Source organism: Ruminococcus flavefaciens (genome assembly GCF_900108555.1).
GTDB classification, from domain to species: domain Bacteria; phylum Bacillota; class Clostridia; order Oscillospirales; family Ruminococcaceae; genus Ruminococcus; species Ruminococcus flavefaciens_P.
Window position 1 is genome coordinate 1 of the sequence record NZ_FNWV01000006.1, and the last position, 230,686, is coordinate 230,686.

The 230,686-nt window shown below is 42.4% G+C and carries 180 protein-coding genes, 3 tRNA genes, 1 other RNA gene and 1 riboswitch (1 of these 185 cut by a window edge); of the genes, 136 read left to right on the forward strand and 48 right to left on the reverse strand.

Going from position 1 to position 230,686, the window contains the following annotated elements:
* Nucleotides 1–667 (forward strand): reverse transcriptase family protein (locus BLW60_RS09290; RefSeq protein ID WP_074716691.1); only part of this gene is annotated, 667 nt, incomplete at its 5' end.
* A gap of 179 nt (nucleotides 668–846) precedes the next feature.
* The gene (locus tag BLW60_RS09295) at nucleotides 847–1,449 is read left to right on the forward strand and encodes a recombinase family protein (protein ID WP_074716692.1); all 603 of its coding nucleotides are present in this window, start codon (nucleotides 847–849) and stop codon (nucleotides 1,447–1,449) included.
* A gap of 54 nt (nucleotides 1,450–1,503) precedes the next feature.
* Here BLW60_RS09295 and BLW60_RS09300 read toward each other — a convergent pair whose 3' ends face one another.
* The 5 genes from BLW60_RS09300 to BLW60_RS09320 all read right to left on the reverse strand — a co-directional run bounded on the left by BLW60_RS09300 (nucleotide 1,504) and on the right by BLW60_RS09320 (nucleotide 9,054).
* A complete protein-coding gene (locus BLW60_RS09300) occupies nucleotides 1,504–1,725 on the reverse strand; it encodes a hypothetical protein (protein ID WP_074716694.1) in 222 nt (73 codons plus the stop codon).
* 552 nt (nucleotides 1,726–2,277) lie between these two features.
* Nucleotides 2,278–2,353, reverse strand: a tRNA-Trp gene (locus BLW60_RS09305).
* 164 nt (nucleotides 2,354–2,517) lie between these two features.
* A complete protein-coding gene (locus BLW60_RS09310) occupies nucleotides 2,518–5,529 on the reverse strand; it encodes a carbohydrate-binding domain-containing protein (RefSeq protein ID WP_074716696.1) in 3,012 nt (1,003 codons plus the stop codon).
* Between the two features lie 290 nt (nucleotides 5,530–5,819).
* Nucleotides 5,820–7,247, reverse strand: a complete 1,428-nt coding sequence (locus BLW60_RS09315; RefSeq protein ID WP_074716698.1) for a lipopolysaccharide biosynthesis protein — start codon at nucleotides 7,245–7,247, stop codon at nucleotides 5,820–5,822.
* Nucleotides 7,248–7,377: 130 nt separating this feature from the next.
* On the reverse strand, nucleotides 7,378–9,054 hold the full coding sequence (locus BLW60_RS09320; RefSeq protein ID WP_074716700.1) for an EAL domain-containing protein: 1,677 nt from the start codon (nucleotides 9,052–9,054) through the stop codon (nucleotides 7,378–7,380).
* 528 nt (nucleotides 9,055–9,582) lie between these two features.
* Here BLW60_RS09320 and BLW60_RS09325 point away from each other — a divergent pair.
* The 9 genes from BLW60_RS09325 (at nucleotide 9,583) to BLW60_RS09360 (ending at nucleotide 28,796) form a co-directional block, all read left to right on the forward strand.
* Entirely contained in the window at nucleotides 9,583–10,644 is a 1,062-nt protein-coding gene (locus BLW60_RS09325) for a hypothetical protein (RefSeq protein ID WP_139283396.1), read from the forward strand.
* Nucleotides 10,645–11,089: 445 nt separating this feature from the next.
* On the forward strand, nucleotides 11,090–11,242 hold the full coding sequence (locus tag BLW60_RS16805; RefSeq protein WP_175460913.1) for a hypothetical protein: 153 nt from the start codon (nucleotides 11,090–11,092) through the stop codon (nucleotides 11,240–11,242).
* Between the two features lie 57 nt (nucleotides 11,243–11,299).
* Nucleotides 11,300–12,385 carry a hypothetical protein gene (locus BLW60_RS09330; RefSeq protein WP_074716704.1) on the forward strand — a complete coding sequence of 362 codons (1,086 nt, stop codon included), beginning with the start codon at nucleotides 11,300–11,302 and terminating at the stop codon, nucleotides 12,383–12,385.
* A 21-nt stretch (nucleotides 12,386–12,406) separates the two neighbouring features.
* Complete coding sequence (locus BLW60_RS09335; protein WP_074716706.1) at nucleotides 12,407–13,306, forward strand: hypothetical protein; 900 nt, start codon at nucleotides 12,407–12,409, stop codon at nucleotides 13,304–13,306.
* A 24-nt stretch (nucleotides 13,307–13,330) separates the two neighbouring features.
* On the forward strand, nucleotides 13,331–14,389 hold the full coding sequence (locus tag BLW60_RS09340) for a hypothetical protein (RefSeq protein WP_074716708.1): 1,059 nt from the start codon (nucleotides 13,331–13,333) through the stop codon (nucleotides 14,387–14,389).
* 13 nt (nucleotides 14,390–14,402) lie between these two features.
* Nucleotides 14,403–25,127: a hypothetical protein gene (locus tag BLW60_RS09345; RefSeq protein ID WP_074716710.1), complete on the forward strand. Its 10,725-nt coding sequence runs from the start codon at nucleotides 14,403–14,405 to the stop codon at nucleotides 25,125–25,127.
* A gap of 356 nt (nucleotides 25,128–25,483) precedes the next feature.
* Nucleotides 25,484–26,404: a ParM/StbA family protein gene (locus tag BLW60_RS09350; protein WP_074716712.1), complete on the forward strand. Its 921-nt coding sequence runs from the start codon at nucleotides 25,484–25,486 to the stop codon at nucleotides 26,402–26,404.
* A 1-nt stretch (nucleotide 26,405) separates the two neighbouring features.
* Nucleotides 26,406–26,870 carry a hypothetical protein gene (locus tag BLW60_RS09355; protein ID WP_074716714.1) on the forward strand — a complete coding sequence of 155 codons (465 nt, stop codon included), beginning with the start codon at nucleotides 26,406–26,408 and terminating at the stop codon, nucleotides 26,868–26,870.
* A gap of 291 nt (nucleotides 26,871–27,161) precedes the next feature.
* Nucleotides 27,162–28,796 carry a recombinase family protein gene (locus BLW60_RS09360; RefSeq protein ID WP_074716716.1) on the forward strand — a complete coding sequence of 545 codons (1,635 nt, stop codon included), beginning with the start codon at nucleotides 27,162–27,164 and terminating at the stop codon, nucleotides 28,794–28,796.
* Between the two features lie 44 nt (nucleotides 28,797–28,840).
* Here BLW60_RS09360 and BLW60_RS09365 read toward each other — a convergent pair whose 3' ends face one another.
* Nucleotides 28,841–29,602, reverse strand: a complete 762-nt coding sequence (locus tag BLW60_RS09365; protein ID WP_081348193.1) for a PD-(D/E)XK nuclease family transposase — start codon at nucleotides 29,600–29,602, stop codon at nucleotides 28,841–28,843.
* A 48-nt stretch (nucleotides 29,603–29,650) separates the two neighbouring features.
* Nucleotides 29,651–29,794, reverse strand: coding sequence for a hypothetical protein (locus BLW60_RS16810; protein ID WP_175460914.1), 144 nt, complete (start codon nucleotides 29,792–29,794; stop codon nucleotides 29,651–29,653).
* Nucleotides 29,795–30,123: 329 nt separating this feature from the next.
* On the opposite strand from BLW60_RS16810, the gene BLW60_RS09370 reads away from it, so the two are divergent.
* The 8 genes from BLW60_RS09370 (at nucleotide 30,124) to BLW60_RS09405 (ending at nucleotide 39,324) form a co-directional block, all read left to right on the forward strand.
* Entirely contained in the window at nucleotides 30,124–31,410 is a 1,287-nt protein-coding gene (locus BLW60_RS09370) for a hypothetical protein (RefSeq protein ID WP_207645928.1), read from the forward strand.
* A gap of 246 nt (nucleotides 31,411–31,656) precedes the next feature.
* The gene (locus BLW60_RS09375) at nucleotides 31,657–32,415 is read left to right on the forward strand and encodes an EAL domain-containing protein (protein ID WP_074716720.1); all 759 of its coding nucleotides are present in this window, start codon (nucleotides 31,657–31,659) and stop codon (nucleotides 32,413–32,415) included.
* Nucleotides 32,416–32,482: 67 nt separating this feature from the next.
* Nucleotides 32,483–33,196, forward strand: coding sequence for a hypothetical protein (locus BLW60_RS09380; protein WP_242872857.1), 714 nt, complete (start codon nucleotides 32,483–32,485; stop codon nucleotides 33,194–33,196).
* A gap of 25 nt (nucleotides 33,197–33,221) precedes the next feature.
* A complete protein-coding gene (locus BLW60_RS09385; RefSeq protein ID WP_074716722.1) occupies nucleotides 33,222–34,079 on the forward strand; it encodes a signal peptidase I in 858 nt (285 codons plus the stop codon).
* Nucleotides 34,080–34,122: 43 nt separating this feature from the next.
* Complete coding sequence (locus BLW60_RS09390; protein WP_074716724.1) at nucleotides 34,123–35,688, forward strand: hypothetical protein; 1,566 nt, start codon at nucleotides 34,123–34,125, stop codon at nucleotides 35,686–35,688.
* Nucleotides 35,689–35,711: 23 nt separating this feature from the next.
* Nucleotides 35,712–38,663, forward strand: coding sequence for a signal peptidase I (locus tag BLW60_RS09395; RefSeq protein ID WP_242872858.1), 2,952 nt, complete (start codon nucleotides 35,712–35,714; stop codon nucleotides 38,661–38,663).
* Nucleotides 38,656–39,078 (forward strand): hypothetical protein, encoded by a 423-nt coding sequence (locus tag BLW60_RS09400; RefSeq protein ID WP_074716726.1) that lies wholly within the window; start codon nucleotides 38,656–38,658, stop codon nucleotides 39,076–39,078. Before BLW60_RS09395 ends, BLW60_RS09400 begins: the two co-directional genes overlap by 8 nt.
* Nucleotides 39,079–39,096: 18 nt before the next feature.
* A complete protein-coding gene (locus BLW60_RS09405) occupies nucleotides 39,097–39,324 on the forward strand; it encodes a hypothetical protein (protein ID WP_028518188.1) in 228 nt (75 codons plus the stop codon).
* 41 nt (nucleotides 39,325–39,365) lie between these two features.
* Here the strand turns inward: BLW60_RS09405 and BLW60_RS09410 are convergent, their stop codons facing one another.
* Nucleotides 39,366–40,043, reverse strand: coding sequence for a hypothetical protein (locus BLW60_RS09410; RefSeq protein ID WP_074716728.1), 678 nt, complete (start codon nucleotides 40,041–40,043; stop codon nucleotides 39,366–39,368).
* A gap of 742 nt (nucleotides 40,044–40,785) precedes the next feature.
* On the opposite strand from BLW60_RS09410, the gene BLW60_RS09415 reads away from it, so the two are divergent.
* The 17 genes from BLW60_RS09415 (at nucleotide 40,786) to BLW60_RS09495 (ending at nucleotide 69,697) form a co-directional block, all read left to right on the forward strand.
* The gene (locus tag BLW60_RS09415; protein WP_074717049.1) at nucleotides 40,786–42,012 is read left to right on the forward strand and encodes a HipA domain-containing protein; all 1,227 of its coding nucleotides are present in this window, start codon (nucleotides 40,786–40,788) and stop codon (nucleotides 42,010–42,012) included.
* A 249-nt stretch (nucleotides 42,013–42,261) separates the two neighbouring features.
* A complete protein-coding gene (locus tag BLW60_RS09420; RefSeq protein WP_074716730.1) occupies nucleotides 42,262–43,284 on the forward strand; it encodes a Wadjet anti-phage system protein JetD domain-containing protein in 1,023 nt (340 codons plus the stop codon).
* 4 nt (nucleotides 43,285–43,288) lie between these two features.
* On the forward strand, nucleotides 43,289–44,815 hold the full coding sequence (locus BLW60_RS09425) for a hypothetical protein (RefSeq protein WP_074716732.1): 1,527 nt from the start codon (nucleotides 43,289–43,291) through the stop codon (nucleotides 44,813–44,815).
* Entirely contained in the window at nucleotides 44,812–45,507 is a 696-nt protein-coding gene (locus BLW60_RS09430) for a DUF6063 family protein (protein WP_074716734.1), read from the forward strand. The genes BLW60_RS09425 and BLW60_RS09430 overlap by 4 nt, the downstream gene beginning before the upstream one ends.
* Complete coding sequence (locus tag BLW60_RS09435; protein WP_074716736.1) at nucleotides 45,491–49,783, forward strand: coiled-coil domain-containing protein; 4,293 nt, start codon at nucleotides 45,491–45,493, stop codon at nucleotides 49,781–49,783. The genes BLW60_RS09430 and BLW60_RS09435 overlap by 17 nt, the downstream gene beginning before the upstream one ends.
* 498 nt (nucleotides 49,784–50,281) lie before the next feature.
* Entirely contained in the window at nucleotides 50,282–50,869 is a 588-nt protein-coding gene (locus tag BLW60_RS09445; RefSeq protein ID WP_074716740.1) for an META domain-containing protein, read from the forward strand.
* 652 nt (nucleotides 50,870–51,521) lie between these two features.
* Complete coding sequence (locus BLW60_RS09450; protein WP_347496430.1) at nucleotides 51,522–53,033, forward strand: sensor domain-containing diguanylate cyclase; 1,512 nt, start codon at nucleotides 51,522–51,524, stop codon at nucleotides 53,031–53,033.
* Between the two features lie 196 nt (nucleotides 53,034–53,229).
* Nucleotides 53,230–53,355 (forward strand): hypothetical protein, encoded by a 126-nt coding sequence (locus BLW60_RS17270; protein ID WP_278289910.1) that lies wholly within the window; start codon nucleotides 53,230–53,232, stop codon nucleotides 53,353–53,355.
* Between the two features lie 240 nt (nucleotides 53,356–53,595).
* Complete coding sequence (locus tag BLW60_RS09455) at nucleotides 53,596–54,207, forward strand: signal peptidase I (RefSeq protein ID WP_242872860.1); 612 nt, start codon at nucleotides 53,596–53,598, stop codon at nucleotides 54,205–54,207.
* A gap of 35 nt (nucleotides 54,208–54,242) precedes the next feature.
* Nucleotides 54,243–55,592: a BsaA family SipW-dependent biofilm matrix protein gene (locus BLW60_RS09460; protein WP_074716744.1), complete on the forward strand. Its 1,350-nt coding sequence runs from the start codon at nucleotides 54,243–54,245 to the stop codon at nucleotides 55,590–55,592.
* Nucleotides 55,593–55,636: 44 nt separating this feature from the next.
* The gene (locus BLW60_RS09465; protein WP_074716746.1) at nucleotides 55,637–56,407 is read left to right on the forward strand and encodes a hypothetical protein; all 771 of its coding nucleotides are present in this window, start codon (nucleotides 55,637–55,639) and stop codon (nucleotides 56,405–56,407) included.
* Nucleotides 56,397–57,152 (forward strand): class B sortase, encoded by a 756-nt coding sequence (locus BLW60_RS09470; protein ID WP_074716748.1) that lies wholly within the window; start codon nucleotides 56,397–56,399, stop codon nucleotides 57,150–57,152. Before BLW60_RS09465 ends, BLW60_RS09470 begins: the two co-directional genes overlap by 11 nt.
* 204 nt (nucleotides 57,153–57,356) lie before the next feature.
* Nucleotides 57,357–57,854, forward strand: coding sequence for a signal peptidase I (locus tag BLW60_RS09475; RefSeq protein WP_074716750.1), 498 nt, complete (start codon nucleotides 57,357–57,359; stop codon nucleotides 57,852–57,854).
* A 36-nt stretch (nucleotides 57,855–57,890) separates the two neighbouring features.
* Complete coding sequence (locus BLW60_RS09480) at nucleotides 57,891–58,658, forward strand: hypothetical protein (protein ID WP_074716752.1); 768 nt, start codon at nucleotides 57,891–57,893, stop codon at nucleotides 58,656–58,658.
* 36 nt (nucleotides 58,659–58,694) lie between these two features.
* Nucleotides 58,695–66,977 carry a SpaA isopeptide-forming pilin-related protein gene (locus BLW60_RS09485; protein WP_074716754.1) on the forward strand — a complete coding sequence of 2,761 codons (8,283 nt, stop codon included), beginning with the start codon at nucleotides 58,695–58,697 and terminating at the stop codon, nucleotides 66,975–66,977.
* Between the two features lie 17 nt (nucleotides 66,978–66,994).
* On the forward strand, nucleotides 66,995–67,693 hold the full coding sequence (locus tag BLW60_RS09490) for a hypothetical protein (protein ID WP_074716757.1): 699 nt from the start codon (nucleotides 66,995–66,997) through the stop codon (nucleotides 67,691–67,693).
* A 726-nt stretch (nucleotides 67,694–68,419) separates the two neighbouring features.
* On the forward strand, nucleotides 68,420–69,697 hold the full coding sequence (locus BLW60_RS09495) for an alpha/beta fold hydrolase (protein WP_175460915.1): 1,278 nt from the start codon (nucleotides 68,420–68,422) through the stop codon (nucleotides 69,695–69,697).
* Nucleotides 69,698–70,616: 919 nt separating this feature from the next.
* Here the strand turns inward: BLW60_RS09495 and BLW60_RS09505 are convergent.
* Nucleotides 70,617–72,104, reverse strand: a complete 1,488-nt coding sequence (locus BLW60_RS09505; RefSeq protein ID WP_074716763.1) for a nucleotide sugar dehydrogenase — start codon at nucleotides 72,102–72,104, stop codon at nucleotides 70,617–70,619.
* Between the two features lie 715 nt (nucleotides 72,105–72,819).
* Between BLW60_RS09505 and BLW60_RS17010 the strand changes: the two genes are divergently transcribed.
* The 23 genes from BLW60_RS17010 (at nucleotide 72,820) to BLW60_RS09620 (ending at nucleotide 98,206) form a co-directional block, all read left to right on the forward strand.
* On the forward strand, nucleotides 72,820–73,104 hold the full coding sequence (locus BLW60_RS17010; RefSeq protein ID WP_207645930.1) for a hypothetical protein: 285 nt from the start codon (nucleotides 72,820–72,822) through the stop codon (nucleotides 73,102–73,104).
* 330 nt (nucleotides 73,105–73,434) lie between these two features.
* Nucleotides 73,435–74,727: a DegT/DnrJ/EryC1/StrS family aminotransferase gene (locus BLW60_RS09515; RefSeq protein WP_074717053.1), complete on the forward strand. Its 1,293-nt coding sequence runs from the start codon at nucleotides 73,435–73,437 to the stop codon at nucleotides 74,725–74,727.
* Nucleotides 74,728–74,787: 60 nt separating this feature from the next.
* Entirely contained in the window at nucleotides 74,788–75,627 is an 840-nt protein-coding gene (locus tag BLW60_RS09520) for a sugar transferase (protein WP_074716767.1), read from the forward strand.
* A gap of 11 nt (nucleotides 75,628–75,638) precedes the next feature.
* Nucleotides 75,639–76,430 carry a glycosyltransferase family 2 protein gene (locus tag BLW60_RS09525; protein WP_074716769.1) on the forward strand — a complete coding sequence of 264 codons (792 nt, stop codon included), beginning with the start codon at nucleotides 75,639–75,641 and terminating at the stop codon, nucleotides 76,428–76,430.
* Nucleotides 76,427–77,533 carry a glycosyltransferase gene (locus BLW60_RS09530; RefSeq protein ID WP_074716771.1) on the forward strand — a complete coding sequence of 369 codons (1,107 nt, stop codon included), beginning with the start codon at nucleotides 76,427–76,429 and terminating at the stop codon, nucleotides 77,531–77,533. Before BLW60_RS09525 ends, BLW60_RS09530 begins: the two co-directional genes overlap by 4 nt.
* A gap of 56 nt (nucleotides 77,534–77,589) precedes the next feature.
* The gene (locus tag BLW60_RS09535) at nucleotides 77,590–78,885 is read left to right on the forward strand and encodes a hypothetical protein (RefSeq protein ID WP_074716773.1); all 1,296 of its coding nucleotides are present in this window, start codon (nucleotides 77,590–77,592) and stop codon (nucleotides 78,883–78,885) included.
* A 20-nt stretch (nucleotides 78,886–78,905) separates the two neighbouring features.
* Nucleotides 78,906–79,766: a glycosyltransferase gene (locus tag BLW60_RS09540; protein ID WP_074716775.1), complete on the forward strand. Its 861-nt coding sequence runs from the start codon at nucleotides 78,906–78,908 to the stop codon at nucleotides 79,764–79,766.
* An 80-nt stretch (nucleotides 79,767–79,846) separates the two neighbouring features.
* On the forward strand, nucleotides 79,847–81,553 hold the full coding sequence (locus tag BLW60_RS09545; RefSeq protein WP_074716778.1) for a hypothetical protein: 1,707 nt from the start codon (nucleotides 79,847–79,849) through the stop codon (nucleotides 81,551–81,553).
* On the forward strand, nucleotides 81,510–82,955 hold the full coding sequence (locus BLW60_RS09550) for an oligosaccharide flippase family protein (protein ID WP_074716780.1): 1,446 nt from the start codon (nucleotides 81,510–81,512) through the stop codon (nucleotides 82,953–82,955). Before BLW60_RS09545 ends, BLW60_RS09550 begins: the two co-directional genes overlap by 44 nt.
* A gap of 16 nt (nucleotides 82,956–82,971) precedes the next feature.
* On the forward strand, nucleotides 82,972–84,099 hold the full coding sequence (rffA, locus tag BLW60_RS09555) for a dTDP-4-amino-4,6-dideoxygalactose transaminase (RefSeq protein ID WP_074716782.1): 1,128 nt from the start codon (nucleotides 82,972–82,974) through the stop codon (nucleotides 84,097–84,099).
* Nucleotides 84,100–84,103: 4 nt separating this feature from the next.
* On the forward strand, nucleotides 84,104–85,141 hold the full coding sequence (locus BLW60_RS09560; RefSeq protein WP_074716785.1) for an acyltransferase family protein: 1,038 nt from the start codon (nucleotides 84,104–84,106) through the stop codon (nucleotides 85,139–85,141).
* Nucleotides 85,142–85,195: 54 nt separating this feature from the next.
* Nucleotides 85,196–86,443 carry an ATP-grasp domain-containing protein gene (locus tag BLW60_RS09565; protein WP_074716787.1) on the forward strand — a complete coding sequence of 416 codons (1,248 nt, stop codon included), beginning with the start codon at nucleotides 85,196–85,198 and terminating at the stop codon, nucleotides 86,441–86,443.
* Nucleotides 86,444–86,487: 44 nt separating this feature from the next.
* A complete protein-coding gene (locus BLW60_RS09570) occupies nucleotides 86,488–87,156 on the forward strand; it encodes an acetyltransferase (RefSeq protein ID WP_175460917.1) in 669 nt (222 codons plus the stop codon).
* Between the two features lie 17 nt (nucleotides 87,157–87,173).
* Complete coding sequence (locus BLW60_RS09575) at nucleotides 87,174–88,277, forward strand: ATP-grasp domain-containing protein (protein ID WP_074716791.1); 1,104 nt, start codon at nucleotides 87,174–87,176, stop codon at nucleotides 88,275–88,277.
* 34 nt (nucleotides 88,278–88,311) lie between these two features.
* A complete protein-coding gene (locus BLW60_RS09580; protein ID WP_207645932.1) occupies nucleotides 88,312–89,340 on the forward strand; it encodes an acyltransferase family protein in 1,029 nt (342 codons plus the stop codon).
* A 273-nt stretch (nucleotides 89,341–89,613) separates the two neighbouring features.
* Complete coding sequence (gene rfbA, locus BLW60_RS09585) at nucleotides 89,614–90,501, forward strand: glucose-1-phosphate thymidylyltransferase RfbA (RefSeq protein ID WP_074716795.1); 888 nt, start codon at nucleotides 89,614–89,616, stop codon at nucleotides 90,499–90,501.
* A gap of 10 nt (nucleotides 90,502–90,511) precedes the next feature.
* Entirely contained in the window at nucleotides 90,512–91,063 is a 552-nt protein-coding gene (rfbC, locus tag BLW60_RS09590) for a dTDP-4-dehydrorhamnose 3,5-epimerase (RefSeq protein ID WP_074716796.1), read from the forward strand.
* Nucleotides 91,064–91,074: 11 nt separating this feature from the next.
* Nucleotides 91,075–92,103: a dTDP-glucose 4,6-dehydratase gene (gene rfbB / locus BLW60_RS09595; RefSeq protein WP_074716798.1), complete on the forward strand. Its 1,029-nt coding sequence runs from the start codon at nucleotides 91,075–91,077 to the stop codon at nucleotides 92,101–92,103.
* Nucleotides 92,104–92,106: 3 nt separating this feature from the next.
* A complete protein-coding gene (gene rfbD / locus BLW60_RS09600; protein ID WP_074716800.1) occupies nucleotides 92,107–92,994 on the forward strand; it encodes a dTDP-4-dehydrorhamnose reductase in 888 nt (295 codons plus the stop codon).
* A 29-nt stretch (nucleotides 92,995–93,023) separates the two neighbouring features.
* Nucleotides 93,024–94,148: a non-hydrolyzing UDP-N-acetylglucosamine 2-epimerase gene (gene wecB, locus BLW60_RS09605; RefSeq protein WP_074717055.1), complete on the forward strand. Its 1,125-nt coding sequence runs from the start codon at nucleotides 93,024–93,026 to the stop codon at nucleotides 94,146–94,148.
* A 319-nt stretch (nucleotides 94,149–94,467) separates the two neighbouring features.
* Nucleotides 94,468–95,328, forward strand: a complete 861-nt coding sequence (locus BLW60_RS09610) for a LicD family protein (protein ID WP_074716802.1) — start codon at nucleotides 94,468–94,470, stop codon at nucleotides 95,326–95,328.
* 296 nt (nucleotides 95,329–95,624) lie between these two features.
* A complete protein-coding gene (gene tagD / locus BLW60_RS09615) occupies nucleotides 95,625–97,139 on the forward strand; it encodes a glycerol-3-phosphate cytidylyltransferase (RefSeq protein ID WP_074716804.1) in 1,515 nt (504 codons plus the stop codon).
* A 512-nt stretch (nucleotides 97,140–97,651) separates the two neighbouring features.
* On the forward strand, nucleotides 97,652–98,206 hold the full coding sequence (locus BLW60_RS09620; protein ID WP_139283398.1) for a Trm112 family protein: 555 nt from the start codon (nucleotides 97,652–97,654) through the stop codon (nucleotides 98,204–98,206).
* A 121-nt stretch (nucleotides 98,207–98,327) separates the two neighbouring features.
* Here BLW60_RS09620 and BLW60_RS09625 read toward each other — a convergent pair whose 3' ends face one another.
* Entirely contained in the window at nucleotides 98,328–99,110 is a 783-nt protein-coding gene (locus BLW60_RS09625; protein WP_074716808.1) for a sigma-70 family RNA polymerase sigma factor, read from the reverse strand.
* Nucleotides 99,097–100,194 (reverse strand): DUF6076 domain-containing protein, encoded by a 1,098-nt coding sequence (locus tag BLW60_RS09630; RefSeq protein ID WP_074716810.1) that lies wholly within the window; start codon nucleotides 100,192–100,194, stop codon nucleotides 99,097–99,099. The genes BLW60_RS09625 and BLW60_RS09630 overlap by 14 nt, the downstream gene beginning before the upstream one ends.
* A 233-nt stretch (nucleotides 100,195–100,427) precedes the next feature.
* Between BLW60_RS09630 and BLW60_RS09635 the strand changes: the two genes are divergently transcribed.
* The 5 genes from BLW60_RS09635 to BLW60_RS09655 all read left to right on the forward strand — a co-directional run bounded on the left by BLW60_RS09635 (nucleotide 100,428) and on the right by BLW60_RS09655 (nucleotide 104,941).
* Nucleotides 100,428–101,489, forward strand: a complete 1,062-nt coding sequence (locus BLW60_RS09635) for an AAA family ATPase (RefSeq protein ID WP_074716812.1) — start codon at nucleotides 100,428–100,430, stop codon at nucleotides 101,487–101,489.
* 441 nt (nucleotides 101,490–101,930) lie between these two features.
* Nucleotides 101,931–102,350 carry a hypothetical protein gene (locus BLW60_RS09640; protein ID WP_139283399.1) on the forward strand — a complete coding sequence of 140 codons (420 nt, stop codon included), beginning with the start codon at nucleotides 101,931–101,933 and terminating at the stop codon, nucleotides 102,348–102,350.
* The gene (locus BLW60_RS09645; protein ID WP_074716816.1) at nucleotides 102,343–102,771 is read left to right on the forward strand and encodes a CopG family ribbon-helix-helix protein; all 429 of its coding nucleotides are present in this window, start codon (nucleotides 102,343–102,345) and stop codon (nucleotides 102,769–102,771) included. Before BLW60_RS09640 ends, BLW60_RS09645 begins: the two co-directional genes overlap by 8 nt.
* A 602-nt stretch (nucleotides 102,772–103,373) precedes the next feature.
* Complete coding sequence (locus BLW60_RS09650; RefSeq protein WP_028518167.1) at nucleotides 103,374–103,568, forward strand: helix-turn-helix domain-containing protein; 195 nt, start codon at nucleotides 103,374–103,376, stop codon at nucleotides 103,566–103,568.
* 101 nt (nucleotides 103,569–103,669) lie between these two features.
* Nucleotides 103,670–104,941: a tyrosine-type recombinase/integrase gene (locus tag BLW60_RS09655; protein WP_074716818.1), complete on the forward strand. Its 1,272-nt coding sequence runs from the start codon at nucleotides 103,670–103,672 to the stop codon at nucleotides 104,939–104,941.
* Between the two features lie 143 nt (nucleotides 104,942–105,084).
* On the opposite strand, the gene ssrA is transcribed toward BLW60_RS09655, so the two are convergent.
* From ssrA to BLW60_RS09685, 6 genes are all read right to left on the reverse strand, one after another.
* Nucleotides 105,085–105,454: a transfer-messenger RNA gene (ssrA, locus tag BLW60_RS09660) on the reverse strand.
* 194 nt (nucleotides 105,455–105,648) lie between these two features.
* Nucleotides 105,649–106,770, reverse strand: a complete 1,122-nt coding sequence (locus BLW60_RS09665) for a S66 family peptidase (protein WP_074716820.1) — start codon at nucleotides 106,768–106,770, stop codon at nucleotides 105,649–105,651.
* A gap of 14 nt (nucleotides 106,771–106,784) precedes the next feature.
* The gene (locus BLW60_RS09670; protein WP_074716822.1) at nucleotides 106,785–107,333 is read right to left on the reverse strand and encodes a hypothetical protein; all 549 of its coding nucleotides are present in this window, start codon (nucleotides 107,331–107,333) and stop codon (nucleotides 106,785–106,787) included.
* A 7-nt stretch (nucleotides 107,334–107,340) separates the two neighbouring features.
* The gene (gene smpB, locus BLW60_RS09675; protein WP_074716824.1) at nucleotides 107,341–107,805 is read right to left on the reverse strand and encodes an SsrA-binding protein SmpB; all 465 of its coding nucleotides are present in this window, start codon (nucleotides 107,803–107,805) and stop codon (nucleotides 107,341–107,343) included.
* A gap of 177 nt (nucleotides 107,806–107,982) precedes the next feature.
* Nucleotides 107,983–109,995, reverse strand: a complete 2,013-nt coding sequence (locus tag BLW60_RS09680) for a hypothetical protein (protein WP_074716826.1) — start codon at nucleotides 109,993–109,995, stop codon at nucleotides 107,983–107,985.
* The gene (locus tag BLW60_RS09685; RefSeq protein WP_074716828.1) at nucleotides 109,992–110,543 is read right to left on the reverse strand and encodes an RNA polymerase sigma factor; all 552 of its coding nucleotides are present in this window, start codon (nucleotides 110,541–110,543) and stop codon (nucleotides 109,992–109,994) included. The genes BLW60_RS09680 and BLW60_RS09685 overlap by 4 nt, the downstream gene beginning before the upstream one ends.
* Before the next feature lie 217 nt (nucleotides 110,544–110,760).
* Here BLW60_RS09685 and BLW60_RS09690 point away from each other — a divergent pair, with 217 nt between their 5' ends.
* Together BLW60_RS09690 and BLW60_RS09695 are read left to right on the forward strand one after the other, a co-directional pair.
* Nucleotides 110,761–111,114: a hypothetical protein gene (locus BLW60_RS09690; protein ID WP_074716830.1), complete on the forward strand. Its 354-nt coding sequence runs from the start codon at nucleotides 110,761–110,763 to the stop codon at nucleotides 111,112–111,114.
* A gap of 315 nt (nucleotides 111,115–111,429) precedes the next feature.
* Entirely contained in the window at nucleotides 111,430–114,867 is a 3,438-nt protein-coding gene (locus BLW60_RS09695) for a beta-xylosidase family glycoside hydrolase (RefSeq protein WP_074716832.1), read from the forward strand.
* Between the two features lie 171 nt (nucleotides 114,868–115,038).
* On the opposite strand, the gene BLW60_RS09700 is transcribed toward BLW60_RS09695, so the two are convergent.
* Nucleotides 115,039–116,436 carry an MATE family efflux transporter gene (locus BLW60_RS09700; protein ID WP_074716834.1) on the reverse strand — a complete coding sequence of 466 codons (1,398 nt, stop codon included), beginning with the start codon at nucleotides 116,434–116,436 and terminating at the stop codon, nucleotides 115,039–115,041.
* 222 nt (nucleotides 116,437–116,658) lie between these two features.
* On the opposite strand from BLW60_RS09700, the gene BLW60_RS09705 reads away from it, so the two are divergent.
* Entirely contained in the window at nucleotides 116,659–119,505 is a 2,847-nt protein-coding gene (locus BLW60_RS09705) for a carbohydrate-binding protein (protein WP_074716836.1), read from the forward strand.
* 57 nt (nucleotides 119,506–119,562) lie between these two features.
* Here the strand turns inward: BLW60_RS09705 and BLW60_RS09710 are convergent, their stop codons facing one another.
* Complete coding sequence (locus BLW60_RS09710) at nucleotides 119,563–120,150, reverse strand: nitroreductase family protein (RefSeq protein ID WP_347496402.1); 588 nt, start codon at nucleotides 120,148–120,150, stop codon at nucleotides 119,563–119,565.
* 168 nt (nucleotides 120,151–120,318) lie between these two features.
* Between BLW60_RS09710 and BLW60_RS09715 the strand changes: the two genes are divergently transcribed.
* From BLW60_RS09715 to BLW60_RS09735, 5 genes are all read left to right on the forward strand, one after another.
* On the forward strand, nucleotides 120,319–120,774 hold the full coding sequence (locus tag BLW60_RS09715) for a GNAT family N-acetyltransferase (RefSeq protein WP_074716840.1): 456 nt from the start codon (nucleotides 120,319–120,321) through the stop codon (nucleotides 120,772–120,774).
* Complete coding sequence (locus BLW60_RS09720) at nucleotides 120,771–121,877, forward strand: SLC13 family permease (protein ID WP_074716842.1); 1,107 nt, start codon at nucleotides 120,771–120,773, stop codon at nucleotides 121,875–121,877. The genes BLW60_RS09715 and BLW60_RS09720 overlap by 4 nt, the downstream gene beginning before the upstream one ends.
* Before the next feature lie 408 nt (nucleotides 121,878–122,285).
* On the forward strand, nucleotides 122,286–125,048 hold the full coding sequence (locus tag BLW60_RS09725; RefSeq protein ID WP_175460918.1) for a rhamnogalacturonan lyase family protein: 2,763 nt from the start codon (nucleotides 122,286–122,288) through the stop codon (nucleotides 125,046–125,048).
* A gap of 251 nt (nucleotides 125,049–125,299) precedes the next feature.
* Entirely contained in the window at nucleotides 125,300–126,091 is a 792-nt protein-coding gene (locus BLW60_RS09730; RefSeq protein ID WP_074716844.1) for a class I SAM-dependent methyltransferase, read from the forward strand.
* 61 nt (nucleotides 126,092–126,152) lie between these two features.
* Nucleotides 126,153–126,863, forward strand: a complete 711-nt coding sequence (locus BLW60_RS09735; RefSeq protein ID WP_074716846.1) for a hypothetical protein — start codon at nucleotides 126,153–126,155, stop codon at nucleotides 126,861–126,863.
* A gap of 37 nt (nucleotides 126,864–126,900) precedes the next feature.
* Here the strand turns inward: BLW60_RS09735 and BLW60_RS09740 are convergent, their stop codons facing one another.
* Nucleotides 126,901–127,428, reverse strand: coding sequence for a nitroreductase (locus BLW60_RS09740; RefSeq protein ID WP_074716848.1), 528 nt, complete (start codon nucleotides 127,426–127,428; stop codon nucleotides 126,901–126,903).
* 189 nt (nucleotides 127,429–127,617) lie between these two features.
* On the opposite strand from BLW60_RS09740, the gene BLW60_RS09745 reads away from it, so the two are divergent.
* Complete coding sequence (locus tag BLW60_RS09745) at nucleotides 127,618–128,076, forward strand: GNAT family N-acetyltransferase (RefSeq protein WP_074716850.1); 459 nt, start codon at nucleotides 127,618–127,620, stop codon at nucleotides 128,074–128,076.
* A 140-nt stretch (nucleotides 128,077–128,216) separates the two neighbouring features.
* Here the strand turns inward: BLW60_RS09745 and BLW60_RS09750 are convergent, their stop codons facing one another.
* A complete protein-coding gene (locus BLW60_RS09750) occupies nucleotides 128,217–129,806 on the reverse strand; it encodes a DUF1653 domain-containing protein (protein ID WP_081348196.1) in 1,590 nt (529 codons plus the stop codon).
* A gap of 18 nt (nucleotides 129,807–129,824) precedes the next feature.
* The gene (locus BLW60_RS09755) at nucleotides 129,825–130,427 is read right to left on the reverse strand and encodes an HD domain-containing protein (protein ID WP_074716852.1); all 603 of its coding nucleotides are present in this window, start codon (nucleotides 130,425–130,427) and stop codon (nucleotides 129,825–129,827) included.
* A 394-nt stretch (nucleotides 130,428–130,821) separates the two neighbouring features.
* On the opposite strand from BLW60_RS09755, the gene guaA reads away from it, so the two are divergent.
* Nucleotides 130,822–132,375 (forward strand): glutamine-hydrolyzing GMP synthase, encoded by a 1,554-nt coding sequence (gene guaA, locus BLW60_RS09760; RefSeq protein ID WP_074716854.1) that lies wholly within the window; start codon nucleotides 130,822–130,824, stop codon nucleotides 132,373–132,375.
* 70 nt (nucleotides 132,376–132,445) lie between these two features.
* On the opposite strand, the gene BLW60_RS09765 is transcribed toward guaA, so the two are convergent.
* On the reverse strand, nucleotides 132,446–133,759 hold the full coding sequence (locus BLW60_RS09765) for a GH25 family lysozyme (RefSeq protein ID WP_074716856.1): 1,314 nt from the start codon (nucleotides 133,757–133,759) through the stop codon (nucleotides 132,446–132,448).
* Between the two features lie 443 nt (nucleotides 133,760–134,202).
* On the opposite strand from BLW60_RS09765, the gene BLW60_RS09770 reads away from it, so the two are divergent.
* Together BLW60_RS09770 and BLW60_RS09775 are read left to right on the forward strand one after the other, a co-directional pair.
* Nucleotides 134,203–134,961, forward strand: a complete 759-nt coding sequence (locus BLW60_RS09770) for an amidohydrolase family protein (RefSeq protein WP_074716857.1) — start codon at nucleotides 134,203–134,205, stop codon at nucleotides 134,959–134,961.
* Between the two features lie 181 nt (nucleotides 134,962–135,142).
* Nucleotides 135,143–136,222: a hypothetical protein gene (locus BLW60_RS09775; protein ID WP_074716859.1), complete on the forward strand. Its 1,080-nt coding sequence runs from the start codon at nucleotides 135,143–135,145 to the stop codon at nucleotides 136,220–136,222.
* Nucleotides 136,223–136,271: 49 nt separating this feature from the next.
* Here BLW60_RS09775 and BLW60_RS09780 read toward each other — a convergent pair whose 3' ends face one another.
* Nucleotides 136,272–137,057: an AraC family transcriptional regulator gene (locus tag BLW60_RS09780; protein ID WP_242872864.1), complete on the reverse strand. Its 786-nt coding sequence runs from the start codon at nucleotides 137,055–137,057 to the stop codon at nucleotides 136,272–136,274.
* A gap of 335 nt (nucleotides 137,058–137,392) precedes the next feature.
* Between BLW60_RS09780 and BLW60_RS09785 the strand changes: the two genes are divergently transcribed.
* From BLW60_RS09785 to BLW60_RS17020, 17 genes are all read left to right on the forward strand, one after another.
* The gene (locus BLW60_RS09785; RefSeq protein ID WP_074716863.1) at nucleotides 137,393–138,814 is read left to right on the forward strand and encodes a GGDEF domain-containing protein; all 1,422 of its coding nucleotides are present in this window, start codon (nucleotides 137,393–137,395) and stop codon (nucleotides 138,812–138,814) included.
* 177 nt (nucleotides 138,815–138,991) lie between these two features.
* The gene (locus BLW60_RS09790) at nucleotides 138,992–139,381 is read left to right on the forward strand and encodes a VanZ family protein (RefSeq protein ID WP_207645933.1); all 390 of its coding nucleotides are present in this window, start codon (nucleotides 138,992–138,994) and stop codon (nucleotides 139,379–139,381) included.
* 525 nt (nucleotides 139,382–139,906) lie between these two features.
* Nucleotides 139,907–141,109 (forward strand): DegT/DnrJ/EryC1/StrS family aminotransferase, encoded by a 1,203-nt coding sequence (locus BLW60_RS09795; RefSeq protein WP_074716867.1) that lies wholly within the window; start codon nucleotides 139,907–139,909, stop codon nucleotides 141,107–141,109.
* Nucleotides 141,110–141,141: 32 nt separating this feature from the next.
* Nucleotides 141,142–141,804: a sugar transferase gene (locus BLW60_RS09800; protein ID WP_431768014.1), complete on the forward strand. Its 663-nt coding sequence runs from the start codon at nucleotides 141,142–141,144 to the stop codon at nucleotides 141,802–141,804.
* Between the two features lie 12 nt (nucleotides 141,805–141,816).
* On the forward strand, nucleotides 141,817–142,422 hold the full coding sequence (locus BLW60_RS09805; RefSeq protein ID WP_074716871.1) for a GNAT family N-acetyltransferase: 606 nt from the start codon (nucleotides 141,817–141,819) through the stop codon (nucleotides 142,420–142,422).
* Nucleotide 142,423: 1 nt separating this feature from the next.
* On the forward strand, nucleotides 142,424–143,551 hold the full coding sequence (locus tag BLW60_RS09810) for a glycosyltransferase family 4 protein (protein ID WP_074716873.1): 1,128 nt from the start codon (nucleotides 142,424–142,426) through the stop codon (nucleotides 143,549–143,551).
* Nucleotides 143,552–143,881: 330 nt separating this feature from the next.
* Nucleotides 143,882–144,727 carry a hypothetical protein gene (locus BLW60_RS09815; protein ID WP_139283400.1) on the forward strand — a complete coding sequence of 282 codons (846 nt, stop codon included), beginning with the start codon at nucleotides 143,882–143,884 and terminating at the stop codon, nucleotides 144,725–144,727.
* Complete coding sequence (locus tag BLW60_RS09820) at nucleotides 144,720–145,658, forward strand: glycosyltransferase (protein ID WP_175460919.1); 939 nt, start codon at nucleotides 144,720–144,722, stop codon at nucleotides 145,656–145,658. Before BLW60_RS09815 ends, BLW60_RS09820 begins: the two co-directional genes overlap by 8 nt.
* Nucleotides 145,655–147,109, forward strand: a complete 1,455-nt coding sequence (locus tag BLW60_RS09825; protein WP_074716880.1) for a lipopolysaccharide biosynthesis protein — start codon at nucleotides 145,655–145,657, stop codon at nucleotides 147,107–147,109. The genes BLW60_RS09820 and BLW60_RS09825 overlap by 4 nt, the downstream gene beginning before the upstream one ends.
* Entirely contained in the window at nucleotides 147,106–148,323 is a 1,218-nt protein-coding gene (locus tag BLW60_RS09830; RefSeq protein ID WP_074716882.1) for an ATP-grasp domain-containing protein, read from the forward strand. Before BLW60_RS09825 ends, BLW60_RS09830 begins: the two co-directional genes overlap by 4 nt.
* Before the next feature lie 14 nt (nucleotides 148,324–148,337).
* Nucleotides 148,338–149,282 (forward strand): aspartate aminotransferase family protein, encoded by a 945-nt coding sequence (locus BLW60_RS09835; RefSeq protein ID WP_074716884.1) that lies wholly within the window; start codon nucleotides 148,338–148,340, stop codon nucleotides 149,280–149,282.
* A complete protein-coding gene (locus tag BLW60_RS09840) occupies nucleotides 149,275–149,805 on the forward strand; it encodes a GNAT family N-acetyltransferase (RefSeq protein WP_074716886.1) in 531 nt (176 codons plus the stop codon). Before BLW60_RS09835 ends, BLW60_RS09840 begins: the two co-directional genes overlap by 8 nt.
* Nucleotides 149,798–150,919, forward strand: a complete 1,122-nt coding sequence (locus BLW60_RS09845) for a DegT/DnrJ/EryC1/StrS family aminotransferase (protein WP_074716888.1) — start codon at nucleotides 149,798–149,800, stop codon at nucleotides 150,917–150,919. The genes BLW60_RS09840 and BLW60_RS09845 overlap by 8 nt, the downstream gene beginning before the upstream one ends.
* 69 nt (nucleotides 150,920–150,988) lie before the next feature.
* Nucleotides 150,989–152,536 (forward strand): tyrosine-protein kinase domain-containing protein, encoded by a 1,548-nt coding sequence (locus BLW60_RS09850; RefSeq protein ID WP_175460920.1) that lies wholly within the window; start codon nucleotides 150,989–150,991, stop codon nucleotides 152,534–152,536.
* 280 nt (nucleotides 152,537–152,816) lie between these two features.
* Entirely contained in the window at nucleotides 152,817–153,092 is a 276-nt protein-coding gene (locus BLW60_RS09855; protein ID WP_074716892.1) for a transposase, read from the forward strand.
* A 143-nt stretch (nucleotides 153,093–153,235) separates the two neighbouring features.
* A complete protein-coding gene (locus BLW60_RS17015) occupies nucleotides 153,236–153,547 on the forward strand; it encodes an IS3 family transposase (RefSeq protein ID WP_278289913.1) in 312 nt (103 codons plus the stop codon).
* Nucleotides 153,548–153,569: 22 nt separating this feature from the next.
* Nucleotides 153,570–154,010: a DDE-type integrase/transposase/recombinase gene (locus BLW60_RS17020; RefSeq protein WP_242872866.1), complete on the forward strand. Its 441-nt coding sequence runs from the start codon at nucleotides 153,570–153,572 to the stop codon at nucleotides 154,008–154,010.
* Between the two features lie 283 nt (nucleotides 154,011–154,293).
* On the opposite strand, the gene BLW60_RS09865 is transcribed toward BLW60_RS17020, so the two are convergent.
* Genes BLW60_RS09865 through BLW60_RS09875 form a run of 3 tightly spaced genes read right to left on the reverse strand, consistent with a single transcriptional unit; the run spans nucleotide 154,294 to nucleotide 155,853 of the window.
* On the reverse strand, nucleotides 154,294–154,905 hold the full coding sequence (locus BLW60_RS09865) for a site-specific integrase (RefSeq protein WP_074716894.1): 612 nt from the start codon (nucleotides 154,903–154,905) through the stop codon (nucleotides 154,294–154,296).
* Nucleotides 154,880–155,575, reverse strand: coding sequence for a helix-turn-helix domain-containing protein (locus tag BLW60_RS09870; RefSeq protein WP_242872861.1), 696 nt, complete (start codon nucleotides 155,573–155,575; stop codon nucleotides 154,880–154,882). Before BLW60_RS09870 ends, BLW60_RS09865 begins: the two co-directional genes overlap by 26 nt.
* Nucleotides 155,576–155,592: 17 nt before the next feature.
* Entirely contained in the window at nucleotides 155,593–155,853 is a 261-nt protein-coding gene (locus BLW60_RS09875; protein WP_072419547.1) for a hypothetical protein, read from the reverse strand.
* A 655-nt stretch (nucleotides 155,854–156,508) separates the two neighbouring features.
* Here BLW60_RS09875 and istA point away from each other — a divergent pair.
* Nucleotides 156,509–158,074, forward strand: coding sequence for an IS21 family transposase (gene istA, locus BLW60_RS17185; RefSeq protein WP_074716896.1), 1,566 nt, complete (start codon nucleotides 156,509–156,511; stop codon nucleotides 158,072–158,074).
* 20 nt (nucleotides 158,075–158,094) lie between these two features.
* On the opposite strand, the gene BLW60_RS09885 is transcribed toward istA, so the two are convergent.
* Nucleotides 158,095–158,181 (reverse strand) — tRNA-Leu (locus BLW60_RS09885).
* An 84-nt stretch (nucleotides 158,182–158,265) separates the two neighbouring features.
* Nucleotides 158,266–159,954, reverse strand: a complete 1,689-nt coding sequence (locus tag BLW60_RS09890) for a bifunctional diguanylate cyclase/phosphodiesterase (protein WP_081348200.1) — start codon at nucleotides 159,952–159,954, stop codon at nucleotides 158,266–158,268.
* Between the two features lie 345 nt (nucleotides 159,955–160,299).
* On the opposite strand from BLW60_RS09890, the gene aroB reads away from it, so the two are divergent.
* The 6 genes from aroB to BLW60_RS09920 all read left to right on the forward strand — a co-directional run bounded on the left by aroB (nucleotide 160,300) and on the right by BLW60_RS09920 (nucleotide 165,716).
* Complete coding sequence (gene aroB / locus BLW60_RS09895; RefSeq protein WP_074716898.1) at nucleotides 160,300–161,340, forward strand: 3-dehydroquinate synthase; 1,041 nt, start codon at nucleotides 160,300–160,302, stop codon at nucleotides 161,338–161,340.
* Between the two features lie 2 nt (nucleotides 161,341–161,342).
* Nucleotides 161,343–162,575 carry a 3-phosphoshikimate 1-carboxyvinyltransferase gene (gene aroA / locus BLW60_RS09900; protein ID WP_074716900.1) on the forward strand — a complete coding sequence of 411 codons (1,233 nt, stop codon included), beginning with the start codon at nucleotides 161,343–161,345 and terminating at the stop codon, nucleotides 162,573–162,575.
* Complete coding sequence (gene aroC, locus BLW60_RS09905) at nucleotides 162,556–163,635, forward strand: chorismate synthase (protein WP_074716902.1); 1,080 nt, start codon at nucleotides 162,556–162,558, stop codon at nucleotides 163,633–163,635. Before aroA ends, aroC begins: the two co-directional genes overlap by 20 nt.
* A 10-nt stretch (nucleotides 163,636–163,645) precedes the next feature.
* Nucleotides 163,646–164,239 (forward strand): DUF4364 family protein, encoded by a 594-nt coding sequence (locus BLW60_RS09910; RefSeq protein WP_074716904.1) that lies wholly within the window; start codon nucleotides 163,646–163,648, stop codon nucleotides 164,237–164,239.
* Nucleotides 164,240–164,317: 78 nt separating this feature from the next.
* Complete coding sequence (locus tag BLW60_RS09915) at nucleotides 164,318–164,854, forward strand: GNAT family N-acetyltransferase (protein ID WP_081348201.1); 537 nt, start codon at nucleotides 164,318–164,320, stop codon at nucleotides 164,852–164,854.
* A 13-nt stretch (nucleotides 164,855–164,867) separates the two neighbouring features.
* A complete protein-coding gene (locus BLW60_RS09920) occupies nucleotides 164,868–165,716 on the forward strand; it encodes a patatin-like phospholipase family protein (RefSeq protein ID WP_074716906.1) in 849 nt (282 codons plus the stop codon).
* A 34-nt stretch (nucleotides 165,717–165,750) separates the two neighbouring features.
* Here BLW60_RS09920 and BLW60_RS09925 read toward each other — a convergent pair whose 3' ends face one another.
* Nucleotides 165,751–166,320 carry a biotin transporter BioY gene (locus BLW60_RS09925; protein ID WP_074716908.1) on the reverse strand — a complete coding sequence of 190 codons (570 nt, stop codon included), beginning with the start codon at nucleotides 166,318–166,320 and terminating at the stop codon, nucleotides 165,751–165,753.
* A gap of 225 nt (nucleotides 166,321–166,545) precedes the next feature.
* On the opposite strand from BLW60_RS09925, the gene BLW60_RS09930 reads away from it, so the two are divergent.
* Nucleotides 166,546–168,936 (forward strand): cation-translocating P-type ATPase, encoded by a 2,391-nt coding sequence (locus BLW60_RS09930; RefSeq protein ID WP_074716909.1) that lies wholly within the window; start codon nucleotides 166,546–166,548, stop codon nucleotides 168,934–168,936.
* A 92-nt stretch (nucleotides 168,937–169,028) separates the two neighbouring features.
* On the opposite strand, the gene BLW60_RS09935 is transcribed toward BLW60_RS09930, so the two are convergent.
* The 3 genes from BLW60_RS09935 to BLW60_RS09945 are packed head-to-tail and all read right to left on the reverse strand — an operon-like array spanning nucleotide 169,029 to nucleotide 172,783.
* Nucleotides 169,029–171,398, reverse strand: a complete 2,370-nt coding sequence (locus tag BLW60_RS09935) for a CotH kinase family protein (RefSeq protein ID WP_074716911.1) — start codon at nucleotides 171,396–171,398, stop codon at nucleotides 169,029–169,031.
* Between the two features lie 12 nt (nucleotides 171,399–171,410).
* Nucleotides 171,411–172,082: a DUF4956 domain-containing protein gene (locus BLW60_RS09940; RefSeq protein WP_074716913.1), complete on the reverse strand. Its 672-nt coding sequence runs from the start codon at nucleotides 172,080–172,082 to the stop codon at nucleotides 171,411–171,413.
* A gap of 32 nt (nucleotides 172,083–172,114) precedes the next feature.
* The gene (locus BLW60_RS09945; protein ID WP_074716914.1) at nucleotides 172,115–172,783 is read right to left on the reverse strand and encodes a polyphosphate polymerase domain-containing protein; all 669 of its coding nucleotides are present in this window, start codon (nucleotides 172,781–172,783) and stop codon (nucleotides 172,115–172,117) included.
* Between the two features lie 277 nt (nucleotides 172,784–173,060).
* Here BLW60_RS09945 and BLW60_RS09950 point away from each other — a divergent pair, with 277 nt between their 5' ends.
* Both BLW60_RS09950 and BLW60_RS09955 read left to right on the forward strand, forming a co-directional pair.
* Nucleotides 173,061–173,738: a response regulator transcription factor gene (locus BLW60_RS09950; protein ID WP_074716916.1), complete on the forward strand. Its 678-nt coding sequence runs from the start codon at nucleotides 173,061–173,063 to the stop codon at nucleotides 173,736–173,738.
* A complete protein-coding gene (locus BLW60_RS09955) occupies nucleotides 173,732–174,949 on the forward strand; it encodes a sensor histidine kinase (RefSeq protein ID WP_074716918.1) in 1,218 nt (405 codons plus the stop codon). Before BLW60_RS09950 ends, BLW60_RS09955 begins: the two co-directional genes overlap by 7 nt.
* Before the next feature lie 381 nt (nucleotides 174,950–175,330).
* Here the strand turns inward: BLW60_RS09955 and BLW60_RS09960 are convergent, their stop codons facing one another.
* A complete protein-coding gene (locus BLW60_RS09960; RefSeq protein ID WP_074716920.1) occupies nucleotides 175,331–175,579 on the reverse strand; it encodes a heavy-metal-associated domain-containing protein in 249 nt (82 codons plus the stop codon).
* A gap of 297 nt (nucleotides 175,580–175,876) precedes the next feature.
* Between BLW60_RS09960 and BLW60_RS16825 the strand changes: the two genes are divergently transcribed.
* Both BLW60_RS16825 and BLW60_RS09970 read left to right on the forward strand, forming a co-directional pair.
* The gene (locus BLW60_RS16825) at nucleotides 175,877–177,193 is read left to right on the forward strand and encodes a peptidoglycan DD-metalloendopeptidase family protein (RefSeq protein ID WP_074716922.1); all 1,317 of its coding nucleotides are present in this window, start codon (nucleotides 175,877–175,879) and stop codon (nucleotides 177,191–177,193) included.
* 55 nt (nucleotides 177,194–177,248) lie between these two features.
* Entirely contained in the window at nucleotides 177,249–177,854 is a 606-nt protein-coding gene (locus BLW60_RS09970) for an AAA family ATPase (RefSeq protein ID WP_074716924.1), read from the forward strand.
* A 241-nt stretch (nucleotides 177,855–178,095) separates the two neighbouring features.
* Here BLW60_RS09970 and BLW60_RS09975 read toward each other — a convergent pair whose 3' ends face one another.
* A complete protein-coding gene (locus tag BLW60_RS09975) occupies nucleotides 178,096–180,660 on the reverse strand; it encodes a glycoside hydrolase family 11 protein (protein ID WP_074716926.1) in 2,565 nt (854 codons plus the stop codon).
* A gap of 494 nt (nucleotides 180,661–181,154) precedes the next feature.
* On the opposite strand from BLW60_RS09975, the gene BLW60_RS09980 reads away from it, so the two are divergent.
* The 4 genes from BLW60_RS09980 to bglS all read left to right on the forward strand — a co-directional run bounded on the left by BLW60_RS09980 (nucleotide 181,155) and on the right by bglS (nucleotide 186,764).
* Nucleotides 181,155–181,466, forward strand: coding sequence for a hypothetical protein (locus tag BLW60_RS09980; protein ID WP_074716928.1), 312 nt, complete (start codon nucleotides 181,155–181,157; stop codon nucleotides 181,464–181,466).
* Between the two features lie 184 nt (nucleotides 181,467–181,650).
* Complete coding sequence (locus BLW60_RS09985; protein ID WP_074716930.1) at nucleotides 181,651–182,403, forward strand: AraC family transcriptional regulator; 753 nt, start codon at nucleotides 181,651–181,653, stop codon at nucleotides 182,401–182,403.
* Between the two features lie 191 nt (nucleotides 182,404–182,594).
* On the forward strand, nucleotides 182,595–183,386 hold the full coding sequence (locus tag BLW60_RS09990) for an AraC family transcriptional regulator (RefSeq protein WP_074716932.1): 792 nt from the start codon (nucleotides 182,595–182,597) through the stop codon (nucleotides 183,384–183,386).
* Nucleotides 183,387–183,476: 90 nt separating this feature from the next.
* Nucleotides 183,477–186,764 (forward strand): beta-glucanase, encoded by a 3,288-nt coding sequence (gene bglS, locus BLW60_RS17405; protein ID WP_074716934.1) that lies wholly within the window; start codon nucleotides 183,477–183,479, stop codon nucleotides 186,762–186,764.
* Nucleotides 186,765–186,880: 116 nt separating this feature from the next.
* Here the strand turns inward: bglS and BLW60_RS10000 are convergent, their stop codons facing one another.
* Nucleotides 186,881–187,747, reverse strand: a complete 867-nt coding sequence (locus BLW60_RS10000; protein WP_074716936.1) for an AraC family transcriptional regulator — start codon at nucleotides 187,745–187,747, stop codon at nucleotides 186,881–186,883.
* 223 nt (nucleotides 187,748–187,970) lie between these two features.
* Here BLW60_RS10000 and BLW60_RS10005 point away from each other — a divergent pair, with 223 nt between their 5' ends.
* The 13 genes from BLW60_RS10005 to BLW60_RS10065 all read left to right on the forward strand — a co-directional run bounded on the left by BLW60_RS10005 (nucleotide 187,971) and on the right by BLW60_RS10065 (nucleotide 201,584).
* On the forward strand, nucleotides 187,971–188,861 hold the full coding sequence (locus BLW60_RS10005) for a hypothetical protein (RefSeq protein ID WP_074716938.1): 891 nt from the start codon (nucleotides 187,971–187,973) through the stop codon (nucleotides 188,859–188,861).
* 21 nt (nucleotides 188,862–188,882) lie between these two features.
* Entirely contained in the window at nucleotides 188,883–190,961 is a 2,079-nt protein-coding gene (locus BLW60_RS10010) for a glycoside hydrolase family 3 C-terminal domain-containing protein (RefSeq protein ID WP_074716940.1), read from the forward strand.
* A gap of 11 nt (nucleotides 190,962–190,972) precedes the next feature.
* Complete coding sequence (xylA, locus tag BLW60_RS10015) at nucleotides 190,973–192,286, forward strand: xylose isomerase (protein ID WP_074716942.1); 1,314 nt, start codon at nucleotides 190,973–190,975, stop codon at nucleotides 192,284–192,286.
* 47 nt (nucleotides 192,287–192,333) lie between these two features.
* On the forward strand, nucleotides 192,334–193,719 hold the full coding sequence (locus tag BLW60_RS10020; RefSeq protein WP_074716944.1) for a type 2 periplasmic-binding domain-containing protein: 1,386 nt from the start codon (nucleotides 192,334–192,336) through the stop codon (nucleotides 193,717–193,719).
* A 65-nt stretch (nucleotides 193,720–193,784) separates the two neighbouring features.
* Nucleotides 193,785–194,777, forward strand: coding sequence for a carbohydrate ABC transporter permease (locus BLW60_RS10025; RefSeq protein WP_074716946.1), 993 nt, complete (start codon nucleotides 193,785–193,787; stop codon nucleotides 194,775–194,777).
* On the forward strand, nucleotides 194,765–195,622 hold the full coding sequence (locus BLW60_RS10030; RefSeq protein ID WP_074716948.1) for a carbohydrate ABC transporter permease: 858 nt from the start codon (nucleotides 194,765–194,767) through the stop codon (nucleotides 195,620–195,622). The genes BLW60_RS10025 and BLW60_RS10030 overlap by 13 nt, the downstream gene beginning before the upstream one ends.
* A gap of 165 nt (nucleotides 195,623–195,787) precedes the next feature.
* Nucleotides 195,788–197,461: a formate--tetrahydrofolate ligase gene (locus BLW60_RS10035; RefSeq protein WP_074716951.1), complete on the forward strand. Its 1,674-nt coding sequence runs from the start codon at nucleotides 195,788–195,790 to the stop codon at nucleotides 197,459–197,461.
* Between the two features lies 1 nt (nucleotide 197,462).
* Nucleotides 197,463–197,903 (forward strand): tRNA (adenosine(37)-N6)-threonylcarbamoyltransferase complex ATPase subunit type 1 TsaE, encoded by a 441-nt coding sequence (gene tsaE / locus BLW60_RS10040; protein ID WP_074716953.1) that lies wholly within the window; start codon nucleotides 197,463–197,465, stop codon nucleotides 197,901–197,903.
* Nucleotides 197,884–198,570: a tRNA (adenosine(37)-N6)-threonylcarbamoyltransferase complex dimerization subunit type 1 TsaB gene (gene tsaB / locus BLW60_RS10045; protein WP_074716955.1), complete on the forward strand. Its 687-nt coding sequence runs from the start codon at nucleotides 197,884–197,886 to the stop codon at nucleotides 198,568–198,570. Before tsaE ends, tsaB begins: the two co-directional genes overlap by 20 nt.
* A gap of 11 nt (nucleotides 198,571–198,581) precedes the next feature.
* Nucleotides 198,582–199,028: a ribose 5-phosphate isomerase B gene (gene rpiB, locus BLW60_RS10050; protein ID WP_074717063.1), complete on the forward strand. Its 447-nt coding sequence runs from the start codon at nucleotides 198,582–198,584 to the stop codon at nucleotides 199,026–199,028.
* A 15-nt stretch (nucleotides 199,029–199,043) separates the two neighbouring features.
* Nucleotides 199,044–199,673, forward strand: coding sequence for a uracil phosphoribosyltransferase (gene upp, locus BLW60_RS10055; RefSeq protein WP_074716957.1), 630 nt, complete (start codon nucleotides 199,044–199,046; stop codon nucleotides 199,671–199,673).
* A gap of 73 nt (nucleotides 199,674–199,746) precedes the next feature.
* Entirely contained in the window at nucleotides 199,747–200,556 is an 810-nt protein-coding gene (locus BLW60_RS10060; RefSeq protein WP_074716959.1) for a TrmH family RNA methyltransferase, read from the forward strand.
* Nucleotides 200,557–200,624: 68 nt separating this feature from the next.
* Entirely contained in the window at nucleotides 200,625–201,584 is a 960-nt protein-coding gene (locus BLW60_RS10065; RefSeq protein WP_074716961.1) for a Gfo/Idh/MocA family protein, read from the forward strand.
* Between the two features lie 346 nt (nucleotides 201,585–201,930).
* Here BLW60_RS10065 and BLW60_RS17275 read toward each other — a convergent pair whose 3' ends face one another.
* A complete protein-coding gene (locus tag BLW60_RS17275) occupies nucleotides 201,931–202,062 on the reverse strand; it encodes a hypothetical protein (protein WP_278289911.1) in 132 nt (43 codons plus the stop codon).
* Between the two features lie 107 nt (nucleotides 202,063–202,169).
* Here BLW60_RS17275 and ligA point away from each other — a divergent pair, with 107 nt between their 5' ends.
* The 4 genes from ligA to BLW60_RS10085 all read left to right on the forward strand — a co-directional run bounded on the left by ligA (nucleotide 202,170) and on the right by BLW60_RS10085 (nucleotide 207,059).
* Nucleotides 202,170–204,125 (forward strand): NAD-dependent DNA ligase LigA, encoded by a 1,956-nt coding sequence (ligA, locus tag BLW60_RS10070; protein WP_074716962.1) that lies wholly within the window; start codon nucleotides 202,170–202,172, stop codon nucleotides 204,123–204,125.
* 30 nt (nucleotides 204,126–204,155) lie between these two features.
* On the forward strand, nucleotides 204,156–204,614 hold the full coding sequence (locus tag BLW60_RS10075; protein ID WP_074716964.1) for an AlbA family DNA-binding domain-containing protein: 459 nt from the start codon (nucleotides 204,156–204,158) through the stop codon (nucleotides 204,612–204,614).
* Nucleotides 204,615–205,002: 388 nt separating this feature from the next.
* Entirely contained in the window at nucleotides 205,003–205,581 is a 579-nt protein-coding gene (locus BLW60_RS10080) for an RNA polymerase sigma factor (RefSeq protein ID WP_074716966.1), read from the forward strand.
* Entirely contained in the window at nucleotides 205,578–207,059 is a 1,482-nt protein-coding gene (locus tag BLW60_RS10085; RefSeq protein WP_074716968.1) for a hypothetical protein, read from the forward strand. The genes BLW60_RS10080 and BLW60_RS10085 overlap by 4 nt, the downstream gene beginning before the upstream one ends.
* 484 nt (nucleotides 207,060–207,543) lie before the next feature.
* On the opposite strand, the gene pta is transcribed toward BLW60_RS10085, so the two are convergent.
* The 9 genes from pta to BLW60_RS10130 form a co-directional block, all read right to left on the reverse strand.
* Nucleotides 207,544–208,560, reverse strand: a complete 1,017-nt coding sequence (pta, locus tag BLW60_RS10090; protein ID WP_074716970.1) for a phosphate acetyltransferase — start codon at nucleotides 208,558–208,560, stop codon at nucleotides 207,544–207,546.
* 555 nt (nucleotides 208,561–209,115) lie between these two features.
* Nucleotides 209,116–209,802, reverse strand: a complete 687-nt coding sequence (locus BLW60_RS10095) for an ECF transporter S component (protein ID WP_081348204.1) — start codon at nucleotides 209,800–209,802, stop codon at nucleotides 209,116–209,118.
* A gap of 1 nt (nucleotide 209,803) precedes the next feature.
* A complete protein-coding gene (locus BLW60_RS10100) occupies nucleotides 209,804–211,435 on the reverse strand; it encodes an ABC transporter ATP-binding protein (protein ID WP_074716972.1) in 1,632 nt (543 codons plus the stop codon).
* Nucleotides 211,408–212,286 (reverse strand): energy-coupling factor transporter transmembrane component T, encoded by an 879-nt coding sequence (locus BLW60_RS10105; protein WP_074716974.1) that lies wholly within the window; start codon nucleotides 212,284–212,286, stop codon nucleotides 211,408–211,410. Before BLW60_RS10105 ends, BLW60_RS10100 begins: the two co-directional genes overlap by 28 nt.
* Nucleotides 212,283–214,121, reverse strand: coding sequence for a DUF4430 domain-containing protein (locus BLW60_RS10110; RefSeq protein WP_074716976.1), 1,839 nt, complete (start codon nucleotides 214,119–214,121; stop codon nucleotides 212,283–212,285). The genes BLW60_RS10105 and BLW60_RS10110 overlap by 4 nt, the downstream gene beginning before the upstream one ends.
* Nucleotides 214,111–215,037, reverse strand: a complete 927-nt coding sequence (locus tag BLW60_RS10115; protein WP_074716978.1) for a peptidase associated/transthyretin-like domain-containing protein — start codon at nucleotides 215,035–215,037, stop codon at nucleotides 214,111–214,113. Before BLW60_RS10115 ends, BLW60_RS10110 begins: the two co-directional genes overlap by 11 nt.
* A gap of 140 nt (nucleotides 215,038–215,177) precedes the next feature.
* Nucleotides 215,178–215,253, reverse strand: a riboswitch (adenosylcobalamin-variant (AdoCbl-variant) riboswitch).
* A gap of 248 nt (nucleotides 215,254–215,501) precedes the next feature.
* Nucleotides 215,502–215,867: a cupin domain-containing protein gene (locus BLW60_RS10120; protein ID WP_074716980.1), complete on the reverse strand. Its 366-nt coding sequence runs from the start codon at nucleotides 215,865–215,867 to the stop codon at nucleotides 215,502–215,504.
* Between the two features lie 61 nt (nucleotides 215,868–215,928).
* A complete protein-coding gene (locus BLW60_RS10125) occupies nucleotides 215,929–217,458 on the reverse strand; it encodes a polysaccharide biosynthesis protein (protein ID WP_074716982.1) in 1,530 nt (509 codons plus the stop codon).
* Nucleotides 217,459–217,500: 42 nt separating this feature from the next.
* Nucleotides 217,501–218,085 carry a guanylate kinase gene (locus BLW60_RS10130; protein WP_074716984.1) on the reverse strand — a complete coding sequence of 195 codons (585 nt, stop codon included), beginning with the start codon at nucleotides 218,083–218,085 and terminating at the stop codon, nucleotides 217,501–217,503.
* 292 nt (nucleotides 218,086–218,377) lie between these two features.
* Here BLW60_RS10130 and BLW60_RS10135 point away from each other — a divergent pair, with 292 nt between their 5' ends.
* Together BLW60_RS10135 and BLW60_RS10140 are read left to right on the forward strand one after the other, a co-directional pair.
* Complete coding sequence (locus tag BLW60_RS10135) at nucleotides 218,378–221,086, forward strand: glycoside hydrolase family 9 protein (RefSeq protein ID WP_074716986.1); 2,709 nt, start codon at nucleotides 218,378–218,380, stop codon at nucleotides 221,084–221,086.
* 175 nt (nucleotides 221,087–221,261) lie between these two features.
* Nucleotides 221,262–221,942, forward strand: a complete 681-nt coding sequence (locus tag BLW60_RS10140) for a hypothetical protein (RefSeq protein ID WP_074716988.1) — start codon at nucleotides 221,262–221,264, stop codon at nucleotides 221,940–221,942.
* 202 nt (nucleotides 221,943–222,144) lie between these two features.
* Here the strand turns inward: BLW60_RS10140 and BLW60_RS10145 are convergent, their stop codons facing one another.
* Both BLW60_RS10145 and BLW60_RS10150 read right to left on the reverse strand, forming a co-directional pair.
* On the reverse strand, nucleotides 222,145–222,936 hold the full coding sequence (locus BLW60_RS10145; protein ID WP_242872862.1) for an NUDIX hydrolase: 792 nt from the start codon (nucleotides 222,934–222,936) through the stop codon (nucleotides 222,145–222,147).
* A gap of 138 nt (nucleotides 222,937–223,074) precedes the next feature.
* Nucleotides 223,075–223,148 (reverse strand) — tRNA-Arg (locus tag BLW60_RS10150).
* 218 nt (nucleotides 223,149–223,366) lie between these two features.
* Here BLW60_RS10150 and BLW60_RS10155 point away from each other — a divergent pair.
* From BLW60_RS10155 to cbiD, 8 genes are all read left to right on the forward strand, one after another.
* A complete protein-coding gene (locus BLW60_RS10155; RefSeq protein WP_074716992.1) occupies nucleotides 223,367–224,263 on the forward strand; it encodes a mechanosensitive ion channel family protein in 897 nt (298 codons plus the stop codon).
* Nucleotides 224,263–225,135 carry a metallophosphoesterase gene (locus BLW60_RS10160; RefSeq protein ID WP_074716994.1) on the forward strand — a complete coding sequence of 291 codons (873 nt, stop codon included), beginning with the start codon at nucleotides 224,263–224,265 and terminating at the stop codon, nucleotides 225,133–225,135. Before BLW60_RS10155 ends, BLW60_RS10160 begins: the two co-directional genes overlap by 1 nt.
* Nucleotides 225,136–225,140: 5 nt before the next feature.
* Complete coding sequence (locus BLW60_RS10165; RefSeq protein WP_074716996.1) at nucleotides 225,141–226,388, forward strand: aminoacetone oxidase family FAD-binding enzyme; 1,248 nt, start codon at nucleotides 225,141–225,143, stop codon at nucleotides 226,386–226,388.
* Complete coding sequence (locus BLW60_RS10170; protein WP_074716998.1) at nucleotides 226,385–227,974, forward strand: NAD(P)/FAD-dependent oxidoreductase; 1,590 nt, start codon at nucleotides 226,385–226,387, stop codon at nucleotides 227,972–227,974. The genes BLW60_RS10165 and BLW60_RS10170 overlap by 4 nt, the downstream gene beginning before the upstream one ends.
* A gap of 107 nt (nucleotides 227,975–228,081) precedes the next feature.
* Nucleotides 228,082–228,345, forward strand: a complete 264-nt coding sequence (locus tag BLW60_RS10175; protein ID WP_074717000.1) for a hypothetical protein — start codon at nucleotides 228,082–228,084, stop codon at nucleotides 228,343–228,345.
* A 12-nt stretch (nucleotides 228,346–228,357) separates the two neighbouring features.
* Nucleotides 228,358–229,212, forward strand: a complete 855-nt coding sequence (rsmA, locus tag BLW60_RS10180) for a 16S rRNA (adenine(1518)-N(6)/adenine(1519)-N(6))-dimethyltransferase RsmA (RefSeq protein ID WP_074717002.1) — start codon at nucleotides 228,358–228,360, stop codon at nucleotides 229,210–229,212.
* Between the two features lies 1 nt (nucleotide 229,213).
* The gene (gene cobI / locus BLW60_RS10185) at nucleotides 229,214–229,915 is read left to right on the forward strand and encodes a precorrin-2 C(20)-methyltransferase (protein WP_074717004.1); all 702 of its coding nucleotides are present in this window, start codon (nucleotides 229,214–229,216) and stop codon (nucleotides 229,913–229,915) included.
* Nucleotides 229,905–230,686: the 5' portion of a cobalt-precorrin-5B (C(1))-methyltransferase CbiD gene (gene cbiD / locus BLW60_RS10190; RefSeq protein ID WP_074717006.1), read on the forward strand. The gene runs 361 nt beyond the window's last position; only the first 782 of its 1,143 coding nucleotides appear in the window; the start codon lies at nucleotides 229,905–229,907; its stop codon lies beyond the right edge, outside the window. The genes cobI and cbiD overlap by 11 nt, the downstream gene beginning before the upstream one ends.

Below are 230,686 nucleotides of genomic sequence, written 5' to 3' on the forward strand. Positions count from 1 at the left end.
TCTTGATAATGCTGCTCCACATGTTGGAAAAGAATGCGTTCTGAAGCTCGATATATCTCATTTCTTTGATAGTATTGACGATGATAAAGTATTATTTGTAATGAAAAGACTTGGGGTGTCAATTACTGCAACAGTATTGTTTACGCACCTATGTACATATAAAGAGAAGCTACCACAGGGTGCTCCTACTTCTCCATATATTGCAAATCTTGTAATGAAGCAGTTTGACGAAAAGTTAGGACATTGGTGCAGTGAGTATAATATAACCTATACACGCTATTGTGACGATATGACATTCTCAGGCGATAAGGCTGATATACGCAGTGCAAATGTTATTAGTAAAGTCAGGCGTATGCTTTATCGTATGGGATTTACGATCAATGATAAGAAAACCGTATTTATCAGTTCATCGCAGCAGCAGAGAGTTACGGGCATAGTTGTCAATGAAAAGCCAACGCTGTCCCGAAGTCAGAAACGAACTCTGCGTCAGGAAGTCTACTACTGTCAGAAGTACGGAGCAGCTGAGAGTATCAACCGCAAAGGGCTTGATATATCTCCCGACAAATATCTGCACTCGCTCCTCGGACGTATAGCGTTTGCACTGCAGGTTGAGCCAGATAACTCCGAGATGAGAGAATACTTTGAAACTGTTAAAAACTTGATATGAAACCAAAGCCGCCAGTAATGGCGGCTGTTTTATTATGCGAAAACAAAATAAGGTGTGTCAAAAAGTATAGGTTTTGATACACTCAAAAAACGGCTGAAAAAGCGTTCCAAAAAGTCCGATTCTTAGTTTTGGAATGTATCGAAACTGCGCAGGACTTTTTGGGACAGTTAGGAGGGGAAATGGACAACAGGATCTATGGGTACGCAAGAGTATCTTCTACAGGTCAGAACGAGGACAGGCAGCTTGAAGCACTTATCAAATTCGGAGTACCTCAGCAGAACATTATAATTGATAAAGCCTCCGGCAAAGATACTGAGCGTGAAGGTTATCAGTATCTCAAGCGTCAGATACTCCGTAAAGGAGACACGCTCGTCATAAAGGAACTGGATAGGCTCAGCCGTAACAAGTCCGACATTAAGCGCGAGCTGGAACAGCTCAAGGATATGGGTATCCGTGTGAAGATACTGGATATCCCTACTACACTTACTGACTTTCCTCCGGAGCAGGCGTGGGTACTCGAAATGATAAACGCTATCCTCATAGAAGTACTCGGAGCTATAGCTGAGAATGAGCGTAACAAGATACGAGCACGTCAGCGTGAAGGTATCGAAGCTGCTAAAAAGAAAAACGTCCGCTTTGGACGTCCGCCAAATTCTCTGCCTGAGAACTGGCACGAGGTAATAGCGGAAGTCCGGTGCGGGAACAAAAAGCCTGTAGAAGCTATGCGTGAACTAGGAATCTCTAAGTCCTGCTATTATCGACTAGCTCATAATGTGAAATGAAAAAAGCATCGGTTATTAAAACCGATGCTTTTTCGTCCATCTGATTATGCTTAATCAAAATTCCATGTCATATGGATTGGTGTAGCACATTGGATCCAGTGGGAAACAATCATAATACTCAGAAAGTTCTTTCTGAGCTTTATTCTTTTTCCTCATAGCTTTTTCATTGGCTTTTCTCGCCTGATAAGCCTTGTTGTTCGGATTGTGCTGATTAGCATAATCATTAAGCTGAGCTTGACTGTGCGTTTTAGATGAAACCACTTTTTTCTTAGCCATGAACTTTTTTCTCCTTTCTCCTTGATTCCATAACGCTATAGATGCACTACGAGGATGCGGGCGTACTATTTACGCCACCTTCTAAGCTGAACCGAGAAATAGAATTCTCGATAATCCCTGCATATGAATAGCTCTCAAGGGTGGAGAATAATTTTTATATCAAATAAAAATTATCATATATATCATAACACCATTTAAAAACTTTTTCAACAATCAAAATATACAATAATTACCTATTATTTTATATATAATGCTATTTGCTATAATATTGATGATACCAAATGTGTTATTATAAAAAACTAGCTCCCGTATGGGAGCTGGCTTATTTGATATGATACCTTTCTGCACATTATCTGGTTTTTTTACGTGTGAAATTTGCTTCACGGCGTGAAACAAATAATGATTTTTGTGAGTTTTTTTGTGAAGCAAACGCGCATTTACATGAGTAAATATGCAGTTCCAACCGCCTATAAAACGCTTAGAACCGTGGTTTATAGGCAAGAGAAAAGCCTGTATTTCGGTGCTTTTCTCGAAATACAGGCTTTAATGTTCTGGCAGGGGCAGAAGGACTTGAACCCTCGGCACGCGGTTTTGGAGACCGCTGCTCTACCAACTGAGCTATACCCCTATTGTTTTTGCTGCTCATCAACTGCAACATGATAATTATATCAGAAAATGAATAAAATGTCAACAGTTTTATAAAAAATTTATTTTTTAACTTTATGTTGATGATATTTCATATAAATAATGATAATTCACCCCCTCGAATTGAGGGGGTGAACTGTTGTATCATTAGAATTTTAATGCTGAACGGATGATCTGGAAACGAGCGATGAGGAAGTCAATAACTGAAGTGTTGTTATTGAACATTCCGCCGCCGCCTCCGCCGAAGCCGCCAAAGCCGCCGAAGCCGCCTCCACCGAAGCCGCCTCCACCGAAGCCGCCGCCGCCGAAGCCGCCGAAGCCGCCTTCAAATGCCCAGCTTTCTTCTGTGGTTATAGTATCTTCGGGTTCATCAGAGTTGAACTGGAAGCCCCAGTTGCCTTGCTGGCCCCACTGCTGGTTGTTGCCCTGCTGACCTTGCTGGCCCCACTGCTGGTTGTTACCCTGCTGACCTTGCTGGCCCCACTGCTGGTTGTTACCCTGCTGACCTTGCTGACCCCACTGCTGGTTATTGCCCTGCTGGCTGCCGCTTGTCTGGAGACCATTAGCACTCTTTGTTGTATTTGCGTTGAACTGATCAACTGTGAATGCTGAAAGCGGATCTGCCTGAATGTGAGGACGGATCATGTCAGCGATATTGCTAACAAATGACTCTGGGTCGCTGTAGTAGTTAAGAATATCCTTTACATAGCCGACATACATATCGTAGTATTCAGGTATCTGGAGAAGTCTTGCGAAAGGTCTGTACTCGAGAGTAGCCTGATAGAGGCTTGTAGTGATATCAGAGTTTACAGCATCAGTACCGCCCATAAAGTTACCTAAGCAGAGGTTGTAGTCCCAGCCTACGAAGTAATGCTTGCCGCCTGTATAGATAAGGTAGTAGTTATGTGCCAGTGAGCCGTTATAGCTGTCGTAGTTACACATTACAGCGTTAACTGCAAAGCCCTTGAGGAAGCTTGGAACGTCCATGATATCCTCAATGAACTTATAGTTTGAAGAAGTCATCTTGTTGATAGCTGTCTTGAGCTCTTCAAGGTGTGTGAGCTGCTCGTCGTTACCGAATTTAAGGTCGAGGTTGCTTACAGGCATATTCTGTGTGAAGGTGCTGTAGCTGTCACCTCCGCCCATTCCACCCCACATACCGCCGCCGCCGGCCTGGTTGCTTCTTTCGGTAGCCTTGTAGAGGTTGGAATCGTCATCTATAGCATAACGCTCTGCGAGAGTTGTACCCGGCTGCTCAGCGATCATGTAGAAGCTGTAGAGCTTGCCGTTGAGGTACATATCGGAGTATCCTGCCTTAGGAGCAACGCCGTCTATCTCATACATAGCATCGTAGCAGATGATATCTCTCATGCATGAAGGATCTGAATAGAAGTTGTTTACGCAGAACTCTGTGAGTCCGTGGTAGTTGTTGAACTTCTCATACTTATCAAGCTTGAAGCGGAAGCTGTACTTGCCGTTCTGTACCATCATTCTTGAGCTGTTGCCCTTTGTTCTGATACCAACGTTCTTGATCTCCTCGCCGTCGATGATAACATCACAAGGAGCCCATTCTTCCTGCTGAGCGACCTTCATGAAGTTGTTCCAGTCATTCTCTGACATCTTGACTTCGACCTTATGAACTGATGACTGATCGAAGAGCTCGCCGTAGAGCTGTTCAGCATCGTCCATATCGTTGTTTACGTCCTTGAATGAAGCAGGCTTGCCTGCCTTGAAAGTATTGCCTGCGCTGTACTTCTGCTTGATACCGCCTGCAAATAACTTGTAGCTTGCGCCGTCTGCAAGATCAGGTGAAGAAACAAGAGCAAACTTATACTTCTTGAGAGTATTTACTTCAAGAATGATCTTGTTTGAAGAATCAGTAATAGCTATAGGATTGTTCTTTGACCATTCCTTTGCAAAGTCGAAGAGCATAGCTGACTGAGCTGTGGAAGTAAGGTTCTCTATCTGGCAGTCTGTAGCAGTAGCAACGATAGTACCGCCTGTAAGGCTGATATTACCTGTGCTTGTAAGGCTCTTGTCGCCGTTTGCACTGATATCGCCGCCTGAGATATTGATATCTGTTTCAGCCTGGATAGCATCACTGCCGCTCTTTATGCTGATCTTACCGCCTTCGATATCAACGTTGCCCTTTGAGGACTTGATACCGTCACCTTCAGCCTTGATGCTAACAGTACCGTTCTTGATAACAACTGACTTCTTACCCTTGATAGCGTCGTTTCCGTCAGTTTTGTTGAGAGTGTCAATATTGAGCACACCGCCTGTGATCTTGATATCGTTGTTACATACGATAGCAGGCTGAACGTTGGCAGTTATAGTGAGAATACCTGTGCCCTCATCGCCGCCCTTGATAGTGAGATCGTCCTTAGCTTCGATAACAGCACTTTCAAGGAAGTCACCTGTATAAGCAGCCTCTGTATCAGAGATAGTATTCTCTGTTCCGTCTGCGATAGTGATAGAAGTCTTGTCTGCATTCTTTATAAGAATAGCAGGAGCGCTCTTGCCTGTGATCTTGACACCGTTGAGCACGAGTTTTACGGTATCGGGATCAGCCTTGTCATCAGGAACTTCAACGTAGATCTGACCGTCACTGAGAGTACCGTCGATAGTGTAAGTACCTGAATGTGAGATAGTTACCTTTGATCCGCTTGCTGTTGCATATTTACCGTCAACAGTTATTGAGCTGCCGTTGAGGTGGATCTTTGTGTTTACATCTTCCTTAGGAACTGTAACTACTGCTTCTGTAGTAGTTGTTGCAGTAGTTGTGGTAACAACAGCAGTAGTAGTGCTTGTCTGACCGCCGTTGTCCTTGTAAGACTCGGGAAGTGAAGTAATAGCATTGAGCAGGTAACGCTGTATTGAAAGAGCGTCGCTTGAAGTAAGACCCGAACCTCTTTCAAATACATCGGCTCTGTCTGCGCCTTCCTGAGTGATATGACCTTCTGCTGTTCCTGTTACTCCGTATTTGCTTGGATTTGCAAGAGACTGCATTATAAGAACTGCGTCTGACATATCTACGGTTCCGTCGCCGTTTGCGTCACCATAAACGATATCTGCTGCTGATGCTGTGGTTACTGCCACAGCCGCTGAGCTAAGTATACAAGCAGACACTAAGCCTGCAAGCATGGCTTTCTTTTTCATTAGTATCATCCTCCTAAATATCCTTTTTCGAGAGATATTATTAATAGATGATTACATAATAATGAATATATCTTAAAATAATCTTAAACCAACCTTAAAAAACAGCACTTTTGCCGTAAAATATGAAAAATAATTATTTTTTGACTTATTTTGTTTATATCAATTAATAAAATGTTTTTCGGGATAAATGAATGTTGGCAGAACCTTGTACTTAAATAATATTACTTTGATCCTTTAATGTCATTATAAAGTCAAAAATAAAGCTCCGTAATAAACGGAGCTTTTACCTATTATTTTTTCATAAGCTTATTTACTGTTGTAAGCATCGGGCGATAATTTAGAGCGGTCATACAAGCGGTGAGGAGAAGCTCCCAGAATATGCAGCCCTTGAAGCTGAATATCACAGGCATACACATAAGCAGCAGAATGACTGTATTAAGTATCGTCCTGATGACTGAAAAGTTAAAAGGCACATAATACCTTGCGTCTATCATTCTTATACAGTAGCACAGCAGATAGCTGAGGAATGTTGCCAATGCCGCACCCTGGATACCCCACGAGGGGATAAGTCCGAGGTTAAGTATAATATTCACGATAACAACAGCTATTATGGAATAGAAAGCGTTTTTAGTGTGTTTAGTAGCCGTGTAGATACCTGCAAGGAAAAGATTGAGGCAGGTAAAAGCGGCAGCTTCGATCAGCAGGGGAGTGAAAAGAAAAGCTTTTTTGTATTCGGGAAAGGTAGTATAGTTTATGAGAAGAGCGGATACGGGCTTTATAAAGAGTATTAATGCTGCCGAACCGATGAAAAGCAGGGATTCGTATGCTGAATATACCTTTGAATAGAAGTTGTTGCGGTCAGCGGAGTCGTTTTCGGTTATAGCGGACATATTCCACGCCTGAAAGAAAATAGTGGAAAGCATGGTGACGATATTGGGTATCTTCGTAGCTGCGGAGTATATTCCTGCTGCGTCCTTGCCGAGAAATACGGTATCACTGTGCATATTTCCGATGAATATCTGATCTGAGAAGCCTGTGAATGTCCACATTACTGTTGTAGGTATAAGAGGCAGAGTGAAGCGGAGCATACTTTTTCCAAGTTCCTTGCTGAAACAGCTGATATCAGCATATTTATGCAGACCTGCGGCTATAAAAAGGAAAACAGTGGAGCATATATCCGAGAATATTATCGATATTACAAATCCTTTGACTCCCATTCCAAGCTTTGAGATGAATAATATGTTGAATATGAAAAGTAGTATGGTAACAAATATACCGTCGGCTGAAAAAAGCGTGACCATTCCTCTTGCTCTTACGAACTGTGAGCACAGTCCTCTCAGAGCGGAGGCGAATACCAGAAAATAAAGCAGGATTGAATATCCTGTTATGGGCCGCAGTATAGGTATAAAATGCAGAAGCGGCACGATGGGGATCATTACGGCGAGTCCGCACAGCATTATAAGTCCTGCTGTGGTAAAGACCTGTTTTTTATTGTACTGCTTGTCGAGACCGTATCGCACTATAGCTTCACTAAGGGAAAATGTGAAAACGGGAAGCAGGAAAACTACAAGTATCTCAAGAAGTGATTTCGTATACAGGTCGGACGGACTGATATGCTTTGTATAAAGGTTATTGAGCAAAAGCGAGAATATTTTTGCACCAAAGCTGCCCACAGCGAATATTACAGTATTCATGGCGAGCTTTTTGTATTTATTCATTTGTATCCCTCCGAGAATTCAATATTACTATTCTACCACTTATCAAGCAATAAATCAATGCTTTTATAAGAAAAAAGGGATAAAAACAGCCATAGTATACTGAATTCGAGTCATTATACTATGGCTGGATTTAATTAAAATCATCAAAAGTCTCTTCAAGTGCCTCCAGAGCCTTTTTCTGCGCAGACGGAGACATTGACTGAATGACGAAAAGAAATCTTTCACCGTCCTCTACAGTGGTCCTTATTATCCTTATATCTCTTATTATAAATTTGCCGTCCTGATTTTTGATGTGGAATGGCTGCTGGAGTATAGGATTTTCGGTTTTCTCGATATGCTTTTTTACGAAGCTGATATCGGTGAACTTGATAAATCTCTCGCGTTCGCTTTCGATAACTTCATTCTGCGCAAAAAGCACTCTTGCTTTATCGAGAGGCATTGTGAGGTATTCGTTGGTGAAGCCGATCTTTGAGTAGAGTCTCGTTATGATACGGTTGTTTTCGTGGTCGATGATAGTTATATGGTCGTATGTGTCGATGAGGATACGGCTGTATTTTTCAAACATCTGCTCACGGTTGGCAGTACGTGCGGGATCGAAGGTCTTTATGCTTGCGGCAAGCATATATTTGCTGTCTGTCTTGGCTATGCACTTTGTTGAGTAGGTAAAATACACAGCGTTGGCAAAATGGTCCTTCTTTATGAGCTTGCCTGTTTTCAGTGACATCTCTATCTGCTCGTTGATGTTCTGGAAATAAACTACAGGCATACTTTCTATAGCTTCTTCCATTTCTCTTGTATTGTTATAACCTAATTTATTGATCTCGTCAAGGTAGGCTCTGTTTGCGTACTGAAACTTCACCTTTTTGCCGTCTATCTCGATGAGTGCAAGCGCGGTAGGACTTTCGCGCAGTACAGATGTATCGTCGATAGGAAAGTTATCTGAGGATATCTCGTTGAACGGATCGGGACTGAGAAAATTCACCTTGCCGATAGTGTCCCAGTAATCGCTCTCACTGCGTTTTTCCACCGTTATATTTGAAGCGCTGAGGTAGTCTATGTACATCTCGCTGCTCATTGGCTTGGAATAATAGTAGCCTTGCAGCATCTCGCAGCCGATAGTGCGCAGGAAGAGTATCTGCTCCCTTGTCTCGACACCCTCGGCAAGAGTGTGTATGCCGATAGCTTTCGCCATATTAACTACGGACGAGAGTATCTTCTTGGAGCGCATACCGATATCGCTGAGGAAACGCATATCTATTTTCAGAACGTCAAAGCTGTAGTCCTTTAACACATTCAGCGAAGAATAGCCGCTTCCGAAGTCGTCCATGAAGATAGCGAAGCCTGCCTCATGGAAGCTGTCGAAGATCCTGCGGAAATAAGCGGTATTGTCCAGCATTACGCTCTCGGTTATCTCGATGTGAATTGCAGTTGACGGGACGTTGTACTTCTCTAATATATCGGAAATAGCTTTCAGCATATCCATTTCGTTGAAGTCGAGACGGGAGAGGTTTATTGAGAACGGGTGGAGCGGCAGACCTTTCTCGCGCATCTCATTATAAGTATAGCAGATGTTTTCGAGTATCATAAGATCGAGCTTATGGATAAGACGATTTTTTTCGAGAACGGTTATAAAGAGGTAAGGCGAGAGGAGCCCCATTTCGGGATCCTGCCAGCGAGCAAGAGCCTCAACGCTGCATATCTGTTCTGTAAGAGTTCTGATAACGGGCTGATAATAGGCTTTGATATAGCCTTTTTTCAGCGCAGTATCGAAATTCCTGATAATATATTGTTCATCAATATGCTGCATAACAACTCTCCTTTACAAGATAGTATGAAAGCAATTGTCGGGTATTGCAGTGTTATATATATTCATATTCAAATCATATTATAGCACATAGTACGGGACAAATCAATGGGAAATGCAAAATTAACGGAAATTTTAAAAATAAATGATTTTACTGCCGAATAAAAGTCAATTTTGCAAAATATCACAAAAATGCTGTTTACAACAGTTTAACTCAAAAAAATAATATACCACGAGTATTGAAAAAGCAGCTTAAAAAGCGAGTGAAAAAACTTCTCATTGTGCAATATAACAAAAATAATCTAAGAATAATAAAAATTTAGGAAAGTTATTGACAAAACAACTTGCGTGGTGTATAATATGATTGTAAACAAAAAGTATAAACCACACAACACAAAATGTGTGACCTTAAGGGGTATGAGGCAGCCGAGCCGTTAATTCGGTAAATATATTATGAAAGGAAAATGACCTATGATGAAAAAGAATATGAAAAAGAAAAGCACAGCGAGAAAGCTTTTACCGGCTGCCGGAATGTTAGCTGTATCAGCTTCAATGCTTGCAACATCAACCTACGCTTGGTTCACAATGAACAAGACCGTTACAGTTACTGGTATGGCACTCAAGACTAAGGTTGGTTCTAACCTTTTGATTTGTGATAACAACGTTGAAGCAGATTATAGTACTGTTAATCTTGTTCAGGGAAGAAAAGCCCTTCTCGAACCAGTTTCTTCGGCTACTGGTTTAACTGGCTCATTCTGGTATACAACAGATGCAAAGGCTGACGGTGATGCTGCATCAGAGGTTTATACAGCTTATGCAGAGTCAACTGATCTTACAAATGATAATGCCGGCAAAACAAGTGCAGATCATACTTTTAATGTTAAATATGCTATTGCCGGAACAGGAACAACAGAAACTGGAGAAACAGATGCTGCTAAGTGGGCTTCTAAGGTTCAGGCGACTGATATGACAGGTCTTGTAGCTCCTGCTTATGGATATGTAGATTATATTTTCTACATTAAGGCAACTTCTGATGAAGCTAATCAAGAAATTGCAATGACAGAATGTAATCTTCTCAGAAATAACGCTGCAATAGCTAATGACACTTATGATGTTAATGATGATCTTGCATGGAGAGTTGCTGTATTTGCTGATGATATTACTGCTAACGGTGGTAAGGGAAATACAGGTGAATATGCAACTACTGTAGGTGCGCTTGATCCTGCAGGTTCAGGAAAAACAGCAAAGGCTATCCTCACTCTCGAAAATTCAAGAAATCAGTCTAATAAATTAGGCTTAGATAATGCTCAGGCTATAACAGCAAATAATGGCGGATTGACAACTGTTTCTTATAATACTTGGAATGATACAAACTTGATTTCCATGGGTAGTACAGCTGGTAGCACTAAGTATATTAAGGTTACTGTTCGTGTATGGCTCGAAGGCGAAGATACAACTTGTAAGTCATCTACATACGCTCTCTTAACAAGCGAGTACGAACTTGCTGCTAAGTTTGAGTTAGTAGCTTCAGACGGAAGTGGTGTTGCAAATATTCAGTCTGATACAAGCAAAGTAAAAGCCCCAACTGATTAATGCTAAGCACTAATCACTAAAAACTAACCCCTAACAACTAATTGAATAGAGCTCCTCCCTAAGCTCGACATAAAAAAGCTTTCATGATCATTCCTCCATATAAAAGGTTTTTACAGCCTACTTGAATACTTCTCCCCGACAGGCAACAGTCTGGTGGGCGATAATTAAGAAAACTTCATCATAGGCTCATAAATACCTCTATAACGTAACGAACCCCTCTGAGCACGGAGGGGTTCGTTATTGGTTAGCAGATATACAAATAGTAATTATTTGCCCTCGTTATACATTTTTATATGCACATTTATTACAAAGAGTAAACACTATTATTAGCCATTATGCACATTGAAATATGATATATAAAAATGATATAATAAAGTAGGGTAGTAATGCCTTTATGCCATAGCTATGCCCTTTTGACTATATAATGCGTTCGGAGGTGCGGCGTATGAAATTGAAAAATAAGAATGTGGATACTGCTGCCCTTAAGGAAGAAGAGCGCAGGAAAATGAAAAGGGCTGCCTTGATAAAAATGCTTATTATCGGCATATTCCTTGGAGTCGTTATCATCTGGGGCTCGATGCATATGATAACAAAATAGATGACCGCTGAAATAGCGTAAATACGTCATTTTATAAGGAAAAGTGAGGTGAAGCAGATGAATGATATAAAGAAGAAATTTCCTATCGGCGAACTGCCGCAGTCTGCTTCATCGAGCAGTCCGAAAGTTGATGAACTTGCCGAGAAGAAGAAAAATCAGAAGAAGTCGCTTATCAAGATGGGGGCTATGGGAATTTTAACATTAATTTTGTTAATTTTTTCCTCGCTTTCATGGTTTACGATGAACAAAGAGGTTTCTACGAGCAATATGGCGGTCAGCACCGCTGCCCTGCCTTTTGAGTTATCAGCAATAAATAATGAAACAGACTTCGACCATTATCTTGAAGCAGAATCAGCACATACCGATGTTGACCAAACTTCTGCCGAGGTTGATACCATCAAGTGGTTTATGAATGATTTAACAGCTACTGATGAGAATAAGGGACTTCACCCTGGCTCACACGGTACATTTTCATTTAATCTTTACCCAAAACAAAGTGAAAATATGACAGTTAAGTTCAGCATAGAAACCTCAGCTTATCAATACGATACAGATGAGTATGGTGAAAGAATTAAAGATGCTGATAATTACGATACAATAGTTCAAATAGCTGCTAATCAGCCTGCTGCAAAATACGTTTCGGGACATATAATATTTTTTGAAAGCTACGATTCGACAACAGGCTACTATTCAAAACGAATAGGCAACTATTTCTTATACGATACTTCTGCACATTCCGCAGATGCACAGACCGATGAAAGTGGAAAGACCTATTATCCGATAACAATACATTGGATATGGGCAAATACGTTTGGTCAGTATGTGCTTGATAAAGGCGATGTAGACCTTCGTGATGCTGCTTTATTCAGTACATCACAGGCAACATATACACCTGTTGGATCAAATACGGCAATAACGCCAAGAAATGAAATGATACAATATATCAAGACCGACAGCGGATCGTATTTTTTTGACAGTCTAAATACAAGTTCAGCTTCATTAGACACGATGCTGTCATCTCCGGCGAACATCAAAAGCTATATTATTCCGCTGAGTAACGGCTATAATAATGCTGATCAGGTAATCGGAGAAAATGTTGATCTTATCATGTGTGAGCTTTTAGCCACTACAAACCTTGAATAACAGCGAAAGGAGGAAAGCATGATGGAAGATAAGAAAGCTAACAAAATAAGCAGTTACTATGCTTATTTCAAAGGACTTCCTCGATATATGAAGATTGAGATATTGGTTGCTTCGTTTCTCACTTTGACTATCCTTGCTGCCCTCCCCGTTTACGCTTGGTTTACTGACAGACGGCAGTTAAAAGACATGAAAGAGGTCAATGCACCTACAGGATTATTTATCTCTGCTGCTCAAAAAGAGGATATAAAGTATCTTAACTTGTCAGGTATCGACCTTAAACAAGAAGATACTTCCGGACACAGAATCACAAGCAGCTATTATGTATTCTGTGTCTATGGAGCTTCAGCTCGTGCTTATAATCTTCAGCTTGCATATACTACAAACAATCCGTTTGAATATAAGATTTATCCTGCTATTGCGTGTAATGATAACGATGCAGATAAAAAAGTAGATTATCGTGCGCACGATTCAAACGGCAACCTGACCGATACCGTCTATCATTATAAGATCGACGGTAATCAGATTTCTGATGGAAACAGCATAACGAGGAGAGTTCGTGAATCCATGAACTCTGATACAACAACTGTATACAACCAAACTATTTCAACAGCTTTCTTAAATAAGAATAGCGCATCTGATAGAACGGCTAATAGTTCAAAGCACTCACTCGCTTACGGTTCTTATTCAGATGTTCAACAATATGCCGAGCCTGTTTATTGGCAGGCGTATGGTATACGTTCATCTTTGCCTGCCACGGCAGGAGCTGATGACGAGTTTGTTGACTACTATATTCTTGAAGTGAATTGGAACACTGCATATCAGAATGCCGTTGCTGCCGGTACTGATTTGACCAATGACAGAGAAACGGATATTATCTATATCATAGCCGAGTCAACATCTTGGACTGATCCAAATTCATAATTTTATTAATGAGGAGGGCAAACCATGAAACGAAAGATAATACGCTTTTTTACAAAGCAATGGGCGTTAATATGGCTTCTCGTGGCTTTAGCCGTTCTCGGCAGTGTTATTTCTTATGCTGCATATACAAAAGCTAATAAAGGGAAAAGCGTGGTAGCAACCTATGAAGAATCAGGTGACAGGTTTTCATCAAATTATATGAATATCGGTTCACCGAGCGAGAATCCGCAGTATTCGTATGCGATAGACAATCAGACTGCACCTACAGCGAGTGTAACGATATGTAACTATGCTCAGGGAAATTCCGGTTTCTTCTATGATCGGGATATTGATTATTTACTGAATATTCAGCTTGTAAAAAGTGACGGAACAGCGGTATCGGCTGCTGAAATAGGTGACAAACAAATCACGGTTTCATTTGGAGAACATAGCCACATCTTTACAAGTTCCAGTCTTACTATTGGCAGCGATTGGAGTGGAAAACTGCTTCGAGGTCAAGCATCAACAGATATTTGTAATATTACTTTTGATGTCAAGCAAATTGCCGAGCTTGATGATGATTCCAAAACAAAGCTCTTTATACAAATGACAGCTACTCCTAATCCAACAACAAATTATCGTGACCTGCATTCCATAAGCATGAGAATGGGAGTTAGCAAGAGACACGATCAGGCAGAAGCTGATTGGGAAGGCTATTTCAATGATGATGCAAGTGCCAAAACAGCAACTGCCGAATCACCGATTGCTCTCGGCTCAAAAGACCTTGATGGATTTAATTATGCTATTGAGGGCATAGGCAAAGGTCAGATCGAATTAAAGTATGATTCAACAAAAATTGAAATCAATCAACAATTCGTGTCAGAAGTAAGCGGAACGCTTTCTCCTGCTGATGCAAACGGTATTAGAACACTTACTTTTAATGTCAATTCTAACGATACCCTAACAGGTGATGTTATTGCATATGGTATCAGCCGTTATGATACTCAGTTTTATAAGACAAGCAAAACTGCCAGTGACTACGAAACGTGGTATAAGATAAACGGATATATTACTTCCTTCGCATTTACAGAAGATGCTTCATAAGGTGGGTGAAACTATGAAAAAGAACAAGACTAATATTCAGCCTGCAAAGCGAAGCCGTAAGGCAAGAGTGACAAGTGCAATTGTAGCGGCTGTTCTTGTCATGAATAATCTGCCGTTAAATGAAATGAACGGTGATTTATCACCTATCGGCAAAATGTTTAGCTGGTTGAGAGCGAATACCTCTTTTTCTGCTTCGGCACAAGATGTTCCAACTGCCGATGAAGATACTGATGTAAAAGATGATATTAAGAATGATACTGTTGAAAAAGACACAGCCGAAAAAGAAGATGTTGAAATAGAGACAGTTGATGATGATACTGCTGAAAAGGAAGACATTGAAAAGGAGACCGTTGAAGATAATCCCAATGAAGGAAATAGTGGCTTTAGAGCGTTTACAAGACTGCTTAATGCCTCTGGTGATACTTCGATTGAGGATTACACTCCTGAGCAGTTCAACATAAATGTTACAGGTATCACGGAGGGAGCATCTACAACCGAATATACTATCAATTCCTATACACAGTTGGTCTATTATTCAAAAATGTACAATGAATATGCAGATACTTCTTCATTAGATCACTCGACTGATATTTTAAATATTGGTTTTACATCAGCTACAAATGTTGAATATAGCGGATATGAAAGCATCGGAACTTTATCAAAGCCATTTAAGGGTACTATAAAAATTTCTTCAACCGCTTCATCAAACATGAACTTAGCTGTACCAATGTTCAATTATTTAGATGTTGCAGCACAAATAACGGACGGTACAACGGGAGCAAATAATATTCGTTCACTAACAATTACTAAAACAGATTATGTTATAGCTCCTCTTTTTGCAAATCATGTTGTAAACAGCGATAGTGTTTCAACTGAAGCAAAATGGGAAATTATTTCAAGTTATATAGAGGACAATTCTCATAATAAAACATCTTATGCTTATGCCGGACTGGTAGGAGATATTGCTGCAAATTGCAAAGTGAATCTTAAGTACACAAATAACGCTACCGATGATGAAGGAAACGTTAATGTATCCGGTTCTTCTGATTTAGGTTTGTTCTGCGGCTCACTTGGAGCTAATTCGGTATTAACTGCAAATCTTGATTCATCCGGGACGAATACTAACTATTCTATCACTACAACAAGTGGTTCGGCAGGCGGTATTGTTGGCAAGATGGCTTCCGGTTCAAAACTGACCCTTACAGGTTCGGGCTTTGGCAGTGTAACACAGTCTATAAACGGTGCAAACTATGCTGGCGGTATCGTGGGCGAGGCTCAAGATGCATTCATTGGAACAGACACAACAACAGAGCCTACTGCTGATATGAGCATCACAAGTGGATTTAAGGCTTCAGGCACAACGCTCAACGGCGGAACTGCATCGGGTTATCTGTTTGGATACTATGAGAATACTGCTTCCGATACTGCTTCGGGCAATGTTGTCACACCTGCAAAGAAGTTTACAATAGATAGTTCTTTCAGAAATGTTCCTCTCACGTTTGCATCAAATAATGCAGGCGGTTATTTCGGTGTTCTTGAAAATATTACAGCAAGTGCAGGAACGATCGTTTTTGATGGTAATGTAAGTGATGTTTCAAGTGTTAATGATCAAGATGCAAATAAACTGTTAAAAATAAATTTCGGAAGCGGCAAGTCCGATCAAGGCGGTGTGATTTATAAATATAAGACAAATAATTTACAGAACACACTGAATGTCAAAAATACATATGTTTACAATAATACCTCTAACGTAAAAAAATACGGCGGTGTTGTTTCTACAATAGACGATTCGGTTGCTGCGGCTTATGTCAAGATTGAGAATTTTTATACTTGGCAGCCACAAGGTGTAACCGATAAATTATCAGGTGGCCTTGTATACTACAGTGGAAATGATAAGAGCAGCTTTATAGATGTATCAGGTACTATCCGTATTAGAGGAAAACTTTATGGCGGATTGGTATACAATATGCCAAAAGGCGTTCTGAAAATATCTGGAACGACCAATCTATCTGAACTGAATACAGGCGATGCAGATATGTCTCCAATAGTCCATAGTAGAGGAAGTTCACTGATATATTCAAAGGGTTCAGGAACTGATAGTTCATGGAGTTTTATCAGACCATCAGCATCTCAGTATATTGATGATGTTTATGATTGGGGACAGGTATTAAGATTAACGGCAAGTGATATTAATGGTAATCAGGTTGTTGATGAATCAAATCTGGTTTCGGGACATTATGTGACGATTCCAACATTCACTGCCACAGCAATAGCAAACAGAGCCGATTTTATTCGCCTTGCTCTTCATATTCAACTAAAATCCGCTTCAAGCGGTGCGACTGGTGACGCACTGGTTATGGCTGGTTCGGATTCTGCAACACTCCTGAGCAATCCGATCACTATAACCTCTTCCAATGATATTGATCTATCTGGAACAGGCGTAACAGGACTAACAAGAGATAATGGGGACACAGCGGTTGAGTTTACAAGTACATTCAACGGTGGAAGTAAAACAATTACACTCGCTGTTGGTGAAGCATACGGATTTAAATCGGATGGAGATACTCCTGCTTCAAATGTTAATGACGGAACTGTATATAATACCGGAAGAATTTATCGTCATCAATACACTGGATTATTCGCAAAATTAAGCGGTGCGAGCAGCACAAATAAAGTTAAGCTAAAGAATTTAACAATAGATGGCGATTTTTGGCTTGGCGGCATATCAACTGTTTTGTACTCAGGTGGAATTGCTTCTCTCGAAAAAGGGTATGCAGAAATAGAAAATGTCGTTTCTTCTATCAGTATGAATTTCTACAGAAATAATGCAAATGGTTTTGTTGCAGGATTCTTTTCAAATGTTGGCTATAGATATAATAACAATAATAGTGCATATTCCGCTGATATTGATTTTAAGGATTGTACAACCAGAGCATCCATAGATGCAAATACCAACAACAAAGATTATGAGACTTTCTTTGGCGGCTTTGTTTCGACGGTAAATAATGGTATATATAACAAAGATAAAGCGTTAGTTACTCTTACTTTTGGTGGAACAAATGGTTGTAATGTTGAAAGTTCATATACCGAAACTCGTCGAGATGTTCAAACGGCAAAGTATGGCGGACTAATCGCATACTTAACAAAGCAAGGAACAGAATCGGTTGTAAATGTTAACAAACTGTTTGTTAATGATTCTCATATTATGGCGTATGTTAAAACAAGTTCACTTGCACAAGGCTGTGCGGGATTGTTGGGATATGAGTGGTATAACAGTTCAATATACCTTAATGACGTAACAATAGGTAATACGACAGCTTGCAGTATTGAACTTGATAGCAGAAGTTCAAATAATGCTTTGCTTGCCGGACTTTGTACATTCTCAACTGGTTATTGGTGCGTTGATAAGATAGAAATAGATAAACTGAATGTGACCGGCAAAAATGCCAGCCCGTTTGGTATGCTTGTAAATACCGGCGAACGATTAAAAGACGGAACACAGGCATTATACCTTGAATTAAAAGATAAGACACATTATACTATTTCATCTGCTAAAGGCGATCTGACATTTGATCAAATCGGTATATACGATGAACTAATGGCGTATAGCTGGTGGTATAAGAATAATAATGGAAATAAGACGGCTCGTAATAGTGTTGTAGATAATGATGCTGCGGTCATTTCTATTAACACAAATGCTGCCGGAGATCCGGTAATTATGAATGGTTCTTCATGCAACACTTATCAGAATCAATCATATTATGGTAAGAACACTGCTTCCGCAAAAACCAACCCCAATTCACGCTACTATTATAATCTATATACTATCAGAAATAAAACGACAAAAACAAATGCTGATAAACTTATGCTGTGGAGCGTTTATCAATATGCCAACAGCACTTTTAGAAGCAAGTTCAATCCGAGCAATGTGGTAACAAGCGGTTTTTCTATAAGTGGCGATTTGGACATGACCGGATATTCGTATTATCCGATAGATTATTCAGGACCTTTGACATTTGGAGCTATTTCAAAACTGAAATTTGAGAATAAAGGTTTTGAAGATAGTGAAGAGAAAAGTGCAGATGGTGTTGGCAGAACAACCATCGGTACCGACTCTGACCATACTCAGCACTATATGATGCACTGTGGTTTGTTCAGAAACTATAATTCTGTAAATAATACTGCTTATACACTTACCACAAATAATATGGTCATCGAAGGCAGCGTTGGCAGAGTAAACAATGCCGGTTCGGGCTTTATTATATGCGGTACGCTTGGCGGTAACACGAGTAAAGTAACAACATTTAAGGATGCTGATACAAATACTATCAAACTCAATGGGGCTTATGTTAATGGAGCTTATGTGCCTGCTAACGGTGATACACCTGCATCATATCCGTACTCGCCATTGCTTATAAACAAAGTTGCTGCGAACACGACTGTCAATCTTTATGGTGTGCAGACAACTGCCGACGACCTTGCAACGGGAAAATCATATGCAGAGATGCAATCTGCCGATTCGGCATGGAGTGCCGCAAGCAGTTTGATTGGTCAGGTCGGCGCTGAGGACGGCACTTCGACGAATATTAGCCTTGACTTCGGCAAGCTCACTCTCGATAGCCGTATTTCTGATAACAACATACCGTCTGCTACGGTTACATCCGGATCTAATGCAGGAACATACAATAACAATGCTGCTTATTCAGGTGTTTATAAAACGTCCAGAAGCATATTTAGCAGATCAACCTTACTGCATTGGTTTATTTATACAAAAAGCTGTAACGGAACATATAACTATACTGTTGATGAAGATTGGGCAGCAAGCGGTTCATCTCACCCTCATAATGTAACATACGGTCAAGAAATCACATATACCATTGATAATGGTACACTCAAATCAGATGGTACTGTTGAAAAAAGTGATAGTGAACAGAAATGTTATTCGGCAAGCAGACCGTATCTTACCAATCCTCTGTATAAGAATTATTATGCGGACAGAAATGAATACTACGATTTTAGTAAAACTGTATTCAGACCTTATGTTGGTGAATATGACACAATGGACGGAACGGCTCATGTAGAAAAATACCATGAGCTTGAAGTCAATCTTACTGTAGCTAATCTCATAAATGGTTGTGGCTGCTATAATGATCCTTATGTTATTGATGATGCCGAACAGCTTGTTACGCTTGCAAAGATACTTCGTGGTGATACAGTAAACTCTAAATTTGAAGTAAGACTTCCTCATAAAGCAAATAATTATTTTTCAAATAGTAGTACATATAGTACATCTAATACTGGCGACTTGAATCTGAAATGGTGTAATCATAATTCTAATGAGAATAAGCCTTATACAGATTCAAATTGTACTTGTCGTGCGACATTCAGTCCCAACGGTTCAAAATATACAAGTAATCTAACGGGTGTAACTAACGAGTTTACCGATGTTATGGTTCGTACTTACCTTGCGGGTGCATATTATCAGATCACTGATGACCTAATTCTTCCTGCTAAGTTTGCAGGTCTAGGTGCTGGCAACGAGGGCAGATATGCGTTCAGAGGAGTTATTGTAGGCAAACAGGATGCTTATAATAAACTTGATGGTACTGAGGGAACTGAGACAAGGTATCCTTGCATAACTAACAAAAGTGCAAATCCGCTGATACTGACAAGCAACGGCTGTGTTGTCAAGAATGTCATAGTACAAGTGAATGATTTGTCGTATACTTTTGAGCAAACTTCTCCTTCAACTACTCAATTCCAGTATAATGCAGGCTGTGCGAGTTACGGCGCTGTAATTGGAAAGATCATGGGTGGAGATAATATCATTGATAATGTACGGCTCACTTTCAGCAATACAACATTTACAATGGGAAGCGGCTCTCAGGTAGTTCCTGTTGGCGGTTATGTAGGTGCAGTTGTAAACGGAGGTTTGTTCTTCCGTAATATGACCACTAACAAAACAGGACTGTCTGCTGGCGTTTCTTTCTCTGACGGTTCAAGCACTATCAGCGATATACTAACATCAACAAAATATCTATACGTTAATCCAATCATTGGCAGAGTTATTAACGGCTACGCTGTATATGAAGATACTGCAACGACCACAACATCACAGTCATCTATGGCGAACGGAACAAAAAATTATTATATTCCTGGTCTTGACAATTCACTCGCTAAGTTGGAAGTCACAAGCGACGGTAAGATCAATGTAAAAAATGCTCAGGCTATGCTTGTGCTTTCGATAATAGTTAATAGTGGAACAGGCAGTACAAATGATGCAAACGGAACAATTAGCTATAAAGCGAGCGATTTCAAATCCACTCATTCCGGCACTTATGAAGATGTTGGCGTTAGTGGCAAGACACAAAGCAACGTGTGTGATTCGCATATTTTCAATACAGCTAACAATACTATTGCAAACTACTCCGAAGTATATACTTCTTATGCCAAAGGCAAGTTTGAACCATATATCATTTATAAATATACTGAGGGTACTGGAAATGCCCGTGAAATAACCACAACGACCAATTATGATATTACATTCAGCGGCGGTTCGTGGGTATTGAATAAGGGTTTCCGTGGTATCGGCGGATTCAATGTTGATAACATCGGTTATCAACTCGGTGTAAATTCTCTTGACGGCGACAGCACAAATATTTCGCTTGATATGCTGTATAATCACTATCAGGACATAACTGATGCGACGATTGAAAACTATCTTCCTGCTGAATCAAGCGGATTTGGTTTGTTTAATACATTCAAGCATTCAAGCAATTGTACAGTCACTGATCTGACTCTGTCAGGAACAATTGAGGTCAATGCGATTGATCAGACAAGAAGTGACAGCAGACAACGTGTACTTAGCAAGGACGATGCTGTTTTGTCAACCCTCTACCAAAGCGCTGGTTGCTTTGCAGGTATCAAGAATGTAAACAATTCACTAACCATGACAGGTGTAAATCTGTCAGGTGTCAATGTGAAGAGTGCAAGAGATGCAGGGGGGCTTTTCGGTGCAATTACCGATACCTCTACGGTATCAATACAGAATTTCACGGCAAGTGATGTTTCGGTTTCCGGACCATTACGCTCAGGCGGTCTTATTGGATACAATAATTCAGCTTTGACTATTGGCGGTGATGCTGAAAACAACAAATCATCTGTAACGATTAATACCATTTCTTCCGAGAGCATCAGTAAACAAGACGGAACAGTTGGTATTGGCGGTATTATTGGTTCAAACAATAACGGCAGTTTAACAGTTTCAAATCTGAACATCAGCAAATCAACAGCAACCGGAAGTCTTGGAAAAGTTACCGTTGCTAAGAACTATAATAATTCTGACGGCTGGACGCTCAGACCCGCAGGAGGAATAATAGGTATTTCCGCTGGTAATGGAATAACGATCAGCAACTGTAATGTTACAGGTATTACCGTGTCGGCTTATAGGGCTGGCGGTGTTGTTGGCAGACTGAATGGCACTGGAGGAACTATTGAAAATGTTCATCTTAACGGAAACACTAAAGCAGCCTATATCGGCGGTGACAGAGCTACCGGAACAAATAGGGTTGGCGGTATTGTCGGAAATCTTAATGATTCAAACCTTACCATATCAAACAGCAGTGTGACTGCCTATGTTTTCAAGGCATTAGACGGTTATGTTGGCGGCTGTGTAGGCGGGTATGAAAACAGTGCCAAGCTAAACCTTAAAAACTTTATAATCAAGGGAAGCGAATTCCAATCTGCATCAAATGATACCGGTGCTGTTATTGGTAATATGTCTGGTACAAGTAATCAGCTTTTAGGATATAATATTGTGGTTGATACTATTACCGTCCCAAATACTGCGCCAAATAAGTATTCAGGTGATTTAATTGGCTATTTGAATAACAAAACCGTAAAGGTAGTAGGCTTTTCAAGAAGCAGTACACCTACGGCAAGCGCCAATAGCAAAAGCTTGATACACTCAAATGCGGTTCGCTGTGAACAAACATCATTACCTTCGGGAAGCTATATTATCTTCTCAGATTACAATAGTGTTGGCTATGATGGAACAGCTAATAGCGCTAAACCCAAAATTGGCGGAACAGATGCGACAATGGTATCTGCTGCTTCACCGTATGCTACTGTAAATCCCGCACTTACGATCATAAGCGGTAATACTATTCTCTCAGGTGATGCCATTGCAGCAACATCAAATGTTCCTGCTAAGACTATTTTAGCAGATATGCGAACAGGAACAAGCAGTAAGCGATATGATGTTACCACGGCAAAAACAACCTTTGAGAACTTCCTGAACAGTGTAAGCTATGCGAATGACGGCTCACTGAGTAATATTTCAACATTTAAAACAGAATGGAGGGGATCAGCGGCTGATAGTCTGTCACAGGACTTCTCAGTTTTGGTTCTTGAAGATAACAGCCATAAACGAGCAAATGACATGATAACAAGCTATATCAAGCTATTAACAAATTGTGAAGGTTATAATTTCTCGACTGAGCAAAGCAATATTTACAATATAAACATTTATAAAATGCAGTTGATAAACGGTAATTTTGTTGCATCAAATGATGCTAATCTGAAAAGAGAAAGCTCAAACGTAAATTCCAATACAAGATACTATATGGACGGAAATAGCAGTGAAATCGACTCCTCTGAATCTGTTCCAACTTTCTCTTTGATTGACATTAGTTTCAACGATCCAACGGACACCGATAACATTGCGTATCATCTTTACATTCCTGTGTTCGTAAAGAAAATGTTGAAATATGATTTTAGTATTGCAACCGGCTCCGGAACAAATTATGAGAGTGCTTGGTATTCTGCTAACAACAGATTCAGTAAGCCAGTAGTTGAAAACTTAGGTTCGCCTGCTACAATCTATTTCAGCTATACATATCTCCGCACAAGAGAAGAATGGCAAAATGCTGTCAATTACGGAGATAAGTTATTATCTAACTATACTTCTAAAAAGCTGAATATCGCATTGCAGGGCAATCCTGGAACACCAATCAGCAATGATACAGTATTAGTTCTCGTTGACAGAAACAACTATGACAAACATTATTATTCTACTTTTGGGAGAGCAGTATCAAATGGTGAACTGAGTTTGAGTAGTTTCAAAGAAAACATAGACAATACAGGAGCTTCCTTTACCCCAGTATACTTCAACAATTATCTAACAATAACGGCTGCTGTTGATGCGAATGGAAAGTACAAGAAACTTACAGGAACATATGCAGACGATGATGCCGCAGTAGCTGATGGAGCTGAAATACGGGCAACAGATGGGTATTATGCGACTATTGGCGAAGATGAGGTATATGAAGGAACAAAGTATTCATTAACGGTTACCACAGCAAACGATGCTAACACAGGATATGTTCCGATGGAGGAAAGCTACTATATTTCGTTCTTTACACCATCAACAACTGCAATTCAGTTCAGTGACTATCAGATAGATGCTGGCGAAGTCAGCGGATACTCAAGCCCGGCAAGAGTTGGTGTTTCGCAAAATGTTCACGTTGTATTCGGTAACCTGTTCACTCAAAACAGCGTATCAATAACACCAAATTATTCTAATTCCGATTCTGCTGAAATATCTTCCAATAATCCAAGAGTTAATGCAAGATTACGGGCAGAGATATCTTTAAATTCAACTGCTAAAACTGAATTGGATGCTATAATGAGAGATGCTTCGGTTGAAGTTTATCAAAGTTTCCTTGTTTATGCTACTAAACATGATCAAACATCAACTGTTAAGGCAATTGCTAAAAATGCAACTGTTACAGGTAATTACAGTATTAACGGCGTAGCAGGAGTTGAAAAAACCGAAAGCATAACCGGAACGGTAGGGACAGCATACATTGAAGTAAAGACAGGTCAAAACATAAAGAATCAATTACTTGCAGATGGTGCTAATATTGAAGCTGATATAACAATAACATATGCTTCTCCCGATTCGAGAACAGAGCAGTTTGCAGCTTCCACCAATCATGGTTCAGACTACTATACAGATTTTTCTTGTAATTCAAAAGTCGGATATGATTCGGTCAATACGGCACTAAGCAAAAATACCGCAGCGGCTTCTGTATTAAGAGTGATGCATTACTACATAACATCTGTGGACTATGCAAAACTCGAATATAATGCTTATGCGGAGGATAATGCGCCTTATGGTCAGTTAGGAATCAACGCAAGTGATCTTGACGGTGAAACTTCTCCCGTAGAAATTAGAACTCGTGCGACATATGACCTTTCTCCTATTGCTAACGATGTGAGCTATCCTACTTACGATTATGTTATGTGCGAATTGGAACTTAGGCAAAAATCACAGAATTCTGATGATTATAGCGATCCATTAGTTCTAAAGGATTACTTGTCAGGAGTAGTAATAGATGATTCCAACTTCACTGTTGCGTATAAGACTCCAAGAGAAACATCTAACGGAACAACAAAGTATACCTTTGTATTCCCGAGAGCATTGCTTGAAAATACTACAACTCATATCTTGAATATTCCAATCACATTCTATGTGTACACAGGCACTTCTGATTTTGAAAGCAGTCCGTCAAGACTATACTCAAATTATGAGGTGGATTTAACTGTACAGCTTATAGATGATGAAGAAGATTGGAATGTTGATAATAGTGGCTGGGATAAATCGAAACGCACAAAGTTTATAAAGTATACTAATGCGCGATTGTATACCAAGTATATTAAAGCAAGCGGAAGCTGAGGTTACAGTTATTCAACTAATTCAAAGGACACGGTTCTCCAAATACGGAGAGCCGTGTTTTTTTGTCAACTTTGATTCCGGTGGGAGCAAAGTTGACCTGCTACCACATATTTAATCGCCCTCGGAGTGCAAATTTCCGAGGGCTTGTTCATTTGCAGCTCACATTTTTCTCTCTCCGCTGCCAATCAGAACATGACCTGACAAAATTGACAGAATTGACAAAACTGTTTTGTCAGGTTCTTGTCAAGTTCTTGTCAACCCGTTGGAGGCCTATCTGTGCTATACTGAAATTACAGTCAAAGGACAGCATACAGCTATCCGCAAGGCTGAATAAAAGTATAACGGAGGTATCTGTTTTGAAACATTATAACGACTTCCTGATCGTGGGCATCGACCACGGTTACGGAAACATCAAGACCGCCAACACGGTCACGCCCACAGGCATCACCAAGCTCGATGCTGCACCGACCTTTACAAAGAACACTCTTTTCTTTGAGGGGAACTATTATCAGATCGGAGAGGGACACAAGGAGTATCTTGCCGACAAGTGGCAGGACGATGACAACTACCTGTTCACGCTTATGGGCATTGCCCGTGAGCTGAACCGTGAGGGCATCACCTCGGCTAAGGTTTACCTCGCCGTAGGTCTCCCGATCACATGGGTAGGCAGACAGCGTGAAGACTTCCGCAAGTATATGTTGCAGAGGGAGAGCGTGGACTTCAAATATGAGGACAAGCTCTACTCCGTCCGCATCATCGGGTGCTATGTTTATCCGCAGGGTTATGCCGCCGTGGTGGAGAAGCTGAACGAGATGACAGGTCTGAGCATGATCGCAGACATCGGCAACGGAACGGTCAACATCATTTTCGTCAGCAACAAGCGTGTCATCAACACCAAGACTTACACCGAGAAAATGGGTGTGAACCAGTGCGTCAAGGCTGCGTCCAACGCAATGATGAACAAGCTGGGTGTCACTGTGGACGAGACGATTATTCAGAGCATGATCCGCTACGGCAAAGCGGACATTGACAGTGAGTATGCTGAGGTGCTTTGTCAGGCGATTGCCGAGTATGCCGAGGATATTTTCGCTCTGCTCCGCAAGTATGAATATGACCCGAAGATGATGCGCCTTTACATCACGGGCGGCGGCGGAAAGCTGATTGAAAACTTCGGGAACTATGACAAGGATAGAGTGACTATCATCGGAGACATTTGTGCATCGGCTAAGGGGTATGAGTTTTTTGCAGCCGCACAGCTCAGGAAGGAGGGCAAGTGATATGGGCAAGGACAGAGAGTGTGTCAGAACGACTTGCTTCCGCTTCAATATGGACAACCCCGAACACGCCAAAGCCTGGGACTATCTCCACAACTACGACAAGGACAAGATCAAGTCCACCAACGTGGCGGCGATCATGGCAGTGAATGACTACTTTGACCGTATGGGGAGACTTGCTGATGATCCCTATTTCGAGACCCGTCAGCGTGAGGAGCGTTTCGTGGAGCAGATCGTTTCGGAGGTGGGCAAGGCTTTTATTGCCGAAATGCCGAAGTTCCTTGCAAGCCTGATGCTGAGCTTGAACAGGGGCTACCCTATGCAGACAGCACCGATGCAGGCTATCCCCGTAGGAACGGAGAACAGCAGAGGATATGCCGAGATCGGCAATCCAAGCGCCACGGAGGGCTTGAAAACCTCTGACGAGGACGATTATTCCGGCATTGATTTCGATTTTATCGGCGGTTGATATTACTTCAAACAGCATTACCGCCAAATATATAGCGGAGTATTACAACAACAGCAACAAACCAATAGACAAGGGAAGAATCGGAGAAATAATGCAAAAATGCCTGATAGCATTTTATTCAAAAAAGAAATCCTGCAAATATCACAGAGGAATTTGCAGGATCGAGCACCTAACGCCAGTTGGGCGAGGCTCAAATTCGATACTTAAGATCGAAAGTCTTGCAGGAACAAGACCACGCCCGTCGTAGGATTGCGCCGGGCTGGTAGTACCAATGTAAGGAGAATGATGCAGATGAGTAATATACCGACCGCAAAAAATGTGACCGTGATACCTGCGCTGACAACTGCCGAAGTCAGGGAGAGAAAGTTCAAGCAGATAAGGGTAGCTGCTTATTGCAGAGTATCTACCGACCATGAAGAACAGCAGAACAGTTATCAGGTGCAGATCGCATATTATACCGAGCTTATCAACTCCAATCCCGAATGGACACTTGCAGGCATATTCGCAGATGAGGGCATCAGCGGTACGCAGACCAAGAATCGCAAGGAATTCAATAAGATGATACGCAGGTGCAAACAGAAGAAGATAGACCTTGTGCTTTGTAAGTCTATCAGCCGTTTTGCCCGAAATACCGTTGACTGCCTTGAATATATCCGTGAGCTGAAATTGCTTGGTATAGGTGTAATGTTTGAAAAGGAGAACATCAACACCATGACGATGAACAGCGAATTTATCATATCGCTGTATGGCTCTTTCGCCCAAGCTGAAAGCGAAAGTATCAGCAAGAACGTCACATGGGGTGTGGAGAAATCATTCAAAGAGGGAAAGGTCAAATATTCCCTTGATAAGATGCTGGGCTTTCGCAGAGGAGATGACGGCAAGCCTGTCATCGTGGAGGAAGAAGCTGAGATAGTCAGATATATCTACAAGCTGTATCTTGACGGACTTAGCCTGAAACGTATCGCAAGAAGGCTACGTGATGAGGGTGTCAAGAAATGGAACGGCACAACTGACTGGACATCGGTAACGGTTTACGGCATACTCAAAAATGAAAAATATGCCGGTGATGCGGTCTTGCAAAAGACTTATACGGTGGACTGTATTCTGCATAAACAGGTGAAGAATAACGGTGAAAAGGACAAGTATATCGTGTATGACTGCCACCCTGCTATCATTGAACGTGATACTTATAACCGTGTTCAGCAGGAGCTTGCGAGGCGTGGCTCGATTAGAAAAAGAAGCGACAAAACCGAGACAGAGCAGGGGCATTACGCAAGCAAGTATGCTCTCAGTGATATTCTTATCTGTGGTGAGTGTGGAACGGCATATCGCCGTGTAACGTGGACTTCTCACGGTCACAAGCTGATAGTATGGCGGTGTATCAGCAGACTTGACCACGGCAGTAAGTACTGTAAGAACTCACCATCTATAAATGAGGAAAAGCTCCAGACCGCTATTGTCGATGCACTCAATAGGGTATATGCTGACGGTGAGAAGTTGATGGAAGAAATGAAGCGAAATCTGATGATGGTCATGACAGACAAAGACATCGCAGCTTCGGAGATAGAGAAAATGAAAATGCGGCTGAATGAAATATCCAAAGCACGAAACGGTCTTGTTCATCTAATTACAAGCGGAGCAGTAGATGAGGACTCACTTGATAGGGATTTTGAAGACCTTATCAACGAGGAGAAATTCTTGAAAGAGCAGATCAGCGACAGGAAGGCTAAGTCAAAGCTCAGTGATGAAAAGCGCTATCACCTGATGTCCGCATTTGAGGAGCTTCAAAAAGCAAAGTTTCAAATGACCGAATATGATGATGTGACCGTAAGAAAGGTTGTTGAGTGTATCAGAGTGCTGTCAAAGACCGAGGTGCAAATAATCTTCAAGGGGGGTTTTGAGATGAATGTGGAAGTTGACAGATAAAGAAAATGCCCACCGAGCCATTATAGACTTGGTGGGCATAATGTTTAGTTGTTTGAACCGAGCATAGCGGCGTAGCGTGCCTGATCCTTTTTAGGTATCTGCAACGCATCCATTGCCTGCTGAACCGTCCATTTGGTAGTCTCCATCAGCTTTTTGATACTATCAAGTAAAGTCTTTTCAGTTGCATTGATTTCAACAGCCATACCGAGATTACACATTTCAAGCACCTCCTCTTCGATTTCCTTTGTCATTGGGATATTGAATTCGCTTTCAAGTATCTGCTTTCTCTTTTCAACACTTTCGGTTGTGGAAAGAAGCGTACTCAAAAGACGTATGATACTATTATCACCTTCCATACCCTTATCATTCAAGGATATGATAATGATTTTCATTTTGTCGTAGTTCTCGACAGGTTCATTGACCTGACCAATCGTCTTAGTCGGTTTCAGACCATACTCCACGATTGAGTTAGTGTTTGCGCCGCTGGGACTCGGACATATCCATATGGTATACACCTTCTGTATCTTGTCATAATCGGAGCGCTCAAAGACCGTTCCTTTCTGACGTGAGATCAGGCGAGCAGCGTAGTACACACCTCTTGTCACGATAGCATATGACATCTTTGTATCGACCTGTATCTCAATGTTGATGACAAGCCGAACGACCTTGCTCGTTTTAGGGATTATGGCATCAAAAACCAGATCATATCGAACTAAGCCCTCACTGTCGGAATTGTCCTCGGTATCAGAGCCGACGATAGCCGAATCAGCATCAGGTACGTCCTGGTCAACAGATACCTCGTTCACCTGAACCTCACCGGCAAAACAGTTTTTCTCAATATATTTAATATCGTATCACTCAAATTCCTCGACACATTCTTTCAGTATCTCGGCAAGTATGATACGATGTTTGATCAGCTTCTTAGCAACTGCATCAAGCTTAGCGCGGGTGTCGGAAGCGTCAATGCTGTTGGCAAGACTTGTAGGAACAGTAGCCATTGGTATCATCTCCTTCTTTCCTATACTAATTATATCATACGAGCGGTAAAATGTCAATGCTGTATTTCGGCTTTAAGGCGGATTTTAGAGGACTAAATGGCATGGAGTTTACAACAAATCAAAATGGCGGAGCATAGGAAACAATATCGGAACTCTGAACGTTCAATATCGTTATCCGAAAGATAGATATATAGGTGTTGAAAGAGTAGTATATAATGAAGTTGGTGAAGGGTGGTCATCTATAGTTTTCAGCTAATGATTATTGACTTGAAACTGCTATAAAATGACGATATTGCGAGGTAAAATGGATCGTCATTCGTTTCGTATTAATGACTATAGCGTGGTTCACCATGAACCGCAATGCGAGTTCCTCGGGTATGCAGATAAAAACGGCTACTCTGCCGTTCGACATCGCGACTAAGGGCAGCAGTATCAGAAATGAGGCTATGATAAATTCCGAAAATGATGATTATGTCACAGGTATTATCGGTTCATCGCATGGCGAGTACGCTGAGGGTACGTCGGAAACGCTGACAGCTCAAAGCGGAACTTCGGGAGAATACTTCACAGGGGACAGCCTGTGTCTGAGATTTACTCCCGTAGATGATCCTGATACTAATGATGTTAATGAAGCGGACGATCCTCCTGATATAGCTCCGGGAAGCAACGGTAAGCTTGAGCTGAACGTTATCCCTAAGGTCGATACTGCAATTAGCGTTAAATTATCGCTTAATATTGTCGCTTTTGCAGAGGTCGAGAAAAAAGACGTAAATGGCGAAGTCATTTACAAAATGAACGGCGATACCTACGCATTAGACGCTAAAGGCAATAAGATACCTGAGACGGAGATAATTGAGATCACTGACACGGAGAGCTTTGCTTCGGCAGTAACGGATAAAACAGGTAATACTTCTGCTGCGAATTCAGCAGCGGAATATGTTAGTGCTGCGGATTACCTCAGAGGTCATATCCTTTTCTTCGGCGGAGCAGGCGATACTACAAATGCGGCTGAAAGTTCGAGGTATTATTATACAACCCCGTACACTTCGAGAGATGCGGCTTCGCAGATATACTTTACTTTCAATGTACCTGCTAATAATAAAGGTAAAGCTGTGGAAGTGCCGATATACTGGATGTGGACCAATATCTTTGGTCAGGTGGCGCTTCCTGATAATATTTCGGGCAAAAGAAATGGATATCCTAGCAGATTGCCGATAGCAAGCTATCTGACGGGAGTCACTATCTACGGTAAAGACGGAGCTGACGAGGGCACAGATGACGATGTTATTTTCCCGAGACCGGATACATCTGCAATATCAGCCGATGATCTGAGTACATCAGAGGAAAGTGATATTTATTCTGTTACGGTGAACAAAGATCTGCTTAAAACTAATTCTGACGGACGTTACGTTATCCCGATAAAGTTCAGCGTGAAAACGGGCAACAGCTTATTTAAGAACACTGAGGACAACGGACTTGAATACTCCAATTACAAGGTAACTGTATCGGCGGTAATGTGTTCGGCAGTTGACGGCACAGGCAGTTTGAACGTATCTTATGATGATGACCACATTATCTACACAAATGCAAGAATATTGACATCAGTTGTTGAATGACACAGACAGAAAGCTGCGGAGAGATCTTCTTCGCAGCTTTTTCTTTTTCTTGAATGTTTATTCGGAATATAAGGTATATAAAAAAATAAAGTGTATTATTTTTAAGTAATATTACTTGTAGGATAATTTGTAATTTTTTAACGTTTTTTTGACGCAATTAATAGTTATTTCATTGACATTGCGCAGTAAATATGGTATAATAAGACAAATATAAAAATTATATGTCATCGGAAAGAGGGTGGAGAAATGGCGGAAAAAGAAATACAGACCACCGTTGGCGGTCTGAGAGCTGTAGAACTGTATTTTCGCTCTGTCAGAGAGATTGCAAGCGGAAGTACAGCCTTTTATCAGTCCCAGACGCGCCTTAATTCTCCTAAGCTGGGAGTTCTTTCACCCGACAAATATCGTGATGTATGCGAGATGACGAGTCAGGCAGAAAAGCTCTTTCAGCTGGAAATGCTTCAGGCGTTGGAGGCTTGCAGCAGCTTTACCGAACGTGAATTGAATTTCAGCTGGATATCGGTATATATGCCTGTTCGTTACCTTAAAAACGAAAATGCTGCCAAGGCTGTTGTTGAGATATGCCGCAAGAGAGAGATACCGACTAACCGTATCTGTTTTGAGCTTTCTGAAAAGCTTCTTGCCGAGGACGACGGAAAGGCAGCTGATTCGATCCAGACTATGCGCAATTTCGGTTTTCATTTTATGCTTACGGGTTTTGGCGGAAGCTACTGTCCTATGATGAGACTATCGAATTTTTCAGTAGATTACGTTATGCTGAGCCCCGAAGTTGCAAACTTCATAGGCAGAGATGAAAGATCTGACAATGCGGTAAAGTCGATAATTTCATTCGTTAACGACATAGGTTCCGAACCCGTTGCTGACGGAGTTTTTAACAGCAGACAGGCTGAAACACTGTACTCATTTGAATGTTCTTACTGTGCAGGCAGCCTTTCGGGAAAATATGTTACGGAAAGGTTTGTCAAAAGGAGAGCAGATACTTGAAAGATCAGTATATCATACGATCATTATATAAAAATGATCTTAAATTGCAGGAAATGGAGAGTTCGCTGTGGATAAAAAGGTAATTGATGTCCTTGAACTCAGAAGAACCGCCAAAGAGGTAAAACGTCATGTTATCCTGATGAGGATACTTGCCCTGCTTGTTATAATTCTTGTACTGATAATCGCCATTGCGTATGCAATATCATATTTTTATGACAAATTCGGCAGTTTTACAGTAAAAGTAAGCAAGTATGACATGGTGCATCAGGGACTTACTCTTTCAGAGACGCCTGATTATGACAAGGCGACCGCTGTGCTCAATGCCAATATCGTATACGATATGACGAACATAAGCGGCAATGATCTTCCCGATAATATCGACAAGATAAACGGAAGCCATAATGGTCCAAATTATATAGCTTATACGTTTTATCTTATAAATTCGGGAGACGATACGCTCACATATACAGGAGAAATGTCTATTGAGAATGTGACGAAAAATGTAGATGAAGCTATTCGTGTTGCCGTTTATAAAAATGGTGAAAAGACCGTATACGGCAAAACGAAATCCAACGGCGGCGGTAAAGAAAGCGACTGTGACAGTGAGTTCCTTTCATCGTCATTGGTCATGCGTACCTCTACCGAAGGCTTTGAGTCGAATAATAAGGACAAATATACTGTGGTCATATGGCTCGAGGGAAATGATCCCGACTGTCTTGATGATATAATAGGTGGAACATTAAAGCTTAGTATGAATTTCAAGATAACTGAGTCTACATAATATATCCAAAAGGAGTTTTTATAATATGAAAAAGGCACTGAAAATAACAGTAAATGTTTTTGCATGGATAGTACTTATAATAGCACTTCTTGTTACTGTAATAGTATTCTCCTCCGACAAAAATAATGGTGTAGCCAATTTATTCGGATATATACCGATGACTGTTGAATCTGACTCAATGGTACCGACATTCAGGCAGGGTGATCTTATCATCTGTAAGGATATTGATGATATAAACGCGCTCAAAGAAGGCGATGTAATAACCTTCTGGACGATCATCGATGGAAAGAGAGTAAAAAACACCCATAGGATCGTAGGTATCAATGATACAGACGGTGCAAGAAGCTTCGTTACACGAGGCGATAACAATGATATAGATGATACACTTCCTGCATACGCAAGTGATATCATAGGAAAATGGACAAATACAAAGCTCGCAAAGGTAGGCAGGGCAATGAACTTCCTTCGTACCAAAAAGGGATTTTTCATATGTATCCTTATACCTATGGCTATCTTCTTCCTGATCGAGCTTTATAAGTTTATTGTTGCACTTATCGAAGCAAAGCGTCCCGAGACTCCTGATATAGACGAAGAGGAGATAAAGAGACGCGCAATTGAGGAGTACCTTGCAAGCAAGGGCGAAGCAGCAGAAAATGTCAAGGAAACAGCCGAAAAAGCTGCCGAAGCCGTAAAAGAAACAGCTGAGAAGGCTGAAGAAAAGGCTGAAAAAGCTGCCGAAGCTGTAAAAGAAACAGCTGAAAAGGCAGAGGAAACAGCCGAAAAGGCTGCCGAAGCCGTAGAAGAAACTGCTGAAAAGACTGAGGAAGCAGTAGAAACTGCCGAAAAGGCAGCAGAAGAAGCTGAAGGAGGCTCCACCGAATAATTGACACGATATATGCGGAAGCATAGATCTTCAGGAGTTTATTATGAATGAATTTCTAAAATGGTTTTTTGAATTTATTTCGGAGATGCTGAAAGGTTACTCGGAAATAGTCCGCGGCATCGGCAACGGAATAAAACAGATCTTCAATATAAAGAACTATATCGACATATTCAAGCAGCATTCCGAGAATTACGGCGCACTGAGCTGGGTGCTGTCGATACTGGCTATAATCATAGTCGCGGCTGTATATGTACTGCTTCTGATGATGATAATCCTCGGCATCAGAAAGTATATCAGGTTCCGTCATTCCATTGTCAGCAATGAGGATCTGCTGGAAGAGATATCGGAGCTCCAGCGAAAAGTCATGAAAATGACAAAGGAAAAAGACGAGATAATGGCTATGAAGGTGTCGCAGATGGGACTTCCCGCAGGTTCGGGTGCTCTTTCACTTGCTGACGGAAGTATGGCTGCCGACGGTGAGGGCGAGGCTGCACCTGCTGTTGTTGAGAGCGGTGTGGTACAGACAACAGAGCAGAGATTTTCAAAGCTCATCGAAGTCGATGCCTTTTACAAGGAATATACTCCGCCAGAGTATGACAACGATATAGATCTTGCAGGCATATGCGAGAATTTCCGCAATTTCGCCTGCTCAAGAATGCATCTCTACTATGAGCCTAAGATAGTATGGCTTTTCCTTGCAGGTATGGCTTCCACGAAGCTCATTATCCTACAGGGTATATCAGGTACAGGTAAAACATCACTTCCTTACTCTTTCGGTAAGTTCTTACAGGTGGATACAACTATCGCTTCCGTACAGCCTTCATGGCGTGACAGAACGGAGCTTTTCGGTTACTTCAACGAATTCACCAAGAACTTCAACGAAACGGAAGTGCTCAAGAGAATATATTCATCGGGCTACAACAACGATGTAAACCTTATCCTTCTCGATGAGATGAACATCGCCCGTGTCGAGTATTACTTCGCCGAGATGCTCTCCATTCTCGAAATGCCTAACGCTGACGAGTGGGAGCTGGACATCGTACCGAATGTATGGAGCACCGATCCTGTAAACCTTGACAAGGGCAAGATACGCATACCTCAGAATATCTGGTACATAGGTACAGCGAATAACGATGACTCAACATTCGCTATCTCGGATAAGGTATACGACCGTGCTCAGCCTATCAACCTTGACTCTAAGGGCGTTGCTTTTGACGCTCCCGATACTCCGCCTATGAACCTGGGCTTCGATCATCTTGACAAGCTGTTCAGGGAGGCATTCGACAAATATCCGATATCACAGGAAAACTTAAAGAAGATACAGCAGCTTGACCTCTGGGTAATTGAAAAGCTGAGAGTTGCTTTCGGTAACCGTATCCTCAAGCAGATGAACCTTTTCGTTCCTGTGTATGTAGCCTGCGGCGGCGATGAGCTGGACGGAATAGACTACATTCTCGCTACAAAGATATTCAGAAAGTTTGAGTCTCTCAACCTTGCGATGCTGAGAGAGGAGCTGCGCGAATTATGCGTATATATGACAAAAACTTTCGGTAAAAATAAAATGAACGAATCTATAGCTTATCTCGAAAGACTACAGAAGCTGTTCTGATACGGAAGAGCAGGTGAGAGCAAGTGAACGGCTTGTACAGCAACTGGTACCATGAGTTTGAAGAGATCATGGAAACAATGAGCAGCGATGAGTTATATGGTACACTTGTTCCTCTCCTCGAATCGAGCCGAAACAATTTTGCCTTCAACAAGAAGATAATGGAAAAGGCGATAGATGTTTCGTGGGTAGAGGCTATTGAAAACGGTCTTGTACATCTGGACAATTTTCTCAGGAACCCGAGACGTACAATAGAGGACGTTGAAGAGATAGTACCCATAGCACTTTCGCGTAAAACCACAATAGAATCTGTCAAGCATCTTGCACAGCATACAGACCTGATACAGAGCGTTGACAGAAAAACAGGAAAGATAACGCCTTCAAAGATACTCAATGTACATAAGGAAGAAAGCCTTATGACGTATGAGAACAGGTTCATCAATACCCTTGTGGACAGGCTTTACATCTTCATATCAAGAAGATACGAGAAGCTTGCCGAGGTATCAAAGGACGAAGAGGTATTCACCCTCGGATATGATACCGTAATTGATGACAACAAAGGCGGCAAAATGAAGATAGACGTGAAGATAGAGACAGTAGACAGTCTTGATTCTTACGATGCCAACGGCTATACCGTGTGGCAGAGAGTCGAAAAGCTCAAAACAGCTATCGAAGGCTATAAGGGCTCGGAGCTTTGCAGGACTCTCGGAAACAGCTTCATAAGACCGCCTGTAATGCGTACAAACGCCATTATGAAAAATGTCGACCTGAAAGCCTGCCTGACACTCTGGCAGTACATAGAGAGCTATGACAAGGTCGGCTATGAGATAAACATACAGAATAAAGCCGTAGCACCTCAGAGGGAATACGTTATTGACTTCTACAAGCTCGTAGTGCTTAACCTGCTGCTGTTCCGTTCGTACATGAACAACGACAACGAGGATAAGCTCAAAGAGCTGAGAACACAGACATCAAAGCCTATAGCTCCCAAGTTCCTGAAAAAGTTCGACAAGGAGCTTGCGGCGGATTACAGTGTTTCGTCTGAGTCTGTTGCAGGATATATCGCCTCCGATTCGGATTTCCGCGTCGAAAAGCGGCTGCCTCCTGACCTTAATCTCATGTTTGAGCAGATAACGGAATGTATCAACATCGAGACTGCGTATATGGAAGAGCAGGAAAAGCTCAGACAGGAAGAGGAAAAACGCCGTCAGGAGGAAGAGGAACGTCTCAGAGAGCAGCAGCGCATCGAGGAAGCAAGACGCGCGGAGCTGGAGCGTATCCGCCTCGAAAAGGAAGAGGAAGAACGGAAGCTGCAGGAAATGCTGGCAAAGAAACGTGCCGAGCAGGAAGCCGAGGAGCGGGAGCGTCAGCGGCTTGAAGAAGAAAGACTTGCCCGTCTTGAAGAACAGCGCAAACGAGAAGAGGAAGAGCGGCTCAAGCGTGAGGAAGAAGAGCGTATCGCTGCCGAGCGTGAGCGCATAAGACAGAATAAGGAAATGGCTCGTGCCGAGCTTGGTGAAGCCGAGGGACTTGATGAAGAAGCTCTCAATAATGCTCCCGATGAGGCAGAGCTTGAAAAACAGGCGTACAGCGAAGTCACCGATGATGAGGTCGAGGAGGTAATTGCAGAACTCGACAATTCTGAGGAACAGGAAGGATTTGAAGATCCGAGAGCTGTTGCAGCCCGTAAAAAGATCGAACAGCAGAAACTGGAAAAGGAACGTGCAGAGGCAGAACGTGCCCAGCGTCTCAAGGCTGAAAGACAGCACTTTGAGAGTAAACCTTTCAGGGAGATATACCGCGAATATTCGTGGAATCCAATATATGCGCTTATACGTCTGATAAGGCATATACTGGCTGTGGTATTCGGTATCATACCCGAGGATACCGATAATCCGTACTATAAGCAGCTCCTTGCCGAGAAGAAACAGAAGAAAGAGCAGAAGGAGCAGGAAAAACAGCAGCGTCAGCAAATGGAAGTGTACTACAAAAAATACGGTCAGGACTTCAAGTACCGTTTCAGACGCTTTATCGCTGACATGAAGTTCAAGCGGAAAAAAGCCCGCGAAATGAAGAACAAGCCCCGTCCTGCATATACTCCGCCTGTAAGGACTCCCGAGGAGCAGAAAGCCATTGATATGGAAATGAAGCGTCTCTATAAGGAGTATCGTGTAAGCCTTGTTGAGAAAGTCCGCAGGTCACTTGCATATCGCAAAAAAGCAAAAGAGGAGCTTGAAGCGGCTATCCGTGAGAGTGAAGCAAGCATTGAAGCTTCCGATGTCAAGGAAGCTGAAAAAGAGGATAATTCTTCAAAGGCAGCAAATGTCATAGTTACGGTCATTACCGCTATAGCACTTGCCTTCGTCATATACGTAATGGTATGCTCGGCTAACGGAAAAGCCGTGAATGTATTCGGCAAGAGTATACTTAAAGTCGTTACGGGAAGCATGGAGCCTTCTATCCATGTGGGTGACTATATAATAGTTGAAAAGACCGATACTGACTCACTTTCCGAGGGCGATATCATTACGTTCTATTCCGACCAGAACGACATAAAGGATAAGCTTGTAACTCACAGAGTGATCGGTAAAAACGATGACGGTACATATATCACAAAGGGCGACGCAAATCCTATAGAGGACAGCGTACCTGCAAGACAGGAGCGTATAATCGGAAAATATACCCGTAAGTCAAGATTTTTCATATGGGTGAATTCTTTCGTTGATCTAAAAAAGCTTCTGCTTATACTGGTAGTGATACCTATGACTCTCATAGCACTTTATGAAGTGCGTACACTGATGAAAATGGGTATGGAAGCTGCCGAAAGCAACAAAAAGGAAGCCGATAATAAGCGCGAAGCTGCTGTAAGAGAGGCTATCGAAAGAGAAAAACGCCGTCTTGAAGAGATAGGGTATGATCCCGAAAACGAGGTGAAGCTGAGTGAATCAAGAGAAATTGATGAAGAGGAGAATGATTAGAGCGATCATACTTTTCATTATCACCTTTATAGCTCTCCTCGTCTTTATAGCATTGTATGTTGACGAGACAAAGCGTGTTCAGGAGACTTACCGCAAGCAGTACAAGGTAAATCTTACAAAGGTCATCGAGGATATCGACTCGTACAAAAACGGCGAGGGCGATCACGACCTGAGGTATATGCGTATCGTCAGTGATATGAGCGGTGCAAATTCCTTTGCATTTCTCATAGATAAATTCAATGACAAGCAGATAATAATCAATGAGCTTACGACCTGTACCATGAAGTATCCCGAGCAGATGAAAGAGAAGCTTGACGATATGAGGCAGGCTCTCAGCGATATCCTTGACGATGTGGATAAGGGATATGAGGAAGCAGCGGCGGTAGTAAGCTCGGTAGATAAAAAAGGCTATTGATGCAGGGGAGGTTTCAGCATGGGCGAAAAGAGAAAGCTTAAAAAGGAGATAAAGCTCTGCATGAGTACGATAAAAGAGATCGAAAGAAAGCGTTCGCGTTCTCAATCGGCACTTGTACAGGCTATCCTGCTTCAGGAGCAGCCTGACGAAACAGATGTAGAGTGGTTCAATAAGTATACGGGAGAGATAACAGCCTGCCGTAATCATATGATAGAGCTGCAAAAGAAGCTCAAGTCTCTCGGTTAAGAAAAGTTAAACGCCTCCGATTTTTCGGAGGCGTTTTTATGTCAGTAATCGTATTCGTTTTCCTTTTTGGAATATAGCAGGAAGAAAAAGATCATCAGCAGTTCGCCGAACATACTTATGAGGAAGATAAGGTCTGAATTTCCTGTAGCAGGACCAAGTGCGGCAAAAACGAACATCAGCGCACCTGCAAGGAAAAATGTGGGAGTTTTTTCTTTTATCCATACATATATACCTGCTGCGATAACAGGAAGAACAGTTCCGAATGAGAGCAGACGGTTTATCTTGTCAGCCCACACAGGAGTTGAGTCACCTGCCACATATCTGACTATGCCTGCAAAATCACGCAGTTCAAGGACACGGGCAAATCCCGAAGCACAGCCGAGTATACATACCGCAGCGGTAATTATCCATACTATGGTCATTTTTATGTCTACCCATTTCATTGCATAGCCGCATATCGCAATATTCAGAGGTACGAGCAGACCATGACTTACGAAGCGTATACGGCTAAGTATACGCAGCAGATCATTAGGCATGAACGAACCGAGAGCCATTACAAGTGCATCGAATAGCAGTCCGACTCCCACCACAGCCATTAACAATGCAATGGTCTGACGTTTTTTGATGTATCGGACAAACAAAAGTATGGTAACAATGGCTTCAAGAGCTGTTATTACGGCTATAATAACAGGACAATGATCGGTAAGAAATCCTCTCATGTTATCCTCCTTTTCAGTGATAGAGCTTTCCGTTAAAAAAATAGTGAATAAGGAATAATGCAGCGAAAAAAAGCTTAATTCGCGTATAATAATTAACGCCCTGCATAGAGCAGGACGCGATAAAGGCTGTGCTTGCTCGTGCCGGATAGCTGTGAGATAAACAACATTTAGTGAATAAGGAATAATGAATAGTGAATAAAGAATAATACAGAAACGCCTGATACAGCATTATGATCTATACATTATTAACTATTCATTATAAATTGAGCCCGTCACGTTAGTGACGAGCGTTTCTGGTGGAGGCGAGGGGAATTGAAAAAGTAGAAGCACTTTTAGTGATTTTTGCTAAAATGTGAAAATGGCTGTATTTAGCGATATTTTACGATTTCGCTTTTAGCAGCTTCAAGTGATTTTTGGCAGTTTTTGGTACAAATAAGTGGTAAACAAGTGGTTGGAATTGCTCTATTCTACGTAAAAAAACAAATAAGTTAGTACCTAATAAGTGGTATGATCCCGACGGAGTGTCCTTTGTATATTTTGCATTAAAAGAAAACTCAATATGCTACTTGTAATTAAATATGCAGCTCCGGTGCGTTTTTTCGTCCATTGCTTCATATGGTGAAATCACCGAAATATAAGGCTGTGCTGTTTGGATAGACTGGCGGAAGAGATGGCTTGATTATGATATAGAGATGTGGTATAATGATAGAAAAGCGAGGTGAGAGCGTTGAAATATACACTTATGCATAAGAATATAGCTGTTGCAGACATTGAAATAGATGAAGCTATTGGTGGGATTAGCGTAATTGATAATATATCAGCAAAAGAGCATCTACCGATCGGTGTTGTGCATCCGCTTCATCATAGCGAAAGCATTGACCGATACGCATTGAATCAGTGGTGGGCAGGCAGGTCAATTCCTGCGAGTAGAATGGGCATTGAAGATGCTTTGGAAAAGCTCGGTGTATATAATTCTAAGCTGCTTCTTACGAAATGTCTCGGACTGAGTTTATCTGATCATTACTGGATAAAGCCTTACGGAAGCGATATGACCTGGGAAGATGTAAATTTCTTTGACAACGATTTCTCAGATGATATAGGTGATGTTCTTTTTGGTACAAGTGATAAGAATGCTGGATTCGATTTTCTGTCGCCGGATAATACTTCTGACGGTAATCTGAAAAAACGCTGGAAGATCATTGACGGCAAACGTTGTCTTTTGAAATCAGGCTCCAATCCATATAGTCAGCAGACCTTCAATGAGGTTATCGCTTCAAAAATAATGAATAGACTTGGAATAGATCATGTGCCTTATTCGGTAACGTGGATAAATGATGAACCATATAGTGTGTGCGAGGATTTTGTAACGAAGGATACTGAACTCATCAGTGCATGGAGAGTACTCCAATTGAGAACAAAAGCAAATCATGAAAATGAATACCTTCACTACGTTAATATCTGTCGGGAACTCGGGATAGATATAGTTCCTTCCATTGACAAGATGATAGTTCTCGACTATATTATAGCAAACGAGGACAGGCACTTCAATAACTTCGGACTTCTGCGTGATGCTAATACCCTTGAATGGCTTGGTGCTGCTCCCATATTCGACAGCGGAACTTCACTCTGGTATGATAGGTTAACTTCACGAATACCAATCAATGGTGTTAATTGTAAGCCATTCAAGAAAACACACGGCGAGCAGATAAAACTTGTATCCTCCCTTGAATGGTTCGATGCTTCAAAACTCGATGGTATCGAAGATGAGATACTTGAAGTGTTCAGTGAAGATAAGGCAGCTCAGTATATTGATACTGAACGTGCTAAGACCATAGCTGCTGAGGTCAGAAACAGGATAGAAGCTGTTGAAAGCATGGCGATGAGCCATATACAAAGCTATGACATCTCCTCCACCGAGGGTGATGTTGAAGAAGATGTAGCTGAGAGCTACGGAATGAAAATGGAATAAGGCAATGAGGAGCCTGCGAAAGGACTGAGCTAATATAGAAGTTTTATCCAAACAACTATAAGCAAGGACTTTGCACCAGCCTATAAAACTGAACAGACAGATACTTCAAACGATGTATCTGCCTGTTTTTTTATAATAACGCTCGAACTTCGAGTAATCTGTTTCTTACAGCTGACAGCTTGCTTTTTCGACCAAATTATGCTACAATATGTATATACTATTTTATATTTAGATTAGAGGTGGCAATGTATGAGTAAGCCTAGTAATACACTATATAAAGCATTGCAGAAATTTCCTCGCAAACGAATCTCTTTGGAGGAACTCAGCAGGTTTTGCACAGGATCCGAACACCTCTATGAACAAATCAATGATCTTGTGGAACGGGGGGCATTAACTCCTATCAAGAGTAGCGGAACAAATGGTAATCAGAAGAATCCGTTGTTTATGCGATACAATATCTGCATTGAAAACACGATACAAGTGTCAGCAGATGAGATCTACGCACTTCATCCGAGACTATCAGCTAATGGGTATCTTCTTCGTAATCGAATGCAGTATGTTAATAACAGGGCTTTTTTGATCCGGCTGAGCGAGTGGCTTACCGATCACAAAGACAATGATATGATGTCGAGGCGCGAGCGTTCTTTTTCTATATTCGGAAAGGAGAAGGAATTAGATGATCATTTAAGATTGTTGGAATCTGTTGGAATTTCAAGAGATACGCTTCGATATTATGAAACACCTGAACAGTGCTTTTCAGATTATATCCCTATCCGAAAGCGAACTATGACATTAGTAATTTGCGAAAATAAAGATATTTGGTTCAATATCCGACGTTTGATGTATGAATCCGGAGCCTGCTCGTTATTCGGTACACATATCGACGGTGTAATCTTTGGCCAGGGAAATGATATCACAGGAAAAGATAAATTCCGTTCCTATGCACAGTATTTAGGAGCAGATGATGTTAGCTTCCTGTACTGCGGTGATATCGACAGAGCTGGCTTTGATATCTTTCTGCGGCTTTGTAAAGCAGCAGAGGAACTTCATATCGAATTGTTCTTTCCGGCATATAAAAAAATGCTGGAACTGAGCCATAACATTCAGCTTCCTGACAGCGACGACGGAAGGTGTATCATGCCCGAAATGTCCGCAATATTGCCGCTTTTTGCGGCAGACGATCAGAAGCATATCGCCCAAATACTAAACGATAATAAGCGATTGCCGCAGGAGATACTTTCGTATCCTATACTGGCAGATAATATGAGGTAAGATAATGATTTCAGCAGAATCCCAAGAATTGCTACAGGATTTCGAGAAACGTATGCGATTCGTTAATCTGATCAAATACTGGCTGCAAAGAAGCAAGCCCACAGAGATCCGTGAATTGCTGCACAACGATGATGATAAGACTGATAATCTGATACTTATGGTAATGGTCTTTATCATGGACAGTACGCTTCGCTACGGCGAACGCTGTACAAAGCAGAATATTACAGCTTTTCTGCGTGATTTAGCTGATATTTACGGATATGATCCGGAATCGGCAAAGATGCTGACTGATTATATCGTGACAGATGTTCTTCAAAGCGGAGGAAAGGTGCGCAGATTCGATACATTTGACAGCCACGAGGAAGGATTCCGAGAACAGGGTTCTCTGATTCTTATTCAACAGCAAAGCGGAAGCTATGTCCTGACCAATGAAGCTTACGAATTCCTTTTCAGAACGAAAGAGATCGACAGCGAACTGGATTTTTCTGTTAACCGTTTCAAATTACAGGAGTTTATCAAACGTGGTAACTACGGTAAAGCGCTTCGGGAGAGCCGTGAACTGGTCAGCCGAGTAAGGAATCTGAAAACGAGAATGGATGACTTTATGCTTCGGTGCAGAACCAATATCTCCGAAGTGTCGATTGATGAATATGAAGAGATCGTCACGCAGGTAAAGGATTCATTTGAGGATGAAAACAAACAGCTCAGTGATATCCGTACTCTCGTATCAGCAAAGCTACAGGCAATTGCAGATGCTGAGGTCAAAAAAGGCGAAAATATAGGTCAGACTGAACAGGAGATACGTGAAATACTTGAAAACATTGATACAGTAATAAGTGAGCAAAGCCGTGTATTCAATCAGAAATATACACTGTCAGATCTGTACACAGAGCTATTGGACGATAGTTTTTCTTATTTTCAGGCAGGCCGATTTGACCTTGAACAGGAATTATTGCTTCCGTTACAGAAAATGCAGCTGTTAGATACCAGAAGTGTCGGAAAACTTTTTGCACCACTTTACCGTCCTTCATTTCCACATTTGTTTGGTCTTGATTTCTTTTACAGCAGACAGAATGCAATCAGAGATAGCATCAGGAATGACGGTATTGACATTAAAAGCGATGAGGCTGCCGAAAATGCGGCAGATATCAGAAATAAACGATATGTGGATATTATAAGCGGTTTGCTGTCCTATGCGGAAAACAACCATGAATTCTGTTTCAGCGAATATCTTACTTCTGTTTCAAAAGAACAGTTACAGGAGCAGATGCAGGAAAAATCATTGCCCGATGTTATGCTGAAGCTCTACGGACTTGGAGAGATTGATGTTGCAGGCTGGCGTTCGGAACATCAGGATATTATCGTGCCTGTTGGTGAATTTGATCTTTCCTATTGCCTGAGCGAACTTCCCGAAGAATTCGTGCAGATGGAGTCGATACTGATATATAAGCTTGATGAAGTAATTACTCTATCTGATGATGCGGGCGGCAGTATCAGAATGAATGATTTTAAGATCGAGGTGAGAAGATGAAGACGGAAAGTCTGAAATTGTTTGCGAAACTTATGGAAAAAGGATATATCACTCGTGAACAGGAGCCAACATATTATGAGTTTTACAATGATCCGGAAATTGCTTCCGAGCTTGCAGTCATGGAACAGGAGCTTGATTTCACGCTTTACAGAACGAACGGAAGGCTTTATCTCTTGCCGAATCCGAGCAATGAATTATTCTCACAGGATAACAAAGACTTTAAGCGAAGTGTAGGACAAAATGAAAAACTTGAAGTATTATATCTGTTGAATTATATGGCTATATTCATGTTGAATGAACTATATGGTGGAAAAGGAAACACACTACAAACACGGTATTATATCAAAGAGTCAGATTTCGTCGAAGAATTTACGAAGCATTGTGAGCAGGTAAGGGCAGAGGGTGAGGCTTTAAAGAATGCATCTGCTCAGTATAGTATTGATTTTCTTCGCCTCGCTGATAGCTGGCTTGCAAAGCGAGGAGATGAATCTGTATCATCCGATACAAAGCACGGATGTTTTGTGAAGATCATCAATAAGTTTCGTGATGAGGAATTACTATATGATGCGGACGGTGTATGGAAGCCGACAGTAAAACTGAATGACTTGATGCCGTACTATTTATCACAAAATCGCATTGCAGAAATACACGCTATTCTGGAGGGAGGTGTGTCAGATGCCGGCGATCCGTAAGATCAGAATTGTTAATTTCAGATTCAATGACGGTACGAAGCTGATACCAGACGAGATATTCTGTACCGAAAACGCTGAGGGAAAACCGATCGATACCCTGCTGAATCTTGATAACGGCGGCGGTAAGTCTGTGATCGTGCAGCTGCTGCTCCAACCGGTTTGCCCGAAAGCAAAGGTTCAGAACCGCAACATCAGTGATTATTTCCAGAAAGGAACTGACCATGCATTTGTTCTGATAGAATGGGCATTGGACGGCTCAACTAACAGTCTGCTGACCGGCATTGCACTGGCTGCAAGCACAACAGCAGACGATGAAAATGAAAGCAAAACCGTTCGTTACTACACGTTTATGCACGATTATTCAAGAACCGGTGATAAGATTGATCTTATAAATCTTCCCCTGACAGAGCGGACAGGCAGTCATATCCGTCCTATGTCGTTTGATGATCTTCGTAAGTATTTACAGAACAGGAAGGTTGAATACTATCATTCGGATTCTCTGCGCCGTTACCAGAAACGTCTGGAGGAGTACGGGATCCTGCATACCGAATGGGAAAATATCCTTGTTCGCATCAATGCAGTGGAAGGCGGCATTACAAAATTCTTTGAGGAATACCGAACCGCCGACAGACTGCTTGACAAGTTTATCATTCCGGGTGTGATGCCAAATGATGCAGCGTCAGTGGAAGCTTTGGAAGAAATGTTCGTCCATTATGCTGACAGCTATGCAGGACAGGAAGATAATCTTCGCTTGCAGTCACAGATCAAAGCATTTACTGAAAAACTGCAAGGGATACTTCCGTTTATGAAGAATATGTGGGATGCCGAAGATCAGAGGATACAGGCGATACGTCTGCTGGCAGATCAGTTATTCACACTTGAACATAAGATCAAACTGGATACTGAAAAACAAGAGCAGCTTGAAAAAACAATATCCGACATAAAGGCAAAGCTGTATCATATCAAAGCTGAAAAAGCATCAGAGGCATTTTATCTGGCACAGGAGAGCTTTGAGCGATCAGCAGTACAGCTCGTGGAATGCAGGCGAAAAAAAGAAGATGCCGAAAGCCAGCGTGACAGATTTGACCATATGGTCATGGTGCTGAATGCCGCCAAAGAGTACGCTGAACTGATTGAACAGCAAAATTCTGAAATGGCACTGGCTGCACAGCTCAGAGAACTTGACCAGGGAACACAGGATTCTCGTATCATTTCTTTGAAGTATTCCCTCTCCCTGCTTGCAGCGAATCTGATACAGCAGACAGAAAGTGAATTGCGTCAGAAAGAAACAACAAAGAAAGAATATTCTGGTTCACTTCGCGATGCACAGAACAGACTCACAGAACTCACCGAGCAGCATGAAAATGCAAACAACAGCATGAATCAGAAAATCGGCATGAGAAAGAATATGCTTGAACAGATCGACAATGGTTTAGCGGCACTTGCTTTGCGAATAACTGTTATGCTTGACAGAAGTTATTCTGATGAGGATATAGAGATTATCCGTGCAGGCTATGAAAAGCAGATAGAACTTGCAAATGAGGAGATAGGGCGCTGTCAGAATGAGGAAACTCAACTTGAACAGGAACTTGACGTTCAGGATATAAAGCGAGCTGAACTTCAACAATCACAGGCGGATTGTAATGCTTATTTGAAACAGCAGAAATCCGCACTGGAAGAGTACAGTCTGGCGTACAATACAGTTATTGCAGTATTGGAGCATTTATCAATCCCCGAGAGCAGAGTGTTTACTGATGAACCGATAGTAAGCCTTGACCGCATACTTGCAAAGCTGAGAGAACAGCTGAAACAGGCTGAGCGTTCGGAAGAATTGCTCACAGAGCAGGTACGGTGTATCGAAGCAGGTCAGCTTCACCTCTCAAAAACAGCGGTCAGCTTTTTACATGAATCTGGTATCGCTTATCAGACAGGTGAACGTTACCTCAACTTGCAAAATGTGAAAATCCGAGAGGGGATTCTTTCTGTAAATCCGCTTGTTGCTTATTCTGTGATTGTTGATTCTGAAAAGGAGAAGGAAAAACTGCTGTCGCAATCAGCGGATTCGTGGTTATCTGCGATCGTTCCGGTATATACGCGATTTGAGCTTGCGGATATGGCTGACGGAAAGTGGAGCGAACCAGACCGTTTTCTTTCTGCATTTGATAAAGAATACTTTCAAGATGCTTCTGTTTATAAAGAGAATATACAGAAAAGACTTGATGATACAAAAGCAGAGATTAAAAACTTGCGGCATCAGATTACTGAATGGGAATCGGAACAGATCATTCTATTGCAGTTTACATATTCCGCAGATTATGAGAGTCAATTACAGGCGGATATAACTGCTGCCGAAGCGGGACTTCAAAAAACGCTGGATGAACTATCATCTCTTGACAGGCGAAAAACTGAGATCAGAAGGCGGTCAGAAGAGCTCCGCCGGCTTAAGGAAAAACAACAGGAAATGGTACGCAATACCGAAAAGGAGCGATACGAATTTGAGCGTATCTGCGAGATCATTTCACAGTATGAGAATGTCAGCATACAGATTACGGAGCTGGGATCCAGATGCAGAATGCTTTTTCAGCAGATAGAGAATGAGCGAAAAGAAGAAAACCGACTGTCTGAACTTATTACACAATGTGACGATATGATCCGGCAGCTCAATGATAAGCTGAAAGGGTATCAGGAGTTGTTGAATGAGCTGAAAGACACTCCGGCAGCAGAAAAGCTCTCTGAGGATTTTTCAGTCATGCTTGCGGAATATCGACTTTATCATGAGAAATATTCATCGAATCGCCATGAATTACATGAACAGCTGAAAAGAGTTCAGGATAATATCAGAAAAATAGAAAACGGTATCCGGAGATTCCATGTAGAGCCAGCCGAATACGAAAATATTTTATACTCTGATGATGCCTATTGTCATGCAGAGAAACAGCTTGCACAGGCGAGGGAAGAAAGTGAACAGGCTGCTAAACAATATTCAGAAGCAATAGCTTGCCATGCCAAATCAGAAAGTGAACTGGAGCAGGCTAAGATGAAACTTGATGAACTGCACACGGAACTTCTGCCTCGTTCCGAAGTTGGTTCGGATTTTGAACTCCGTATTAAAGAATGCAATGGCAGATTAAGTGTAGCTGAGTCAGAGAAAATCGAATGTTCAAAAAGATTGAGTGATCTAGAGAGCGATCGCAGATACTCCGCTAAATATGGGGAGAGGTTTATAACTGAATTATCGGGATATACTCCTAAAATCTCAGGGATTGAACACGATACGAATAAACTGCGTGATACAATAGAGAATTGCTTCGAACAGCTGAAACAGGCTGAGAGCAAAACTAAGAAATATCATAGTCGTGAGCTCGAACCATTCAGAGATACACATTCTTTGTTTACGGGAACACTTGACGGTATTCTATCAGTGATCGACAATCATAATATCACAGGAGATAAATACTATACGCTTTATGATCGAACGGTGGGTGATATTAAACGCTATCGGGATCGTATCGCACAGCTTTCTGTTCTGCTGAAAGATGTTGAGAACAGCAGGAAGCAATTAGTGGAACATTGTCGCCAACGAGTGGGTCGTTTGTACGATAATCTAAAAGTTCTTTCTAAGAAATCATCCATTCAGATCGGTAATGTAAAAAGACAGATGATACGAATTGATCTTCCCGAAATTGAGCCGACAAGTGAGCAGCCGGCTGATAGGATCAATCATTTTATTACGGAACAGGTCAAAAAGCATCTGTCTGAACAGAAAACTCCAGCAAGTACTTATCAATATCATCTTGAGATAAGGCAGCTTCTTAACTGCTATATTGGCAAGGAGACCATTCCCATCACCGTATTTAAGATCGATAAGAATATCCAGAACAGCCGCTATCGTTCATGGCAGGATGCATTGAAAGCAAATTCCGGTGGAGAACAGTTTGTTGTATTGTTCTCACTGATCATATCCGTTATGAATTACACAAGGAGTTTGACAAACAGTCTGAGTTCCACCAGCGGTGTGTTGATTCTTGATAATCCGTTCGGACCAATTTCGTCGCCGCATCTTCTTGAACCAATGTTTCGTATCGCAAGACATTTCCAGATTCAGCTGATATGCCTGACACATCTTGGAACAGCAGCAGTGATAAGCTTCTTTGATATGGTTTATCAGCTGCGTTTTAAGAACCTTCTGCTTTCAAATGTGGAGATACTTGAAGCAGAAGCAAAGCAGCATATGGAACACGCATTTTACTTATCTGAGCAGCTATCACTGTTCTAAATATTCAAAAGGGGCATTGCCAAACAATGGCAATGCCCTTTCGTGCTATTCATTTCCATCGCTGCACTCGCCAGATCTGTGAAGTTTAGAGTTGAAAATTGTATAATAATCTTCTAAGAGCAAAAAACTCAGCGGAGCGTCTGATATTGTTAAATAAAAAAATAAGTGGTTGACAGTTTTTTGTCAAAAAAGCAAGCCCACAAACGCCTATTTTAAGCCGTTTGTGAACCATGATTTTGAGACGAGGGGAATTGAAAAAGGAGAAGGACTTTTAGTGATTTTTGCTAAAATGCGAAAATGGCTGTATTTCGCGGTATTTTACGATTTTGCTTTTAGCAGCTTCAAGTGGTTTTTGGCAGCTTTTGGTACAAATAAGTGGTAAACAAGTGGTTGGAATGGCTCTATTCTTCGTCAAAAGCTGAATTCAGCTGCTCAAAATAAGTGGTCAGATCCCGACGGAGCTTCATTTGTTTATTTTGCATTAAGGAGGTAAGAACAATGAATAAAAAAATAAGTATAGGCGTTGCGGCATTAATGATTGCGATCAGCGCATACGGCTGCTCGGACTCCAAAAAGAATAGCGTTCCAACTAAAGATATACCTGCTGTGACCAAGGTTGCCGAAAGCACTACGGAAAACAACGTCCCTCCGCAGGAAGGTCCGCCGGAGGTGGAATTCAATCTTGATGCTGAATATGATGAATCCAAATACCTTCATTATGTGAATATGCCCGAATGCACCCCCACAGCCGCAGCTGAAGCGGACTTTATTGGATTATGGCAAGCTGATGTCATGGCAAAGGACAACATCGCCTATGACAGCATCTGCGGTGTTCCTGTGTCTGCGACAGGTCATCTTGTGATAGCCGAGGAAGGCAGCGGAAACTTCGTAAACATTGACCCCGTTGTAATAAGCGATGGACCTCAGGGCGGTGCTCCACAGGCTGCGGACGCAGCAGGTCAGAGCGGTTCCCAGACTGATGAGACTGAGCTCCCTATGACATATACCTTTGAAAACGGTGCCCTGAACGCCGCTGTGACTATTCCTGTGGGACCCGTTATCGATGTCATTGACACCGACACTTAGATTCTGCAATGCTATGCATGAGATAGAGGAAAGATTACATATTCAAATGCTATACAAATATTATCGTATATCCGACTATCATGAAATAACAAATTAATCATATTCCGAATCAATCCCAAATACTGTGTGACCGAAAATAATGCAATAAAAGATTATGACATGAGACCGATTGTGAAAACAGTCGGTCTTTTTATATATCAGCAAATTATTATTCGCTTGAAGGCTAGTATAAGTTCAGTGTGCAAGTTGACTTTAACTAATTCTGATTGACTTTTTCTCCCCGCCTATGCTATAATAATTATAAACTGATTATGACAGAAGGAACTTGAACAGTATGTTCGCTTTAACGCAGCGAATACACTGTAATTACAGCATACTTGTTTAACCTTTGGAAGATACAATACGCATACAGCTCATGTTGCTTTCTGCGTTTGTATTGAGCATTTTCCGTACTTCTGACCGAATCGACAACTGATTCGATAAAAAGGAGCCTGCCATGAAGCCAAAATCCAGATTTTTGCCACATTCATTAAGAACCGCGATCACATTTACAATGCTTTGTGTGATACTGATATCTCTTGTAGTCACTACTCTTCTCAGTGCTGTCTTTATCCGCAAAACCGAGAGCCATAAATCAGATCAACTGCTCCAGATGCTATGTACGTCGGGACAACGAAGTCTTGATTATTATTTTGACAGCGTGCAGAATACGATAACAAAAGTGACATCATTTGCTGAGGAAGACCTGAACAGCGTGAACAGTGAGGAGCAACTTGCAGCGCATATGGAGAGAACCCGGGAATACTTCGGGATGATGGCTTCCAAAACCAAGGGCGTCTTGACCTATTATTACCGCATCGATCCATCGGTCTCGTCTGCAATAAAGGGCTTTTGGTATACAGATTTGGATGGTAAGGGCTTCGAAGAGCATGAAGTGACCGATATTACACAGTATGATGTGGAAGACACCTCAAGGCTGGTATGGTTTACTGTTCCGAAGCATGAGGGGAAGCCTATCTGGCTGCCGCCGTATATCACAGATAATCTCGATGTCCGCGTCATCTCCTACGACGCACCGGTTTATTGGAAGGGACGGTTCATCGGTGTGATCGGTATTGAAGTGGACTACTCTACAATGGCAGAGGAAATCAACAGTATCCGTCTATATGATAACGGATATGCATTTCTGAGCGATACTGATGGGCAGCTCTTCTATCATCCGCAAATTGATGTGGCAGATCTGAGATTGAAACCCGAATTTGAGTTTCCCTATCGTGAGGGCGACGAGAACAAAGTTATCCGTTACACTTATGACGGAGAGAAAAAAGCAGCAGTCTGGTGTAAGCTGAGCAACGGTATGCGACTGAGTGTTACTGTACCCGTTTCCGAAACACAGGGTGAATGGAAGGGGCTTGTTCTGAATATCTCACTGGCCGCTGTCATCGTACTCATCGTGGCAAGTTTATTTTTGATGTATTATACAAGGCGCATTACAAAACCGCTCGAGCAGCTTACCGCCGCAGCGGAACATATAGAACGCGGAAACTATGATATTGTACTCCCCTACGACGCCGACGACGAGCTGGGCAGACTGACAAAGTCGTTCAATAATTTGTCTGATACGGTGAAAGCGCATATCAGCAAGCTAAACGGACAAGTATTTCTCGATGCGCTGACAAAAGTAAAAAACAAAGGCGCCCTTTCAAATCACATCAATGAAATGCAGAAAGATCTCGACAGCGGTGCAAAGGAACTGGCGTTTGCGATTGGCGTATTCGACTGCGATTATCTTAAACTGATCAATGACCAGTACGGACACGATAAGGGTGACATTTACCTGAAAAAAGCCGCGCATATCATCTGTGAGGTGTTCAAGCACAGTCCTGTGTTCCGAATGGGCGGAGATGAGTTCGTCGTCATCTTGGAGAATGAGGACTATCTGAACCGAGATGCGCTTCTGGAACAGTTTGACACACTCGCAGAAAAGATTAATGTATCCACTTCTGAACCATGGGAACAGGTACATCTTTCCAAGGGCTTTGCTGTTTTCAACTCGTCGGAAAACAGCACCGTAACGGACGTGATGCAACGTGCGGATCAGCTTATGTATGAGAACAAGCGGGAAAGAAAAAAGATAATAAGATCTGAATGGAATATGGCATAGGTTATGGTTGACAATATTTTTTAGCCTCATTTAGCTGAGTATAGTTTATACGGTATTCGAGAATACTGCATGACATATTCATAGTATATCCAATCCCACGAAAATCGTTGGTTCTATTTCAGCCGTCGCAGCCATATTCAGTTGTAACATTTAAGATAATGCTCATTTGACATTAGTGAAAAGCCTTCCTATTTATATGGGAAGGCTTTTCTTTTGCATGGTGAAGAAGGAATGGAAATATCTTATCATCGTCAGACAGAATCATAGCAGGGAGCTGTTTGGCGGAAACAAGCCCCATGACGATAGGTATAGCATTGCCTAAATATTACTACATGTACAATTCGTGTGAGTGAGCCTTCGGCACCAATATTCTTTTTTGTAGTAAGTAGCAATTATTATGGTGTATAATTATACAGATTCGACAATTTTCCGAAAAATGATTATTAAAGGAAATAAATTCTATTTACAAACAGTTTATTATGTGATATAATTTTCATATATGGCGAAATATGTACTAAATTGCAATATAATATTTGAAAAAAAGATGGGAGGAATGCCATAAGTGAGTGCAATTGCAAAAGAAGAAGCAAGTGTTGGTATAGGTAAAGGAGCTCGCGCTTTTTTTGCCATCCGCAAGTTCTTTATATACTGTTTATCCTTTTTTATTATAATTTTCGCAGTTTTTTTTGCGGCAAGCAAGAGTCCGAATAAGTCTTTGTTTGGTTTTAGGTATTATATTGTGCTTACTGACTCAATGGTTCCCGAATTTTCAAGCGGAGATATGGTCTTTGTAAAAATATCAGATGCAAAGAACATAAATACGGGTGATGTCATCACTTTTAACCCGTCGAGCGGAGGCGAAGCATACCTGACACACCGGGTTACAGAAAAATTTACCGACTATCAGGGCACTGGTGTTACTTGTTTCAGAACAAAGGGTGACGCTAACAACACCGAAGACTCATTCCTTATTGATGAGAGCCGAGTTATCGGAAAGGTGCAGTTTCATGTGCCAAAATTGGGGGTAATCGTAAGGTTTGTTCAGCTAAAGTGGTATTTTATCGTACCATTGATCGTTTTGATACTCGTATTTTTCAAGATGATGAAGTATTACTTTGATCTGAAATCAAAAAATGAAAAAATTAATGCCGACGATAACGTCAAGGCAGATTAAAACAATAATGTTTAAATAACAGGAGGATATAAGTTATGAAAAATGATGTTTCCAAGAAGAAAAAGACTTCCAGAGAAAAACGTGTTTTAATTGCATCACTTTGTATTGCAGCTGCTGTTATGGCAGGCAGTACCTTTGCATGGTTCACCAGCAAGGATGAGGTTACTAACCGTTTGAGTGCAAGCGCTGACTACAATGTAGCGATTGCCGAAGATTTTACTCCACCCGAGCAGTGGACACCCGGACAGGAGATCAATAAGGACGTTTCTGCTGTCAATACGGGAAATGTGGACGCATTCGTCCGTATCGGCCTGCTACATGACGCAACTTTGACGGTTAAAGGAACTGGTGTTGCTGTACCCGCTGATGCTACAGCCCTTGCAAGTGCAGATAAAACAAACTGGGTGGAGCTGAAAACATCTGCTTCAAACACAAACACACCTACAGGCGGTAATGCTGTGAATAATAGTGCGAACGAAGTAACACTGCTTCAGGCAGGCGGTACACTTGTGATTGCAGGCGGTAAGGTTGTTACACCTTCTGACGCTTGGAATGTTCGCTCAGGTGACTCTTCAAATTCTGATTATTCCGGCGCAGGTCAGTTTGATCCTAATGTAACAAAGACTGTTGCAAACCCAACTAAGAACTATGCACAGCAGTACGGCAGTGGCTTATATATCTTTAAACGTAATGTTACTGACGGCGTTAAGTATTCCGGCTACTATTATGATGCAACTAATGATAAGTTCTATGAGCTTGAGCAGGAAACCGGCACTGTTTACATTGCAAATCTTGCTGCTGATGCAATTGCAGAGGATGCAAATGGTGTTGTTACATTGACCTCTGGTGCGCTTAACAATGTTAAGCTTGCCGCAACGAAGAAAATAACAATTGCAAACAATAGTGCAACACCTGCATTCAATATTACATGGATGAAAGACAACACTACAGAAGCTGTTGCTGATAAGTCTGATGCAACAATTATTCGTCTGACTTATGTTGGTGATGATGATACTACTGCAAACAAAGCACTTGACGATGTTGTGATCGACATTAACCTTGCATCTGGCTGGAACACTAACTGGACTTACAAAGCTGCTACAAGTACAAAGATCGACGGCACAAATGATGTGGGCTATTTCTTCTACAAAAAGCTCCTTGCTCCAGGCGCAACAAGCGAGAAGCTTGTTGACAGCGTAACACTTAACAAGGATGTTACACAGGATGCGTACAAAGAGCTCGTTTACGATCTGACAGTAGTTCTCGACAGCATTCAGGTATCTCCTGACGAAGCAAAGTCTAATGGAAGCATGGTAACTGCTGTAAATGGCGCTTCTTGGGGTGCACAAGCAGCGTATGACGGCACGACTGTAAGTTGGACATAATCGTCGGCATCACACGAAAATTTTAACGGAAAGGAGACAGCGTAATGCGTGCAAAGAAAATACTGACCGCCTTGTCAAGCTGTCTCCTTCTCCTTTCATCTTTAAGCTGTCCCATGACAGCTTTTGCGGATGTCGTTTTACCCGAAGGAGCGGTAAAGGGACTTCCGGAGAAGCTGACTGCCATGGACTCCGACGGTAAAGTCGTGAGTTCCGATACAGGTGAATACTTCTTCCATGTAGAAGATATGCAGTACGGCACAACTTATACCAAAGACGTACAGCTTATGAATCTACGTGATGACAAAGCGTATCACATTTATTTCTATGTTGAGCCTCTTTTCAAGAACGGTGAAATTGACCTTGAAAAAGGCTGCGAATGTATCTTTCAACTGGACGGTCAGGAGTTTTACAAGGGTACCGTAACAGGCGACGGAAACTTTGATCTTACAAAGAAAGTTTACGACTGCGGATTATATAATCCCGGTGACAGTCATACACTGCGATGCTCGGTTGTATGGAACGATCTGGATGTACTTGTCGGAGTGGATAACGGGCACAGACTCGTTGATATCAACGGCGAACACGTTCTTGTCGGTTCACAGGATTCCGGATATGTGCAGGGTGAGATTGAGTTCAAATGGATTTTCTATGCTGCTGTTGACGAGAACTATGATCCGCCGAAAACAAGTCTGTTTCTGGCAAGCAACAAGTTCTGGATGATTGCCATTGCGGTGGTTGCGGTCATGACCGGTGGTATGCTCCTGCTTGTGTTCGTGAAAAAGAAACAGCAAAAGGAAAAAGCGCATGAAGCGTAAGGCTATATTTGTAATTTTGCTTCTCCTGGTTGGTATCGGCGGCTACTGCGGTTACAGATATTATCGTGATGATATTCTTCCCGAAAAAATCATAGACGAAACCCATGATGAGCAGATAAAGCTTTTTAATCGAGTGAAGCCCGAAGCGCAGGAAAAAACCTTATCGAATGAAGAAATTACCAATCCTCTGAAGCCTGCAAAAGAAGTAAATGATGCGGTAGTCGGTTGGATAACAATAGAAGGTACACATATTGACTTTCCAATCTGTCAGGCAAGGGATAATGACTTTTATCTGCATAATGGTCTGGATGGTCAGTACAATAATGAATTAGGTTGTCCGTTTCTCGATTATCGATGCGAGAGCAATTTCAGCGGATTCAATTCCATTGTGTACGGTCACCACATGACACAGCAGAGGATGTTTGCTGATATTGCACTTTTTAAGGATAAGGCGTATTTACAGTCACATCAGAAAGGTACACTCACGCTGAATGACGGAGTGCATAATGTTGATTTCTTCACATATATGAATGTAAAAAACACCGCACCTGCTTATCATGCAGTGTTTGTCAGTGATTCCGAAAAAGAAGAGTATATTGACTATATTTTCTCGGATGCGGTATATATATTAAATTATTCGGTCGATGACTTAAAGCAGAATAATGATTTGCATCTCTTGCTTTTGTCAACCTGTACTTATGAGTTTACTGATGCTAGAGGTATTTTAATCGGTATAATAGAATAACAGAGTCTATCCCCCATGATGCTCTGCTTATTATTTGAATAATAACAGATTTTATCTGAATACATATAAAACAGAGAAAAATACACAAGGGCAGAGAGAATATGTTTCTGCTCTGAGGCCGCACTTGATTCTTATGGGGGAATTGGGTGCGTTTTTATTATATTTACAGATGATTACAGAAGGAATTGCTTATGCAGCGATATTATGGCAAGAAAGATATTCGATAAAGTATATAAAATACTATCAACGATTGTGATTACAATCGGCGTGATACTGGTTATAACCTACCTCTGCGGCATCCGGCTGTATCACGTAAAATCCGGCTCAATGGGAGAACTACTTCCCGTCGGAAGTGTGTGCTTTGTAAGTACTTACAGCAAGTATGAGAATATCAAAACCGGAGATGTTATTTCATTCAAGGTTGATGATGATATGCTTGTAACACACAGAGCCGTCAGAATAACCGATGTCGGAATTTATACCAAGGGTGATGCGAATAATACAGAAGACCCTGATGCAGTGACAAAAAAAAATTATATTGGCAAAACGATATTTGCTTTGCCTCATGTAGGAGATATGTTTATCTTCTTCCGTACAACAGTGGGCAAAGTATCTATTGTGGCTGCACTTATACTCCTGCTTATCATGGGCAGAATTTATAAAATGAATGATACAGAAGAAAAAGGCGAAATTAATAGATAAGCTGACTATATACATAAGCGAAAGGAGGGGGTTCCTGTGGCGACTGTTATGCAGAAAGTCAACACTGTTGTAAATAAAATGTTTCATGGCAATAAGCGTCAGATGATTACATTTGCGGCTGCATTGTTTATTGTTTATGTTTTGCTTCTTTCAGGTATCTTCTCCTATTTTCACAGCGAAGATGCCGTCACAAACAGGCTAGATGCAAAGAGCGGCGCTGTTACCATACAAGAGCCTGAATGGGACAGTACGGGACAGTATAAAGCAAAAGCATCCGAGCCGGGAATGAAAATTGAAAAAGACCCGTCCGGTTATAATAACGGGCAGGTTGACTTGTTTATCAGGTTGAAAATGACGATAGACGCAAGTAACTACACAAAGAAAAATGATACTTATGATTTAACTTATCATTATGATGAAAGCTACCGTGTCAACGCAATTCTGGATGCTATAAAGCTGGAGAACAATGATTCGTTTTTGAATGTTGCAAGAACAGACACAACCAACACAAACTTCATAATGGATACTGTTTCCGAAAGCGGCAAAACAGTTTATTATTTTTATTATACAGGCGGAGACAAGAATGATCAAAACTCAGATATTATGAAGATGGTAAAACCCAAGGAAAGTACAAAAGAACTTTTCGATCATATAGATATACCGATTTATAAGAAAGACTATCTTGGCGTGTTTGATCAGCAATACAATATCATTCTGGAGGCAGAAGGAATCCCTGCTGCAAATTATCCGAATGGACTGACAGTTGAAGAGGCGAAAGGTAATGCAAGTCCGTTTAATGAATAATCATACAACAAATTCTAATGAAAGGAAGATGGCGTAATGTTTGATATATTTACGAAAAGAATAGCCCGCTTTATAGTCTCTACAGTCATGGCAACATCAAATGTTATGCCAATGGCTTCTATTGTTTCAGAAAATATTGAACCTGATTTGACTTATCAGAGCATTGAACTGTATCCGAACGGAGAAGAGGCAGAACAGATCGTGACACTGGACGGCATGATGCCGGAAGGGGCAAAGGCGACTGCTGTGGATGTTTCAGAGGAGCACGATGGTATTGCGGCTTATGATATTACGATCAAGAACGGATGGAGAGAGTATCAGCCGGGAGAAGAGAATCCTATTAAGGTTGAAATTACTGATCCTGTGATCTCGGATAGTGTAACGCTTTGGCATATCCACGATAACGGAAAAAGAGAGCAGTTATTTGACTTTACCGCTGAGGACGGCAAGGTCAGCTTTTTGGCAACCGGGTTTTCAGTTTATGAGATCGTTAACAATGAAATAGGAAAAAGCATTACCAGTACCGTGATTCCTGTAACGGGAAGCAGCTCTGCATTTGATACATATACAGTAACTTCTGTTGGTACAAAAGAAAGTTTTACTTATGATGTTGTCCAAAAAGAATACCCTCAAATGTATGGAACTGCTACGCAAATCGCTGATCTTAATGATCTAAAAGCTCATATTAATAATGGTGATGGTTTTTATATAAGTAGTGTAAAAACTGGTTTTTTTGCAAAAAACTATCAAGAAAATAATTTGAAGCTTTATAAAGGTGCTGGCAGAACTGGTATAGCCATTACTGGCAGCTATGCTAATGACAACAATAATGCCAATTTGTTAAATGCGTATAATGCGGGAGCAAAGTGCTTTTATTTCGAAGCAATTGATGCAACGAATAATTTATATAAAATATATACAATTGATACGTTAGAAAGCGGAGATACAATTACGAAATATGTAGGACATAATACAACTAATAAGAACAGATTATATTTGACAAACGATAATAATAATCAAATTGCCGATAATTTATCTACGGCAACGAGTTGGAAAATACAATATGATTCAACTGGGCAATATTTTTATTTTAGTGATAATAACTGGTATTGGAACGAAACGTATGAATCAGATAAACCCAACTATGGCTTTTCGGCTTATAGTGATGGCCCTACAAAGGATATTGGTGCAAGATTTAAATTATGGTTATACACCCCGCCTGATCTATCGACCGACCCTTACGGACTTGATGGAAATACTTATGGCCTTGTAAGTTATAAAGATGATGCAAACGGCAATGCATTAATGGCCGGAAATTATAATAACACCGGAACACAGCTTGGAAATATCGCTTTAAACCGTGTTGTAGACAGCGAAACAAATGCTGTTTCTTATTCGGCTGATTATGGCATTACAGGCTGGAAATTTGACTGGATAAAAGGCACTACAAAATACAAAATCAGTGCCATTGCGGATGACGGTGCAGGACGGAAATATCTGAAAATCACTTCAAGCGGTATAAGCTTAGAAGCAGATGCTGCGGAAGCTTCGGAAATCACAGTTACACCTAACAACAAAAACATGATACAGCTTTCCGCAGATGGATATAAGATAAATTGCAATAATGATACAAATTTCATTGTTTCAAATAACAGCGCAACTGTATTTGAACTTGTGAATATATCATCTGCTCAGGCAGATTCACTGGAACTTGACGGAAATACATATGCTCTTATCAACAAGCAGGATACCATCAAAGGCAATGCTATGATGGCATTGGCTGATTCAACTGCAAATCGTTTGGATAACCAGATCGTACAGGTAACAGAGACAGGTTATATCTTTTCCGGTGGATTATCCGGCTGGACATTCCACAATGTCGATACAAACCATTATACAATCTCTAACGGTTCACAATACTTGAAGCTTGTCAATGGCATTCTGACACTTTCCGATACTCCGTTTATTCTGACAGTTGTTGCAGGCACAGGAGATAATGCAGGTAAGATCAGTATTCGTAATGTAACAGATAAGCGTATAATTATAAGAAATAAAAATGAAAATTTTTATGATACAGGTATACCTAATAATGTTGAAAATGCAGACAGATGGTTTGATCTTTCTGTAATACCAACGCCTCCAACGGCAGATCCGTTTGGACTTGACGGAAAGACCTATGGTATCATCAATCAGATAAATAGTATGTCTGGTAATGCCGTACTGACAGAAGGAAGCCTTTCGGGTCTGGCAGCTACCTATTCGGATTCCAGCGGCAAAGGTGTATATACTACACAGCGTGTCGTTCCGGGCTGGACATTCCATTGGCAGGGAAATGCAAATTATAAGCTTTCCGCAAATATGGGCAACGGAATTACAAAATGGCTGAGCTTCACTTCTTCCGGTGTTTCTCTGGTTGATGAATCTCAGGCTACTGCTGTAAATGTGATAGTTGACGGGACAGATCATCATGGAAAAATCCAGATCAGACCACTTCTTGATACCTCAATCAGTGCTCTGGGAAAAGATGGTAATAATCATAAAAGACAAACAAAGAGTTTTTCTGATCTGACCGGTTCACAATTCTGGTACGATCTGGTAAAGGTCAGTGCAAATGATCCATACAAACTTAACGGTAAAACCTATGGTTTGATGAACTATGTCAGCGGTGCAGCAGGAGATGCGCTGATCGCAGATAATAACGGTAACGCACTTGAAATGCTGACCTGTATTGTTCGTACCAAAAACAGCGGCAACAAAATGCTTTATGTAGCACAGGATACCGATATCACAGAATGGACTTTTGAGTACGAAAGCGAAGACAGATACTATCTCTATGCCGATTTCGGCGGTACCAAAAAATATCTTAATATTGGTACAACTGATGTTACCATCAGTGATGCGCCGCAGGCTATTAAAGTAACGCCAAACACTGCCGGCAAGATCATGCTTTCAGCTAACGGTAAAAAAATTGGTTTCATCGGAAATTCTGACAGTGGTGATTACAATGGAGAATTTATTGCCTCTGATACAGGCGTATATCTAAGCTTCGTAGATCTGACAGAGATTGCTGATGAAGATGAATTAGTAACCTATAAGGCAAAGAAAGTCAGTGTTTCAGAGGTGAAAAACGGTGAGGAAATTATTATCTATACCCGTGTATGGAACGGAAAGGGATATGATTTCTATGCAATAGACCATGACGGTTCACTTGTACCTTGTTATGAGCGTGGTGACAGTATCATGTGGCTTTCCAAGAAAGTCAATACCATGATATGGGAGTTTAACGAATACTACTATGAATATACGACCGACCCTAATTTCTATTATGACCTGTACAATCCGTATTCGGGCAAATATATTGCACCGAGACGCTCTGATACAGTTAGCCCTACCTTGGATGATGCTCCTATAGGCATCAATCTTGATGGACGCCGCAATAACGAATACTATACGACTATCCTTGCTTGGGATCAGTTAAGCTTTGCTTTTTCAGGTCTGAAAACAAACGTAGCGGGAAATGACAAACAGATCGCAGTCAGCTCCAGAGCTAAAGCAGAAACCTTTTATTTTGCAAGAGTTGTAGACTTGAAAAACGAACTGACAGAAATTCAGACTGTCGATAACAGCCAGCATGGTATTACCATGAAAATGGTGAATTTTGGCGGAGCTATCTGCAAGCCTGATGGTGCGGACACAACAGTACAACAACATGAAGTTATGGGTAGAAGTCATTATTCAGATGCTAACGCAAATAAACAGATGTCTGGGCTTTTGTCCACTGATCTTTCTGACGTAGTAAAAGATAAAAATGGTAAAATTGTTGAAGCATATCCAATTGCAGAAATCACAGGACAATCATTGAAAACGCTGTTTGGAAATGCAACAGAAGTGAATCATCTTTTTATCCAGAGCATTTTAGATCAGAGCGGCTATTTTGAATATGACAGCTGCCAGAATTATGCAACACTGAAGAAAGCTGACGGCAGTCTGGGAACTGATTTCTTTGTTTCAAAGGAAATTGGTACGCATGATAACGGAAATAAGCCTTCTTTGAAGCATGGACAGTTCTTTCCGTATGATGATATAGAAATGGATACTTATGCGTCTCTTAATAGTCAGAATATTTATGATGCAACAAAGAAAGAACTGAGCAACGATGATCCTCGAAAGTATGAAAGACTTCATTTAATAGAAGATCCTGACTATTATTTCGGTATGGAGCTTGATGCAGGCTTTACTCAGACTCCAAGCGGAAAAGATAACTGGGGACATGATATCATTTTCGAATTTACCGGTGATGATGACTTCTGGCTGTACGTTGACGGAGAGCTTGTGATTGACCTCGGCGGAATCCATTCTGCACTTGCAGGAGACGTAAACTTTGCAACAGGCGAGGTCGTTGTGAATAATCAGCATACAACTCTTCTTGATATTTTCAGAAGCAATTACCAGAAAAGAGGAATGACTGAACCTCAGATTGAAACAGAGCTTGCCAAGTACTTTGATAAAGTGAATGGTGAGTTTGAAACTGTTTTCAAGGATTACTCCAACCATACCATGAAGATATTCTACATGGAGCGTGGTGCAGGTGCATCGAACCTTCATATGCGATTTAACCTTAGCTACGTTACTCCGGGTAATGTTACGATGACAAAGCAGGTATCAGGTTCTGATGATATCGATTTTGATCTGGTCGAGTATCCTTTCCAGATATGGTACTGCGATGATGTAGACCAGCAAGGAAATCATAACCCGAATAGTGAGCATCTCTTAACTTATGATGATACGAATGTCACTGCCACTTACCAGAATTCTACAAAAAAAGTTATATTTCAGGATAGCTATACACCGCCTGGAAGTACGGAAACTTTTAACAGTGTATTCTTTATTAATCCACATCAAAGCGTTGAGATACACTTCCCTCAGAACACGACACATTATAAGATCGTTGAATGCGGCATAAACTCCGAAGTATATGACCATGTATACATAAATGGTACCGAAATAACGGGACAAGATACAGTTGGAAGTACTCCTTCACGAAAAAAATACGAGTCGGAATGGGTCTCCGTTTCGGACAGAACCGCTGTTATGGTTGATAACCATGTAAATCCAGACGGACTACGTTCACTTGTTTTTCAGAAGAAACTGTTTGACAGTGATTACAGCAGAGAAGAATATGACGCAATACAAAATGATTCGAGTTTAAGCGAAGAGCAGAAAAAAGCACAGCTTGAAGCTTATGTGAATAAGCATAAGATAACAGCAGAGCAGGATCCCACAACTTTCTCATTCCGTTTGTATCTTTCAAACGGACTCACAGATGAACTGGAACTAACCAATATGTTCAAGTACCGTATAAAAGATCCCGAAGGATATTACTGTACGTGGGACATGGCAACTCAGAAATTTGTTAGGTATGTTTCCGATAATAAATCCTATAATTCGGCTTCATTGAAATCAGCTCTTGATGCGATAAAGGCACATGATGATTGGTCAAGTGATGAAAAAGCAGAAGTAAAAGAAGCTCTGCTTGAGCCGATCACATTTGAGACATCTATAAACGGTCAGATTTCCAATGTTCCTGCATGGTTCTCTGTTGAAGTTCCGAATCTTCCTGTTGGTATTCTTTTTAAAGTTGAAGAAAGAGATGGTTCTTCAGAACGTCCTCTTGGTTATGATCGTGTAAAATACGAGCGTATTGAAGGCACTTATATTACAGCAAGCGGCACCCCTGACAATGTAGGTGTGATCCGAGCAAATGAATCTCCGCAGATGAACGTTATCAATCAGCGCGGTTATGAAGTTCAGGCAAAGAAGATATGGAGCGACAGGGATTTTGCATTGGGACATGATGATATTTATACTGCGCTTTATATCAATAACCATGATGGAACATACAAACTTGCACCGGATGCGGTGCATCCTGTAAGAAAACTATCATCTCCTGATACCGAGATACGTTACTTCATGCAGGCACTTGATGAGGGAAAGGCGTTGTCTGATTACGAGATTTTTGAAGTCAAGCTGACCAATCCAGTATTTGATGCGAATGGATATGCTACTTCATACGGCAGTATCGAGAGGATAAATAACGGCGGTCTTGCAGTGCTGCATGCAACCGACAGAGTGGCTGCCGTTGATCCTGATAGAATGTTGATTAAAAATTTAACTTGCAATGATACATCAAATGCTTCCAATTGGTCAAATCAGACTCATTTTGGCAGCGGTTCACAGATCTACAATGATATAGATGTCAAAGCTGTTGATGTTCCTGCAAAGCTGCGCGGCGCAGAATATATCCGTACTGCTGATGCTTCAAAGAATTATACTGGCAACCTTTGCGCATTTACACTTGATGCAGAAGCTGTAGTCTATGTGGCGGTTGATCCGAGAGCAGGCGTTCTGAGCTGGCTCAGCAGTTGGACCCAAACCCAAGAGAACATTACGGCTTCAAACAATGTTAAATATGATGTTTACCGCAAAGGTTTTACTAAGGGCAGTACAGTGACCCTTGGATCAAATGGCACAAACAGCGAAGCCTTCAACTATTTTGTTATGGCAGCTACACGTTTCAGCTATAAAACTGATTATGAAAAAGGCAGCGAAGTAAACCCCATAAATATTGTAGAAGGTAAAAAAACATGGAACAATGCTGAAAACAGCAGTATCAAGGCGGCACTTTATATCAGCAATGGCAGCGGATATACGCTTGCTAACCCGTCTTTGTATAGTATTGAGACTCTGACAGCTCCCGATAATGAGGTACGCTATTATATCAACACTGATGATATTCCAAATGGAAAGACATTGGATGATTACAAGATATTTGAAGTAACCGAGTTAAATGGAACTATTACACGAGGCGATGCATTGACTACGACCAATAGAACCTATACGGCAAGAGCTGATACGATTACAAATACCCGTCAGGGTGGTATCGAAATCAATCTGTATAAGATGGGCACAAGAAAAGAAGCTGACAAAAATTATGGTGAACCGCTTGCAGGTGGTGTTTTCACGCTGAAAAAAGGAAATGAAGTAATTGGTTCGTATACTTCCGATTCAAACGGAAGAATTACAATCATGTATAATTTTGAGCGCAATACTGATTATACCTTAAAGCAGATAGCAGCTCCCGCAACATATATTATGCCATCTAATACTGTAACATTTAACATATCTGCCGGAGATACTCCTACGATAACTGTAGGAGGAAATGATGAAGTCTGGAATAATTATCATTTACCGGATGAACAAGGTAAGCTGCTGGTTGCATATATTGATGTATACAATAAACCATTTACGCTCAAAGCTGTAAAGGTGGATAAAGACGATTATAGTAAATCGCTTGAAAACGTTCATTTTGCACTTTATAGAGCTGTTAACAGTGTTGACGGTCTGGTTCCTGATGTTTCGCCAATGAGCGGTTATACAGATCTTGTAACAGATTCAAATGGTATTATACCGAATATTACACAGAATATTCCTGAAGGTACATATTTCTTAAAGGAAACGACACCTAAATCAGGATATAAAATAATTGACAGATATATTCGTTTTGTTATCAGCGGAAATGATGTTTCCATCGTAGGTTCAACAATCACATCAGAAGCAGGAAATGTTGTAACAATTACTTCAAATACCGGTGTAAAGTTGATAAAGACGGATAGCATTAATAGTTATTCCTGTGTAATGCAAATACCAAATGAAAAAGATATCCAGAATTATTACTTTGATATAACGAAAACAATCTTTATTGACAAAAACATACATAACAGTGATGATGAACAGAAGTTTGTTTTCAAGGTTGAGCGATTAGACGGCGATACGAATAATGCAGTTGAATGCTTCTATGTGACAATGAATTGTGCATCAACAGTAACAGATTCACTAACACTGGCAAAATCTACTGATAATAAATACGAATTGAGTGGAACAAATCCAACTGACTGTCAGGTTAAAGTAACATATGATAATGCTGAAACATATACATTCCCTGCTGCGGTGAAAAGCGGCACAAAGACAATTAATGTCAGAGAAAAAGGAAGGTATCGTGTTTCGGAAGTTTCAAGATGGTCATCAACAGACTATGATTTCTGGAAAGGCTCAGAAAAGTATACTTCTAAAACAGGCAGCCAGAAAACAGCAGAAACAAATCACGCAGGAAATGACCCGTATGTCATTTTTACAATTGATGATACAGATGCCGAAAAAATAAACCTTGCTTCTGTCAGCTTCACAAACACCGAAACCGAATACGCATATCTAAGTTCACAGGCTTATGCCGAAAACACAATTAAACGCAGCAGTACATAAGAAAGGAGGGGCGCTGAATGAAAAAGAAAAATAAGAAACGAATATCAGGTATAAACAGCGTTATCATAGCAGCATTGTTCATCGCTCCTCTTGTTGTTTTTGCAGCGATCTATTTCAGTAATGAGCGAAAAAACAGCTTTGTACCGGGCAGTGTTGATATAGCAGTGAATGAAGGAAACGGCAGTTCCGATGAAGGTGAAGAACTTGAAAAAGACTATCCCTGGGTACAGTCCGGTGAAAACTATATTGCCGATAAAGATGTCAAAATCAAAGATAACCGAAAAAACAACAGTGAAGTTTTGCGTGTGATGTATATTCCGATGTGGTATGATATGGACGAAAACAAAGATGCCACCAATATTTGCAGCGGAGTTTTCAACTTCAATACTATCACTCAATCAGGAGATACTTTAATCTACTGTGATCACAATTCTGCAGATGACGATAATCATGATAATGATAAGATCATCACGCTGAAGTTGAAATCCGGTTGGAACACGAACGGATGGAGCTATCAATCTGCTGATGGTTGCTTCTACTATAATGGTACATTGGATGGCAGTAAAATGACAGCGCAGTTATTGGACAGCGTAGAACTAAATGCAAAAGCGTATGAATTGACGGAAAAATATGTGTTCAGGCTTGATGTTCTTGCTGATGCAATACAGAGTTCCGGAAATGCATCTGACGATAGAAACTGGAACTATACACCATAATAAATATAAGCGGCAAAGGAAAGCGAATAAGCTCTCCTTTGCCACTTTTTTATCCCTATGCGAAAATGTGATAAGGCTTTTCAATATACTATTGTAAAAAACGCCTGTACGGAATATTTCGGAACAGGTTTTTACGTCAAGCGTTTGGCTGCTGCTGAATAAACGACCGCAGTAATATATTCCGCTGTAAATGATATCCGGATATCTATATAATAAGGATACATTATGTATTATTAACAATGTATCTTATTAATCTTATCTTATCAATCTTACTCCTACAAGTAAAAATTCCTGTTAGGTGAATATACTGAATCTACGGCGCTTATATGGCTTTTTGTGAATTGTGACGATGAACACTTTGTTCACCATTGATTATAGATACCGTAACGTTTCATTACCCGATGTGGCATGGCAGTCTATGATTTTAATCTGGATTTAAAAATCGGTGTGTATGCTGCACATGATGTGTAATCGCCTATATATCGAAGTTTATTTTACACATCTGCTGCACCATTGCTGTGTAATTGCCGTGCAGTCCTGTTTTAGGACTCCGTTTAAGATAACAGTACATAAAAAGGAAAATACGTGCGTGACATTTGGCATGAAGTAGCTGGGCAAGCTGATTTTGATTCCTTCTGATTGACTTTTTCTCTTTGATGTGCTATAATTCTGGTGCAGAGGAAGCACGGGGCTTCCTTTGTTAATTAGATTTCTATGGAGCAGATGATGAAAAAATTTCTGAAGACGCTACTAAAGATATTCAAATGGATTGGTATCTCGATTCTTAGTCTTATCATCATTCTTCTGATTGTTCGTTTAATCGGTAAGCTGTATTACAACCGAACACCTGACGGCGGTATCAACGAGTCAATGTATATCGAAGTAAACGGGCAGGAACAATGGGTAAGTATTTATGGAGAAAACAAAGATAACCCTGTAATGCTTTTTCTCCACGGAGGTCCAGGCGATTCATACAGCTATGCCGACTTTAAGATATGGCGCAAGCTTGCAAAGGATTACACGGTAATCAACTGGGATCAGCGCAATGCAGGCAAAACATGGCTGCACGATGCACAGAATAGTGAGATCACCTCGAAGCTGATGCGAAGTGACCTTGAAGTAATGGTGGATAAGCTCCTTGAATACACCAGCAAGGACAGTCTGACACTGTTGGGAATGTCATGGGGGACGCTGTACGCTGACGATTATGCTCTCCGGCATCCTGAGAAGGTGGAATGCGTTATCGACATCTCCATTGCGTCCGATGCCGGAATCTATACAGAACAGATGCGGCAGGATGCAAGGGATTACTGTGACGGTGTTTTTTCCTATGAGGCGGCTATCGCAAAATACGGATATGATTTCTTCTTCTCTGCTACAGGAAAGAAACTCGGCATTACTGAGCCTTCGGATATGACAATGCTGAATGAGGGAATGAAGCAGGTCTGTCTTGAATGGACGGAGAACGATCCGGAGCTTTATGCACTTGCGGAACAACTTGACACAGAACTGCTGACGCAGATTCAGCTTGATCCGGATAACAAGGAACTGTTGGAAGCCTATACGGAACGCATTTTCCCGATCTATTCAAAGATCCTTGCGAAATACGGCGGTCAGCTCCATTTTGGAGTACAGGAGAGCATATTCGATGCAGATATCGGCGTGCTGTCCTCACTGTGGTGCAATCCCTATTACTCTCTGCCAGAGCTTTACAAAATCCTGACCTACGATTACGAAAACAATAGCTATTCCGACAGGATCGATATGCTTCTTAAAGACTTTTCACAGACGCTTAAAGACAATACAGAATATCAGATGCCATTTTATGTGCTGCAGGGTGACCATGATGATCCCCTCGGAATTATCCGAAACTACTATGACAACATCACTGCGCTGGACAAGGACTTTCGGTATCTGGAAAACGGTGGGCATAAGTCCACTCTGCTGCGCTCAAAGGAGCTTGCACAGTTCATACATGAGGTAGCAGAAAGGCAGAAGAATTAAATTCTGATTGACCGCATTGACTGAATATACACTAAGCACTTGCTCCGGCAGGTGCTTTTTTCATATACGTGCGGAGAAATTGAACCGTATAGCAAACAGAAATCAGGTTCGTATCTTCTGGAGCCGCGTTTTGTAACTCTTGATATACTAATTTCTATGGCGGAACAAAGTACTCCGTCATCAATATTCGACCAGATAGCTATAATATACTACGCCATAATATATTTCTTGCTTAAGTTATGTATGCTAAAATAAAACTGAGCCAGATTGCCTCAAAATGATAATAAAAAAGTGAGCCACTAAAAATAAAAATCCTGTATAATAAGAGAAAGAGCTCGTGTACAGGAGGAACAAGGAGTGGCAATAGCAATGGAGATCTATGAAAAGATCAGATATTAAAGAGGTGACGAAAGAAGAAAGTGCAGAGCTAAAAATGGCAAAAAATTCACCGCAGAGAAACAAACTCTGCGGAGCGATTTAATTGTTAAATAAAAAAACAAGTGGTTGACAGTTTTTTGTCAAAAAAGCGAGCCCACAAACGCCTATTTTAAGCCATTTGTGAGCCCTGATTTTGAGACGAGGGGAATTGAAAAAGTAGAAGCACTTTTAGTGGTTTTTGCTAAATTGCGAAAATGGCTGTATTTCGAGGTATTTTACGATTTTGCTTTTAGCAGCTTCAAGTGGTTTTTGGCAGCTTTTGGTACAAATAAGTGGTAAACAAGTGGTTGGAATGCGATTTTTTCTGAAAAAACGAATCAGAATTGCTACAATTTTCTTCAAAATATTGTGTGCCAAAACCGAATTATTGTCACGAAAATCTATCTGCGTACATTATGATTTTTTAATACTTATCACGCATACCGTGTATTTAACATTGAACACATACTATGTGGGCGAATTCTATACTTCAAAATTTTTATCAGTCTCTCTGAAAAAGATCCCTTGTATAGACCTTTTCTGCAACATCGTCGAGAACGCTATCATAACGGTTGGCTACTATGCAACCGCACTTTTTCTTGAACTTCTTCAAGTCATTAACAACAAGAGAGCCGAAGAATGTGCTGCCATTTTCAAGCGTAGGCTCATAAATGATAACTGTAGCCCCCTTTGCTTTGATACGCTTCATTACCCCCTGAATAGATGACTGACGGAAGTTGTCGGAATTTGACTTCATTGTAAGTCGGTATACTCCTATGACAACTTCCTTTTCCTTATTTTGGTCATATGCACCTTCAGAATAACTGTAAGCGCCTGCGATACTGAGTATCCTGTCAGCCACGAAATCCTTTCTGGTTCTGTTGGACTCAACAATAGCAGACATCATATTCTGAGGAACATTCTGATAGTTGGCAAGAAGCTGCTTCGTGTCCTTTGGCAGACAGTAGCCGCCATAGCCGAATGACGGGTTGTTGTAGTAGTCGCCGATACGGGGATCAAGACAGATACCACGGATGATATTAGCAGTTTTAAGTCCCTTGACCTCTGCGTAGGTATCCAGTTCATTGAAGTAGCTGACGCGAAGCGCAAGATATGTATTTGCAAACAGTTTCACTGCCTCAGCCTCAGTGGTTGCCATAAAGAGAACATCAATATTCGGCTTGATAGCACCATGCTGTAAAAGCGCTGCAAACTCTTTAGCCGCTTCCATATTCTTCTCATCAGAACCAACGATAATACGGCTCGGATAGAGGTTGTCATAAAGCGCCTTCGATTCACGAAGAAACTCAGGGCTGAAAATGATATTGTCCATACCCAGCTTTTCTCGAACCTGTGCTGTATATCCAACAGGGATAGTGGATTTGATAACGATAGTAGGCTTATTCTTCTTTTTGCCTGTTACTGTCTTTATGAGAGAGAGAACAGCTTCAACAGCGGAGCGGTCAAAGAAGTTGGTCTTGGGATCATAGTTCGTAGGTGCAGCAACGATGATGAAATCCGCATCCTTGTAGGCAGATTCGCCGTCTGTTGTAGCTTTAAGGGAAAGCTTACGTTCTTCATGCTCCGCAAGGTACTGCTCGATGAAGTCATCTTGGATAGGGGACTGCCAGTTATTCAGCTTCTCAACCTTCTCGGGAACTATATCCACAGCTGTCACATCGTTGTGCTGAGAAAGCAGAACTGCGAGGGAAAGTCCTACATAACCTGTTCCTGCGACAGCTATCTTCTTGCGTTCAACAAGAGCAGCATCAACTACATCATCTTCAAGAACATCAGCATTGTTAAAACCAAGGACAGTGCTGAGTGCAAGGAGCTGATCCACAGACGGTGTGTAGTCCTCGCTTTCCAGTCTGGAAATAATCGAACGGTTTATGCCTGTTTTTTCAGACAGTACGACTTGTGACATCTTGATTGCCTTTCTTCTGCTTATAACAGTTTCGGCAAGCAGCTTCAATGATAAGTGCTTCATAATTACCTCCTATAGCAAATGTTGCTATTGGCAACATAAATGTTTTGAATATGATAATATTATTATAACAGGTGTTATAGCAGATGTCAATATCGATGTTGCAGAATATAAACTCATAAAATCAAACTCGCTTGTGTATTGTGCTATTAATGTTGCTGATAGTAACGCCTGTTAAATTGAACACTAATCTTCAGCCGAATCTCTTCGTCAGTCATTACATATAAAGGTTATCATATTGTTATTTCAGATTTAGAACATGATGCGCAATTATTGGTGAATTCTAATTATCTGGGCTGAGTAGCTGCTCAGCTGACTATGATTTTACTATGGATTTTTTATGTTGCTGATCTATTATTTCTCTTTTGTAGTTTTGAACAACAAATCCAGTTTTTATATCATGGATAATATGTGATTATATAAATTTTGTCTAAAAATTAATTGCTAAAAATAATTTATGATTTACATAATGTAATAATTGAAACTGGTAATACAAATAATAAAAAATCTTAAAAATAATATATAAATCGCGGAAAAATTTAAGCTTTCATTTGTTAATAGCAACAATATTGACTTCCATATATTGACATAATGTATAAGAATATGATATAATTCTACATATTAAAAAACATGATATATTTGTTACAACCAGTTGACTTTCGGTCAGATAATAATGCGCAAAAAGCGCCTATTCTTCTGTGCAAAGATAAAATTGAAAGTGGCTGTTGTAGTAAATCAAGATACCATAAGCCAATCAACTTTCAATGAACTAATTTATGGAGTGCCGATCCGTGGGTATGGGGCTGCCAACGGAAGCAAATCGGTTCTTGCATTCATAAACAGGTTTTATCGATGTTTTTTAAGGGGTGTTTATATGAGTATTATGCTTATTTCAGAAGCAAGTCATAATGGAGTAACTTTATCTGAAAATATAGTAGAAGGCTTTGAACACTGGGGTAATTGCGCTTATACAGGCATGTTCTATTTTAAAGCCGGATTGTAAAATAATGCAGGCTTTTTGTGCCTGCTTTTGCTTTTTATAGGACGTTTTTTCTTAATACATCTGGCTGGTTGATATAAACTGCTATATTGATGGCAGCTGATATGGGTTTGCTGAAAAACACAGTGTTTAATAGCTCATATGGTATTATTACATAGTATTTCAGAGACCATTTTTTATGGCTTCTAAAAGTTTGTATTGGGGATTAATACAGCAATAAGTAACACAAAGGACTTAATATACATAAGTAATGTATAAAAAATAATAAAGGATATGAGATTTATGAGTAGTGTGAGTGCATTAAAAGAAAAGATCAAGATATCGAAAGGTGCAATGTACAATGCCGATTCTCGCTTTGCAGGGATTGAGCCTTTTGACACTAAACTCTGGTTGGCATCTCCTACTATGCACGGCGATGAGCAGAAATGGGTAACAGATGCGTTTGTTAAGAATTGGATCACTACAGCTGGTGAAAACATCAATGAAGTTGAGAGACAGATTGCTGAGTATATAGGCGTTGATCAAGCTATCGGTCTTTCCTGCGGAACTGCCGCACTGCACCTTGCTATTCGTCTTGCAGGCGAGAAGCTCTACGGCATCCCAAAGGTAAGCCACGGAAGCCTTGAAGGTCACAAAGTTTTTTGTTCGGATATGACTTTTGATGCAACTGTAAATCCTATTACTTATGAAGGCGGCGAACCTGTATTCATCGACACAGAAGCTGATACATGGAATATGAGTCCTGATGCTTTAGAAAAGGCATTTGAGATCTATCCAGAGGTAAGACTTATCGTTGTTGCTCATTTATATGGTACTCCTGGAAAGATCGATGCTATCAGAAGAATTGCTGATAAACATGATGCATTGATCGTTGAAGATGCAGCCGAAAGTCTCGGTGCTACATATAAAGGCAAACAGACCGGAACATTTGGTGATTATAGTGTTATCAGCTTCAATGGTAATAAGATCATCACAGGTAGTTCTGGTGGCATGTTGTTATGTAAGGAAAAGGCAGATGCTGACAAGATTCGTAAATGGTCCACACAGAGCCGTGAAGCTGCTTCTTGGTATCAGCATGAAGAGCTTGGTTATAATTACCGTATGAGTAATATTATCGCCGGCGTGGTTAGAGGTCAGATTCCTTATCTGGATGATCACATTGCACAGAAGAAGGCAATATATGAGAGATATAAAGAAGGACTTAAAGACCTTCCTGTAAAGATGAACCCGTTTGACTGTATACATTCTGAGCCCAACTTCTGGCTGAGCTGCATGATAATAGACGAAAATGCCATGGCTCCTATGGTTCGTGGTGAGCAGGATTATTTGTATAAGAGCGAGACTGGCAAGAGCAGTCCACAGGAGATTCTCGATGCTCTGGCGATGTTCAACACAGAGGGACGCCCTGTCTGGAAGCCGATGCATTTGCAGCCGATCTACAGAAGTCATGCTTTTATCACAAGCTGTGGTAATGGGCGAGGACAGAGTAATGCATACATAAAAGAAGAATGTACGGATGTTGGTGCTGATATCTTTAGGCGGGGTCTTTGCTTGCCGAGTGACATAAAGATGACTGAAGAACAGCAGGATGTTATTATTGAGATTATTCATAGATGTTTTAAATGATTGCTAGTATTGTATTAGATTGTGGTTATATGAAGAAATAGTTAGTTGGGAGTTAGATGAGTGAAAGTTTTAAAGGTTCTAATAAAAGTTATAGAAGTGATTATAGCTTTGGCTTCTTTTGCTGCTGCTATTGCTTTTATCGGTGAGCGAATCGATGAGATCAAATATAAAGGGGCAAGATTCTTTAGAAAGCCTACAGGTATCTATGAGCGTTTTATTAAGCGTCCACTTGACTGTTTCCTATCTTGTGGTGCAGCCATAGTTCTTTCTCCTGTGCTCCTTTACCTTATCATTGCAGGTGCTATCAATATGAAGGGTAATCCTTTCTTCACACAGGATAGACCAGGAAGAATTGATCCAATAACAGGAAAAGAGAGGATCTTCAAACTCATCAAATTCAGATCAATGACTAATGAGAAGGATGAAAACGGAAACTTGCTCCCTGATGAAAAACGTCTGAAACTCTATGGCAAAAAGCTTAGAGCATCCAGTCTTGATGAGCTTGGAGAACTCTTTAATATTATTAAAGGTGACATGGCTGTAGTTGGACCTAGACCACAGCTCGTTAGAGACATGGTTTTTATGACAGATGAACAGAGAAAAAGGCATATGGTCCGACAGGGACTCACTGGCCTTGCTCAGTGCAATGGCAGAAATGGCTTGGCTTGGGACGATAAGCTGCAGTATGATATCGACTACATAGAGAATGGCATTACATTTATTGGCGATGTAAAGATAATATATAAAACTGTGGAAAAAGTGTTCAAAAAAGAAGGAATAACAATGGATAACATGGCTACTGCGGCTGATTATGGCGATTATCTGCTTAGTGAAGGCAGAGTAAGTGAGAGCGAATATGCTCAGAAACAACAAGAAGCTAAAGAATATGTGATGGGGTGAAGAGGTATTAAATGCCAAATGATTTAAATAATGGGATGGTATCAATTATCATGCCCTCGTATAATACAGGAAAGTATATAGCTGATACGATTGAATCAGTGCTTGCTCAAACATATAAAAATTGGGAGTTAATTATTGTTGATGACTGTTCAACTGATGATACTAATGAAGTCGTTAATAAGTTCAAATATGATGATAGAATAAAGTATTTGAAGAATGATCACAACTCAGGTGCTGCAGTTAGTCGCAATAAAGCACTTAGAGAAGCAAAAGGAAAATGGATTGCTTTTCTGGATTCTGATGATTTATGGTTGCCACATAAATTGATGTGGCAGCTGAAGTTTATGAAGAAACACGATTATCATTTTTCATATACAAACTATTGTGAAATTGATGAGGATGGTGTGGAAACAGGCGTACTCGTCACAGGGCCAAAGCGAATAACTAAAACGGATATGTTTAATTATTGCTGGCCTGGATGTTTGACAGTAATGTACGATAGAGAATATGTTGGTTTAATTCAGATATTAGATATCAAAAAGAATAATGATTATGCCATGTGGTTGAAAGTGTGTCAGAAAGCAGATTGTTATTTGCTAAATAAGTGTTTAGCCAAATATCGAAAAGGTAGAAAAGGCAGTGTTAGTAGTCACAGTGTGAAAACTATGGTAGGTTGGCATTACAAATTATTTCATGAAGCTGAATGTCAGGGAGTAATGAAATCAATGTTTAATACTTGTCGAAATATGATATTTGGTTTATACAAGAAGAAAAGATATGTTAAGTTGGTGGCTAAAAAATGAAAATTGTATACACAAGAAGTTCCACTATTTATGATGACTCTAGAGCAAGTAAGGAGATATCAGCTTTTTTGGAAGCTGGGTATAAAGTAATTGTTCTAGGATGGGATAGGAATAAACTTGCTGTTGAAAAATGTAAAGAGTTATTTAAAGAGTACAATAATAGCATAAAGTTTCGGTTTTATTCAGGTAATGAAGGAAAAAATAAAATCAACAAAATTCTTTCAAGAATTAATTGGAATAAATGGCTAAAAAAACAGTTATACGCTATCAAAAATATAGACATTATACATTCTTGTGATTATGATACAGGGGCAGTCGTAAGAAAATTTGCGTTAAAAAAACACATAAAATATGTGTATGATATTTTCGATTATTATATAGATGCACATCCAGTTCCAGCATTTATGAGAGACATTATAGAAAAAGACGAAATAAGAACCATAAATGATTCAGAGGCTACTATTATTTGTACAGAAGAAAGAAGAGAGCAAATAAAAAAATCATCTCCTAAAAAAGTTTTGGTTATTCATAATTCGCCAGAAGTAGAAGAAATAGAGCCTTGTGTTGAAATATACGATTATGTTTATTGTGGGAGCTTATTTGGTGGAAGACTAATTAAAGAGATTTTGGATTTTTACCCTAAAAATAGTGATCTTAAATTCGTTTTTGCAGGGTATGGTGAATTTGCAGAGTATGCGCAAAAGCTTGATACCCGATATGATAATTTTACTTTTTTAGGATCTATTCCATACTCTGAAGTCTTAGATATAGAGCAACAAGCAAAGGTTATTTCAGCTATTTATGAACCTACTATAAGAAATCATCAACTATGTGCACCAAATAAATTCTATGAAGCATTGGCATTGGGAAAACCAGTAATTGCATGTAAAGGAACAGGAATTGATAAAATAGTTGAAAAAAATAGAATAGGTATATCGATAGATTATTCTGCTGAAAATTTTTATGATGCTTTACGAAATCTTTTGAACGATGAAAATGAAAGAAAAAAAATTCGAATAATAGCAAGAAATGTTTATGACAAGAAATATAAATGGTCGCTTATGAAAAAACAATTATTGGGAGCATACAAGGACTACATATAAGTGATATTTATCTTTTGTTATAATATTTGAAGCCTGAATGGAGAGATATAGGTAGAATGAATAGAGAAATAGAGAAAAGAAACGAAATACCACAAAAATATAAAGCAGTTTTTTCATTTTCTATTGTACTAATGATTTGGGCTAATGTATATACATTTGTGCCGTTTCCAGCTTTAGGCTGTGGCGAAGTGTTTCTTATTGTGATTAGTTTTTATTTAATTATAATGCTAAATAATAAGATAAAGCTTTTTTCTAAGAATAATGGAATATTGTTTTTTATGATTTATGGGTTTATTACGACATTGGTAATGATTTCGATGTTCGATGCAAGCATACCAAAAGTTGCAATTCGTATGGCTAGAGATTTTTTTTATTACTTCATAATTATATTTCTTGGAGCAAATCTTTTTGACATTACTATTTTCAAAAAATGGTGTGTATGGTTCTGTTTATTATTAGCTGTATTTATTATTGTACAAACATTGGTTTACTATCTTTTAGGGTATTTTATACCTGGTTTCCCATTAAACATAATGATTAATGACGGTGGATATACTGGTCAAGGACTTTATGATTCGTATTTATCATATGCAAATATAGCTGGTTATATTAGACCGAATGGCTTTTTATGTGAACCTTCACATTGTGCACAATGCTTCTTAGTTTGTTTAATACTTATTCTTTTTGATGATGGTAAAATAGATAAAACAAAAATCTCTAAAGCAGTATTAGTTACTGTTGGAGCTGTATTAACTATGTCTACTAGTGCAATAATATATATTTTATTTATCTGGATTAATTGGTTGGTTAAAGAAGGTAAATACAATATAATAAAAACATTTATTATAATAATTGCTACAATCATAGCATTCGTAGTATTATTTCTAAGAGGAAATATGAATAATTTATTAGCTGTTAGTCAAAGGTTTACTAATCTTTTTACTGGAGGATCTTTGACAGCATCTTCCGAAGTACGAATGACAAAAGGAATTAATATTTTTTCATCTATGCCTTTTATTTATAAATTATTTGGTATTGGATTTGGTACATATTCATATGCATATGATAGATCAATTATAAGCAAAGATGTTTTTATGGCTAATAACGAGTATATGAATACTTTTGCATATATACTGGTTTCAGCAGGGATTATAGGAATGATTATAATTGCGACTGCAGTTATAACAATATATATTAGAAGTAATAGAGTAGGAAGAATGATGATATTAGCACTGATAGTCATGTCATTGGGATCAAGTATTTATAGTAGCCCAATTTGTGTATGGCTTATGCTTGTCATTATTAATTCTCACTATAACAGACATAAAAATAACGTAGAATGTTATGAATAAAATTTTATAGGGGGGAAAACATGATAGATATTTTGGTGCTTAATTACAACGATTATAATACCACTCTCGAATTTGTTAAAAAAACTTGTAGTTATGAAAGCGTTAGAACTATATTAATAGTAGATAATAATTCTACAGATGATTCATTTTTACAATTAAAAGATGTTGTTTCTTCTAAAGTTGAATTGATAAGAACCCCACGTAATGGTGGCTATGGATATGGAAATAATTATGGAGTTCGATATCTAATTAAAAAATATGATTCAGAATTTATACTTCTTTCTAATCCAGATGTAATCATAGAGGAGCATACCTTAATTAAACTCGAGAGTTTTTTAAAAAAGAATCAAGAGTATATTATTGCTGCACCTTATATGTTAGATAAAAACGGAAAGAAAACAAATAATACAGCATACAAAATTCCCACGTGTTGGCAATACATTTTTTCAATGGGAATAGTATATTCAAAGTATTTTAATAAGACAAGATATGAGAATCTTGAAAAATGCAATTCAGAATTTTTGGATGTTGGAGCTGTAGCTGGGTCATTATTCTTGATGGATGCGAAAAAAATGCTTAAATATGGTATGTATGATGAAAAGATTTTTTTGTACTGCGAGGAAACTGTATTAGGTTTGAAAATTGCAAAATCTCAATATAAAATGGCTTTATTGCCGCAAGAAACATATATACATAATCATTCTGTTTCTATCAATAAAACCATTCAATCTTCAATTAAAAAGCATAAAATTCTTTTGAAAAGTAAACTATATGTGATAAAAAATCATTTCAATGCAAATTCTTTTCAACTGATAATGGCACATATTATCTCAAAAATATCGCTGCTTGAAGTAAGAATTCTTTCCTTGATTAATGATTAAATACAGATATACTAAGTTCAGCAAAATAGATATATGTTTAGTGAGCTTAACTTTCAAAAATGTACTCATTGGAGGATAAAATGAATGCCATTTTAAAAGCAAAAAAAATCTCTAAAGATGTGGCGAAAAAAATAGTAGCATTACCTCAAAAAATGTCTGTTAATGTATCTGATAAAATGATTTTAAAAGAAACGTGTTGGATAGAATCGCTTTATAAGGGATATAATTTTTGGATTAAAATTATCCCAAATCTTTCATTACAGTTTTTTTGTTATGAATTATCTAATCGAATTAAAAATATAATTAAAGATTCTGATAGTTTTAAAACTATTAAAAATATGTGGCTTGAAAAATTTAATAGCAATATATCTGAAGATTATAGATATTTTTTGACACAGTTTTTTTCTATAAATGGAGTGATAGATGATGAGATTTGTAGAAGAATAATAAATTATGGAATGGAACTAGACAATCAAGACTATAGATACTGGTTGACTTTAGATATTAGTAATACTACTTTTAGTTATCAAAGAGGTTTTTATCCAGAATACTATACTGATAGAAGAAAACTATTGAAAAAGATTGCCAATGAATTAAAGATAAATGTTCCTTTTAAACATGATTCTAACAAAAAAACACTTTGCATTGTAACATATTTATTATCGACAGATGTTCGTAATTCAATGCAACGAATAGCATTAATGGTTTCTAATAATTTAAAACAATATTTTGATAATATAACTGTAATAACTTTGGATAGCTTTGTTGTTACTAAAAGGGAAAAGAAAAGAATTAATACTATCTCGAAATGGCGCGATTATCCAGCAATTGATAATAAGAGTGTGATTGATAGTCTGTTTGGTTCTGATATTAGGGTCATTTACTCGCCAAAGAAAGATTATAAAGAACGTTATAAATTTGCATTAGAAGAGATATACAAAATAAATCCATTTGTGATTATTGACATAAGTGATGAATTTTCACCGATATCTTATTATTATTCACAAGATTTTCCAACAGTATATATGCCGTTAAGGGTTGGGGCATCAAGTTCATTTTTTAATATCTTTCAAGGAACAAAGTGGAAGCTATTAGAACTAAATTCTAAGTATCATTTCTATTCAAATGAGAAGCTGATACAATGGAGCTTTCCAGAGTCTGTGCCTATAACAGAAAACAATAAATATACTCGTTTGGATCTTGAAATATCAGAAAACGCTTTTATAATTATTACAATTGCTAAATGCTATAATTGTTGCAATGAAAGTTTTGTTGATGAGATTGCTTGTTTATTAAAAAATAATTTAGATATGATTTGGTTGATTGTTGGTGATAAAGCACCGGCTTATATGCATAAAAAATATCCAGAATTATTTATTGATAACAAAGTGATTGAACGTAGTTTTGAAAATAATCTTATGTCTTTATGTTCATTATGTAATGTATTGTTGCGAACTGATAATACAGGGGGAAGTGGAGCAACTGCTATTGCAGCATTAGCAGGTTTGCCAATAGCTATGACTAATTTCCTTTGTGATCCAATGCGTTGGTTGGGGCGAGATTATTCGAATATAGGTGATTATCATGATTTAATGATGTATATTCAACAGTTACACGATAATAATGATTTATATATTAATAAAAAACAGGAAACACTAGACTTAGTTAATAAAGCAGTCGATTCGCCTGATAAGTGGAAGTATCTAGCTGAAAATATTATTTTCGCAGCGGAGGAATGGTTAAATGAGTCAAAGTTTAAAGAAAAACTCAATTCTAAATATAATTAAAACATGTTCGTCTATCTTATTCCCACTTATCACTTTTCCATATATATCGCGTACTCTACTCCCAGATAACGTGGGAAAAGTAAATTTTGCTATGTCTTTTATAAGTTACTTTGCACTTATCGCATCTTTGGGAGTGCAGACTTATGCAATTAGAGAGTGTGCTTCTGTTAAAAATGATAATTCGAAACTTAATAATATTTCAAGTCAGATTTTTTCGATTAATCTTTGTATGACAGTAATTGCATATCTATCATTATTCTTGACATTAATAATTGCAAGAAAACTGGATAACTATAGGGTGCTGATTATAATTCAAAGTACAACAATTATATTCACAACACTTGGAACTGATTGGCTTAACTCTGCAATGGAGGATTTTAAGTATATTACACTTAGAACTATAGGTTTTCAGTTGATATCGTTAATTGCAATGTTTACATTTATTCATAAGCCAGAAGATTACATAAAATATGCAATTATTAATGTTGTTTCAAGTAGTGGAGCAAATGTTGCTAATATGTGGTATCGCAAGAGGTATTGTGATGTTAGATTTACGTTACAAATAGATTGGAAACGACATATGATACCTATTTCGTTATTGTTTGTAATGACTCTATCTCAAACTATTTTTAATAATGCTGACATGACGATGCTGGGCTTAATGAAAGACGATTATCAGGTTGGCTTATATAGTACAGCACATAAGATTACACACTTAATATCAACGATTGTTCAGTCTGTGATTTTAGTAGTTATACCTAGACTTTCATATTATTTTGCAAAAGATGACTGGGATAGTGCAAATAAATTGTTAAGGAAACTATTATTACTCAATATTGGTTTAGGGTTACCGTGTGTGACTGGGGTAGTCATGCTTGCAAAAGATATCGTTTGGCTCGTTGGAGGAGATGAATTTGCAGCGGCAGCTCCTGTAATGCAAGTCTTGATTCTTGCATTTATGTTTTCGTTAGTTGGTGGAAGCTTTTTGGGAAATGCAATTCTTATTCCTACTAAAAATGAAAAATATTATATGATAGTATGCTGTATTACAGCGGTTATTAATATAGTAATTAATGCCATATTAATTCCATATTTTGCAGCTGTAGGAGCTGCAATTGCGACTGCATTTAATGGATTTGTTATTCTTGTTTTGTTAGCATGGAAAGTTGATAAGCGCCTTTCTATCGAAAGAAAACGGAATATTTTTTTAGGACCGATACTAGGATGTGTAGGTATTTGCATGTGTTGCCTTTTATGTAGATTAATATCGAATTTATGGCTTAGAATAATACTAAGTATTATTTCAAGTATGGGATCTTATGCAATCATTTTACAACTTTGTAAAAGTGACTTTGTAAAAGAAATATTAGATATTGTAAAACTGAAAACAAATAGGCATTGATAGAATGGAGAAAAATATGATTAATTTTAATGTACCGCCATATATTGGTGATGAATTGGATTATGTTAATCAAGCAGTAGAAGCCCATAAGATTTGTGGTGATGGGCCTTTTACAAAAAAATGCAATGAATGGATGGAAAAACGATTTCATGCTCAGAAAGTGCTTTTGACTACTAGTGGTTCTACAGCTTTGGATATGGCACTTTTATTGTGTGATCTTAAGCCAGGGGATGAAGTGATTCTGCCAAGTTATACTTTTTCAAGTACGGCGAATGCAGCTGTTCTTGCAGGAGCTAAACTTGTTTTTGTTGATATTCGTCCTGATACAATGAATATTGATGAAAAGAAGATTGAGCAGGCAATCACTGACAAGACTAAGGTTATCATTGCAATGCATTATGCTGGTGTAGCTTGTGAGATGGATACAATTATGGATATTGCGAATCGTTATAATCTTATGGTTGTTGAGGATGCTGCCCAGGCTGTTATGAGTACATATAAAGGAAAGGCTCTCGGAACAATTGGTGACTTCGGTTGTTTCTCTTTTCATGAAACTAAGAATTATTCCATGGGCGAAGGTGGTGCAATATTAATCAACAAACAAGCTTATAATGAAAAGGCGGAAATTTTGCGTGAAAAGGGTACTAATCGAGCAAAATTCTTCCGAGGTCAGGTTGATAAGTATACATGGGTTGATTTTGGTGATAGTTATCTACCAAGCGAATTGAATGCTGCTTATCTTTGGGCACAGTTGCAAAAAGCGGATGAGATTAACAATAATAGACTATTATCATGGCAGAAATATTATGAAGCATTTAAGCCGCTTGCTGATGAAGGTAAGATAGAGATACCATTCATTCCAAAAGAATGTGTACATAATGCTCATATGTTTTATGTAAAGTTGGGTGATCTTGAACAGCGTACTTCTTTTATAAAATATTTGCATGAAAAAGGAGTATGGTGTGTATTCCACTATATTCCGCTTCACTCAGCACCAGCTGGATTAAAATATGGCATGTTTTTTGGAGATGATGTGTTTACAACCAAAGAGAGTGAACGATTAGTGCGCTTACCGATGTATTATGGAATGACAGATGAAGATAGAAATACAGTTATTGAGTGTGTATTGAATTATTTTGCATAAACGTATGGATAATAAAGAAAATATAAGTTCTGGGGCAAAAAGAAATCTGATTGGTTTTGATGTTCTCAAAATAATTGCATCATCTTTTATTGTGTTGCATCATTACCAACAAGTATTTAATTTGCAGTTTGATGGAATCAACTTTTATGGCGGTGTTTTTAATTTTGGATATTTTGTTGAATTATTTTTCATTATCTCTGGCTATTTAACGCTTTACTCTGATAAACTCGGCGGAGCGTTTCATAGCATAAAATATAAGTTATTACGTTTTTTTCCAATAACAACTATAGCATGCTTTTTTACTTTAATTGTAAAAAGTGTTTTGGCGGATGATATTTTTGCCCTATGGAATTGGAAAGCACTGATAGCTAATTTTCTACTATTGTTTTCAGGCTATCCATACTTTTCGATGATTGGTATTAATAATCCAACATGGTATCTGTGTGTGTTGATTCAGTGCTTTATGGTTTATTATTTAATTAGAGAAATAAGTAACCGTCTTCATATTCCCCGAATATGGTTAGACTGTGTTGTTGTGGGATGCGTGATAGCTTTAAAATACATTTCTATTCTTCCAGATAGTACTTATCGTGCGTTAGAGTCTTTTTCTATTGGTTTAATTATTTGTGGGCTTGAGAAGCAGAAGTTGATTAAAAAATCGAGATATACATCATTAGTTTTGCTTATTCTCTTAGCATTTTCTGCTATGAGTAGTCTAATTATTTCATCTCAGCAAAGACGTATATTAACTTTTGTCTCTTTTCCTGCTTTAATAATTCTTTGTATATTCTCCCAATTTGATATTATAGAGAAATACAAGAGTACAATAACTGTTTGTGGAAAAGTTTCATTTGAAGTGTATATTTGGCATTATCCACTAATGGCTACTGAACAGATGATTAGCCGCATTTCGGGTATTGAGGTTGAGCGTTGCTTCATGACGATGTTTTTATTTTTGTTGGTAATATGGATTCTTGCGTATTTGCTTTATCGTTTTGTTGAAACACCAATTAATACTTTGATAAAGCGAAAACAAGACTAAATAAGTATTGAATTGACATTAAGCTTTATATAAACAGAGGAGGTAGAATAGACGATGAAACAGAAAGAAAAGCTTCTCATTATTGGTGCGAGCATCGGACAGGTTCCATTATTAGAAAAGGCAAAAGCAAGAGGAATTCATGTCACGGTAGCGACCATTCCTGGCAAGTATCCTTGTATTTCGATGGCGGATGATGTAATCTATTTGGATATCTATGATCGCGATGGCATTGTGAAGGAAGCCAATAAGCGTTGTATTACTGCTGTTATTTCCGATCAGAATGACCTTATGAATCCAACCGTTGCGTATGTGGCTGAAAAGCTTGGGATTCCTGGTAATCGCTTTGACACAGTTGAGACCTATTGTAATAAGAATTTTTTTCGAAATGCTTGTGATCAGGTGGGCGTGCCTTCACCCAAGCATATCGCTGTAAATTCTGTGGATTTTGACTTGGCTACATTAAAATGCCCACTGCCATGGATAGTTAAGCCAGCAGATTCGCAGTCCAGCATTGGAGTACAGCGCATTGACAGCCTTGATGAACTGAAGCCAGCACTGGAATTTGCGTTGAGCAAATCACCAACGCATTGTGCGATTGTCGAGGAGTACTTTTTTGGAAGAGAGTTAGTTTGCGAGGGCTTTATTAACGATGGAAATTACTATTTACTTTCTTTTGCAGACAGAAAGTATTTTGATTTGCCAGATCTTCTGATTCCGAGTCAAACGCTTTTCCCATCAGTGGTCCAAACTGAGTTGTTGGAGCGAATCATAAGCTGTGAGAAGAAACTTACGGCGTATACAAAGCCAGCATTTGCAATCGTGCATTCGGAATATCTGTTCAATGAGCAGACTGGGGAAATACGTATTGTGGAGAGTGCATTGCGTGGTGGTGGTGTTTATATCTCATCAGATCTCATTCCGATGGCGACCGGTATTGACATTAACAATGTCCTGTTGTGCAAGGCGTTAGGAGAAAATGTCGATATTGATGCGGTATTTGCAAAGCGGCAAGAGCGTGCTTCAGGCTATGTGTGCTTTTATCTTCCAGATGGAGTAATAGAAGAAGTAAAAGGAGCGGATGATGTCAAAGCATTACCATTTGTTCGCAAAGCTTATATTGATGATTTGGTTGTTGGTAAGAGAACAGAGCGAATGACTTATAAGGGAGCAAGGAAGGGACCTATTCTTGTGTCAGGTGCAGATCGAAATGAATTGGAAGCAAATATTCGAACAGTACAGGAGACATTTCAAATTGTGGTTAGGAACAATAATGGTGAGGCAAAAGGCATCATTTGGAGTTAAGTACTTTGTACAACTGCGTGGTTAACATGAAACGAGAGGTGATTATGATGTATCTTTGGATTGTCGGAAATGGTATTCATGCAGGAGTACTTTGGGAGTATCTAAGTTCAGATGTATTATTGATGAAGGACCATCAAATTTGTGGTTTTATTGCCGATGAAGAATATATTCAAGATGAACAGTTCAAAGGCCTTCCAGTAAAAACTTTTGAAGGATTTGGTGAAAATGAGAGAAAGGACGTGCTTCTTCTTTTAGGCATTGGTTATAGCCATATGGCGGATTTTCGTGAGAAGCTGTATCATAGATGTAAGAAAAATGGTTTTGCATTTCTAAATTATATTCATCCGACAGCCGTTATTCATCCCTCTGTAAGGATGGGAGAAGGAAATGTAATTTTGGAAAATGTGATTATAGAAGCAGGTTGTGAGATAGGTTCAGGAAATATGTTTTATGGTGGTAGTGTATTAGGACATGACACTTTTATGGGAGATTATAACACAATGTCAATAGGGGCTGTAACAGCAGGATGTGTTAAAATTAATAATCATTGTTTCCTGGGTGTTCGTGCCGTTATTAGAGATCATGTGACATTATCAAATTATGCTTTGGTTGGAGCTGCGGCCTATGCGTATAAGGATGTTCCTGCTTATCATGTTGTGTACTCACCACGATGTGAGATGTCAGGTGAGAAGAAAAGTGTAGATTTAATATAAGGTGTGGTGACTATTACATGAGTAATCTTGCAATTATTGGTGCTAGCTATTTACAGCTACCTCTAATCGAAAAAGCTAAAGAAATGGGGTTTACGACACACGTGTTTGCGTGGGCGGCGAATGATGTCGGTGAAAAGGCGGCAGATTATTTTTATCCAATTAGCATTATTGAAAAGGAAAAGATACTAGAAAAATGTCGTGAAATTGGTATTTGTGGTATTTGTAGTATTGCATCGGATGTAGCAATGGTAACTGTGAACTATGTAGCTAACGCATTGGGATTAGTCGGAAACAGTCCAGAGGCAACATATAAAAGCACAAATAAACACGCAATGCGTCTTGCATTTGAGGCAAATGGTGATCCGTCCCCCAAAAGCTATCTCGTTGATGAAACAACAAATTTAAGTTCACTGCAACTTGATTATCCAATTATTGTTAAGCCGACAGATCGCAGTGGTAGTCGTGGTATATGTAAACTTCACACTGCTGAGGGACTTTCCAATGCTGTTTCACATGCTATTGAAGAAAGCTTTGAAAAAAAAGCACTTGTTGAAGAATTTGCTGAGGGGCAGGAGTATAGTGTCGAGTTTATTTCTTATCATGGTCGACACCATTTTTTACAGCTGACACAAAAATACACTACCGGTGAGCCGCATTTTATTGAGACTGGACATTTGGAACCTGCACCTGTTGAAGAGGAAATGGTTGAGTGTATCAAACAGGTTGTTACACATGCTTTGGATACACTTGGAATTGAAAACGGTGCTTCACATTCTGAGCTGAAAATTGACAATAACAAAATTATTAAATTAATCGAGATTGGTGGAAGAATGGGCGGTGACTGTATCGGTAGTGATTTGGTACGTTATTCAACTGGATACGATTTTGTGCGCATGGTTATTGATGTTGCGTGTGGCAATGAACCAGTATTTGAAAATGTTTGCAAGCCATGTAAAGTCAAGAGTGTATTCATGTTTACACAAGAGGATGTAGATGAGTTTGAAAAGATGAAGAATGAGCAACCTGAAAAAATACTAAAAATTGTAAGTTATTATCCTGAGAATCTTGGTCATGTGACGGACAGTTCAAATCGCGTAGGCTGCTATATCGTGAAAGCATAATGTGAGCAAAAGGAGGAATTAATCAGTGTATCAAGTGGCACAGCAGACCGATAGAGCATATTTCAACGTGTTAAAGGGAGTTCTTATTATTTTGGTTGTGATTGGGCATTTTTTGCAAATCATTACGCAGTATCCAGCTGAATTGCATGCGCCTGAATTTGAAACGCTTATACGTGTGAGTGAAGGAATTGTTCTGTTTATATATAGTTTTCATATGCCACTGTTTGTATTTGTTTCAGGCTATTTTTCAAAAAATCTGCTTAAACGAAGGAATAAAGCGTTTGCAGAGTTGTTGATTTCATATTTGCTTATTCAGTTTATGTTCGGCTGTCTCGAGTTGATCTTGCACAGAGATTCCTCTGCATTTACTAATTTGTTTTATCCTCACTTTGGCTTATGGTATTTGCTGGCACTGTTCCTGTGGAGAATGTTGCTCCCCAATCTAGTAAAAGTGCGAGGAATCGTATGGATAGCACTTGTTTTGAATATCATCAGCGGTGTGTTTTTAGGGTTTGATAATACAATGGCAATACAAAGAACAGTTGCATTTTTAATTTATTTTCTGATTGGCTATTATACAGATGATGTATATTTGAAAAAAGTTCGTACACTGCTACCGAAGTGGCTTGCAAGGATACTGTTGCTAGTGGGAGCTATCTTGATGATTAGTGGTAATTTATATTTGAAAAAATATAGTTTGTTCCTAAATATTTTTGTGCATTCAAGAGTATCTATTTCGCTGAAAACTTTTTATCTGGAAGTATTAATGTATTCCTTTGCGTTTGTAGTAGCAGTGATTATGGGGGGGCTAGTGCTAAATGCACTGCCAGAGAAAAATAGCTTGATTGAGCGCGTTGGTGTTGATACAATGCCATTATATGCACTACATTTGTTTGTGTATACTGTTTTACTCGCTGTCTCGTCACATTGTGAGGAAGTGGTCGCTATTGTTATTATGATTATCGGGACATTGTTTTCCATTTTACTTTTTAGTACGGCGTTATGCCGAAAAATATGGAAAATGTGTTTTGTAAAAGCAGGGCAGCTGATTTTCAAAGTGTAGTACGCAGAAGAAGTAATGGAGAAGGCTAAAACATGAAAGGGATTAGCTTAGCCACTTAATAAAGAATGGAAATAATAGGCTGATTATAAGTAAATAATTAAAAATGTAATAGGTTCACTGATTGCTATCTTTATATTTATTTCTTGCAAACCATTTATATGGAGTATTGTTATCTTGTTTTTTATTGCTATTGCATTTTTAATTCGTTTAAAGGTACATTTTGCGATATGTTATTACAAGAATTTATGAGAATAATGAAGAGGATGTGATTTTATGAAAGGTATTATCCTTGCCGGAGGTTCCGGTACAAGGCTTTATCCATTGACAATGGTAACATCGAAGCAGTTGCTTCCCGTATACGATAAGCCGATGGTTTATTATCCGTTGTCAACACTTATGTTGGCGGGAATAAAAGACATTCTTATAATTTCCACCCCAAAAGATCTTCTTAATTTTGAAAGATTGCTTGGAGATGGATCAGAGTATGGTATCAATCTATCATATAAAGTTCAGCCAAGTCCTGATGGACTTGCACAAGCCTTTATCTTAGGCGACGAGTTTATCGATAATGATGCCTGTGCAATGGTCCTTGGCGATAATATTTTCTATGGAAATGGCTTTGGCTCAATTCTTCGTGAAGCAGTAAGAGATGCAGAAGATAATAAAAGAGCAACTGTTTTTGGATACTATGTACCAGATCCTGAACGCTTTGGGGTAGTAGAGTTTAATGATAAAGGACAGGTTATCTCAATAGAAGAAAAGCCTGTACATCCAAAGAGCAATTATGCGGTAACAGGTCTGTATTTCTATCCGTCAGGAGTATCTGTAAAAGCAAATCAGGTCAAGCCATCAGCACGTGGTGAGTTGGAGATTACAACTCTAAATGAAATGTATCTTAAAGAAAAACTACTTGATGTTCAGCTTCTTGGCCGTGGTTTCGCGTGGCTTGATACAGGTACTATGGACAGCCTTGCGGAAGCTACCAACTTTGTTCAAATGATTCAAAATCGTCAGGGCATTGAGATTTCTGCTCCAGAAGAAATAGCATTTATTAATGGTTGGATTAATAAGGAAGGACTTATGAAGTCAGCTGAAAAGTATGGTAAATCGCCTTATGGACAGCATTTGAAAAAAGTTGCAGAAGGTAAGATTAGATATTAAGGAGTTAAAAATGGGAAACTTTACTTTTAATGAAACAAAAATAAAAGATGTTTACATAATTGATGTTAAGACATATGGCGATAATCGTGGTTATTTCATGGAAACTTATAAAGAATCAGATTTCAAAGAAGCAGGTCTTGATTACAACTTCGTTCAAGATAATCAGTCAAGTTCACTAAGAGGGGTTCTTAGAGGATTACATTTTCAAAAGACACATCCGCAGGCAAAACTTGTTCGTGTACTTAAAGGTGAAGTTTTTGACGTTGCTGTTGATCTTAGAAAGAATAGTCCTACATATGGACAGTGGGTTGGAGTAGTTCTTTCAGAGGGAAATAAGCGTCAGTTTATGATTCCACGAGGATTTGCTCATGGTTTTGTAGTAATTAGTGACTATGCTGAATTTTCATATAAGTGTGACGATTTGTATCACCCTGAAGATGAAGGTGGTATTATGTGGAATGATCCGGAGATTGGTATTGATTGGCCTGATGTTGGCGAAATCATTCTAAGCGAAAAGGATAAAGTTCAACCTTCATTTGCTGATTCAAAAATAGAATTCTAAGGAGTATTTCTATGAATATATTTGTCACAGGCGGAGCCGGATTTATAGGCTCAAATTTCGTATTCCATATGCTTGACACATATCCTGACTACAGAATAGTATGTCTGGACAAGCTCACATACGCAGGCAACCTTTCAACACTGGAGCCTGTAATGAAGAATCCGAATTTCCGCTTCGTAAAGATAGATATATGCGACCGAGAGGCTATTTACAAGCTGTTTGAGGAAGAGAAGCCAGATATCGTAGTAAACTTCGCAGCAGAGTCACACGTTGACCGTTCTATTGAGAACCCTGAGATTTTCCTCCAGACAAATATCCTTGGTACGCAGGTCCTTATGGACGCTTGTCGTAAGTACGGTATCCAGAGATATCATCAGGTATCTACTGACGAAGTATACGGCGATCTTCCGCTCGACAGACCTGATCTCTTCTTTACTGAGGAGACACCGATACATACAAGCAGTCCCTACAGCTCGTCAAAGGCAGGCGCCGATCTTCTCGTTATGGCTTACCACAGAACCTACGGTCTGCCTGTGACAATTTCACGCTGTTCAAATAACTACGGACCTTATCACTTCCCCGAGAAGCTGATACCTCTGATGATAGCAAACGCTCTTGCAGACAAGCCTCTCCCTGTATACGGTGAAGGCCTTAATGTCCGTGACTGGCTCTATGTTGAGGATCACTGCCGTGCTATTGACCTTATTATCCATAAAGGCAGAGTAGGCGAAGTCTACAATGTAGGCGGACACAACGAGATGAAGAATATAGATATCGTTAAGCTCATCTGTAAGGAGCTCGGCAAACCCGAGAGCCTTATAACACACGTTGAGGACAGAAAGGGTCACGATATGCGCTACGCTATCGATCCTACAAAGATCCACAACGAGCTTGGCTGGCTGCCTGAGACAAAGTTCGAGGACGGCATAAAGAAGACTATCAAGTGGTATCTAGAGAACCGCGAGTGGTGGGAAACTATCATCAGCGGCGAGTACCAGAATTACTATGAGAAGATGTATGGCAACCGGGCAGAGGTGTGAAAAATGAAAGCATTCGTAACAGGTGTAGGCGGACAGCTCGGACATGACGTAATGGACGAGCTGTCAAAGCGCGGATATGAGGCTACAGGCTCCGATATACTGGAGTCTGTACCCACAGACTATCCCTATGTTCAGCTTGACATCACAGACGCTGAGGCAGTAGAGAAGGCTATCAGCGAGGTAAATCCAGATGTTGTTGTACACTGTGCCGCATGGACAGCAGTTGACGCTGCCGACGACGAGGAGAACAAGCCCAAGGTCAAGGCTATCAACGTTGATGGTACTCAGAATATTGCCAATGTCTGCAAAAAATTGAATTGCAAGATGATATACATTTCCACTGATTATGTTTTCAACGGTCAAGGAACAGAGCCGTGGCAGCCCGATTGCAAGGATTACGCTCCGCAGAACGTATACGGACAATCAAAGCTCGACGGCGAGCTTGCTGTTGCAAATACTCTTGATAAGTACTTCATCGTTCGTATCGCATGGGTATTTGGCGTGAACGGCAAGAACTTCATCAAGACCATGGTAAATGTGGGTAAAACACATGAAGAAGTAAGAGTTGTATCCGACCAGATTGGTACACCTACCTATACCCTCGACCTGTCAAGACTTCTTGTTGATATGGCAGAGACTGAGAAGTACGGCTACTATCACGCTACAAATGAGGGCGGCTATATCTCATGGTATGACTTTACTGTGGAGATATACCGTCAGGCAGGAATGTCGACCAAGGTAACTCCTGTTACTACAGCTGAGTACGGACTTAGTAAAGCTGCAAGGCCATTCAACAGCAGACTTGATAAGTCAAAGCTGGTTGAAAACGGTTTCAATCCCCTTCCTACATGGCAGGATGCACTTGCAAGATATTTAAAGGACATTACATAATTATTTGATTACAGGAGAACATACACATGATGCAAAAAAGAAAAATAATGACAGTGTTTGGAACAAGACCAGAGGCAATAAAAATTTGTCCGCTTGTTAACGAAATGAAAAAAAGAGAAGGGCTTGAAGTGGTCGTATGTGTTACTGCACAGCATCGTCAGATGCTTGATCAAGTTCTCAAAACGTTTAATGTTGTGCCTGATTATGATCTTAACATTATGAAGGAGCGTCAGACACTTTTTGACATCACAACTAATATTCTTAACGCTATAAAAGAGGTTCTAGAAAAGGAAAAGCCAGATGTTGTTCTCGTTCATGGTGACACTTCAACAACATTCGTAACTGCTTTAGCTTGTTTTTATCTTCAGATTCCTGTTGGTCATGTTGAAGCTGGTCTCAGAACATATAATATTTACTCTCCTTACCCTGAAGAGTTTAATCGTCAGGCAGTTGGCATTTTGAGTCAGTATAACTTTGCACCAACTCAGCTTGCTGCGGATCACCTAATTGCAGAGGGAAAGAATCCTGAAAGTATTTATATAACTGGTAATACAGTTATTGATGCAATGCAACATACAGTAAAGAAAGATTACACTCATCCGGAACTTGAATGGGTAGGAGAATCAAAGCTTATTTTTATTACTGCACATAGACGTGAAAATCTTGGTGAACCGATGCATCATATGTTTAGAGCGATTAGAAGAGTATTGGATGAACATCCTGATTGCAAAGCAGTTTACCCAATTCATATGAATCCAGTTGTTCGTCAGGCTGCAGATGAAGAACTTGGTGACTGTAATAGAATTCATATCATTGAACCTATAGAGGTCTTTGATTGTCATAACTTTGAAGCAAGGAGTTTTCTTTGCTTAACTGATTCAGGTGGAATTCAGGAAGAGTGCCCATCTTATGGAGTTCCGGTTCTGGTTATGAGAGACACAACGGAGAGACCAGAAGGGGTTGAGGCTGGTACATTAAGGCTAGTGGGGACTGATGAAGAAGTGATTTATAAGGCGTTTAAAGAGCTTCTTGAAAATGAAGAAGCATATAATAAAATGTCTCATGCCTGCAATCCCTATGGTGATGGATATGCATGCAAGAGAATTGCGGATATTCTTGAAGGAAAAGATTATCTGCCTTGGAATTTTAAATAATATTATTAAAAGCAATATCACATTTTTGCTTTAATTCCTTGGATTTAATATGTTGTGAAGCATATAGAGATAGGGTTACTTAATATTTTGTTAAGTTCTATTTAAATTTGTGCTTTACATATTTGTTGACGTATTAAAATGCTGTTTTTGATGGCCATTATAAAATAAAATCTATGTACTATTATTTCAATGAAAAAATAATTAGCACGATTAAATTTTTTATTTGAGTGATGATCTTTCAATACTTATATATTTGAATTATGGCATGATTTTAAAGTGATATATATACGTTTAAAAATCTGATTATAAGAGGTGCTTTATGTCAGTTAATATTAATGCGGATGAACTACATGAAAGATTGCTTACTATGGCAAAATATTTTCATGCGTTTTGTGAGGAAAATAATATAGATTATTACATGTTAGGTGGGACTATGCTTGGAGCGGTTCGTCACAAAGGGTTCATTCCTTGGGATGATGATATGGATTTTGGTATTCCAAGAAGTGATTATGATCGCTTCATACAGTTATTTAATGAGAAGAGTAAACCAGAATACGAACTTCGTTTTTATAAAAATGCTAAAAACTCTCCAATGCACTATGCAAAGTTAATTGACAATCGTACTACTTTGATTGAGTGTAACTATCATAATTATATTGAAGGCTTATATATTGATATTTTTCCGTTAGATGTTGCTGATAAAAATAATATTTCTGAAAGAATAAGGAATAAAAGAATTATGATTAAGCATTCTTTGATAATTAATCATTGTTCAACTATTTCTGAAAGAGAAATAATCAATGGGAGAGGTATAGCTAAGGGATTGTTAAAAATTATTATAAAAAAATATGCTCAAATGAGAAATTTGAATAAACTTCATAATTCGTTAGAAGAATTGATGACGAAGAGAAAAGATGATAATCTTGGTTACATAGCGAATTATTTAGGTGCATGGGGTGAAAGAGAAATAGTTCCTAAATCGACTATGGGAGTTCCGGTATTATATCAATTTGATGATACGCAGTTATATGGTCCCGAAGATTATGATGGTTATTTGAAAAGTTTGTATGGAAAATATATGGAACTACCGCCAAAAGAAAAACGTATTTTTAAGCATAGTTTTTATTATTTGAATTTAAATAGACCATATCGTAAATACAATAATAAGAAAGCAATATAGGTTTAATTACCTTTTGAACAAAACTATGTGCTTATTCTTACTATACGAGTTATCATGCAAATGTGATTAAAATTAGAGATAAAAAAGAAATTCTCATAAAAATGTTTATGCGGAATAATATGATTTATAGTATGTACATAACATAATCCTAATTTGGCATAATTGATAATCTATAAACAAATAGATAGAAAAAATTGGCATAATTTAGGTGTTTATGATTTTTTGATTGTAGTAATATAAATTTAAATTAATGAGTAAAAATTTTTGTGCGAATTTTAGTTTGGAAGGTTAGACTAATGAATAAAATTGGCATTTTAGGTGCGGGTACATGGGGAATAGCACTAGCAAGGATGTTATGTTTAGTTGGAAATGATGTTCAGGTTTGGTCCGCTCTCCCTGACGAGATTATCGAATTACAAACATTACATAAGCATAAAAATTTATATAATGTGGTTATACCTGATTCGATTAATTTTACGGCTGACATTACTAAGGCTGTAAAAGACAAGGATATGATTATATTTGCTGTTCCTTCCATATATGTGAGATCAACAGCGAAAATGGTCGCACCATTATATAAAGGAGAAATTATTGTTGATGTTGCAAAAGGGATTGAATCCGATTCACTTATGACTATGAGTGAAGTAATAAAATCAGAAATACCGAAAGCAAATGTTGTAGCACTATCAGGACCAACTCATGCTGAAGAAGTAGCACTTGATCTTCCAACGACAATTGTATCTGCTTGTGAAGATATGGCATTGGCTGAGTATGTTCAATCCATATTCTCCACACCATCCATGCGAGTTTATACTAATACGGATATAAAGGGTGTTGAAATATGTGGTGCGTTGAAAAACATTATTGCACTTGCATCGGGAATAGCTTCGGGGATGGGGTTTGGTGATAATACGAGGGCTGCTTTAATAACACGAGGGTTATCTGAAATCGAAAGACTAGGATTAAAGATGGGATGCTTACCAGACACGTTTTCAGGCTTAGCTGGCATAGGAGATCTTATTGTAACTTCAACAAGTAATCATAGTAGAAATAACAAGTGTGGATATTTAATAGGGCAAGGCTACAGTCCATCAGATGCTGTAAAGCAAGTTGGGATGGTCGTAGAAGGAATTAATGCTATTCCTGCAGCAATTCAATTATCCGAAAAAAATGATGTTGAATTACCACTTATTTTTGCTGTGGATGATATTATAAATCATGCGGTTGAACCACTTGAGGCAGTAAAGCGATTAATGGGACGTAACTATAAATCAGAGTTAAGAAAGTATGTTATAGATATTAATTATGAAAGTGCAGTGTTGAAAAATACATCAATTAGAGTAAAAGGAGATCAAAGTATGAAAAGAGTTATTACTTATGGAACGTTTGACTTGCTTCATTATGGACATATTAATTTGCTAAGAAGAGCTAAAGCACTCGGTGACTATCTGATTGTTGTGATTTCGTCTGATGAATTCAATTGGAATGAAAAGCATAAGAAATGTTATTTTACATATGAGCAAAGAAAAGCACTTGTTGAAGCTATTCGTTATGTTGATCTTGTTATTCCAGAGGAAAGTTGGAATCAGAAGCGAACAGATATGCATGAGTATCATATTGATACTTTTGTTATGGGTGATGATTGGAAAGGAAAGTTTGATTTTTTAAAGGAAGAAGGAGTAGACGTTGTTTATCTTCCTCGTACACCAGAAATAAGCAGTAGTAAGATGAAGAAAGATCTTTATGATGCAAATGCTGTTGATGGTGAAAGCAAGACTAACCATGATGACATTAATACGGATCCAAAGTAACTTTTTATAATTAAAGCAAAAGGTTACAGCTTTTTTAAACGAGGCATGTGTTTAAATGGCAGTGCCTCAGAGAATTTTGAGGATATCATACTTAGGATTCTCTGCACTGCCGACAAAACTATATATCCATGATTGTTTTTCTTTGATTTAGGTGCTTGTTTCTTTTAATAAGATGACAAACGAACAACTGAATTAGGGAAAAAACGGAAAATTATCAAATGGAGGACTTTCCCTTTCCGGTTTTATTATTTATATTCTACCAGATTTTTGGGTGTTTGTCGACTGCTCTTTCAGTATAACACTTCATCGTGAAATTGATGATTTTCGCAATCATTTTGAGTTACTGTTCACTTCATGCGACGAAAGTGTTCATTCTTGCCGACGGCACTGTTCAACTTGTGCGGCCGAAGTGTTCATTTTGGGGCGACATATTCACTTGACAGTGCCGCGATGTTATGCTATAATTAATGCTGTAATTGTTACGAACATAAATCGGAAGTTAGGTGATAGATTTGAATTTTATCAGGAAGAATTATCCTTCAGTAGAATTACATAGCCTTGATGAGGTTTGTGATTATTTCAGCAAAAGATTATCAGAGTTCGATGAACTATACGATTATTTCAAACGGTATAAATTCGACTCGGATGATTCTATTCTTGAAAATCTGCATTCTTTATTTTCGATAGAAATTGAGAAAGAAGATGTACATGAATTACTGAATCTTCCATTTGAAAAAGTATATCATTGTCCAGAATGCGGCGGAAATATAGTTGTTGAATCTGAGCAAATGGTTATGAAGTGCTTTGACTGCCATTCAGTATTCAAATTAGATGAAAAATATATATGCCCGATATGTAATAACGAATTGTTTTTTGATAAGGAATCTGAAAAAATGATATGCAGTTCCTGTGGCTTGACATTTTCTCCACAGAGATTTGCCAAGCCACATAATAATTGGTTATTAAATGAAGTGGGAGATGGCTGGGAAAAGGTAACTCCGGATGGAAAGCATCATAATGCATCACCGCTTCCAAAGTCTGATATATACCCAAATCCATATAGATAACTTCTGATTTAGCTTAGCAGTCGAAAAAACAATGCCACTGAGTGGGGCGTAACACTCAGTGGCAAAACTTCTATATAGGCATCAGCTCATCGTCTCGGTGATTAATAATTCATATGGTTTATCAACGAAACAAACATAAGTAGCCGTTTATCCAATACTTGATCTCGCTGTCCCAGACATACTCATACAGCTTTTCAAGAGCCCTGGCTATCTTCTTTTGGGCAGCATTTCTCGTGATCATAAGCATATCGGCAATATCAGCAACAGACATCTTCTCATAGCCGAATATTCCCAGGTAGCAGCCAAGAATGTGCTGTTGTTCTGCTTTCAGTTTGGCATACTTCTGTCTTAGCAATGGATATACGGCTCGCTGGATAGCTTTCTTGCGGACATTATCACCGATTGGAGCAATGCGTGGATTCTGGTCTTCATCGGTATTGTCATCATATGAGACCATGAGCTGTTCATAGTGAAAAGTGAAGTTCAGACAGTCTATGACCAGCTTCTCCTTTATATTCAGTTCCTTGGCTATATCCTCAATACTTAGTCCGTCACCATGCAGCTTCTTGCACTTGCGTATCTGTGTCATAGTGCCGTGAGGGATATTGATGAGTCCATAGTATTCTTCAATATATCTCCACATCTTGCCGAAGATAAACGGATACAGATATGTCTGGAGCTTGCTTATAGTTGGATCAAACTTCTTTTCACAGATACGCTCCACGAATTCCAATGCACCGACCTGTTCAAGATCCTGCTGCATATCCTCAGACAGCTTCAGTCCGCTTCGCTTGGCAATATCAGCAACAATATTATGGATATAGCCTATATTCTGTCTGTACAGCCTGTCAAGAGCTGTATCATTGCCGCTATAATACTGCTTAATCAGTTCATCCGTTTTCATCTTTCACCGCCTTTGGACGTCCACGCTTTGGTGGTTCAATACCGCACAGCTTGTACAGGTTATCAGAGGACATTTGCTTCTCGAATTCCTGATCACTGTACTTTGGTGATGTGGCAGCTATGTGATATATGGCTTCTGCTTTGTTCAATAATGTGTCGCGGACTTCTACCGTAATAGTTCCGCGCTGACAGCTTCGCATGATTCGGTGTACCGCTTTCTTGTATGTCTGATACTTTGGATTGTTGTCGTTACTATCTTTGATATGTGTCTTCCTGTATGCTATCTGCTTACAAGTAAACTTAGGATCTTCAAGCGACGTCTTGTCGCAGAAGCGTGTTCTGTATGCGTTGGTTGAAAGGTAGAATCGTTTGCAGTGCTCGCACCTGCGGATACAGTGACCTGTCATAAGACCCTTCATATAGTCGATTTTCAGTAAGGATTGCAGTGAAGATGTGTGATAATACTCAGCAATAATGTATTCACCGCTGCCCTCGGATTTTTCTCTCGGCACAAGAGTGAACGAGGTGAGCGTATCGTGATATTTGTATATGCCTTCGCTATGCTGTATCGGATTTATAATGTACTTGTACGCTGAAGGTGAGGAGACAAAATCATAATATGCCGCAGCATAGTTCCAGGGCTCACATTTTCCGAGGTTCATTATCCAGTTTTTAATAAAGACAAAGATAGTCTGATTAAAGCTGTAAATATCTGAAATTATATCACCATATTTCAAAACCAGCGGAAGGAATGATATTGTTTTTTCAAGGATATCATCACTGCTTACTAATGAACGAATTGTTTTGACAGATGCACCTATTACTTGAAAGATCTTATGTCTGCGCAGCAGACTGTCAATTTCGAAAAGTTTATCTATCCATAAATCAAGGTCCTTTTCATCAAGGTTTTCATTAAGCTTTTCGGGTACTATCATATCCTTCAGTTTTTTATGCTTATCTTTTATCTCATGGTACTCATCGGGAGTAATATTCAGGCAGGACTCGGTAAGCTCACCGAGAAGAAAGTCCTGTCCGTCGACTTCAATTGTCTTTCCTTTGACGTAAAAACAAATATCAGAAAACATATGTTCTATCACCTCCGATTATAGTATATCACATCCAAAATCAAATTGCAAGTAAAATTGTCGTTTTTAATAAAAAATAATTGTTACCTGATTATATGCAAAATCAAAAAACTGTACCATAATATATTTAGAGGGCAAAACGCTTCGCATTTCGCGGAGCGTTTTTTTGCTGTCAAAATAAAGGGGGGATAGTTATAGGAAACGAATTAAAAATCTACAACAGCGAGTACATTATGACAACTCCGCTGGAAAAACAGGAGTACATCATCTACAAAATGATGTACCCGGGACTGTATATCCTTGCAGGCGCACCTAAGATAGGCAAGTCTTGGTTAGCGTTGGACTTGTGTATGTCGGTTGCAAACGGCGAACAGTTTCTCAAACACGATACGAATACAGGTCAGGTATTGTATCTCAGTCTTGAGGACAACCTTCTGCGCTTGCAGAACAGGATATACGAACTCACAGATGAACCTTGTGAGAACTTGAACTTTGCAATCGAAGCGCAATCAATAGGCAATGGTCTTGAAGAAGAACTTGAAAAGAGTAAGCAGAAACTTCCGAATCTGAAAGTGATTGTTATTGATACGCTTCAGAAAGTCAGGTGCAATACTGATGTCAATTACGGCTCTGACTACAAAGAACTTTCTGTGCTGAAAGCGCTTGCGGACAAGCTGAAAGTTGCAATACTTGTTGTACATCACACTCGCAAGTGTTATGACAGCGATCCGTTTAATATGGTATCAGGCTCGACAGGAATCATCGGAAGTGTTGACGGTATCTTGGTGATGATAGAAGAGCGTCGCGGCAGCGGTAAAGCTAAACTCCATTGCGCAGGTCGTGACATCGAACACCTTGAATTGAACTTGGAGTTTGCAAATCACAGGTGGAACGTGGTTGATGTTGTGCCGGAGCATAAGCCCGACCTTTTCTCTTTTGCAATACATGATTTGATGGTCGATGAAAAACGTTTTACAGGTTCGGCGACTGAACTCTGCAAGCTGATGTACAAACGCTTCGGTCAAGAGTATGCTCCCAACTGGATGACGAGAAATCTTGTTCAGCACACCGATGAATTAAAAGTGTACGGAGTGCAATTCAGTATGCGGAGAAGTCATGGCTCACGAATACTTGAACTTGTTTATGACCAGTCGGGTGACAGTAAAAATGGAAGCCTGCTGTGGGTAGAAATTGCTGACCATACCGGCACCCGAAATTCAGAAAACGTCTATTTACCTTTGTTTGAGGTGAGTGACGGTAAAAATGCGGGTGACGGCATATGTGGTTCAGGGTGACGGTATAGTGCTCTCGGGTGACAGTAAAATCACGCACAAAAACGCCCATTTTTGCCGCCAATACAGAAATCGTGTAGTTATCCCACCTGCGGCGGTGAAAGCGATTGTGGCGCAACGTGGAGCAAGTGTGGCGATACCGCACAGATACTATCGGCAGAGGGAAAAGTGAAGGTGATATCATCACCGTGAAAGGAGTGGTCAGAGTGGAAAAATATCTGAAAATCGGGCAGTGACTGTCTGTTGCAGGATAAAGTTTCGGGGTCGCAGCCCCCGAAACGGTCACAGCGGAACGGCAAAGCCGACCGCAAAATAGCAGAAAAAGAGGGGTCCGCTAAAAGGAGTCGTAACTTCGCTGAGTGTTACGGTTCAGGAGTCGGAAATGAAAGAATCAGCGAAACATAGGACAATAAACGGTGTCGGAGAGTAATAATGGAGGGGAATATGGAGAAAAAGGAAAAACAGGCGGTGTGGCTCTACCCTAGGACAAAAGAGCTGATGGTCGATCATTTGAAGGCGGCAAATGCTACATCTCAGAGTGACTTCATTGAGAAAGCGATAAGGTTTTATTCAGGCTACCTCGATTGCAATTCGGGTACCGCAACGGAGTATCTCGCGCACGTTCTGACTTCAATTATCGATGGAATTGTCAAAGGCTCGGAGTACAGGATCAACCGCGGGCTCTTCAAGCTGGCGGTGGAGTCGGCTATGCAGTCTCACATTATCGCGGCAGTAAATGATGTTGACGACGAAACGATTGACGACCTCAGGGGAATGTGTGTCGATGAAGTTGCTCACATCAACGGCGTGATAAACTTCGAGAGAGCATACGATTATCAGAAAGGGGATGATGACGATGAGTGAAAAAGTGAGAACAGGGATATATATTTCTGAGGACTTGCTCCGCGAGTGCGACGAGTATCTTTCCAAGAACGACGGCAGCCGCTCGGAGCTTATCGAGTCTGCGCTGAGATTTTATCTCGCAACGAGGAAGATAAAAGACAAGTCGGAGGTGCTTGTCCCTGAGCTTGCAGAGTGCATAGCCGCGGCAAGTGACGAAGGCATAACGAAAATCTCAAAGGGACTTTTCCGTTACGCAGTAGAGGTCGAAATGCTCATTGCACTGCTGGCGGAGACTTTCGAAGTCAGCAAGAATCACCTCAAAGACGTCCGCCGTGAGGCTGTCAACAACGTCCGCAGAACGAGAGGAAAGGTCAACCTCGATGACCTTATCATGCGTAATGAGCGTGAAGGTATCGTCGATAATGATGACTCCCCGATATAGGGACTCGACTATCGTGACGGTACTTGAAGTCCCAAAACAGGACTGCACTCTATCCTTGCTCAGCACCGAGTTCCCGAAATGGGAATTCGGTATGGTGGGATGAAACATCCCGTCATGACGATGGGGTGGTGAATCGCCACCTCGCCACCTGAGTCGGCAAATCGCAGACGCAGTAAAGGGGCATCCAAAGCGGACTGAGCTGATGTATGGAAACACGACGGCAGCTCACGGTGAACGCTGCGTTCACCGTACTGCACTCGCCCTGATTCGGGGCAGGTGGTGAACAGATTGTTCAGTACCGACAGGCGTTGACGAAACGGCAGCACCTTCATATCATCCATATCGGAAGGCATGAGCTGACAGAACAATTCGTTCGGTCAGGAGATGGAGTAACAAAACGTGACGGCATCTCAATCACCAAAGGATGTCACAAAACGTGACATCCTTTGCAATAAGGGTATCGTGAAAAACTATACCCTTAACATTAATCGAGGGTACGGTAATTCACCGTACCCTTTAATTCTAAGTAAAGGAATGATAAAAGTGAACAATTCAAATCACACAGGAAACGAGATAAAGACAATGAGAAGGAGTATGATCGAATGGCTGAAAACAAAACAGAGACTAAAATCGTAATGCTTACCATAAAGCAGGCGGCAGCTCTGGTGGAGGGGCTGACCGAATACAGAGTCCGCCAGATGTGCCTGAGCGGTCAGGTGCCGCACATCATGGCAGGCAACAAATATCTTATCAACAAGGAATTATTCCTGAAATATCTGCGCGGGGAGACCGCGTAAAAAAATAGTGGAAATGGCGCGTTTTTTCTGGACTTCCGTACCGAGTTGTGGTATGATGTCGTTGGCAAAAACGCGCCATATTTATGAAGGAGGGAAAATATATGGCGACTATAAGAAAAAGACCGAATGGTTCATTCGAGATAAAAGTATCATGCGGCTACGATATTTACGGAAGGCAGCATAATCAGTACAAAAGCTATTACCCCGAACCCGGCATGACACCTCGTCAGATCGATAAAGAGGTCAACAAACAGGCGGTGCTGTTCGAGGAGGAGTGCAAGAAAGGTCAGATAACATCGGCGGTCAAGTTTGAGACATTCGCCGAGCAGTGGTTTGATGAGTACGCAAAGGTCAACCTGAGACCGACCACATTCTCAAAAATGCGGCAGGTCACCAAGCGAATCTACGCTGCCATCGGACACAAGCGTATGGACAAGATAACGTCCAGAGACATACAAATGTTCATCACCGACCTTATTGTGAACGGCAGGCACATGGTCACAGGCAAGCCGTTGTCACGAAAGACTGCTATACATCACCTGAGCTTTATCAGCGATATATTCAGCTATGCTATCCGTATGGGAATGCTGACGGACAATCCGTGCAGCCGAGTTGTGATACCAAAACTGGAGCAGAAGGAAAAGGAGATATACACCCTTGACGAAGTGAAGAAGCTGTTTGAAGATCTGGGCTATGAGCCTATGTGGTTTCAGGTCTACATAACACTGGCGATATACAGCGGCTTCCGAAGGAGCGAAATGCTGGGACTGGAGTGGAAGGACATCGACTTTGACTACAACACCATAAGAGTCCGCAGAACTTCACATTACACACCTGCAAAGGGAATCTACACGGATACTACAAAAACTAAGAAGTCTCAGCGAGTGGCAAAGTTCCCCGAGGACGTAATGGATATGCTGAAGAAGTACCGCAAGGAGCAGAGAAAAGAAGCTCGTCGGCTGGGAACGAAGTGGGAAGATAACGACAGGCTGTTCACCAAATGGAACGGTTCACCCATGTATCCGGAAATGCCGTACAAGTATCTGAAAAGCTACTGCGAGAAGATTGACATACCCTTCCGTGGCATACATTCACTGCGGCACCTTCACGCTTCACTTCTCATCTACGAGGGCATAGACGTAGTAGCTGTGTCAGCCGATATGGGACACAGTATCGTAGGAACGACCCTGAACCTGTACTCCCATATGTTCCAGGAGGCAAGAGCAAGAAACTGTGATGCCATAACCAATGCACTGAGATTTACTCGAGAGGGGAAAGACGCTAAACCTAAGTCCGCAAAGGAGGCTGAACCTGACATTGACGAAGATGAGGACGAGCTTGAAGAAGAAAATATGGAGCAGACTATGGCATAAAAATACTCCGCAGAGCCAGAACTCTGCGGAGCGTCTGATATTGTTAAATAAAAAAATAAGTGGTCAATAAGTGGTTGAGAGCACTTTTAAAAAAGAACGAGCTCGCAAAATGGCTATTCTAAGCCGTTTGCGAGCCTTGCTTCTAGTGGAGGCGAGGGGAATTGAACCCCTGTCCGAAAGCCCATTCATGCAACTTTCTACGAGCGTATTTTACCTATTATGATTCCCTGAGTCTGCCGCCGATAAACGGGCTGTAGTCACAGGTAGTCCGTATACAACTGACGGACACGGACACTTCCGACAGTCGTTCACCGCTCATCGATGCCCAAGCGAGAGCCGCGGTACTCCCTCGGTGGACAGAAGCTGACTTAAGCAGCTACCAGTTCGCTATTTCTAGAAACTGTAATGTTATTTCTTGCGTTTATATTTAAACGTGGCGCAGGTTATGGAGATCACGCCATTCTCCGCTCGCTTATCACACTTCAAGACCCCCGTCGAAACCTTTACGCCCCCATATGAATGAGGGTACAGGTTGGGGAGCTTTAGTGCTCCATTAACATTATAACTTGTTTCTGCTGATTTGTCAACAGTGAATATTGTCACGGCTTGTTATTTTTGATCGCAACTTATACACAACTTTGCGGAACGCTTAGGGCGGCGTTCCCTACAGAAAGGGATCTGTCAACAGCAAACGGTGACGTTATTTGTTACAGCAGGGTTATCTCCTGCCTGTCTGCGTCAACATGAGCCATAGCACCGTATGGCAGCACAGCTCTAGGAGCCGAATGACCGAAGTTCACATTATAAAGCATTGGGAGCTCTGCATTATCAACGGCTTCGCGCCATACAGATTTGTACTCCTCATAATACTTTTCGTTCATTGGCTTGCCTATGATGATACCGTTTATATTCCCGAAAACTCCCTCATTTTTCAGAGCAGTGAGGTATTCTCTCAGCGTTTCGGGAGCAGGCATTACTTCGCTTGTTTCGGCAAAGAGTATCTTTCCGCGCCATTCCTCGGCATTTGGGAAGATATTGTATTTTCTTGTTATTTCGCTCTGCTTTATGAAGTCCTCTTTGAAATGAGGATATTTCTCCAATTCATCTGAGAGCATATCGCCGAACCTGTCTATATTTCCACTCATGAGCATCTCGCCCATACTGTCGATACAGCCGCCCAGAAGCTCGCCCTCGAATACGGGACTGCCCTGTAAGAGCTCATAGCCGTGCTCTTCTTTGTGAGATACGGGAGCAGTACCAACAGCAGCAGATGAAAAGTCAGTCCTCTCCTCATACCACACATCTGAGGGAGTTATCTTCCTGCCGTGATATGGTGCAAAACAGCTCTCGAACTGAGCCTTTGAGTAGGGGAGCATATCTCCCGAAAGCTCTGCCAAGTCGCACATGAAAGCCTGACCGTAGAAGGTCTGTAAGCCCAGTCTGTGAAACATCAGGTGGTTATTGGTAGTGTCTGAAAATCCCAGAAAGAACTTAGGGTGCTGCCGAACCGCATTTATGAACTCCTCATCTTCCATGAGATAAGGGAAGGTGCGGAAAGTCTCGATACCGCCGATAGCGCAGATGATACCCTTTACCGAGTCATCGGGGAAAGCTGCTTTAAGGTCGGCAGCTCTTGCTTCTGGGTGCTTCATTATGAAGTCCGTACCCATAAGAGCGTGCTGCGTGAAAACAGGTTCGAGACCGAATCTGCGGAGCATTTTTATACCCAGTTCCTTTTCGTGAGTGCAGTACGGCTCACCGAGTATACCGCTCGAAAGACTTATAACAGCGACCTTATCGCCTTTTTTCAATGGTTCTGGGAATAACATAGAAAAATCATCTCTTAATAGAATATTTTTATTGACCTTATTTTTTCGTCATTAAAACTGAATACTATACAAATGCTTTCGCTATTGCCATAGGTGTATGAAGTTTCCGTTTTCTCATCCGGTTCGCCAAAGGCATTGATAATATCTGATCTGCATGAATCATACCCGATACCGGAGATGCTGAAATCGCTGTTCGGAATATCATCATCTATGTACAATCCTCTTATATCATTATTATTTGACAGATCTATAAAGCCGATATTCTTGTCCTTGTAGTACAGCGTATAAGTAGATATATCACTGCCGTCATACGGTATGGAATTTGCCGCAGTATAATCATCACTGAAACTATCAAATGATGAAGGAAAAGATACTTTTTCATTGTACAGGATAACATTATCCAGCATTTTCTGAACAATATCCTGTGTATCGGAAGAAGTTGTCCCGATTGTTTCAGATGTAGTATCAATAATGCTGTCCTTGTCGGACGGTTTTACATCATGTCCGCAGCCAACTAATAGCGTGATCGTTATAAGAAATATCGGAAGAATACGTTTTTTCATAAAACTCCTATTGATTGCGTGATTTGATATTGCGGTCGATCTCGCGGTTTGCATCGCGCTTTGCGATATCGGCACGTTTGTCGTAGAGCTTTTTACCCTTGCACAGTCCCACCTGCATTTTCACTCTTGAGTCCTTGAAATAAAGGCTCAGAGGGATAAGTGACAGACCTTCCTGTTTAAGAGTACCGTATAGTTTATTTATCTCGCGCTTGTGCATGAGGAGCTTTCTGACTCTCATGGGATCGCGGTTAAAGATGTTGCCTTTCTCATATGGAGATATGTGCATACCGCGGACGAAAAGCTCGCCCTTGTCGATAGAGCACCACGAGTCTTTAAGATTAACGCCGCCCTGACGGATAGACTTTACCTCAGTACCCACAAGCTCAATGCCTGCTTCGTAGGATTCGAGGACAAAATAATCGTGACGGGCTTTGCGGTTTTCAGCAATGGTCTTAGTACCTTTTGAGCGCATTTTATCATCTCCTGTTCATGTTAAAATTATACACTATGCCGCAGAAATTGTCAACCTGTTATTGAAGTGATATGGAGAGCTTTTTGCAGTTTTTGGTCATACGGAAAAGATGTCTCGTGCAAACAAAGTCGGCTCGGAAAAAACTCCGAGCCGTAAACAAGATGTTTCGATCATACTTTAATGTTTTCCGCCGCAGGCATCATAAACTGCATTGAAAATATCTTCGGGTATCTTTACAAAATACCAGCCCAGCGGCTCATATCCAACGTAACCGCCCTCGATAAGGCGAAGTTTTACGGTCGTACCGTCAGTCATTGAAAGTATGAGATGTGCCTGATTTTTATCATATATGCTGTTGTCCGAACTGTCGGGGTTCCATGTATAGACGAATCCACCGCTGTCCAACTGTGACATGAATTCCTTCCATGTTTCCTCGCTGATATCAGCGTCTTGGAGATTTTCCCTGTTCCAATCCCAGTCATCGTGATACTGAAATCTGACAGCTTCGGTGTTTTCGCTGATATGAAGTCTGTCCTCAAAAAGCTCTGAGCCCGATGCAAGGTCAATGCCGTTGAGATCATCAAGAAACTGTATAAAAGCTTTCTGTTCGTTGTTCTCATCTTCGTATTCCGAGTAAATACATATACGGAAGGTGGTATCATAGCCCTTTACCGAATAGACCTCGCCCGATACCGAAGATGCGAATTCAGTTGCATACTCGTCCTGCGATGACCATTCATCTATATTTCCTTTGGCAGTTCCGAGGTGTTCACCGATAAGGTGCTTTATACCTTCGGCTTCATTTCCCGTATAAGTATAAGCCTGAGTATATATGCGCCCCTGATATACCACGAGACCGATCATATCCATGTTTGCTGTGTCTGAGGTCTCGGGCAGCTCTATTGCAGGGATATGCACTGCTTTTGCGGAGCTTTCCGGCATATTGACCTCGAATGTGATATCAGGTGTAAAATCGTTGAGATATTCTGAATTGACCGCAGGTACATAGAAAATGCCGTAGTCTTTCAGTCCGTTAGCCATATTGAGTTTTGAAGCATCGAGCTCGATATAGAATTTATAATAGGGCTGATAGTATTCTTCACCGTTATTTCTGTAGATAAGCTCTGTTTTGGATATATCGCTGTCTGTGATTTTACCGTTTTTCAGGAAATCAGCGGGGACTGTGCTGAAATAGTAGCCGTTTATTAAAAGCTCTGCGGCATTTTTTTCTGTTATTATCGGGTAATTCCCCATGTATTCAGAAGTATAGCTCGGATTATTAAGCCATATGCACATCAGGTCTCCGTTATCATCGGGAGCAAATTCTGCGTAGGAGAGACTGAAATTGAGTATATCCTGTACGGTATCGCCTGTTTTATTGAAAACATAATAGCTGCGCGATTCAGCTCCCGAATATGTTCTGTCGGCGTAAGAATAGCACACGGGGGAACTGTATCCGAGAAGCTCTGCATACTCCTTTGACAGATAACGAAGAGTTTTTTCAGCTTCCGCCGATGAGGTATTGCTGTATGAAAAACTGTATTTATCAGGCAGACTGCGGCTTGAAAACTCGGCTTTTACCTTGCCGTTGCCGTAAACAGTCAAAGTGATATTGTTGCTGCACCTTGCTTCAAGTGAATAGACAGAGTTCATTATATCGTCGGAAATCCCGCCCTGAACAAAGTCTCTTACATACGTTGCTTTGGTATCGTTTATTTTTGTTTTTAGTGCTGAAGCAGCATTTTTTGCGATCTCGTTCATCTTTTCCTCGGAGAGATATACCGCACCTACTGCGTACGAGTTTTCACCGCTTTGGTTTGCGAGATTTCTGTAAACAGGCAGTGAACTGAGTGTCATATCCGATGTCCACGGTGAGGGCGTATCGAGCTCGGAGATATCATAAGCCATTACCCCCTCATAGCCCATTGAACCGAAAACAACATCGGCATTGATTTTTTCCGTTCCTGTTTTTGTTTCGTCATAAATTATCTGAGATGCAGAGTTCAGCGGTACAGAGCTGCCTTTATTTATCTTCGGCAGAAGTATCGCACAAGCAGCTGCTGCCGCACAGATACCGCCGAGAGCTGTCCACTTTATGATGTTTTTCTTTTTCTTTGGAGCTGTCAGCTCGGGAATGAGTTTTTCATCGACATCGCCTATAACATCAAGAAGAATGTCTCTGTTTTTCATATACCTGCACCTTCCTTTCTCAAATGCTCTCTCAGCTTGTCACGGACGCGCTGCAAGATCATTTTTACTGCCCCCTCTGATATGCTGTATCTGTTAGCGATATCAGCAACGGGCATCATGTACCAATAGCGAAGGAGAAAGATATTACGGTTCTTTTCGGGAAGAGCACTGAGGAAGCTGTTTATCAGCTCACGCAGTGCGAGCCTGTCCTCAATTGTGCTTTCCTCACCGATACATTCTCCCAGCTCATCGAGACAAAGAGCGGTCTGTCCGCCGCCGTACTTCTGGGCTCTGTCCCTGCGGTATCTGTCTATGGCAAGATTTCGGGTTATCCTGCCGAAGAATACCGACAGCCTTTTCGGCTTTTCGGGAGGTATGGCGTTCCATGCGCGAAGCCACGTATCATTTACGCACTCCTCGGTATCTTCCTGCGAGTGTAAGATATTATCGGCTATGGTACTGCAATAAGCACCGTATTTTGCATCGCTCTCTTTTATGGCAGCCTGATCCTTCTGCCAGTAAAGATCAATGATATGTTTATCTTCCATAGTACACCTCCTTAATGCCCCTTCACCAATATAGACGAAAAAAGTACAGCTTGGGTAACGGTCGGTATTTGAGAATATAAAGGTATTATATCATAGAAAGAATTTTAATGCAATTTTACACCGCGCCTGTTGCTATTTTTGAATTTATATGTTATAATGTATATTAAGCAGACCAAGGGGTGGTCTGAATGATATAGTAAACGAAAGGGGTAATACTATGAGAAGAGGTTATGGAAGAGGCTACGGATTATTCGACCTTCTTTTTGACGGCATCAATGCAGCAGGAAGGTATATCGCTGACGAAAGGCGTGAAGCCCGCGGTGAAGCACAGCGTAATACCGAATATATCGGTGATATAAGCGGCAGCAGGGGACTTGATTTTGCAGAGCTGCTTCGTGCGGACATGGAACGGGAAAAGGAAATGCGTGAAAGTACCGAAAGACAGCAGCGTGAAAAGTACAATTTCAGCGACAGGAGTGCTGCAATGGACGATCTTTTCGCAGGCAGCGGTACAAATAATAACGGCAGTGGCGGCAGCAATAACGGCGGCTTCGGCGGCGGACAATACTGAAAGTACATGAGAGCAGACGATTTGTCTGCTCTTTTTTTATATCTTGGAACATTGTGTGCATACAAATATGTTAAAATTATGAGGATTTTGATAAAATTCAAACATAAATCGTGATATATTAATATAAAAGACGCATTTTGTCCACCAAATCTGTATTATTTAGGTTGCTTATATTATGACAAAGTGATAAAATTAATGTGGATAAAAGGTACGAAAATAGTCAAATGTTATATATAGGCAATATAACATAATGACGTGTATTGGAAGCGTACATCGAAACGCTTTACAGGGGAATTAAATAAGGAGGAATAACACATGAGAAGTATTAATCCTAAAAAGGCTGCATTGTCTGTTTTGCTTGCAGCTTCTATTGCTGTGCCCTCAGTTACATCATCTTTAAGCATGGTGACTACTGCGGCATCTACAGTATCCAATCCTATCATCTGGTCGGACGTTCCCGATGATGATATCATCAGAGTTGGCGATACATATTACATGGTAAGTACTACCATGTTCTTCAGCCCTGTTGCTCCAATAATGAAGTCCACCGACCTCGTTAACTGGGAGATATGCAATTATGTATGTACAACATATGCCAACGGTGATGTTCAGAACCTTACAAACGGCAAGAACGACTACTCTCATGGACAGTGGGCTACAAGCCTTCGATACAATGAAAAGAGCGGCAAGTATTACGCTTTCTTCGGCAGCTATGGTTCAAACAAGTCCTATATATGCTCTACCGATGATATCGAGCACGGCGAGTGGTCGAGAGTAGAGCTTAACGGTATGTACCATGATGCTTCTATCCTCTTTGATGAGGACGGAAGAAACTATCTCGTATACGGCGCAGGCGGAACCTGTAACATCAAGGAGTTCAACTCCGATATGACGGGCTGGAAGTCGGGCGGACTGGAAAAGCAGCTCTTCAAGACCAACTTCAACAACCTTGCAGGCGAGGGCTGGCATATCCATAAGATAAACGGCTATTACTATATACTTGGTATCGCATGGCCGTCAGGTCACGGCAGACTTGAATTCTGCTACCGTTCAAAGAGCCTCACAGGCAACTGGGAGAGCAAGACACTTCTCGATTCGAGCTTAGGCTCATACGGTGCAGGCGTTGCACAGGGCGGTATCGTTGATACTCCCGACGGAAAGTGGTACGGACTTCTTTTCCAGGATCACGGCTCGGTAGGACGTATACCTGTACTCGTTCCCGTAACATGGCAGAACGACTGGCCCATGATGGGCGTAAACGGAAAAGCTCCTCTCACACTTGACCTCGGTTCGGGCAAGGGCACAGACCTTGCAGGTGATGACAGCTTCGACTACTCCTCAAACGACTTAGCTCTCGAGTGGCAGTGGAATCACAATCCAGATAACAGTGCATGGTCGGTCACAGAGCGTGAGGGCTGGCTCCGTCTTAAAAACAAGACACTTGCTTCACATCTTCTCAATGCAAGAAATACCCTTACCATGCGTACAGAAGGACCTGCCTGCAGCAGCTACATAAAGCTTGATGCATCAAACATGAAGGCAGGCGACTACGCAGGTCTTTCAGCATTCCAGCTCAAATACGGCTGTATCGGTGTCTATGTGACAGACAGCGGTCAGAAGAAGGTATATATGTCCATAAACAGCGGCAATGAAGTTGGAAACAGTGCCAACAAGATAGTTGCCGAGCAGAATATGAGCGGGGATGAAGTATACCTCAAGGTGGACTTCAAGTTCGCAACAGTAAATTCGGACGGAAGTTCGTCCAATAATATAGACAAGGCTAATTTCTACTATTCATATGATGGTCAGAACTGGACAAAGCTCGGTCAGGAACTGTCCATGAGCTACGACTTAAAGCTCTTTACAGGCTACCGCAGCGGTATCTACAGCTATCCTACAAAGTCAACAGGCGGCTACGCTGATATCGACTTCTTCGAGTATGACCGTCAGACATGGAACGGCTGCAACGGCAGCAAGGTGCTCAGCGGCTCACCTGTTGTTATCGAGCCTGATGAGAACGGTTATTACTTCCACAATACATTCGATACAAGTGCTGATTCATGGACAGGCAGAGGCTCTGCAAAGGTATCAGCTGACAAGACAGAGTATTATGCAGGTTCGGGTTCTATTGCCTGCACAGGCAGAGAAGCAAGCTGGAATGGTGCTGTACGTACACTTTCCTCATCTGTATTCAAGGCAGGTCAGGAGTACAGCTTCAGTACTATCGTTAAGTATACGGAAGGTCCTGCTTCACAGAAATTCTACCTTACTCTCCAGTACAATGACGGTACTGAGGTACAGTATGACAAGATAGCTATAGTTGATGCCGTACCAAAGGGCGAGTGGGTACAGCTTGCAAATACAAATTACAAGATACCTGAGGGAGCTTCAGACCTTCAGATGTATGTTGAGACAGACAAAGACGAGTACAGCTTCTATGTTGATGAGGCTATCGGTGCAGTTGCAGGAACTGTAATAGACGGACCTAAGGCAGCTGTAGTTACAACAACCACAGCACCTCCTGTTGTGACGACTACAACAGCTCCCGTACCCGTACAGGACCTCAAGGATATACTTAATGCCAAGGTATCAAAGTGGGGCGACGCAAACGGTGACGGCGGTGTAGATATGGGCGACGTTGTACTTATCATGCAGTCACTTGCAAATCCTAACAAGTACGCTCTTACAGAGCCGGGCATATACAATGCAGACGTAAGCGAAGCAGGCGGCGGTATTACCGCAAACGATGCCCTTTCTATACAGAAGTACCTCTTAGGTTCTATCAGCAAGCTCCCTGAGGGCTACGCTGAAAATATCAAGACAGTTTCCGCACCTGCAACAACTACCACAACAACTACAACTACTACGACTACTACTACCACAACTACAACTGCACCAAAGTCTACATTCAACTATAATGCTAATCTCCAGTACCGCGCTAACGACAAATATCTGAACCAGTGCTCACAGGCAGGAAAGGTAGTCAAGGAAAACTATACAGGTATCAACGGAAACAAGTCGATGAACGTTTATCTCCCATACGGCTATGATGAAAGCAAGAAGTACAACGTATTCTATCTCATGCACGGCGGCGGAGAGAACGAGAATACCATATTCAGCAGCGATGTCAAGATGCAGAATATCCTCGACAATATGATAATGAACGGCGAGCTTGAACCTATGATCGTTGTAACTCCTACATTCAACGGCTGTCCTTCAAATGACGGAAATATGGGTGCAGGCACAGTATGGAACGAGATGCGACAGAGCATAATCCCATACGTTGAAGGCAAGTATTCAACATACGCTGAGAAGGATACTTCACTCGACAACCTCAAGGCTACAAGGTATCACCGTGCATACGGCGGATTTTCAATGGGCGGCGGTTCAACATGGAATATGCTCATAAACAATCTTGATATCTGCGCATACTATATGCCTCTGTCAGGTCACTGCTGGGGCGGTGTACAGGGCGTTCAGAATGCTATCGACAAGTCAGGATTCAGCCAGAGAGAGTACTTCGTTCTCGCTGCTACAGGAGATCAGGATCTTGCATACCAGAATATGCTGGGACTTATCAATCCTCTCAAGCAGGATACAAAGCGCTTCACATACACATCTGACTTCTCAAAGGGTAATTTCTACTTCCTCGTTGCAAACAGCAATGACGGAATAAAGAAGACTCACTGGTGGGGCTATGTAAGATGGTACATCTACGATGCACTTCCTTACTTCTTCCACGAGGGACAGTAATATATCACAATGTAAACGGTGGTTATCAGGGTGATAACTCTTTCAAGCACATCTTTGCAGTTTCGTTCGTGCAGTATTTACAGCCTGATCCTGACCATTTGATACAACAATTTCCTCAAATGAGAAACACCGCGGCTTCTACCCTCGAAGCGGCGGCGTTTCGCTATATATTCAAATATCATCGACTATGTTGTTTATCCACACATTGCTGCGCACCATGAAATAACCGATGAAAACCTTGACTATCTCTGACAGGGTAACTACAGCAAATACGATGCGTATGTCAAGTGAGGTGAAATAAGAAAGAACTGCGGCAAGCGGTATCATCAGCAGCCATGTGAAGCCAAAGTCGAAAAGGAAGGTGATGCCTGTTTTTCCGCCGCTTCTCAGAGTGAAGTAGCAGGCGTTGGTGTAGCCCCACATGGGCATAGCAAGAGCCTGTATGATTATCATGTATGCGGCAAGTGAACGCACGGAGGCTTCCGTGTTGTAGAATTTCGGGAAAAGTCCTGCAAGGGGCATCATACATACAGCTACAACAGAGGCTGCGGCAACTGCAAAGAAAAGCAGCTTGTTGTCAAGGTCACGGGCTTCTTTGAGCTTGTTTGCACCGAGCTTTGCTCCCACGAGTATGGCGATACAAGCTCCCATTTGCAGATATATCGAGCTGAAAAGGTTTGTCATGGTGCTTGATATGTTCCTTGCGGCTACGACCTCGGTACTGCGGACGGAATAGCACTGTGCGACTACAGACATTCCCAGCGACCAGAGAAATTCGTTTATAAACAGGGGAGTACCTCGTCTGATTATATCTGCGGTAAGTCTGCGCGGTATGCGGAAGCCGTGAAAAGCTCCCACGATGTATTTGTTGCGCTGAGGGTGAGTGTGCGCCCAGACTACCACTACAAGGGCTTCCACAGTCTTTGCGATGACAGTTGCGATAGCTGCACCTTTTACGCCCATTGCAGGCATACCCAGCTTGCCGAAGATGAGACCGTAGTCAAGCAGCACATTTACGCCCACAGCGGACATAGCTCCTGCCATAGGAATACGTGTTTCTCCGCATTCGCGGACTATACTTGAATAAGCCTGACCAATGGCAAAGGGGATAAGGCTGAATACCATTATCCTCAGATAATCCATGCCGTATACCAGTATTTCCTCAGACTGCTGAGGATCGCTTTCCTTGCTGATGAACAGCTTTATCAGGGGCGAGCCGAAAATCTCGAATATAATTGCTGCGGCAATTATGATAGCCGTGCATATGAGCAGTCTGAAACGGAAGGTGTACTTCTGACCTTCATGGTCGCCCTTGCCGAAAAACTGCGCTCCGAATATGCTCGGACCTGCAACTGCACCGAATACGGTAACGTTGAAAACGAATATGAACTGGTTGACTATGGATACGCCGCTCATAGGCTCGGTACCCATACTGCCCACCATGATATTGTCTATGAGACTTACAAAATTGGTGACGAGATTTTGCAGTATCATGGGAATTACCATGCTTAGAACTATCCTGTAGAACGCTCTGTCGCCAATGAATTTCTTTCTGAATTGCGAAAACATAAATACCTCCTGTTGAATAGGAAATATTATAACATAGGGAGGATAAAAAAGTCAAGGGGGAGATATAGCTTTATTACCAAAAAAGAAATAAAAGTTGTATTATTATGCAGCTTATTGTATTATAATTAAGATAATGGATAAAAATATAGCTATCATGCACAAAAGCAAGAGATGAAATGATAGTATAGAATGGGATATTAAAATTAAATAAGGAGGAATACTATGATCCTGAAACGAATGTCAGCAATCGCTGTCAGTCTGGCAGCAGTCATGTCAGCCGTTAATGTGGGCAGTTTCTCTGTTGCTTCAACAGCCGCAGGTACACAGGCAGTATTTTTCGTTGCGCCTGACGGAAGTGACAGCGGTGACGGAACTATCGAAGCACCATTTGCCACACTTGAAAAGGCAAGGGACGAGGTGCGCAAGATCAACGGTGATATGACGGGAGATATCGTTGTGTATCTCCGCGGCGGTGATTATCGCCTTACACAGCCCGTTGAATTTGATACCCGTGACTCGGGTACAGGCGGATTTAATGTAAGATATGAGGCGTATGACAAGGAAGTCCCTGTCATCAATGGTGCTCAGCAGGTAACAGGCTGGACTAAATACAACGACAAGCTCTGGTCAGCCCCTCTTGACAGAGATATCAAGCTGAGGAATCTCTATGTCAACGACCGCCGCGCTAATATGGGCAGCGTACAGGTGCAGGCAAAGGGCGGCTACGGAGATTACCACGTTACCGCAGGTCAGGGCGACTGGGCATGGGACTCTGGCAAGAAGAGTGACGGTATCGTTTACGATGCAGGCTCTATGCCGCGTATCACCTCAAACTTTGATGATCTTGAGGTAGTGAACGGCACTACATGGAACGAGAATATCGTCTGCTCACGCGATATCAAGTACGACGGCGGAAGCATGATACTTCTCATGCAACAGCCTTACGGTGCTATAGCTCAGACTCCGGGCTGGGGAGCAGGCTTCTCTACAGGCGGCACTCATACCATATACAATGCCTTTTCGTTCGTTGACAGCGAGGGCGAGTTCTTCTTTGACAAGACTCAGAAGGTGCTGTACTACTACCCTCGCAGCGGCGAGGATATGACAAGTGCTGACGTTGAAGCTCCTGTTGCTGACGGACTTATCAAGATAGCAGGAAAGTCCACAAGCGACCGTGTCCAGAATATAAGCTTCAGCGGCATAACCTTTGCAAATACGGATTATCAGCTTACAGAGGTTGCAGGCTCTCACGGTAAGACCACCTGTCAGGCAGCTCAGAGCTATACCGCTTTTGCGGACTCCAACTGGCATTCCAAGAAGTATGAAATGGTTGATACTCTCCCTGCTGCTATACATATTACCAACAGCGACAACATAAAGCTCACAGGCAATGTTGTAAAGCATACAGGTGCGGACGGTATCTCAATGACCAATGATGTTATAAATTCCGAGGTAAGCGGAAACTTCATTACCGATATCACTTCCAGCGGTATCACAGTAGGTCACCCACAGCATATCTACATAGGTGATGCTGCATGGAACAATCACGAGAAGTTCCCGAAAGAGGTGGAGGGAATATGCAAGAACGACCTTATAACTCAGAATTTACTCTATGATATAAGCGTAGTACACGGCTTCGGCGGCTGTGCAGCTATTACAGCTTACTTTGTTGAGTCCGTAAAGATACTAAGCAATACTATCGAGAAAACTGCATACAACGGCATACATCTTGGCTGGGGCTGGTGCAACTTCAAGGACAGCACCACCTGCCACGATAATATGATATGCTATAACAGAGTTATCAATTCGCTGAACCGACTCCATGACAGCGGCGGTATCTATACTATCGGTCAGATGCCGGGTACTGTTATCAACGAGAACTACATACAGGGCATACCCGCAGGCGGTCCGGGAGCTCCTACCTACGGACTCCATAACGATGAGGGTACAACCTACATCGAGGAGAATGACAACGTTCTCGAAATAAGCCCTAACGTAACTTATACTATCAACTGTGAGGAATACGGCGACAAGCACCACCTCACAATAAAGCGCACTTATGCTACAGTAAACAAAATGGGCAAGAACCCACCATACAGCGACATTGATATTCCTATCGTAGTATCCGATAATGTATGGCCTTTTGCTCAGTACAAGGTGTGTGTAAATTCGGGTATTTCCGATGAATATCGCAGCCTTATGCCAACATGGCTGAAATCTGAAGCTGATTATGCGTTCCCTGCAAGCTGTGCAACTACAGGCGGCAGCAAGCTCCCTGTAAGAAAGGTTGACGGCAATATATGGATAGCTCCCGACGGCACAACAAGCTTCAAGGCAGGAGCTGACATGACAAGAGCAGGCGGAAGCGCAGGAAGTATCAGAACTCCTTCAGAGGAAGGCGAGTACCGTATTTACGTGCTTGACAGAGAAGGAAAGGTTCTCAGCAAGTCCAGCCATATCCTCCGTATAAAGGGAATGGGCGGCAATGACAGCAATGTCATCGAAGCTGAGAATTACGATTACAAGTCAGGCATAGATATCGAGAACTGCTCAGAGGGCGGAAGCGATGTAGGCTATATCGAGAACGGCGACTACATAGGCTTCAAGGACATCGACCTTACAGGTGCGGATAAGATCGACTTCCGTGTAGCTTCTAACGGCTCTGACGCTGTACTTGAAGTACGTCTGGACTCTCCAGACGGAAAGCTCATAGGCAGTACTGAGATCACGAACACTGGCGGCTGGCAGGAATGGATTACAAAGACCTGTAACATCGAAGCCACAAGCGGCAAGCATGACGTATATCTGGTATTCACAGGCGGAGAGAGCTACCTTTTCAACATCAACTGGTGGAAGCCCAATACTCCTGCTGAGGAATATATACTCGGAGACCTCAACGGTGACGGCATCGTAGATATTTTCGACCTTTGCAGTATGCGCAATGCTGCTGTAGACGGTGACGCAGAAAGGTTCGAGGCAGCAGATATCAACGGCGACAGTGTTATCGACGAGAACGACCTTGTTCTGCTGAAAAAGTTCATATCAGGCGAAATAAAGGCATTTGTCTGATAATGGTATAAAAAACGAAGTCCGAAGGCGGTCTTGATGACTGCTTTCGGACTTTTCTTATCTGTATTCAACGACATCGTCGAGCCTTTTTCGCGGTCTTGGGTATGGAGCTTCATCTGCGTAACCGAGGGCAACTGCGCCTATAAGCTGGGCAGTAGTCCCGATGTAACTGACAAGCTCATTGTACGCAAAAGAGGTATTTGCTATCCACAGTGTACCGAGTCCAAGCTCTGTAGCTTTGAGGAGCATATTTTCTATGGCTGCACCGATAGACAGGCTGTCGCATATTTCGGTTATACGTGCAAAAGCGTCTATATCCGCAAACGGAGAGCTGCCGTTGGTATTCAGGACTATTATTATCGTGGGAGCTTCCTGCATTATTTTCAGCGTATTGAAAGCGTCTGACAGTAAATATTCCGAGTTTGGCATATGCGCAAGCTCTTCCTTTGTTTTTATGAGTCCCTTTTCCATTGCACTAAGAAGCTCATTTTTTGAGCTGCCGCTGTAAACGATGAACTTCCACGGCTGTCTGTTCTTGGCTGACGGCGCAAGTATTGCAGCACTGAGTATTTCGTCTGTAAGCTTTTTGTCAACGGGACGTGAGCTGTATTTTCTGATGCTTCTTCTGTCTTTTATCTGGTCCATTATTACATCTCCCGAAAGGTTTTATTTGTATAGTTATCATTATACAATGAGTTGTTCTCTGTGTCAATATGCCATATCTCAGCACATAAAAATAGCCGTGTTTATTGTTGACGTTGGTCGAAAAAAGTGGTATAATCTTTTTTGCAGTTAATGCGAAAGGAAGATAATATGAAAAAGGATATAAGTATTCGTGAGCTTACGGCTGACGATAAAGCCGAAGTTATGGCAATGATGAGGGAGTTTTACGACTCTCCTGCGGTCATACACAAGTCGTCGGACAGCATACTCGAAAAGGACTTTGACGACTGTATCAGTGATATGCCGTTCCTGCGCGGATTTATGCTTGAATTTAACGGCGAGGCAGCAGGCTATGCCATGACTGCACTGGGCTACACCACTGAGTACGGCGGCATTTGCGTATGGCTTGAGGATCTGTATATAAAGCCCGAGTACCGCAGATTTGGTATAGGCAGTGAGCTTTTGAAGTTTATTGAAAAGGAATTCCCACAGGCTGTCCGCTTCAAGCTTGAGATAGAAGAGGAAAACGAAGCGGCTTTTTCATGCTATTTCAATAAGGGCTATAGGCTCTCGCATTACGGTCTTATGACCAAGGAGACGGTATGACAAGAGTACAAAAATTTATAAAGGCACAGCCTGTACTTGTTATATCACTTCTCCTCGCCATAGCAACTATGTTCATAATACCGCCCGATAAGGAGTACATCGGCTATTGCAACAGGACAGTTCTCATTGAGCTTTTCGCACTTATGGCGGCTGTAGCAGGACTTCGCAGCATAGGCATATTCGATAAGCTGACCCGTGTCATACTGAGCAAAACGGGAACAGTCCGCAGACTGGGTGCAGTTCTTACGCTGATATGCTTTTTCAGTGCAATGCTTGTTACAAATGATGTTGCACTCATAACCTTTGTACCGCTGACGCTGCTTATCTACAGCAGTATCAATGACAGCAAAAGCCTTATACTTACGGTAGTTCTCGAAACAGCGGCGGCAAATCTCGGAAGTATGATGACTCCCGTAGGAAATCCGCAGAACCTGTTTCTGTATGATAAGTACGGACTTACAGCAATGACTTTCCTGAAAACTATGCTCCCTGTTGGAGCTGTCGGACTCGCGGCTGTAATGGGACTTACGCTGCTTCTGCCTAAGGATAAATGCAAAGCTCCCGAAAGCAGGGATACTGAGATACCAAAGTTCAAAGCGGCGGTATATACGGGACTTTTCCTTGTGTGCATAGCAGCGGTGTTCAGACTTATCCCTGACTGGGTATGCCTTATAGCTGCACTTGCTGCGGCTTTGGTATGCGATATCAAGCTGCTGGGTAAAGTAGATTATGCACTGCTTGCAACGTTTGTGGGTTTCTTTGTGTTTGTGGGAAATATCGCAAGAATAGAGGCTGTAAGCGACTTCTTCTCGCGTATCCTCACAGGCAGGGAGCTTATCTCGGCGGCACTCCTTTCACAGGTCATAAGCAATGTACCTGCGGCAGTAATGCTTGCAGAGTTCACGGATAACGGTACACAGCTTCTCCTCGGAGTTGATATAGGCGGCTTCGGAACGCTTATCGCATCACTGGCAAGCCTTATCTCGTTCCAGCTCTACCGCAAGGACGAGAAAGCTCAGACAGGCAGATATTTTGCAGTTTTTTCAGTTATAAACTTTGCACTGCTGGCGCTTCTTTTAGGAGTTCAGTTCTTAATAAGCTAAGATGTAGGACGGATATTATCCGTCCTTTTTTATATGCTTGTGTCTGTAAAAGTGCCTTTCTGTAATAGGGCTGAAAAATTGCAAAAATCAATGGAAAACCATTGATTATCAGAAAAATATTTTTGTAATTCTGCTATATGCACAAAAATAGTCGGCAGAATTTGTACGGAAGGTCTAACAGATGCCGAGAGGTTAAAAACTTAGCGACAAAGGGTATTTGTTCTTTTATGTAATATAATGATGTTATGCTGTTTTTATATGTCATTATTTTGCATATAAGCACATTTGTGGGGTAAAATCGCAGAAAAAAGAGACAATAAATCATTGCCAAATCGTGAACAAAATAGTATAATATAATTGATATGGGACATTATGTCCAAAAAATATAAATCATTGGGGGAATAAACAATGAATTTTAAATTAAAGAAAATTGCAGCCGCTGCTGCCTCTCTGGCAGTGGCTGTAAGCTCGAACCTCAGTATCAGCGCACCTCTCAAAGCTGATGCAGCCTATGGTAACGGCGGAAACGGTTCGGCTATCATGGAGTACCTTGACCGCGGTATCTACGCTATCAAGTCGGGCAACGGTATGTTCATAAGCTGGCGTTTCAATGCAAACGACAATGACAATGCGGAGTTCCAGTTATTCCGCGACGACACTCTCATTTACACGAGCAAGGCAGGCGAAGCTACAAACTACTGGGACTCACAGGGCAATTCAAGCTCAAAGTACCGCGTTGACACCCTCGTTAACGGCAATGTGGTAAGCTCAGAGGATTGCCGCTTTACCTCGGGTGCGAATTACTTCGACATACCTCTTGATGTCCCGAGAGGCGGGACTATCAACGGCGAGGCTTATACCTACTCGCCCAATGACTGCTGCGTGGGAGATGTTGACGGTGACGGACAGTACGAGATATTCGTAAAGTGGGATCCTTCAAACTCCAAGGATAATTCTCAGACACACAATCCCGACAAGGGCATACAGGGCTTTACCGGAAATGTGTATATCGACTGCTATACCCTTACGGGCAAGAAGCTGTGGCGTATAGACATGGGCAGAAATATCCGCGCAGGTCAGCACTACACACAGATGGCTGTGGCGGACTTCGACTGCGACGGAAAGGCTGAGCTTGTAACAAAGACCTGTGACGGTACTGTTGATGGTACAGGCAAGGTCATCGGAAATGCCAATGCAAACTATGTTAACGATGCAGGTACTATCCTTACAGGTCCCGAGTATATGACCCTCTTTGAGGGCGCAACAGGTAGGGCTCTTGATACTATTGATTTCCCTGTTCCGAGAGGCGATGCTACAAGCAATACAGCCAAGTCTACATGGGGCGACAACTACGGAAACCGCTGCGAGCGCTACAACTGCGCTATCGCTTATCTTGACGGAGTTCATCCCTCTGTTGTTTACGGCAGAGGCTACTATACAAGACTTACCCTTTCGGCTGTTGACGTTGTTAACGGAAAGCTTTCAAAGAAGTGGGTATTCGATACAGGATTTGACAAGAGCAACCCTGCTTACGGCTGCGGAAACCACAACGTAATGGTTGCAGACTTCGATAATGACGGCAGACAGGAAGTCTGCATGGGCGCAAGCTGTATCGACGATAACGGAAAGCTTCTCTGGTCAACAAAGCAGATGCACGGCGATGCTATGCACGTAGGCGACCTTGACCCCAATCACGAGGGAATAGAAGTGTTTATCTGCCATGAGGACGGCAATTACGGTATATCTCTTGTTGACGGCAGAAACGGTCAGATAATCTGGCACTACGACGGCGATAAGGATACAGGACGCTGCTGCGCAGACAATATCGTTGCAGGCAACAGCGGTGCTGAGTTCTGGGGCTCAAGACCTGCTAATGCAGTATTTGACGTGTCAGGCAAGCAGATAGGCAACAAATGGCCTGCCACAAACTTCCTTATCCACTGGGACGGCGATTTGGAGCGTGAGCTTCTTGATGATATCACCATTACAGACGGTGCGGCAATAAACAACTATCCTGTAATATTTACAGCTAATGGCTGTGCTTCAAATAACGGTACAAAGGCAGTTCCTTGTCTTACAGCAGACCTCTTCGGCGACTGGCGTGAGGAGCTTATCCTGAGAACTGAGGATAACTCAAAGCTCCGCGTATGGTGTACAAATACCGAGACAAAGTACCGCATAACAACTCTTATGCACGATATGCAGTACCGTATGCAGTGCGGCTGTCAGCAGTCCTCATACAATCAGCCTCCGCATACAAGCTTCTATCTGGGCACAGAGGCACAGCTCCCTACAAGACCTAACGTTAAGCTGAACAATACTCCTCCTGAGCCTGTAAACGGCAAGCTTGTGAAGAACTTCCTCGTTAAGGACAGTGCTAACTCGGGCGCATGGAAGCTTATGGAGTCAAACACTACAGGCGGTGCTATCTACGGCGACAGAGACTTTACTTATACCTCACTTGCATCTGAGCTTCAGAACTGCGAGTACATTATGACAGCCTGCAATTCAAAGAATACAGACGCTGACCTTGCTGAGTTCACAACAGGTGACAAGTGCGAGGTATATGTCCTCGTTGATACAAGAGAAGAAGCTGCAAATTCAGTACCGTCATGGCTCAGCAGCTACACAAGAACTGATCTTACAGCAGCTTCAAGCAACGGAGTTGATTTTGTGGCTTACAAAAAGGAGTTTGAAGCAGGTCAGAAGGTGGTCCTCGGCACAAACGGAATGACAGGAAATGTTATAAACTATGCTGTATTCGTTAAAGAGCCTGCTGTAGTTACCACAACGACAACTACTACCACCACGACTACAACGACTACTACAACTACAACGACCACAGAGACAACAACTTCAACTACTACAACGACTGTTACAACTACAGAGCCTGTAACTACAACTACAAACGGCGATGTGACTGTAACTGTATGGGGCGATGCAAACTGTGACGGTGATGTAGATATGTCCGATATCGTTCTGATAATGCAAAGCCTTGCAAATCCTAACAAGTACGGTGAAGGCGGTTCAGAGGCATCAGCTATCACAGCTCAGGGTAAGGCTAATGCTGATGTTGATATCAGCAGTAAGGGCATTACCTCAAACGATGCGCTGAGGATACAGGAGTTCCTGCTCAGTAAGATCACAAGCCTTGATCCTACAGTAAAATAACGATAAATGAGCTGCATGATATTTCGTGCAGCTCATTTTTAATACGCCTATGTACTTGACAAATCGGGAGAAAACTGTTATTATAAAAGGTAATAGATAACAGGGGATATGCTCCTCATAATAGAGGGGAGCAGTTTGCGGAGCAACGATCGTCTGATTGTACGAAATGTTATGTCTGCACTGTGATCTATGGTTATGTTTTTATACGATCGTAATAAGTCATGGTTTTCGTTATAAAAGGAGTTTGCAGTATGGAAATAATCAATGATAAGATCGACAGCGGAAAAGCATTTGACTTTGGACGGACATCAAAAGGATATGCAAAATATCGTGACATTTACCCAAAGGAATTCTATAAAAAGCTTGTGGACTGCGGCGTTGGCGTAAGCGGTCAGAAATGTCTTGATCTTGGTACGGGAACAGGTGTTATACCGCGTAATATGTATCAGTACGGAGCAGAATGGACAGGTACGGATATATCCGAAAACCAGATAGCTCAGGCTGATCTTCTTGCAAGAGCAAATAAGATGAATATTGATTTTAAGGTGGTATCTGCGGAAAATCTGGATTTTCCCGATGAAAGCTTCGATATCATTACAGCCTGTCAGTGCTTCTGGTATTTCGATACAAAGGAGCTTGCACCAAAGCTTGCGAAAATGCTTAAAAAGGACGGCAGACTTGTTGTTATGCAAATGGCTTGGCTTCCTGATGAGGACAGGATAGCAGGACTCAGCGAAAAGCTGGTCCTGGAGTATAATCCCGAGTGGTCAGGCGGCGGCTGGACTCGTCAGCCAGTTAATATCTCAGATGATGTTTTGAATTCATTTGACGTAGTGTACAGAGCAGGGTATGACCTTAATGTGCATTTTACAAGAGAGAGCTGGAACGGAAGAATGAAGACCTGCCGCGGTATCGGAGCTTCACTTTCCGAGGCTGAGATAGCAGCGTGGGATCGCGAACACAGAGCTCTTCTTGCACTAACAGCTCCCGAGGAGTTCGATGTGCTCCATTATGCTGCAATTGCGATACTGAAAAAGAAATAAAGCCGAGGGGAAAGGCGATCACTTAGTCCTAATATATGATATAAGGACCAAGGAGAAAAATATGAAAAGATTTTTTGCAGGCTTAATGTCTGTAATGGTTATTGGTGCGGCTTTGACAGGCTGCGCCGAAAAGAAAAATAATGACAAAGTATCTGTTGCTGCCGAAGATACGGAAGAAAGCGCTGCTGTCCTGACTTCGGAAGAGATAGCAAAATATGTTGAAAAAGGTGCAGATATAAACGGCTTTGAGAAGTATGAAGATGCTGCTGATCAGTTCATAAATGCAGTCAGAGAACGCGATATCTCACGGCTTAAAGATGTTTTCTTCATAAGAGATGAAGAACAGTACATCATGCCCATAGATCAGGGGATGTTTGGCTTGTTATACAAGCAGGCGGTTGCTCTTATGAGTGAACCCGATTATGAAGTGGACTATGCAAAAGTGACAGGCGATTATATTGCCGAAGATCTTCAGACTGCCGATGATATAGCGAATATGTACTATGTTTACAGCAGTATAAATAAAGAGGTCACAGGCGGAGATAAGGAGCTCTCAGACGATGAGAGGGAGATAGTATCACAGAAGATACAGGCATTTGATTTCGATTTTACGAATATCGAGAGACCTGTCAGCGTTACAGAGGGAAAGTATTATGAGGTCGGACTTAAAAAAGGCGATGATCTTATTACCATGCTGTTTTCACTTTATAAGGTAAACGATGAAAAGTGGCTGATACAGACCGCTGAATGTAACAGAAAAATCGCTGAATAAATGAAAAAGCGATCCGAGTAGTCGGACCGCTTTACTTTTAGTCAATGAAGAAAATTCTGTCAGGAAGACGTTCCGGAATGGGCTCGGGTGGAACATCAGGTATTCCAAGTGCAAGATGACCGATGCCGATATAATCGCCTTTGAGACCTACTTTATCAAGTATCTCCTTGCCGAGGTCGCTTTCCATTTCCTCTTTTGCACGGTGTATCCAGCAGCTTCCCAGTCCAAGCTCCTGAGCCTTCAGCATCATATTTCCGATACTCAGACTTCCGTCGTATACCGCAGTAGGTATATCCTTCGGTGCAATTACAAGAATGATAATAGGTGCGCCGTAGAACGGATCAAAGTCACCTTCCCAGCCGCCTATCTTTCTGTTTTCCTCAGCAATAGTATCACGAAGCTCTTTATTTGTGATCGAAATTAATATAGGAGCCTGTTTACCTCTGCCCGAAGCAGCGTAAATACCTGCTTCCAATACCTCGTCAATAAGATTTTTTGACGGGAGCAATGATGAAAATTTGCGAACGCTTCTGCGTTCTTTGATTATTTTTGTAAGCTTGCTCATTATACGCTCCTCCTAAGCTTTTCAAGATACATACATTATAACATATAGCTTAGAAAAAATCAACATTTTTCGTGAAATTTTTGGCATTATTTTATGATTATGATAATAATTGTATAAAAAATAGCATATCCCTGCTATGGAAGCGTTTGCTGTGAAGTTCAAAATATAAATGAAAGGAAGTTCGATAAAATGAATATATATAAGGCTAAGATTGAAGATCTTGCGATAGTCAAAGCGATAGCTCACAGTGCGATAAATGCAGTATATCCTCATTATTATCCTTTGGGAGCAGTTGAGTTCTTTCTTGCTCATCACAGTGATGAACATATTCTGAGGGATATTGAAAAAGGCATAGTTTTTCTTCTGAAAGATGACAATGAAAATACTGTGGGAACTGTTACGGTGGCTGAAAACGAAATGACAAGGCTTTTCGTACTTCCTCAATATCATGGAAAAGGCTATGGCGGCAGGCTGATAAGATTTGCAGAGGAGAAGATAGCTGAGAAATACGATACTGTAAAGCTTGATGCTTCACTTCCTGCGAAGTCCATATATCTCAAAAAAGGATACAGCTTCGTAAGCTATCACAGCATAGATTGCGGCAGCGGAGATAAGCTCTGTTACGATGAGATGACAAAGAGAGTATAAAAGCCGTTAGCCTAATGTAGGGGAGGCGTTCCCTACAATTTATATTAGCAATAAAAAGGTCAAGCCCCGAGACTTTGTCTCGGGGCTGAACTTCTTTATGAGTACCGCTGTTATACATCAGCGGCTTTTATTATTCGCTGTCAGTCAAGCTTTGTAAATCGCCTGGCATCTCCTGCTTTACCAATGAACATCGACTTCGGACGTGCCCATACTTCGCCGTCCTTGAGCGACTTGTATATAACGAGCTCTTCCATAGTCTCGGTATGACGTGCTACGGCAAGGAGCTCATACTCATTGCCCTTGAAGTGGCGGTATTTTGCGCCGATCTCGATCTCTGTATCTTTGTCTACAGGAGCTTCCTCGTGCTCTGGCTCGTTATTGACGATATCGTCTGCAACGATTATCATTGAAGAATACGGAGCCATGCGTACATGAGCGTTGGAGTTTTCAACGCTTATAGGAGAAGCTGTAAAGACATCTACCAGTCCAGAAAGATGAGTCTGGAAATTGAGGTCATACTCGCGGTCTGCAAGATTAAGAGCGATGTATACTGTCTGATCTCCCAACACCTTTTTGAAGAGGAGCTGCTGATTTGTTATGACAATACGCTCATAGCTGCCGTTTCTTACAGCAGGGTAAGCACGGTAGATACGACCAAGCTTGACGATATGCTTGTAAAGGGAAACATTTCCATGCTCTGCCATATCATTCAGGTGGAGACACGGGCGGAGGTTATCGTCGGAATTGTTTTCCTTTCTGCCTTCTATGCCGTATTCACTTCCGTAGTAAATAGACGGGATACCGGGCATTGTGTACATAAGAGTATATACCAGCGGCAGGTGAGCGTTATTGCTGAGAGTGCTTGCGAGACGGTTTACATCGTGATTATCGACGAAGTTGTAAAGGTCGATATTGCGATAGATACCGCCGTTAGCACCTGACTGCCTGTTGATAGAATAGTCTATCTCAAAGTAGTTCTTATCGTTATGTGATGACCAGAGTCCCTTGTAGCACTCATAGTTTGTAACAGAGTCCAGCATCTCAGGGTTAGCCCAGCGGTTGTAGTCACCGTGGATTATCTCGCCCATGAGCCAGAAATCGGGCTTTTTGCCCTTGCAGAAGCTTCTTACCCTCTTGATGAACTCAAAGTCAAGGCAATCGGCTGCATCAAAGCGGATACCGTCAATGCCGAAGGACTCTATCCAGTAATTGATCGCGTCTATGATATGGTCGCATACGCCCGGATTGCGGAGATTGAGCTTTACAAGGTTGTAATGACCGTTCCAGCCCTCATACCAGAACGGATCGCCGCATGGGCTGGGACCGCCGAAATTAAGGTTCTGGAACCAGTCACAGTACTGTGAAGCCTGTCCTTTTTCCTGTATATCAACGAACTGTGGGAACTTTCTGCCTACATGATTGAAAACGCCGTCAAGGATAACTCTTATGCCGTTTTCGTGAAGTCTGTCGCATATAAAGCGGAAGGAATTATTATCGCCAAGACGTTTGTCTATCTTCTTGTAATCAATAGTGTCGTAGCCATGCTCAACGGACTCAAAAACAGGTCCGAAGTAAACTGCGTCAACGTTCATCTCCTTTAAATGGGGTATCCATTCCAGCACCTTGTCAAGACGATAGATAACATCTTCGCTGCCGTCGTTGAACTTAGGTGCGCCACAAAATCCGAGAGGATATATGTGGTAGATTATGGCGTTATCATACCAGTTCATAATCAAAACTCCTTACATTTATTTATTTGAGCCTTCCATAAAGTAGGATGCTTCCATATCGGCCACGTTCAGTGCCAGAGCGAGTGGGTACATTTCAAGTGCCCTGCCGATAGTGCCTCTTTCTTCGGTACCTCCGTATGAAAAGCCCATGTGATATCGTATTGCAAAAGCCTCCTCACGGGTAAGTCGGTTTTCACCGTAAAAAAATCCCGAGAGTATGTATACCGATTTTTCACCATGACCGTATGGAAGAGTGTCATTTATAGCGTAAAACGGTACTTTTTCCCATTGACCTGTTTCGTCGTTCTTTTTGTTTCTCATTTCTACGGTATAGAAATTGACCTTGCAGACATCGTGGAGAAGTGCCACAAGTGCAATGGTCTCCTCTGAGTAGTCCATACCGTAAAGTTCTTTGGTGCGTGGGCGTGAAAGATAGTCCTTGAGGCAGTGGTAAACGTTGAGACTGTGTTCAACAAGACCGCCCTCATGGGAACCGTGGAAACGTGTACTGCTGGGAGCAGTAAAGAAGTCGCTTTTTTCAAGGTATTCCAGAAGCTTATCAGCCCCCTCGCGGTGTATATTTTCTTTATATATCGAGATGAATTCTTCTTTTGGTGTCATATACGATACTCCTTACAATACTATATAAATATTATACCACAAATTGCAATTAAATTCAATAGGCATATATAATTTTTTTATTAATTATCACTATAATTGGTGCAACCGATTTATATCGGGTGAAAAAACAGCAGGAAAGACTTGAAATTTTCTTTGAAATATGGCATAATTAAAACATGGTTTTATGCTATGCATAAAGTTGAGAGTTGAGAATTGAGAGTTGAAAGTTGATGTGTTCGCTTCACTCACGTTATTTAAATAAGTCGCTTTTATAACTTTATAACTGATAACTCTAAACTCTCAACTCTTAACTGTATCAAACTTTTGCTATGCGAAAGTTTGATACGTAAATACGGTGTCCGCTGCCGTAAAGCGGAAGTTAAGGAGGAAAAATATGTCTAACCAGCTTTGTATCGTTCTTGATTTCGGCGGTCAGTACAATCAGCTCATCGCACGAAGAGTACGTGAGTGCGGTGTATACTGCGAGATAAAACGATTTGATACTCCTATAAGTGAGATAAAGGCTATGAAGCCTGCCGCTATCATATTCACAGGCGGTCCCAACAGTGTTTACGATCCTGCATCTCCGCATATATCAAAGGAGATATTTGAGATAGGTGTGCCTATCCTCGGAATTTGCTACGGCTGCCAGTTAATGGCTTATACTCTCGGCGGCAAGGTTGAAAGCTGCGAAAAGAGCGAATACGGCAAGATCGAGATAGATCAGAATACAGACAGTCTTATATTTGAAAATGTTCCCGAAAAGAGCGTTGTATGGATGAGCCATACAGACTTTGTAAGTAAGCTCCCCGAGGGCTTCAGCGTTACGGCAAAGTCTGCGGACTGTCCATGTGCTGCTTTTGAAGCTCCTGAGAGAAAGCTCTATGCTGTACAGTTCCACCCCGAGGTAACTCACAGTGAGTACGGAAAGCAGATACTCCATAACTTCCTCTACAATGTCTGTGGCTGCACAGGCGACTGGGTAATGGACGACTTTATCGAGAATACAGTCAAGAAGCTCCGCGAGCAGATCGGCGACAAGAAGGTAATCCTCGGACTTTCGGGCGGTGTCGATTCATCAGTCGCAGCAGGACTTCTCAGCCGTGCAGTGGGCAAGCAGCTCACCTGCGTTTTCGTAGATCAGGGACTCATGCGCAAGGACGAGGGAGACTTCGTTGAAGAGACCTTCACAAAGCTTTTTGATATGAATTTCGTCCGCGTAAACTGCAAGGATCAGTTCCTTGCTGCGCTCAAAGGCGTTACTGATCCCGAGCAGAAGAGAAAGATAATAGGTACAGAGTTTTACAATGTGTTCTGGAATAAGATAAGAGAGCAGGGAACAGACGGCTTCTTTGCACAGGGTACTATATATCCCGACCGTATCGAGTCGGGCAGAGGAAATCAGGCAGGTCACGGCAGCACAGCCGTTATCAAGACTCACCATAATATGGTAAAAATGCCTGATGATATCAAGTTCGCAGGTACTATCGAGCCTCTTGCAGACCTTTTCAAGGACGAAGTAAGAGCTGTTGGTGAAAAGCTCGGAATCCCACATGATCTCGTATGGAGACAGCCGTTCCCGGGTCCAGGACTTGGAGTTCGTATAATCGGCGAGATCACAGAGGAAAAGATAAAGGTATTACAGGAAGCAGATGCTGTATTCCGTGATGAGATACGCAAGAGCGGTATAGAGGAGCAGCTAAAGCAGTTCTTTGCAGTTCTTCCTGACGTGCGTACAGTAGGCGTTATGGGCGACCACCGTACATACGAACACCTCATTGCTATCCGTGCGGTAACTACCGACGACTTCATGACTGCTGACTGGGCAAGAATACCATACGATGTACTTGCTAAGGTATCAAACCGTCTCTGCAACGAAGTTGAGCACGTTAACAGAGTAGTGTACGATATCACTTCAAAGCCTCCGGGAACTGTGGAATGGCTTTGATCTGAGAAGCAAATCTTAAATAAAAATAAGAGCTATCTGATTTATTAAAAATCGGATAGCTCTTTTTAATTCAGTTTATAGGCTGGTTGAGGTACTGTATATCCATATCCACATCGCCGTTTATACCTGGGATATGACCGTATGCACTTGCCTGCCAGATAGCGTACTCGCCGTCGTAGTCGGTCTCGTCAACGAAATGAGCCAGCCATACAGGAGTTGAACTCTTAGTCCTTTCGCTCCAGATATTATTCAGGAAGTTCTTGCTGCTGTAGAGCATAGGCTTGTAGCCGTTTTTAGTGACTTCATCAGCGAATGCGGCGTAGATATCGTTGATATCGTGTATGCTCATGCCGTACTTCTGGAAGTTTGTGAACTCCTCCCAGTCAAAGACTATAGGCATTTCAAGGCTCTGACCGTCAAGCTGGTCGATTATCCAGCGTACGTGTTCGCGGACACCTTCCTCGGTGTTGTCGGTGGTGTAGAAATACACTCCCACATCGAGACCTGCGGCTTTGGCGTTTTCCAGGTTCTGGCGGAAATAATCGTCAAGAGTTATCTGGCTGTAGTAATAGCCAACGCGGATAATTACGAAGCTGCACCCTGCATCGCGTACTGCGTTGAAGTCAACATCGCTCTGCCATACCGAAACATCTATGCCGAAGCGTACATCGTCGGTGTTGTAGGTATTGATAAAGTCGCTGTAATTCACGCGGGGATTGTTGTCAACGGGCTTGGGGACTTCGTTTAGCACATTTATGTTAAGGTCCCACGAAACAGAGTTGCCTGAGCTGTCTGTAACGGTGGCGGTGATAGGATATGAACCTACAGCATTGGGGTCTACCTCGCCCTCATAGGTGAGGACGGGGTGCTTGTCAAAGTTATCGGCAAATCCCACGTAATTATTGAGGTCAAAGTCAGTGCCGACCTTGTGATTTGGAGTCCAGCCTGCATTGATTATCAGCGGATCTGTGGTATCAATAACGCTGTACTGGAGCTTCTGTTTGAATTCTGCTCCTTTGTAGATATAAGGCACTTCAACTTCAAAAACGCCTGTGTCTGATGTGTTGAGCAATACAGAACCGTCTTTTAAGTCAACGTTCTTTTCGGTTATGAAGTCCTCAAGCTTGATATCCTCGTATACTTCAACAGTATCACGGCAGTTCATAACGAGGTCTTTTGGGGGATCGACCTTTGCAGTCGTTGTGACTGTGGTCGTAGTTTTTTTAGCTGTAGTTGTAGTCTTTGCGGTAGTTGAAGAAACTGTCGAAGTTGTGGTGGCAGAGTCTGTCTTGGCATCGTTATTGCTGCTGTTTGCTTTTTTATCGCCGCAGCCTGTAAGCAGGCAGGCAGCAAATACAGTAGTTAATATATATTTTAATTTCATATTGTTCCTTTCGATATATTTTAATAATTAATATATATTTATTATAACATATATATTTTGAAATAGCAACAACCGCGGCGTAATAGTTCATGTACAGTGATATTTTGACGCGAAAAAAGGGTGCAGCGTCACGCTGCTTATAGCATATAAAATTTGAAATAGCAACGATAAACTTGACTTTATATGCATATTGTGCTATGATAAAAGCATAAACAAGGCGATAATACCGAAGAGGAAGTGATACTCCCGAAGTTATGGCTGCTGCATGAGCAGTAAGCGTATGTGTCGGAAAGTGCGGACGATCAAAATTTAATGCAACACAGGCTGCGGAAGCGGTCTTGTTCGTTATGCAAATTGATCGCTCTGCAAATATATGGGAATGTGCCGCAGAGTGATCTGCGGTTTTTATTTTTTCACGCCTTGTTTACGAAAGGAGTATTACTATGATAATTGATTCACATCTTCATCTTCCCGTGGACTTTCCCGACTTTCCCTCAAAGAAAGCAGCACTGCTTAATGAGCTGAAAAGGAACGGAGTTGACCGCGGTATCGTTATTGCCGACTCTGAACTCGAAAGCGTTATCGGTTCTGTGCGCGACTGCGCAGAGCTTTTTGAAGGCAGCGATATTATAAGCATTATCGCAGGGATAAGTCCGAATTTTGAATATGATTCACAGCTCGGTTACTGCCGCGAATTGCTTGAACGCAAGTGCATAGCGGGACTTAAAGTTTACACGGGACACGAGGAGCTTTACTGCACAGACTCATGCCTTGCGCCTGTTTATGACCTTGCGGCTGAGTATAATGTACCAGTGCTTTTTCACAGCGGCTGGGACAATGCTCATTATGCCGCACCGAAGCTTCTCAAAGAGCTTGCAGACAGTCGTCCTCATAATGTTTTTGTGTATTGTCACTGCTATTATCCTAAGCTTGATGAGTGCTTTGAGGTGCTTGGGAAATGTCATAACGTATATTTTGATACCTCGTCAGTGGCAGATGATGAAAAGCTGCTGCCGCAGATAAAGTCAGCACTTGAAAAGGCGATACATGAAATGCCGAGGCGGTTTATATTCGGTTCTGATTTCGGAAGCTGCTTGCAAAGTGTGCATTTAAGCTTAGCTGAAAGTCTTGATATATCAGATGAAGAAAGGGAACTGTTCATGCACGGAAATGCCGAAAGAGTATATAAGCTGCGCAGATAAAAACGGCAGTTTTTCGCCGCGAGTGTTGCTATTTTAAGAATTATATGTTATAAGCGGGGAGCCCCGCTCCCTTTTTCACGTTATAACTAATTGTCAGGCAATTTTTTTGCCGCGTCTGTTGCTATTTTAGGCATTATATGTTATAATTCAGTATTGAAAATACTTTAGGGAGGCGAAAAAAGTGTCGCCTGATGAAAAATACGATGTATTCATGTGCTGTCGGCTGACGGATGAAAACAACTTTACCACTCCCGACAGGGAATATGCTGACGAGATATACGATCAGCTGACCATAGAGGGTGTCAATGTGTATTATGCACCTGTTACCGAAGCAAATGAAGAAACTGCAATAGCAGAAGCAAAGGTGTATCTTGTAATAGCTTCTGATGAGGAAAGCTTTTATGCTGAACCGTTCAGGAGCGAATGGGGGAGGTGTACTGCCGAGGCTCGCAGGAATTCCGAAAAGAGCGTTATAACCTGCGTTAAGGGTATAGGTACTCAGCAGATACCGCAGGAGCTCCTTGACAATATGGTAAGGGACATATCGAGGATAGACTTCCTTACGGAGCTTATCAGAAGCGTTAAAAAGCTTACAGAGAGCAGTGACGAGGTGGGTATCAGTACACCGCCCGAAAAGCTGCTGCGAAGGATAGAGGATTTCCTTCAAGCCGAGGACTTTGAAGCTGCTGCGGAATATTGCCGTCTTATAAAAGAGGCTTCCCCTCAGAACTGGCAGGCTTATTATTATTTATTCCTTGCGGACAGAGGGCTGCGCGGTGAGAATGATCTCTTCCTTGACGAGGTAATTGACGGCTTTGCCTGTGAATATGCAGAACGCTACGGAGCTGATGTTTCCGATGATGATTACTTCCGCAGTACTTTTGCAGAGATACTCGGAAATGATATGCGCAGGGCTTTGGAGTATTCCTCTGGTGAGGACAGGGTAAGGCTCGCAACATTGTATGAAAGATTTGTAAGCGCAGTGCAGGACGCAGTTTTCGCTATCGAGCAGAATGAGATAGACGGAGAAGAAAAAAAGGAGCTTGAAAAGCTCCGTATAAAGCATCAGCATGAACAGTCTGAAAGGGCAGCCGTAAAGCTGAAAAAGCAGCAGATACGCACACGCTTGCTGACATATACGGCGGTGATACTCGTCTGTCTGGCAGTTCTTGCAATAAAATTCGGCTTTAAATGGGCGATAGCTCTTATTGTAGTCGTAGCCGTTATAACTGTGATCTGTATCGCAGGACTTGAACAATAAAAAAACGCCTTTCATGGAGCATCTTTTCAGATGCTCCATGAGGGCGTATTTATTTTTCTTCTGTTTGTCTGAACTGAAGGGGAGTCAGTCCGTAAAAGCTTCCGAAGAGCTTTACAAAGTATGAGGTGTTGCCGTAACCTACGTTTATACCTACTGTCTTGACTGACATATCCGTGGTTTTAAGAAGCTCGGCAGCCTTATTGAGTCTGCTTGTTATAACGTCCTTGTTGACACTTACACCGAAAGTTTCGGTATAAAGATGCTGAAAGCGTGAGCGGCTCAGTGAGAGCTCCTTAGCCATATCGTCAATGGAATAATCTCTGCCCGGCCAGCGGTATATCGACTTTCTTATCCAGAGAAGCTTTTCGGAGTATATTCCTTCGGGACGGTCGAGATTTGCTTCCTTCTGCATAAGCTTTTCCGATATCTTGTACATAAGGAGACGGAAATAGAGATCAATAGCCTTTTCCCTGAAAGGATCGGAGGAGTAGTGCTCGAAGCACATACTGCGCATCATTGAGGACATATCGGTTATGTCTGATATATCAACAGGACGGTCAAGTGGGATATTGAGCTCATTGAGCATTTCCTGTTCACTTTCATCGGGCATAAAATGCATCCAGTCATCAAAATATTCATTGCTTGCAGGAAAATAATATTGCGGAGTATTTGGTCGGTATAATATAAAAGAGTGAGCGGAAGTACGTACATCTTTTCTTCCGATTTTGAAGTGCGCCGGCGTTTTTACTATCAGCAGAAGCCAGCTTTCTGTTCCGTCAGGTCTGTTTATACAGAAGCTGCGATCGTGTCTGTGATTGTAGCCGATTTCAACCATTTTCAAGTCTTTCATCCTCCAAAAGCTAAAATCATACTATTATTATAACATAGCCAAGATAACAGTGTCAATAAGAAGCAGCACGAAAGTGATATATAAATATATGATTTCCCGATAGTTGATATTAGATACACAATATGATATATATGTGTTTCCTTACTTATTATAATAGGGTGATTTTGTGAGTAGCAAAACAGCATTTATTAAAATTTTGTAAAATTCATGTTAGTGTTCAATATATTTATTGCAAAATGAGGAAACATATGGTATAATAATAACAGATACTTCTGATATTTCGATCATATAGACCAAAAGAAAGTAAGGGGGCTTCTTTTATGGATTTTCAGGCATTTGCTGACAGTATACCAACAGCGACCTGCATTATTTCTGTTGATAAATATGAAAACGGTTCTTACGGAAACATACGTATAGTTACAGGTAATCGTCCATATCTGGACAGTATAGAACGACCTGCGCAAAACGTTGAGATGCTTACAAGAAAATTCGTTCCCAACAGTGAATATACAAATTATCTTAACCGTGACCTTAATTTTGAGGATTCGGTCTACAGAGCAGCGATACAGAAGAAGTGTATCCACGCTTATGCGCATCCTGCGCGTTTCGATGTATGGTTCAATATGTCGTTCCTGCCGCTGTGTCCCGATAACGGCAATACCTGCTACTGTGCTTACATAATGGAGATAAACTTCAAGCCCGATGCAAAGCGTATGTCGAATATCTCTTCCGAGATAGCTACTGCAGTTCTCGAGACCTGTATAAAACTCAGGAGCGTTGAAAACTTTCAGGAGACTATGGATTCTATTTGCAAGGATATCCTCGATCTTTGTGATTCCGAGCATTGCTGTATCCTTATGATGGATACGGAAAAGCGCAAATGTTCAGTACTTTGTGAGGCTTTATCGAATAATACAAAGCTTGTTTCCATGAATGAGTATCTTGATGATTTTTATGATATCGCTGAAACATGGAAAGATACGATCGCAGGCAGCAACTGCCTTATCGTAAAGAACGAACATGACATGGAAGTAGTAAAAGAGCGAAATCCTGTATGGCATGAGTCAATTACAAGTGCAGGCGGGAAGACTATCGTACTGTTTCCGCTTGAATTCAAAGGCGAGCTTCTTGGATATATCTGGGCTATCAATTTCAGCGCAGATGTAGCTGATACCATAAAGGAGACGCTTGAGCTTACATCATTTATCCTTGCTTCCGAGCTTTACAGCTATCGTATGATGGACAAGCTCCATATACTCAGCTCCACCGATATGCTTACGGGAGTTATGAACCGTAACGAGATGAACAACTATATTGACGCTCTGATAAAGAAATGCTCGAAAAAGTCTGTGGGAGTTATTTTTGCTGATCTTAACGGTCTGAAAAGCGTTAATGACGATATCGGACACGAAGCAGGCGATAAGCTTCTGAAAGATGCTGCCAGCGCATTGCGCGATGTGTTCGCTGTCCACGAGATATTCAGAGCAGGCGGTGATGAGTTTACAGTTATACTTATAAATGTGACGCAAGACGAGCTGAATGAAAAGGTCGAAAAACTCAGAACAGTATCAAAGAATTACAATGATCTCGTGTTTGCTATTGGTGCATCATATGAGAGTGACGCGGTAAACGTTCGTACTGCTCTGCAAAATGCAGATAAGCTCATGTATGAGGACAAGAAACGTTACTACGACCTGCACCCCGAGAAAAAACGCGGAGTCATTGATAAAAGAAACGGTTAATTCAAAAGGCTTCTGCGGATAAGCAGGAGCCTTTTTGTGTATTTCGGTCTAAACTTGACAATAGCTGCATTAAAATGGTATAATATCGAAGAAATAATAGTCATTTAGCAAAAATGCTTTTATGAGCAGGGAGGAATACATATAATAAAGAAAACGCTATTGATCTTGCTCAGACTTTTGTCGATACCATATGGCTATCTGGTGTTGGTGGTAACGCTGCTGCACAGGCAGCCTACAGGAACTCACAATGTAAAGCCGCCATTCTGGGAGATATCTCAGCTTATCAACGGAAATGAAAAACTCCTTTTTGATATCATCGGGAATATAATGCTGCTTTTCCCATTGGGCATAGCCGTTCCGCTATGGATAAAAAAGGCTGATAACGTGAAAAAAGTGGCTCTGATAGGGGGGGCTGTGTCATTGTTTATTGAAGTCACTCAGCTGATAACTACGCGAGGCTATTTTGAGATAGACGATCTGTTCCATAATACGCTTGGTGCAGTAATGGGGGCTTTGATAGGCTGTCCGCTTGCTAAACGCATATATTCAAAAAAGAATATTAAATAAAAAATATAAACAGCTTCGTTTTCATGTAAAATGAAGCTGCTTTTTTATGGCTTGCGAAAGATGATGAAAATTTTATACTGAAACTTTTTTGTTTGTGAGTATGTTTTGGTATGTTTGGTATTACCAGATAGTATAAATTATATATATAACGTTTGTTGTAATTTTTATATAATTCCGTGCTTTAAAGCCTTGTTTCCCCAGGCTAATTCATATCGCCACAATTATTGGGGTATGTGTGAACAAATAGCAACTTTTGGAAAAAATATGCTTGGCACATTTAATATATTTAATGTTGAAACCTTTACTAATTGTGTAAGAATTGGATAATATTACTTTTAGACTTTTTTTCTCTTTACACCCCCTTGACAGGCTGTATATAAATATGATATAATTACAACGAAATTACGAAAAGTAACCTATAACTTCAATTATACTATATGTCATAACATTGCGCTTCAGAAAATACTATACTACAAAAAATTTAACGAATAATGGGAATGTTCATTTTTTTGGAGGTATATGTTTATGAAAGTTTCTTTTTCTCCGCCTGATATCTCTTTGCTTGAAATTCAAGAGGTATGCGAGGCTTTAAAATCAGGTTGGATAACAACAGGTCCTATGACCAAAAGTTTTGAAAATAATATAGCAGAAATGATCGGTGTAAATAAGGCTTGCTGTCTCAATTCTCAGACTGCCTGTGCGGAAATGGCATTAAGATTGCTTGGGGTAGGAGAGGGTGATGAAATAATAACCACCGCATATACTTATACGGCTACTGCTGCTGTTGTATGTCATGTGGGTGCAAAGCTCGTTCTTGTAGACACAATGCCTAATAGCTTTGAGATCAATTATGATGAGGTCGAAAAAGCTATAACCGATAAAACCAAGGTTATCATACCGGTTGATCTTGGCGGTGTGCCATGTAATTACGCAAGACTTTTTCAGATCGTAGAAAGTAAAAAGTCATTGTTCAGACCAGCAAACAAAATTCAGGAAGCTATCGGCCGCGTTGTCATCAGTGCTGATGCAGCTCATGCGTTCGGAGCTAAATGGCGCAATATGTATGTCGGCAATATTGCGGATTTCTCAAGCTTTAGCTTCCATGCGGTCAAAAATCTTACAACTGCCGAAGGCGGTGCACTGACATGGCGTCCGATCAATGGTATAAGCGATGAGGAAATATATCATCAGCTCCAGCTTTTCAGCCTGCACGGACAGAGCAAGGACGCTCTTGCAAAGACTAAGCTTGGTGCATGGGAATATGACATCATCGGAACCTGGTATAAATGTAATATGACTGATGTTGCTGCTGCCATCGGTCTCAAGCAGCTGGAAAGATATCCGCATATGCTTGAGTACAGACGTCAGATAATTGAGTATTATGATGAAGCTCTCAGTGAACTCGGTGTTGAGACACTTCAGCATTATACCAACGAATACACATCATCAGGTCATCTTTACTTAACAAGAGTGCCGAATATAACAAGTGAAGAAAGAAATGAGATAATCCAGCGTATGGCGGAACAGGGCATTGCAACAAACGTTCATTATAAGCCTCTTCCGATGCATACTGCTTATAAGAAGCTTGGATTTGATATCAATGATTATCCAAATGCTTATGCTCATTTCGCAAACGAGATAACTCTTCCGCTCCATACCTGTCTTACAGGAGAAATGGAAGAGTACGTAATAAGCAATTACGTCGATATCGTAAAGGAGTATATCTGATAATGCGCCGCTGGGAGGAACTTCCCGATTTTATGAGGACTGACGAAGTCAGACCTTATTGGGAGATCTTATGGAAAAAGCGTGGACATCTTGCAGTGAAGAGAATGTTCGATATCATCACTGCGGTGATACTTCTTTTATTGGCTGCGATCCCTATGATCATCATCGCGTTGATGATAAAGATCGATTCAAGAGGACCTGTTATGTACCGACAGGAAAGAGTGACTACATACGGAAAGCATTTCAGGATACATAAATTCCGCACTATGATCCAGAATGCAGATCGTGTAGGTACGGCGGTCACTGTCAGCAATGACAACAGGATCACAAGAATGGGTTCTTTACTGCGCGGATTGCGGCTCGATGAACTTCCGCAGCTCATAGATGTACTTGAGGGCAATATGAGTTTTGTGGGCACACGTCCTGAAGCGGCAAAATATGTTGAACAGTATCGTCCCGAATTCAATGCTACACTGCTTGTTCCCGCAGGAATAACAAGTGAAGCTTCTATAAGATATAAGGACGAATACAAACTTTTAAGCGTTTCAGATGACGTTGATAAAACATACGTGGAGCAGGTCCTTCCGGGAAAAATGAAATGGAACCTTAATTCCATCGAACGTTTTTCGTTTTTCCGCGAAATGTTGACCATGCTAAGAACAGTATTGGCTGTTATCGGAAAAGATTATGATTGAGGGGTTTTTCAGATGATTACCATCAGAAATATGACAGCGTCAGAGCATGAAAGCATTCGTGATTTGTCTCGGCTACATACCCGTGCTTTCCCTGAATTCTTCCTCACCCAGCTCGGTGTGGGATTTCTGGACGCTCTGTATAAAGGTTACCTCTCCGATGAGAGGTCGGGTATAATAGTTGCCGAAGACAATGGGAAGCTTGTGGGGTTTATAGCTTATTCTTATGATTATCCGAATTTCTATAAAGGGCTGATAAAAAATCATCTTTTCAAGTTTGCTTTCTGCTCTATGGGAGCAGCTATAAGGCATCCTTCATTTATCAAGCGTCTTCTTGGAGCTTTCAAGAAAAGTGATTCAGTAGTAAAGAATGAAAAATATGTTGAACTTGCATCTATATGCGTTGATCCAGACATGGGCAAAAAGGGTATAGGTTCTCAGCTTATTGATCACCTTAAAGGTATGGTCGATCTTAATAAGTTCGCATATATCAATCTTGAAACAGACGCTGTAAATAATGACGGCGTAAATCGCTTTTACAGAATGAACGGTTTCAAGCTTGCAAGAAGCTACTTCTCTTCTGAAGGAAGAAAAATGAACGAATACAGATTCGAGGGATGATATGTCGGTCAAAATGCTTTATATCCTGAATATTGCGGATAAAGTCAATAATTTCTCGTATTCTGCGATGATCGCTGCACAAAAACTAGGGATAGAGTTCTCCATAGCAGGAAACTGGAACTATCCCGATGATGCAGCAAGAAAAGCTGATGAAAAAAAATATGGTATAAAGATCTATCAGGTCGATTTTATTCGTGCTCCATACGATCCACGTAACTATAAGGCTTATCGTCAGATAAAAGCCATTATTGAGCGCGAAAAATTCGACCTGATACACTGCAATACGCCAATAGGCGGCATAGTCGGAAGATATGCCGCCAAAAAGTGCGGTGTGAAGAAGGTCATATATCAGGCTCACGGCTTCCATTTTTACAAAGGCGCACCATTTGTTAACCGCACGCTTTTCTATAATATAGAAAAGTATCTGGCAAAATATACAGATGTTCTCGTTACTATAAATAATGAAGACCTTGAAGCAGCTAAGGCTTTCAAGCTGAAAAAAGGCGGAAAGCTTTGTTATGTTCACGGAGTCGGCATTGATCTTTCGGTATACGATAATGTATCTGAGAACAGAGATAAAAAACGAGCTGAGCTCGGTCTGGATAATGATGATATAGCGGTCATCTCAGTTGGTGAGCTGAACAAGAATAAAAACAATATCGTAATAGCGCAGGCTATGTCAAAGATCAAAAACAAGCATCTGCATTATTATCTCTGCGGTGTCGGTCAGGAAGAGGAAAACATAAAAAGCTTTGCTTCCGAGCACGGTATCAAGGAGAATATCCATTTCCTCGGATACAGAAATGATGTTAAGGAGCTTTTGTCTGCCTGCGATATCTTTGTCATGCCTTCTTTCAGAGAAGGTCTGTCACGTTCACTTATGGAGGCTATGGCGTGTGGTCTCCCATGCGTTGTCTCAAAAATAAGAGGCAACACTGATCTTGTAAGAAAAGGCGGCGGATACCTTTGCGACCCCGATTCATCTGCTGAGTTTGCAGACGCACTTGGTAAGTGTCTTGCATCAGACAGAAAAGCAATGGGTGAAGCAAATCTGCTGTCTGTAAAGAGATATGATCTCAATATAGTCATAGACGAATGGGAAAAGATCTATAAAGATGTATTAATGTAAGGAATTGGTGTTATGACAAGATCGGATAATGGTGTATCATTTAGCATATCATCAGTTTGCTTTCTGATATATTTTTTATTAAAGCCGTTTTATGTTTTCGACAGCGGTACATTGCAGCCGGGAGATTTCTTCCTGCTGCTGTCCTTTGCCTTTCTGGTATATGAAAAAAAACGCGGCCTTAGAAATGATGATTACGTATTCGGAGTATTCCTCCTGTGTGTTATAACTGTAAACAGTATTTATTTTCTTATATTTCGTTCAACGTTTTTTGTAAAATCCTGTCTTTATTACGTATTCAATTATATCGTTATACTATGTTTCAGGCATTTTATGTATAACAAACCATGGCTCAATGCCCTCGGGCTTGTATGTAAAATGAACCTCCTGATACAGCTGGCGATATACCTGCTTCACAAGGGTAGCTACTGGGAAGGTACATACAGATATATGGGAACTTATACCGATCCTAATCAGTTGGGATTTGCTATAATTTCCACATTATCGATACTTTTCCTTCTCAGGGACAAATGGAAATATCTGTTTGTGCTCGTAGCCGGATTTATAATATTGCAGACATCATCGAGCGGTATGCTTATCGCACTTCTGATACTGGTGTCTCTTGACGGAATGATAATGCTGAAAAGAGCTATGGATAACGGCGGTATAAGCTATACTGTAGTATTCATTACCATACTCGGCATCGGCGGTGTTATCGCACTTATCATGCTGGACGTTATCCATATCGACTGGGATCACTTCCGAGTTTCCGATAAGCTCAGCAATAATAATTCAGTGCTTCAGAACTTTATAAATGACCGAGCACTCAATGTGGCTCAGGAACACCCCGAGTACTTCCTTTTCGGATATGGTGAGGGCTTCCAGTTCCCGAGATACGGACACAGCGAAGAGATGCATTCCACATGGATATCACTTTGCTATTATTACGGAGTTCTTCCGTTCAGTATCCTTATTGCATGGATATACACGAATGTAAGACGCATCAAGCTTGATATGGTACCCATATACTGTGCTATATTCCTTGAGGCGTTCACTCTTGTAAATCACCGCCAGGCATCATTCTGGATGATAATCCTGCTTGCCAATGTCTGCGGTCAGGACGACAGTGCTTATGAATATAATGATGAATTAGAAATTGAGGAGAATAAAAGTGTGTAATTGTTTAGTGACGGTATTTTGTCTCGCTTATAATCATGAGAAATATATCAGAACTACTTTGGAAGGCTTTGTAAAGCAAAAGACTTCTTTCAAATTTAAGATCCTTGTACACGATGATTGTTCAACAGACGGAACTCGTGAAATAATCAGGGAATATACAGAAAAATACCCCGATCTGTTTGAAACTATCCTACAGGAAGAAAACAGATATCAGAAGGGGATAGACATCGAAGATGAATATATCTTCCCGAATATCAACAGTAAGTATGTAGCTGTATGTGAGGGCGATGATTACTGGACAGATGAGAACAAGCTCCAGCTTCAGGTGGATTACATGGAAAAGCACCCTGAATGCAGTTTATGTGTTCATAATACAGAGAAGATATTTGAGGACGGCAGATCTACAGGTACATTTTTCAATACAGCTCAAAAAGATCAAGATTATATTTTTAAGGATATTGTCCTTTCTGAACCTGCGGCGTATTTCCATTTCAGTTCGTTCATGTGGAGAAATGAAACGATGAAGCGGAAAAATCCCGCTTTTTCAATGGACGGCATCGGCGACTATCCTATGGCACTGGAATTTGCTTCCGTTGGATATATCCATTACATTCCAAAGGTAATGTCGAGCTACAGACTTAATTCTATCGGTTCCTGGTCAAATAAAATGGATGCCGACAACTCGAAAAAAGTACGTCAGCATGAAAACATTATAAAGGGCTTCAAGACCATAGATGAGTATACAAAGCATAAGTATTCATCTGTTATCAATAAAGCTATCAACCGTGAAAATGCAAAGATCATGGTACTTCAGGATAAATATGGCTCTCTTCTGAAATCACCGCGGTGTATCGCTGCTCTATGCAGAACAATGACTCATAAAACAGTCAGAAAGATACATGATAAAGTTCAGGCGGTGCGCGGTAGATGAGCAGTAGGGATACAGTAGTAAAAAATCTGTTCTGGAGACTTGGAGAACGTTTCGGAGCGAAAATGGTACAATTTATTGTACAGATCGTTCTTGCGAAGATGCTTGCTCCAAAGCTCATGGGAACTATCGGACTCATTCTGGTCTTTATAGAGGTATTACAGATATTCATAGAGAGCGGACTTGGAAACGCGCTCATACAAAAGAAAGATGCTGATGACCTTGACTTTTCAAGCGTTTTCTACTTCAATTGCCTGATATGCGGTCTTGCGTATCTGCTGATGTTTTTCTCAGCACCTTTCATTGCCGATTTCTATAACAAGCCCGAGCTTACACCTATTATAAGAGTAATGAGCCTTGTGCTCATAGTATCGGGTATGAAGAATGTTCAGCAGGCATATGTCAGCAGGAACATGATGTTCAAACGCTTTTTCTTTGCAACATTGATAGGTACTATCGTTGCTGCCGTTGTGGGAATAACAATGGCTTATACAGGATTTGGATTATGGGCTATCGTAGCTCAGAACCTTGTCAATGTTACAATAGATACGATGATACTCTGGCTCACGGTAAAATGGCGTCCGAAAAGATGCTTCTCGTTCAAGCGTCTCAAATACCTTTATTCCTACGGCTGGAAGCTCTTTGCTTCATCGCTTATGGAGGTCATATACCTTAAACTCAGAAACCTCATAATAGGTAAGAGATACTCAGACGAAAGCCTTGCCTTTTACACTTACGGTGAGTATTTTCCGCAGTTTATAACGAGTATACTCAATTCCTCGTTAGACAGCGTACTGCTGCCGTCTATGGCAAAAGTACAGGACTCCCGTGAAAGTGTCAAAAACATGACAAGACGTTCCATAAAGATAGGCACTTTCCTGATGATGCCGTTCATGGTAGGTATCATGGTATGTGCAGCACCTGTAGTAAGGATAGTTCTTACAGAGGACTGGCTTCCTGTGGTGCCTTATCTGAGGATACTCTGCATTTCCTACGCTTTCATGCCTATACATACAGCAAATCTCAACGCTATAAAGGCTATCGGCAGAAGTGATACATATCTAAAGCTTGAAATTATAAAGAAGTTTGTTGACTTTGCTTCGATACTCGCTACCATGTTCATATCCGTAAAAGCTATGGTATACGGTGTGCTCGTATCATCTATCATCAGTCAGGTGATAAACGCATGGCCGAACAAAAAGCTGCTCAATTACAGCTATCTTGAGCAGGTAGTAGATATGATCCCGCAGATAATCGCATCAGCCATTATGGGCGGCGTAATATGTCTTATAAACTTTATAGACATGAATTACATTCTTATGCTGGCAATTCAGGTACCATTAGGTGTCGCAGTGTATATTCTCTGTTCAAAGTTTATGCATATCGACAGCTATGAATATCTTATGGATACTTTAAAAAGTCTGTTAAACCGAAAGAAGGATAAAAAAATATGAAGAAACTTATGATACTGGGCGGTTCAGCGTTTATATTGCCCGTTATTGAAAAGGCACACGAGCTTGGCTGCTATGTAATTACCTGTGATTATCTTCCCGATAATATAGCCCATAAGTATTCTGATGAATACTGTAATGTAAGCGTTATCGACAAGGAAGCTGTTCTTGAAGCAGCAAAGAAACATGAGATAGACGGTATCATCTCATTTGCCTGCGACCCCGGTGTTGCATCTGCTGCTTATGCAGCTGAAAAACTGGGACTTCCGTTCCAGGGACCGTATGAATCCGTAAAGATACTCCAGGATAAGGGACTTTTCCGTAAATTCCTTACAGACAACGGATTTAACTGCCCACATTCAAAGAGCTATACCGATAAAAAAGCTCCCTTCGATGATATCGACTTCTTTGACTGGCCTGTTATCGTAAAGCCTGTTGACTCAGCAGGAAGCAAGGGCGTTACAAGAGTAGATGATCCTGCAAAGCTTTCAGAAGCTATTGAGATCGCACTTGACGCAGGTCATAACGGTCACTTTATTATAGAGGATTTCATTACATTCAAGGGCTTCCACTCAGACGGTGACTTTTTCACTGTAGACGGAAAGATAGTATTCGGACCGTTCGCGGATCAGCTTTTTGACAAGGATGCAGTAAATCCTTATACTCCTGCTATGCTGATATGGCCGTGCACAATGAGTGCTGATTATGACAAGGCACTGCATGAGGACCTTCAGAGACTTATGTATACACTGAATATGAAAACAGGTATATACAATATCGAAGCCTGTGTAGGTGAGAACGGCAAGCCTTACATCATGGAGGTATCTCCCCGTGGAGGCGGCTGCCGAATAGCTGAGATACAGAATATGGCTTACGGTGAGAATGCAGACCTTATCGAGAATGAGATAAGAAAAGCTGTGGGACTTCCTCTTACCAAGATCGAAGAAGGCAAGTGCGACGGACACTGGGTACAGTTCGATCTCCATTCAACTACCGACCGTGACCGTGTGCTTAAATCTCTTACCATTGATCCCGAAGTTGAGAAGAAGTACGTTAAGTATTCTATGATAACTGCTAAAGCAGGCGATGTAGTTAAGCCTTTTACAGGAGCTAACATGACATTGGGCGATCTTTTCCTCAGATTTGATACCCGTGAGGAGCTTGATGAAACAATGGCTCGTGCAAAAGACTGGGTAATATACGAATTTGAAGATTGATCTAAAGCAAGTATATGAAAGAAATTGGCGGATACATTGAATTTGAAACTTTTCGTTCAGCAATGCGTTATGATGACGGCATAAAGCTGAACTGCGGAAGAAATGCTTTTGCATACCTTATTGAGAGCAGGAATATCAAAAAAATATGCTTTCCAAAAATGATGTGTGATTCAAATGACAAGGTGCTCAGCGACTATGATCTTGATGTGAGATATTATTCCATAGGAAAAGACCTTAAAATGGAGGATATCACGCTGAATGATGATGAATGGCTGTATGTTGTGAATTACTACGGACAGCTTTCGGACGAGTATATACGCTTACTGAAGCAAAAGTATGACAGGCTCATTATTGACAATGCGCAGGCATATTTTCAGAGACCTGCTGCGGGCGTAGATACTATCTATACCTGCCGTAAGTTTTTCGGAGTATCCGACGGAGCGATATTATATACTGATTCAGAGCTTGACAGGGAGCTTCCTTACGATGAGTCCTACAAAAGGATAAATTTCCTTGTGGGAAGATTTGAGAGAACGGCTTCCGAGTTTTACAGCGAATATGCTGCAAATAACGATGTGTTTTTTGATGAGCCGCTGAAAAGAATGTCAAAGCTCACTGAAAATATACTTCATGGTATTGACTATGACTTCATAGAGAAGCGGAGAACAGAAAACTTCGGGTATTACCATGAAGCTCTTGCTTCTGTCAATAGGCTGGATCTCAATATCCCCAGCGGAGCATTCATGTATCCGCTTTATATTGAGGACAGTGTAAGAATAAGAGAAAAACTTAGAGATATGAAAATTTATACTCCGACATTATGGCCTAATGTTTTGGATATGTGCAATAAACAAGATACTGAATATGATCTTGCCGAAAACATAATTCCATTGCCTTGTGATCAGAGGTATTCATATGATGAGATCAATTATGTTATAGAGGCGATTAAAAATGTATAAACTTCGCGAATTGGAGAGCAGGGATCTTGCAGAGATAAACTCATGGCGAAACAAGCCTGAGCTTATAAGCCACCTTGCAGCACCTTTCAGATATATCAATCCGAGAGTTGATCAGGAATGGTTTGAAAATTATATGAGATCTCGTTCTACAAATGTTAGATGTTCTATTGTAGACGAAAAGGACGAGGAATTATACGGCCTTGTCAGTCTTACAAGTATAGATCAGTTAAATCAGGCTGCCGAGCTTCATTTAATGATCGGCAGCGTTGAAAACCGCGGCAAGGGTATAGGTACCTTTGCTGTAAATGAAATGCTTCATCACGCATTTTATAATCTTAACCTTCACAGGATAGAGCTGGAATGCCTGGAAACAAATACTATTGCATTAAAACTTTATGAGAACTGCGGCTTCAAAAGAGAAGGCATCAAGCGAAAAGCTGTATTTAAACAAGGAGAATACATAAATATGTATGTGTATTCAATACTTAAAGAAGAATATATGGAGTTAAAAGAAAATGGATGAGAAAATTTTAGTTACCAGATCTTCTATGCCTGATTTTGAGGAATACTGCAATGAGATAAAGGGATTCTGGGATAGTCACTGGCTTACAAATATGGGCGAAAAGCACGTTCAGCTGCAAAAAGCCCTTGAGGAGCGTTTTGAAGTTCCTCACGTTACTCTTTATACAAACGGTCATCTTGCTCTTGAGAACATACTTGCCGCTATGAATTTGCCGAAGCATGGTGAGGTAATAACATCACCCTTTACATTTGCTTCGACTACTCACGCTATCGTAAGAAACGGTCTTGAACCTGTTTTCTGCGATATCAATGATACGGATTATACCATAGATACTGATAAGATCGAAAGACTTATCACTGATAACACCTGTGCTATCGTACCTGTTCATGTTTACGGAAATCTCTGTGATGTGGAGAAGATACAGAAGATAGCTGATAAGTATGATCTCAAGGTAATATACGATGCGGCTCATGCATTCGGCGTAACATATAAAGGCGTAAGTGCTGCTTGTTTCGGAAATGCTTCAATGTTCAGTTTCCACGCTACAAAGGTATTCAATACCATTGAGGGTGGTGCGCTTTGTTACAGCGATGACAGCCTTGTGCAGAAGCTGTACGATATGAAGAACTTCGGCATACACGGCCCCGAGGACGTTGCCTATATAGGCGGAAATGCTAAGATGAACGAGTTCCAGGCTGCTATGGGTATATGCAATCTCAGACATATCGACGATGAGATCGAAAAGAGAAGAAAAGTTACCGAGCATTACAGAAGCAGACTTGAAAACGTAAGCGGAATAATCCTCTGTAAGCCTCAGAAGGACGTAAAGCCGAATTACGGCTATTTCCCAGTAGTATTTGACGAAAAGCTTTTCGGTGCAACAAGAAACGAAGTATTCAAAGCACTTGCTGACAACAATATTAATGCAAGAAAGTATTTCTATCCGATATCAAATACTTTTGAGTGTTTCCACGGTAAGTACGATGTTAACGAAACTCCTGTGGCACTGCATATAAGCAAGCGTGTGCTCACACTTCCGCTGTATGCTGATCTCAGTGAAGAGATCGTTGATAAGATATGTGATATAATCCTCAGCTTGAGAAAAGCTGATTGAATATCCCAAAAGTAAACAAACAATCTGTTTTTTAGAAAGGCTGAGATCATGAGGAATGACGAAAGAAATTTGATCAATTTTAAAGAGATTTTTTCTCTTATTTTCAGAAAATTATGGCTTATAATCTTATTTGCCATATGTGGTGGTATAATTGCTTTCTGTATATCCAAGTATCTTATCGCACCAAAATACGAATCACATATCAAGCTTTATGTTCAGGGCGATTCACCAATGATCGCCAACGGAAACTCATCGGGATCAAGTGAGAACAGAAGCGATGTCAATAACCTGAAACAGCTTACAAATACATATATAGAAGTTCTCAATGATGATCTTGTTATGCAGGAGATCGCAACAAATCTTGTAACAAGATTCGGAGCTGAACCATTAAGCAAGGTATTCACAGTGGAGAACAATACTATCCCTGCCGATCAGCTTCGTGATACTATATTCGTTGAAAGCGTTCCGGATACTCTCGTTCTGAAGATGCAGGTCATCACAAAAGATCCTGAGGTATCTGTGGCAATATGTAACTACTTTGCTTTATATTCCGACCTTTATCTCCAGAAAGCTATCGGTAACGGCTGTAAAGCGCAGTATATGTCATGGGCGCAGTATAACGGCACTCCTGTATCGCCAAATAAAATGAAAAATGCAGCACTCGGTGCTGTTTCGGCAGTCCTTCTTGCTCTGCTCATTATATTCATTATGGACTTCTTTGACGATTCCGTAAGAGATGTCAATGCTCTCGGCAACAGATATGATAAGGCTGTTATCGGTGAGGTAGGACGCTTTAAGGGCAAAAGTGTCAAGGGCGACAGAAAAGGCGGACTTGTCAGTCTGTTTGATAAAAATGTTCCCTTTACAGTTATCGAAAACTATAAAGCTATACGTACAAGTATTATTTATTCACTTTCATCTTTTGAAAATAAGGTCATATCCGTTTCATCGGCAGAGCCTTTTGAAGGAAAGTCGATAACTGCTGCAAATATTGCAATAACTCTCGCACAGGGTGGTAACAAGGTACTCCTTATAGATGCTGATCTCAGAAATCCTGTTCAGCATGAGATTTTCCGCATCAGCGAAAAAAGAGGCCTTGCAAATGCTCTGACAGATGTTTCTGATCTTGACAGATGCATCAAGAAAACATTTATGGAGAAGCTTGATATCATTACTGCGGGTGATGCAGTTGCTAACCCGTCCGAGCTTGTTGCATCAGAGAACATGAACAGGATAATTGAAAGACTTGAGGACAAATATGCATATATCATTATTGATACACCTGCTGTAAACTTCTTCACTGATGCTGTTGAGATCGCGAAAAAGGTTTCAGGCATGGTAATGGTAGTAAGATATAATGAGACATCAACTGCTGACATTGATTCGGCAATAAGCAGGATCGAGTTCTTTGAAGCTAATATGTTAGGCTTCATTCTCAATGATGTAAAGACTAATAAAAAGTACAGTAAGTTTATTGCTCCTTCAAGAAGTGTTGCACCGATCAATAAGAGAACTGATGCTCAGAATATGAACAGAAGCAGTTCTTCATCTTCATACAGATCAGGCAGCAGCAATAAAAACAGAAGCATGAGCAGCAATTACAGACCAAAGAGATAATATGCAATAGAAAAGCGGTACACATAAAGGATTTCGCCCATATAGAAGTTTTATTAGAAACTACTATAAGCAAGAACTTTACAGCAGGCTATGAAAACAAACAGGCAGATACTTCGATGAGGTAACTGCCTGTTTTCATATTGATACACAAACATTAAAGAATCAATTATTTATATGACTATCCCTTTAGTACACTGAAGTGTTATACTGAAAGAGCAGTCGACAAACACCCAAAAAACTGGTAGAATATAAGTAACAAAACCAGTAAGGGAAAACGACTATGAAGTACAGTAAAGAATTCAAAGAAGAAGCGCTGAAGCTCTCAGACGAGATCGGAGTGAAAAAGGCTGCTCAGCAGTTAGGAATCCAGTATTACACTTTGTCGGATTGGCGGAGCAAGCGAAACGCTGCTGTCAAAGCTCAGAAGTATCAGATGTCAGATGAAGAGCTTAAACAGCGAAATCTTGAGCTCGAGCGTGAAAATGCCGAGCTCCGAAAAGCTAATGATATACTCAAGGACGCACTCGGTTTTTTCGCAAAAGACCGGAAGAAGTAAAGACAAGCGAACGTCACCTGTTCGTTAATGAGTTCCGCAGCAAATATGGAGCGAAAGCAATATGCAGATTTCTGAAAATCAGCGAATCGGGATATTATCGCTGGCTCAGAAATCAGGACAAAATCGGTGCAAGGCAGCTTCTTCTGGTCAAAATACAGGGAATTATTTCAAAGCATCCTGACAACAAGAATTACGGTGTTAGAAGAATGCAGGCAGCTCTTGCCCAAAAAGACACTCACGTCAGCCTCAGAACAGTATACCGCACTATGAGCGAAGCCGGGCTTATCCACAGGCACCGCAGACCTCACGACATCACAAAGGCTGATACTGAAACTCAGAACAGAGAGAATCTGATAAAAAGAAATTTCAGTGCAGACAAGCCACTGAAGAAACTGCTGACGGATATCACCGAGGTTCAATGCGCTGACGGATATTACCGAGGTCCAGTGTGCTGACGGAAAGCTCTATGTATCGCCGATCCTCGACTGCTTCAACGGCGAGATCGTAGCTCTTGAAATGCGTGACAAAATGAAGAAGGAACTTTGCATAGACACCTTAAAACAGCTGCGTGATAAGTACGGCAGACTCGACGGAACTGTCCTTCACAGTGACCGTGGCTGCCAGTATACAAGCTATGCCTTTCGCAGGGAGCTTGTAACAAACGGACTTATCCAGAGCCTCAGCGGCACTGCTCATTGCTATGACAACGCTCGTATGGAGAGCTTCTTTGCCACACTGAAAAAAGAAAAGCTGTATCAGATACCTACATACCGAATGAAGCGAGAAGAGATCAAAACTGTTATTTTCCGATACATCTTCGGCTACTACAATACGCAAAGGATCAACAGCTTCAATGAAGGCGGCCTCCCACCTGTGGCACTAAGGACTTCAACAGGGCTGGCTCATCACGCCGCCTGACTTCTGCCCATCCAAGATTTTGGGTATTCTCTGACTGCACATTTCTTGACAATTCCAATTCACTATATATAATTATATCACAAAATAGGAGCAATATCAAGCACATTATATTAACAATTCCATTTTTATTCGTGCTTTTATCGGATTTTAGGGCATTTGGAGAACTTTCCTCTAAGTCATATAATTGACTTCTACCAGAAATTTCTACCAAATTTTCTACCAAAATCGCTCTTTTTTGAAATTTTCCATTTCTTCATCGGTCTTGTCACATTATATTATATAATTACACGGCTGTGGGATGTGACGATTCCGCAGGCGTGTCTTTTTTCTTTTTTCTGCTGTTTGACTTCTTAGGTGCAGGCTTTTCACTTTCCGTTTCAGGCTTTGCTGACTGTTCGCTCTCGGCAGGAGTTTCCTCCTTCTTTGCACCAAGCACTCTTGAAATGGTCTCAGCCGATGCTACCTTTGCATTGTATTCAAGGTGACTGTAAAGGTTCGCCGTGATATTGAATGTCGCATGACCAAGCCACTCCTGAATAGCTTTCATCGGAATATCGTTTGCAAGCAAAAGGCTGGCACAGCTGTGACGGAGATCATGGAAACGGAGCATTTTCAGACCGTTCTTCTTGATGACCTCGTGAAAGTCGTGCGTTACTGTATTAGGGCTGATGAGCTTTCCATACGGATCACAGCAGACAAAGCCCTCAAACTCGGTGCTGTATTCCTTACCGCCGAGCTTTTTGTAGTGCTTGTCCATTTTCTTCTTTTCAAGAAGCATTTCCTCAATGTGCGGTATCAGCGGAAGGGTTCTTCTTGTGGAATTGGTTTTCAGCTTGGTCTCCACAAAGAGCTTCGGCTTGCCGTTTTCGTCATATGGGGTTTTCAAAGAAGTCATAGACGTACTCAATACCCTTGCTTGCCGTCATATTGGCATACAGCTTGGTGACTACCAGATAGCCTATGTTCTTCAACTCTTTGAGTGCAGAGTCGATAGCCGTCTTGCCCTCTTTGCAGATGAACACAAGCCCTGCAACGGAGTAATCCCAATCATCGGGAAAGGAAAGAACTCTCAGGAGCAGACCGAGGGATTTTAGGCTGATCTCCTTAGAACGGAGAAGCAGACTGCTTACTATGGTAAAGTTGTCGGTCTTATTGACACGGCAGCGCTTGGACTTGTTGGAAGGCATTTTGCCCTCAGCCATAACAGTGCAGGAAAGTGTCTTGTCCTTCTCCGAACTTTCATAGAAGTCATAGACATAATGTATCCTGCCGTCCTCGGTCTCGTTCGGGTAGAGCTTTGATATTTTGAGATAGCCCCACTCCTGCAAGTCTTTCAGGACGGTCTCAATAGCCGTTTCTCCCTCTTTGCAGATAGAAGAAAGACCCTTGATCGAGTAATCCCATTCATCGGGAAGTCCCATTACACGGCCCAGCAGACCGACAGAAGCCAGGCTGAGGTTTGATGACCGCAGGAACGAATTACTCAGCAGAGTAAAGTTTTTCGATTTATGTACACGGCAGACCGATGATGAAACGGTCTTGCTCCTTTTTATTTTCTTGCCCATTTGTATCACCCTGTCAGTTATCTCAGCTTCATATTCGGTATACGCAGCTTGTTCACCGCATAGGTGTTGCCGTGAATGATGATAACGTACTTTTCGTCTTTAAGCTCCGTCAGAGCATTTCTGACCGTTGACGGCTCGTCCTTCGGAAAGAAAGAACACATTTCCTCAAACGTGCGGTAGTCCCTCTCGGGAACATTGAGCATATTGTCGAGGATCGCATAAGCCGGCAGGGTGAGTACACCGTGGTCGTTCACAACGATTCTCATAGGTTTCTGCATAGAAAGACCTCCTTGACTTTCATTCTGAAAAAGAAAAACGCTCCTCATTGCTGAGAAGCGTTGTATAGTATTCAATTTTGGGCATAAAAATAGCGGACAGCGCTTCACTTGTATGAAACACCGTCCGCTGTTACCCATTATTCAGTTTTTATGTCAACAGGCATTCTACCGTTTTTAGGCTGTATTTTGGTTTTCTACCAAGTTTCTACCAACTTTTGAGCCGTTGGCTGTCTACCAAGTTTCTACCAAAAATCTTCAAATTTGCAATTTTTCCGATTTTACGATATAGCGCCGTTTTGAGGTTTTCTACCACAAAAAACGCCGTAAAATAGGGTTCTAAATGCTCCTTAATGAACACTAATGAACACTAATTACAAATAGGCTTCATTTTATCACATTTTATTGCCGATATCAACCTATATTTCGACGTTTAGAGCAAAAAACCATTATATTTCAATCTGATAAAATCGTAGGTAGTATAAATAAGGCTACTGCACTTTCATGTGCAGTTGTAAGTGGTATAATAAAACGTACAGAATCGGCCAATAAAAGCATACAATAATTCGCCACGAAATATACAGGTTCTCGCCACGAACTGTACAACGCGTTTTCTATGGTATAATAAAGAAAACCATGGAAAAGGCGGTGCAGAGAAATGAAAGGAATCGAAATGTATGCTAAAATCCAAGAGCTGAAAGAGCTCGGTATGAGCCAAAATGCAGTTGCAGCACAGCTTGGCATCAACCGTGCGACTGTCCGGCATTACTGGAACATGAGGGCCGATGAGTACAGCAAATACAGCTGTTCTATCCGAAGAATCAGCATTCTCGATCAATACAAGAGCATTATCGCGGGATGGATCATGCGGTTTCCCTGCATTTCATCCGCCCAGATCTGCGACTGGCTCAAAGAAAATTATCCGTATGACTTCAAAGAACGGACTGTCAGCCGGTTTGTCAAGGCACTGCGTGAAGAACTGCCGCCCGGATTACAGACACAGGTCGATTTCGGGGAAATGGCCTTGCCGAATGCAGACGGAACGGGCAGCACAAAAGTCCGGTTCGCAGCGTTTGTGTTATCCCATTCGCGGTATAAGTTTGTTTACTTTCAGAGCAGACCGTTCCACACTGTTGATCTGATCACGGCTATGAATGCCTGCTTTGTGTATTTTGGCGGCATGACGGAAGAATATGTATTCGATCAGGACAGTGTCGTATGCGCTGCTGAGAATGCCGGGGACATCATCTACACGCACGAATTTGAAGCTTTCCGACAGAGATGCGGCTTCAGAGTGCATCTTTGCCGTGCGGCAGATCCGGAAAGTAAAGGCAAAATTGAAAACGTCGTCCGCTACGTAAAACACGGATTCCTCGAAAACCGGCTGTATCCCTTTGACGACAGTACGCTGAATCACTGCGGTGTCTCATGGCTCGAACGGACTGCAAATGCAAAGCAGCACGGTACGACGCATAAGGTGCCTGCTGAAATGTTCCGCGAAGAACGCGAACATCTGCGTCCTCTGCCGGATACTGTTGAAAGCTGTTCAGCAACAGTTCTTCGGACTGTCCGGAAGGACAACACGATCGTTTATTGCTCCAATCGGTACTCTGTTCCGGTCGGTACATATACCACACAGAAAGAGGTCGAGATTGAAGCTGTTGACGGGATCCTGAAAATCTACACTGTTTTTCACGAACCGATCTGTGAGCACAGGATCTCGCCGGAAAGAGGAAAACTGATCAAAAACAAGAATCATGACCGCGATAAAACCGAAGCAAGTGTCAGAACACTTCCACTCATTCCGCATATAGAAAAAATGCTGAAAAAAAGAATGATGCTTGAAATGCAGTATTCACAGATACTGAAATCAGACTTCGACAGGACGTTCGATGGATTTGTCTGCCGTGACAATACAGGAGCGATTATAACACCTGAGTATGTTACAAGACATTTCAAAGATGTGGTCAAGAAGTATAAGCTCCGTCCGCTGCGTTTCCATGATCTGCGTCATAGCTGTGCAAGTCTCTTGCTTGCGAACGGCGTATCCATGAAAGCGATTCAGGATTGGCTCGGACATTCTACTTTTAACGTTACCGCTAACTTTTACAGTCACCTCGATTATCAGTCGAGAGTTTCCTCTGCTGAGGTCATTGCCAATGCTCTTGGTGATGAAGCAGAGACAGAGGAGAATGAGAGCACAAACGAAAAAACAGGCTCTTAATAATTAAGAACCTGTTCTCATGGTGCCGGTGGCGGGGGTCGAACCCGCACGGTGTTGCCACCAACGGATTTTGAGTCCGTCACGTCTGCCAATTCCATCACACCGGCACATTGTTATAATTATAACATATGATAAAAATAATGTCAATAGTTTTTTACCAATTAAGGCTGCCATTTTTTCAGGCAGCCTTATTATTTGTCATATACATAGTTTTTATTAAGCCGTGTCTCGAACTCCTCTACGGGAAGCGGTCTGTCAAAATAGAAGCCCTGAGCGAGGTTGCAGTTATTATCAGCAAGAAGCTGCAGCTGTTCTTTGGTTTCAACTCCCTCGGAAATACATTCAAGTCCCATTTCCTGAGCCATAGCAACGATGTATTTGAACATTACGATTTTTTGAAGTGGGTTCTCGTCATTTTCCGTAGGAAGAAGGCTTCTGTCGAGTTTCAGTACGTCCCACGGTATCTCCTTGATGAGATTAAGTGAAGAATAACCGACTCCGAAATCGTCAACAGATGTGGAAATACCTGTTTTTTGCAGACCTCCGATAGTACGCTTCAGATCCTTGAATTCAACGTCTGTGGTAGTTTCGGTAAGCTCTATCTCGATGTACTCATGAGGGACATTGTTTCTGTCGACGATTTCGACGATATGCTTTAGAAGATCCATATCAGACAGATGACGGCGTGACAGGTTTACAGATATGCGGACGACCTCTTTGCCGCTGTCGAGCCACCTGCGGATATCCTTGCATACAGCATCGAGCATATAGAAATCCAGTTTGCAGATATCACGTCCCTGTTCGAGTACAGGTATGAATTCACCGGGAGACACTAGCTGACCGTTATGCATCCAGCGGCACAGTGCTTCTGCACCGGCAACGTGTCTGCCGTTGATAGCGACTTTGGGCTGATAGTATACAAGAAATTCTCTTTCTTCAAGAGCTTTCGGAAAGCTGACAGTGATATCATTGTTCCTCTTGCTCCGAGCCAGAAGCATATCATCAAAATACGCAATGTCGATTTTGGCGGAATTTTTTGCAAGAGCGTAAGCCAGGCTTACTCTGTCCATTATATCCGTGGGCAGTATGACAGTGTCATTGTTCTGTATGATATAAACGCCGACTGTAGCGGAGATGTATATACGTTCGTTGCGCTTTTCATCGTATGTAACGCCCGAACCGCTGAGTATTTTAAGAACATTCTGGAGCTTATAGCTTTTTATAAGCGTTATGAAATTATCTCCGCCGATCCTGCATACAGATTCGTTCTCGTCATCGAGCAGATCGGAGATATAGCCGATGAATTTTTTCATGACTAAGGAACCGCTTTCGCGTCCGATATGCTGATTGACAACAGAAAAGCGTTTGAGATTAAAGCGAACAGCTGTATAATTAGCTATTGTACCTGCTTTGCACAGCCTTTTGCCGCACTTCATGAAATACCTGAGATTATGCATATTCAGCTCGCTGTCGAAGTAAGTCATATGCTGGGTGAGCTTGAGAAGTCTGAATTTACCGCTGAAAGTGCTGAAAACAGAGAAGAATGTATCAAGTTTACTGCGTTCTTCGTCTGTCCAATCAGGCACATCGTTTCTTATGTAAACTTTATAAACTCCGATATTTTCGTCAACCGTAACGATACGTTTGCTTATGAATATACTGTCTGAAGCGTGTCCGCAGTCATAATAGCAAACTGTATCGGGCATATCAAAATGCTCAGATGCTTCATTTTCATAGGCAAAGAGTTCAACTTTTCCAATCTTCAGGACACAGCAAAGCTCAGACATCGCTTCAGATATCTGTACAGGAGTAGCATAATTCAATTTCTGCATTTTATCAATGAAGTGTTCAAGCGCGGTCAGATACTCATTTGTATTCATTCATATCCCCTCCGAAAACAGACATTGTCTGTATCAGATTTGCATTTTATACAAAACTATTATAACATATGATGAAACGGAAAAAATGTATATATTATTAACATAATGTAAATTACACAAGTTTTGCTGAGCTTTTAAATAATATTGTCAAAGATGCACAATCATAACGCTGTATAAGCTGTTGAAGCACAAAACAATTATTAATGTCATCAAAAAAGTCATAATTCAGCGAATAAAAGTTTTACAGTGGAAAAGTGTTGACAGTTAAGGCAGTGTATGGTATAATTTTTATGAAGCTTTTTTGCTGTGAAAACAGCGTTCATCATTGACAGGAGGTCATTTTTTATGAGAAAGATAAATGTAAGGACAAGTCATCCTTACGAAGTTCTGATCGAGCGCGGAGCACTTGCTGAGTGCGGAAAATATATTGCAAACGTAACAAAGTCACGCAAAGCAGCTGTTATCACCGATGATATCGTTGAAAAGCTGCATTTGCAGACAGCTCTTGACTCATTGAAGAAAGAGGGCTTTGAGTGCAGTGTTTACTCATTTCCCAATGGTGAAGAGGCAAAATGCCTTGAAAACCTCGGAAATATATATGATTTTCTCTGCAAGAGCAATATTACAAGAAGTGATATCGTAATTGCTCTCGGAGGAGGCGTTGTAGGCGATATTACAGGATTTGCCGCAGCTTCCTATCTCAGGGGCGTAGAATTCGTGCAGATACCTACTACACTTCTTGCACAGGTGGATTCATCTGTAGGCGGAAAGACTGCCATAAATATTGCAGGCGGCAAAAATCTTGTAGGTGCGTTCAAGCAGCCTGCACTTGTTATATGCGACAGTGACATACTCAAAACTCTGCCTGAGGAGACTCTTGCAGAGGGCATGGGAGAGTGCATAAAATACGGTATGATACGCGATGAAAAGCTCTTTGAGCTTATGGAGTCTCACGATCTCAGTACAGTTGACGAGATAATGGACGAAATGGTATATGAATGTGTTGATATAAAGCGTATCATAGTTGAACATGATGAATGTGACAGGGGAGAGCGAATGGTGCTTAATTTCGGTCATACCCTCGGTCATGCCATTGAGGCTTGGCATAACTATAAAGGCATCTTCCACGGCGAGGGCGTTGCAGCAGGTATGTGCATGATAACAGACCGCCTTGCACCACAGCTTTCCGACAGACTGAAAAAGGTATGCGCAGCTTATAAGCTGCCTACAGGAAGTGATATCCCTATGAAAGAGCTTCTTCCTTTCTGTTCAAAGGACAAGAAGAATGAGGCAAAGGATATCAACTATATCATTTGCGAAGAGATCGGCAAGGGCGAGATAGTGAAAGTGCCTTTCACTGAATTCTGCCGACTTATGGAGGGCTGAGAATGGATATACGAATAACTCCTTCAAAGCTGAAAGGCAGTCTCAGTGTCCCTGCTTCAAAGAGCTGTGCTCATCGCTCTATAATATGTGCATCACTTGCTGACGGAGTTTCACACCTCAGCGGAGTTACCATGTCAAAGGATATTGAAGCTACCATAGGTGCTATGACAGCTTTAGGAGCTGAGTTTGAAGTAAACGGCGAGGATATCACCGTTAAGGGCAACGGCGGCAGACCTGCTGATAAGTGCATTGTTGACTGCAACGAGAGCGGTTCTACACTGCGTTTCGTTATACCGATTGCCGCAGCTGTAGGCAAAGAGACGGAATTTCACGGCAGAGGCAGACTTCCACAGCGTCCTATTGATATTTTCACAAGAGAGCTTGGAAAAAACGGCGTATATTTCGATTATCATAATACTATGCCGTTCACCGTTTCGGGCGGACTTAAAAGCGGCAGATTTGAGATAGAGGGCGATGTTTCCTCACAGTTCATCACGGGACTTCTTTTTGCGCTCCCGCTTCTTGAGGGCGACTCGGAGATAATCCTCACATCACATCTTGAATCCCGTCCATATGTTGACATAACTATTGATACTCTGCGCCGTTTCGGTGTAGCTGTTGAGGAAACTGATGACGGCTTCAAAGTAAAAGGCGGACAGAAGTACAAGCCACATGATGAAAAGATCGAGGGAGATTACTCTCAGGCAGCATTCTTCTGCGTTGCAAATGCCCTTGGTTCACAGGTAGAACTTCATAATCTTAACGATAATAGTGTTCAGGGCGACAAGAAAATCCTTGAAATTATACGTGATATGTGTTATAATGGCAATGTTGGCAATTATAACGCCGACTGCTCCGATATCCCGGATCTTGTTCCAATACTTGCGGTGCTTGGAGCTTTCGGCAGCGGAAGATCAGTAATATACAATGCAAAACGACTTAAAATAAAAGAAAGCGACCGCCTTGAAACCACTGCGGCTCTGCTCAATTCACTGGGCGGAAATGTTACCGTTACAGATGACGGTCTCATCATCGAGCCTACGGGAGCTATGCACGGAGGTACAGTTGACAGCTTCGGTGACCACAGGATAGTAATGGCAGCAGCAATAGCAGCTACCGCTATCGACGGAGAAGTGGTCATCAAGGGTGCTGAGGCGGCTGAAAAGTCTTATCCTGCTTTCTTTGACGACTACAAAATGCTCGGAGGTAAAGCTAATGTCATCATTCTGGAATAATCGGATATCTGTCTCCATGTTCGGCGAAGCCCACGGACCTGCAATAGGCGTTACAGTGGACAATCTTCCGTCGGGAGAATATATAGATGCTGAGGAGCTTGCTCGCTTCATGGCAAGAAGATATTCCTGCGGCGGTCAGACTGCCGTAAATTCCATGCCTCATATAATGTCGGGTATTTTCAATGAGCGCACAACAGGTACTCCGCTTTGTGCATTCCTGCAAAATACCGATACATCTGCACCTCAGCATGAAGAGACAGACAATCTTGTGCGTCCGGGTCATGCGGATTATACAGGTGCGATGAGATACAGAGGCTTTAATGATGTCAGAGGCGGCGGACATTTCTCGGACAGGCTCACAGCTCCGCTGTGCTTTGCGGGAGCAGTCTGCGCTCAGATACTTGAAAGACGCGGCATCTATACAGGTGCTCATATACTACAGATACACAATGTAAAGGATAATCCCTACGACCCTGTAAATATCACAAGGGACGGCGTTCTCAGCGTCAGAATGAAGGATTTTCCTGTTATCAACGACCGCAAGGGCTGGCAGATGATAGAGGATATCAACAAGGCTTACGAGGGCGGAGAGTCTCTCGGCGGCGTTATCGAGTGCGCTTCTGTGAATGTTCCTGCGGGAATAGGCTCGCCTATATTTGACGGTCTTGAAAATACTATCGCCCAGCTCATATTCGGTATCCCAAACGTTACGGGACTTGAGTTTGGAGCAGGCTTCCTTTCGGCAAAAATGGTGGGAAGCCAGAACAATGACGAGTTTTATGTCAACGACCACGGTCATGTGCTCACAAAGACCAATAATCACGGCGGCATCATCGGCGGTATATCTTCGGGTATGCCTGTTACACTGAGAGTGGCTTTCAAGCCCTCGGAGTATATCCCACAGGCACAGAACGCTGTTAATTACCGTGATATGACGAGTGAGACAGCTACAAGTGAGAAGCATATCCCATGCGCTATCCCTTCTGCTGTACCATGTGTTGAAGCAGCGGTGAATATCGCGCTTCTTTCACATATGCTGGATTATCCAAATTTCTGTTAAGGTGACTTTTATGCAGGACGAAAACATAATGAAAATGGCAGAACGCGCAGATATCGAAATTAAAGACGTACCGACGCTGAATATTCTGCTGTGTTATCTGCTTTATAAGATAGACAGGCCCGTAAGTCCCGACCAGCTTTACGATATAGCTATCGGTACGGGCGTGGTGAATTACTTCTATTATCAGGACTCGATCGGCTATCTGCTGAAAAACGGCCATATAACTTCCGAAAAGGACGACAGCGGCGAGGACTGCTACATTTTACAGCCAAAGGGCAGAGAATGTGCAAAACAGCTTAAAAATTATGCTCCAAAGTCATACAGGGACAAACTTGTGCTTGCGGCACTGAGATACTTTGCCCGTGTTCAGTACGAAAAGGAACTGAAAATAGAGTATGAGCCTGTTGGAAACGGCTATTATATCCATGTAAGGTGCGTAGATACTAATTTTGACCTTATGGACCTCAAGCTCTACGCTCCCGACCTTGCTCAGGCAAAGCTCATAGGTGAGAAGATACTGCTCAATCCTGCGGGATTTTACGGAAAAGTAATAGAAGTTGCGCTCTCAAATGAAGAACCGCCATACGACCTGAGCGACAATTGACGACATAAGGAGCTGTTTTGGCAGCTCCTTTCTTAATAAATTATTAGTTAACAGCGATCACAGAATATGGAGAAATAAATGAAATACTGCATAAGACCTTTATCCGAAACAGAATATTCGGTACTGTCTGTTTTTCTCTATGAAGCAATATTTATCCCCGAGGGCGCAGCTCCGCCGCCGAGAGATATAATATTGCAGCCCGAATTGCAGGTGTATACCGAGGACTTCGGCAAAAGGAAAGGCGATATGGCACTTGCTGCGGAAGCAGACGGCAATATCGTCGGAGCTGTCTGGGGACGTATAATGAATGATTATGGTCATATAGACGATGAAACACCGTCACTTGCCATATCATTGTACAGGGAATACAGAGGACAAGGCATAGGTACGGCACTTATGCTGGCGATCATAGCTGCTTATGCTGAAAAAGGGTATAAAAGGCTCTCACTGGCAGTTCAGAAAGCCAATTATGCAGTTAAAATGTATGAAAAGGTCGGATTTAAGACAGTTTCTGAAAATGACGAAGAATACATAATGATCGTGGATAGCGATCAGTGCAGGGGCGGATACTATCCGCTGAAACCGCAGTTTATAAATGATCTAAATAAACACTGAAAGGAAGCATGAAATGAAATACGGACTGGTTCTTGAGGGTGGTGCTATGCGCGGACTTTTTACCGCGGGAGTTCTTGATATCCTCATGGAAAACGATATAAAGTTAGACGCAGCTGTGGGCGTTTCCGCAGGTGCAGCTTTCGGCTGTAACTACAAATCGAGACAGATACGCAGGGCGATACGCTACAATACAAGATTTTGCAGGGATAAACGCTATTGCAGTATGCTCTCATATGTAAAGACAGGTGACCTTTTCGGCTCTGAATTCTGCTATCATGAAATTCCCGACAAGCTTGACATATTCGATACGGAGACTTTCAACGCATCACCTATGGATTTCTGGGTAGTCTGCACTGACATAACCACAGGCAGAGCAGTATACCATAAATGCGGAAATATCGACTATAACGAGCTCGAGTGGATACGTGCATCTGCTTCCATGCCCATCGCAGCAAGGATAGTAAATATAGGTGAACATAAGCTTCTTGACGGTGGTATTTCCGATTCGATACCGCTTAAATTCATGGAGAGCCGCGGCTGTGAAAAGAACGTTGTCGTACTTACTCAGCCCCGTGACTACGTCAAGAAGCCTGCAAGCGGAATGAAGCTCATGAAGGTGAGATATCACAAATATCCCGAGTTTATTAAGGCTGCCGAGAACCGCCATAAGATGTATAACAGCGAGCTGAAGTACATACGCAGTGCGGAAGAAGAGGGGAGAGCATTTGTAATAGCTCCGCCCGAAAAACTGCCAGTAGGTCATGTGGAGCATGATCCCGATGTGATGCGTGAGGTATACCGCATAGGCAGGCGTACAGCCACAAAATGCCTTGATGAGCTGAAAGCTTTTCTTGAAAAATAAAAGACCTGTCTGATACCAGACAGGTCAGGCGATATTATATATGAGCGTATTTTTTTACGCGGTCTGAAATGATAAGAGCAAGGACCAGTTTTATAATGTCGAATGGTATGAACGGAGTTACACAGAGCTTCAATGCTTTTGAAAGCGGCATAGAATTTCCGTTATTTGAGCATACGAATATGAACCATGCTGTGCCGAATGTGTAGCAGACGATCAGTCCTATGAGCAGGAGTATAACTTTTACGGCAAACTTTTTTCCGAAAAGCTTTTCACCTGCCATGTAAATTATCGGCATGAATATAAATCCGAGTATGTAGCCTCCCGTGGGACCTGTAAGAACTCCTATACCGCCTTTGAAGCCTGAAAAAACAGGCAGTCCTATAGCTCCGAGAAGTATGAATACGAGTATGGAGAAAAGGCTGTTTCTGCCGCCGAGAATACAAAGTGCGCAGAAAATAGCGAATGTCTGCAATGTAATGGCGATAGTGCCTATGGGAATGGATATCCATGAGCAAACTGCCATTATTGCTGCGAACATGGCTGTAAGTACCATTTCTTTTGTTGTAAAACTGATTTTTTTACCTTTTGTCGTATTATCGACCATTGAATACAACTCCTTACGTGATATGAAAGCGCGTATCGTCTGTGACGAATTTTGCGTATTTCGGTTTTTATAAGATCTTACATATGAATTATAGCACAGTTGTTACTCTTTGTCAACCCATTTCATATAAATGGTTGACGATAAATTTTTGAATAATGATTGAAATTGTTAAAGAAATATGTTACAATAAAAAAAGTATATATTTGCGAGGTGTATTTTGATATAATGAAAATTAGTGAATTTAATGATGTAATAGTTCCCGACAGAGTAAAGGCAGATTTCAATGAAGGACTTACCTCTGCACAGGTCAAGGAAAGGGCTGAGGCAGGACAGGACAACAAGCCTGTTGAGTCTCCCTCGAAAACGGTCAAGGAGATCGTTGCCGATAACGTACTCACGTACTTTAACCTTATATTTGTGATACTTTCAGTATTGCTTGTAGTTGTAGGCTCTTACCGTGACCTTACATTTATGCCTATAATCGTTGCAAATGCTCTTATCGGTATCATACAGGAGATGCGTTCAAAGTCGGTTCTTGATAAGATAAAGGTGCTCAATGCTCCTGTTACGACAGTAGTACGTGACGGAGAGATAAAAACTGTGCCCTCAAAGGATCTCGTAATTGATGATATAGTAATATTCAAGGCTGGAAACCAGATAAGTGCAGATGCTATAGTTGTGGACGGAAATGTTTCCGTAAACGAATCCCTCCTGACAGGTGAATCTGATGAAATAAGCAAAAAGCCCGGAGATACTCTTATGTCGGGAAGTTATATAGTATCAGGCTCATGCCGTGCAAGACTTGAAAGAGTCGGACGTGAGTCATATATCTCAAAGCTTACTATACAGGCTAAGAAGTCACGAAAGGGCGAGCAGTCGGAGATGATACGCTCACTCAACAGGATAGTAAAGTTTGCAGGCGTTGCCATAATCCCTATCGGAAGCATACTTTTCTATCAGTCGTACTATATAAACCATGATACCATACGTGCAAGTGTACAGTCTATGGTCGCTGCCGTGATCGGAATGATACCCGAGGGACTCTTTCTCCTTGCAAGTGTTACTCTTGTTATCAGTGCCATGAGACTTGCTCTCAGCAAGGTACTTGTCCACGACATGAAATGTATCGAGACTCTTGCGCGAGTAGATGTTCTCTGCGTTGATAAAACAGGTACTATCACAGAGAATGCGATGTCTGTAACGGCAGTTGTTCCTGCTTCCGATGAATATGATATAGACTCCATACAGGGACTTATCAGCGATTTTGCTGCTGCTCAGGATTCGGATAACCAGACTATGGCGGCTATAAAGAACCACTTCCACCGTCCTGCTGGCAGAGCGGCTGTGTCTATAACAGGCTTCTCATCTGAATTCAAGTACAGCAGTGTTACATTTGAACGTGAGTCATATGTGCTTGGTGCTCCCGAATTTGTCCTCAAGGAAAAGATCGAACAATATAAAGAAAAGATAGAGGAATACAACCGTAAGGGATACAGAGTTCTTGTTTTCGGAAAGTACAGAGGAGTTCCCGACGGAAAGGCACTTACATCTTCCGTAGAGCCTGTATGCTTTATTATGATGTCAAATCCAATACGTGAAAATGCTCCCGAAACATTCAGGTATTTTGCTGAACAGGGCGTAGAGATAAAGGTTATCTCAGGCGATAATCCTGTTACCGTATCAGAGGTGGCAAAGCAGGCAGGAATAAAACACGCCGAGGAATATGTTGACGCTACGACACTTACAACGGAAAGTGCTATAAGGGACGCTGTTACAAGGTATACGGTATTCGGACGTGTTACTCCCGAACAGAAGCGCAAGTTTGTAAGAGCACTTAAAAAAGCAGGCAAGACAGTTGCCATGACAGGTGACGGTGTAAATGACGTTCTCGCACTTAAAGATGCTGACTGCTCCGTTGCTATGGCTTCTGGAAGTGACGCAGCCGCACAGGCTTCACAGCTTGTTCTCCTTGAGTCGGATTTCTCAAAGATGCCTGATGTTGTTGCAGAGGGAAGAAAGGTCGTAAATAACCTTGAACGCTCGGGAAGTCTCTTTATCGTAAAGAATATATTCTCGCTGATAATATCCATTTTGTTCATCTTCTTCGGACTTGCTTATCCGATGAAGCCTGCACAGATATCACTTATAAGTATATTCACCATAGGTTTACCTGCTTTCTTCCTGTCGCAGATGCCTAACCGTGATCTTATCAAGGGTAAATTCATCACAAATATCCTTCTGAAAGCTCTGCCAGCGGCACTTACCGATGTACTTGTGGTATGTGCTATGGTATATTTCGGAAATATCTTCAACGTTGCACCTACGGATATAGCTACGGCATCAACCATACTTATGAGTATCGTCGGAATGATGATCGTATTCCAGATATGCAGACCTATGGATATGTATAAGATGTGGATGTGGATACTCTGCGGTGTTGGACTTGCCTGCTGTATGATATTCATCAGCAAGATGTTCGACATAACAAATATGTCTAACCGCTGTATCCTTCTCTGCGTAAACTTCTCAATAATCGCAGAACCATGTCTCCGCTACCTGACACTGATAACAAAGAAGATACAGTCATTCTTCATAAATGACGAGGTCAAGGATTAAAGAGATAAGTCTTTTTCAGAATAGTAAAAATTAAACAGGCAGATACTTCATGTGAGGTATCTGCCTGTTTTATATAAGAGAGGTTATTGGGATCATCTTTTGAATTTGAATGCAAATCCAAGACCGAGCAGGAGAACAAGTGCTGATGCACCAAGCAGTATATATGCTGTGGTATTGCTGCTTTCGCTGCCGCCGTTCATGGGTGAAAAGTTTCCCATATCAGGTCTTTCGCCGCTTCTTGATTTTTCTCCGTTTTCGGGAGCATTGCCCTTATCGTTGTTTGGCATAGTTGCTTCTGATTCTGCATCGGAAGTTATTTCAGTTTCAGTAGTTTTTTCTGAAGCTTCCTTGTCATCATCAGCTTCTGTTGTTTCTTCCTTTGAATTATCGGAAGGCTTGAAGCCGCCCTGCTTATCATCGGGGATATTGCTTGGGTCGAAGCCGTCAGGCATTTCACCGCCGAAATCGGGCATATTGCTTGGGTCAAAGCCGTCAGGCATCTCGCCGCCGAAATCAGGCATATTGCTTGGATCAAAGTCATCGGGCATCTCTCCGTTAAAGCCCTGAGGTGGCTGACCGCCGCCAAAGCTTGGCTTTCCGCCCTTTGAATCCTTTGAAGAATCGCTGCTGCTGTCAGATTTGCTGCTTCCGCTTGGAGCCTGCATATTGCTCAGATTCGTAACAGATAAGGAAGATGTATTTGGCATACTCTTTCTTGCGACCTTTTCAGTTTTGTCAGTTTTGGAAGTTTTCTCGGACTTATCAGTGGTTTCGTCCTTGTCAGTTGACTTGTTGTTTTTACTGCCGCCGAAACCGCCGAAGCCGCCTTTTCCGCCGCCCATAGAGCCCATGTCAGAAGTGTTCAGACCTGATGCATCAATAAGAGCTGAGCTGTCTGCGCTCTGTCCGGAAGATGTAGAAGGGATAGTTCCGTCGAGCTGTCCGCGAACGCTTTCTGCACGGAGAGTACAGAATTTAGTCATAGCCTCAACGCCTGTTTTGAACTCATCGTAAGTACAGAACTTAGTTGGATCCTTTTCAACGTATTTGTCGATAAGAGCAGCTGTATCGGAGATAAGCTTCTCAAAGTCAACGCTGTCAAGGAATTCACTCATCAGCTGGTGGTACTGCTCTGTGTATTCCTCGTTATCGAATATCCATGAAACCATCGGACGATCGCTCATATCGCCTGATACAGGAGTATCAATGGCGTCATTTACGGAAGATGAAGCGTTTCCGCCCATGAATGAGCCGTAAGCAAGGTTGTAGTCCCACGGTATCATTGAGAGCTGTCCGTTCTCTTCGTAAAGGTAGTAGTTGTGTATCATCTGACCTGTGTAGCTGTCGCCGTTAACAAGGAAATTATGTACTGCAAAGTAGCGGAGAACTTCATCAACGTCAACTGTATTTTCAAGGTCAGACTGCTCCTGAAGAGCTTTCAGTGAGCTGATAAGACGATTTTTGTCTGCTTTTGTAACAGCGGTTTTTGCATTATTGAAGATATTTGAATAGCTGTCGATATCGTCATCGGTATATTTAAGCTTTACATCGTCACTTCCCATACCAAATCCGCCGCCGCCAAAGCCGCCCTTGCCGCCGCCGAAGTCAGGTGCTTCGCCATTTTCTCCGCCGAACATCTTTGAAGGATCAAAGTCGAAGTCCTCGGGCATATTATCGGGATCGAACTGCGGCATATCTCCGCCGAAGTCTGGCATACCGCCGTCAAAGCCTTCGGGTGGAGCAAACTGGTTGTTTTCATTATCAGAGCTGTTTTTATCTTCGCTCTTGTTATCATTAAAATTCCCCATACTAAAGTCTTTGCCGTTTCCTCTTCCACCGCCGAAGCTCATTGCATCGGGCTTGTAGAGGTCGCCGTAGTTGCTGCCGTAGTTCCTTTCAAGGAAAGATTCCTCGATAGCTTCCACAGCAAGATACAGTCCCCAGTCCTCACCGTTGACTGTGATGTAAGTATAGCTGCAAAGAGGAGCATCAACGCCAAAATCATTCATGAGCGTATAGGCGAGGTAGTCCTTCATGTAGGTATTATCCTGAATGATATTGTTAAGGCAGAGCTTGTCAAGTCCATGATAGGTCTTGCCGTTTTCATACTGATCGAACTCTATCTTGAAGCTGTAACGGCTGCTGTTCATATTCTTTACGGAGCTGAGGGAAGTGTTGCCCTTAGCTCTGATACCTACATTTTTAACAGCTTCACCGTCAATGACCAGATTGCAGGCTGTGTATTCCTCATTTTCGCAGGTCTCGATAAAGCCGTCCCAGTCGTTGATAACGATATCAAGGGTATGTACCTTAGAGCGGTCGAAGAGTCGGTTTTCATAGCCTATGGCATGAGCTGTTTTTTCTATGCCCAGTGCCTGACCGTTGCAAAATATGACAGATATAATAAGTGTGACCGCGATAACGACCATACATATTTTATCAATGTTCTTATGTGCTGACATTCTATCACACCCTTATCCCATGTAGTCGCCGTTGTAGCTTACAAGAACTGCACTGCTGACACCTTCCATATCAGCAAGGGTATTTACGAAATCAGTATTATCGTCCTTGAGTCTGATCTCCATATTGAGCTCAACAGAGCCTTTCTGAGCAGTCTTGCTCTTTACTACGCATCTCTCTGTTTTGCCGTCAAGGAAAGCCTTTGCCTTTGTTTCGCTGTCATGACCGTCGCAGCGAACTACAACGATGTAAGGATTTTTGCAAGCCTTGCGGTTAACGAATACAAGGAGGATAACGCCTATGATGATGCTGCCGATAACTGCAAGAGGGATCATACCTGCTGCAAGGACTATACCTACTGCGATAGACCAGAACAGGAAGGCGATATCCAGCGGTTCTTTAATGGCTGTACGGAAACGGACGATAGAAAGCGCACCGACCATACCAAGTGAAAGAACGACATTGCTTGTGACTGCTAAGATAACAACTGTGGTTATCATTGTAAGTGCAACGAGAGTAGTACCGAAGCTTGATGAGTACATTACTCCCGAATATGTCTTTTTGTAAACGAGGAATATGAACATTCCCAGACCGAAAGCGAGTACAAGTGCGATCGCCATATCAAAAATGCTGACGCTGGTCACATTCTCTATAAAATTGGATTTGAAAACATCTTTGAAGCTCATTGTAAAAATCTCCTTTTACCAGTAAATTCATTTTAACCGTAAATTCGACAGGCTGCATATTTTGAGAAAGCTCCCTCGCGCCTGTCTGCAAGGGCAACTGCATCTCTGATTATATCGGGCAGAAATCCGTTCCATTTAACTTCAAGTATGATAGAATCGGAAACGGGAACTGTCACACAGTCGGGATCAAGAAAATCGGTGCATCTCATACCGCTTCTTACGTTGTAATCAAGTGTGACGCGGACATTGCCTGCGGGATATATGAAAGGCTCTCGTGTGTAATCCACGATAGTTTTCGGAGCAATTCCCTGAGTTTTCATTTTTGAGTAAAGCTCACGAATGAGCATATGCTCCGACTCTATCATCCACTCGGTATCACCGTCAACGATCATTTGTGCCTGCTGCGCCGTTAGCGGTGCGCTCAGCTTATTTCCAAGATGATCTATCTTGCTTTTCTTTTCCAGATGGATAACAGAAGTATCACCATTGTAGTATCTTATACGGAACTTTTCTCTTCGGCTCATTCCGTTTACTTTTTCCATAAGAGCTTTGTCTGCGAGATTATCGAAGTAAAGGCTGCGGATAAAGTATTTACCGTCTATGGTGTGTGGGTCAGGATATGCAACTGTGCTGAGTCTGTGACGTATCGTTATCATGTCGGAATAGTTGATCTCGTGCTTTATCTCGTGTCTGAAATCCATAGTATCACCTCTTTTCTTTGATATAGGACACACACAGACCAAATGGGCGAATTTTTTTAAGCCTGTGTGCGTTTATCCTATGCTTTAATTATACATATCATTGCTGAATTGACGCTGAAAGCGGGTGAAGATAAAGTAAAACAAAAGTGAAAGTTAAGTGAAATATTATACACAGATGTGTTTTTTCAGCTTGAATTCAGCTGTATAATGTATTATAATATTATTAAAAGAAAGATACAGAATGTCGTAAACAATGTTAAAAAAAGGGGGAACACACATGAAAATACTTATTATAGAAGATGAAAAGGTGTTAGCGGATTCGCTGAAGCTGATGCTGGAATCAAAGGGCTTTGAGGCGGAGGCAGTTTATGACGGTGAAAGCGGCGAGCAGTATGCCATGCTGGATATTTATGACCTCATAATACTTGATATAATGCTGCCCAAGAAGAATGGCTATCAGGTGGCAAAAGCTGTACGTGAAAAGCGCAATACTACACCTATTCTTATGCTGACAGCAAAATCAGATATAGATGATAAGGTGCAGGGACTCAATGCGGGAGCTGACTACTATCTTACCAAGCCATTTGACGCAAGGGAGCTTATTGCCTGCGTGAACGCGCTTCTTCGCCGACAGGGAACACAGTTAAATGAACTCGTATTCGGGAACACGAGACTTGATCTTGAGTCGGCTTCCCTTGTGTGCGGAGAGAACAGCATCAGATTATCCGCGAGAGAGTTTGAGGTTATGCGTATTCTTATGACTTCGGGAACTAATCATATATCAAAGGAAGCACTTCTTACAAAAGTATGGGGATATGACTCAAATGCAGTTGAGAACCATGTGGAAGCATATGTGAGCTTTCTGCGTAAAAAGCTGCTTAGTATCGGTTCAGATGTGCGTATAGAGGCAATGAGGCGATTAGGATATCATCTGGAGTGTGACACGAAATGCTGAAACGACTGAGGATAAAGTTCATAGCGGTAATAATGAGCATCGTTACTGTGCTTTTTATTGTTATATTCGGACTTGTGCTGCACTTCACAAAGCAGAATATCGCGCGTGAAAGCATACAGATGATGCGCACTCAGGCATTTCGTCCGCCTGCTACAGAACCTATGCACAAGCCTGACAATATGCCCGACAATATACGTCTGCCGTTTTTTACGGTACATATAGCCAAGGACGGTGAGCTGACAGCTTTTGGCGGCGGCTATTACGATCTTACGGATAAAGAGCTGCTTCAGAAACTTGTTGACGCTGCGGAAGAAAGTTCAAAGAATACGGGCATACTTCCCGACTATGACCTGAGATATATTAAGAATGAAAACGGTCCTATGAAAGCCATAGTATTTGCTGATATATCAAGTGAAAAAGCCATGATAAGGGGACTTATCAGGAACTCGGTCATAATAGGTCTGATAGGCTATGTAGTATTTTTTATCATAAGTCTGCTGCTGGCAAAATGGGTAACAAAGCCTGTTGAAAAGACGTGGAATGAGCAGAAGCAGTTCATAGCAGATGCTTCCCACGAGCTGAAAACTCCACTTACAGTAATTATGACGAATGCTGAGATGATGACCGATAAGACCTACGCAGAAAGCGACATGGACAACTTTACAAAAAATATCCTCTCAACGTCAAAGCGCATGAGAGGATTGATAGAAAGCCTGCTTGAACTTGCAAGGCTGGATAATAACAGTAACAGAGCACCGCAGAAATTCACCACAGTTGATTGCAGTAAGCTCATAAATGACAGTATACTGCCATTTGAACCGCTGTTTTATGAGAATGAAATGGAGCTTTCAACGGATATTGATGAGAATATCAAAGTGGAAGGCGACAAGGAAAAGCTCAGACAGGTCATAAATATACTTCTTGACAATGCGCTTAAATATTCTGATCCTGCTGATAAGGTCACAGTAAAGCTGAAACGTCAGTCGGCAAATTGTTTATTGTCGGTGACAGGTCTGGGAACTTCGCTTACAAAGGAGGACTGTGAGAATATTTTCAAGCGTTTTTACCGTGTGGATCAGTCAAGAAACGACGGTCAGAGCTATGGTCTGGGACTGTCTATCGCTGAAAGCATAGTAAGCGAGCATAATGGAAAAATATGGGCAGAAAGCGAGAACTGCTATAATACATTCTATGTCTCCCTGCCGGTATGAGATAGCTGAAAAGAGAGCTGCCTTTAACCGTGATACATATACAGAAACTTTTATACTGATTATTGAGAGAAGCCCCTTTTGAAAAAGGGGCTTCTCTCAAACTCTCTCCCGAAAACTTCTGTTTTTATTTTTTTCCAGATAGAGCGCGACCTGTACATTACAGGTCTTTCTTATTACTTGTACGCGCCCTATCTGGAAAAAAATCAGATAAAAGTCTTTGGAAAGGGGTTCGGGGGTGACTCCCCGCAGTGCGGGGAGATGTCACGCAGTGACAGAGGGGCGCGCCTCCGTCAGAGGAACCTTTCCTCAGAAAGGGTTCCCCCGATAAATTAATATAAACTTCTATATGAGTACCACGATTAAAGGCAGCTCGCTTTTAACTCATCTGCGGAATAATCCTTTTTTCTCGTATGGCTCTGAGGTTATGCCGAGCACCTTATAGCCTGATTTTTCAACGGTTTCTTTCAGCAATGCTTTATCGAGCTCTTCCTCAGAGATTATTTCTGTTTCGCCCTTGCTGTGAGAGGAATTGACCTTTTTGGCGTTAACTGCGGCGCGGACAGCATCATTTACGTGAGCTTCGCACATTCCGCACATCATGCCTTCAACTTTGATTATTGTCTTTACCATGTAATTCAGCTCCTTTAGTTAGTTTGTACTGACAACTTTATTGTACTCTTTTTTATTGAAGCTGTCAAGTAGTGCTGAATATTATTGTTATATTTCCCGTTCAGGAAGTGTTTTATGTACTTGAAAGTATTAAAAACAAAAAAGACGAAAAAATTTCTTTCGTTCATTATGCACCGTATGAAAGGCTTTTTCAGGTCTCCTTTGGTGAAAGTTACGGATTTGGATTGACTTTTTATTGAAAATATGGTAATATATGTATTGTCATATTATTTTTTTACTGCAAAAGGAGAAAATATCATGAAGAGTTTAATAAGGAGAGCAGCTGCTTTCCTCTTATCTATAGCTGTAATTTTTACTGTTTCCATATGCGTTCCCACACTGAACGCAAAGGCTGCGGTATATGCTGTATGGCCGACAGAAGCAAAGTATAAGAATATAACCACTTATTTTGACCCTGCACGAAACACCTATGATACTTCGGATCATCATAACGCGATCGATATCGAAGCGGCAGGCGGCAGCAATATCTATGCAGCTTACGGCGGTGAGGTCATTTCGGCTGACTGGAAGGACGCTTACGGATATATGGTAATACTTTATCATTCCGATCTGGGAGTATATACCTTCTACGCTCATGCTTCACAGATGAATGTTTCCGCAGGAGCTAAGGTAAAACAGGGCGATGTTATTGCTAAAGTAGGAAGCACAGGACAGTCCTCGGGAAATCATCTCCATTTCGGAGTCTGTGACAAGCTTCTCGGAGCTTTCCCTACACGTACATACTATGATCCGCTGAGCTACTTTGTATTTTCTGATAATACAGGCGGAAGCAGCTCGCAGCCAAGCAATACTCCTGCTGCTGAATGTGGCTGCTCTGATGATCATGCAGGACTTTATACCACAAAAAATGTAGTTACATATCTCAATATCCGTTCTGGACACGGTACTAATACATCTGTTATCGGTCAGATACCTGCAAATGCTGAGTTTACAGTAACTAAGGGCGACGGACAGTGGGCACACGTTGAGTATAACGGAGTCAAGGGTTATGCCTCAATGGACTATATGCAGCGCAAGGAAGAGATAAAGTCAGGCATGAAGATCGAGAATCAGACAGCTCCCGAGGGAACTGTTGAGATCGGCAAGCCATTCTCAATAAAAGGCGTTATAACTTCTAACCTTAAAATAACCAAAGTAAGCGGTGGTGTTTATTTCCGAAACGGTGAAGCAACAAGCCAGTGTGCGGAAGCTGCTCCGAATGATGTAAAATACGATCTTTCATCTTACTTTGATAAGAATATCGTATTCAATGCGCTTTATGAAGGTGAGTATACCTACAAGATAGTTGCTGAGGATACGAGCGGACAGGCATATACGCTGGTATCAAGTGATTTTGTAATAAGCAGCGACATATACAGCGGTGTTATGGGAGACCTCAGCGATGACGGAAAGCTGAGTGTTTCGGATATCGTTTTACTTCAGGATTATATCCTCAATAAGTCCGAGAAGTTCACCAAGAGGCAGTATCTTGCTTCTGATATGAACAAGGACGGAACAGTTGATGTATTTGATCTTGTTGAACTTAAAAAAGCAGTAATTGCAGTAAGTGAATAATTAATATGGAAGTATCATTTCGGTGGTACTTCCGTTTTTGTTAAAGGAGAAATTTATGAGCGCGGAAATGATCGTAAAAGATTTGAAGAAGCACTATACAAAAGGAAAAACACTGTTAGTCGGCATAGACGGTCTTGGCGGAGCAGGCAAGAGCACAGTTGCAGATGAAGTGAGCAGACTTCTTGAAGCCGAGGGCATAAATACCGAGGCCTTTCATGTTGATGATTTTATCCACACGAAGTCTGTCAGATATAATGATGACTATCCTCAGTGGGAGCAGTATTACTATTTGCAGTGGCGGTATGATTATTTCCTCAGTGCAGTCGTTAAGCCTTTGCGTGAAAGCATGGAAGTGCCTCCTGTGGAGCTTTACGACAAGGATAATGACAGCTACATCACGGATATGAGGAGCATAACAAATGGCAGCATCGTCATTACTGAGGGGATATTCTTGCAGCGTGAAGAGCTTAAAGGTGCATTCGACTATGTGATATATGTTGATGTACCCGAAAAAGAAAGGCTCAGCAGAGTGCTTCTCAGAGACGGATATATCGGAGATGAAACGGATATCCGCAGAAAGTATGAGGAGCGTTATTTCCCTGCGGAGCGTTTCTACGCGGAAAAGTACCGCCCAACTGAAAATGCAGACCTCGTAATATAACAAAACAGAACTTATAGCTTTGGTACTGTGATACAATAATTATTAATGTTGATCGGAATTTAACGGGTTTTCCGTTAAATTATGAAGCATTTAGCCTTTAGCCATTAGGAAGCGGCTTCGCCGCACCTACAATGGGCTAACTGCTAATAGCTAACGGCTCAAATCAATATGATAAAACAATGCCCCTAAGTGACAGCATATCACTTAGGGGCAAAATATATGTATGAGTATTGTTTTTATGTTATTTGAAAGCGTATCTCATAAAGGTATAGAGGTGGGGCTTTACTGAACCGCCGTCGTGTCCGCCGCCCGGGATAGACTGGTAAACGTGGTCGACACCGTTCTTTGTGAGAATGTCGCTGTACTCCTGTGGGAATGTACCGACAACCGAGTCGTTTGTGCCGCCTGTTATCATGAATACAGCAGGCTCAGGACCGACATCGCTGAACTTCATCTCACTTTCTGTCATACAGCCGGGGTGCTCCATGAACATATCCTTACCGGGAGTTATGCCCGGTGCAGGACAAGCACCGCCAACATATCCGAAAAGATCGGGACGCATAAGACCTATGTAGATAGCTTCACGACCGCCCATTGAGAAACCTGTGATAGCACGGTTCTCTCTGCCTGTTTTTACGGGATAGTTTTCTTCGATAAAAGGTATAAGGCTGTCGGAGATATCATAGAGGAAATTATCATAAGCTGCGCAGGTCTCCTGATTGATACCGAAGCTGCCGTTACCGTCCTTGCTTGTATACTGGCTTGGCAGAACGATTATCATATCCTCAGCCTCACCGTTTGCAGTAAGACCTGTGAGAAGCTCCTGAACTCCCATACCATTCAGCATACTGTTTTCATCACCGCCTATGCCGTGAAGAACGTACATTACAGGGTATTCTTTATTTGAGTCATAGTCAGGTGGCAGGATAACATTGCAGGACTTTGTTCCGCCTGTGAATTTGCAGGTATAGGTCTTTTTCTCGACCTTGCATTTGCTTGACTTCTGAGCATTGCTCGGAACATTAGTTGGCATATCCTGTCTTATCTGTGCGTTGTATTTCACATAGACCTTTGTTGTGGTCGAAGGCTTTTCTGTAGTAGTTCCCACAGTAGTAGGTTCAGAAGCAGTTGTCTCCGTTTCTGCTGTTGTAGTTACTATGGTTGTAGTCTTGCTTGTTTCTTCTGTAGTTACTTCTGTGGTATTTATTGTTGCTGTAGTTTCTGTAGTTGCCTCCGAAGCCGCGGCAGCAGAAGTAGTATCCACTGTAGTAGCTTCAGATATGACTGTTGTTTCTGTAGCAGCAGTAGTAGTAGTAGTAGTAGTAGTTGTTGTTGTTGTTGTTGTTGTCACGGGCTGTTTGAATTCCTTTACAACTCCGCGCAGGTACTTATGGAGCATTACCAGATCAGCGATATTTACATCACCGTCGCCGTTAAGGTCAGCATTTATAGTCGGCTTGACTCCGTATGATAAAATACTGATAAGGACTCTTCTCATTGCAGGCATATCATATATATCAACAACACCGTCATTGTTGATATCGCCCTGAATGATAACTTCATTCTTAGTACCTTCAAGGTCGACCGCTAAAGGTTTTGTACCGTCATCACCTACATAGAAATCATCTAAATAGAATTCCTCATTGTCATCGGTGGTGAAAACAAGCTTCAGATCAATTGCACCGTCAGGTATCGTATATGAGAGATTGGAAATATCTGTCCATTCCAACTGCTTTCCGTTTACAGCAGTAATAAGGTCATTCTGCAATATACCGTTCTTGTCCGTGTACTCCAGTGTGATACGGAAAGTGGAATTGTCAAGGGAAGACTGCATCATGGAAGCACCGATACTGTATTTGGTATTCGGCTTGAAAGTATTAGGATCAAGGTCATAAACGAGACCGTCCGACGAGCAGCTGCGATGACTGACAAATAAAGATCTTCCTCTTGACATAACATCATTTAATATCTGATAATAGGAAATACCTTTTTTGTTCCATTTAGTAAGCTGACCATTATCAAATTTGGACTTTATGTAATATCCGTTCGAGTCAGGCTTTAAAGGAGCAGGCATAGTTGGTTTTGGCGTGATCTGTACTTTTCTTACATTTGCCGAACCGCTGGAGCTATAACAATCAATGTTGAAAGTAACATTGTAAATAGTTCCCGATACATCAAATCCTAAATTTGACCATGCATTAAAATGTCTGGTAACGTTTACACTGCCGTGCAGATCCTGCGTAACGCCATCTTTGCTCGAACTCTTCTTCCGTACATTATAATATGACGGGAATGATGACGTACCCCAGATCGACGGCTGATTATAACGCATATATTTATAGATATCGTATACGTTTCCGTCGGAAGTAACGGTACCTAAAGGCGTCAGATCACTTCCCGGCGGTCTCCAGCTGGTCCAGCCTTCGACTATATAGAATTCAGCCATAGGATTAAGTGTCCAGCCGTATACTCCGAAGAAAGAATTGCCGTTCGGCGAGTACTCAAAGTCGTAATCCACTATGATATCAGATTTTAACTGCTTATAAGTCTTTGGGTTTTTGTTATATTCATAACCTCTGTTGAAAAGACAGTCCTGAATACCGTCCCATGAACACTCGAAACCGTCTTCGGTAGGTGTCATCGAAATGTCGCCCGAAAAATTACCGTTCCACATTTCATATGTGTACCCGTTGATCGTACCCTTTATCTGATCATCAGCGGCACTTGCTGAAAAGGGAACAGCTGCGGCAGTTAATAAAAGAGCTGTACCTGTGCTTAAAATCCTTTTGAATTTTCTTAAATCCACTTAAATCACTCCTCATGTCACTTAAAAAATAATAATTTCAGTATTTTTGATATGGAACTAAGTCACCTCAATATATATCTGAGTTGATTATAAAATCCAAATCACAAAAAAGCAAGTCGTTTATTGTTGTGATTATTAAAAGTCACTAAAAATTGCTCGATAAGTGCACGAAATTTTATTGCAGGCAAAAATGTATATACATTTTTATAATACATTATTTTATCGGATATAACAACTCAAATTTTAAAGATAAGGTGTAAAATATGACGAAATTATTAAATATCAATAGTTAAATGACTAAACGTCAATACTGTTAACAAAAAATTAATATTTTGAGTAGAAATATTACCATTTTTGTCATAATTTTAGTATAAGATATTGCGGTGTATCATTATAATTTAAGTAATATAAAAAAGAGGCGTGCATTTTACATCGTTTTTATCTAAAATGCACACAAGAAGGGTGAATAAAAATTAAATAATGGGGGCAGACTTATGAAAAAAGAATTTCTTTCGCTCATAACATCTGCGGCTTCGTTTATTCCTGCTGCGGCGATAATGCCGCTTTCAGGCGATAACTTTAAAGGCATGAAAACTCTTACCGGGGAAACTGACAGCCTCGGACTAAAAAAGCGCCAGGAACGCGTCTTTGCGGCTGACGGTCCTGATGAAATTGCATACAGTAACATGAAGCCCGAGATGATGGATCTCAAGACTCATTCTAACTACTTTACTAATCTTATTTCTCACAGGGGCAGCTCCTACAGGTTTGTTCCTCAGGGCAAACACATTGGCAGAGATATGTAATGCATTATGTTATGTGTCTGCGTATTTCTTCCGCAAAACAGTTGAATGATCGACCTCTTTTCATGATCGAGTCCGCTGTGCACAAAATGTATGGCGGACTTGATTTAAGACATATAAAGATGTTGAATAATTCATAAATAAATGGTATAATAAGGTAAAGTAATTAATATGAGAGGTGAAATACATGAGTGATTATACCGAAAAGTACATTTCCTCACATCTCTTCCTAAAGCGCGAAGAAGGCTTTGAGCACGCCCCGTTTGACAGGGAGATAGCTTGCTATGAGAGCATCTGCTCAGGCAATATCGAGCTTGTAAAAGTTTTTGCAACTCCGCTTTGCAGCGAAGGCTATGGTGTGCTCAGCAAAGATCCGCTCAGAAATCTGAAATATCATTTCAGCATTTCGGCTGCGCTTATAGCTCGTTTCTGTATCAACAGCGGAATGACGCTTGAAGAGGCTTACAATCTCAGCGATATTTATATTATGAAGGCTGATGAATGCCGTACCGAGGCGGAGGTTCATCAGGTGCATCAGGAAATGATCGAAGGCTATACCCGACATATGAGAAGAGTTCGCAACAGTGGTATCTATTCAAAGCAGATAGTACGTGCGCTGGATTTTATCAGCGACCATCTGCATGGTAAGATAATGATAGAAGATGCAGCGGATTATCTCAAGATCAGTCCTGCTTATCTTTCGAGACTGTTCAAAGCAGAGACGGGTATCGCGTTCAGCAATTATGTAAGCAAGACTAAGGCTGAGGAAGCAGCAAATCTGCTGACATTCTCCGAGTATACCGACTCTGAGATAAGCAATCTTCTTGGATTCAGCTCACAGAGCTATTTTATCAAGATATTCAAGAAGTATCTGGGAGTTACTCCGAAAGAGTACAAAAAGCGATATAAATTCCCGGATTTTACAAAAGAAAACCATTAAAATGGCTTATCCCTCGCATTTTGCGGGGGATAACATTTTATGCAGATATCATAAAATTGCCAAATATGACACTAAAATAATATAATTCCAGGCTTGAAAATGTTATAATCACCACAATGAATATGATTTTTCTTGTTTTTTCAATGTGGATTTGTCATTAAAACGTTATTTTTAAGAATGGAGAATGCTGAATGATAATCAACAATGTTGGCTTCGACCACTGCCATGACGCAGACTTTTTTATTGACAGACCCGACGGGAGCGGTGACTATCTGCTTCTTCTTGTTCGTACCCCTGCTGTTTTCGAGATCGACGGCAAAGAGATAACTACACCTGCGGGCTCGGTCTTTATCTATCCAAAGGGCAGACCTCAGCGTTACCGCTGTGTACCGCTGAACGTTTTTGAGAATGACTGGGTACATTTTGATTTCGACGATGCAGGAGAGGAAGAAGAGTTCCTTAAAATGGGCATACCGCTTGAGACACCTGTGACAATGCCGCTGGAATTTCTCAGCTATTGCGTAAAATCCATAGCTTATGAGAAGTATTCCGACAATTACTGCAAAATAGAATCCGCAGAGTTATTTATGCGTCTGATGTTTATTAAGATACGTGAAAAAACACTAAACAGTACATCAGGCAGAAGAAGCTCACAGTTTGAACTTATATCAACTGTGCGCAATAAGATATATAGCAGACCTTATGAACAGCGCAGTGTGGACAGCACAGCACACGAAGTCCGCATGAGCCGTTCGGCTTTTCAGCACGCTTATAAAAAGCACTTTGGCATGACCTTTATCGAAGACCTTGTAAAGAGCAGAGTCAGCTATGCGAAGATGCTTCTCTCGACTACCAACATGAACATAACCGACATTTCAACAAGCAGCGGATACCATAGTTATGTTCACTTTGCAAGGCAGTTCAAGGAGCAGACAGGATTTACTCCGTCTGAATACCGCAAAAAAGCACAAAATGTTACATAACGTGCTCGATTTGTTATTGTATTTGCCTGCACGTTTTGTTACAATTAGTGTATAAATTGTGACTAATGTCACGGAATGAGAGGGAATGTAATGAAAAAGCACAATTTCAGAAGATGTGCAGCGGTTTTTGCTGCCTGCACGATCATGGCATCAGCTCTTCCTGTTGTTTCGGCTCCGGCTTCAGCTGCAGGAAACATCATCAAGAACTCGACATTTGAAACAGGTACATCCGGTTGGGGCACTTACAAAGAAAGCGGCGGCAAATGTACACTTACTACCGAGGACGGACAGCTTGCACTGAAGATAACATCTGTCGGCAAGCTCAACTATGCTGTTCAGCTCAACTATGATATCATTCCGCTTTATAAGAATGGTGTTTATCGTTTAAAGTACGATATATCAAGTACAGTTGATCGTTACGTAGAGGGTATGATACAGCAGAACGGCGGCAAATACCAGGCATATACATGGAAGGGTATCCAGGTAACATCTACTCCGCAGACAATAGATTATGAGTTCACCATGAAGGAAGATACAGATATCATGGCGAAGATGTGCTTCAACTGCGGATTGCAGGAGAAGGATCCCGAGCTTGGCGAGCATACTATCTATCTTGACAACGTTTCACTCGAACTTGTTGATGACAGCAATGTTGACTATTCAGCTGACAAGGCTTACGAGCCTGACATAAATATAAATCAGGTTGGCTACAGGACAAATGCTCCTAAGATCGCTGTATTCAGAAACGTTACATCAGCAGGTACATTTGAGGTCGTAAATGCTGATACGAATGTAAGCGTTTACACAGGACAGCTTGAAGGGCCTGTAAGCAATACAGGTGCAAATGAGACAAACTATAAGGGCGATTTCTCAAAGGTAACTGCTGCCGGTAATTATTATATAAAGTGCGCAGGCCTTGACAATTCATATACTTTCGCTATCGGTGACAATGTTTACAGAAATCTCCTTGATGATTCTGTAAAGATGCTATATTTACAGCGATGCGGCGTTGCTGTAGAGGGCGGCAAGTTCAGCCATGCTGCTTGTCACACATCTCTGGCAACAGTTTACGGAACAAGCGACAAGATCGACGTTTCGGGCGGCTGGCACGATGCTGGCGACTACGGCAGATATGTAGTTCCTGCTGCAAAGGCTGTAGCTGACCTCCTTTACGCATACGGTGCTGCGCCTTCACTTTACAGCGACAGTATCGGTATCCCCGAGAGCGGAAACGGTGTTGCTGATATCCTTGATGAAGCACGTTTCGAGCTTGAATGGATGAAGAAGATGCAGAGAAGCGACGGCGGTGTTTATCACAAGGTAAGCTGCGCTAACTTCCCCGGATTTGTAATGCCTGAAAAGGAAACAGGCGAGCTTATAGTAACTCCTGTTTCTTCAACAGCAACTGCTGATTTCTGTGCTTCCATGGCACTTGCATATGAGTTCTACAAGGACGTTGACAGCACATTTGCTGCTGACTGTCTCGATCGTGCAAAGAAGTCTTGGGACTATCTCCAGCAGAATCCTAATTTCAATTTCAAGAATCCTGCTGATATAGTTACAGGTGATTACGGCGACTTGACCGACAAGGACGAGCGCTATTGGGCAGCTATCCAGATGTACCGCGCAACAGGCGACAGCAAGTACATCAGCGATATAAGCGGTGCACGCAGCGGACTTGACTGGTCAACAGTAGGCGACTATGGTAATATCGCTATCCTTACAATGAAGGATCCCGACATTAATTCAGCTGTATACAGAAACGCTAAGGAAGAGATACTTTCTCAGGCTGACAGCTTCGTAAAGGTCGCTAAGAATTCAGGCTACGGCGTAGCACTTTCAAAGTTCAACTGGGGCAGCAATATGACAGTGGCAAATGCAGGTATCATTCTCGGACTTGCATATCAGCTCACAGGCGATACAGCATATCTCAATGCTGCTGACGGACAGCTCGACTATCTCCTCGGAACAAATCCGCTCGGAACAAGCTTTATGACAGGCTACGGCACAGTATCACCTCAGAATCCTCACCACAGACCTTCTGTTGCAGCAGGCGAGGCTATGAAGGGTATGCTGGTCGGCGGCGTAAACTCATCACTTGAGGACAGTGCTGCAAAGGCTTACTGTGCAGATTCACCTGCATATAAGTGCTATATCGACAACAGCGAAAGCTATTCAACAAACGAGATAACCATTTACTGGAATTCTCCTCTTACATATCTGCTCACACTTACAGACGGTGCAGCAGCTTCACAGCAGCCTGTAGTAACACCTCCGACTCCTTCGGGCGTAACAAAGTGGGGCGATGCTAACTGCGATGGCGATGTTGATATGTCTGATGTTGTACTTGTAATGCAGTCACTTGCTAATCCGAACAAGTACGGTGTTAACGGTTCAAGCACAGACCATATAACAGCACAGGGCGTTGCGAATGCTGATGTTTACGAGAACGGCACAAACCTTACAGGAAATGATGCTGTTTCTATCCAGAAGTACCTTCTCGGACTGGTAAATCTCCCTGAGTCATATGCTGCTCAGCCTGTAGTTACAACTACTACTCAGCCTGCAACAACTACAACAACGACTACTGCCACAACAACTACTACAAGCAAAACTACCACAACTACAACTACAACAAGCACAACAACTACCACCACTACAACAACTGTTCCGAGTGTAAATCTCCCGTTCCCTGACAAGGGCACACCTATGAACACTCGCGCAACAATGGTATCTGATTTCCGTACAGGAAAGGGCGGCGACTTCTTTGCATCTAACGGCTGGACAAACGATAAGCCTTTTGATTGCTGGTGGTATGAGCGCAATGCAGTTATTAAGAATGGTCTCCTTGAGCTCAGCATAGACCAGAAGTGGACAGATGACAAAAATCCAAACTGGAATCCACGCTATTCGGGCGGTGAGTTCCGTACAAATAACTTCTATCACTACGGCTACTATGAGACATCAATGCAGGCAATAAAGAATGATGGTGTTGTATCTTCGTTCTTCACTTATACAGGCGAGTCTGACAAGAATCCTTGGGACGAGATAGACATCGAGATCCTCGGTAAGGACACAACTAAGGTTCAGCTCAACTATTACACAAATGGTCAGGGCAACCACGAAAAGATGATCGACCTCGGATTTGATGCATCACAGGAATTCCATACCTATGGATTTGACTGGCAGCCTGACCACATCACATGGTATATCGACGGAAAGCCTGTACATACAGCTACACAGAATATACCTCGTACAGCAGGCAAGATCATGATGAATGCATGGCCGGGCCTTACAGTTGATGACTGGCTCAAGCCGTTCAACGGCAGAACACCTCTTGTTGCACGTTATCAGTGGGTAACATACAATAAGCAATAATTGGTGAATGAAATTGTAAATTTCTTTCCATTATACATTAGTCAAGGGCGGTACATAAAGTACCGCCCTTCGGCTTTGTATGCACAAAAAGCTGCGGATAAACCGCAGCTTTTGCATTAATTATGGTCAGATATCTTATAAAGCGTCTTGAATTCAGTAGGAGTGCAGTTCTTAGCCTTTTTGAAAGCACGATTGAATGTGGTAAGGCTTGCAAATCCTGCTCTCATAGCAACTTCTGTTACCGAAAGATTTGGATCAATGAGCAGACGCTCGGCAGCTTTTATTCGCTTGCTGTTGATATACTGGATATACGAAACGTGGTTATATTTCTTGAAAATACGGGAGAAATGATATTTGCTGTAACCTGCGATAGAAGCGATCTTTTCGAGAGGTATCTCGTACATATAGTTCTGATTTATGTACTTCATGACCATACCGAATTTTTTCGTATCATCGCGTCCTGTAGCGTCATTTGCGAATATATCGGCAGCCTGTGTGAGCTGATATTCTCTGACAGCAGTAAGCATTTTTATTAAGTATATGTAGATCTTGACATCTGCAAGTGAAGATTTTGAATAGTATTCGGAGTAAATATCGAGTATACTTTTGCGCGAAAGAATATACAGTTCCTTGCTGACATCAGGTGTGATATGGAAAGCTGATGAAAAAACAGGTACTATAGCTTCAAGAGCAGGTACATCGCTGAGTATACTGTTATTGCACTGGAATATTATCCTTCGTCCTTCCTGTGCGGGCATCGAATGGAGCTCGCCGGGGGGGATAATGATTATCTCCTTTTCATTTAAATGATAATCTACGCCGCCTGATGTTACGGTGAACCCGTTATGCAAGGGGATGATGATTTCTACGGCGTTATGCCAGTGAGTAGGATATTCCTCGATTTCATCATTGTCATAAAGCATTACGAAACGCTGATTTTCGTACTCAACAGTCTCATAATCGCCCGATAGATTTTTAATCATGATTAGCCTCCTTGACCAAAAATTGTTGTGAATTATATGTCAATGTTCATAATTTCCCGTGGTTTCTATAGCAATTATACACCATTACGATAATATTTGTAAAGGGGATTTAAAGAATTTGTGCAATCTTAGCAATTCTTGATTAAACAGCCGCAATAATTGATTAGTATAAATTGACGGAGTGTTATATAATAGCAATAGAGCAAACGAAAGGTGATGTGTAATGTCAATAAAATGCTACGAAACTGATTATAAAAACTATGGAAAGTGTCTGTGCCTTGATAATGGCGAAATAAAGCTTATCGCTACTATTGAAGTAGGTCCGAGAATAGTTTTTTTCGGTTTTACCGACGGGGAAAACGTTCTGTTTGAGGACGTTGACAGGAATTTCTATGAGATAAACAACGGCTACGGCGTATGGTATGCATACGGCGGACACAGATTATGGAGTGCTCCGGAAGTCATGCCTGAAACTTATCTCCCTGACAATTCAAAAGTCGAAGCAATTTTTGATAATGGCACACTCACTCTTACGCCTCCGAAAACTGTATTTGGCAAGCAGTTCCAATTGATCATTAAGATGGACGAAAGCAACTCGGTAACCATTGAAAACAAGATCACTAATTGCTCTGATAAGCCTGCGGAGTTTGCGCCTTGGTCCGTAACAGGACTTGCGGTGGGCGGAACCGAGATCATTCCTCTTTGCAGAGATGACAAAGGTTTCCTGCCAAACAGAACTATGTCGCTGTGGAGCTATTCAGATGTAAAAGACGAAAGATTCACACTAACCGATAAGTACGTTCTGCTTAAACAGGATCCCAAGATCAAGAAACCTTTCAAGGCTGGTTTTAATGTTACGGGAAAGCAGATATTGTATATAAATGGAAAGAACATTTTCAGAATGTGCTTCGATGAGTATACTAAGACAGAATATCCTGATTTTTGCTGTAACTTTGAAACTTACACAAACGCCATTTTCCTTGAATGTGAGCTCCTCGGCGAGCTGAGAGCTTATCAGCCCGGTGAGACAGCATCAATAACGGAAAAATGGGAGCTCAGTACGACCGACTGGGCAACAGAAAAGGTCATAGAGGAATTTGTAAGTAAAATTTGATTGATTGAAAGGGGAATGCTTATGGAAAAGTACAGGGACGAAGCATTGTCCGCACTTGAGAGAGCCGAAGATCTTACAGACAGATTGTCAGTAGAGGAACAGGCAGAGCAGCTCAAGTATGACGCTCCAAGCGTGGAGAGACTGGGGATACCTGCTTACAACTGGTGGAGCGAAGGACTTCACGGTGTAGCAAGAGCAGGAACAGCTACTATGTTCCCACAGACTATAGGTCTTGCGGCAATGTTTGATGATGAAGCTGTACAGAAGGCCGGAGAAATAACTTCTGTTGAAGCACGAGCAAAGTATAATGAATATTCCGCTCACGAAGATCGTGACATATACAAAGGACTCACGCTCTGGTCGCCGAATATCAATATATTCCGCGATCCGAGATGGGGAAGAGGTCAGGAGACCTACGGAGAAGATCCGTTCCTTACAACTCGTCTGGGAGTTGCTTATACAAAGGGACTTCAGGGCGACGGAAAGGTCCTCAGAGTAGCTGCCTGTGCAAAGCATTTTGCAGTACACAGCGGTCCTGAGGCTACAAGACATGAGTTTGACGCAAAGTCGAACATGAAGGATATGACAGAAACCTATACAGCAGCTTTTGAAGCTCTCGTAAAAGAGGCTAAGGTAGAAAGTGTCATGGGCGCTTACAACCGTGTAAACGGTGAGCCTGCCTGTGCAAGCAAGTTCCTTATGGGCAAGCTTGACGAATGGGGCTTTGACGGACACTTCGTATCAGACTGCTGGGCAATAAGAGATTTCCACACAAATCACGGTGTGACAAAGACCGCTCCCGAGTCTGCTGCACTGGCATTAAAGACAGGCTGTAATCTCAACTGCGGTAATACATATCTCCACCTTCTCAGTGCTTTCAATGAAGGACTTATAAATGAGAATGATCTCAGAGAGTCCTGCGTAAAGCTTATGAGAACAAGAGTAAGACTTGGTATGTTTGACAAGTCTACAGAATACGATGATCTTGATTACGATATCGTATCCTGTGACGAGCACAAGGCGTTCTCGCTTAAATGTTCGGAACGTTCAATGGTGCTCCTGAAAAACAATGGTATTTTGCCGCTGGACGGCAGCAAATACAAGACTATCGGAGTTATCGGACCTAATGCCGACAGCGTTCCCGCACTTGAGGGCAACTACAACGGCAGAGCTGATGAATACATCACATTCCTTGATGGAATCCGTGAAGCATTCGACGGCAGAGTTCTTTTCTCCGAGGGAAGCCACCTCTACAAGGACAGATGCATGGCTCTCGCTCTCCCCGACGACAGACTCGCCGAGGCTGAGATAATCGCAGAACACTCAGATGTAGTCGTTCTTTGCGTAGGTCTTGATGCAACTATCGAAGGTGAAGAGGGAGATACAGGAAACGAATTCTCCTCAGGCGACAAGATCGACCTCAGACTTCCCGAGTCACAGAGAAAGCTTGTTAAGACGGTAATGGCTGTAGGAAAGCCCGTCATCATAGTAACTGCCGCAGGCAGTGCGATAAATGTGGAAGCCGACTGCGACGCGCTCATTCATGCGTGGTATCCCGGTCAGCTTGGAGGAAGAGCACTTGCGAATATACTTTTCGGCAAGGTATCACCTTCGGGTAAACTTCCCGTTACATTCTATGAGGACGCTTCAAAGCTGCCCGATTTCTCGGATTACAGCATGAAGGACCGTACTTACAGATATGCCAAGGATAATATACTTTATCCTTTCGGCTTCGGACTTACTTACTCCGAAACAGAATGTTCGGAGCTGTCCTTTAAAGACGGCGTAGCTTCTGTAAAGATCACGAATACAGGCAGCCGTGCAACAGAGGACGTTGTCCAGTTTTATATTAAAGGTTATTCGGAGAACGCAGTTCCCAACCATAGTCTTTGCGGTTTCAAGAGGGTTGCTCTTGAAGTTGGCGAGAGCAAGACCGTACAGGTCACTCTCCCCGAAAGAGCCTTCATGGCTGTAAACGACAATGGAGAATGGATAAAGGAAGGCAGCGAATTCACCCTCTACGCAGGAACATCGCAGCCCGACCGTTTAAGTGAAGAGCTTAACGGAAAGAAATGCACTACTCTGAAAATAAATGTCTAATGGAGGATAAAATGGAATTTTTCAAGAATATCGGTAAGATCGAGTATAAGGGCAAGGACAGTACAGACCCTCTCTCATTCAAGTACTACAATCCCGATGAGATCATCAATGGCAAGAAGATGCGCGACCACCTCAAGTTTGCTCTTTCATGGTGGCACACAATGGGCGGCGACGGAACAGATATGTTCGGCTGCGGCACAACAGACAAGTCATGGGGACAGGCTGATCCTGCTGCAAGAGCTAAGGCTAAGGTAGATGCAGCTAAGGAGATCATGGATAAGCTTTCAATTGATTACTACTGCTTCCACGATCGTGACCTTTCTCCTGAGTACGGCAGCTTAAAGGAAACAAATGCACAGCTCGATATCGTTACAGATTATATGAAGTCTGTAATGGGCGACAAGAAGTGCCTCTGGGGTACAGCTAAGTGCTTCGATCACCCAAGATTTATGCACGGTGCAGGTACTTCACCATCAGCTGACGTATTCGCATTCTCAGCAGCACAGATAAAGAAGGCTCTTGAGTCTACAGTAAAGCTCGGCGGTAACGGATATGTATTCTGGGGCGGCCGTGAAGGTTATGAAACACTTCTCAACACTGATATGGGTCTTGAACTCGACAATATGGCTCGTCTTATGAAGATGGCAGTTGAGTACGGACGTTCGATCGGTTTCAATGGGGATTTCTACATCGAGCCAAAGCCAAAGGAGCCTACAAAGCACCAGTATGACTTTGATACAGCTACTGTTCTGGGCTTCCTCAGAAAGTACGGTCTTGATAAGGATTTCAAGATGAACATCGAAGCTAACCACGCTACACTTGCTCAGCACACATTCCAGCATGAGCTCCGTGTATCAAGAGACAACGGAGTATTCGGTTCTATCGACGCTAACCAGGGCGATCCGCTCCTCGGCTGGGATACAGACCAGTTCCCGACAAACATCTACGACACAACAATGTGTATGTACGAAGTTATCAAGGCTGGCGGCTTCACAAACGGCGGTCTCAACTTTGACGCTAAGGCTCGCAGAGGCAGCTTCACACCTGAGGATATCTTCTACAGCTATATCGCTGGTATGGACGCATTCGCACTCGGCTTCAGAGCAGCTCTCAAGCTCATCGAGGACGGACGTATCGACAAGTTTGTTGAGGACAGATATTCTTCATGGAAGTCAGGTATCGGTGCAGACATCATTGCAGGCAAGGCTGATTTCGCATCACTTGAAAAGTATGCTCTCGAAAAGGGAGAGGTTACAGCTTCACTCTCAAGCGGCAGACAGGAAATGCTTGAGTCTATCGTTAATAATGTTCTTTTCAGTCTGTAAGACTGAACAATATTAAAAAACATTTTTTTATTTGGAGGTCAAGAAAAATGAAAAAAGCAAGAGTATTATCGGTCATTTCAGCACTCGCTCTTCTCGCTTCTTCAGCTATGGTAAGCTGTGGTAAGGAGAAAGAAAGCTCAAGCGGCGGCACAACAACCAAGGAGGGTAAGACAGTCATCAAGCTCATGTCCTTTACTAAGGAAGTTATCAACATGACAAAGATGTACTTCGATACACACCCTGAATTCGCTGAAAAGTATGAGTTAAAGGTTACAGAGATCCCGACAACTGAAGGACAGTATCAGCCATCTCTCGACCAGGCTCTCAGCGGCGGCGGTGATGACGCTCCTGACTTCTACTGTGCAGAGGCTGCTTTCGTTCTGAAGTATACAAAGGGCGATGCTGCTGGATTTGCTTGCCCATACGAGGATCTTGGTATCGACGTTGAGAACAAGATCAAGGAAGCTGATATCGCTCCTTACTCAGTAGAGATCGGCAGAAACCCTGAGGGTAAGGTAGTTGGTCTTGGTTACCAGGCTACAGGTGGTGCATTCATCTACAGACGTTCAGTAGCTAAGGATGCATTCGGTACAGACGATGTTGCAGAAGTAGAGAAGCAGATCGGTGCAGGTTCAGGCGACTGGGATCAGTTCTTCAAGTGCGCTGAGGACCTCAAGAAGAAGAATATCGCTATCATCTCCGGTGACGGTGACCTCTGGCACGCAGTTGAGAACAGCTCAGATACAGGTTGGGTTGTTAACGGTGCTCTTAATATCGATCCTAAGCGTGAAGCATTCCTTGACCTTTCTAAGAAGCTCAAGGATAACGGATACCACAACGATACTCAGGACTGGCAGGACGGCTGGTTCGCAGATATGAAGGGCGAAGGTGAAAAGCCTGTTCTCGGCTTCTTCGGTCCTGCATGGCTCATCAACTACTCACTGAAGGATAACTGCGGCGGTACAAAGGTCGGCGAAGGTACATACGGCGACTGGGCAGTTTGCCAGCCACCTGTAGGCTTCTTCTGGGGCGGTACATGGCTCATTGCTAACAAGGATTCAAAGAACAAGGATGCTGTTGGTAAGATCATTGAGTGGGTAACTCTCGATACATCTGAGGACGGTCTCCAGTACAAGTGGGCTAACGGTACATTTGATCCTTCTAACCCAACTAAGGACGTTGTAGCTTCAAATGTTGTTATGGCTAAGTCTGACGGTAAGGTTGATATCCTTGGCGGTCAGGATATGTTTGAAGTATATCAGAAGGCTAACGCATTCGCTAAGGGCGATAACCTCACTCAGTACGATGAGGGTATCAACAGTGCTTGGCGTGATCAGGTTCGTCAGTACACAGGCGGAGCTAAGTCAAGAGATGCAGCTATCAAGGACTTCAAGCAGGCTGTAGGCGATACATTTGAAATTAAAGTAAACTAATATTTCCCCTATAAGCAGTACCGCTTCTGCGGTACTGCTTATAAATAAAAAGGAGGTTTGCGGCTTTGAAAACGAAGCTCAAGGGTATTAGTTATTCAAAATACGGATATCTCTTTAGTATTCCTTTTGTTGTTGCATTTTTGATTTTTACGCTGTATCCTACTATATTTACAGCGACTCTCGGTTTTACTGATCGTAAAGGACTTATACAGGAAAGTTATCATTTCTTGACAACTGATATTTTCCGTAACTTTAAGGACGTATTAGAAAATGAATCCTTTAAACAATCTCTGAAGAATACGATCCTTATCTGGGTAATGAACTTTATTCCCCAGATAACCATTGCACTTCTGCTGACTGCCTGGTTTACCTCGCACAGTAATGAGATCAAAGGTAAAGGTTTCTTTAAAGTAGTTTTCTATATGCCGAACATCATTACAGCTGCAACAGTTGCGATTCTGTTTAAAGCAATTTTCAGCTATCCAAAGGGACCTATGAACGATCTTCTCGTAACATCAGGCCTTCTGGATAAAGAATTTTTCTTTACTAACAGCCGTACAGCGGCAAGACTTATTGTTGCCTTCATCCAGTTCTGGACATGGTACGGAAATACTATGATCGTACTTGTTTCGGGCGTACTTGGTATCAGCCCTGACATTTACGAAGCAGCAGAGATCGACGGAGCGAACGGTGTTCAGACCTTCTTCCGTATTACGATACCTAACTTAAAGACAGTTTTATTGTATACACTTGTAACAAGCCTTGTAGGTGGTTTGAATATGTACGACATACCTAAGGTATTCCTTGACGGTGGTCCTGACAGTGCAACACTTACGACCAGTGTATTCATTTATAAACAGGCATTTGCAGGAAGCTATATCTATAACAGAGCAGCGGCTGCAAGTATGCTCATGTGGCTTGTAATTGTTATCTGCTCGGCACTATTGTTCTACGTAATGCGCGATAAGGAAGAGATAAAGCTGAATAAGCAGATCAAAAAAGCAAAGAAAGAGGCCAGAATGGCTGCGAAGGGAGGAGTAAACGAATGGCGTCTGTAACAGGTGTTAACGCAAAAAACGTTACATTTAAGACTTGTGCTTACATTTTCTGTGGTCTCCTTACTATAATGAGCCTTCTGCCTTTCATAATCATGATAGTAAATGCAACAAGAAGTACTCCTCAGATCCAGAGCCACGCTCTGTCGCTGATACCTTCAAAGTTCCTCTTTAAAAACTATGCTTGCTTTGCAGGAAGAGACTTTAGACCATTTCTTGGTTTTAAAAACTCTCTTATAATCTCATGCGGTTCCACATTATGTACTATCTATTTCTCAACTATGACAGCCTTTGCACTTGTTGCATATGACTGGAAACTCAGGAAACCATTCTTTACAGTTATTATGGCTGTACTTATGATACCTGCACAGGTAACATCTATCGGTTTCTATCAGTTCATGCATAACATTGGCTGGCTCAACAGCTTTCTCCCACTTATACTTCCTTCTATCGCAGCACCTACAGTTGTGTTCTTTATGAGGCAGTATATGATCCCTTCACTTCCTATGGAAATTCTTCAGTCAGCAAGAATTGACGGCGCAGGTGAGTTCAGGATCTTTAACCAGATAGTTCTCCCGATGATGAAGCCTGCTATGGCTACACAGGCAATATTCGCATTCGTTGCCTCATGGAACCAGCTGTTCCTGCCACAGGTACTTCTTTCATCAGATAAGGATAAGTATACAATGCCTATGATGGTAAGTCTCCTTAACGGTGACTCATACAAGACCGAAATGGGTGCTGTATATCTTGGACTTCTTCTTACAGTCATTCCGCTCCTTGTTGTATACTTCCTGCTTTCAAAACACATCATCGCAGGTGTTGCACTTGGCGGCGTTAAGGGATGATGTATTCTTCAAGTTATCACATTTTTCTTTCTTAAATCTTAGAGGGCTGATCCGCAAGGAGCAGTCCTCTTTGTTTTTGCAGATATTATTCGCTCAGACCTTGCATTTATATGAAAAACGTGGTATAATAATTCTATTAATACAATGACACGGAGGAACACTATAATGTTATCTGATATCGAAATAGCTCAGAGTGCTGAAATGAAGCGTATCACAGAGATCGCAGCTGATCTCGGCATTGCTGAAGAGGACATAGAACCCTACGGACATTACAAGGCTAAGCTTTCAGAGGCTCTTTATTCCAAGCTTGCAGACAGAGAGGACGGAAAGCTCATACTTGTTACAGCTATAAATCCTACTCCCGCAGGCGAGGGCAAGACTACTATCAGTACAGGACTTGCTGATGCAATGCGCAGGATAGGCAAGAAATCAGTGCTTGCCCTGAGAGAGCCTTCTCTCGGACCTGTTTTCGGTATGAAGGGCGGAGCAGCAGGCGGCGGCTATGCTCAGGTTGTTCCTATGGAGGATATCAACCTCCATTTTACAGGTGATATGCACGCTATAACAGCTGCAAACAATCTGCTCTGTGCAATGATAGATAATCATCTCCAGCAGGGCAATGTATTACAGATAGACCAGCGCAGGATAATGTTCAAGCGCTGTATGGATATGAACGACCGTGCTCTCAGAAATATACTCATCGGACTTGGCGGCAAGGCTAACGGTATCCCCCGTGAGGACGGCTTCAATATAACAGTTGCATCTGAGGTAATGGCAATACTCTGCCTCGCTTCCGATATTGCAGACTTAAAGGAAAGACTTGGAAATATCCTCGTTGCATATAATCTCAGCGGTGAGCCTGTATACGCTAAGGACTTAGGCTGCACAGGTGCTATGACAGCGCTGCTCAAGGACGCTCTCAAGCCTAACCTTGTACAGACTCTGGAAAATACACCTGCATTTATCCACGGCGGACCTTTTGCAAATATCGCTCACGGCTGTAACTCTCTGAGAGCTACAAAGCTTGCGCTGAAGCTTGGCGACTATGTTGTAACTGAGGCAGGCTTCGGTTCAGATCTCGGAGCTGAGAAGTTCCTTGATATCAAGTGCCGTATCGGCGGACTTGCTCCGTCATGCGTAGTTATCGTTGCTACAATAAAGGCTCTTAAATACAACGGCGGAGTTCAGAAGCAGGATCTTGCAAAGGAAAATATGTGGGCTCTTGAAAAGGGCATCGAGAATCTTAGAACTCACATCGAGAATATGCATAAGTATCATGTGCCAGTAGTTGTTGCTATCAACAGATTTGCTACAGATACAGATGAAGAAGTTAAATTCGTACAGAGCTTCTGCGCTGATATGGGCGTAGAGGTATCAATGTGTGAAGTATTTGCAAAGGGCGGCGAAGGCGGAAAGGATCTTGCACAGAAGGTATGCGAGACTATCGACCTTGTAAGCGATAACGAGTTCAAGCCTATTTACGATACTCACGCTACTATCAAGGATAAGGTAGAGAAGATAGCTAAGGAGATATACCGCGCTGAGGGAGTAGTATTCACACCTCAGGCTGAAAAGGCTATCAAAGAGATCGAGAGCATCGGTTTCTGGGATCTTCCAATATGTGTTGCAAAGACACAGTATTCACTTTCCGATAATCCAAATCTCCTAGGAAAGCCTAAGAACTTCAAGATAACAGTCCGTGACGCACGTCTTTCATCAGGTGCTGGATTTGTTGTAATTTACACAGGTGATATCCTTACAATGCCCGGACTTCCAAAGGCTCCTGCTGCACTGAATATCGACTGCGACAATAACGGCTGTATCACAGGACTTTTCTGATATGAAGATAATAACTCATTCACCGCAGGAGACCATTGATGCCGCTCAGAAGCTTGGCAGTCTCCTCAAAGCGGGAGATATGATAGCATATAAGGGCGGACTCGGTGCAGGAAAGACCACCTTCACCCGAGGTCTTGCCATTGGCATGGGACTTGGCGACAGCGTTACTTCGCCCACCTTTGCCCTCGTAAATGAGTACCGCGGAGCGGATATCACTCTCTACCACTTCGATATGTACCGCATAAACTCCGAGGACGACCTTGAGTCTACGGGATTTTACGATTATCCTTTCGAGGAAAACGTTGCGGCTGTGGAGTGGTCTGAGAATATCGCCGATTTTCTCCCGAAGGATACTATTTACGTTACTATAAACAGCATTGGCGAAAACGACAGAGAAATTATAATTGAGGACGGTGGAAGATTTGCTGCTGCTTGGGATTGATACATCTGGAAAGACAGCTTCCGCAGCACTTTTCGATTCTGAGACTGAGCTTTTCCTTGCTCAGAGCACAGTATATACCCAAAAGACACATTCGCAGGTCATAATGCCTATGGTCAAGGACGTTCTTGCACAGGCAGGAAAGGAGCTTTCCGACCTTGACGGCATAGCTGCTGCAAACGGACCCGGTTCGTATACAGGACTTCGCATAGGCGTTGCAGCCGTAAAAGCGCTCAGCTTCGGTCTTGGAGTAAAATGCTGCGGAGTATCTACTCTTCTGGGACTTGCCTGCAATAATCTTGCCTATAAGGGACATATATGTGCCATTATGAAGGCAAGGGGAGAGCTTGTCTACACCTGCACCTACAAGAGCGACGGCTACTGTGTGGAACAGGTCACTGAGGAGCAGATAATATCCCGTGACGAACTTGCGGAGTATCTTGCCTTCAATGTCAAGGAAGCACTGCTTTGCGGCGACGGAGCTGCTGAATTCTATAATGCATATAATTCTCCTGCATTCATCATAGCACCCCCTCAGGGCAGGTTACAGAGTGCTGTGGGAGTATGTCTCGCAGGAGTTTCAAGAAAGCTTGCAGAGCCCGAAGAGCTGGAGGTATCCTACTTACAAAAGGTAAAGGCTGAAAAGGATCTGGAAGCAAAAAATAAATAATAACAATGGAGATGTTTAAGATGATAGCTATCGGCTGTGACCACGCTGGTGTGGAAATGAAAAAGGCAGTTATCGAAGCTCTTTCCGAAAAGGGTTTTGAGTTCAAGGACATGGGCACTGACGGTGAACCATGCGATTACCCTGTAATGGCAGAAAAGGTATGCAATGAAGTACTTGCAGAAAACTGCGAAAAGGGCATACTCATCTGCGGAACAGGTATAGGTATGTCGATTGCCGCAAACAAGATAAACGGCATCAGAGCTGCACTGTGTGCTGATTCATTCTCTACACGCTTCACACGCCTTCATAATAATTCAAATATTATGTGCATGGGCGCAAGAACTCTCGGACAGGGACTTGCCTGCGAGCTTGCTGAAATATTCCTTACTACGGGTTTTGAGGGCGGCCGTCATCAGAGACGTATCGACCTTATAACCGAGATAGAAAAGAAAAACTGAAAGGGGCTGTTAAATATGGCAGAATTACACATCATCGACCACCCGCTGGTACAGCATAAGATATCTCTTCTGAGAGATAAGAACACAGGTACAAAGGAGTTCCGCGAACTGGTATCCGAAATAGCAATGTTCATATGCTATGAGGCTACAAGAGACCTTCCGCTGAAGGAGATAGAGCTTGAAACTCCTCTTGCTGTAGCAAAGACAAAGATAATTTCGGGAAGAAAGCTTGCTTTCATTCCTATACTTCGTGCAGGACTTGGAATGATCGACGGTGTAACAACACTTGTTCCTGCTGCAAAGATAGGACATATCGGACTTTTCCGCGATCCTGAGACAAAGGTTCCGATAAAGTATTACTCAAAGCTTCCTGACGATATCGAGGAGCGTGACGCTATTATCGTAGACCCTATGCTTGCTACAGGAAACTCGGCAGTTGCAGCTATTACAGAGCTGAAAAATCTGGGCGTAAAGCATATCAAGTTCATGTGCATCATCTGCTCGCCTGAGGGCGTTAAGGCAGTTCAGACTGCTCACCCTGATGTTGAGATATACGCAGGTGTAATGGACGAGAGACTCAACGAGGATAAGTACATCGTTCCGGGCGTTGGTGACGCAGGAGACCGTATCTTCGGTACAAAATAAGGTTTTAGAGAGAGCCGCAGGCAGACAGAGAATGTCTTCGGCTCTCTTTTTATAAGAAACGGTGAATGACATTATGGCAGATGTAATTGATATAACTCCCGAAAATAAGGGGAAAACTGAGATATTCACGGCACTTTCCGAGCCGCAGCTCCTGCACTATTTCGAGCCTGAGGGCGGACTCTTCGTTGCGGAAAGTCCCAAGGTCATAGAACGGGCACTTAACGGCGGCTACGAGCCCTATGCCATGCTCATGGAGCACAAGGACATCGACGGACAGATGAGAGATATCCTGACACGCTGCAGCGATGTACCTGTTTATACGGGAGAATTTGACGAGATAACAGAGCTTACAGGCTTCAAGCTCATACGGGGAGCGCTTTGTGCTTTCAGACGCAGAGAGCTGCCCACAGTCAGCCATATATGCAGAAATGCAAGGAGAGTGGCTGTGCTGGAGAATGTAGTAAATCCTACCAATGTGGGAGCTATTTTCCGCTCCGCAGCAGCTCTGAATATGGACGCTGTGCTGCTTACTCCTGCCTGCTCAGACCCACTGTACAGGCGTTCATCAAGGGTGAGCATGGGAACGGTCTTTCAGATACCGTGGACTTATCTTGACAGCGATATAGACTACCCTCAGCAGCTCCGTGAGCTTGGCTTTAAAACGGCTGCAATGGCACTCAGCGATGACTCGGTAAGTATAGACGCTCCCGAGCTTTTGGCTGAGAAAAAGCTTGCAATAGTCCTCGGTACTGAGGGGGAGGGACTTGCTGACAAGACCGTGGCAGACTGCGACTATACGGTGAAGATACCCATGTCACACGATGTGGACTCTCTCAACGTAGCGGCTGCAAGTGCAGTTGCTTTCTGGCAGCTTGGCAGATGAGACAGCTTTGATATGACATCGTAAACGGCATAACAAACAATATAACTTAAATAGCCGAGGAGGTCAATATGAAAAAGTTTAAATGGGGCATTATCGGTACAGGCAAGATAGCCCACACATTCGCTACAGCACTTAAACATGACGAGAATGCGCAGCTCTGCGGAGTTGCTTCGAGAACGGCAGAAAAGGCAGAGTCATTTGCAAAGGAATTCGGTTTTGAGAAGAGCTACGGCAGCTATAAGGAGTTCGCCGAGAACAGCGATGCCGAGATAGTTTATATAGCTACTCCCATGTCATCACACTTCGATGATGCAGTATTATGCCTTGAAAACGGCAAGAACGTGCTTTGTGAGAAGTCCCTTACCGTACACGCAGAGGAGACAAAGGAGCTTCTTGCTCTTGCCGAGAAAAAGGGACTTTTCTTCATGGAAGCCATGTGGATGAAGTGCAGACCTGTGTACAGGAAGATGAAAGAGTGGATAGCTTCGGGACAGATAGGTGAGATAGAGTACATAAAGGCTGATTTCAGCAACTATATCCCGTATGATGCCAATGACAGGCTTTTCCGCGAGGACTGCGGCGGCGGCTGCCTGCTTGATTTAGGAGTATATCCTCTCACCCTTGCACATGACCTGCTGGGTATGCCCGATGAGATAGTATACGATGCCCATATGCGTTACGGAGTGGATATAAGCAACTCCATAAGACTCCGCTATAAAAACGGTGCATTTGTATCTGCTGATAACGGCTTTGAGGTACAGCTCAGCAACAATGCAGTAATATCGGGAAGCAAGGGCTATATCATTCTCGGCAACTGGTTCCACTGCACCTGCGAGGGAACGCTTTACAGCAAGGACGGAAAAGAGATAGAAAGGTTCGTACACCCCGATGCGATAAACGGTTATGAGTACGAAGTTGAGGAAGTCCACAGATGTCTCGAAAAGGGATTGCTTGAAAGTCCCCTCGTACCTCACAGCGACACTATCGCCGTTATGGAATTAATGGACGAACTTAGAGCTAAGAGCTAAGAACTAAGAATTGTAGGGGCTGCCAGCTCTGCATATAGCATTGCCAGCCAAATCACAGATTTGGGGCACTGCTTATTTGGCAGTCCGCAAGTGAGTAGTGAGTAGAGAGTAGTGAGTAGTGAGTAGATTTGTAGGGGCTGCCTGTGGCAGTCCGAGCCTTACGATGCAACTAACATGAGCACACTTTTGGAAGGCGTTCCCTACACACATACACTCTTGAACCCTTGAACTCTTACACACTTGCTTTATTTAGCACAATATACTTTAGTGATTTAAATTATTCAAGAGTTCAAGGGAGTAACCGTTCATGAATTTTATAGCTGTCAAAACCAATAGTTATCTTTCTTCATTGCTTTATTCTGGCTCTTGTTAAACTATCATAGCTCAACCCCATTTTCTCCGCCTTATCCACAAGCACCTGAACGGCTTTCATTTCGCCGCCGCCCAGCTCCGCCATGAGGTACTCGTCGCTGCTCACGAAAAACTAAGCACTAACCACTAATAACTGATCACTTTTATCATCTGATTGATTTATTAAACGGAATGTGGTATAATAATATCAACTAATAATGAGGAGATATTCTTATGGCTGTAAATGATATAAACAGAATGAAAGAGCTTAATGAGCTGCTGGCGAAGGCTGCTGACGCATATTATAATACCGGTGTTGAGATAATGTCGGACAAGCAGTACGATGAACTTTACGACGAGCTTGAAGCACTTGAAAAAAAGACAGGAGTAGTTCTCAGCGGAAGCCGTACACAGCAGGTAGGCTATGAGGTATCATCAGCCCTTAAAAAGATACGCCACACCTCAAAGATGCTCTCACTTGACAAGACAAAGAGCGTTGACGAGCTTAAAAGCTGGCTTGGCAGTCATAAGGGCTTTCTTAGCTGGAAGCTTGACGGACTCACCCTTGTACTGACCTATGAGAACGGCGAGCTAGTACAGGCTGTAACACGCGGCAACGGCGAGATAGGCGAGGACATAACCGCCAATGCAAGGCACATCAAGGGCATACCTGCACGTATACCGTTCAGCGGTCGTATGGTAGTCCGCGGTGAGTCACTTATGAAGTATAAGGACTTTGAGAAAGTCAACTCCGAGATAGACGACGGAGCAAAGTACAAGAATCCCCGTAACCTCTGCGTGGGTACAGTGCGCAACCTTGACTCCCGTGTGACTGCGGAGAGAAATATCAACTTCTTTGCATTCAATCTCGTTTCAGCAGAGGGCTATGAGGAGAACTCCTTCTCACAGAGACTGAGCTGGCTTGAAGAACTGGGCTTTCAGCGTGTTTACGGTATTCTTGTGGACTCTGACAGCATCGAGGGAGCAGTTGCGGACTTTGAAAAAGCCATTACCGAAAATGAATTTCCCTCAGACGGACTTGTTCTCATGTACGATGATGTAGCATACGGAGCAAGTCTGGGCGAGACCTCTCATGCTCCCCGAAACGGAATTGCATTCAAGTGGCGTGACGAGACTGCGGACACAGTTCTCCGCGAGGTAGAGTGGTCTGCAAGCCGTACAGGTCTGCTCAATCCTGTGGCTATTTTTGATCCTGTGGAGCTTGAAGGCACTACGGTCTCACGAGCTTCCGTCCATAACCTGAGCATAGTGAAGCAGCTCAGGCTTGGAATAGGCGATACACTGACCATATTCAAGGCGAATATGATAATACCCCAGGTGCTGAAAAACGAGACAGCTTCGGGAAGTCTTGAGATACCTTCCGTATGCCCTGTCTGCGGTGCACCAACGGAAGTACGCACCTCGGACGATGACGTTGAGACTCTTGTCTGTTCCAATAAGGACTGCGCAGCCAAGCATATAGGCAAATTCGAGCATTTCGTACAGCGTGATGCCATGAATATAGTGGGAATGTCAACGGCTACCATAGAGACACTTGTCTCAGAGGGATTTGTCCGCGAGTTCCGCGACTTCTACCACCTTGACGACCATAAGGAGAAGATAGTAACCCTTGAAGGCTTTGGTGAGAAGTCATATCAGAAGCTTAAAGACGCAATAGAAGCTTCAAGAAAGACGGAGCTTAGCCGTGTGCTGTATTCACTTGGCATACCCAATATAGGCAGACAGGCTTCGAGACTTATCTGCGGCACTTACACAACAGCCGAAGAGATAGAAAAGCTTTCCACAGCCGAGCTTACAGCCATTGACGGCATAGGCGAGGTACTTGCGAACGACTATGTGAGCTTTTTCAGAGACAGCAAAAATCTTGCGGAGTTCCATAACCTGCTTGCTGAGCTTGAAATTACAGAGGCAGAAGCCGTCAACGGCGAGTCTGCCATAGCAGGCAAGACCTTTGTAATAACGGGTTCAGTCCATATCTGGAAGAACAGGAACGAGTTGAAAGTATTTATAGAGCAGAACGGCGGAAAGGCAGCAGGTTCGGTATCCTCAAAGACTGATTACCTTATCAATAACGACAGCACGTCGAATTCATCAAAGAATAAAACAGCGAAAGAGCTTGGAGTGCCTATTATCACAGAAGAAGAATTTCAGTCACTTGCTCAGGGCTGATACAATTTCGTATAAAAAGGTGGTGATGACTTGATAGACCTTACAAAGATCGAGAAATACAAAGAGAATAACCGTATAGAAGCGAAAAAAGCCATAGGCGGACTGCCTATGAGCCTGTGGGAGACATATTCCGCATTCGCTAATACACTGGGAGGGATAATCCTTCTGGGAGTTGAGGAGCATGAGGACAAGTCACTTCACCCCATAGACTTGCCCGATCCCGAGTGGCTCATCAGTGACTTCTGGGAGATAATCAACGACAAGAGGAAAGTGAGCAGGAATATCCTTACTGAGAGAGATGTGAGGATAGTTGAGACTGAGGGCAAGCATATCATCGTAATAAATGTTCCGCGGATAAAAAAGGGCGATGAGCCTATATATCTGGGCGGAAGTATCTATACAGGCACTTATAAGCGAAGCGGTGACGGCGACTATAAATGCTCCGTGGAGGAAGTAGCGAAAATGCTTACCCATAGCTCTAAGAACTAAGAGCTAAGAGATAAGAGAGTAGGGGCGAGTTCCGCTCGCCCGTGCCTTACGATGCAAATAACATGAACTACTGTAGGGGCTGTCTTTGGCAGTCCGCGCCTTACGCCATAAATAACAAGATACGATGTGTAGGGGCGAACAGTGTTCGCCCGTATGACCCGAATATAAATGAATAACAAAAAGGGACTGCAAAAAAGCAGTCCCGATTTTTATATAATTACGTTCAATACACTCTCAACATACTAATCACTATGCACTAACCACGTGGGCTGTCGAGGACGCCAGCCCCTACAAGCTAAGGGCTAAAGGCTAACGGCTAAAAAAATGGTCAGAAAACAACAGGTCAAAGCGAGTGTAATAGGTGAATGCATTCAAAAGGGGTGAAATGATGACAGACAAAGAGCTGCATCGCATAATGGAGCAGTCTCCCGAAGAGGGCAGACGGGCTTTGTTTGATGAATACTGCGGATACGTGTATGCGATCTGCGCAAACAAGCTTAAAGGCTGCGGCACAAGCGAGGACACGGACGAGTGTCTCAGCGATACATTTGCGGCGGTATTCCGCTATCTGGACAGTCATACAGGAACGGACGGAGAGCTTAAAGGCATAATCGGAACAATAGCAAAGCGTACTGCCATAAGCTATTTCAGGCGGCTGTCTGTGAAAAGTGATACTACTGTATCTATCGACTCCGACAGCTTCGGCGAGCTTTCATCTGATGCAGGAGTTGAAGAAGCAGCGGAAAAAACAGTACTTCGTGAGGCTGTATTTGACTGCGTGAAAAGCTTGGGCGAGCCTGATGCGACTATCATCATTTACTTCTATTACTACGGTATGAAAACAAAACAAATAGCTTCACTTGTGGGACTGAGCGATACTGCTGTACAGAAAAGGCTTAGCAGAGGAAGAAAGAAGCTTATGGAGCTGCTGAGTGAAGCAGGTATCTCGGAGGAGGGATATAAATGAGATTTGATGATCTGTTCAATGACATAGACAAAAATACGGCAGACAGGCTCTCTAAGGAGTATCCTGTCCTCAAAGACGAAAAGAGAGAGAGGTTATACGCCATGAGTAAAAGAAAGTACAATATAAATGAAATGCATGAGAATAACGCTGCTGAGGTATCGGGAGTTGAAGAGTACCGCAGACCAAAGTGGTATAAGGGCGCAAGTATTGCAGCTGCGGCTGTGCTCCTTGTAGCAGGAATAGGCGGAAGTATGGCATTTATCAGCCGTAACGGTCATTCTCCTGCGGTAGAGGTAGAAAGTACCGAGACAGCGACAGAAGTGACCACAGATTCCGAAGATACTATCTATCTGAGCAGTGATGAGGACGTAACTGACGCTAACGCTATCGCTAAGTTGCTTACCGATAACTGGCTTGCCTGCTTGTATGACATTCACGGAAGAACACTTGAAGTCGATAAGTCATCTGTTGTTACCAAGACAATAACTTCTTACGGCGGAGATGAGATAACGAGGGACTTCTATCGTGTTACCGATAAGAGATATCCAACATGGGAAGATCTGGAAAAACGCTGTTACGAGGTATGCGATGCAGAGCTCGGAAAGATCGTTATTGATAACTGTTCCTGCGCAAAGGAAGAGGATATCGACTATACAACTTTGATATATACTACATCTGACGGATACTACGTTAATACAGAGACTTGCGATACCAGTGACAGGCTGTACAAATGGTTAGATGACGATGTAAAGGGCGAATTCGACGAGAACGGAAATATAATCACGACCAGAAGGCATATTGATTTAGACGTTGACCCTGATCATGTTTATGAAACAAAGTTTACTATCGTGAATACAGAGGACGGCTGGCGTATAAGCAAGGCAGAAGAAAAGTATTACGAGCAGCCTTCTGAGGGCAGCCAAGACACCAACGCTGACACTATTGCAAAGCCTCTTATCGACGATTACATGGAGTTTATGTGTGCACTTCACGCAGGAGACCTTGAAGTTGACAAGTCTGATACCATTACAAAGACAATGAAAACAGAGGACGGTCAGTATGAGTATCAGTTAGAGTTCTATCGTGTTACCGACCCGAGATATCCTACATGGGCTGATATCGAAAAGCGCTGTTTAGAAATACTGGATAATGAATTGGGACATAAAGTACTTGAAATGTGTTCTGATATTGATGAAGATACTAAAAAGCATACATTCGTGTGCACCACGGATAATGGATACTATATCGAAAAAGGTATCCACGATATCGGTGTAGAAACATTAAAATGGGAAGGATACGATTTAAATAGTGAGTTTGACGAGAATGGCAATATAATTGCAGCTATAAGACATACGCATCAAATCGAGTCACAAGATTTTACTCTTGAGACCACATTTACTATCGTGAATACAGAAAATGGCTGGCGCATAAGTGATGTTACCGAAAAGCCTGTCGATGAAAGCGAAAGCGATCAATAAACAAAAATGGGACTGCAACATAAGCTGTTAGCCGTTAGCTTGTAGGGGACGCCGCCCTCGGCGTCCCGCGCCTTACGATGCAAACAACAAATACCATTCCTACGAAATAAAACAAAAAGGGACTGCAACATAAGCAGTCCCGATTTTTTATAATTACGCATTAATGATCAATGTTTCGCATTTAGAGTTCACGCGATGATATACATCTTACGTTTATTGTCACTCGCGGATATAATCAGCCATACGTATTGACTATATCGCGGAGCAAGGGTGCAGCGTCACGCACTCACGCGATGAAAGTATGGCGCAGTTCATTATCCCTCGCGGCTATAATTATACGTGCATAAGAATAATTACGCGGAGAAAGGGGGCGCAGGCTCTGCACTCACGCGATGAGAGTATAGCGCGGTTTATTATCCCTCGCGGCTATAATTATACGTGCATAAGAATAATTACGCGGAAATAGGGGGCGCAGGCTCTGCGCTTAAGCCATGCCTGCTGTGATGATAGCCATTTTGTAAACTTCGTCAGCGTTGCAGCCTCTTGAAAGGTCGTTGATAGGAGCGTTAAGTCCCTGAAGTATAGGACCGTAAGCCTCATAGCCGCCGAGTCTCTGAGCTATCTTGTAGCCGATGTTACCAGCCTCGATAAGTGGGAAGATGAAAGTATTAGCCTGTCCTGCAACCTTTGAGTCAGGGCACTTTGTCTTAGCAACTTCTGCTGAAACAGCAGCGTCGAACTGGAACTCACCGTCGATAACGAGGTCAGGATTTATCTTTCTTGCTTCGATAACAGCATCGTGGCTGAGCTGAACTGTGCCGCCCTTACCTGAGCCGTATGTAGAGAAGCTGAGAACAGCGACCTTAGGATCAATGCCGAAGAAATCAGCTGTCTTTGCAGTTTCAACAGCTACCTCAGCAAGCTTTCTTGCACCTGTAAGAACTACATTGCCTTCCTTGTCAACTGTGTCCTCATAGCTGAGGTTGATAGCGCAGTCGCCCATAGCGATCTTTTCTTCTTTGCCGTCCTTCTCACGGAAGAGAATGAATGAAGAGCTTACGAGGTTAGAACCCTTCTTTGTCTTGATGATCTGGAGAGCAGGTCTTACTGTATCAGCTGTGGAGTATGTAGCACCGCCGAGAAGAGCGTCTGCCTTGCCGGCCTTAACGAGCATAGTTCCGAAGTAATTGGACTTAGCCAGAGCTGCGCGGCATTCGTCCTCTGTCATCTTGCCCTTTCTGAGCTCGAACATCTGAGCAACGAGAGCGTCCATTTCAGGATATGTAGCAGGGTCAACTATCTCTGCACCGTCGATATTGAAGCCGCCGTTCTTAGCAGCAGCCTTTACCTCGTCAACGTTGCCGCAGAGGATAACACCCATAAGGTTTTCCTTGATAAGTCTGTCAGCTGCTGAGAGGATACGCGGATCGCTGCCCTCAGTGAAGACGATAGTTTTCTTGCTGGATTTAAGGTTTGCTATAAGCTTGTCAAACATTCCCATTTTAGGATACCTCCATTGGATTTAAATTTTACTTTACTATTATATCACAGTTGCCTTGTAAAGTCAATCAGTTATTAGTGGTTAGTTGTTAGTGGTTAGTGGTTAGTGCAGAGTGAGTAGAGAGTAGAAAGTAGTGAGTAGAAAGTAGATTGTAGGGGAGCCCGCCCTCGGGCTCCCATATATCCCTTACGATGTAAATAACAAGATACCATGTGTAGGGGCGAGTGACCCTCGCCCGTCAATACCAAGCAAATGAAGCGTAGCCATGTTTAGGGGCTGTCTTAGGAGTGCGCCAATAAAGAAGTGATGTAAGCGATGTACGAGTAACGACATTGATGATTGTAAGCGAGTGAAACAAGCGTCAACGTGGCTAGGCGGCGCGGGCTCCGCGCTGTAGGGGCTGCCTTTGGCAGTCCGCCAGCTACGATGCAAATAAAATTAACGCTCTGTAGGGACACGCATTGCGCGTCCGCAAACATTCACATCAATCTGACAGGGAAGACCAATGGTCGTCCCTACACTAATCACTAAGCACTAACAATTTGTCACTAAATCTTATACACCGTATTTCACCTTTATCCTGTGCAGCTTCTCGCCGAATGGCTTGGCAAGGAGATACAGGAACAGTACATTTGACACTGCATATGATGCAGTATAGGGGATAGCGGTCACAAGTGCCGCAAGGTAGAGCTTCACATCGAAGCCTTGATTGTACCACATGACAGTCCATATATCCATTATGAATGAGTACGCAAGACCTGCCGCAGCACCGTATATCAGCAGGAGAGCGCGGCTTTTAAGCAGCTTATCGGCGAGAAGTCCTGCGAAGAAGCCGATGAGTCCCCATGCAAGCATCTGAAAGGCAGTCCACGGACCCTGTCCGAAGTAGAAATTAGAGAGTATAGCCGACAGGGAACCAACGAGAAAGCCTGCTTCACCGCCCAGATACAGGGCAGTGATTATAGTCAGTGCAGCTATGGGTTTCAGAAAGGGTATAAAGCGTCCTGCGAAGCAAAGTGCCACCATTACCGCAACTATGACCATTCGGCGCGTTCCCGTTGATTTTTTCTCAAAGCCTGCCGCGAAGAGGAGAAGTGCCGATACTGCAACTGCAAGGGAGATGATGATATGTTTTTTCTCGTCAAAGGCAACAGCTCCAACAATCGTAATGAGTGGGACTGCAACGAATGGCACGGCTACCCTTATGAAGTCTCTGAGACCTTTACTTTTTATAAGGAGCATCTCACATCTCCTTTCTGCCGTTGATAAGGCATATTTCGGCAGCATCGTCCACGGTGATGATATTGTCGAAGTAACCACGGGTCATTCTGCTCACAGCCGTAGTGTAGAAGCTGCTGTTCGGGAAGAACTCATGGGGAGTCCCTATTGAAACTATCTTTCCCCCGAAGAACATAGCGCACCTGTCAGCGCATACTGCGGCGAACTCCACATCATGGGTAACAGTGACTATTGTAACGCCCTTTTCTTTGAGGGACTGCATGACAGACATCATATTCAGCTTTGAAGCTGCGTCCAGTCCCTTTGTAGGCTCGTCAAGGAGAAGTATCTTCGGCCTTGCAGCAAGGACTTTAGCCAGTGCAGCAAGCTGCTGCTCACCGCCCGAAAGGTCATAGGGATGCTTGTCAAGAAGATGAGAGATATCATAGGGCAGCTCAGACAGCTCTGCGCCGCATTCTTCCAGTTCCTCGCGTACAGTATTTTTCAGAAACACTGTCTGAACGTCCTGCGGCAGCATAGCAAGGCACTCACGGTAAAGCGAGCGGTTCTTGTAGTCCTTCAGCTTTTTGCCGAGTATGTTTATCCTGCCGCTGTATGCTCTGAGAAGTCCTGCTGCTGCGGACAGAGCCGTAGTCTTTCCCGAACCGTTTCCGCCCAGTATACAGAATATCTCACCATTGTACACCTTGAAGCTGAGTCCGTCGAGAATATCTTTGCCGTCACGGGTGTAGCGGAAATAAACGTCTTTGAATTCAAGAGCGATGTTATCATCATGCAAATAGGATACCTGCGCAAGTCCGCGAGTAGTATTCCCGTAATTGCTTTCGATGAAAGACCTGCCCTCGCGGACTGTCAGCGGACAGCTTCCGCTGCTGCTGAGTTTTGCGTATATACGCGAAGCCGCAGGCATACCGCAGAGTATATCGGGACGGCTTTTCAGTGTATTTACGGTATCTGACGGGGGGGCATCGGCGATGAGACTGCCATTCTCCATGACAATGAGCTTATCACATATAGGAACAACGTCCTCAAGGCGATGTTCAGCCATGATTATAGTCAGACCGAAGTCCTGATTGAGACGTTTCAGCGTAGCGATGAAGTCCGCAGCAGCAATGGGATCAAGCTGAGCAGTGGGTTCATCGAGAATAAGCAGCTGAGGCTGCATAACGAGTACGGAAGCAAGATTGAGGAGCTGCTTCTGACCGCCCGAAAGCTCCGCTGTATCTCTGTCGAACCAGTCTCCGATACCGAAATAGCTTGCCATTTCCGCGATACGTCGGTATATATCATCGGACTTTACGCCCAGATTTTCCAGTCCGAAAGCAAGCTCGTGCCACACCTTGTCCGTGACTATCTGCTGTTCGGGACGCTGCATGACAAAGCCAATAGAAGCGGCGGAAGTCCTGTCATCGAGGTCGGATAATTTCTTTCCGCAGAAAATAACTTTTCCGCTGACATCTCCGAGAGGAGTAAGCTCACGCTTCAGCATACGCAGCAGAGTGGACTTGCCGCTGCCCGTAGCTCCGCATAGTACAGCGAATTCGCCGCTGTTAAGGGAAAAACTTATCTTATTGAGCGCAGGGGAGCTGCATTGAGGGTAAGAAAAGGTCAGATCGTTGACCGCAAGTATTTCCATTTTAATCTGACCTCCGTTTCGATGATTAGCGGCAGCAGTATAAGTGCACCGTATGAGATTATACCCGATATGCCGAGGATATCGGGAGTTTTTATTTTTATTTCGGGATAAAAGTCAATGCTCAGTGAGTTCGTGCCCACTGCCGCTGCGGTAATTCCGAGAAGCAGCAGCGTTACGATGAGCAGGACTATATCTCCCACACGGAAGCCGAAGCGTCTCAGCTGAGTGCGTCTGCCTGTGCCGTAGCCCCTTGCCTCCATGCTGTCGGCAGTGATTATGCCGTTTTCAAGTGCCCATGTGACCATGACCGAGAACACCCTCGAACGTCCCTTTATATCGTCAATGATGTTGTCGTCCTTGTAAAGTCCCATAGTGGTCTGTGCGTTGTTTATTTTCTCGGACTGCCTTCCGAACAGGGGAACGAACCTGAGTGCCATTGAAAGTACCAGCGACAGCTTCGGCGAAAGCGCACCTGTGAGATACAGCAGCTTCTCGCTTGTCATTATCTGAGTGAACGACCTGAACCAGTACAGCACACCGATTATCATAGCTGCCGAATTCACGCCATACAGTAGAGCTTCAAGAGTTACGGGATTATGGTTCATAACGAAAAGTACAGTCTTTCCGTTGTGGGAAACAAGTGGATTTGCAAGAGCAAGCACGGCAAAGAGTATCCAGAAGAAAAGGTGCTCCCTGCCGTGTGAAAGACCGTTCCTGACTGTGAAGAACAGCACTGCTCCCACAAGGGATATAGCCATAAGTATGGGATAGTTGCAGAACATTGCGATTCCCGTAACGCTGAAAAACCATACAGCAACGACTATTGGATTGTATTCAGAGAATTTTCTCATTTTTCGTATACCTCATCAAGGTCGTGACCGAGCTCGCAGGTGTACAGCCACTCTATCTTATCTCCGTCACTGAGGACATATTCGCCGCAGTTGCGTGAGGGAGTGATACCGTTTACGTGGTACACCCAGCCCGAAAGGTCGCCGAAGTCAAATTCGTAGATATAGTTTATGCCTGCAATGTAGACCATGCCGTGTGAACCGCCCGAGCTGCCTGTATTCTCCACCTGTATGCCGTAGGTCTGAGCAGCTTCCGTAAGGATATCGAACACAGTATCCCCAGCCTCTATGTCAAAGGCTGTAGGTGCAAGAATAACGCCGTCCGCTGGGATATGTTCAGCCTTGCCTGCAATAGTGCCGCAGTTTATCTCCATAGTGACCGTGCCGATAGCATTATCCTTGTGCTTCTTCTCACCGCTGTAGTATTCCTCTGGCGAGGATATATCCGTAACAAGGACTATGACAACAGCCGCTCCCGTCACAAGTGCAAGGAAGATGAAGTTCTTGTAATTGCGCTTGCCGATAATGAATATAATTACAGCAATTACCGCAGCCGCTCCCACGATTATGAGTATGACAGTGGGCTTGTAATTCTTATGCTTGTCCGTACTTGAAGCTATAGTCGTCACGGTGAGCTGAGTATGAGAAGTCTTGACTGTGACAGTAGTTGTAACTGCATCAGTTTTTTCGGAAGAAGTGGTTTTCGTTGTTGCAGCCGCAGAAGTTACGGTAGTCTTTACAGAAGAAGTCTTTGCAGCAGTAACACTTTTTGCAGCAGTAGTCCGCGTATTTGAGTTATCCGTATTACCTGCATTGCTATTATCATGATGTCCGTCACTGTGGGTATCTTCGTGAGTATCGGGCTGAGACTGTTTGTGCAGAGCATTATTGTCGAGCACCAGCAGGGGAGAGCGTCCCTCAGTCATTCGCTTGAAAGCGATAAGAGAGTACAGTGACTGCACAGTTGCTGTCTCGTTGGACTCTTCGCCCATAGCGTGACAGAAGCTTCCGTCACTTAGCTGATAAGCTGTGATGCCGTCTATGACGTTGTTGCCGTTCTTGATGAACCTGTCATCGTACCTGCAATCTATTCCCAGAGCCGACAGCGCAGTAAGCACCTGAGCCGCACTTTCGGGATTTGGAGTACCGAAGCTCTGATAACCACCGTTATCCTCCTGACGGCTTGACATGAAGTCAAGAGCCCTGTCAACAGCCTCCGAGACATCGCTTCTGCCGCAGTTTGGCGCAAGAGCCTGAACGGTCATAGCCGTAACGTCAATATCACCGTAGCTGCCGAAAAGAGCCCAGCCACCGTCATCGTACTGCATGGAAAGGAGAGTGTCAACAACAGAGTCCTTAGTGAAGTTATGGCAGGTGTAGCCGTTATTGAGCACATGGAGACCGTATATCCAGCTCATCATGCCCTGTTCGCCTATGGAGCTGTCAAGGATATCGGAGATATAGCTGTCGGAGCTTCCTGCCGCACACAGAGCAAGTGCGAACTTCTCACGGGAGGTTGCCGAAGCAATATTATTGCCTGCAAGATAGCTCCTGAGAGAGCTCTCATACGCCGAAAGATCGGTATATCCGTCCTGACTGAGCGCGATAACGTACCAGTCCGAGGACCTGCCTGCGCCCTCTGCCGCTTCACCGCCGAGCCATTCCTGTACACTGCCCGAGCCCGTCTGTCTTAGCTTATAATCAACGATACCGCCGATGACAGATTCGATATCATCGGCGGTATATTCGCAGCACTCAGCCTTTAACGGAACAAGACTGAGACCAAGCATCAAAGTGATGACAGAGCACAGGATACCAGAAAGTATCTTATTCCTCATCTTTGTGTCTGAAAGCGATAGCAACTGCGGCAGCAGCACCCAGTGCGAAAACAGTTACGCCTGCACCCTTGTCGCCTGTCTTTGGAGAGTCTGACTTCTTAGCAGTAGTTGCCTTTGCTGTAGTTTTAGCAGTTGTCTTTGCAGTAGTCTTGGCTGTTGTAGTTGTTGTTTCAGTAGTAGTTGTAGTAGCTGAAGATGTTGTAGTAGTTGATGTAGTCTCGCCGTTGATATTTACAGTGAATGTAGGCGGAACGATATTGAGTGTATCAGAAACAGCACTTACAACGTTTTTGCCCGGTTCTGTAAGAGTTATCTTGAATGAGCCGTCATCGCCTGTAACTACGTCTGTTTCCTTGCCGTTTACAGTTATCTTTGCACCTGCAACAGGTTTTGAGACAGGTGTCCAGTTTGCATCGAAATCAACGTACATAAGGCTGCTTTCAACTTCATAGCCGGGATCGCTGTCAGGGTGATTTCTCATTGTGAAGTATGTGTATTTGTCTGAGTAACTCTTTGCATCTGAATATACAAATGCGTCCACTAAAGCATCATTTGCAATGATATCGGAAAGACCGTTTGCAGCGACATGATTTACATAATAGCCATAGCTTCCGCCGTTTTCAATTCCCCAGAGCTTATCGAGACCGAGTCCCCACTGTCCTACTGATGACTTGTAGCCTGCTGCTGCACCGCCCTCATAGAACTTTTCGTGAGCGATATAAAGTGCATCATTGATAGTGAGTTTGCCGTCACTGTCGATATCAGTGACCTCAATAGGCTCCTCAGCAAGAACGATTTTTTTATTATTGTCTGAGATAGTAACATAGACTTTTGTTACATCTTCTGCGGCTGCTGTCATGCTTAAAGCTGAAAAAGACATTACAATAGCAGCTGCCATAGCGATTGATTTTTTCATATAGACCGACTCCTTTAAAAGTATTAAGGGCAACAAAAAAGCCTTTCCGCAGGGCAGAAAAGCGCAGCTGGAAGGCTTCGCACAAGAGCGAAGAGATAGGCATACGTTTTTCATTGTCCAAAAACGATAAATACCTGCAATGTCCGACGAGCGATCCGACTGTACGGCAGTGACTGCTGCGACGGAATTTCACCGTGCTTCCCTCAGTTTCGGACTGCATAATATTCATTTATGAGATTATTATAGCACTTCACTTTTACACTGTCAAGCGCAGATAAACGGTATATTACTGAAAGTTTTTTATATTTGTTATATATGCAAACAAAGCAGCAGGACGGATATTATCTGTCCGCATAATAAATGATTAATAATACGGACTGCCACAGGCAGCCCCTACTAAGCACTATGCACTAAACACTAATCACTCGGGAGCCCGAGGGAGGGCTCCCCTACAGGCTAACCACTTATTTCTTATCCTTATAGGCGTAGCCGAAATTGATAGGCGGAGCAGTTACGGACACGTAAACGAACTCCTCATCGCCGTCGTTGAGCAGACCGTGAACGTCCTTATCGGCAAAGCGCACCACATCTCCAGCCTTGAAAGGCTTAGTTGTATCATTTTCGAGAAGGAGCTTGCCGCTGCCCTTGGTAGCGTACCATATCTGCTCGGAAGCATCGTGAGTATGTCTTGGCTGACTTGCCCCCACTTCAAGGTGGACCTCAGTAATAGTAACACGGGTACTTGCTGAGTTTTCGGGATTGAGGAGCTGACGGGAAATTACGCCGGGATTTGAAAGCTCTCTGATGTTGTCTGCACTTATGAATTCCATGATTATTCCTCCTTGATATAAAACACACCGCAGCTGTTAAACTGCGGTGTTATGATGACGTTTATTCCGTACATTCTTCAAGCATATGAAGTTCCTTGGTGTTGAATTCCTCGGGAGTGATAAATGTAGGTACCATTTTATGAAGAGCCTTTATGGCAATAGCCTCATCGTTTTTGAGAGCAGCATCGCGGAGCTTTTTAAGGCTTGCAGCGAAGCACTCCTCGTCGATATCTATCTGCTTGCCGATGAAGATGAGTTTGTTTGAGGTCTTTTTGAGTCCCTCCTCGTTCATGAGCAGCTCTTCCTTGATCTTTTCACCGGGTCTGAGACCTGTGAACACAATAGGTACATCTTTATAAGGTACTTTTCCGTACATACGAATGAGGTTTTCCGCAAGAGTTACTATCTTTACAGGCTGTCCCATGTCGAGTACGAAGATCTCGCCGCCATGAGCAATGGCAGCAGCCTCCATAACAAGGCTTACAGCCTCGGGGATAGTCATAAAGTAACGGATAATATCCTCATGTGTAACTGTTACAGGCTTGCCCTGTTCGATCTGTTTCTTGAAGAGCGGTATAACCGAGCCGTTTGAGCCGAGAACATTGCCGAAACGTGTTGTTACGAATTCAGTCTTGCCCTCATGCTGCTGTGAGAGATACTGCACTATCATTTCGCAGCATCTCTTTGAAGCACCCATAGCATTTGTAGGATTAACAGCCTTATCTGTAGATATCATAACAAATTTTTCTGCGTTGTGGAACTGAGCAAGTGTAGCTACGTTGAATGTACCTACAACGTTATTCTTTATAGCCTCCATAGGGGATACTTCCATGAGAGGAACGTGCTTGTGAGCCGCTGCATGGAAAACTATCTGAGGCTTGTACTTTTCAAATATCTGATTTATACGGTAATAATCACGAACAGAAGCAATAAGTGTAACGAGATTAAGGTCACTGCCGTATTCCATTACGAGCTCCTGCTGTATCTCATATGCATTATTTTCGTATATATCAACAATGATTATCTGCTGAGGGTGATACTTAGCGATCTGACGGACAAGCTCTGAACCGATGCTTCCGCCGCCGCCTGTTACCATACATACCTTGCCGTTGATGAAGTCCTTGATATCCTTGTTGTCGAACTTTATAGGATCGCGTCCGAGAAGCTCCTCGACCTTGATATCGTGTACCTGTCCCAGCAGTGTTGCCGAATCGTCAAGGATAAGAGTACCGATAAATGGAACGATCTTCAGAGGGAGCTTAGTCTCGTTGCATATGTCTATAGCAGCCTTGCGCTCGTCAGATGTAAGTGAGGGGATAGCAAGGATAAGCTGTTCTATGTTAAGCTCCTTGGCATATTTTACGAGTTCGTCTTCTCTTCCGACAACCTTGACGCCCATTATCTCCTTGCCAAGCTTTTTCGGATCGTTGTCGATAATGCAGACAGGGTTGAACTGCGCTGAATACTTGTCCTCGGTATAAGGTGATTTCTGAGCGTTGAAGATCTCGTTGAGAAGCATCTCGCAGCATACACCACCACCGATGATCATAGTACGCTTTGCGCTGTCGCTGAATTTTACTTCCGATTTCACAATAAACCTCCCAAAACACCGCTTCTATTGCGGAAAATTACTTCAAAAAATCTTTTCGCTTATATATCTTTTTATTTCCGAAAAGCATTTTTCCTCTTCGCCGCTGTTGTCAAATCTTACTGTTATACCTGCCTGAGCAAGCTTTTCTTCGGAAAAGTCCTTGCTGTCGGCAATAAAACGGCGGCAGAGCTCGGTATATTTCGGTACGGACTGAGTACGCTCACGCTCAATGGCGCGTATCAGCCTTATATCGTCAGCTACCTCGATATACAAGGGGATAACGACATCACCGCAAAAATGCTTTTTTATTTTTATGTATGATTCAAGAGTGCCGATGCCTATACAGCTGCCTTTATCGAGAGATATGCTGTCAGAGGCAGTAAAATACGTCCATTCGCCGCAGACAGTATCATATGTACGTTCTTCGATGACCATGCCTTTTTTCATCATATCATCGAAGGTATCTCTGTCAACAAAATGGTATTCTCTTCCGTCCTTTTCATTGTCTCTGATAGGACGGGTAGTGTACAGGACTATCGGGGTAAGTCCGAGTTCGGAAACGATGCGCCTGAAAAAGGTGTCTTTTCCTGATGAGCTCTTACCCATGATATAAAAAATGTGGTTCATTTACAAGCTCCGAAAATAAAATCATGTTTTTGCAGATTACTCCACGATATTCAATTATATCACAATATATTGAAGAAATCAAGGGGTTAGATACTCAATTATTGCTATTTTTTATGGAGTGGGTATAAATAGTCTAATTCAACGAAATATAAGCAGAAACGTGATTTTTTATGGGTAAAAGTGCTGTTTTAATGGGCGAATTTGTAAATTTTCCGTTTCATGGCTTTACATCGGGTAAAAAAAGTATTAAAGTATAATTTGGAAAACTGAAAACATGAACGGAGGTTTATGAATGAAAAAAAGAAAAAGACTTGCTCAGAGAGCATTCTGGGCAATGGCTGCTGCGGTCATAGCAGGCAGTTCTTTCCTACAGGCAGGGACAGAGCTTGCACCGCTCACAGCAAATGCAGGACAACAGCTTGGACAGACAGATTTTGAGGACGGTGTGGGACTCCCGTGGCATATAGTGGAGTCAGCTCCCGGAGAAATGGACTTTGAGATAGACAATGGAGTATATACAGTTGAGATAGTAAATCCCGGCGGAGCTTCACGAGGCGGTGAGGATCGCTGGGACTGTCAGTTCAGACACAGAGGACTGAAGATAGTATCAGGACATAAATATAAGGTATCCTACGAGATAACTCCCTCAGAGAGCGGCAAATACTACACAAAGATAGGCAACCTTGACGGCGATGTTGAGATATGGCACAACATGATGTCGGATAGCGGTCCCGATTTCAATTCCACATGGGACTGCATACAAATAGGCAAGAACGAGACAAAAAAGGTAGACGTGACTTTTACTGCCGACAAGTCACTTGACGTTGCGGAGTGGGCTTTCCATTTAGGCGGCGACGGTCAGTACACCAACGGTGACTGCTTCCCAGTGGGAACGAAGATAAAGTTCGACAATATGTCCCTTATCGACCTGACAAGCGATGAGAACGATTATCCCGAGAATGTTAAGTACGAACGCGCAGGCATACTCACAAATCAGGTGGGCTACTTCAAGGACAGAGCCAAGAGAGCAACACTGCTCAGCGACTCTGACAAGCCTGTCGAGTTCACTCTCAAGGATGACTCCGACAAAACAGTATATGAGGGAAAAACAGTACCTTTCGGTCTTGATAAGGACTCCGATGACAAGGTACATATCATAGATTTTTCAGACTTCAAAAAGACGGGTACTTATTACCTTGAAGCTGCGGACGGCAGCAAAAGCCATGAATTTACCATTGGCGGCTCTGAGGACTATTCCTCACTGCTCTATGACTCGCTGAACTACTTCTATCAGAACCGCAGCGGCATCGAAATAGAGAGCGACTTCATCTCATCAGGCGATACCTCCGAGCTTGCCCGTGCAGCAGGTCACCCCAAGGATATGGCTGAGATAGAACAGACATGGGGATACAGCGGAAGCAGCGGCACTATAGACGTTACAGGCGGCTGGTACGATGCAGGCGACCACGGCAAATACGTAGTCAACGGCGGCTTCTCACTCTGGCTCATGCAGAACCAGTACGAGACTGCACTGAAATACGGCTTTGAAAAGGCTTATGCCGACGGCACTATGCTCATTCCCGAAAATAATAACGGCACTCCCGACCTTCTTGACGAAGCTCGCTGGGAAATGGAATGGATGCTGAAAATGATAGTGGACAAGGGCGAATATAAGGGCATGGCTTACCACAAGGCTCACGATGAGAAGTGGACGGCTCTTGGAATTGCTCCTGCCGATGACGATATGAAGCGTATCGTAAAACCACCTACCACAGCAGCTACACTTAATCTTGCCGCTTGTGCCGCACAGGCTGCACGACTCTGGAAGGACTACGACAAGGAATTCGCCGACGAGTGTCTCGAAGCGGCTGAAAACGCATTTGCAGCTGCAAAGAAGCACCCTGCAATGTATGCGCCTCTTGACGAGTCTGTAGGCGGCGGAGCTTACGGCGATGATGATGTTGAGGACGAGTTCTGCTGGGCAGCTCTTGAGCTCTTCATCACAACAGGCAACGAGGATTATTACGATGAGGCAACAGAGAATAAATTCTTCCTCAATGTACCTAAGTCACTTGGCGGCGGTGAGAGCGTTGATACTGTGGGAAGCTTCGACTGGGGCAACACAGGTGCGCTTGCAACTCTCAGCGCAGCACTCAATTCCGAGAAATTCGACAAGGGCGATGCCGAGATAGTAAATGAAGCTATTATTTCCGCAGCAGACGAGTACATCACAATGGAGGAAAATCAGGGCTACGGACTGCCTTACGGTCAGAGCACTCTCAGCTATAACGACAGCGATAAAGGCTATATATGGGGCTCTAACTCATTCGTAGCAGATAATGCCATAGTTATGTCATATGCATATCTTCTCACAAATGATGAACAGTATCTTGACGGAGCCATTGGCGGCATGGACTATCTCCTTGGCAGAAATGCAATGGACTACTCCTACGTTACAGGCTATGGTTCACACGCTATAGAGTATCCTCACCACCGTTTCTGGGCAAAGCAGATAGACGAGACGTTCCCGAAAGCACCGAACGGCGTAATGTGCGGCGGACCGAACTCAGGTATGCAGGATCCGTGGGTACAGGGCTCAGGCTGGAAGAAAGGCGAGATACCGCCTCAGAAGTGCTACCTTGACAACATCGAGGCATGGTCTGTCAACGAGTGTACTATCAACTGGAATGCTTCTCTTGCGTGGCTCACAGCCTTTACTGCTCAGGAAGCAAGTGATGACGGAATAGAAATAGGTCATCACAGCAACGGCAAAAAGCCTGATAAGGAAGAGGAGACCGAGACAACTACCAAGAAGTCAAAGTCTGACGATACTACAACAAAGGCAGCAAAGACAGAGGATAAGGATACCAAGAAAGAAAAAGACGATAAGTCGGACGGTCTGGGTAAATTAGCTCTTATCTGCGGCGCAGCAGTTGCAGGTCTTATCTCTTTGGAACTTTTTGTGTATAAAATGGCAAAGCTGAAAAAGAACAATAAATAACACAAAGCCGCAGCAGCTCTGATACCGAGCACTGCGGCTTTTCATACTGGTCAAAACTGCGTAAACAGCCAAATTTTCATTTTATTATCACAAACGCAGACAAACTCAGGCTTGACTTTTTCGGGAATACGTAGTATAATATTCTATATTTATTAAATAGGAGCGTGTTTTTTTAATGAGTAAAGGAAACGGCTTTTTCAGTAATCTGAAAAAATCCACAAAGATAACTCTCATCTCTTGCGGCTGTTTCATTGCACTTTCAGCAGCTATCCTCTTTTTCTTCGTTATGTTCCCGATAACACCTTCCGAAAAGGTGATATCAGCGTTTGGACGCGAGACGATCTATAAAAAGGATACTGCCGGAACAACAGTTACTACAACAGTGATATCTACTTCAGATAATAATAAAGCGGCTACGACCACTAAGGTCAAAACCACAACTGCCCGCAGGACAACAGGAACAGATATACCTGATGTAACACAGGGCTCTGGCTTCTACACAGGACAGAAGATACCTTCCGGCGGTACACCCGGTGAGAATTACTTCACACCTACATTCCAGACTACAACAACATCTGTTGCAGGCGGATATTCAAACGGCGGATATCCTATCACAAGTACACCTAACGGCGGTACAGGCTCAGGTGGAGTTACAGGCGGCGGCACAGGCACAGGCGGCGAAGCTCAGTTACCTGTAGAAGGCGGCGGAAACGGTACAGGCGGCGAAGCTCAGGCACCTGTAGAAGGCGGCGGAGCAACTGGCGGCGGAACTCCCGCACCTGTAGAAGGCGGCGGAGCAACTGGCGGTGAAGCACCTGCACCTGCTGACGGCGGCGGAGCTGCTGCATCTGAATAATACAAAGAAAGGCTTCCAATTGATTTGGAAGCCTTAGTTTTTAGTGCATAGTGCTTAGTGAATAGTAAGTAGTGAGTAGAGAGTAGTAGGGGCGAACAGAGTTCGCCCTTTTTAATTCGTAATTTGTAATTAAAGTGTCATAAGCGATGTGTAGGGGACGGCGTTCTCGACGTCCCTTATATCATTTGTTAACTGAGCTCGATCAGAAAACAGCTTTTTTTATCATATCCAGCTCTTTGAGTGAAATGCAGTTAGGTATATCCTCATATTTCATAACTGAGAGGAGCTCGTCTATCTCAGCCCAGCCTACCTCAGAGACTTCTGAGGACTGCAATGTAAGATCTTCTATTTCGATAGGCACACGGCATATATATACAGCCACAAGCTCATTATCGTGAATATCGCCCTTTGAGTATTCAGCCCTTTTCAGACCGATGAATTCGAGCTGGCTGCGGTTGATATCGAGACCAAGCTCTTCGTGGACTTCCTTGAGAGCAGCGTGACGGAATTCCTCACCCTGTGAAACATGACCTGCTGCCGAAACGTCATAGCAGTCGGGGTTGATGTCCTTTTCGTGGGCACGTTTCTGAAGAAGCACGAATATACCGCCGTCACGGCGTTTTATCATCCATATATGTACAGTCGGGTGGAGCTCACCGTCCCTGTGTACAAGTGTACGTGGCTTGCTGTCGGCAGTTATCCTTGCCTTATCGTCAATGAGGTTGAGGAACTCATCAACTATGAATTCCACATTTATCTCGGGATTTTCCTCGGCAGCTTCCGTGAACACAGCCTTTATCTCGTCAACAGCTGCATTTTCAGTTTCCTCGTTTGACACATAGACCTTATACGAAGCAGGAGAGCCTTTTTCTGCGATAGCTCCTGCAAGGGTGAACTTGTCGTTAATGTCGGGGGCATCAAGTTTTTTTGCAGTCTCGGCATAGAGCTTTTCCGCAGTAGCCAGTCTGCTCAGAAAAATTTCAACATCTTCCATAATTCTCTCCATCTCAGCATTTGCTTGCATCGTAATGTTTTCAGCGGTTTACATTATATACCCATGAGTGAAAAAAGTCAAGTCATTTTTCGTGAATTATAAAAAACAGCTCCCCGTTTTTTACGGGGAGCATATCAGCGTCCCAAAGAGGAGTCGAACCTCCGGCCTACTGCTTAGGAGGCAGTCGCTCTATCCTACTGAGCTATTGGGACACATTATGTATATTATTTTATCACATTTTTCCTCTCATTGCAAGCACTGATGAATAATTTTACATTTTTACTTAAATATACTGCGGATTTGAGCAATTTGACAATGCCTTTTATATTGACGTTTTTAGCAAAATCTGTTATAATAATTATATCTATACATTAATAATATTAAAGCAGCTCTGCAAGGCAGAGATCTACTCTTTACGGAGATGATAAAAATGAACGAACTTACCACTGTGGATGAAACAGTGACCGAAGCTGCGACCAATGAAGTTATCGGGACGATACAGGAGTCTGTAGAAAAGACCACAGGCTTTTTCAGTGATGCAGCTGAATATCTTAGAAAGGCACTGCCTTTGATAATAGTTGCATTGCTGATACTTGTTCTGGGCATACTTATCTCGAAGCTCATAGCAAAAATAGTAGGCAAGGCAGTTTCAAAGTCCAATGTCAACGGCGCAGCAAAAAGCTTCCTTGTATCGCTGATAAAGATAATACTTTACATCGCAGTCGTGATAATGGCATTGTCCGTACTCAAAGTACCGATGTCGTCAATAATAACCATACTCGGTGCAGCAGGACTTGCTATCAGCCTTGCACTGCAAAGCTGTCTGTCCAACCTGAGCGGCGGATTTATAATCCTGTTCACCAAGCCATTCACAACGGGTGATATCATAGAGCTTGACGGTTCTGTAGGAACAGTACGCGACATAGGTATATTCTATACGAAAATGCTCACCTTTGACGGCAAGACCGTATTCATACCAAACGGCAAGGTAACTGACGCAAAGATAGTGAACTACACCGAAACTCCTGCAAGGCGTATTGATCTGAGCTTTGCAATAAGCTACAGCTCAGATTTTGAAAAGGCTCGGCAGGTGATACTCAATGTCATTGCAAATGAAAAGCTCATACTGAAAGAGCCTGCACCTGTTGTAAGAATGAGCTCACATAATAACAGCTCCGTGTCCGTTGCGGTGCTCGTATGGGTAAATAACGGAGACTTTCTTGAAGAGAGCTACAATATGACAGAAGCAGTAAAGGTTGCATTTGAGGAAAACGGCATAGAGATACCGTTTGACCAGTTAGATATACACATAAAGGACAAGGTTTGATGAGCGAAAAAAAAGAGATAAAGCAAGGCGGAACACAAAAGAAAGAAGAGAAAAAGAAGAGCTCAGCGTTTTGGCTGTGGATAATTATACTGTTTATTTTATGGTGGTTCAACAACTATACGCTGAAAACCAACAGCGTCAGCATGAAGTCGGCAAAGGTCAGCAGTAAAATGCGCTTTGCAGTTATAAGCGACCTTCACGCCACAAAGCACGGCATAAAGAATAAGACCATATTTGAGGCAGTTGATAAAGAGAAGCCCGACGTTGTATTCTTCCTCGGGGATATGTATACCAGAGAAAGTGAAAGAGAGCTTATGAGCAAGCCGGTTGAGCTTGCAGAGGAATTCATATCTACGGGATATCCTGTATATGCAGTAACAGGCGAGCATGACACGGACAGAGAGTATATAAACGACCTTGAAAATGCAGGTGTGAATGTCCTTGAGTATGAGAGCGAATACATTGATGTAAAGGGCAATCGCGTTCATCTTATGGGCATAGACAATGTGTACTACAGTCCCACATTCAATCTCGGGAATGAGTTTTCCACAGATGAGAACAGCTTTGATCTGCTGCTTGCACATATTCCGAATTATGAGAAATTCGCGGCTTTCGGAGCTGACCTTACCATATGTGCCGACACTCACGGCGACATGGTACAGCTTCCGTTCTTAGGACCGCTTTACGATACGGAAACAAAAACATGGCTTCCAAAGCTCTCGGATAAAGAGCTTAAAATATATGACAAAGGCTTTTTTGATTATGACGGGGGAAAAATGTTCATAACATCGGGAATAGGAGTTTATCCCGGACCTTTCCGATTTAATAACCGTCCCGAAGTAGTCATATTAGACGTTGAACCAAAGAGGTGAAAGGTATGAGCAGGGAAAATATTACAGATATTGCAGTTATCGGAGGCGGAGCATCAGGACTTGCGGCAGCTATCGAGGCAAAGACCATAATGCCCAATGCAAAGGTAGTCATACTTGAAAAGCTTGACAGAGTAGGCAAAAAGCTGCTTGCAACAGGCAACGGAAGATGCAATCTCAGCAACACTGATCTTAGTGACGGACATTTCCACGGCAGCGTAAGGAACGCAAAGAGGATAATGCAGTCAACTCCCTCGGCAAAGGAGTTTTTCGGCAGTCTCGGAGTGCTGTGTACAGCTGACTCAAAGGGCAGGATATATCCTCGCAGCAACAATGCGGCAACTGTGCTCAATGCGCTTAGAATGAGGGCAGAGGAGCTTGGTATCATTGAAAGATGCGGCTTTGAAGCCAACTTCATAGAGAGTACTGACAAATGCTTCAGGATATGTACTGCTTCGGGTGAGAAGTACCCATGCAGACGCATAATAGTTGCGGCAGGAGGCTATGCTGCACCGCAGTTCGGAACTGACGGCAGTGTTATAAGGCTTCTCCGCAGCAAGGGCTGCCACACTACAAAGATATGCCCTGCCGTAGCACCTCTGAGGGTTCGTCCCGAGCTTCTGAAAGGGCTCAAAGGAGTCCGCGCAAAGGGCAGAGTAACCGCTTATTCGGGCGGACGCTTCCTCAAGGACGAAACAGGCGAGATACAGTTTACCGAGAATTCACTTTCGGGTATCTGCGTATTTAATATGGCTCATCTCATTTCAAGGTTCGACGGCAAGCTCACACTCAGGCTGGACCTTGCGGCAGATATGGAAAATGAACAGCTCATGGGCTACCTCCGCATCATACACTATCAGCGCGGAAAACACACCACAGACGAGCTGCTCACAGGACTTTTCCAGCGTAATCTTGCGGCATACATAACCAAGAGAGCTTTGGGCAAGCCTCTCACTGAAAAGATATCTTCACTGACTGATGCTGACCTTAAAAAGGTTGCACAGCTCATAAAGAATATGGATTTTGACATTCTCGGCAGCGCACCGTGGAAGGACGCACAGGTAACATCAGGCGGCATCAGCGGCGAGTGCGTTGACGACAGATTGCAGCTGAGAAGCGAAAAGGGTATCTTCCTCTGCGGTGAGATACTTGATATCGACGGCGACTGCGGCGGCTATAACCTGCAATGGGCATGGTCATCGGGAATATTCGCAGGACGAAACTGCGCGGAGTCACTGAGAGGTGTAGCATTATGATAAGAGCAGGCGGCATAAGAGTTTCGCTTGATACCGACCTCAGCGACCTTGCAGGGATATGCGAGAAAAAGCTGCGTATAAGCCGTGACAGGATAATCAGCGTAAAGCTTGCAAAGAAATCGGTGGACGCACGCAAGAAGTCCGATGTACATTTTCTTATTTCCCTTGATATTGAAGCAAAGGGCGAGGAAAAGCTGCTGAAAACTCTGAAAAACGCCACGAAAACCGAAAAGACGGACTACAGAGTAACAAAGCTGAAAAAACTGCCTTACCGCCCTGTAGTTGTTGGTTTCGGACCTGCTGGAATGTTCGCATCACTTGTCCTTGCAATGGCAGGAGCAAAGCCGATAGTCCTCGAAAGAGGCGGTGATGTGGACTCCCGTGTAAAGGCAGTTGAGGAATTTCAGAGCGGCGGAAAGCTTGATACCGAATGTAACGTGCAGTTCGGCGAGGGCGGAGCAGGTACTTTTTCCGACGGCAAGCTGACCACAGGCATAAAGGACAGGCGTATCGGCTGGATACTGGAAAAGCTTGTGGAATTCGGTGCGCCCGATGAGATACTGTATCTTGCGAAGCCCCATATCGGTACGGACAAGCTCCGCGGAGCTGTAAAGTCTCTCCGAGAGAGAGTAATATCTCTGGGCGGTGAAGTCAGATTTAACGCCAAATTCTGCGGAATTGAGACCAAAAACGGCAGCCTTTCCGCAGTGAGATACACACAGAACGGACAGGAGCACAGGCTTGAAACTCAAAGCCTGATACTTGCTACAGGTCACAGCGCAAGGGACGTATTTGAGCTGCTCTACAATGAGGATATAACACTTTCACAGAAGAATTTTTCAGTGGGAGTCCGTGCGGAGCATCTCAGAAAAGACATCGACAAAGCAATGTACGGCGATTTTGCAGGACACCCTGCACTTAAAGCAGCCGATTACAAGCTTGCGGTACATCTCCCCAACGGACGTACGCTGTATACCTTCTGTATGTGTCCGGGCGGACACGTTGTGGCAGCTTCATCTGAGGATGGCAGACTTGCAGTCAACGGCATGAGCTATTTCTCCCGTGACGCGGAGAACTCCAACAGCGCACTCCTTGTGAACATAAATACCGATGACTACGGCAGCGACCACCCACTTGCAGGAATGTACTTCCAGCGTGAGCTCGAAGAAAAGGCTTTCATTGCAGGCGGCAGCGATTACCATGCACCTGCGGCAGTCCTCGGTGATTTCATGGAAGGGCGTGTCAGTGAAAAGCTTGGCAGAGTCAAGCCAACGTATCGTCCTGATGTAAGATTTGCAGCTCCCGAGGAATATCTTCCCGACTACGTGTGCGAGTCACTGAGACTTGGCATAAAGGAAATGGGCAAGAAGATAAAGGGCTTTGACGATAATGATACTCTCCTGACAGGTATAGAGAGCAGAAGCAGTTCCCCTGTAAGGATAAACAGAGGCGACGACCTGCAATCCGTATCGCTGAAAGGACTTTATCCCTGCGGTGAGGGCGCAGGCTATGCAGGCGGCATAGTTTCGGCAGCAGTTGACGGCATGAAGTGCGCCGAAGCTGTTATAGAAGCTCTGAGCCGTTAAACTGTATGGACGACTATTGGTCGTCCGCAAAAAAGCAGAAACAGGAACGCCGGCTTCGGTGTTTCGCGTATAGAATTATAATTTAAAATCGAAACGGAGGCTTAGTTATGAAGATCAATGTTATCGGCGGAGAAATGGACAGACGCGAGATAGACGAGTACATAAAGTATGTAGGACAGAAATATGTCGGCAGACAGATATGTGAGCTTGATATAACAATAGACGGTGAATTTGTAGACCTGAAGGTCCATTTTAAGGACATGGATTTTCAGAGAGCCTACCGTTCAGCCGACTATCTGGTAAACAGCATGGAAAAGCTCAATGATGCAAAGCAGAAGGAGTTTTCCGAAAAGGAAAGGCACAAGGTTTAAGGAGCATATCGAATGAATTTAACTAACATCGGTACAGTTAAGGAGATACTTTCCCGTCACGGGTTCAGCTTCTCAAAGGGACTGGGACAGAACTTTATCATAAATCCCGATATCTGCCCGAAAATAGCAGAAAACGGCAATGCCTGCGAGGGCTTCGGAGTTCTTGAGATAGGCACGGGTATAGGTGTACTCACAGCGGAGCTTGCAAAGCGTGCAGACAAGGTAACGGCGGTGGAGATAGACACAAGGCTGCTTCCCATACTTGAAGAAACTCTTGCAGACTTTGACAACGTGAAGATAATCAACGAGGACGTAATGAAGTGCGACCTGCACAAGCTCATCAAAGAGGAGTTTGGCGGACTTAAAGTGGCTGTGTGCGCAAATCTTCCGTACTACATCACTTCGCCTATTATTATGATGCTCCTTGAAAACCGACTTCCTATCGAGTCCATAACGGTCATGGTGCAGAAGGAAGCCGCACAGCGTCTCTGCGCAAAGGTAGGCAGCCGTGACGCAGGAGCTATAACAGTAGGTGTGAACTACTATGGCGAAGTCAAGAAGCTTTTTGACGTATCACGTGGCAGCTTTATGCCTGCGCCAAATGTTGATTCGGCTGTAATAAGGATAGACCTTAACACTGAGCACCGCCTTGACGAAGAAAGCGAGAGATTTTTCTTCAAGGTTGTAAAGGCAGGCTTTGAGCAGCGCAGAAAGACTCTTGCCAATTCACTTGTGTCCATAATGGGCATACCAAAGGAAAAGGTGTATGCTTCACTGAAAGATATGGGACTTCCCGAAACTGCTCGTATCGAGCAGCTTGATATGGAACAGCTCATCGACTTTTCTGCAAGGCTGATGAAGGACTGATATGGGTAAGCTTTACGGAGTCAGCGTCGGAGCAGGTGATCCTCAGCTCATAACTGTCAAAGCAGTGAAGTTGCTTGAAAGCTGCGGAGTTTTAGCAGTACCGCGCACAAAGGGAGAAAATACCCTTGCACTTTCAATAGCAGAGCAGGCAGCTGACATTAAGGACAAGCGGATAATATATCTTGATTTCCCTATGACACGGGACAAGAAGCTGCTTTATGAAAACTACGACAGGATAGCGGAGCTGCTGTGCAGCGAGCTGAAAGAAAACGATGTTGCAGTACCTGTTCTCGGGGATATTTCCGTATATTCCACATTCAGTTATATTGCTGAGCGTGTAGCAGAAAATGGCTTTGATGTTGAGATATGCGCAGGAGTCACCAGCTTCTGTGCGGCAGCAGCCGAGCTTAAACTGCCCCTTTGTCTCGGGAATGAGCCGCTGCAAATTATCCCTTACGGCTGCGAGAACTTTGATAAGCTCCTCGATATCCGCGGCACAAAGGTGATAATGAAAACAGGCAGCCATTCGGCGGAGCTTGCAGATATTCTTCGCATGAAAGGTCTTGCAGAGCATACGTCAGCAGCCGAAAACTGCGGACTGCCCAATGAAAAAATTTATCACAGCCTTGACGAAGCAAATGACGAGCTTGGCTATTTTACGGTGTTTATAGTACATGACAAGGAGAAGCGGCATGAAGCTTGAGGAGTATATTTACAAGGGCTCACAGAAGATGAGATGCGGATACACCACAGGCTCATGCGCGGCTGCGGCAGCCAAAGCGGCAGCGGAAATGCTCCTTACGGGAAGAGTGCTGACTGCTGCGGAGATACTTACGCCAAAGGGCATAGTTATCCGCCCTGACATTATCGAGCCTGTTATAACTGAAAACATGGCGTCATGTGCAGTTGAAAAGGACAGCGGCGATGACCCCGATGTAACCAACGGTATAAAGGTATTTGCAGCTGTTTCCCTTGCGCAGAAAGGCGTAAAAATAAAAGGCGGAGTCGGCATTGGCAGAGTCACAAAGGCAGGACTTGACCAGCCTGTAGGCGAAGCTGCCATAAATTCCGTGCCACGTAAAATGATAACATCGGCAGTAATGGAAATAGCCGAAAAGTACGGCTACTCAGGCGGCTTTGAGGTAACAGTATCAGTACCCGAGGGTGTGGAGCTTGCCGCCAAGACCTACAATCCGCGCATGGGCATAGAGGGAGGCATATCCATAATCGGCACAAGCGGCATCGTTGAGCCTATGAGCAATACAGCACTCATAGAAACTATCCGCACTGAGGCGAAAATGCGCCGTGCCGAGGGACAGAAGAATATGCTGCTGACTATCGGCAATTACAGCGAAAGCTTCGTGCAGGAACAAATGCCCTTTTCACTGGAAAGAAGCGTTACGTGCAGCAACTTTATCGGTGACGCTATAGATATCGGTATCGAGCTTGGTTTCAGTTCAATACTTATCATCGG

Bases quoted from the DNA above. Each gene is read 5' to 3' on its own strand.
- BLW60_RS09295 (WP_074716692.1), top strand. From the start codon at position 847: ATGGACAACAGGATCTATGGGTACGCAAGAGTATCTTCTACAGGTCAG.
- BLW60_RS09300 (WP_074716694.1), bottom strand. From the start codon at position 1,725: ATGGCTAAGAAAAAAGTGGTTTCATCTAAAACGCACAGTCAAGCTCAG.
- BLW60_RS09310 (WP_074716696.1), bottom strand. From the start codon at position 5,529: ATGAAAAAGAAAGCCATGCTTGCAGGCTTAGTGTCTGCTTGTATACTT.
- BLW60_RS09315 (WP_074716698.1), bottom strand. From the start codon at position 7,247: ATGAATAAATACAAAAAGCTCGCCATGAATACTGTAATATTCGCTGTG.
- BLW60_RS09320 (WP_074716700.1), bottom strand. From the start codon at position 9,054: ATGCAGCATATTGATGAACAATATATTATCAGGAATTTCGATACTGCG.
- BLW60_RS09325 (WP_139283396.1), top strand. From the start codon at position 9,583: ATGTTAGCTGTATCAGCTTCAATGCTTGCAACATCAACCTACGCTTGG.
- BLW60_RS16805 (WP_175460913.1), top strand. From the start codon at position 11,090: ATGAAATTGAAAAATAAGAATGTGGATACTGCTGCCCTTAAGGAAGAA.
- BLW60_RS09330 (WP_074716704.1), top strand. From the start codon at position 11,300: ATGAATGATATAAAGAAGAAATTTCCTATCGGCGAACTGCCGCAGTCT.
- BLW60_RS09335 (WP_074716706.1), top strand. From the start codon at position 12,407: ATGGAAGATAAGAAAGCTAACAAAATAAGCAGTTACTATGCTTATTTC.
- BLW60_RS09340 (WP_074716708.1), top strand. From the start codon at position 13,331: ATGAAACGAAAGATAATACGCTTTTTTACAAAGCAATGGGCGTTAATA.
- BLW60_RS09345 (WP_074716710.1), top strand. From the start codon at position 14,403: ATGAAAAAGAACAAGACTAATATTCAGCCTGCAAAGCGAAGCCGTAAG.
- BLW60_RS09355 (WP_074716714.1), top strand. From the start codon at position 26,406: ATGGGCAAGGACAGAGAGTGTGTCAGAACGACTTGCTTCCGCTTCAAT.
- BLW60_RS09360 (WP_074716716.1), top strand. From the start codon at position 27,162: ATGAGTAATATACCGACCGCAAAAAATGTGACCGTGATACCTGCGCTG.
- BLW60_RS16810 (WP_175460914.1), bottom strand. From the start codon at position 29,794: ATGGCTACTGTTCCTACAAGTCTTGCCAACAGCATTGACGCTTCCGAC.
- BLW60_RS09370 (WP_207645928.1), top strand. From the start codon at position 30,124: ATGACTATAGCGTGGTTCACCATGAACCGCAATGCGAGTTCCTCGGGT.
- BLW60_RS09375 (WP_074716720.1), top strand. From the start codon at position 31,657: ATGGCGGAAAAAGAAATACAGACCACCGTTGGCGGTCTGAGAGCTGTA.
- BLW60_RS09385 (WP_074716722.1), top strand. From the start codon at position 33,222: ATGAAAAAGGCACTGAAAATAACAGTAAATGTTTTTGCATGGATAGTA.
- BLW60_RS09390 (WP_074716724.1), top strand. From the start codon at position 34,123: ATGAATGAATTTCTAAAATGGTTTTTTGAATTTATTTCGGAGATGCTG.
- BLW60_RS09400 (WP_074716726.1), top strand. From the start codon at position 38,656: ATGATTAGAGCGATCATACTTTTCATTATCACCTTTATAGCTCTCCTC.
- BLW60_RS09405 (WP_028518188.1), top strand. From the start codon at position 39,097: ATGGGCGAAAAGAGAAAGCTTAAAAAGGAGATAAAGCTCTGCATGAGT.
- BLW60_RS09410 (WP_074716728.1), bottom strand. From the start codon at position 40,043: ATGAGAGGATTTCTTACCGATCATTGTCCTGTTATTATAGCCGTAATA.
- BLW60_RS09415 (WP_074717049.1), top strand. From the start codon at position 40,786: ATGCATAAGAATATAGCTGTTGCAGACATTGAAATAGATGAAGCTATT.
- BLW60_RS09420 (WP_074716730.1), top strand. From the start codon at position 42,262: ATGAGTAAGCCTAGTAATACACTATATAAAGCATTGCAGAAATTTCCT.
- BLW60_RS09425 (WP_074716732.1), top strand. From the start codon at position 43,289: ATGATTTCAGCAGAATCCCAAGAATTGCTACAGGATTTCGAGAAACGT.
- BLW60_RS09430 (WP_074716734.1), top strand. From the start codon at position 44,812: ATGAAGACGGAAAGTCTGAAATTGTTTGCGAAACTTATGGAAAAAGGA.
- BLW60_RS09435 (WP_074716736.1), top strand. From the start codon at position 45,491: ATGCCGGCGATCCGTAAGATCAGAATTGTTAATTTCAGATTCAATGAC.
- BLW60_RS09445 (WP_074716740.1), top strand. From the start codon at position 50,282: ATGAATAAAAAAATAAGTATAGGCGTTGCGGCATTAATGATTGCGATC.
- BLW60_RS09450 (WP_347496430.1), top strand. From the start codon at position 51,522: ATGCTATGTACGTCGGGACAACGAAGTCTTGATTATTATTTTGACAGC.
- BLW60_RS17270 (WP_278289910.1), top strand. From the start codon at position 53,230: ATGGGAAGGCTTTTCTTTTGCATGGTGAAGAAGGAATGGAAATATCTT.
- BLW60_RS09460 (WP_074716744.1), top strand. From the start codon at position 54,243: ATGAAAAATGATGTTTCCAAGAAGAAAAAGACTTCCAGAGAAAAACGT.
- BLW60_RS09465 (WP_074716746.1), top strand. From the start codon at position 55,637: ATGCGTGCAAAGAAAATACTGACCGCCTTGTCAAGCTGTCTCCTTCTC.
- BLW60_RS09470 (WP_074716748.1), top strand. From the start codon at position 56,397: ATGAAGCGTAAGGCTATATTTGTAATTTTGCTTCTCCTGGTTGGTATC.
- BLW60_RS09475 (WP_074716750.1), top strand. From the start codon at position 57,357: ATGGCAAGAAAGATATTCGATAAAGTATATAAAATACTATCAACGATT.
- BLW60_RS09485 (WP_074716754.1), top strand. From the start codon at position 58,695: ATGTTTGATATATTTACGAAAAGAATAGCCCGCTTTATAGTCTCTACA.
- BLW60_RS09490 (WP_074716757.1), top strand. From the start codon at position 66,995: ATGAAAAAGAAAAATAAGAAACGAATATCAGGTATAAACAGCGTTATC.
- BLW60_RS09495 (WP_175460915.1), top strand. From the start codon at position 68,420: ATGAAAAAATTTCTGAAGACGCTACTAAAGATATTCAAATGGATTGGT.
- BLW60_RS09505 (WP_074716763.1), bottom strand. From the start codon at position 72,104: ATGAAGCACTTATCATTGAAGCTGCTTGCCGAAACTGTTATAAGCAGA.
- BLW60_RS09515 (WP_074717053.1), top strand. From the start codon at position 73,435: ATGTACAATGCCGATTCTCGCTTTGCAGGGATTGAGCCTTTTGACACT.
- BLW60_RS09525 (WP_074716769.1), top strand. From the start codon at position 75,639: ATGCCAAATGATTTAAATAATGGGATGGTATCAATTATCATGCCCTCG.
- BLW60_RS09530 (WP_074716771.1), top strand. From the start codon at position 76,427: ATGAAAATTGTATACACAAGAAGTTCCACTATTTATGATGACTCTAGA.
- BLW60_RS09535 (WP_074716773.1), top strand. From the start codon at position 77,590: ATGAATAGAGAAATAGAGAAAAGAAACGAAATACCACAAAAATATAAA.
- BLW60_RS09540 (WP_074716775.1), top strand. From the start codon at position 78,906: ATGATAGATATTTTGGTGCTTAATTACAACGATTATAATACCACTCTC.
- BLW60_RS09545 (WP_074716778.1), top strand. From the start codon at position 79,847: ATGAATGCCATTTTAAAAGCAAAAAAAATCTCTAAAGATGTGGCGAAA.
- BLW60_RS09550 (WP_074716780.1), top strand. From the start codon at position 81,510: ATGAGTCAAAGTTTAAAGAAAAACTCAATTCTAAATATAATTAAAACA.
- rffA (WP_074716782.1), top strand. From the start codon at position 82,972: ATGATTAATTTTAATGTACCGCCATATATTGGTGATGAATTGGATTAT.
- BLW60_RS09560 (WP_074716785.1), top strand. From the start codon at position 84,104: ATGGATAATAAAGAAAATATAAGTTCTGGGGCAAAAAGAAATCTGATT.
- BLW60_RS09565 (WP_074716787.1), top strand. From the start codon at position 85,196: ATGAAACAGAAAGAAAAGCTTCTCATTATTGGTGCGAGCATCGGACAG.
- BLW60_RS09570 (WP_175460917.1), top strand. From the start codon at position 86,488: ATGATGTATCTTTGGATTGTCGGAAATGGTATTCATGCAGGAGTACTT.
- BLW60_RS09575 (WP_074716791.1), top strand. From the start codon at position 87,174: ATGAGTAATCTTGCAATTATTGGTGCTAGCTATTTACAGCTACCTCTA.
- rfbA (WP_074716795.1), top strand. From the start codon at position 89,614: ATGAAAGGTATTATCCTTGCCGGAGGTTCCGGTACAAGGCTTTATCCA.
- rfbC (WP_074716796.1), top strand. From the start codon at position 90,512: ATGGGAAACTTTACTTTTAATGAAACAAAAATAAAAGATGTTTACATA.
- rfbB (WP_074716798.1), top strand. From the start codon at position 91,075: ATGAATATATTTGTCACAGGCGGAGCCGGATTTATAGGCTCAAATTTC.
- rfbD (WP_074716800.1), top strand. From the start codon at position 92,107: ATGAAAGCATTCGTAACAGGTGTAGGCGGACAGCTCGGACATGACGTA.
- wecB (WP_074717055.1), top strand. From the start codon at position 93,024: ATGCAAAAAAGAAAAATAATGACAGTGTTTGGAACAAGACCAGAGGCA.
- BLW60_RS09610 (WP_074716802.1), top strand. From the start codon at position 94,468: ATGTCAGTTAATATTAATGCGGATGAACTACATGAAAGATTGCTTACT.
- tagD (WP_074716804.1), top strand. From the start codon at position 95,625: ATGAATAAAATTGGCATTTTAGGTGCGGGTACATGGGGAATAGCACTA.
- BLW60_RS09625 (WP_074716808.1), bottom strand. From the start codon at position 99,110: ATGAAAACGGATGAACTGATTAAGCAGTATTATAGCGGCAATGATACA.
- BLW60_RS09630 (WP_074716810.1), bottom strand. From the start codon at position 100,194: ATGTTTTCTGATATTTGTTTTTACGTCAAAGGAAAGACAATTGAAGTC.
- BLW60_RS09635 (WP_074716812.1), top strand. From the start codon at position 100,428: ATGACAACTCCGCTGGAAAAACAGGAGTACATCATCTACAAAATGATG.
- BLW60_RS09640 (WP_139283399.1), top strand. From the start codon at position 101,931: ATGGAGAAAAAGGAAAAACAGGCGGTGTGGCTCTACCCTAGGACAAAA.
- BLW60_RS09645 (WP_074716816.1), top strand. From the start codon at position 102,343: ATGAGTGAAAAAGTGAGAACAGGGATATATATTTCTGAGGACTTGCTC.
- BLW60_RS09650 (WP_028518167.1), top strand. From the start codon at position 103,374: ATGGCTGAAAACAAAACAGAGACTAAAATCGTAATGCTTACCATAAAG.
- BLW60_RS09655 (WP_074716818.1), top strand. From the start codon at position 103,670: ATGGCGACTATAAGAAAAAGACCGAATGGTTCATTCGAGATAAAAGTA.
- BLW60_RS09665 (WP_074716820.1), bottom strand. From the start codon at position 106,770: ATGTTATTCCCAGAACCATTGAAAAAAGGCGATAAGGTCGCTGTTATA.
- BLW60_RS09670 (WP_074716822.1), bottom strand. From the start codon at position 107,333: ATGAAAAAACGTATTCTTCCGATATTTCTTATAACGATCACGCTATTA.
- smpB (WP_074716824.1), bottom strand. From the start codon at position 107,805: ATGCGCTCAAAAGGTACTAAGACCATTGCTGAAAACCGCAAAGCCCGT.
- BLW60_RS09680 (WP_074716826.1), bottom strand. From the start codon at position 109,995: ATGAAAAACAGAGACATTCTTCTTGATGTTATAGGCGATGTCGATGAA.
- BLW60_RS09685 (WP_074716828.1), bottom strand. From the start codon at position 110,543: ATGGAAGATAAACATATCATTGATCTTTACTGGCAGAAGGATCAGGCT.
- BLW60_RS09690 (WP_074716830.1), top strand. From the start codon at position 110,761: ATGAGAAGAGGTTATGGAAGAGGCTACGGATTATTCGACCTTCTTTTT.
- BLW60_RS09695 (WP_074716832.1), top strand. From the start codon at position 111,430: ATGAGAAGTATTAATCCTAAAAAGGCTGCATTGTCTGTTTTGCTTGCA.
- BLW60_RS09700 (WP_074716834.1), bottom strand. From the start codon at position 116,436: ATGTTTTCGCAATTCAGAAAGAAATTCATTGGCGACAGAGCGTTCTAC.
- BLW60_RS09705 (WP_074716836.1), top strand. From the start codon at position 116,659: ATGATCCTGAAACGAATGTCAGCAATCGCTGTCAGTCTGGCAGCAGTC.
- BLW60_RS09710 (WP_347496402.1), bottom strand. From the start codon at position 120,150: ATGGACCAGATAAAAGACAGAAGAAGCATCAGAAAATACAGCTCACGT.
- BLW60_RS09715 (WP_074716840.1), top strand. From the start codon at position 120,319: ATGAAAAAGGATATAAGTATTCGTGAGCTTACGGCTGACGATAAAGCC.
- BLW60_RS09720 (WP_074716842.1), top strand. From the start codon at position 120,771: ATGACAAGAGTACAAAAATTTATAAAGGCACAGCCTGTACTTGTTATA.
- BLW60_RS09725 (WP_175460918.1), top strand. From the start codon at position 122,286: ATGAATTTTAAATTAAAGAAAATTGCAGCCGCTGCTGCCTCTCTGGCA.
- BLW60_RS09730 (WP_074716844.1), top strand. From the start codon at position 125,300: ATGGAAATAATCAATGATAAGATCGACAGCGGAAAAGCATTTGACTTT.
- BLW60_RS09735 (WP_074716846.1), top strand. From the start codon at position 126,153: ATGAAAAGATTTTTTGCAGGCTTAATGTCTGTAATGGTTATTGGTGCG.
- BLW60_RS09740 (WP_074716848.1), bottom strand. From the start codon at position 127,428: ATGAGCAAGCTTACAAAAATAATCAAAGAACGCAGAAGCGTTCGCAAA.
- BLW60_RS09745 (WP_074716850.1), top strand. From the start codon at position 127,618: ATGAATATATATAAGGCTAAGATTGAAGATCTTGCGATAGTCAAAGCG.
- BLW60_RS09750 (WP_081348196.1), bottom strand. From the start codon at position 129,806: ATGAACTGGTATGATAACGCCATAATCTACCACATATATCCTCTCGGA.
- BLW60_RS09755 (WP_074716852.1), bottom strand. From the start codon at position 130,427: ATGACACCAAAAGAAGAATTCATCTCGATATATAAAGAAAATATACAC.
- guaA (WP_074716854.1), top strand. From the start codon at position 130,822: ATGTCTAACCAGCTTTGTATCGTTCTTGATTTCGGCGGTCAGTACAAT.
- BLW60_RS09765 (WP_074716856.1), bottom strand. From the start codon at position 133,759: ATGAAATTAAAATATATATTAACTACTGTATTTGCTGCCTGCCTGCTT.
- BLW60_RS09770 (WP_074716857.1), top strand. From the start codon at position 134,203: ATGATAATTGATTCACATCTTCATCTTCCCGTGGACTTTCCCGACTTT.
- BLW60_RS09780 (WP_242872864.1), bottom strand. From the start codon at position 137,057: ATGGTTGAAATCGGCTACAATCACAGACACGATCGCAGCTTCTGTATA.
- BLW60_RS09785 (WP_074716863.1), top strand. From the start codon at position 137,393: ATGGATTTTCAGGCATTTGCTGACAGTATACCAACAGCGACCTGCATT.
- BLW60_RS09795 (WP_074716867.1), top strand. From the start codon at position 139,907: ATGAAAGTTTCTTTTTCTCCGCCTGATATCTCTTTGCTTGAAATTCAA.
- BLW60_RS09800 (WP_431768014.1), top strand. From the start codon at position 141,142: ATGAGGACTGACGAAGTCAGACCTTATTGGGAGATCTTATGGAAAAAG.
- BLW60_RS09805 (WP_074716871.1), top strand. From the start codon at position 141,817: ATGATTACCATCAGAAATATGACAGCGTCAGAGCATGAAAGCATTCGT.
- BLW60_RS09810 (WP_074716873.1), top strand. From the start codon at position 142,424: ATGTCGGTCAAAATGCTTTATATCCTGAATATTGCGGATAAAGTCAAT.
- BLW60_RS09815 (WP_139283400.1), top strand. From the start codon at position 143,882: ATGTATAACAAACCATGGCTCAATGCCCTCGGGCTTGTATGTAAAATG.
- BLW60_RS09825 (WP_074716880.1), top strand. From the start codon at position 145,655: ATGAGCAGTAGGGATACAGTAGTAAAAAATCTGTTCTGGAGACTTGGA.
- BLW60_RS09830 (WP_074716882.1), top strand. From the start codon at position 147,106: ATGAAGAAACTTATGATACTGGGCGGTTCAGCGTTTATATTGCCCGTT.
- BLW60_RS09835 (WP_074716884.1), top strand. From the start codon at position 148,338: ATGAAAGAAATTGGCGGATACATTGAATTTGAAACTTTTCGTTCAGCA.
- BLW60_RS09840 (WP_074716886.1), top strand. From the start codon at position 149,275: ATGTATAAACTTCGCGAATTGGAGAGCAGGGATCTTGCAGAGATAAAC.
- BLW60_RS09845 (WP_074716888.1), top strand. From the start codon at position 149,798: ATGGATGAGAAAATTTTAGTTACCAGATCTTCTATGCCTGATTTTGAG.
- BLW60_RS09855 (WP_074716892.1), top strand. From the start codon at position 152,817: ATGAAGTACAGTAAAGAATTCAAAGAAGAAGCGCTGAAGCTCTCAGAC.
- BLW60_RS09865 (WP_074716894.1), bottom strand. From the start codon at position 154,905: ATGACTTCTTTGAAAACCCCATATGACGAAAACGGCAAGCCGAAGCTC.
- BLW60_RS09870 (WP_242872861.1), bottom strand. From the start codon at position 155,575: ATGGGCAAGAAAATAAAAAGGAGCAAGACCGTTTCATCATCGGTCTGC.
- BLW60_RS09875 (WP_072419547.1), bottom strand. From the start codon at position 155,853: ATGCAGAAACCTATGAGAATCGTTGTGAACGACCACGGTGTACTCACC.
- istA (WP_074716896.1), top strand. From the start codon at position 156,509: ATGAAAGGAATCGAAATGTATGCTAAAATCCAAGAGCTGAAAGAGCTC.
- BLW60_RS09890 (WP_081348200.1), bottom strand. From the start codon at position 159,954: ATGAATACAAATGAGTATCTGACCGCGCTTGAACACTTCATTGATAAA.
- aroB (WP_074716898.1), top strand. From the start codon at position 160,300: ATGAGAAAGATAAATGTAAGGACAAGTCATCCTTACGAAGTTCTGATC.
- aroA (WP_074716900.1), top strand. From the start codon at position 161,343: ATGGATATACGAATAACTCCTTCAAAGCTGAAAGGCAGTCTCAGTGTC.
- aroC (WP_074716902.1), top strand. From the start codon at position 162,556: ATGTCATCATTCTGGAATAATCGGATATCTGTCTCCATGTTCGGCGAA.
- BLW60_RS09910 (WP_074716904.1), top strand. From the start codon at position 163,646: ATGCAGGACGAAAACATAATGAAAATGGCAGAACGCGCAGATATCGAA.
- BLW60_RS09915 (WP_081348201.1), top strand. From the start codon at position 164,318: ATGAAATACTGCATAAGACCTTTATCCGAAACAGAATATTCGGTACTG.
- BLW60_RS09920 (WP_074716906.1), top strand. From the start codon at position 164,868: ATGAAATACGGACTGGTTCTTGAGGGTGGTGCTATGCGCGGACTTTTT.
- BLW60_RS09925 (WP_074716908.1), bottom strand. From the start codon at position 166,320: ATGGTCGATAATACGACAAAAGGTAAAAAAATCAGTTTTACAACAAAA.
- BLW60_RS09930 (WP_074716909.1), top strand. From the start codon at position 166,546: ATGAAAATTAGTGAATTTAATGATGTAATAGTTCCCGACAGAGTAAAG.
- BLW60_RS09935 (WP_074716911.1), bottom strand. From the start codon at position 171,398: ATGTCAGCACATAAGAACATTGATAAAATATGTATGGTCGTTATCGCG.
- BLW60_RS09940 (WP_074716913.1), bottom strand. From the start codon at position 172,082: ATGAGCTTCAAAGATGTTTTCAAATCCAATTTTATAGAGAATGTGACC.
- BLW60_RS09945 (WP_074716914.1), bottom strand. From the start codon at position 172,783: ATGGATTTCAGACACGAGATAAAGCACGAGATCAACTATTCCGACATG.
- BLW60_RS09950 (WP_074716916.1), top strand. From the start codon at position 173,061: ATGAAAATACTTATTATAGAAGATGAAAAGGTGTTAGCGGATTCGCTG.
- BLW60_RS09955 (WP_074716918.1), top strand. From the start codon at position 173,732: ATGCTGAAACGACTGAGGATAAAGTTCATAGCGGTAATAATGAGCATC.
- BLW60_RS09960 (WP_074716920.1), bottom strand. From the start codon at position 175,579: ATGGTAAAGACAATAATCAAAGTTGAAGGCATGATGTGCGGAATGTGC.
- BLW60_RS16825 (WP_074716922.1), top strand. From the start codon at position 175,877: ATGAAGAGTTTAATAAGGAGAGCAGCTGCTTTCCTCTTATCTATAGCT.
- BLW60_RS09970 (WP_074716924.1), top strand. From the start codon at position 177,249: ATGAGCGCGGAAATGATCGTAAAAGATTTGAAGAAGCACTATACAAAA.
- BLW60_RS09980 (WP_074716928.1), top strand. From the start codon at position 181,155: ATGAAAAAAGAATTTCTTTCGCTCATAACATCTGCGGCTTCGTTTATT.
- BLW60_RS09985 (WP_074716930.1), top strand. From the start codon at position 181,651: ATGAGTGATTATACCGAAAAGTACATTTCCTCACATCTCTTCCTAAAG.
- BLW60_RS09990 (WP_074716932.1), top strand. From the start codon at position 182,595: ATGATAATCAACAATGTTGGCTTCGACCACTGCCATGACGCAGACTTT.
- bglS (WP_074716934.1), top strand. From the start codon at position 183,477: ATGAAAAAGCACAATTTCAGAAGATGTGCAGCGGTTTTTGCTGCCTGC.
- BLW60_RS10000 (WP_074716936.1), bottom strand. From the start codon at position 187,747: ATGATTAAAAATCTATCGGGCGATTATGAGACTGTTGAGTACGAAAAT.
- BLW60_RS10005 (WP_074716938.1), top strand. From the start codon at position 187,971: ATGTCAATAAAATGCTACGAAACTGATTATAAAAACTATGGAAAGTGT.
- BLW60_RS10010 (WP_074716940.1), top strand. From the start codon at position 188,883: ATGGAAAAGTACAGGGACGAAGCATTGTCCGCACTTGAGAGAGCCGAA.
- xylA (WP_074716942.1), top strand. From the start codon at position 190,973: ATGGAATTTTTCAAGAATATCGGTAAGATCGAGTATAAGGGCAAGGAC.
- BLW60_RS10020 (WP_074716944.1), top strand. From the start codon at position 192,334: ATGAAAAAAGCAAGAGTATTATCGGTCATTTCAGCACTCGCTCTTCTC.
- BLW60_RS10030 (WP_074716948.1), top strand. From the start codon at position 194,765: ATGGCGTCTGTAACAGGTGTTAACGCAAAAAACGTTACATTTAAGACT.
- BLW60_RS10035 (WP_074716951.1), top strand. From the start codon at position 195,788: ATGTTATCTGATATCGAAATAGCTCAGAGTGCTGAAATGAAGCGTATC.
- tsaE (WP_074716953.1), top strand. From the start codon at position 197,463: ATGAAGATAATAACTCATTCACCGCAGGAGACCATTGATGCCGCTCAG.
- rpiB (WP_074717063.1), top strand. From the start codon at position 198,582: ATGTTTAAGATGATAGCTATCGGCTGTGACCACGCTGGTGTGGAAATG.
- upp (WP_074716957.1), top strand. From the start codon at position 199,044: ATGGCAGAATTACACATCATCGACCACCCGCTGGTACAGCATAAGATA.
- BLW60_RS10060 (WP_074716959.1), top strand. From the start codon at position 199,747: ATGGCAGATGTAATTGATATAACTCCCGAAAATAAGGGGAAAACTGAG.
- BLW60_RS10065 (WP_074716961.1), top strand. From the start codon at position 200,625: ATGAAAAAGTTTAAATGGGGCATTATCGGTACAGGCAAGATAGCCCAC.
- ligA (WP_074716962.1), top strand. From the start codon at position 202,170: ATGGCTGTAAATGATATAAACAGAATGAAAGAGCTTAATGAGCTGCTG.
- BLW60_RS10080 (WP_074716966.1), top strand. From the start codon at position 205,003: ATGACAGACAAAGAGCTGCATCGCATAATGGAGCAGTCTCCCGAAGAG.
- BLW60_RS10085 (WP_074716968.1), top strand. From the start codon at position 205,578: ATGAGATTTGATGATCTGTTCAATGACATAGACAAAAATACGGCAGAC.
- pta (WP_074716970.1), bottom strand. From the start codon at position 208,560: ATGGGAATGTTTGACAAGCTTATAGCAAACCTTAAATCCAGCAAGAAA.
- BLW60_RS10095 (WP_081348204.1), bottom strand. From the start codon at position 209,802: ATGCTCCTTATAAAAAGTAAAGGTCTCAGAGACTTCATAAGGGTAGCC.
- BLW60_RS10100 (WP_074716972.1), bottom strand. From the start codon at position 211,435: ATGGAAATACTTGCGGTCAACGATCTGACCTTTTCTTACCCTCAATGC.
- BLW60_RS10105 (WP_074716974.1), bottom strand. From the start codon at position 212,286: ATGAGAAAATTCTCTGAATACAATCCAATAGTCGTTGCTGTATGGTTT.
- BLW60_RS10110 (WP_074716976.1), bottom strand. From the start codon at position 214,121: ATGAGGAATAAGATACTTTCTGGTATCCTGTGCTCTGTCATCACTTTG.
- BLW60_RS10115 (WP_074716978.1), bottom strand. From the start codon at position 215,037: ATGAAAAAATCAATCGCTATGGCAGCTGCTATTGTAATGTCTTTTTCA.
- BLW60_RS10120 (WP_074716980.1), bottom strand. From the start codon at position 215,867: ATGGAATTCATAAGTGCAGACAACATCAGAGAGCTTTCAAATCCCGGC.
- BLW60_RS10130 (WP_074716984.1), bottom strand. From the start codon at position 218,085: ATGAACCACATTTTTTATATCATGGGTAAGAGCTCATCAGGAAAAGAC.
- BLW60_RS10135 (WP_074716986.1), top strand. From the start codon at position 218,378: ATGAAAAAAAGAAAAAGACTTGCTCAGAGAGCATTCTGGGCAATGGCT.
- BLW60_RS10140 (WP_074716988.1), top strand. From the start codon at position 221,262: ATGAGTAAAGGAAACGGCTTTTTCAGTAATCTGAAAAAATCCACAAAG.
- BLW60_RS10145 (WP_242872862.1), bottom strand. From the start codon at position 222,936: ATGGAAGATGTTGAAATTTTTCTGAGCAGACTGGCTACTGCGGAAAAG.
- BLW60_RS10155 (WP_074716992.1), top strand. From the start codon at position 223,367: ATGAACGAACTTACCACTGTGGATGAAACAGTGACCGAAGCTGCGACC.
- BLW60_RS10160 (WP_074716994.1), top strand. From the start codon at position 224,263: ATGAGCGAAAAAAAAGAGATAAAGCAAGGCGGAACACAAAAGAAAGAA.
- BLW60_RS10165 (WP_074716996.1), top strand. From the start codon at position 225,141: ATGAGCAGGGAAAATATTACAGATATTGCAGTTATCGGAGGCGGAGCA.
- BLW60_RS10170 (WP_074716998.1), top strand. From the start codon at position 226,385: ATGATAAGAGCAGGCGGCATAAGAGTTTCGCTTGATACCGACCTCAGC.
- BLW60_RS10175 (WP_074717000.1), top strand. From the start codon at position 228,082: ATGAAGATCAATGTTATCGGCGGAGAAATGGACAGACGCGAGATAGAC.
- rsmA (WP_074717002.1), top strand. From the start codon at position 228,358: ATGAATTTAACTAACATCGGTACAGTTAAGGAGATACTTTCCCGTCAC.
- cobI (WP_074717004.1), top strand. From the start codon at position 229,214: ATGGGTAAGCTTTACGGAGTCAGCGTCGGAGCAGGTGATCCTCAGCTC.